The sequence below is a fragment of the Streptomyces sp. NPDC058284 genome, from assembly GCF_042881135.1.
Taxonomy (GTDB): Bacteria; Actinomycetota; Actinomycetes; order Streptomycetales; family Streptomycetaceae; genus Streptomyces.
This window is the reverse complement of the sequence record NZ_JBHVYE010000012.1, coordinates 1-227,572: the sequence shown is the minus strand read 5'-3', so window position 1 is coordinate 227,572 and position 227,572 is coordinate 1. Positions and strand designations below refer to the sequence as shown.

Annotated in this window: 199 protein-coding genes, 1 tRNA gene and 1 pseudogene (1 of these 201 cut by a window edge); 94 read left to right on the top strand and 107 right to left on the bottom strand. The window is 71.9% G+C overall.

Features of this window, described 5'->3' with window-relative positions; genetic code table 11:
* On the bottom strand, positions 1-663 hold the 5' portion of the coding sequence (locus ACFVYR_RS19250) for a metallophosphoesterase family protein (RefSeq protein WP_384256894.1). Its footprint begins 84 nt before the window's first position; only the first 663 of its 747 coding nucleotides appear in the window; the start codon lies at positions 661-663; the stop codon falls past the left edge of the window.
* A 237-nt stretch (positions 664-900) separates the two neighbouring features.
* Here ACFVYR_RS19250 and ACFVYR_RS19245 point away from each other — a divergent pair, with 237 nt between their 5' ends.
* Positions 901-2,541, top strand: coding sequence for a DNA repair helicase XPB (locus ACFVYR_RS19245; protein ID WP_384256896.1), 1,641 nt, complete (start codon positions 901-903; stop codon positions 2,539-2,541).
* A 330-nt stretch (positions 2,542-2,871) separates the two neighbouring features.
* On the opposite strand, the gene ACFVYR_RS19240 is transcribed toward ACFVYR_RS19245, so the two are convergent.
* Complete coding sequence (locus ACFVYR_RS19240) at positions 2,872-4,113, bottom strand: glycosyltransferase 87 family protein (protein WP_384257012.1); 1,242 nt, start codon at positions 4,111-4,113, stop codon at positions 2,872-2,874.
* A gap of 167 nt (positions 4,114-4,280) precedes the next feature.
* A complete protein-coding gene (locus ACFVYR_RS19235; protein WP_384256898.1) occupies positions 4,281-4,490 on the bottom strand; it encodes a hypothetical protein in 210 nt (69 codons plus the stop codon).
* A 302-nt stretch (positions 4,491-4,792) separates the two neighbouring features.
* On the opposite strand from ACFVYR_RS19235, the gene ACFVYR_RS19230 reads away from it, so the two are divergent.
* Positions 4,793-5,995, top strand: coding sequence for an HAAS signaling domain-containing protein (locus ACFVYR_RS19230; RefSeq protein WP_384256900.1), 1,203 nt, complete (start codon positions 4,793-4,795; stop codon positions 5,993-5,995).
* Between the two features lie 102 nt (positions 5,996-6,097).
* Here ACFVYR_RS19230 and ACFVYR_RS19225 read toward each other — a convergent pair whose 3' ends face one another.
* Genes ACFVYR_RS19225 through ACFVYR_RS19210 form a run of 4 tightly spaced genes read right to left on the bottom strand, consistent with a single transcriptional unit; the run spans position 6,098 to position 10,045 of the window.
* Positions 6,098-7,087 carry an ABC transporter substrate-binding protein gene (locus ACFVYR_RS19225; protein WP_384256903.1) on the bottom strand — a complete coding sequence of 330 codons (990 nt, stop codon included), beginning with the start codon at positions 7,085-7,087 and terminating at the stop codon, positions 6,098-6,100.
* An 11-nt stretch (positions 7,088-7,098) separates the two neighbouring features.
* The gene (locus ACFVYR_RS19220) at positions 7,099-7,929 is read right to left on the bottom strand and encodes an ABC transporter ATP-binding protein (protein ID WP_384256905.1); all 831 of its coding nucleotides are present in this window, start codon (positions 7,927-7,929) and stop codon (positions 7,099-7,101) included.
* Entirely contained in the window at positions 7,926-9,050 is a 1,125-nt protein-coding gene (locus ACFVYR_RS19215) for a FecCD family ABC transporter permease (protein WP_384256907.1), read from the bottom strand. Before ACFVYR_RS19215 ends, ACFVYR_RS19220 begins: the two co-directional genes overlap by 4 nt.
* Positions 9,047-10,045 (bottom strand): FecCD family ABC transporter permease, encoded by a 999-nt coding sequence (locus ACFVYR_RS19210; RefSeq protein ID WP_384256909.1) that lies wholly within the window; start codon positions 10,043-10,045, stop codon positions 9,047-9,049. The genes ACFVYR_RS19215 and ACFVYR_RS19210 overlap by 4 nt, the downstream gene beginning before the upstream one ends.
* A gap of 116 nt (positions 10,046-10,161) precedes the next feature.
* Between ACFVYR_RS19210 and ACFVYR_RS19205 the strand changes: the two genes are divergently transcribed.
* Positions 10,162-10,791 (top strand): HAD family hydrolase, encoded by a 630-nt coding sequence (locus ACFVYR_RS19205; RefSeq protein WP_384256911.1) that lies wholly within the window; start codon positions 10,162-10,164, stop codon positions 10,789-10,791.
* On the opposite strand, the gene ACFVYR_RS19200 is transcribed toward ACFVYR_RS19205, so the two are convergent.
* Entirely contained in the window at positions 10,784-11,035 is a 252-nt protein-coding gene (locus ACFVYR_RS19200; RefSeq protein ID WP_384256913.1) for a hypothetical protein, read from the bottom strand. The genes ACFVYR_RS19205 and ACFVYR_RS19200 overlap by 8 nt on opposite strands.
* A 192-nt stretch (positions 11,036-11,227) precedes the next feature.
* Here ACFVYR_RS19200 and ACFVYR_RS19195 point away from each other — a divergent pair, with 192 nt between their 5' ends.
* The gene (locus ACFVYR_RS19195) at positions 11,228-11,611 is read left to right on the top strand and encodes a cold-shock protein (protein ID WP_384256915.1); all 384 of its coding nucleotides are present in this window, start codon (positions 11,228-11,230) and stop codon (positions 11,609-11,611) included.
* Between the two features lie 71 nt (positions 11,612-11,682).
* On the opposite strand, the gene ACFVYR_RS19190 is transcribed toward ACFVYR_RS19195, so the two are convergent.
* The 4 genes from ACFVYR_RS19190 to ACFVYR_RS19175 all read right to left on the bottom strand — a co-directional run bounded on the left by ACFVYR_RS19190 (position 11,683) and on the right by ACFVYR_RS19175 (position 15,329).
* Positions 11,683-12,615 (bottom strand): 1,4-dihydroxy-6-naphthoate synthase, encoded by a 933-nt coding sequence (locus tag ACFVYR_RS19190; RefSeq protein WP_384256917.1) that lies wholly within the window; start codon positions 12,613-12,615, stop codon positions 11,683-11,685.
* The gene (locus tag ACFVYR_RS19185) at positions 12,596-13,303 is read right to left on the bottom strand and encodes a futalosine hydrolase (RefSeq protein ID WP_384257014.1); all 708 of its coding nucleotides are present in this window, start codon (positions 13,301-13,303) and stop codon (positions 12,596-12,598) included. Before ACFVYR_RS19185 ends, ACFVYR_RS19190 begins: the two co-directional genes overlap by 20 nt.
* A complete protein-coding gene (locus ACFVYR_RS19180; RefSeq protein WP_384256920.1) occupies positions 13,300-13,809 on the bottom strand; it encodes a DUF2771 domain-containing protein in 510 nt (169 codons plus the stop codon). Before ACFVYR_RS19180 ends, ACFVYR_RS19185 begins: the two co-directional genes overlap by 4 nt.
* A gap of 119 nt (positions 13,810-13,928) precedes the next feature.
* Complete coding sequence (locus ACFVYR_RS19175; RefSeq protein ID WP_384257017.1) at positions 13,929-15,329, bottom strand: MFS transporter; 1,401 nt, start codon at positions 15,327-15,329, stop codon at positions 13,929-13,931.
* A 926-nt stretch (positions 15,330-16,255) separates the two neighbouring features.
* Between ACFVYR_RS19175 and ACFVYR_RS19170 the strand changes: the two genes are divergently transcribed.
* The 3 genes from ACFVYR_RS19170 to ACFVYR_RS19160 all read left to right on the top strand — a co-directional run bounded on the left by ACFVYR_RS19170 (position 16,256) and on the right by ACFVYR_RS19160 (position 21,790).
* Positions 16,256-17,194 (top strand): DUF3027 domain-containing protein, encoded by a 939-nt coding sequence (locus tag ACFVYR_RS19170; protein ID WP_384256922.1) that lies wholly within the window; start codon positions 16,256-16,258, stop codon positions 17,192-17,194.
* A 314-nt stretch (positions 17,195-17,508) separates the two neighbouring features.
* Positions 17,509-20,835: a sacsin N-terminal ATP-binding-like domain-containing protein gene (locus ACFVYR_RS19165; protein ID WP_384256924.1), complete on the top strand. Its 3,327-nt coding sequence runs from the start codon at positions 17,509-17,511 to the stop codon at positions 20,833-20,835.
* 178 nt (positions 20,836-21,013) lie between these two features.
* A complete protein-coding gene (locus ACFVYR_RS19160) occupies positions 21,014-21,790 on the top strand; it encodes a calcium-binding protein (RefSeq protein WP_384256927.1) in 777 nt (258 codons plus the stop codon).
* Positions 21,791-21,799: 9 nt separating this feature from the next.
* On the opposite strand, the gene ACFVYR_RS19155 is transcribed toward ACFVYR_RS19160, so the two are convergent.
* Together ACFVYR_RS19155 and ACFVYR_RS19150 are read right to left on the bottom strand one after the other, a co-directional pair.
* Positions 21,800-24,205 (bottom strand): HAD-IC family P-type ATPase, encoded by a 2,406-nt coding sequence (locus ACFVYR_RS19155; RefSeq protein ID WP_384256929.1) that lies wholly within the window; start codon positions 24,203-24,205, stop codon positions 21,800-21,802.
* Between the two features lie 143 nt (positions 24,206-24,348).
* Positions 24,349-24,609 carry a DUF2530 domain-containing protein gene (locus ACFVYR_RS19150; RefSeq protein WP_384256932.1) on the bottom strand — a complete coding sequence of 87 codons (261 nt, stop codon included), beginning with the start codon at positions 24,607-24,609 and terminating at the stop codon, positions 24,349-24,351.
* Between the two features lie 241 nt (positions 24,610-24,850).
* Between ACFVYR_RS19150 and ACFVYR_RS19145 the strand changes: the two genes are divergently transcribed.
* Positions 24,851-26,299, top strand: coding sequence for an NCS2 family permease (locus ACFVYR_RS19145; protein WP_384256934.1), 1,449 nt, complete (start codon positions 24,851-24,853; stop codon positions 26,297-26,299).
* A 16-nt stretch (positions 26,300-26,315) separates the two neighbouring features.
* Here the strand turns inward: ACFVYR_RS19145 and ACFVYR_RS19140 are convergent, their stop codons facing one another.
* The gene (locus ACFVYR_RS19140; RefSeq protein ID WP_384256936.1) at positions 26,316-26,498 is read right to left on the bottom strand and encodes a ribbon-helix-helix protein, CopG family; all 183 of its coding nucleotides are present in this window, start codon (positions 26,496-26,498) and stop codon (positions 26,316-26,318) included.
* Positions 26,499-26,643: 145 nt separating this feature from the next.
* On the opposite strand from ACFVYR_RS19140, the gene ACFVYR_RS19135 reads away from it, so the two are divergent.
* Entirely contained in the window at positions 26,644-27,081 is a 438-nt protein-coding gene (locus ACFVYR_RS19135; RefSeq protein WP_384256939.1) for a MarR family winged helix-turn-helix transcriptional regulator, read from the top strand.
* 71 nt (positions 27,082-27,152) lie between these two features.
* Positions 27,153-28,511: an MFS transporter gene (locus ACFVYR_RS19130; RefSeq protein WP_384256941.1), complete on the top strand. Its 1,359-nt coding sequence runs from the start codon at positions 27,153-27,155 to the stop codon at positions 28,509-28,511.
* A 76-nt stretch (positions 28,512-28,587) separates the two neighbouring features.
* Here the strand turns inward: ACFVYR_RS19130 and ACFVYR_RS19125 are convergent, their stop codons facing one another.
* On the bottom strand, positions 28,588-29,112 hold the full coding sequence (locus ACFVYR_RS19125) for a GNAT family N-acetyltransferase (protein WP_384256944.1): 525 nt from the start codon (positions 29,110-29,112) through the stop codon (positions 28,588-28,590).
* A gap of 24 nt (positions 29,113-29,136) precedes the next feature.
* On the opposite strand from ACFVYR_RS19125, the gene thpR reads away from it, so the two are divergent.
* Positions 29,137-29,730 (top strand): RNA 2',3'-cyclic phosphodiesterase, encoded by a 594-nt coding sequence (thpR, locus tag ACFVYR_RS19120; RefSeq protein ID WP_384256946.1) that lies wholly within the window; start codon positions 29,137-29,139, stop codon positions 29,728-29,730.
* Between the two features lie 176 nt (positions 29,731-29,906).
* Here thpR and ACFVYR_RS19115 read toward each other — a convergent pair whose 3' ends face one another.
* From ACFVYR_RS19115 to ACFVYR_RS19105, 3 genes are all read right to left on the bottom strand, one after another.
* On the bottom strand, positions 29,907-30,380 hold the full coding sequence (locus ACFVYR_RS19115; RefSeq protein WP_384256948.1) for an aldo/keto reductase: 474 nt from the start codon (positions 30,378-30,380) through the stop codon (positions 29,907-29,909).
* A gap of 49 nt (positions 30,381-30,429) precedes the next feature.
* Positions 30,430-31,020, bottom strand: a complete 591-nt coding sequence (locus tag ACFVYR_RS19110) for a Uma2 family endonuclease (RefSeq protein ID WP_384256950.1) — start codon at positions 31,018-31,020, stop codon at positions 30,430-30,432.
* A gap of 80 nt (positions 31,021-31,100) precedes the next feature.
* Positions 31,101-31,616, bottom strand: coding sequence for a MarR family winged helix-turn-helix transcriptional regulator (locus tag ACFVYR_RS19105; RefSeq protein WP_384256952.1), 516 nt, complete (start codon positions 31,614-31,616; stop codon positions 31,101-31,103).
* Positions 31,617-31,657: 41 nt separating this feature from the next.
* On the opposite strand from ACFVYR_RS19105, the gene ACFVYR_RS19100 reads away from it, so the two are divergent.
* Positions 31,658-32,164, top strand: coding sequence for a carboxymuconolactone decarboxylase family protein (locus tag ACFVYR_RS19100; protein WP_384256955.1), 507 nt, complete (start codon positions 31,658-31,660; stop codon positions 32,162-32,164).
* 5 nt (positions 32,165-32,169) lie between these two features.
* Here the strand turns inward: ACFVYR_RS19100 and ACFVYR_RS19095 are convergent, their stop codons facing one another.
* Entirely contained in the window at positions 32,170-32,415 is a 246-nt protein-coding gene (locus ACFVYR_RS19095; RefSeq protein WP_384256957.1) for a DUF397 domain-containing protein, read from the bottom strand.
* Positions 32,412-33,218, bottom strand: coding sequence for a helix-turn-helix domain-containing protein (locus tag ACFVYR_RS19090; RefSeq protein WP_384256960.1), 807 nt, complete (start codon positions 33,216-33,218; stop codon positions 32,412-32,414). Before ACFVYR_RS19090 ends, ACFVYR_RS19095 begins: the two co-directional genes overlap by 4 nt.
* Before the next feature lie 83 nt (positions 33,219-33,301).
* Between ACFVYR_RS19090 and ACFVYR_RS19085 the strand changes: the two genes are divergently transcribed.
* Together ACFVYR_RS19085 and ACFVYR_RS19080 are read left to right on the top strand one after the other, a co-directional pair.
* On the top strand, positions 33,302-33,712 hold the full coding sequence (locus ACFVYR_RS19085) for a hypothetical protein (protein ID WP_384256962.1): 411 nt from the start codon (positions 33,302-33,304) through the stop codon (positions 33,710-33,712).
* A 106-nt stretch (positions 33,713-33,818) separates the two neighbouring features.
* Positions 33,819-34,727: a hypothetical protein gene (locus ACFVYR_RS19080; RefSeq protein ID WP_384256964.1), complete on the top strand. Its 909-nt coding sequence runs from the start codon at positions 33,819-33,821 to the stop codon at positions 34,725-34,727.
* Between the two features lie 118 nt (positions 34,728-34,845).
* Here ACFVYR_RS19080 and ACFVYR_RS19075 read toward each other — a convergent pair whose 3' ends face one another.
* Positions 34,846-35,565 (bottom strand): GDSL-type esterase/lipase family protein, encoded by a 720-nt coding sequence (locus ACFVYR_RS19075; RefSeq protein ID WP_384256966.1) that lies wholly within the window; start codon positions 35,563-35,565, stop codon positions 34,846-34,848.
* Positions 35,566-35,650: 85 nt separating this feature from the next.
* Here ACFVYR_RS19075 and ACFVYR_RS19070 point away from each other — a divergent pair, with 85 nt between their 5' ends.
* Positions 35,651-36,652 (top strand): WD40 repeat domain-containing protein, encoded by a 1,002-nt coding sequence (locus tag ACFVYR_RS19070; protein ID WP_384256969.1) that lies wholly within the window; start codon positions 35,651-35,653, stop codon positions 36,650-36,652.
* Between the two features lie 108 nt (positions 36,653-36,760).
* Here the strand turns inward: ACFVYR_RS19070 and serC are convergent, their stop codons facing one another.
* The 7 genes from serC to ACFVYR_RS19035 form a co-directional block, all read right to left on the bottom strand.
* Entirely contained in the window at positions 36,761-37,879 is a 1,119-nt protein-coding gene (gene serC, locus ACFVYR_RS19065; protein WP_384256971.1) for a phosphoserine transaminase, read from the bottom strand.
* A 107-nt stretch (positions 37,880-37,986) separates the two neighbouring features.
* Positions 37,987-39,225, bottom strand: a complete 1,239-nt coding sequence (locus ACFVYR_RS19060; protein WP_384256973.1) for a cytochrome P450 — start codon at positions 39,223-39,225, stop codon at positions 37,987-37,989.
* Entirely contained in the window at positions 39,222-40,502 is a 1,281-nt protein-coding gene (locus ACFVYR_RS19055; RefSeq protein WP_384256975.1) for a cytochrome P450, read from the bottom strand. Before ACFVYR_RS19055 ends, ACFVYR_RS19060 begins: the two co-directional genes overlap by 4 nt.
* The gene (locus ACFVYR_RS19050; RefSeq protein ID WP_384256977.1) at positions 40,499-41,158 is read right to left on the bottom strand and encodes an ATP/GTP-binding protein; all 660 of its coding nucleotides are present in this window, start codon (positions 41,156-41,158) and stop codon (positions 40,499-40,501) included. The genes ACFVYR_RS19055 and ACFVYR_RS19050 overlap by 4 nt, the downstream gene beginning before the upstream one ends.
* Entirely contained in the window at positions 41,139-41,495 is a 357-nt protein-coding gene (locus ACFVYR_RS19045; RefSeq protein ID WP_384256979.1) for a DUF742 domain-containing protein, read from the bottom strand. The genes ACFVYR_RS19050 and ACFVYR_RS19045 overlap by 20 nt, the downstream gene beginning before the upstream one ends.
* Complete coding sequence (locus tag ACFVYR_RS19040) at positions 41,492-41,962, bottom strand: roadblock/LC7 domain-containing protein (RefSeq protein ID WP_384256982.1); 471 nt, start codon at positions 41,960-41,962, stop codon at positions 41,492-41,494. The genes ACFVYR_RS19045 and ACFVYR_RS19040 overlap by 4 nt, the downstream gene beginning before the upstream one ends.
* Positions 41,959-43,500, bottom strand: coding sequence for an ATP-binding protein (locus tag ACFVYR_RS19035; RefSeq protein ID WP_384256984.1), 1,542 nt, complete (start codon positions 43,498-43,500; stop codon positions 41,959-41,961). The genes ACFVYR_RS19040 and ACFVYR_RS19035 overlap by 4 nt, the downstream gene beginning before the upstream one ends.
* A 692-nt stretch (positions 43,501-44,192) precedes the next feature.
* On the opposite strand from ACFVYR_RS19035, the gene ACFVYR_RS19030 reads away from it, so the two are divergent.
* The 12 genes from ACFVYR_RS19030 to ACFVYR_RS18975 all read left to right on the top strand — a co-directional run bounded on the left by ACFVYR_RS19030 (position 44,193) and on the right by ACFVYR_RS18975 (position 60,125).
* A complete protein-coding gene (locus ACFVYR_RS19030) occupies positions 44,193-46,940 on the top strand; it encodes an FAD-binding and (Fe-S)-binding domain-containing protein (protein WP_384257019.1) in 2,748 nt (915 codons plus the stop codon).
* Positions 46,941-47,295: 355 nt separating this feature from the next.
* Entirely contained in the window at positions 47,296-48,303 is a 1,008-nt protein-coding gene (locus ACFVYR_RS19025; protein ID WP_384256986.1) for an SPFH domain-containing protein, read from the top strand.
* 57 nt (positions 48,304-48,360) lie between these two features.
* Positions 48,361-49,290, top strand: a complete 930-nt coding sequence (locus ACFVYR_RS19020; RefSeq protein ID WP_384256989.1) for a C40 family peptidase — start codon at positions 48,361-48,363, stop codon at positions 49,288-49,290.
* 248 nt (positions 49,291-49,538) lie between these two features.
* Positions 49,539-50,564, top strand: a complete 1,026-nt coding sequence (locus ACFVYR_RS19015) for a DMT family transporter (protein WP_384257022.1) — start codon at positions 49,539-49,541, stop codon at positions 50,562-50,564.
* 174 nt (positions 50,565-50,738) lie between these two features.
* The gene (locus ACFVYR_RS19010; RefSeq protein ID WP_384256991.1) at positions 50,739-51,536 is read left to right on the top strand and encodes a TIGR03084 family metal-binding protein; all 798 of its coding nucleotides are present in this window, start codon (positions 50,739-50,741) and stop codon (positions 51,534-51,536) included.
* Positions 51,533-53,248: an acyclic terpene utilization AtuA family protein gene (locus ACFVYR_RS19005; RefSeq protein WP_384256994.1), complete on the top strand. Its 1,716-nt coding sequence runs from the start codon at positions 51,533-51,535 to the stop codon at positions 53,246-53,248. Before ACFVYR_RS19010 ends, ACFVYR_RS19005 begins: the two co-directional genes overlap by 4 nt.
* Complete coding sequence (locus tag ACFVYR_RS19000; RefSeq protein WP_384256996.1) at positions 53,245-54,849, top strand: acyl-CoA carboxylase subunit beta; 1,605 nt, start codon at positions 53,245-53,247, stop codon at positions 54,847-54,849. Before ACFVYR_RS19005 ends, ACFVYR_RS19000 begins: the two co-directional genes overlap by 4 nt.
* Before the next feature lie 47 nt (positions 54,850-54,896).
* Positions 54,897-56,765 carry an acetyl/propionyl/methylcrotonyl-CoA carboxylase subunit alpha gene (locus ACFVYR_RS18995; protein WP_384256998.1) on the top strand — a complete coding sequence of 623 codons (1,869 nt, stop codon included), beginning with the start codon at positions 54,897-54,899 and terminating at the stop codon, positions 56,763-56,765.
* Positions 56,762-57,976, top strand: a complete 1,215-nt coding sequence (locus ACFVYR_RS18990; RefSeq protein WP_384257001.1) for an acyl-CoA dehydrogenase family protein — start codon at positions 56,762-56,764, stop codon at positions 57,974-57,976. The genes ACFVYR_RS18995 and ACFVYR_RS18990 overlap by 4 nt, the downstream gene beginning before the upstream one ends.
* A 56-nt stretch (positions 57,977-58,032) precedes the next feature.
* A complete protein-coding gene (locus ACFVYR_RS18985) occupies positions 58,033-58,767 on the top strand; it encodes an enoyl-CoA hydratase family protein (protein WP_384257003.1) in 735 nt (244 codons plus the stop codon).
* A complete protein-coding gene (locus ACFVYR_RS18980) occupies positions 58,755-59,387 on the top strand; it encodes a TetR/AcrR family transcriptional regulator (RefSeq protein ID WP_389612100.1) in 633 nt (210 codons plus the stop codon). Before ACFVYR_RS18985 ends, ACFVYR_RS18980 begins: the two co-directional genes overlap by 13 nt.
* 132 nt (positions 59,388-59,519) lie before the next feature.
* Positions 59,520-60,125 carry a hypothetical protein gene (locus ACFVYR_RS18975; RefSeq protein ID WP_384253726.1) on the top strand — a complete coding sequence of 202 codons (606 nt, stop codon included), beginning with the start codon at positions 59,520-59,522 and terminating at the stop codon, positions 60,123-60,125.
* Positions 60,126-60,245: 120 nt separating this feature from the next.
* On the opposite strand, the gene ACFVYR_RS18970 is transcribed toward ACFVYR_RS18975, so the two are convergent.
* Positions 60,246-61,346: a citrate synthase 2 gene (locus tag ACFVYR_RS18970; RefSeq protein WP_384253723.1), complete on the bottom strand. Its 1,101-nt coding sequence runs from the start codon at positions 61,344-61,346 to the stop codon at positions 60,246-60,248.
* 345 nt (positions 61,347-61,691) lie between these two features.
* Between ACFVYR_RS18970 and pdxH the strand changes: the two genes are divergently transcribed.
* Positions 61,692-62,381, top strand: a complete 690-nt coding sequence (gene pdxH, locus ACFVYR_RS18965) for a pyridoxamine 5'-phosphate oxidase (RefSeq protein ID WP_384253721.1) — start codon at positions 61,692-61,694, stop codon at positions 62,379-62,381.
* Between the two features lie 61 nt (positions 62,382-62,442).
* Here the strand turns inward: pdxH and ACFVYR_RS18960 are convergent, their stop codons facing one another.
* Together ACFVYR_RS18960 and ACFVYR_RS18955 are read right to left on the bottom strand one after the other, a co-directional pair.
* Positions 62,443-63,309, bottom strand: coding sequence for an alpha/beta fold hydrolase (locus ACFVYR_RS18960; protein WP_384253718.1), 867 nt, complete (start codon positions 63,307-63,309; stop codon positions 62,443-62,445).
* 684 nt (positions 63,310-63,993) lie between these two features.
* Positions 63,994-64,686: a metal-dependent transcriptional regulator gene (locus tag ACFVYR_RS18955; RefSeq protein ID WP_384253717.1), complete on the bottom strand. Its 693-nt coding sequence runs from the start codon at positions 64,684-64,686 to the stop codon at positions 63,994-63,996.
* Positions 64,687-64,836: 150 nt separating this feature from the next.
* Here ACFVYR_RS18955 and ACFVYR_RS18950 point away from each other — a divergent pair, with 150 nt between their 5' ends.
* Positions 64,837-65,601 (top strand): SIS domain-containing protein, encoded by a 765-nt coding sequence (locus ACFVYR_RS18950; RefSeq protein WP_384253714.1) that lies wholly within the window; start codon positions 64,837-64,839, stop codon positions 65,599-65,601.
* Positions 65,602-65,869: 268 nt separating this feature from the next.
* On the opposite strand, the gene ACFVYR_RS18945 is transcribed toward ACFVYR_RS18950, so the two are convergent.
* The 4 genes from ACFVYR_RS18945 to ACFVYR_RS18930 all read right to left on the bottom strand — a co-directional run bounded on the left by ACFVYR_RS18945 (position 65,870) and on the right by ACFVYR_RS18930 (position 70,860).
* On the bottom strand, positions 65,870-67,246 hold the full coding sequence (locus ACFVYR_RS18945) for a PAS domain-containing protein (RefSeq protein WP_384253712.1): 1,377 nt from the start codon (positions 67,244-67,246) through the stop codon (positions 65,870-65,872).
* 453 nt (positions 67,247-67,699) lie between these two features.
* A complete protein-coding gene (locus ACFVYR_RS18940) occupies positions 67,700-69,334 on the bottom strand; it encodes a transporter (protein ID WP_384253709.1) in 1,635 nt (544 codons plus the stop codon).
* Positions 69,331-70,107: an ABC transporter ATP-binding protein gene (locus ACFVYR_RS18935; protein WP_384253708.1), complete on the bottom strand. Its 777-nt coding sequence runs from the start codon at positions 70,105-70,107 to the stop codon at positions 69,331-69,333. The genes ACFVYR_RS18940 and ACFVYR_RS18935 overlap by 4 nt, the downstream gene beginning before the upstream one ends.
* A 69-nt stretch (positions 70,108-70,176) precedes the next feature.
* A complete protein-coding gene (locus ACFVYR_RS18930) occupies positions 70,177-70,860 on the bottom strand; it encodes a bifunctional DNA primase/polymerase (protein ID WP_384253705.1) in 684 nt (227 codons plus the stop codon).
* A 311-nt stretch (positions 70,861-71,171) separates the two neighbouring features.
* On the opposite strand from ACFVYR_RS18930, the gene ACFVYR_RS18925 reads away from it, so the two are divergent.
* Both ACFVYR_RS18925 and ACFVYR_RS18920 read left to right on the top strand, forming a co-directional pair.
* Positions 71,172-72,560 carry a transcriptional regulator gene (locus ACFVYR_RS18925; protein ID WP_384253703.1) on the top strand — a complete coding sequence of 463 codons (1,389 nt, stop codon included), beginning with the start codon at positions 71,172-71,174 and terminating at the stop codon, positions 72,558-72,560.
* A 159-nt stretch (positions 72,561-72,719) separates the two neighbouring features.
* Positions 72,720-74,933, top strand: coding sequence for a hypothetical protein (locus tag ACFVYR_RS18920; protein ID WP_384253701.1), 2,214 nt, complete (start codon positions 72,720-72,722; stop codon positions 74,931-74,933).
* A 58-nt stretch (positions 74,934-74,991) separates the two neighbouring features.
* On the opposite strand, the gene ACFVYR_RS18915 is transcribed toward ACFVYR_RS18920, so the two are convergent.
* The gene (locus ACFVYR_RS18915) at positions 74,992-76,266 is read right to left on the bottom strand and encodes an ABC transporter substrate-binding protein (RefSeq protein ID WP_384253698.1); all 1,275 of its coding nucleotides are present in this window, start codon (positions 76,264-76,266) and stop codon (positions 74,992-74,994) included.
* Between the two features lie 118 nt (positions 76,267-76,384).
* On the opposite strand from ACFVYR_RS18915, the gene ACFVYR_RS18910 reads away from it, so the two are divergent.
* Both ACFVYR_RS18910 and purU read left to right on the top strand, forming a co-directional pair.
* Positions 76,385-76,885 carry a hypothetical protein gene (locus tag ACFVYR_RS18910; protein ID WP_384253696.1) on the top strand — a complete coding sequence of 167 codons (501 nt, stop codon included), beginning with the start codon at positions 76,385-76,387 and terminating at the stop codon, positions 76,883-76,885.
* Positions 76,886-76,954: 69 nt separating this feature from the next.
* Positions 76,955-77,836 carry a formyltetrahydrofolate deformylase gene (purU, locus tag ACFVYR_RS18905; protein ID WP_384253693.1) on the top strand — a complete coding sequence of 294 codons (882 nt, stop codon included), beginning with the start codon at positions 76,955-76,957 and terminating at the stop codon, positions 77,834-77,836.
* A gap of 16 nt (positions 77,837-77,852) precedes the next feature.
* Here purU and ACFVYR_RS18900 read toward each other — a convergent pair whose 3' ends face one another.
* Together ACFVYR_RS18900 and ACFVYR_RS18895 are read right to left on the bottom strand one after the other, a co-directional pair.
* The gene (locus ACFVYR_RS18900; RefSeq protein ID WP_384253691.1) at positions 77,853-79,148 is read right to left on the bottom strand and encodes a zf-HC2 domain-containing protein; all 1,296 of its coding nucleotides are present in this window, start codon (positions 79,146-79,148) and stop codon (positions 77,853-77,855) included.
* Positions 79,145-79,753 carry a sigma-70 family RNA polymerase sigma factor gene (locus ACFVYR_RS18895; protein ID WP_384253688.1) on the bottom strand — a complete coding sequence of 203 codons (609 nt, stop codon included), beginning with the start codon at positions 79,751-79,753 and terminating at the stop codon, positions 79,145-79,147. Before ACFVYR_RS18895 ends, ACFVYR_RS18900 begins: the two co-directional genes overlap by 4 nt.
* Before the next feature lie 299 nt (positions 79,754-80,052).
* On the opposite strand from ACFVYR_RS18895, the gene ACFVYR_RS18890 reads away from it, so the two are divergent.
* Positions 80,053-80,427, top strand: coding sequence for an STAS domain-containing protein (locus ACFVYR_RS18890; RefSeq protein ID WP_384253686.1), 375 nt, complete (start codon positions 80,053-80,055; stop codon positions 80,425-80,427).
* Between the two features lie 6 nt (positions 80,428-80,433).
* On the opposite strand, the gene ACFVYR_RS18885 is transcribed toward ACFVYR_RS18890, so the two are convergent.
* Positions 80,434-80,808, bottom strand: a complete 375-nt coding sequence (locus ACFVYR_RS18885; RefSeq protein ID WP_384253684.1) for a VOC family protein — start codon at positions 80,806-80,808, stop codon at positions 80,434-80,436.
* A 232-nt stretch (positions 80,809-81,040) separates the two neighbouring features.
* On the opposite strand from ACFVYR_RS18885, the gene ACFVYR_RS18880 reads away from it, so the two are divergent.
* On the top strand, positions 81,041-81,553 hold the full coding sequence (locus ACFVYR_RS18880) for an EF-hand domain-containing protein (RefSeq protein ID WP_384253681.1): 513 nt from the start codon (positions 81,041-81,043) through the stop codon (positions 81,551-81,553).
* Between the two features lie 21 nt (positions 81,554-81,574).
* Here ACFVYR_RS18880 and ACFVYR_RS18875 read toward each other — a convergent pair whose 3' ends face one another.
* On the bottom strand, positions 81,575-83,173 hold the full coding sequence (locus ACFVYR_RS18875) for a class I adenylate-forming enzyme family protein (protein ID WP_384253679.1): 1,599 nt from the start codon (positions 83,171-83,173) through the stop codon (positions 81,575-81,577).
* Positions 83,174-83,348: 175 nt separating this feature from the next.
* On the opposite strand from ACFVYR_RS18875, the gene ACFVYR_RS18870 reads away from it, so the two are divergent.
* The 3 genes from ACFVYR_RS18870 (at position 83,349) to ACFVYR_RS18860 (ending at position 86,478) form a co-directional block, all read left to right on the top strand.
* Complete coding sequence (locus tag ACFVYR_RS18870; RefSeq protein WP_384253676.1) at positions 83,349-84,491, top strand: acyl-CoA dehydrogenase family protein; 1,143 nt, start codon at positions 83,349-83,351, stop codon at positions 84,489-84,491.
* An 8-nt stretch (positions 84,492-84,499) separates the two neighbouring features.
* Complete coding sequence (locus ACFVYR_RS18865) at positions 84,500-85,339, top strand: acyl-CoA dehydrogenase family protein (RefSeq protein ID WP_384253674.1); 840 nt, start codon at positions 84,500-84,502, stop codon at positions 85,337-85,339.
* A 548-nt stretch (positions 85,340-85,887) separates the two neighbouring features.
* Entirely contained in the window at positions 85,888-86,478 is a 591-nt protein-coding gene (locus ACFVYR_RS18860) for an ATP-binding protein (protein WP_384253672.1), read from the top strand.
* Between the two features lie 419 nt (positions 86,479-86,897).
* Here the strand turns inward: ACFVYR_RS18860 and ACFVYR_RS18855 are convergent, their stop codons facing one another.
* Positions 86,898-87,836, bottom strand: a complete 939-nt coding sequence (locus tag ACFVYR_RS18855; protein WP_384253669.1) for a cyclase family protein — start codon at positions 87,834-87,836, stop codon at positions 86,898-86,900.
* A gap of 84 nt (positions 87,837-87,920) precedes the next feature.
* Between ACFVYR_RS18855 and ACFVYR_RS18850 the strand changes: the two genes are divergently transcribed.
* From ACFVYR_RS18850 to ACFVYR_RS18840, 3 genes are read left to right on the top strand one after another with little or no spacing between them, the layout of a single operon-like run.
* Positions 87,921-88,832 (top strand): SDR family NAD(P)-dependent oxidoreductase, encoded by a 912-nt coding sequence (locus tag ACFVYR_RS18850; protein ID WP_384253667.1) that lies wholly within the window; start codon positions 87,921-87,923, stop codon positions 88,830-88,832.
* A 55-nt stretch (positions 88,833-88,887) separates the two neighbouring features.
* Positions 88,888-90,282, top strand: a complete 1,395-nt coding sequence (locus tag ACFVYR_RS18845) for an acyl-CoA dehydrogenase family protein (RefSeq protein ID WP_384253665.1) — start codon at positions 88,888-88,890, stop codon at positions 90,280-90,282.
* A gap of 12 nt (positions 90,283-90,294) precedes the next feature.
* Complete coding sequence (locus tag ACFVYR_RS18840; RefSeq protein ID WP_384253663.1) at positions 90,295-91,344, top strand: Zn-dependent alcohol dehydrogenase; 1,050 nt, start codon at positions 90,295-90,297, stop codon at positions 91,342-91,344.
* Between the two features lie 433 nt (positions 91,345-91,777).
* On the opposite strand, the gene ACFVYR_RS18835 is transcribed toward ACFVYR_RS18840, so the two are convergent.
* Positions 91,778-92,947 (bottom strand): GlxA family transcriptional regulator, encoded by a 1,170-nt coding sequence (locus ACFVYR_RS18835; RefSeq protein ID WP_384253661.1) that lies wholly within the window; start codon positions 92,945-92,947, stop codon positions 91,778-91,780.
* A gap of 59 nt (positions 92,948-93,006) precedes the next feature.
* Here ACFVYR_RS18835 and ACFVYR_RS18830 point away from each other — a divergent pair, with 59 nt between their 5' ends.
* Positions 93,007-94,338 carry an MFS transporter gene (locus ACFVYR_RS18830; protein WP_384253658.1) on the top strand — a complete coding sequence of 444 codons (1,332 nt, stop codon included), beginning with the start codon at positions 93,007-93,009 and terminating at the stop codon, positions 94,336-94,338.
* Between the two features lie 33 nt (positions 94,339-94,371).
* Here ACFVYR_RS18830 and ACFVYR_RS18825 read toward each other — a convergent pair whose 3' ends face one another.
* Positions 94,372-94,992, bottom strand: coding sequence for a flavin reductase family protein (locus tag ACFVYR_RS18825; RefSeq protein WP_384253656.1), 621 nt, complete (start codon positions 94,990-94,992; stop codon positions 94,372-94,374).
* Positions 94,993-95,075: 83 nt separating this feature from the next.
* Between ACFVYR_RS18825 and ACFVYR_RS18820 the strand changes: the two genes are divergently transcribed.
* Positions 95,076-95,966, top strand: coding sequence for a hypothetical protein (locus tag ACFVYR_RS18820; RefSeq protein ID WP_384253654.1), 891 nt, complete (start codon positions 95,076-95,078; stop codon positions 95,964-95,966).
* A 66-nt stretch (positions 95,967-96,032) separates the two neighbouring features.
* Here ACFVYR_RS18820 and ACFVYR_RS18815 read toward each other — a convergent pair whose 3' ends face one another.
* From ACFVYR_RS18815 to ACFVYR_RS18805, 3 genes are all read right to left on the bottom strand, one after another.
* Entirely contained in the window at positions 96,033-96,896 is an 864-nt protein-coding gene (locus ACFVYR_RS18815) for an enoyl-CoA hydratase/isomerase family protein (protein ID WP_384253651.1), read from the bottom strand.
* 145 nt (positions 96,897-97,041) lie between these two features.
* Positions 97,042-99,267 (bottom strand): acetate--CoA ligase family protein, encoded by a 2,226-nt coding sequence (locus ACFVYR_RS18810; protein ID WP_384253649.1) that lies wholly within the window; start codon positions 99,265-99,267, stop codon positions 97,042-97,044.
* Between the two features lie 482 nt (positions 99,268-99,749).
* Positions 99,750-100,907 (bottom strand): flavin-containing monooxygenase, encoded by a 1,158-nt coding sequence (locus ACFVYR_RS18805; RefSeq protein WP_384253647.1) that lies wholly within the window; start codon positions 100,905-100,907, stop codon positions 99,750-99,752.
* A 392-nt stretch (positions 100,908-101,299) separates the two neighbouring features.
* Here ACFVYR_RS18805 and ACFVYR_RS18800 point away from each other — a divergent pair, with 392 nt between their 5' ends.
* Together ACFVYR_RS18800 and ACFVYR_RS18795 are read left to right on the top strand one after the other, a co-directional pair.
* Complete coding sequence (locus tag ACFVYR_RS18800; protein WP_384253645.1) at positions 101,300-101,722, top strand: Zn-ribbon domain-containing OB-fold protein; 423 nt, start codon at positions 101,300-101,302, stop codon at positions 101,720-101,722.
* Positions 101,723-101,779: 57 nt separating this feature from the next.
* Complete coding sequence (locus ACFVYR_RS18795) at positions 101,780-102,697, top strand: GNAT family N-acetyltransferase (protein WP_384253642.1); 918 nt, start codon at positions 101,780-101,782, stop codon at positions 102,695-102,697.
* A gap of 162 nt (positions 102,698-102,859) precedes the next feature.
* Here the strand turns inward: ACFVYR_RS18795 and ACFVYR_RS18790 are convergent, their stop codons facing one another.
* A complete protein-coding gene (locus ACFVYR_RS18790; protein ID WP_384253640.1) occupies positions 102,860-103,600 on the bottom strand; it encodes a pyridoxal 5'-phosphate synthase in 741 nt (246 codons plus the stop codon).
* A 61-nt stretch (positions 103,601-103,661) separates the two neighbouring features.
* Positions 103,662-104,894: an acetyl-CoA acetyltransferase gene (locus tag ACFVYR_RS18785; protein WP_384253637.1), complete on the bottom strand. Its 1,233-nt coding sequence runs from the start codon at positions 104,892-104,894 to the stop codon at positions 103,662-103,664.
* A gap of 153 nt (positions 104,895-105,047) precedes the next feature.
* Between ACFVYR_RS18785 and ACFVYR_RS18780 the strand changes: the two genes are divergently transcribed.
* Positions 105,048-106,274, top strand: a complete 1,227-nt coding sequence (locus ACFVYR_RS18780) for an acyl-CoA dehydrogenase family protein (protein ID WP_384253634.1) — start codon at positions 105,048-105,050, stop codon at positions 106,272-106,274.
* Positions 106,274-106,640, top strand: a pseudogene (locus tag ACFVYR_RS18775) (nitroreductase/quinone reductase family protein). Before ACFVYR_RS18780 ends, ACFVYR_RS18775 begins: the two are co-directional and overlap by 1 nt.
* Before the next feature lie 123 nt (positions 106,641-106,763).
* Here ACFVYR_RS18775 and ACFVYR_RS18770 read toward each other — a convergent pair.
* Positions 106,764-107,411, bottom strand: coding sequence for a TetR family transcriptional regulator (locus tag ACFVYR_RS18770; RefSeq protein ID WP_384253632.1), 648 nt, complete (start codon positions 107,409-107,411; stop codon positions 106,764-106,766).
* A 157-nt stretch (positions 107,412-107,568) separates the two neighbouring features.
* Between ACFVYR_RS18770 and ACFVYR_RS18765 the strand changes: the two genes are divergently transcribed.
* Both ACFVYR_RS18765 and ACFVYR_RS18760 read left to right on the top strand, forming a co-directional pair.
* Positions 107,569-108,405 (top strand): VOC family protein, encoded by an 837-nt coding sequence (locus tag ACFVYR_RS18765; protein WP_384253630.1) that lies wholly within the window; start codon positions 107,569-107,571, stop codon positions 108,403-108,405.
* A 203-nt stretch (positions 108,406-108,608) separates the two neighbouring features.
* Entirely contained in the window at positions 108,609-111,002 is a 2,394-nt protein-coding gene (locus ACFVYR_RS18760; RefSeq protein WP_384253627.1) for a PQQ-binding-like beta-propeller repeat protein, read from the top strand.
* Positions 111,003-111,184: 182 nt separating this feature from the next.
* On the opposite strand, the gene ACFVYR_RS18755 is transcribed toward ACFVYR_RS18760, so the two are convergent.
* From ACFVYR_RS18755 to ACFVYR_RS18740, 4 genes are all read right to left on the bottom strand, one after another.
* On the bottom strand, positions 111,185-111,856 hold the full coding sequence (locus ACFVYR_RS18755; RefSeq protein ID WP_384253624.1) for a hypothetical protein: 672 nt from the start codon (positions 111,854-111,856) through the stop codon (positions 111,185-111,187).
* A 176-nt stretch (positions 111,857-112,032) separates the two neighbouring features.
* A complete protein-coding gene (locus ACFVYR_RS18750; protein ID WP_384253622.1) occupies positions 112,033-112,821 on the bottom strand; it encodes an enoyl-CoA hydratase/isomerase family protein in 789 nt (262 codons plus the stop codon).
* Positions 112,818-113,273 (bottom strand): Zn-ribbon domain-containing OB-fold protein, encoded by a 456-nt coding sequence (locus ACFVYR_RS18745; protein ID WP_384253620.1) that lies wholly within the window; start codon positions 113,271-113,273, stop codon positions 112,818-112,820. Before ACFVYR_RS18745 ends, ACFVYR_RS18750 begins: the two co-directional genes overlap by 4 nt.
* Positions 113,274-113,343: 70 nt before the next feature.
* Entirely contained in the window at positions 113,344-114,495 is a 1,152-nt protein-coding gene (locus tag ACFVYR_RS18740; protein WP_384253617.1) for a lipid-transfer protein, read from the bottom strand.
* A 146-nt stretch (positions 114,496-114,641) separates the two neighbouring features.
* Here ACFVYR_RS18740 and ACFVYR_RS18735 point away from each other — a divergent pair, with 146 nt between their 5' ends.
* Complete coding sequence (locus ACFVYR_RS18735) at positions 114,642-116,258, top strand: FadD3 family acyl-CoA ligase (RefSeq protein ID WP_384253615.1); 1,617 nt, start codon at positions 114,642-114,644, stop codon at positions 116,256-116,258.
* On the opposite strand, the gene ACFVYR_RS18730 is transcribed toward ACFVYR_RS18735, so the two are convergent.
* Together ACFVYR_RS18730 and ACFVYR_RS18725 are read right to left on the bottom strand one after the other, a co-directional pair.
* Entirely contained in the window at positions 116,239-116,631 is a 393-nt protein-coding gene (locus tag ACFVYR_RS18730) for a VOC family protein (RefSeq protein ID WP_384253613.1), read from the bottom strand. The two genes, ACFVYR_RS18735 and ACFVYR_RS18730, sit on opposite strands and share 20 nt — an antisense overlap.
* An 83-nt stretch (positions 116,632-116,714) precedes the next feature.
* Positions 116,715-117,362 (bottom strand): hypothetical protein, encoded by a 648-nt coding sequence (locus ACFVYR_RS18725; protein WP_384253610.1) that lies wholly within the window; start codon positions 117,360-117,362, stop codon positions 116,715-116,717.
* Between the two features lie 117 nt (positions 117,363-117,479).
* Between ACFVYR_RS18725 and ACFVYR_RS18720 the strand changes: the two genes are divergently transcribed.
* Positions 117,480-118,334, top strand: coding sequence for a hypothetical protein (locus ACFVYR_RS18720; protein WP_384253608.1), 855 nt, complete (start codon positions 117,480-117,482; stop codon positions 118,332-118,334).
* Positions 118,335-118,946: 612 nt separating this feature from the next.
* Here the strand turns inward: ACFVYR_RS18720 and ACFVYR_RS18715 are convergent.
* The 3 genes from ACFVYR_RS18715 to ACFVYR_RS18705 all read right to left on the bottom strand — a co-directional run bounded on the left by ACFVYR_RS18715 (position 118,947) and on the right by ACFVYR_RS18705 (position 122,655).
* Complete coding sequence (locus ACFVYR_RS18715; RefSeq protein WP_384253606.1) at positions 118,947-119,117, bottom strand: hypothetical protein; 171 nt, start codon at positions 119,115-119,117, stop codon at positions 118,947-118,949.
* Positions 119,118-119,283: 166 nt separating this feature from the next.
* Complete coding sequence (locus ACFVYR_RS18710) at positions 119,284-119,457, bottom strand: sigma-like protein (RefSeq protein ID WP_384253603.1); 174 nt, start codon at positions 119,455-119,457, stop codon at positions 119,284-119,286.
* A gap of 219 nt (positions 119,458-119,676) precedes the next feature.
* Positions 119,677-122,655: a BTAD domain-containing putative transcriptional regulator gene (locus ACFVYR_RS18705; protein WP_384253601.1), complete on the bottom strand. Its 2,979-nt coding sequence runs from the start codon at positions 122,653-122,655 to the stop codon at positions 119,677-119,679.
* Positions 122,656-122,962: 307 nt separating this feature from the next.
* On the opposite strand from ACFVYR_RS18705, the gene ACFVYR_RS18700 reads away from it, so the two are divergent.
* The 6 genes from ACFVYR_RS18700 to ACFVYR_RS18675 all read left to right on the top strand — a co-directional run bounded on the left by ACFVYR_RS18700 (position 122,963) and on the right by ACFVYR_RS18675 (position 131,241).
* Positions 122,963-124,192 (top strand): amidohydrolase family protein, encoded by a 1,230-nt coding sequence (locus ACFVYR_RS18700; protein ID WP_384253745.1) that lies wholly within the window; start codon positions 122,963-122,965, stop codon positions 124,190-124,192.
* A 386-nt stretch (positions 124,193-124,578) separates the two neighbouring features.
* Entirely contained in the window at positions 124,579-125,502 is a 924-nt protein-coding gene (locus ACFVYR_RS18695; RefSeq protein WP_384253599.1) for an LLM class F420-dependent oxidoreductase, read from the top strand.
* A 105-nt stretch (positions 125,503-125,607) separates the two neighbouring features.
* Positions 125,608-126,393, top strand: coding sequence for an SDR family NAD(P)-dependent oxidoreductase (locus ACFVYR_RS18690; RefSeq protein WP_384253596.1), 786 nt, complete (start codon positions 125,608-125,610; stop codon positions 126,391-126,393).
* A 135-nt stretch (positions 126,394-126,528) separates the two neighbouring features.
* On the top strand, positions 126,529-127,656 hold the full coding sequence (locus ACFVYR_RS18685; protein ID WP_384253594.1) for an LLM class flavin-dependent oxidoreductase: 1,128 nt from the start codon (positions 126,529-126,531) through the stop codon (positions 127,654-127,656).
* A gap of 355 nt (positions 127,657-128,011) precedes the next feature.
* Positions 128,012-129,751, top strand: a complete 1,740-nt coding sequence (locus ACFVYR_RS18680; RefSeq protein WP_384253592.1) for an amidohydrolase family protein — start codon at positions 128,012-128,014, stop codon at positions 129,749-129,751.
* Positions 129,748-131,241, top strand: coding sequence for an aldehyde dehydrogenase family protein (locus ACFVYR_RS18675; protein ID WP_384253590.1), 1,494 nt, complete (start codon positions 129,748-129,750; stop codon positions 131,239-131,241). The genes ACFVYR_RS18680 and ACFVYR_RS18675 overlap by 4 nt, the downstream gene beginning before the upstream one ends.
* A 69-nt stretch (positions 131,242-131,310) precedes the next feature.
* Here the strand turns inward: ACFVYR_RS18675 and ACFVYR_RS18670 are convergent, their stop codons facing one another.
* Positions 131,311-132,867, bottom strand: coding sequence for a CehA/McbA family metallohydrolase (locus ACFVYR_RS18670; RefSeq protein WP_384253587.1), 1,557 nt, complete (start codon positions 132,865-132,867; stop codon positions 131,311-131,313).
* Positions 132,868-132,963: 96 nt separating this feature from the next.
* Complete coding sequence (locus tag ACFVYR_RS18665; RefSeq protein WP_384253585.1) at positions 132,964-133,410, bottom strand: ankyrin repeat domain-containing protein; 447 nt, start codon at positions 133,408-133,410, stop codon at positions 132,964-132,966.
* Between the two features lie 123 nt (positions 133,411-133,533).
* On the opposite strand from ACFVYR_RS18665, the gene ACFVYR_RS18660 reads away from it, so the two are divergent.
* Together ACFVYR_RS18660 and ACFVYR_RS18655 are read left to right on the top strand one after the other, a co-directional pair.
* Positions 133,534-134,415 carry a TIGR03619 family F420-dependent LLM class oxidoreductase gene (locus tag ACFVYR_RS18660; protein ID WP_384253583.1) on the top strand — a complete coding sequence of 294 codons (882 nt, stop codon included), beginning with the start codon at positions 133,534-133,536 and terminating at the stop codon, positions 134,413-134,415.
* Between the two features lie 93 nt (positions 134,416-134,508).
* Entirely contained in the window at positions 134,509-137,121 is a 2,613-nt protein-coding gene (locus ACFVYR_RS18655) for a bifunctional FO biosynthesis protein CofGH (RefSeq protein ID WP_384253581.1), read from the top strand.
* A gap of 200 nt (positions 137,122-137,321) precedes the next feature.
* On the opposite strand, the gene ACFVYR_RS18650 is transcribed toward ACFVYR_RS18655, so the two are convergent.
* Both ACFVYR_RS18650 and ACFVYR_RS18645 read right to left on the bottom strand, forming a co-directional pair.
* Positions 137,322-138,707: an FG-GAP-like repeat-containing protein gene (locus tag ACFVYR_RS18650; protein ID WP_384253579.1), complete on the bottom strand. Its 1,386-nt coding sequence runs from the start codon at positions 138,705-138,707 to the stop codon at positions 137,322-137,324.
* An 80-nt stretch (positions 138,708-138,787) separates the two neighbouring features.
* The gene (locus ACFVYR_RS18645) at positions 138,788-140,218 is read right to left on the bottom strand and encodes an FG-GAP-like repeat-containing protein (protein WP_384253577.1); all 1,431 of its coding nucleotides are present in this window, start codon (positions 140,216-140,218) and stop codon (positions 138,788-138,790) included.
* Positions 140,219-140,552: 334 nt separating this feature from the next.
* On the opposite strand from ACFVYR_RS18645, the gene ACFVYR_RS18640 reads away from it, so the two are divergent.
* Positions 140,553-141,671 carry an ADP-ribosylglycohydrolase family protein gene (locus ACFVYR_RS18640; RefSeq protein WP_384253574.1) on the top strand — a complete coding sequence of 373 codons (1,119 nt, stop codon included), beginning with the start codon at positions 140,553-140,555 and terminating at the stop codon, positions 141,669-141,671.
* Between the two features lie 4 nt (positions 141,672-141,675).
* Here ACFVYR_RS18640 and ACFVYR_RS18635 read toward each other — a convergent pair whose 3' ends face one another.
* A complete protein-coding gene (locus tag ACFVYR_RS18635) occupies positions 141,676-142,098 on the bottom strand; it encodes a MarR family winged helix-turn-helix transcriptional regulator (RefSeq protein ID WP_384253743.1) in 423 nt (140 codons plus the stop codon).
* 183 nt (positions 142,099-142,281) lie between these two features.
* On the opposite strand from ACFVYR_RS18635, the gene ACFVYR_RS18630 reads away from it, so the two are divergent.
* A complete protein-coding gene (locus ACFVYR_RS18630; protein ID WP_384253572.1) occupies positions 142,282-143,787 on the top strand; it encodes an MFS transporter in 1,506 nt (501 codons plus the stop codon).
* 324 nt (positions 143,788-144,111) lie between these two features.
* Here ACFVYR_RS18630 and ACFVYR_RS18625 read toward each other — a convergent pair whose 3' ends face one another.
* Complete coding sequence (locus ACFVYR_RS18625) at positions 144,112-145,671, bottom strand: sodium:solute symporter family protein (RefSeq protein ID WP_384253569.1); 1,560 nt, start codon at positions 145,669-145,671, stop codon at positions 144,112-144,114.
* Between the two features lie 304 nt (positions 145,672-145,975).
* On the bottom strand, positions 145,976-146,773 hold the full coding sequence (locus tag ACFVYR_RS18620) for an SDR family oxidoreductase (RefSeq protein ID WP_384253567.1): 798 nt from the start codon (positions 146,771-146,773) through the stop codon (positions 145,976-145,978).
* Between the two features lie 90 nt (positions 146,774-146,863).
* Here ACFVYR_RS18620 and ACFVYR_RS18615 point away from each other — a divergent pair, with 90 nt between their 5' ends.
* Positions 146,864-147,718, top strand: coding sequence for a hypothetical protein (locus ACFVYR_RS18615; RefSeq protein WP_384253565.1), 855 nt, complete (start codon positions 146,864-146,866; stop codon positions 147,716-147,718).
* A 120-nt stretch (positions 147,719-147,838) separates the two neighbouring features.
* Here ACFVYR_RS18615 and ACFVYR_RS18610 read toward each other — a convergent pair whose 3' ends face one another.
* The 3 genes from ACFVYR_RS18610 to ACFVYR_RS18600 all read right to left on the bottom strand — a co-directional run bounded on the left by ACFVYR_RS18610 (position 147,839) and on the right by ACFVYR_RS18600 (position 150,214).
* A complete protein-coding gene (locus ACFVYR_RS18610; RefSeq protein ID WP_384253562.1) occupies positions 147,839-148,048 on the bottom strand; it encodes a DUF397 domain-containing protein in 210 nt (69 codons plus the stop codon).
* 215 nt (positions 148,049-148,263) lie between these two features.
* Positions 148,264-149,121 (bottom strand): helix-turn-helix domain-containing protein, encoded by an 858-nt coding sequence (locus ACFVYR_RS18605; protein ID WP_384253560.1) that lies wholly within the window; start codon positions 149,119-149,121, stop codon positions 148,264-148,266.
* A 328-nt stretch (positions 149,122-149,449) separates the two neighbouring features.
* Positions 149,450-150,214, bottom strand: a complete 765-nt coding sequence (locus tag ACFVYR_RS18600; protein WP_384253558.1) for a GPP34 family phosphoprotein — start codon at positions 150,212-150,214, stop codon at positions 149,450-149,452.
* Between the two features lie 350 nt (positions 150,215-150,564).
* Between ACFVYR_RS18600 and ACFVYR_RS18595 the strand changes: the two genes are divergently transcribed.
* Both ACFVYR_RS18595 and ACFVYR_RS18590 read left to right on the top strand, forming a co-directional pair.
* Positions 150,565-152,883 (top strand): D-alanyl-D-alanine carboxypeptidase, encoded by a 2,319-nt coding sequence (locus tag ACFVYR_RS18595; RefSeq protein ID WP_384253556.1) that lies wholly within the window; start codon positions 150,565-150,567, stop codon positions 152,881-152,883.
* Between the two features lie 190 nt (positions 152,884-153,073).
* The gene (locus tag ACFVYR_RS18590; RefSeq protein ID WP_384253554.1) at positions 153,074-154,921 is read left to right on the top strand and encodes an MFS transporter; all 1,848 of its coding nucleotides are present in this window, start codon (positions 153,074-153,076) and stop codon (positions 154,919-154,921) included.
* Between the two features lie 34 nt (positions 154,922-154,955).
* On the opposite strand, the gene ACFVYR_RS18585 is transcribed toward ACFVYR_RS18590, so the two are convergent.
* The 8 genes from ACFVYR_RS18585 to snpA all read right to left on the bottom strand — a co-directional run bounded on the left by ACFVYR_RS18585 (position 154,956) and on the right by snpA (position 167,163).
* Positions 154,956-156,236 carry an extracellular solute-binding protein gene (locus tag ACFVYR_RS18585; RefSeq protein WP_384253552.1) on the bottom strand — a complete coding sequence of 427 codons (1,281 nt, stop codon included), beginning with the start codon at positions 156,234-156,236 and terminating at the stop codon, positions 154,956-154,958.
* Positions 156,233-157,402: a hypothetical protein gene (locus tag ACFVYR_RS18580; RefSeq protein WP_384253550.1), complete on the bottom strand. Its 1,170-nt coding sequence runs from the start codon at positions 157,400-157,402 to the stop codon at positions 156,233-156,235. The genes ACFVYR_RS18585 and ACFVYR_RS18580 overlap by 4 nt, the downstream gene beginning before the upstream one ends.
* Positions 157,399-158,913 (bottom strand): VWA domain-containing protein, encoded by a 1,515-nt coding sequence (locus tag ACFVYR_RS18575; RefSeq protein WP_384253548.1) that lies wholly within the window; start codon positions 158,911-158,913, stop codon positions 157,399-157,401. The genes ACFVYR_RS18580 and ACFVYR_RS18575 overlap by 4 nt, the downstream gene beginning before the upstream one ends.
* The gene (locus tag ACFVYR_RS18570; protein WP_384253546.1) at positions 158,862-161,384 is read right to left on the bottom strand and encodes a tetratricopeptide repeat protein; all 2,523 of its coding nucleotides are present in this window, start codon (positions 161,382-161,384) and stop codon (positions 158,862-158,864) included. Before ACFVYR_RS18570 ends, ACFVYR_RS18575 begins: the two co-directional genes overlap by 52 nt.
* Positions 161,381-163,141 (bottom strand): trypsin-like peptidase domain-containing protein, encoded by a 1,761-nt coding sequence (locus ACFVYR_RS18565; protein ID WP_384253543.1) that lies wholly within the window; start codon positions 163,139-163,141, stop codon positions 161,381-161,383. Before ACFVYR_RS18565 ends, ACFVYR_RS18570 begins: the two co-directional genes overlap by 4 nt.
* Positions 163,142-163,304: 163 nt before the next feature.
* Complete coding sequence (locus tag ACFVYR_RS18560) at positions 163,305-164,147, bottom strand: MerR family transcriptional regulator (RefSeq protein ID WP_384253740.1); 843 nt, start codon at positions 164,145-164,147, stop codon at positions 163,305-163,307.
* Between the two features lie 178 nt (positions 164,148-164,325).
* Positions 164,326-166,176 carry a transglycosylase domain-containing protein gene (locus tag ACFVYR_RS18555; RefSeq protein ID WP_389612075.1) on the bottom strand — a complete coding sequence of 617 codons (1,851 nt, stop codon included), beginning with the start codon at positions 166,174-166,176 and terminating at the stop codon, positions 164,326-164,328.
* Between the two features lie 288 nt (positions 166,177-166,464).
* Positions 166,465-167,163: a snapalysin gene (snpA, locus tag ACFVYR_RS18550; protein ID WP_384253538.1), complete on the bottom strand. Its 699-nt coding sequence runs from the start codon at positions 167,161-167,163 to the stop codon at positions 166,465-166,467.
* Between the two features lie 371 nt (positions 167,164-167,534).
* On the opposite strand from snpA, the gene ACFVYR_RS18545 reads away from it, so the two are divergent.
* On the top strand, positions 167,535-167,996 hold the full coding sequence (locus ACFVYR_RS18545; protein ID WP_384253536.1) for a PPOX class F420-dependent oxidoreductase: 462 nt from the start codon (positions 167,535-167,537) through the stop codon (positions 167,994-167,996).
* A gap of 54 nt (positions 167,997-168,050) precedes the next feature.
* Here the strand turns inward: ACFVYR_RS18545 and ACFVYR_RS18540 are convergent, their stop codons facing one another.
* Positions 168,051-169,589 carry a cytochrome P450 gene (locus tag ACFVYR_RS18540; protein ID WP_384253534.1) on the bottom strand — a complete coding sequence of 513 codons (1,539 nt, stop codon included), beginning with the start codon at positions 169,587-169,589 and terminating at the stop codon, positions 168,051-168,053.
* Positions 169,590-170,052: 463 nt separating this feature from the next.
* Here ACFVYR_RS18540 and ACFVYR_RS18535 point away from each other — a divergent pair, with 463 nt between their 5' ends.
* Positions 170,053-170,769 carry a hypothetical protein gene (locus ACFVYR_RS18535; protein ID WP_384253531.1) on the top strand — a complete coding sequence of 239 codons (717 nt, stop codon included), beginning with the start codon at positions 170,053-170,055 and terminating at the stop codon, positions 170,767-170,769.
* 198 nt (positions 170,770-170,967) lie between these two features.
* Here the strand turns inward: ACFVYR_RS18535 and ACFVYR_RS18530 are convergent, their stop codons facing one another.
* Entirely contained in the window at positions 170,968-171,138 is a 171-nt protein-coding gene (locus ACFVYR_RS18530; RefSeq protein WP_384253528.1) for a hypothetical protein, read from the bottom strand.
* A gap of 266 nt (positions 171,139-171,404) precedes the next feature.
* On the opposite strand from ACFVYR_RS18530, the gene ACFVYR_RS18525 reads away from it, so the two are divergent.
* Positions 171,405-171,530 carry a hypothetical protein gene (locus ACFVYR_RS18525; RefSeq protein ID WP_384253526.1) on the top strand — a complete coding sequence of 42 codons (126 nt, stop codon included), beginning with the start codon at positions 171,405-171,407 and terminating at the stop codon, positions 171,528-171,530.
* A 1,190-nt stretch (positions 171,531-172,720) separates the two neighbouring features.
* Here the strand turns inward: ACFVYR_RS18525 and ACFVYR_RS18520 are convergent.
* The 6 genes from ACFVYR_RS18520 to ACFVYR_RS18495 form a co-directional block, all read right to left on the bottom strand.
* Complete coding sequence (locus ACFVYR_RS18520; RefSeq protein WP_384253523.1) at positions 172,721-172,900, bottom strand: hypothetical protein; 180 nt, start codon at positions 172,898-172,900, stop codon at positions 172,721-172,723.
* 156 nt (positions 172,901-173,056) lie between these two features.
* Entirely contained in the window at positions 173,057-173,272 is a 216-nt protein-coding gene (locus tag ACFVYR_RS18515; protein ID WP_384253521.1) for a hypothetical protein, read from the bottom strand.
* Between the two features lie 69 nt (positions 173,273-173,341).
* Complete coding sequence (locus ACFVYR_RS18510) at positions 173,342-173,449, bottom strand: DUF6233 domain-containing protein (RefSeq protein WP_384253519.1); 108 nt, start codon at positions 173,447-173,449, stop codon at positions 173,342-173,344.
* A 14-nt stretch (positions 173,450-173,463) separates the two neighbouring features.
* The gene (locus ACFVYR_RS18505; RefSeq protein ID WP_384253517.1) at positions 173,464-173,721 is read right to left on the bottom strand and encodes a hypothetical protein; all 258 of its coding nucleotides are present in this window, start codon (positions 173,719-173,721) and stop codon (positions 173,464-173,466) included.
* A gap of 335 nt (positions 173,722-174,056) precedes the next feature.
* Entirely contained in the window at positions 174,057-174,296 is a 240-nt protein-coding gene (locus tag ACFVYR_RS18500) for a hypothetical protein (protein ID WP_384253515.1), read from the bottom strand.
* Between the two features lie 995 nt (positions 174,297-175,291).
* Positions 175,292-175,636, bottom strand: a complete 345-nt coding sequence (locus tag ACFVYR_RS18495; RefSeq protein WP_384253738.1) for a lactococcin 972 family bacteriocin — start codon at positions 175,634-175,636, stop codon at positions 175,292-175,294.
* A 682-nt stretch (positions 175,637-176,318) separates the two neighbouring features.
* Between ACFVYR_RS18495 and ACFVYR_RS18490 the strand changes: the two genes are divergently transcribed.
* The 9 genes from ACFVYR_RS18490 (at position 176,319) to ACFVYR_RS18450 (ending at position 182,114) form a co-directional block, all read left to right on the top strand.
* The gene (locus ACFVYR_RS18490; RefSeq protein ID WP_384253513.1) at positions 176,319-176,741 is read left to right on the top strand and encodes a hypothetical protein; all 423 of its coding nucleotides are present in this window, start codon (positions 176,319-176,321) and stop codon (positions 176,739-176,741) included.
* A 60-nt stretch (positions 176,742-176,801) separates the two neighbouring features.
* Positions 176,802-177,296 (top strand): helix-turn-helix domain-containing protein, encoded by a 495-nt coding sequence (locus ACFVYR_RS18485; protein ID WP_384253510.1) that lies wholly within the window; start codon positions 176,802-176,804, stop codon positions 177,294-177,296.
* Between the two features lie 119 nt (positions 177,297-177,415).
* Positions 177,416-177,652, top strand: coding sequence for a hypothetical protein (locus ACFVYR_RS18480; RefSeq protein WP_384253508.1), 237 nt, complete (start codon positions 177,416-177,418; stop codon positions 177,650-177,652).
* A 15-nt stretch (positions 177,653-177,667) separates the two neighbouring features.
* Positions 177,668-177,961, top strand: a complete 294-nt coding sequence (locus tag ACFVYR_RS18475; RefSeq protein WP_384253506.1) for a hypothetical protein — start codon at positions 177,668-177,670, stop codon at positions 177,959-177,961.
* A 101-nt stretch (positions 177,962-178,062) separates the two neighbouring features.
* Positions 178,063-178,602, top strand: coding sequence for a collagen-like protein (locus ACFVYR_RS18470; RefSeq protein WP_384253503.1), 540 nt, complete (start codon positions 178,063-178,065; stop codon positions 178,600-178,602).
* Positions 178,603-178,698: 96 nt separating this feature from the next.
* Positions 178,699-179,340 (top strand): HAD family hydrolase, encoded by a 642-nt coding sequence (locus ACFVYR_RS18465; protein ID WP_384253501.1) that lies wholly within the window; start codon positions 178,699-178,701, stop codon positions 179,338-179,340.
* 108 nt (positions 179,341-179,448) lie between these two features.
* Positions 179,449-180,624 (top strand): helix-turn-helix domain-containing protein, encoded by a 1,176-nt coding sequence (locus tag ACFVYR_RS18460; protein WP_384253499.1) that lies wholly within the window; start codon positions 179,449-179,451, stop codon positions 180,622-180,624.
* Positions 180,625-180,913: 289 nt separating this feature from the next.
* Positions 180,914-181,402, top strand: a complete 489-nt coding sequence (locus ACFVYR_RS18455) for a hypothetical protein (protein ID WP_384253497.1) — start codon at positions 180,914-180,916, stop codon at positions 181,400-181,402.
* A gap of 550 nt (positions 181,403-181,952) precedes the next feature.
* Positions 181,953-182,114, top strand: a complete 162-nt coding sequence (locus ACFVYR_RS18450) for a hypothetical protein (RefSeq protein WP_384253494.1) — start codon at positions 181,953-181,955, stop codon at positions 182,112-182,114.
* A 661-nt stretch (positions 182,115-182,775) separates the two neighbouring features.
* On the opposite strand, the gene ACFVYR_RS18445 is transcribed toward ACFVYR_RS18450, so the two are convergent.
* Both ACFVYR_RS18445 and map read right to left on the bottom strand, forming a co-directional pair.
* Positions 182,776-182,851: transfer RNA gene (locus ACFVYR_RS18445), tRNA-Arg, on the bottom strand.
* A 177-nt stretch (positions 182,852-183,028) separates the two neighbouring features.
* Positions 183,029-183,847 (bottom strand): type I methionyl aminopeptidase, encoded by an 819-nt coding sequence (gene map / locus ACFVYR_RS18440; protein ID WP_384253492.1) that lies wholly within the window; start codon positions 183,845-183,847, stop codon positions 183,029-183,031.
* A 148-nt stretch (positions 183,848-183,995) separates the two neighbouring features.
* Here map and ACFVYR_RS18435 point away from each other — a divergent pair, with 148 nt between their 5' ends.
* A complete protein-coding gene (locus tag ACFVYR_RS18435) occupies positions 183,996-184,355 on the top strand; it encodes a helix-turn-helix transcriptional regulator (RefSeq protein WP_384253491.1) in 360 nt (119 codons plus the stop codon).
* Positions 184,356-184,415: 60 nt separating this feature from the next.
* Here the strand turns inward: ACFVYR_RS18435 and ACFVYR_RS18430 are convergent, their stop codons facing one another.
* The gene (locus ACFVYR_RS18430) at positions 184,416-184,832 is read right to left on the bottom strand and encodes an organic hydroperoxide resistance protein (RefSeq protein WP_384253489.1); all 417 of its coding nucleotides are present in this window, start codon (positions 184,830-184,832) and stop codon (positions 184,416-184,418) included.
* Positions 184,833-185,030: 198 nt separating this feature from the next.
* Here ACFVYR_RS18430 and ACFVYR_RS18425 point away from each other — a divergent pair, with 198 nt between their 5' ends.
* Complete coding sequence (locus ACFVYR_RS18425) at positions 185,031-185,510, top strand: MarR family winged helix-turn-helix transcriptional regulator (protein ID WP_384253487.1); 480 nt, start codon at positions 185,031-185,033, stop codon at positions 185,508-185,510.
* 81 nt (positions 185,511-185,591) lie between these two features.
* On the opposite strand, the gene ACFVYR_RS18420 is transcribed toward ACFVYR_RS18425, so the two are convergent.
* From ACFVYR_RS18420 to ACFVYR_RS18405, 4 genes are all read right to left on the bottom strand, one after another.
* A complete protein-coding gene (locus ACFVYR_RS18420; protein ID WP_384253485.1) occupies positions 185,592-186,227 on the bottom strand; it encodes an isochorismatase family protein in 636 nt (211 codons plus the stop codon).
* A gap of 32 nt (positions 186,228-186,259) precedes the next feature.
* The gene (locus ACFVYR_RS18415; RefSeq protein ID WP_384253483.1) at positions 186,260-187,954 is read right to left on the bottom strand and encodes a (2,3-dihydroxybenzoyl)adenylate synthase; all 1,695 of its coding nucleotides are present in this window, start codon (positions 187,952-187,954) and stop codon (positions 186,260-186,262) included.
* On the bottom strand, positions 187,951-189,156 hold the full coding sequence (gene dhbC / locus ACFVYR_RS18410) for an isochorismate synthase DhbC (RefSeq protein ID WP_384253480.1): 1,206 nt from the start codon (positions 189,154-189,156) through the stop codon (positions 187,951-187,953). Before dhbC ends, ACFVYR_RS18415 begins: the two co-directional genes overlap by 4 nt.
* A 430-nt stretch (positions 189,157-189,586) precedes the next feature.
* Complete coding sequence (locus tag ACFVYR_RS18405) at positions 189,587-190,405, bottom strand: 2,3-dihydro-2,3-dihydroxybenzoate dehydrogenase (RefSeq protein WP_384253478.1); 819 nt, start codon at positions 190,403-190,405, stop codon at positions 189,587-189,589.
* A 321-nt stretch (positions 190,406-190,726) separates the two neighbouring features.
* Between ACFVYR_RS18405 and rho the strand changes: the two genes are divergently transcribed.
* On the top strand, positions 190,727-191,935 hold the full coding sequence (gene rho / locus ACFVYR_RS18400) for a transcription termination factor Rho (protein WP_384253476.1): 1,209 nt from the start codon (positions 190,727-190,729) through the stop codon (positions 191,933-191,935).
* Here the strand turns inward: rho and ACFVYR_RS18395 are convergent.
* Complete coding sequence (locus ACFVYR_RS18395; protein WP_384253473.1) at positions 191,922-193,205, bottom strand: M6 family metalloprotease domain-containing protein; 1,284 nt, start codon at positions 193,203-193,205, stop codon at positions 191,922-191,924. The genes rho and ACFVYR_RS18395 overlap by 14 nt on opposite strands.
* A 258-nt stretch (positions 193,206-193,463) precedes the next feature.
* On the opposite strand from ACFVYR_RS18395, the gene ACFVYR_RS18390 reads away from it, so the two are divergent.
* A complete protein-coding gene (locus tag ACFVYR_RS18390; protein WP_384253471.1) occupies positions 193,464-194,150 on the top strand; it encodes a TetR/AcrR family transcriptional regulator in 687 nt (228 codons plus the stop codon).
* 63 nt (positions 194,151-194,213) lie between these two features.
* Complete coding sequence (locus tag ACFVYR_RS18385; RefSeq protein ID WP_384253469.1) at positions 194,214-195,737, top strand: MFS transporter; 1,524 nt, start codon at positions 194,214-194,216, stop codon at positions 195,735-195,737.
* Between the two features lie 40 nt (positions 195,738-195,777).
* Here the strand turns inward: ACFVYR_RS18385 and ACFVYR_RS18380 are convergent, their stop codons facing one another.
* Entirely contained in the window at positions 195,778-196,293 is a 516-nt protein-coding gene (locus tag ACFVYR_RS18380) for a MarR family winged helix-turn-helix transcriptional regulator (protein ID WP_384253466.1), read from the bottom strand.
* A 141-nt stretch (positions 196,294-196,434) separates the two neighbouring features.
* Here ACFVYR_RS18380 and ACFVYR_RS18375 point away from each other — a divergent pair, with 141 nt between their 5' ends.
* Positions 196,435-197,196: a dioxygenase gene (locus ACFVYR_RS18375; RefSeq protein WP_384253735.1), complete on the top strand. Its 762-nt coding sequence runs from the start codon at positions 196,435-196,437 to the stop codon at positions 197,194-197,196.
* Between the two features lie 59 nt (positions 197,197-197,255).
* Here ACFVYR_RS18375 and ACFVYR_RS18370 read toward each other — a convergent pair whose 3' ends face one another.
* Together ACFVYR_RS18370 and ACFVYR_RS18365 are read right to left on the bottom strand one after the other, a co-directional pair.
* A complete protein-coding gene (locus ACFVYR_RS18370; RefSeq protein ID WP_384253464.1) occupies positions 197,256-198,311 on the bottom strand; it encodes a questin oxidase family protein in 1,056 nt (351 codons plus the stop codon).
* A 138-nt stretch (positions 198,312-198,449) separates the two neighbouring features.
* The gene (locus tag ACFVYR_RS18365) at positions 198,450-198,992 is read right to left on the bottom strand and encodes a GNAT family N-acetyltransferase (RefSeq protein ID WP_384253462.1); all 543 of its coding nucleotides are present in this window, start codon (positions 198,990-198,992) and stop codon (positions 198,450-198,452) included.
* 181 nt (positions 198,993-199,173) lie between these two features.
* Here ACFVYR_RS18365 and ACFVYR_RS18360 point away from each other — a divergent pair, with 181 nt between their 5' ends.
* A complete protein-coding gene (locus ACFVYR_RS18360) occupies positions 199,174-200,172 on the top strand; it encodes an RNA polymerase sigma factor RpoD/SigA (RefSeq protein ID WP_384253460.1) in 999 nt (332 codons plus the stop codon).
* 33 nt (positions 200,173-200,205) lie between these two features.
* On the opposite strand, the gene ACFVYR_RS18355 is transcribed toward ACFVYR_RS18360, so the two are convergent.
* Positions 200,206-201,192, bottom strand: coding sequence for a helix-turn-helix transcriptional regulator (locus ACFVYR_RS18355; RefSeq protein ID WP_384253458.1), 987 nt, complete (start codon positions 201,190-201,192; stop codon positions 200,206-200,208).
* Between the two features lie 63 nt (positions 201,193-201,255).
* On the opposite strand from ACFVYR_RS18355, the gene ACFVYR_RS18350 reads away from it, so the two are divergent.
* On the top strand, positions 201,256-202,836 hold the full coding sequence (locus tag ACFVYR_RS18350; RefSeq protein ID WP_384253457.1) for an MFS transporter: 1,581 nt from the start codon (positions 201,256-201,258) through the stop codon (positions 202,834-202,836).
* A gap of 87 nt (positions 202,837-202,923) precedes the next feature.
* Here ACFVYR_RS18350 and ACFVYR_RS18345 read toward each other — a convergent pair whose 3' ends face one another.
* On the bottom strand, positions 202,924-204,177 hold the full coding sequence (locus ACFVYR_RS18345; protein ID WP_384253454.1) for an extracellular solute-binding protein: 1,254 nt from the start codon (positions 204,175-204,177) through the stop codon (positions 202,924-202,926).
* A 176-nt stretch (positions 204,178-204,353) separates the two neighbouring features.
* Between ACFVYR_RS18345 and ACFVYR_RS18340 the strand changes: the two genes are divergently transcribed.
* The 5 genes from ACFVYR_RS18340 to ACFVYR_RS18320 all read left to right on the top strand — a co-directional run bounded on the left by ACFVYR_RS18340 (position 204,354) and on the right by ACFVYR_RS18320 (position 209,586).
* Positions 204,354-204,980 carry a TetR/AcrR family transcriptional regulator gene (locus ACFVYR_RS18340; protein ID WP_384253452.1) on the top strand — a complete coding sequence of 209 codons (627 nt, stop codon included), beginning with the start codon at positions 204,354-204,356 and terminating at the stop codon, positions 204,978-204,980.
* A 191-nt stretch (positions 204,981-205,171) separates the two neighbouring features.
* Positions 205,172-205,933 (top strand): DeoR/GlpR family DNA-binding transcription regulator, encoded by a 762-nt coding sequence (locus ACFVYR_RS18335; protein WP_384253449.1) that lies wholly within the window; start codon positions 205,172-205,174, stop codon positions 205,931-205,933.
* A 130-nt stretch (positions 205,934-206,063) separates the two neighbouring features.
* Positions 206,064-207,011 carry a 1-phosphofructokinase gene (gene pfkB / locus ACFVYR_RS18330; protein WP_384253447.1) on the top strand — a complete coding sequence of 316 codons (948 nt, stop codon included), beginning with the start codon at positions 206,064-206,066 and terminating at the stop codon, positions 207,009-207,011.
* Between the two features lie 82 nt (positions 207,012-207,093).
* Entirely contained in the window at positions 207,094-209,199 is a 2,106-nt protein-coding gene (locus ACFVYR_RS18325) for a fructose-specific PTS transporter subunit EIIC (protein WP_384253444.1), read from the top strand.
* Positions 209,200-209,331: 132 nt separating this feature from the next.
* Entirely contained in the window at positions 209,332-209,586 is a 255-nt protein-coding gene (locus ACFVYR_RS18320) for a hypothetical protein (RefSeq protein ID WP_384253442.1), read from the top strand.
* A gap of 82 nt (positions 209,587-209,668) precedes the next feature.
* Here ACFVYR_RS18320 and ACFVYR_RS18315 read toward each other — a convergent pair whose 3' ends face one another.
* The 3 genes from ACFVYR_RS18315 to ACFVYR_RS18305 all read right to left on the bottom strand — a co-directional run bounded on the left by ACFVYR_RS18315 (position 209,669) and on the right by ACFVYR_RS18305 (position 213,148).
* On the bottom strand, positions 209,669-210,487 hold the full coding sequence (locus ACFVYR_RS18315) for a DUF6227 family protein (RefSeq protein ID WP_384253440.1): 819 nt from the start codon (positions 210,485-210,487) through the stop codon (positions 209,669-209,671).
* Positions 210,488-210,683: 196 nt separating this feature from the next.
* On the bottom strand, positions 210,684-211,928 hold the full coding sequence (locus ACFVYR_RS18310) for an Ig-like domain-containing protein (protein ID WP_384253733.1): 1,245 nt from the start codon (positions 211,926-211,928) through the stop codon (positions 210,684-210,686).
* Positions 211,929-212,098: 170 nt separating this feature from the next.
* Positions 212,099-213,148 carry a P1 family peptidase gene (locus ACFVYR_RS18305; RefSeq protein ID WP_384253437.1) on the bottom strand — a complete coding sequence of 350 codons (1,050 nt, stop codon included), beginning with the start codon at positions 213,146-213,148 and terminating at the stop codon, positions 212,099-212,101.
* Positions 213,149-213,390: 242 nt separating this feature from the next.
* Here ACFVYR_RS18305 and ACFVYR_RS18300 point away from each other — a divergent pair, with 242 nt between their 5' ends.
* The 4 genes from ACFVYR_RS18300 (at position 213,391) to ACFVYR_RS18285 (ending at position 218,554) form a co-directional block, all read left to right on the top strand.
* On the top strand, positions 213,391-214,884 hold the full coding sequence (locus ACFVYR_RS18300; protein WP_384253435.1) for a NarK family nitrate/nitrite MFS transporter: 1,494 nt from the start codon (positions 213,391-213,393) through the stop codon (positions 214,882-214,884).
* 216 nt (positions 214,885-215,100) lie between these two features.
* Positions 215,101-217,371: a formate C-acetyltransferase gene (pflB, locus tag ACFVYR_RS18295; protein WP_384253433.1), complete on the top strand. Its 2,271-nt coding sequence runs from the start codon at positions 215,101-215,103 to the stop codon at positions 217,369-217,371.
* Positions 217,372-217,485: 114 nt separating this feature from the next.
* A complete protein-coding gene (pflA, locus tag ACFVYR_RS18290; protein WP_384253431.1) occupies positions 217,486-218,256 on the top strand; it encodes a pyruvate formate-lyase-activating protein in 771 nt (256 codons plus the stop codon).
* A gap of 49 nt (positions 218,257-218,305) precedes the next feature.
* Positions 218,306-218,554, top strand: coding sequence for a hypothetical protein (locus tag ACFVYR_RS18285; protein WP_384253428.1), 249 nt, complete (start codon positions 218,306-218,308; stop codon positions 218,552-218,554).
* Between the two features lie 55 nt (positions 218,555-218,609).
* Here ACFVYR_RS18285 and mscL read toward each other — a convergent pair whose 3' ends face one another.
* The 6 genes from mscL to ACFVYR_RS18255 all read right to left on the bottom strand — a co-directional run bounded on the left by mscL (position 218,610) and on the right by ACFVYR_RS18255 (position 224,288).
* Complete coding sequence (gene mscL, locus ACFVYR_RS18280) at positions 218,610-219,089, bottom strand: large conductance mechanosensitive channel protein MscL (RefSeq protein ID WP_384253426.1); 480 nt, start codon at positions 219,087-219,089, stop codon at positions 218,610-218,612.
* A gap of 135 nt (positions 219,090-219,224) precedes the next feature.
* Complete coding sequence (locus tag ACFVYR_RS18275) at positions 219,225-219,815, bottom strand: RcpC/CpaB family pilus assembly protein (protein WP_384253424.1); 591 nt, start codon at positions 219,813-219,815, stop codon at positions 219,225-219,227.
* 108 nt (positions 219,816-219,923) lie between these two features.
* Positions 219,924-220,781: an S-methyl-5'-thioadenosine phosphorylase gene (locus tag ACFVYR_RS18270; RefSeq protein ID WP_384253421.1), complete on the bottom strand. Its 858-nt coding sequence runs from the start codon at positions 220,779-220,781 to the stop codon at positions 219,924-219,926.
* 87 nt (positions 220,782-220,868) lie between these two features.
* Positions 220,869-221,210 (bottom strand): FmdB family zinc ribbon protein, encoded by a 342-nt coding sequence (locus ACFVYR_RS18265; protein WP_384253419.1) that lies wholly within the window; start codon positions 221,208-221,210, stop codon positions 220,869-220,871.
* Between the two features lie 67 nt (positions 221,211-221,277).
* A complete protein-coding gene (locus ACFVYR_RS18260) occupies positions 221,278-222,549 on the bottom strand; it encodes an MFS transporter (RefSeq protein WP_384253416.1) in 1,272 nt (423 codons plus the stop codon).
* Positions 222,550-222,782: 233 nt separating this feature from the next.
* A complete protein-coding gene (locus tag ACFVYR_RS18255; protein ID WP_384253731.1) occupies positions 222,783-224,288 on the bottom strand; it encodes a potassium/proton antiporter in 1,506 nt (501 codons plus the stop codon).
* Between the two features lie 259 nt (positions 224,289-224,547).
* Here ACFVYR_RS18255 and ACFVYR_RS18250 point away from each other — a divergent pair, with 259 nt between their 5' ends.
* Positions 224,548-227,436 carry a penicillin acylase family protein gene (locus ACFVYR_RS18250; protein ID WP_384253414.1) on the top strand — a complete coding sequence of 963 codons (2,889 nt, stop codon included), beginning with the start codon at positions 224,548-224,550 and terminating at the stop codon, positions 227,434-227,436.
* Positions 227,437-227,572 lie beyond the last annotated feature (136 nt).

Genomic DNA, 227,572 nt, shown 5'->3' with positions numbered 1-227,572 from the left:
CTCCGGGTAGTCGGAGTCCCGGGTCACGTCGGTGACCGCCGCCTCGATGTCGTAGTGCGTCGTCCGCAGGTCGATGCCCGGGCCCAGGAGTGCCCAGTGGGCGCCCGGGCTGCCGTAGGGCATGCCGACGCTGCCGGGGTTGACCACCGTGCGGCCGTGCGCGAGGCGGACGAACGGCATGTGGGTGTGGCCGCAGACCACCGTGCGTACGTCCGGGTCCACCCCGCCGAGGACTTCCTGCCACCGTTCGAGAGGGGAGTCGACGAGGACGATCTCCTCGTCGTCGCGCGGTGTGGCGTGGCAGAACAGGACGTCGCCGAGGCCGTCGAGGCGCAGGCGCGCCGAGGGCGGCAGGGCGGCCAGCAGGGCGAGGTGGTCGGGGCGGAGCTGCTCCGCGGCCCAGGGAGCGATGGGGTCGGGGAACGTGTCGCGCTCGCCGCGGCGGTGTTCGAGCAGCTCGCGGTCGGCGTTGCCGCTGATCCAGACGGCGCGGTCACCGAGGCCGACCAGCGCGTCGAGGACCTGGACGGGCTGCGGTCCTGCCGCGATGTCGCCGGTCAGCACGATGCGGTCCGCCGCGCGTACGTCCGGTTCGGCGAGGACCGCCTCCAGGGCGGGGAGGACGCCGTGGATGTCGGACAGGACGGCTATTCGATTCAGCATGTGACCAGGGTGAGGCGGGGGGCGCGTGGGGGCGGTCTCTTTCGCTGCGCGCGTACGAGGGGAGGGGGTACGAGGGAGGGGGCACGAGGGAGGGCGTACGAGGGCAGAACGCAGCCAAGATGATTCTGGCCGGTGGCGGCCCGGGCCAGGCCCCGGCGCCCCCTGTAGCCGACGTCACCACCGCGAACCGTCCCCATGCGGCACACTGGACGTTTGGCCTAAGGAAAGGGCGCTCGCGTGAACGGTCCCCTCATCGTCCAGTCGGACAAGACTCTCCTGCTCGAGGTCGACCACGAGCGGGCCGACGCCTGCCGCCGGGCCATCGCGCCCTTCGCGGAGCTGGAGCGGGCGCCCGAGCACATCCACACCTACCGCGTCACCCCGCTCGGGCTGTGGAACGCGCGAGCGGCCGGGCACGACGCGGAGCAGGTCGTGGACGCGCTCGTGGAGTTCTCCCGCTACCCCGTACCGCACGCGCTGCTCGTCGACGTGGCCGAGACGATGGCGCGGTACGGGCGGCTCACGCTCTCCAAGCACCCCACCCACGGGCTCGTCCTCACCACCACCGACCGGCCCGTCCTCGAAGAGATCCTGCGGTCGAAGAAGGTGCAGCCGCTCGTCGGCGCCCGGCTCGACCCGGACACCGTCGCCGTGCACCCCTCCGAGCGCGGGCAGATCAAGCAGACGCTGCTCAAGCTGGGCTGGCCCGCCGAGGACCTCGCCGGATACGTCGACGGTGAGGCCCACACGATCGACCTGGACGAGAGCGGCTGGTCGCTGCGGCCCTACCAGCAGCAGGCCGTCGAGGGGTTCTGGCACGGCGGCAGCGGTGTCGTCGTGCTGCCCTGCGGCGCGGGGAAGACCCTCGTCGGCGCCGGGGCCATGGCGCAGGCCAAGGCCACCACGCTCATCCTCGTCACCAACACCGTCTCCGCCCGCCAGTGGAAGCACGAGCTGGTGAAGCGGACCTCCCTCACGGAGGACGAGATCGGCGAGTACAGCGGGACCAGGAAGGAGATCCGGCCCGTCACCATCGCCACGTACCAGGTGCTGACGACCAAGCGGAAGGGCATCTACCCGCACCTCGAACTCTTCGACTCGCGCGACTGGGGACTCGTCATCTACGACGAGGTGCACCTGCTGCCCGCGCCCGTCTTCAAGTTCACCGCCGACCTCCAGGCCCGCCGCCGCCTCGGGCTCACCGCGACCCTCGTACGGGAGGACGGGCGCGAGTCCGACGTCTTCTCGCTCATCGGGCCCAAGCGGTTCGACGCCCCGTGGAAGGAGATCGAGGCGCAGGGCTACATCGCGCCCGCCGACTGCGTCGAGGTCCGGGTCAATCTGACGGACGGCGAGCGGCTCGCGTACGCCACCGCGGAGGCCGAGGAGAAGTACCGCTTCTGCGCGACCACCGCCACCAAGCGGAAGGTCACCGAGGCGCTGGTCAAGAAGCACGCCGGTGAGCAGACCCTCGTCATCGGGCAGTACATCGACCAGCTCGACGAGCTCGGCGAGCACCTGGACGCGCCCGTCATCAAGGGCGAGACCACGAACGCGCAGCGCGAGAAGCTCTTCGGCGCCTTCAGGGAGGGCGAGATCTCCGTCCTCGTCGTGTCGAAGGTCGCCAACTTCTCCATCGACCTGCCGGAGGCCACCGTCGCCATCCAGGTGTCCGGCACGTTCGGCTCGCGGCAGGAGGAGGCCCAGCGGCTCGGCCGGGTCCTGCGGCCCAAGGCCGACGGGCACGAGGCGCGCTTCTACTCCGTCGTCGCCCGCGACACCATCGACCAGGACTTCGCCGCCCACCGGCAGCGGTTCCTCGCCGAGCAGGGGTACGCGTACCGGATCGTGGACGCGGACGAGCTGCTCGCCGGATAGCGGCGCGCGGTGGGTGCTCAGACCCTCGCGAGCATGACCACGGGAATCGCCAGGGGCGACGTCAGCGCGAACGCCGTCCGCAGCCATGCCGCGCGCGAGTCGCGCGGTGTCAGCCAGCCCGCCGTCAGGCAGCCGAGTCCCGCGAAGGCCGCGAGGCCGTAGCGGGCCACCAGATCCTGGTGTTCCGACGACGCCGCGTCGCCGAGCTCCGCGTCGAGCGCGACGATCCACCAGCCGATGACGAGGAGCAGCAGGACGGCCGGGGTCGCCAGGGCCAGCGCGAGGACGCGGGCTTGGCGGGGGACGGGGTTCGCGGCGGCATGGGCGGCGTTACGGGCGGCCCAGTCGGCGCGCGACTCCGGCTCGGCGCGGGGCTCCGGCTCGGCGCGCGACTCCGGTTCGGTGCGGGAGGTCGTCTCGGTGCGGGAGGTCGTCTCGGTTCGCGGCTCGGTGGTCATGGGGGGAGTCAACCGCCGCGCGCGGGGGCGGCACCTCTGTCCGCGTACTCAGGTACGTACTCAACATCGGCAGCAGCGCCAGCGCGAGCAGTGGGTACGGCGCCGCCAAGGCCTGCTGCCACCACGGCAGGTGAAGGTCCAGGTCGCCCTCGTGCGGCAGCAGCCAGAACGTGCGGGACGCGAAGAGCACGGCGCAGACCGCGGCCAGGCGCCGTCGGCCCTCCGTGACCAGCACGGCGAGGAGCGGCACGCACCACACCCAGTGGTGGGACCAGCTGATGGGCGAGATCAGCAGGGTCGTGAACGCGGTCAGGAGCAGCGCGCGGGGTTCGTCGCGGGTGCGACTCGCCAGCCAGAGGCCGGCGGCCGCTGTCAGGGCAGCCGGTAGGGCCCAGGCCGCGCCCGGCTCCGCATCGTGCAGCAGACGTGCGATCAGGCCTTGCAGCGACTGGTTGTCGACGATCCACGCCTTGCCGACGCGGCCCGTCTCGAAGACCCGCCGCGTCCAGAACTCGACGCTGGCGGCGGGCAGTACCAGCGCGCCGAGCAGCACCGTGCCGGTGAGCGAGGCGAGCGCGGTGGCCGCCTCACGGGTGCGGCCCCGCAGGAAGAGGTGCGCGATGAAGACGGCCGGGGTCAGCTTGATGCCGGCCGCGACGCCGAGCGCGAAGCCCTTGCCGACGGCACCGGGCGGCCGGGTCAGGTCCCACAGGACCAGGCAGACGAGCGCGAGGTTGATCTGGCCGAACAGCACGGTCTGGAAGACGGGTTCGAGCCAGAGGGCGAGGGCCGTGGCGGCGCAGAGGAGCGGGGCGCGGGCGGGGCGGCCCGCCAGTCGGCAGGAGAGGTGCACCAGGAGGGCGAGGAGGGCGACGTTGCCCGTCAGGAAGACGGCCTTCAGCGCGCCGAGGGGAAGCCAGACCGTCGGTACGAAGAGGATCGCGGCGAACGGCGGGTAGGTGGCGGGCAGTTGCCACCGGGTGACCGTGAACCCGTACAGATCATGGCCGCCCGCGACGGCTGCGCCCTCGGCCCGGTAGACCAGGGTGTCGGCCATCGGGACGTGCTGGACGACGCAGAGAGCGGCCAGCGAGGTGAGGGAGACCGCGAGCAGGGTGACGCCTGATGCGAGGGGTGATGGAGTGGTCACGTTGCGTGGTGGCACGGCGTGACTTTAGTGGATGGCGGGGCTGGAGGTGAGGGAGGTCGGCGGGCGACGTAGGGGTACTGGGCGCCGGGCGGTCGGCGAGGGGCTGTCGGGTCAGCGGGGGCGGGCGCGGGTCAGCGGCGCCGTACGCCCGCTTCCTCCGCGTACTCGCCGAGCACCACGACCCCGAACGCGGCGCTCACGAAGGCCTTGGCGGCGCGCAGGGCGCCGCCCGCGCGGGGCGGATGCGTGGTGCCGCCGCGGGCGGCGGTCGCGGAGTCGGCGGTCTCCGCGAGGGTGGCGGCGGACCGGGCGGACGCGGGAGTGAAGGTCGCTGTGCTCATGTCTCCATGCTGCTTTCCCGCCTCCATCCGCGCATCGGCCTGCGGTGCAACCCGCCCTCGGCCTCCGGTGCACCCTGCGAGGGATCCCGTACGCCTTAAGAGGGATGCCGCCCCCTAGGGTCCGGGTCCCGGTCCGAGTCCCGGTCAGAGTCCCGTCCTGAGCCCCTCTCGGGGGTACGGCGGCGGGGCTGGGGAGGCCGCCGGGGACGAGTCCGCGTAGGCGCCCCCGCCCGGAGGCGGTACCGTCGAGAGCGCTGGGCACAACCGCGGCGCGTCAACGCAGCCGCCCCGGAGGGGACTTCGTGGGGATCGAGAGCGATCAGCTGGTCTACGACTATCTGAGCCGGGTCGGAGACCTGGCGCAGCAGCGGCAGTTGCCGTCCGGCGACCGGATGCGGCTCGTCTCCGAGCTGCGGAACCGGATCGACCGGGGGCGGGCCACGGGCGCCGGTGACAGCCCCGCCACCGTCCGCCGCATCCTCGCCCGCCTCGGCACCCCGGAAGAGATCGTCGAAGCGGCGGGCGGCGCCTCCGGTGACGTACCGGACGGGGCGGGTGCGTCGGACGCGTCCGGTTCCACGGGTGCGCCGACGGGCCCGAGCGTGCCCCGGCCGAGGATGCCCCGCCCCCGACCCCGACAGCGGCTCCAGCCCCGCGCCCACCTGCGTCAGGAGTCCGACGACGGACCGGACGCGGACGGCGACGGCGCCCCCCGGCGGCTGCGGCGCATCGTGCCCCGGCCCCGCCGCTCCACCCCGGAGCCCCCCGAACCCGTGGAGTTCGAGGGGGCCTCGCCGCCGCACCTCGCGGGCTCCGACGAACTGGGGCCCAGCGGGTCCGAACCCGACTGGTGGCGGGTGGACAGCAGCCCGTTCGGCGTCGCCGACAGCGTTCCCGGGTTCGTCGGCGGCGTGGAGATCCCCGAGATACTCAAGCCCCCGCCCTCGAAGGACGACGCGCGCCGGCGCGGCCCCCGCCTCACCAAGGGCGGCCCCGCGACCTCGGACGAAGAGGAAGTTGAGGACGAGTACGAGGAGTACGAGGAGGGCGAGGAAGAGGAGGAGGGAGCGGAGGAAGCGGAGGAACCGGGGGTCGGGCGGCGCCGGTGGCGGTTCCCCCGGGGCCGGGCAGCCACGGGCGCAGGCACAAGCACCGGCACCGGAATCAGCTTCAACAACCCACTGCTCCTGCTCGCCGCCGCGCTCCTCACCGTCGGCGCGGTCCTCGGCAACTTCCTCGCCCTCGGCGTCGGCTGGCTCATCGCCTACACCACCCGCAGGCTTTCCCGCGCCGAGGCGAAGTTCGCGGCGCTGGGGCTGCCCGCGCTCTCGGTGGCGGCCGGGATCGGCTGGCTGTGGGGGCGCGGCAACGGCCGTTGGGGCGAGCCGATAGCGGACGGGCACATGAGCGACGCGATCGCCGACACCTGGCCGTGGGTGGTGCGCGGCGCGGCCGTCGCCTCCGCGCTCTTCCTGCTGTGGAGGTCGCAGCGGCAACGGCTGTGAGGGGCTGGGGGACGCGGACGGCGGGGGTTCAAAGACAGGCTCTGAGGGGCTGGGGGACGCGGACGACGGGGGTTCGAAGACAGGCTCCGACAGCGGCGCCCGCTACTTCTCCGTCAGGTCCGCCCGCAGCTCGTCCAGGATCTTGTCCGCAGCGGTGTAGCCGATGCCCTGGATCCACAGCTCGTCCTGGACGGTGTGGACGTTGCCCGACCTCACCGCCTTCATGTTCTTCCACAGGCCGCTGCCGACGGTCTGCGTCTCCTTGGACTTCTTCGGATCGCCGTACGTGGAGCGGAAGATGACGTCCGTGTCCGCGAGATCGATCTTCTCGGGGGACAGGTCGTAGGAGAAGCCGTCCTTCGCCTTCGCGGAGATCGGCGCGCGGCCGAGGCCGACGTCCTTGAGGATCGTGGCGATGAAGCTCTGGTCGCCGTAGAGGCGGATGTCGGCGCCCTCCATGAAGCGGAGGATGTTGACGTGGGTCCGCGCGGCCTTCGCGGGGCCGCCGATGGCCGCGGTGACCTTCTTGGCGTGTGCCCGGTAGTCGGCGACGGCCTTCGCCGCCTCGGCCCGCTTGCCCAGCGCCTCGGCGTGCAGCTGGAAGTTGGCCTTCCAGGGATAGCCGGTGGTCTCCGTCATGACGGTCGGGGCGATCGCCTTGAGCTGGTCGTACTTGGCGGCGTGCCGGATCTTGGAGGTGAGGATCAGGTCCGGCTTGAGCCCGGCGACGGCCTCCAGGTTCGGGTTCATCATCTCGCCGACGTCCTTGATGCCGCTGACCTTGTCCCTGGGCAGGTAGCCGGGGAGGCCCGACGCCGCCTCGACGTGCGTGGAGCCGACCGGCTTCACACCGAGCGTGATCGCCGAGTCGAGTTCGGCGGTGTCGAGGACGACGACGCGTTCGGGCTTCTCGGGCACCTTCACCTCACCCATGGCGGTCTTCACCGTCCGGGTCCTGCCGGAGGTCCCGGAGCCTCCCGAGCTGTCGGAGTCCGAGGAGGAGCCGCAGGAGGTCAGGGTGAGCGCGCCGGTCAGGGCCAGCACGCCGGTGAGGAGTGCGCGGCGGCGCAGCGGGGAGCGGAAGCGGGTCATGGGGACACCTTTCACGAGGGCCTCGGGGCGGGGGCGGTCGCGGACCAGGGTGCTCCGGGGACGACCAGGGGGGAGCCGGTCACGGGGTCCGGTACGACCACGCACTCCAGGCCGAAGACCTCGCGCACGAGGCTCTCGGTGACGATCCGCGCGGGGGCGCCCTCGGCGACGACCGCGCCGTCCTTCATGGCGACGAGGTGGTCGGCGTACCGTGCGGCCTGGTTGAGGTCGTGCAGTACCACGGCGACCGTGCGGCCCCGGTCGTGGTTCAACTGGCGTATCAGGTCGAGGACTTCCACCTGGTGGGCGATGTCCAGGTAGGTGGTGGGCTCGTCCAGGAGCAGCAGGCCGGTGTCCTGGGCGAGGGCCATCGCGATCCACACGCGCTGGCGCTGGCCGCCGGAGAGCGCGTCGACGGGGCGTTCGGCGAGCGCGGTGACGTCGGTACGTTCCATCGCCTCCGTCACCGCCTTCTCGTCGGCGTCGGACCACTGCTGCCACCAGTGCTGGTGGGGCTGGCGGCCACGGGCGACGAGGTCGGCGACGGTGATCGCCTCGGGGGCCACGGGCGTCTGCGGGAGCAGCCCGATCTGTTGCGCGATCTTCTTGGTGGGGAGCGCGGCGAGCGATGCGCCGTCGAGGAGGACGGCACCGCCGCGCGGTTTGAGGAGGCGGCCGAGGGCCCGCAGCGTCGTGGACTTGCCGCAGGCGTTGGGGCCGACGATGACCGTGACCTTGCCGTCGGGGAGCGCGAGGTCGAGGCCGTCGACGACCGTGCGGTCGTCGTAGGCGAGGGTCAGCCCGCGGGCCGAGAGGCGGGCGGCGGCGGGGGCGGCGGTCACTGCGTGCCTCCAGAGCGGCGGACGGAACGGGTGCGCGTGCTGTGGCCGCTCATGAGCAGCCAGATCAGGTACGGGGCGCCGACCGCCGCCGTCAGGACGCCCACCGGCAGCTCGGTGGGGGCGAAGAGGCGGCGGGCGAGGAGGTCGGCGAGGACCACGATCAGCGCGCCGAGCAGCGCCGATGAGAGCAGCGGGAGCTGGGCGGTGCGGGTCAGTCTGCGGGCGGTCTGCGGGGCGAGGAGCGCCACGAAGTCGACGGGGCCCGCGGCGCCGGTGGCGACCGAGGCGAGGACGACGCCGAGCAGGACGAGCCCGAGGCGTACGTGTCCCAGGCGGGTGCCGAGGGCCGTCGCCGTGTCGTCGTCCATGGTGACCGCGCGCTGGGCGCGGGCCGCCCACAGGACGCAGGGGAAGAGGACGAGCAGGGTGAGGCCGAGCGGGTTCGCCTCGGCCCAGCCGCGGCCGTTGAGGGAGCCCGTCAGCCAGATCTGGGCCTGCTGGGCGACGAGGTAGTCGCCCTTCGTCATGAAGAGCGTCGTCACCGAGCGCAGGGCGATGGCGAAGCCGATGCCGATCAGGACGAAGCGGGTGGCGTGCAGGCCGCCGCGCCATGCGAAGACGTAGACGAGGGCCGCCGCGGCGATGCCGCCGAGCACGGACAGGTAGGGCAGGACGGTGTACGAGGTGACCCCGAAGGTCATCGCGCCGACGGTGAGCGCGCTCGCGCCGTGGCTGACGCCGATGATGTCGGGGCTGGCGAGGGGGTTGCGGACGACGGTCTGGATCAGCGCTCCCGCGACCCCGAACGCGGCGCCGGTCAACAGGCCGACGGCCAGGCGGGGTTGGCGCAGGGTGCCGACGACCAGTTCGTCGGGGGAGGGGCGGCCGAGGACGACCTTGAGGGCCTCGGTGGGCGGTACGAAGGTCTCGCCGACGCAGAGGTACGCGAGGCAGCTCGCGGCGAGCAGCAGGGTGAGCGCGGTGGCGGCAAGGGCGGCCCGCCGGTGCACGAGGAAGGTGGCCCCGCGCACGCGGAGCACCGCGTATCCGGTGGGGCGGACGCGGCGTGGGGTGCGGGCCGGGGCGGGCGCGGGAGCGGGGGCCGGGGAGGCCGTGGTCACGCGGCCACCGCCCTGCGGCGTACGAGTGTCACGAGGAAGGGCACCCCGATGAGCGCCGTCATCACCCCGGCGGGCACCTCGCCGGGCGGGAAGACGATCCGCCCGGCGGTGTCGGAGGCGAGGAGCATGACGGGGCCGAGTACGGCCGCGAGCGGCAGCACCCAGCGGTGGTCGCCGCCGATGAGGGCGCGGGCGATGTGCGGCACGGCCAGGCCGATGAAGGCGATGGGTCCCGCGGCGGCCACGCCCGCTCCGGTGAGGACCGTCGCGCCGAGCCCGCCGACGATCCGTACCGCCGCGACGTTCTGCCCCAGTCCCTTCGCCACGTCCTCGCCGAGCGCGAGCGCGTCCAGGCCGCGTGCGACGGCGAGGACGAGCACCAGGCCGACGAGGAGGAACGGCCAGATCCGGCCGACGATCTGGGCGTCGCGTCCGGAGAGCGAGCCGACCTGCCAGAACCGGAACTCGTCGAGAGCGGAGGCCTTGGTGGTGAGGACGGCGGTCGTCACGGAGACGAGGAGGGCGTTGATCGCGGCGCCGCCGAGCGCGAGTTTCACGGGGGTCGCGCCGCCCCGGCCGCCGGCCGCGACGGCGTAGACGGCGACGGAGGCGAGAGCGGCTCCGGTGAACGCCCACCAGACGTATCCGGTCAGGGTGTGGACGCCGGCGTAGGCGATGGCGAGGACGACGGCGGCCGACGCGCCCTGGCTGATGCCGAGGATGCCGGGGTCGGCGATGGGGTTGCGGGTCATGCCCTGGAGGACGGTGCCCGCCAGTGCGAGCGAGGCGCCGACCAGCACGCCGAGCACCGTGCGGGGCAGCCGCATCCCGCGGACCACCTCGGCGGAGTCGCCGTGCCCGCCGTGCAGCAGGGCGTCGAAGACGGCGGTGGGCGCGATGGCGCGGGCGCCGACGGCGAGGCTGAGCAGAACGGCGAGCAGCAGGGCCACGACGGCCGCCGCCAGCACGGCGGCACGTCGGACGGGCACACGCATCGGCTGGGCTCGTTTCACGCGGAGGGCGGGCAGGCACTCGTGGAGCATGACGTGGCTCGGTAAGGCGAGGCTAAGTCTAGGGCGGGCGGTGCGCCCGGCCTCGGCAGAATGGGCGCATGAGCTCACACACGCTGACCGTCGGCTTCGACCTCGACATGACCCTGATCGATTCCCGGCCCGGCATCAAGGCCGCCTATCAGGCGCTTTCCGCGGCGACGGGAACGTACGTCGACGCCGACCTGGCCGTGACGCGGCTCGGCCCGCCCCTGGAGGAGGAACTGAAGAACTGGTTTCCGCAGGAGAAGATCCAGGAGGTGGGCGACCTCTACCGTGAGATCTACACCACACACGCCATCGCGCCGACGCTCGCGATGGCCGGTGCCCGTGAGGCCGTCGCGGCGGTCCACGCGCACGGCGGCCGGGCGATCGTCGTGACCGCCAAGCACGAGCCCAACGCGAAGCTCCACCTGGCGCACCTCGGCATCGAGGCCGACGCCGTCATCGGCTGGCTGTGGGCGGAGGCGAAGGCCGAGGCGCTGCGCGAATACGGCGCGGCGGTGTACGTCGGGGACCACACCGGTGACGTACGCGGCGCACGTACGGCGGGCGCGCTGTCCGTCGCGGTGGCGACCGGGCCGTGCGACGCAGCGGAACTGCGCGCGGCGGGCGCGGACGTGGTGCTCGGCGGCCTCGCGGAGTTCCCCGCGTGGCTCGACGCTTACGTGGCGCGGGGCGCGGCTAGCTAGTGCCGGACCTGGCCCGGCGCCGCTGGAAGGCGATGCCGCGCAGCACCCCGGCCGCGGCGATGAGGAACCCGACGCCCATCAGCATGCACACCGCGTACGCGATGGACGGGAAGGGGTCCTTGTCCAGGAACAGCGGGGCCACCGTGACCAGTGTGGCCACGGCTCCGACGAAGAAGACGATTGCTCCGGTCCGAACCATTCCATCGCCCGGTCCGGCGGAATTCGCTTGGGTTTTGTCACGCACCCGACCAGGGTAGTTCCCAGCGCGAAGGAACAATCCGGGGACGTCTTGTCACCGGCTCCCGGACCAATAGTCTTGGTCCCGGCGGGTCGGGCGACCCGCTGTAGTGCTATCCAGAGCCGTTTACGCCCCGTCGCACCGGACGGGCGGACCCGGCACAGACGAGTACGACGAGTACGAGGACGAGGACTTCACGTGCCTACCGGCAAGGTCAAGTGGTTCAACAGCGAGAAGGGCTTCGGCTTTCTCTCCCGCGACGACGGCGGCGACGTCTTCGTGCATTCCTCAGTACTGCCCGCCGGCGTCGACACACTCAAGCCCGGCCAGCGCGTCGAATTCGGCGTGGTCGCGGGACAACGCGGTGACCAGGCCCTTTCGGTCGCGGTTCTCGACCCGACGCCGTCGGTGGCGGCCGCGCAGCGCCGCAAGCCGGACGAACTGGCGTCGATCGTCCAGGACTTGACGACACTTCTGGAGAACATCACGCCCATGCTGGAGAAGGGCCGCTACCCCGACAAGGCGTCCGGCGCGAAGATCGCGGGACTGCTGCGGGCGGTCGCGGACCAGCTGGACGTGTAGAGCGGGATGTAGAGCGGGATGCAGAGCGGGGTCCGAGCCGCGCCGGCGTGTGGAGCGCGGCTCGAGTCCCGCTAGGGAAACGCCAGGGCGTCCGGGCCGAGGGGCGGTACGAGTCCCTCGGCCGCGGCGCGCGTCAGCAGGCCGCGGACCGCCGCGTAGCCGTCCTCGCCGAGGTCGGCGGTGAACTCGTTGACGTACAGGCCGATGTGCTGGTCGGCCACCGCCGGGTCCATCTCCTGGGCGTGCTCGAGGACGTACGGGCGGGAGGCCTCCGGGTCGTCCCACGCCATGCGGACCGAGGCGCGGGCGGCGTCCGCGAGGGAGCGCAGCCGCTCCGCGCCGAGGGACCGCTTCGCGATGATCGCGCCCAGCGGGATCGGCAGGCCCGTCGTGGCCTCCCAGTGCTCGCCCATGTCGGCGAGGCGGTGCAGACCGTAGTTCTGGTACGTGAAGCGCGCCTCGTGGATGACCAGGCCGGCGTCGACCTTGCCGTCGCGCACCGCGGGCATGATCTGGTCGAAGGGCAGCACGACGATCTCGCCGACGCCGTCACCGGACAGCGTGTCCGCCGCCCACAGCCTGAAGAGCAGGTAGGCGGTCGACTTCTCGCTGGGCACGGCGACGGTCTTCCCGGTGAGGTCGACGCCCGGCTCGCGAGTCAGGACCAGCGGGCCGCAGCCGCGGCCGAGGGCGCCGCCGCAGGGCAGCAGGGCGTACTCGTCGAGCACGTACGGCAGGACGGCGTAGGAGACCTTGAGGATGTCGAGGTCCAGGTCCGTGGAGGACGGGGCGGGGGGCGCCGAGGAGTGCCGGGCCGCGGCGCGCTCCGCGATGCCGTTCGTGATGTCGATGTCCGCGAACGTGACGTCGAGTTCCGGCGCGTCCGGCACCCGGCCGTGCGCCCAGGCGTCGAAGACGAACGTGTCGTTGGGGCAGGGGGAGTACGCGATGCGCAGCGGGCGGCCGGGGCGGGCCGCGGCGGGCTCAGTCGTGTGTGACGTCATGTGTGGTGCAACCTCTCAGTACCGGCGCGCACTTCCCGAACGCGTCGCTCAGCGCGGCCAGCGCGTCGCCGATCCGCCAGGCGGCACGGTCACGCGGGCCGACGGGGTTGGAGACCGCGCGGATCTCCAGGACGGGCAGGCCGTGCAGGGCCGCCGCCTCGGCGACGCCGAAGCCCTCCATCGCCTCGGCCAGGGCGCGCGGGTGGCGCAGCCGCAGCTCGGCGGCGCGCTCGGCGGAGCCGGTCACGGTGGAGACGGTGAGGACGGTGCCGGTCGCGGCGCCGCAGGCGTCGGCCACGTCCCGTACGAGGGAACGCGGCGGACGGTGCGTGACGGCGCCGAAGCCGAGCTCGATGACGGGGGCGAAGCCGTCCGGCGTCTCGGCGCCCAGGTCGGCGACGGTGATCTCGTCGGCGACGACGAGCGAGCCGAGGGGGGCGTGGGGCGTGAAGCCGCCGCCGATGCCGGCCGAGACGACGAGGGCGTAGGGGCGGGCCTCGGCGGCGGCTCGGGCGAGTGCGGTCGCCGTGCCCGCCGCGGCGGCGGCCGGGCCTACGCCGACGGCCAGGACGTCGGTGTCCGGGCCGCCCTCGGTCAGCGCCCCGGCCACCGCGTCCCGTTCGGCCGGGACCGCGGTGGCTACCAGGATGCGGGGCCCGGGTGGGGCCGGCGTGGCGGACGTGGTCAGGAGTCCTTCTCGAACTTGAACGACCAGAGGCCCGTGGCCTTCGACTCGGAGCCCTTGCCGCCCTCGAGCAGGCTGACGGTCGACTTGCTGCCGCCACCGCCGTACTGCTGGTTGAAGAAGACGCTGCCCGGGATGACCACGTACGTCTTCTTGCTGGCCTCGGTCAGCGGCTGACCGTTCATCAGCAGCGTCCAGCCCTTGTCGGCCAGCTCCGGGTCGACGCCGAAGCGGACCTTCTCATCGGGGTCGATCTTGATGGACTTGACGTTCTTGTCCTGCAGGCAGGACTTCAGCTGCGACTTCTTCAGCTCCTTGCCGTCGTTGTAGCAGGAGGCTTCGGTGTGCACCGAGTCGCTGCCGACCGTCACGGTGGCCAGCGGCGTCGGCTTGTCACAGGCGGAGAGGACGAGGAGTCCGGCGGAGACGGCGCCAAGCGCGGCCACGGTGCGGCGGCGGCGCGCCGCGCTGTTCACATTCGCGGCTCCGCCGCGGAGCAGGGAGGTCATGGCCGAAGGCTATCGGGCGGGTCGGGGGGTGCGGTTACGCGGGGGTCGTGGCGTGCCGCGGCGTGTGCGGCCGCGCTCGGACGGAGCGTGGGTCGCCCGCCGGGCCTCTCAGGTCTCTCTCACACCACTCGGGTGCGGTGCGGGCCGCTGTGGCGGGAGGAGGCGAGGAGGCCGCGGACGGTCGACAGCCAGCCGATGGCCACGATCGCCGCCGCCACCGAAAGGCCGAGCGTTCCGATCAGGGGCAGGGCGATGCCGATGCCGCCGCCGATCACCCACGCCACCTGGAGCAGCGTCTCGGAACGGGCGAACGCGGAGGTGCGGATCTCTTCCGGTACGTCCCGCTGGAGCAGCGCGTCCAGGGACAGCTTCGACAGCGCCTGCGCGAAGCCCGCGCACGCGCCGAGACAGGCGACGCCCACCGCGCTGAAGAACAGCGCGGCCACGACCGCCACGCCGAGGACCACCGCGACGACGGTCACGATGATGATCTCCGGCGCCCGGGACTTCAGCCAGGCGCCGACGGCCGTGCCCAGCGCGTTGCCCGCACCCGCTGAGACGCCCACTATGCCGAGCGAGACCGCCGCGCTCTGCCCCGCGAGGGGGTGCTCGCGGAGCAGGAACGCCAGGAAGAAGATGAGGAAGCCGGAGAGGCAGCGCAGCGCCGCGTTGGCAGCCAGGGCATGGGTGACGGCGGGGCCGACCGTACGCAGCCCCATGCGCTTCTTGCGGGTCTCGTCGGGGTCGTCGGGGTCGTCCGCGCGGCCGTGCAGACGCAGATGCTCCTCGTCGGCGGCGAGCAGCGCCCTGCTCTCGCCCTTCGACGAGTCGACCTTCGGCGGCAGCGAGAACGACAGGAACATCCCCGATACGAAGATCACGAAGGCGCCGTACAGGGGCCAGCGTGGCCCGAGCGCCTGCAGCCCGGCTCCTATGGGCGCCGCGACGGCCGTGGCGAGGAGACCGCCGAGAGTGACCCGTGAGTTGGCCTTGACCAGGGAGAAGCCGAGGGGCAGAAGGCGTGGGACGACGGCGCTTCTGACCACCCCGTACGCCTTGGAGGCGACGAGCACGCCGAGCGCGGCGGGGTAGAGCTCCACGCTGCCGGTCACGACCGCGCCCGAAAGGACGAGGGCGAGCAGCGCACGGGCCAGCATCGCGCCCGCCATCGCGGCACGGCGGCCGTGCGGGAGCCGGTCCAGGAGCGGGCCGATGACGGGGGCGAGGAGCGTGAACGGTGCCATGGTGATGGCGAGGTAGAGCGCGACGCGGCCGCGGGCCTCGTCCGTCGGTACCGAGAAGAAGACGGTGGAGGCGAGCGCGACGGTGATCATCACGTCGCCCGCGCCGTTCACCGCGTGCAGCTCGATCAGCTTGCCGAGCCCCGACTCGCCCGCTCCGTGGGCGTGGGTGGCCTTGCGGATGCCGCGGGCCGTGCCGGTGAAGGGCAGGTGCAGGGCGCGGCCGAGCGCACGCGCGGCCCGTCTCGCGGGTCCTGGCGAGACGGTTCCTACGGGCATCGACCTGGTGGGGGCCACTCCGTCATAGTGCCCTGTTGGGGGCGTACTAGTGCGGATACTGGCTGTGAGCCTGGCGGGCTTTCGGTCTGCCACTGTCAGCCGGGGGGCTGGTGTTCTTCGCCGCTCCGCGGCGGGTTTCCCGCCCGCCCGCCCGTTGCTCCGCGCCGCGGGGCTGGCGTTCTTCGCCGCTCCGCGGCGGTTGGGGTGGGTCTGCTGCTGTCAGCCGGGGGGCGTGACTTCTTCGCCGCTCCGCGGCGGGTTTCCCGCCCGCCCACCCGTTGCTCCGCGCCGCGGGGCCGGCGTTCTTCGCCGCTTCGCGGCGGGGTTTTCCGCCCGCCCACCCGTTGCTCCGCGCCGCGGGGCCGGCGTTCTTCGCCGCTTCGTGGCGGGGTTTTCCGCCCGCCCACCCGTTGCTCCGCGCCGCGGGGCCGGCGTTCTTCGCCGCTTCGCGGCGGGGTTTTCCGCCCGCCCGTTGCTCCGCGCCGCGGGGCCGGCGTTCTTCGCCGCTTCGCGGCGGGGTTTCCCGTCCGCCCACCCGTTTGCCTTGCGCCGCGAGGGGTGTGGAAAAGGGCGGGTGGGTGGGGAAAACGCCGCGTAGCGGCGACGCGTGGAGGTGTCGCGCCGGGGGACTCGTGAGGAGCCGGAGAGCCGCAACCGGCGGGAGGAAGCGGGCGCGCGAAGAGCGGCTCGGGACGCGGCGGCGTACGTCGGTGTAGGCCCAGGGGCCAGGAGAAGGTAGCGTGCGTAGCGCGCCTGCGGCGGTTGTTCTTGGCCGCGCGCCTCTCGGTCATCCCGCAGAATGGGTGACGTAGGCGCGCCCCAGAACGTCGGGCGCGGACGTTGACGCGGCCCACTGGTCCGCTCCGTCCGCACCTCCGCGTAAGGGTGGCGCACTCGTGAGACGGCGTAGGAGAGAAGCGATACTTGTGAGCGCAGCGACAACGCGAAGCCGTACCCCGCGCACCCCGCGTACCCCCGACCGCCTGTGCGCCGAGGCGGTCGGCCTGGCACGCGCCGCGGCCGAGGAGGCCGCCGCGCCCGGTGTGGTCGGTGAGCATGTCGAGGTCGTCGTGGAGGGCGACCGCGTCGTCACGCACCTCTTCGAGTGCAAGGAGTTCGGCTACCGGGGCTGGCGCTGGGCGGTGACGGTCGCCCGTGCCTCGCGGGCGAAGGTCGTCACGCTCGACGAGACGGTGCTGCTGCCCGGCCCCGACGCCCTCCTCGCCCCCGAGTGGGTGCCGTGGAGCGAGCGGCTCCGGCCCGGCGACATGGGCCCGGGCGACCTGCTGCCGACCGACGCCGAGGACCTGCGCCTGGAGCCCGGCTACTCGGGCGAGGAGGAGCCGCCGCCCAACTCCGTGGTGTCACAGGAGATGGCTGAGCTCGTCGAGGCGGAGGACGCCGAGGTCACGGCCGTCTCGCCCGCCGAGTTGCCGGTTCTGCCCGCCCGCGGCTCCATCGCGGCGGTCGCCGACGAGCTGGGCATGCGGCGGGCGCGGGTGCTGTCCCGTTACGGCCTGCATGTCGCCGCGGACCGCTGGGACGAGGCGTACGGCGCGAAGACCCCGATGGCGCAGGCGGCGCCCGCGGCGTGCGTCAGCTGCGGCTTCCTCGTCCGGATCGGCGGCTCGCTCGGGCAGGCGTTCGGCATCTGCGGCAATGAGTTCGGGCCCGCGGACGGGCATGTCGTCTCCCTGTCGTACGGGTGCGGCGGGCACTCCGAGGCCGCGGTCATGCCGAAGCCGCCGCGGCCCGCGCCGCCCGTGCTCGACGAGACGCGGGTGGACGTGCTTCCGCTGCGGCCCGCGGCGGACTCCGGATCGGTGAGCGTGGAGGGACCGAACGAGGACCTCGGTCACTCGTAGGCTCCGCGGGCGCGACGGGTTCGTACCCGGCGCGCACCCGGCGCCCACCCGGCGCGTACCCGGCGCGCACCCGGCGCCCACCCGGCACCCATCCCGGCGCCCACGATCGGGTGGGTCCGGGCTGCGCCCGGTGGGTCGCTCCGCGCCGGGTGTCCGCGCGGGAGTGACCCCCGGACGCCCTGCGAAGACCCCCCGCGCGTCGCCGCTTCGCGGTGTTCTCCCCGCCCACCCGCCCACTTCTCTGCGCGGTACCGTTCGCCGCAGGGCACACCACGCCCCCGTAACGGATGCCGACGCAGAGAAGAGAGACGACCGTGAGCAAGACCGTGCGGCCGGCGGCCGAGGGCACTGACCCCTTCGGCACCGCCCGCCTCCGCCGCGGAGTCCTCGACGCGTGGGCGGCGGCCCCGGCCCGGTTCCGCGAGGACGCGAACGCCGAGGAGGACCTCGCCCTCGGCGGCTACCGCGACCGCCTCGTCGTGGAGCTCGCCCAGAACGCCGCGGACGCCGCCGCCCGCGCGGGCGTGCCAGGGCGCCTCGCGCTGACCCTGCGCGACGGGGTCCTCGCCGCCGCGAACAGCGGCACTCCCCTCGACGCCACCGGCGTCGAGTCCCTCTCCACGCTCCGGGCGTCCGCCAAGCGGCAGAGCGGGCCAAACGAGGGAGAGGCCGGCCCAGGGACCGGCACCCCCGGCACCCCGAGCAGCGTCGGCCGCTTCGGCGTCGGCTTCGCCGCCGTGCTCGCCGTCTCCGACGAGCCCGCCGTCGTCGGACGTACCGGCGGTGTCCGCTGGTCGCTGTCCGAGGCGCGCGAACTCGCCGCGGCGACCGCCCGCTTCAGCCCGGGGCTCGGCGACGAGATCCGGCGCAGGGACGGCCACGTACCGCTCCTGCGGCTGCCGCTCGCCGCCGAGGGCAGCGCCCCCGAGGGCTACGACACCGTCGTCATCCTGCCGCTGCGCGACGCCGCCGCGCAGGACCTGGTGGCCCGGCTGCTCGACGAGGTCGACGACGCGCTGCTCCTGGCCCTGCCCGGCCTGGAGGAGGTGCGCATCGAGACGCCGGACGGCGGTACGCGTACGCTGCGCCGGCGCGTCGAGGACCCGTACACCGTCGTCGAGGACAGCCGGGACGGCACGACGCGCTGGCGCACCGTCAGCACGCACGGGCCGCTCGACGCCGCCCTCCTGAAGGACCGGCCCGTCGAGGAGCGGCTGCGCCCGCACTGGTCGGTGACCTGGGCCGTGCCGGTGGGGCACGACGGTGCCCCGGAGCAGCCCCGTACCACCGCCGTCCTGCACGCGCCGACCCCGAGCGACGAGCCGCTGGGCGTACCGGCGTTGCTCATCGCGTCGTTCCCGCTGGACACCGCGCGGCGGCACGCGGCGCCGGGACCGTTGACCGACTTCCTGGTGGAGCGGGCGGCGGACGCGTACGCCGGACTCCTGGACGGCTGGCGTCCCGTGACCGAGGGGATCATCGGCCTCGTGCCTGGCCCGCTGGGCAGGAGTGAGCTGGACGGCGCGCTGCGGCAGGCCATCCTGGCGCGGCTGCCCCGCACCGCCTTCCTGCCGCCCGCGCTGCCCCGCGCCGATGACGACGAGGACGGGCTGCCGCAGGCCCTGCGACCGCGGGACGCGGAGGTCGTGGAGGGCGCGGGCGCCGCTACCGTCCGGGTCCTCGCCGAGGTGCTGCCGAGCCTGCTGCCCGCGGGCCTTGAGCGCCGCGCCGAGCTGCGCACGCTAGGGGTGGCCCGGGTGCCGCTGGCCGAGGCGGTCGACCGGCTCGCGGGCCTGGACAGGGAGCCGGGCTGGTGGCACCGGCTGTACGACACGCTGGCGGGGGTGGACCCGGACCGCCTGTCGGGCCTGCCGGTCCCGCTGGCGGGAGGCGCACCCGCGAGCGACCCCGCGGGCTTCGGCTCCGCGAGCGACCCCGCGGGCTTCGGCTCCGCGAGCGACCTCGCGGACTTCGGCTCCGAGGGCGACCCCGCGGACTTCGGCCCCGGAACCGCAGGCACCGCCGCCCCCCGCCCCAGCGGCGTACGCACAACGATCGGCCCCCGCCAGGTCCTGCTCCCCGCGCCGGGCGGCGGTGACGCGGGCGGCGCCGACCCCGCCCTCCTGGCCCGCCTCGGGCTGAAGATCGCCCACCCCGAAGCCGCCCACCCGCTCCTGGAGAAGCTCGGCGCGCTGCCCGCGACGCCGCGTGCCGTCCTCACGACACCGCAGGTACGTTCCGCCGTCGCCGCCTCCCTCGACGACGACACGTGGGACGAGGAGGCGCTGGACGCCGAGGAGCTGGCGGATGTCGTGCTCGCGCTCGTGCGGGACGCGAACCTCGCGCCGGGCGACGAGCCGTGGCTGGCCGCGCTCGCGCTGCCCGACGAGGAGGGCGAGCTCGCCCCGGCCGGTGAGCTGGTGCTGCCCGGCAGCGCCTTCGCCGGGGTCATGCGGGAGGACGAGCTTGCCCTCGTCGATCACGAGCTGGCCGAGCGCTGGGGCGAGCAGCCCCTCGCCGCCTGCGGTGTGCTCGCCACCTTCGCCCTCGTACGCGCCACCGATGTCGTGCTCGACCCCGACGAACTGGAGCCGCGCGAGGGCGACTACGCCGAGCCGGACGACGCGGGCCTCCTCGACGCCGTGGACGTGTGGTGCGAGGACGTCCTCGACCGGTTGCCCGACACCCCCGTGCCACCGGTCGCCACCGAGATCGTCGCCGTACGTGACCTCGATCTGGTCGACGACGACTGCTGGCCGGAGGCCCTCGCGATGCTGTCGCGCCCGCCGCTGCGGGACGCCCTGACACAGCCGCTGCGGGTGCTGCTCCCGGACGGCACGACACAGACCGTCCGCTCGTACACGGCCTGGTGGCTGCGCGGCCACCCGGTCCTGGACGGCCGCCACCCCGCAGGCCTGCGGGCGGAGGGCAGCGATCCGCTCCTTGCGGGCCTGTACGACGCGGCGGACGCGTCCGGCTTCGGCGACGAGCAGGTGCTGCGGGCGCTTGGCGTACGGACGTCCGTGGCCGCCCTTCTCGACGAGCCGGGCGGCGCCGCCGAACTCCTCGACCGGCTCGTGGACCCGGAGCGGCCCGTCTCCGCCGCTCAACTGCACGCGCTGTACGGCGCGCTGGCCGACCTGGACCCGGAACAGGTGACGCTCCCCGACGAGTTGCGCGCCGTGGTGGACGGCGAGGTCGTGGTGGTCGACGCGGCGGACGCGGTGGTCGCCGACGCCCCGGACCTGCTGCCCCTGGCCGGTGGCGTGGCGCTGCTGCCCGTGCGGCCGGGGCGGGCGGGTGACCTGGCGGAGCTGTTCCAAGTACGGCGCCTCAGCGAGACGGCGGCGGTCGAGCCGTCGGGGGAGGGAGCGGAGCACGCGGTGCCCGAAGCGGTACGGATCCTGCTCGGCCCGGCGACCCCGGAGACGTACATCGAGCACGACGAACTGATCGCGGGCGGCGTGGAGCTGGACTGGCGCCACACCCCGGACGGCACCGTGCACGCGGCGACGCTTGAGGGCGTCGCGGCGGGCCTCGCCTGGGCGGCGGGCCAGTGGCCGCGCCGCTTCGAGGTGGCGGCGCTGCTGGAAGATCCCTCGCGGACGGCGGAGTTGGCGCGGGACCGCTGGTTCGACTGACCCGTCGGTCCGGGTGACCGCCGGCTCTCCGGACCGGCGGTCACATTTTCTTCACTGTCGTACAACCAGTCACACGTGTCACGAGTCTGATCCTGCGAGTCAACAGACTCCTAGATCATTCGGCCCTCGCGTGACGGCGTGACGCACCGCGCGGGCCCTTCTCCAACTGGGGAAACACATGCGCATCCGTGCCACCGTGGCCGCCGTGTCCGGCGCCCTGGCCCTGTCTGCTCTCGCTGTTCCGACCGCGCAGGCCAATGAGGTCGCCGGCGGTCCCGAGATCACGAAGGTAAGCGTCAACGGCGGCAAGGACGTCGTGATCGGTACCACGGAGATGAAGAAGTTCAAGCTCTCCATCACCGCCACCGACCCCGTCGGCGTGCGGGGCACCAGCGGCTTCCTGTGGTTCGGCTCGGACTTCAACACGTCCACCGAGCTCATCAAGCCGGTCGTCTTCAACCCCCAGTGCGTGGCTGTGGACGACACCACGACGACGTGCACCGACACGGTCATCGCCTACCCGCAGGACCTCCGCAACGCTCACGCCGGGGCCCGCTGGAACGTGTTCGCCACCGCGGTCAACAACAACGGCGACAAGCACCGCGAGGAGTACCTCAAGTCGGAGGCCCGCCTGAAGCGCGCCGCCCGCCTCACCACCAACGCCGCCCCCGAGCCCGTCAAGAAGGGCAAGACCCTCACGGTCAGCGGCGCCCTCACCCGGGCCAACTGGGACACCAAGAAGTACGCCGGCTACACCAAGCAGCCCGTGCAGCTCCAGTACAAGAAGAAGGGTGCCGCCGGCTACACCACCCTCAAGACCGTCACGTCCGACACCAAGGGCAACCTCAAGACCACGGTGAAGGCCTCGGCCGACGGCTACTTCCGGTACGTCTTCGTCGGCACCTCCACCACCCCGGCCGTGACGTCGGCCAGCGACTTCGTCGACGTCCAGTAGGAAGCGGCGCTACGCCGCAAAGCGGCGGTCCACCCAGCGGTAGACGACCTCGATGATCAGTGAGGCCACCGCCGCGATCGCGACCGCCGCCCACGGCAGCGTCGTGCCCACCAGCTTCAGCTGGAAGAAGTCCTGGAGCCAGGGCACGGTCAGCACGAAGAGGAAGCCGAGACCCATCGCGCCGATCAGGGCGATCCGCCACCACGTGTAGGGGCGGGCGATGATGGCGAGCACCCACATGGCGATCAGGAACAGCGTCAGGGTCGCCGCGCTGGTCTCGGCTTCCCGCGCGTCCGCGCCCGTGTAGTGGTGCCGCGCGAGGAGGTACGTCACGAAGGTGGCGACACCCGCGACGACGCCGCCCGGGATCGCGTACCGCATGACCCTGCGGACGAAGTGCGGCTTCGCGCGCTCCTTGTTGGGGGCGAGGGCGAGGAAGAACGCGGGGATGCCGATGGTGACGGTGGAGAGCAGCGTCAGGTGGCGCGGCAGGAAGAGGTACTCCACCTGGGAGCAGACCACGAGCAGCGCGAGGATCACCGAGTAGACGGTCTTCACCAGGAACAGCGTGGCGACGCGCGTGATGTTGCCGATGACCCGGCGGCCCTCCGCGACCACCGAGGGAAGCGTCGCGAAGCTGTTGTTGAGCAGCACGATCTGGGCGACCGCCCGGGTCGCCTCCGAGCCCGAGCCCATCGAGACGCCGATGTCGGCGTCCTTGAGGGCCAGGACGTCGTTGACGCCGTCACCGGTCATCGCGACGGTGTGGCCGTGCGACTGCAGGGCGCCCACCATGTCGCGCTTCTGCTGCGGGGTGACCCGGCCGAAGACGGTGTGCTCGTCCAGGGCCTGGGCCATCCCGTCCTGTTCGGTGGGGAGTTTGCGCGCGTCCACGGTGTTCTCCGCGCCGGGCAGGCCGAGCTTGCCCGCGACCGCGCCCACCGAGACGGCGTTGTCGCCGGAGATGACCTTGGCGGCGACGTCCTGCTCCCCGAAGTAGCGCAGGGTGTCGGCGGCGTCGGGGCGCAGCCGCTGCTCCAGGACGACCAGGGCGCTCGCCTGTGCCCGCTCGGCCACGCCGGGGTCGTCGAGGTCGTCGCCGGACGCGCGGGCGAGGAGCAGCACGCGCAGGCCCTGCTCGTTGAGCTCCTCGATCTCGCTGAGGGTCGGGTCGCCGTCGGGCAGGAGCACGTCGGGCGCGCCGAGCAGCCAGGTCGACCCGGTGCCGTCGCCCTCGCTGAAGGAGGCGCCGCTGTACTTGCGGGCGGAGGAAAAGGGCAGCGACTCCGTGCAGCGCCACTCCTCGCTGTCGGGGTAGGCGTCGATGATCGCCTGGAGCGAGGCGTTGGGGCGCGGGTCGGATTCGCCGAGGGCGCCGAGGACCTTGCGTACGTACGTCTCGTCGCCGCCGTTCAGCGGGCGCAGCTCGGTGACGTCCATGCCGCCCTCGGTGAGGGTGCCGGTCTTGTCGAGGCAGACCGTGTCGACGCGGGCCAGGCCCTCGATCGCGGGGAGCTCCTGGACGAGGCACTGCTGCCTGCCGAGCCGGATCACGCCGATCGCGAAGGCCACGGAGGTGAGGAGGACCAGGCCCTCCGGGATCATGGGGACGATCCCGCCCACCGTGTACGCGACGGACTCCTTGAAGTTGTCGTCCTTGACGACGAGCTGGGAGATCACCAGGCCGATGGAGGTCGGGACCATCAGCCACGTCACGTACTTGAGGATCGTGGAGATGCCGGAGCGCAGCTCGGAGTGGACGAGCGTGAAGCGGCTCGCCTCCTCCGCGAGCTGCGCCGCGTACGCCTCGCGGCCGACCTTGGTGGCGGTGAACGCGCCACCGCCCGCGACCACGAACGAGCCCGACATCATCCTGTCGCCGGGCTTCTTGACGACCGGGTCGGCCTCGCCGGTCAGCAGGGACTCGTCGACCTCCAGGCTGTCGGCCTCGACCGTCTCGCCGTCCACCGGGATCCTGTCGCCGGGGCCCACCTCCACGAGGTCGCCGAGGACGATCTCCGAGCCGGAGATCTCCCTCGCGCTGCCGTCGCGCCGGACGGTGGGCTTGGCCTCGCCCATGACGGCGAGCGAGTCCAGGGTCTTCTTGGCGCGCCACTCCTGGATGATGCCGATGCCGGTGTTGGCGACGATCACGAAGCCGAAGAGGCTGTCCTGGATCGGCGCCACGAAGAGCATGATCACCCAGAGCACGCCGATGATCGCGTTGAAGCGGGTGAAGACGTTGGCCCGGACGATCTCGCCGAGGGAGCGGGAGCTGCGGACCGGGACGTCGTTGACCTCGCCGCGCTCGACCCGTTCGGCGACCTCGGCCGAGGTCAGGCCGGTGGCCCGGCCGGCCGGGAGTTTCACCGGGTGGACCGGGTCGAGCTCGGCGCCCGCGTCGATATGCGTCATGCATTCGACGGTAAAGGGCGATGTGGGGCTTCACCCCTTGAATGTCCCGAAGATCCGACCACGGGAGGAGGGATGCCGTCCTGTGGTCGTACGGACCGGCGGCTTCGTAACCGCCCTCGTAACCCTTACTGGGCCCGCGCGCCCTACTGGGCCCGCGCCGCCGCCTTCGCCCGCTTGATCGCCGCGTCGCGCCCCCGGACGTACCAGATGCCGATGAGGCCGAGGCCGCCGCCGGCCAGGCAGGTCCACACCCACCAGGTCGCGTCGCGGTCGTCGAACCAGCCGTAGAACGGCAGCTGGACCAGGAAGAGGACGAACCAGAGGATCGTGCCGCCGGTGATGGTGGCGACCACGGGGCCCTCAAGGGGCTCCGGCGCCTCGTGCTTGGGGGTCCACTTCGCCATGCGTACAGCTTATGCCGGGGCCGGGGGAGCGGGGCGGCGAGCCCGCGAGCCGTTGTCCGCCAAGGGTCTACGCGCGGAGATAGCGATTTCCCTCTCATGTATTCATACTGAAACGGCTCGTTAATGGCCGATTGCTTTCGTAAGAAGACACAAGTCAACAAGACGCAAGTCAAGAAGACGCAAGTCAATCGAGAGTCGCGGCCTGACGATCTCCCCCTTCTCTGAGTCCACGAGGTCCCGCATGCCTTCCTCGGCCACTGCCCCGGTCGACGCCAGCAAAGAGCCGCCGAAGCCCCCGCAGAACGGGCTCGACCGCTATTTCAAGATCTCCGAGCGGGGCTCGACCCTCGCCCGCGAGGTCCGCGGCGGTTTCGCCACCTTCTTCGCCATGGCCTACATCGTCGTGCTCAACCCGATCATCCTGGGCGGCGCGAAGGACATGTACGGGCATCAGCTCGACAACAAGCAGCTGGTCACCGCGACCGTGCTGACCGCGGCCTTCACCACGCTCCTGATGGGCGTCATCGGCAACGTCCCGATCGCGCTCGCCGCAGGCCTCGGCGTCAACACCGTCGTCGCCCTGCAGCTCGCGCCCCGCATGTCGTGGCCCGACGCGATGGGCATGGTGGTCCTGGCCGGCTTCGTCGTGATGCTGCTCGTCGCGACCGGTCTGCGCGAGCGGGTCATGAGCGCCGTGCCGCTCGGCCTGCGCAAGGGCATCGCGATCGGCATCGGCCTCTTCATCATGCTGATCGGCCTGGTCGACTCCGGCTTCGTCTCGCGCATGCCGGACGTCGCGGGCACCACCGTCCCGCTCCGGCTCGGCGCCGACGGCCACCTCAACGGCTGGCCCGTCCTCGTCTTCGTGCTCGGCGTGCTGCTCACCCTGGCGCTGCTCGTACGCAAGGTGCCGGGCGCCATCCTCATCAGCATCGTCGTCATGACGGTCGCCGCGATGATCATCAACGCCGTCGCGGACATCCCCTCCTGGGGCCTGACCACCCCGAAGTGGCCCGGCAACCCCGTCTCGACCCCGGACTTCGGGCTCGTCGGGCAGATCAGCCTCTTCGGCGGCTTCGAGAAGGTCGGCATCCTGACCGGCATCCTCTTCGTCTTCACCGTGCTGCTCTCGTGCTTCTTCGACGCGATGGGCACGATCATGGGCATCGGCGACGAGGCCGGGCTCACCGACGAGCGCGGCAACATGCCCGGCATGAACAAGGTGCTCTTCGTCGACGGCATCGCGGTCGCCGCGGGCGGCGCCTCATCGGCCTCCGCCACCACCTGCTTCGTGGAGTCCACGGCGGGCGTCGGCGAGGGCGCGCGCACCGGCTTCGCGAACCTCGTCACCGGCGGCCTCTTCGCGGTCGCGCTCTTCCTCACGCCGCTCGCCACCATGGTCCCGTCCCAGGCGGCCACGCCCGCGCTGCTCGCGGTGGGCTTCCTGATCCTCTCCGGGTCCATCCAGCAGATCGACTGGGCCGACCACACCATCGCGATCCCCGCGTTCGTGACGATGCTGATGATGCCGTTCACGTACTCGATCACCAACGGCATCGGCATGGGCTTCGTCACCTTCAGCGTGCTGCGGCTGGTCGCCGGGCGCGGCAAGGAGGTGCCGGTCGCGATGTACGTGGTGTCGGCCGTCTTCGCCTTCTACTACCTGATGCCGGCGCTGAACCTCACGTGAGGCGCCGTCGGGGCGCTCACGCCGCCCCGTAGAACTTCTCCGTCTCCTCGACGGACGTCGCGAACCGTTCGTCGAAGTCGTCTCGAATGAGCGTCCGGACCACATAGTCCTGGACGCTCATTCCTCTTTTGGCCGCATGCTGTCGGAGCCGGTCGAGCAGCTCACCGTCTATACGCAGGCTGAGCACTGGCGATCCCATGCGTGTCAGGGTCCACGCCGCCCGGTGGCCGACGCGTCGCTTTCCGGAGCCGCCTCACCCGTACGGGTGACGAAAGGGTTTCGGTAGTGGGGCGGCAGGGAATCCAAGTGGTCCTTAGCTAGGGTAATGAGTTACGCTAACAAACATGCCGGACCTCTCCCATGGTGACGATGCCGTCGCCGTGAACGCCTTGCGCTCCGCTGTGATGCGCCTGTCCCGTCGACTCAAGCACCAGCGGGTCGACGAGTCGCTGAGCCCGACCGAGATGTCGGTGCTCGGCACCCTTGCCCGCTGCGGCTCCGCCACCCCGGGCGAACTCGCCCGCAAGGAGCATGTGCAGCCGCCGTCGATGACCCGCATCGTGGCACTGCTCGAGGCGAAGGGCCTGGTGCGGCTCGAGCCGCACCCCGAGGACCGTCGTCAGAAGGTGGTGACCCAGACCGAGACCGCCGAAGCGATGCTCGAAGAGAGCCGCCGCAAGCGGAACGCCTGGCTGGCGTCGCTCACCGAGAACCTCGACGACGACGAGTGGGCCCGGCTGCGCGCCGCCGCCCCGGTCCTGGAGAAGCTCGCGCACCTGTAGCCCCGCGGCACCCCGCGGGCACTCCCGCCGACCCGCGGGAGCCGTACGTATGCCAAGGAGGCGAACCTACTTTGAGTACGGGATCCGGAGCAGACTCCGCCCCCGCACCAACCGCCCTCGACACCCCTGCCCGCCCCCGCAAGACCTCGATGTTCAGCTCGCTGCGGATCCGCAACTACCGGCTCTTCGCGACCGGTGCCGTCGTCTCCAACACCGGCACCTGGATGGCCCGCATCACCCAGGACTGGCTGGTCCTGAGCCTGACCGGATCCTCCGCGGCCGTCGGCATCACCACCGCCATGCAGTTCCTGCCGATGCTGCTGTTCGGCCTGTACGGCGGCGTCATCGCCGACCGCTTCGCCAAGCGGAACCTCCTCTTCGTCACCCAGGGCGCGATGAGCCTCAGCGGCCTCTTCCTCGCCGTCCTCACGCTCAGCGGCAACGTCCAGGTCTGGCACGTCTACTTCGCGGCCTTCTTCACCGGCCTCGTCACCGTCGTCGACAACCCGACGCGGCAGTCCTTCGTGTCCGAGATGGTGGGCCCCGACCAGGTCCGCAACGCCGTCTCGCTGAACTCCGCCAACTTCCAGTCCGCCCGTCTCGTCGGCCCCGCCGTGGCGAGCGCGCTGACCGCGGCCGTCGGCCCCGGCTGGGCGTTCCTCGCCAACGGCCTGTCCTTCCTCGCGCCGCTCACCGGTCTGCTCCTGATGCGCACGAGCGAGCTGCACCACACCCCGCGCAAGCCGCGCGGCAAGGGGCAGCTGCGGGAGGGCCTGAACTACGTATCGAAGAACCCCGAGCTGATCTGGCCGATCGTCCTCGTCGGCTTCATCGGCACCTTCGGCTTCAACTTCCCGATCTGGCTGAGCGCCTTCGCGGACGACATCTTCCACGGCGGCGTGGGGATGTACGGCCTTTTCAACACCCTGATGGCGATCGGCTCGCTGGCCGGCGCGCTGCTGGCGGCCCGCCGCGGCAGCTCGCGGCTGCGGCTCCTCGCCGGGGCGGCCGTGGCGTTCGGCGTGCTGCAAATCGTGGCCGCCATCGCGCCGGAGTACTGGATGTTCGTCGCGCTGATCGTGCCGATGGGCATCCTCGGCCTGACGGTGAACGTCACCGCCAACTCCTCGGTCCAGATGGCCACGGACCCGGAGATGCGGGGCCGGGTGATGTCGCTGTTCATGATGGTCTTCACCGGCGGTACGCCGCTCGGCGGCCCCCTCTTCGGCTGGCTCGCCGACGCCTACGGCGTCCGCGTCAGCATGGCCGCGGGCGGCCTCGTCTGCGCACTCGCCGCGGTGGCCGTCGGCCTGATGCTGGCCCGCGCGGCCAACCTCCGCCTGAAGGTGGACCTGCGCCGGGGCCACCAGCACGTGCAGTTCGTGCCGAGGGAGCGGGACCGGGAGCGGGAGTTGGCGACGGTGGCGTGAGGCGGCCGTCCCGTCGGGGCCGGGCGGCAGCCGGACCCCGTCCCGTCGGACCCGTCCCGTCGGGGCCGGGCGGCAGTCAGACCCGCCGCGCCAGCACCTGGCCCGGCCACGTGCCGTCCGGGCCCGTGAACGTCTCCGTCGCCGTGAAGCCGGTGGACTCGTAGTACGCGACCAGCTTGCCGTCGCCGCCCGCGTAGCAGTCGACCCGGAGCAGGGAGACGCCCTGCCTCCGGGTCTCCTCGGCGGCGTGGGCGAGGAGGGCGCGGCCCACCCCGCGGCCGGCGAAGCGGTGGTCCGCGGCGAGCAGATGGACGTACCGCTCAGGCTCGTCGGCCAGGGGGATGTTCGGGCCGGGCCCGTCGGTGAGGGTGACCGTGCCCGCCACGGCGCCGTCGATCTCGGCGATCCACGGCTCACCCGCGGTCACGTACTTCTCGACCATCGCGACGGCCTTGGGGTTGGCCGACCAGGGCCTCGTGCCCCACTGCCCAATCCGGCCCTGTGCGACCAGCCACTCCACCGCGCCGTCGAAGAGGGCGATGATCGCGGGTATGTCGTCGACCCGGCCCCGCCTGATCCTCATGGCCTCCGTATCACTCATGCAGGGAGGCTAGCGTCACCCTCCATGAGACTCTTCGCCGCGGTCCTCCCACCGGACACCGCCACCAGCGAACTGGCCGCCGCCGCGCATGCGTTGAAACAGCTGTCCGGCGCCGACGAGCTGCGCTGGACGGCCCGCGAGAGCTGGCACTTCACGCTCGCCTTCATGGCGGAGGCCGACGACGCGGTGGTGCCGGACCTGGCCGCCCGCCTGGCGCGGGCCGCGCACCGCACGCCGCCCTTCTCCCTCGCCCTGCGCGGCGGCGGGCACTTCGGTGACCGGGCGCTGTGGGCCGGTGTCACCGGAGACGTCGCCGCGCTGCGGCTGCTCGCCCGACGCGCGGACGCGGCGGCGCGCAAGGCGGGGATCACGATGGAGGAGCAGCACCGGCCCTACCGCCCGCACCTGACGCTGGCGCGGGGCCGCGGCGAGCCGGACCTCGCGCCGTACGCCGACGCGCTCGGATCCTTCGCGGGCACCGCGTGGCCGGTGCGGGAGCTGACGCTCGTCCGCAGCGAGCTGCCTCGCAGCGGGGTGCCGGGGGAGCGGCCGCGCTACGAGGCCGTCGGGCGCTGGTCACTGGGAGGCGGCGCGGGAGAGCCGGGCGGCGCCGGTTAACCTCGACTACGTGGACCCGAAAACCAGGAACCGGATCATGGCCGGTGTACTCGTGCTGATGTTCGTCGTGGTGGCGGTGGCGGCCGCGGTCGGCGGATAGCCGACGCGGGCCGCCCCACCCGTCACCCCCACCCGTCACCCCCCGTCACACCTCGCCCGTCACTCCCCCCTCGGGATCACCAGGCGAAGGACTCCGGTGCGGGTCCCGGGCCGGGGAAGATCTCGTCCAGCGCTTCGAGGAGCTCGGCGGACAGTTCGAGCTCGACGGCGCGCAGCGCGGAGTCCAGCTGGTCCGCCGTGCGCGGGCCGACGATCGGCGCGGTGACGCCGGGCCGGGTGAGCAGCCAGGCCGGCGCGACCTCGCCGGGCTCCAGGCCGTGCTTGTCGAGCAGCTCCTCGTACGCCTGAACCCGCGCGCGGACCTCCGGCTTGGCGAGCTCGGCGGCGGCGCGCCCGCCGGTGCGGCGCGAGCCCTCGCCCGCGCTCTGTCCGTAGACGTTGGCGGTGTCGAAGTAGTTGACGCCCGCGTCGAGCGCGGCGTCCATGAGGGTGTGGCTGTCGGGTTCGTTGGTGAGCGGCCCGAAGTTCATGGTGCCGAGCGTGAGCCGGCTGACCTTGAGCCCTGTGCGTCCCAGCTGCGTGTACCTCATGAGGTCATAGCCAGCGGGGTGGAGTGGGCTCCAGGCAAGGGGGGATCTGTCAGTCGCGGGGGAACTCGTCGGTGCTGAGGGTGAGACCGACGGTGGTGTGGGTGAGGTCCACCGCGTCGCCGAAGACGAACTTCCGGTCAGTGTCGTACTCGCCGTTCTTGGGGTCGGTGTAGAGCAGGCACCGGCCCTGGTACGGGTCGACGATGAGGTAGACGGGAACCTTGGCTTCGGCGTACGCGGTCTTCTTCGGGCCGTAATCGTTCATCCCCGTGCTCTTGGAGATCACTTCAGCCACGAACTGGACGTCCCGGTACTGCCACTGGCCCTTCTCGTTCTTGGTGGCGTCCTCGGCCAGGAGCGTCACGTCGGTTGCGAAGCCGTTGAGGTATCCCGGGTAGTCGATGCGGACGTCGGACTTCAGTCGCTTGCGCGGATACTTGCTGCGCAACTGCTCGATGATGTCCAGGGTGATTGCCCAGTGGGTGTCCCGCTGTGGCGACATGAAGACGTGCCCCCCGACGATCTCGGTCTTGATTCCCTCGGGGTCGGGCATCGTCTCAAGCCACTCGAACATCTTGTCCAAGGTGCGCTCGTCGCCGATCTCAGCCATCTCGATCCTGTCGGTCTCTACGACGGTCATCGTGGCGCTCCTCCCGGCCGCCCTCGCTCGAACGCAGCCGCGCAGTACAACGATACGCACGGAGCCGAGGTCACGTCCGGTCACGAGCCACCCAGCCACCCGGCCGCGTCGAGCCGGAAGGCGTCCGGGGGAACAACCATCCGGAGCCCGGATTCCAGCTCGCCGAGCCGACGCGCCCCGAGGGCCTCGGCCCACTCCGCCCGCAACTCGTCGAAGACCGCCGCCGAGCGGCGCAGCGCGTCGAACCCGCGCGGGGTGAGCTGGACCAGCTTGCGGCGGGCGTCGGCGGGGTCATCGGTGCGGGCGGCGTAGCCGAGGGTGATGAGCCGGTCGACCGTCTTGCCCGCGGCCTGCTTGGAGACACCGAGCCGCCGCCCGACCTCGCTGGCGGTGGCGCCGCCCGCCCCGATGGCCTGCATCGCGAACCCGTGCGCGGGGCGGAGGTCGGGGTGGCCCTGGCGGGCGAGCTCGGCGTGCAGGCGGTCGATGAGGGTGCGGAAGCCGGCGAAGAGGAGCAGGGGCAGCTCATATCCCTTGCCGTCATATCCCTTGCCCGTACCGTCAACCTGGTTTACCTTCTTCTTGTCGTCAACCATGTTGTCTATTTTAGGGCCGGGCAGGCCCACAGGGGTACGGGATGTTCACCGCGCACACACTCGAAACCGCACCGTCCGACTCACGCGCCACGATGGAGCGCACCGCCGTCGCCTTCGGGCAGGTGCCGGACGCGGTCGCCCGCCTCGCCGAGTCGCCCGACCTCCTCAACGGGTTCCTGGAGATGACGGCGGCCTTCGACCGGACGACCCTCGAACCCGTCGCCCGCGAGGTCGTCATCATGACGGTCGCGACGCGCAACGACTGCCACATCTGCGTGACGATGCACACAGGCAAGCTGCGCAAGCTGGGCGCATCGCCCGGGCTGATCACGGCCCTCCGCGAGGAGCGGGCGCTGTCCGACGAACGCCTCGAAGCGGTACGCCGGTTCACGCTCACCGTCCTCGCCACGGCGGGCGGGGTCGACGACGCCGACCTGCAGGAGTTCTTCGCCCACGGCTACACCGAGCGCAACGCCCTCGAAGTCGTCATGGGCATCGGTACGTACACGATGTCGACGCTCGCGAACCGGCTGACGCGGGCGGTGTGAGCGCGTCAGTCCGCCTCGCCGTGGCGCGCCAGGAAGGCGGTCCAGGTGGCGGGGGATATCTGGAGGGTGGGGCCGGTGGGGTTCAGCTTTGAGTCGCGGATGTGGATGGTGGTGGGGGTGGTGGCGAGTTCGAGGCATTCGCCGCCCTGGTCGCCGCTGTGAGTGGACTTGGACCAGGTGAGGGCCGCCTCCAGGCATTCGCCCTCGCCGACGCTGTAGCTGCTCTTGAACCAAGTCATTCCGTTGCTCATAGTTCGCTTGCCGTCTCCTCGATGAGCTGCGCGGAAGCCTCCGGGGCCAGCGCTTGGCTGCGGAGAATCCCGTACTTGCCTTGCAGGTTGCCCAAGTCGGGCTGGTCTGCGATGAAGTAGCCGCCCTTATGCCCTTCGATGTAGGCGAGCTGTCGTCGCTCGGCCGTTTCCATCAGAATCATGGGACCCATCAGCCCCGCGTGGGTCTGTCTGTCGTGCGGCATGACTTGGATCGTGACGTTCCGAAGTGCCGCGGACTCGACCATCCCGTTCAGTTGCTCCTTAAGCACGTGTTTGCCGCCCAACGGGCGGGTCAGGGCGCTTTGCTCCACGATGAAGTTAAGAACCGCAACGGGTTTGCGGGCGAAGAGCTTCTGCCGTGCCAGCCGGTTCGCTACGCGTTCGTCGATCTCGTCGTCGTCCAGCGGCGGATAGACGCAGTTGAACACGGCGCGCGCATAGTTCTCGGTCTGTAGCAACCCCGGCATTACGTGGTCCTGGTAGGAGTGGATGGACAGCGCCATCTTCTCGTGCTCCAGAAAGTCCTCAGTCCACAGCTGAAGCCCGCTCTTGTCAAACTCCTTCTCCGCGAGCAGCATCAGTGCACCTTGTGCACCCAGCACCCCATCAGCAATCTCGACCAACTTGCCCTTGGGCGGTCGCTCCCCGCGCTCCACCATCGCCACCTGCGACTTGGAGTACTGAACATGCGTGCCCAGCCCTTCCAGGGTCATCCCGGCCCGCTCGCGGTAGAACCGCAACAACGCGCCGAACGTCTCCGACCCTCGTTCACCGGAGTGCACAACGTCCTCCCCAAGTGCACAGCGCAGCACGGCGCCTGCGAATCCCTGGTCACAGTATGTAAGCGCCCGTAAGCATTTGCCGCATGAACTCGGAAACCTCATCACTCAGGGTCCACGACTGGATTCCGGCGACGGGCCACGCCCTGCGGCACGCGGGCATTCACTTCGACGCGGTACGGATCGAGGGCGCGCTCGGCGAGCAAGTCGCGTACGACCTGATGCAGTTCACGGAGTTCCGCGCGGGCCCGATCGTCCGCGAGGCGACGGGCGGGCGCTACCTCTACTTCCTGCTGCCCCCGCAGGCAGCGGAGTCGTACACCTGGCCGGTCGGCGCGCGGGCGCTGGGCCGGAGCGCGGGGAGCCTCGCGTACGTCGGCGTGCCCGCGCTGGATGGCTACACGTGGCCCCTGGACTGGAGGTCACGCCCGACGAGTGAAGTCCCGTTCGTGGAGGGTGATTTGTTGCACGAGACGACTAAACGTGCGGTACGGTGACCGCGTCATCACGCTCTGTGTCCGGCCGGACATGGGGCGGTCCCCGGAGGTGCTAGCAACACCGCCCGAGGACCTTCACCACCGAATGGATCAGAGGTCCACCGGGATGCTTCGGCATGCTATCGCGCCCACCCGGCGCTACACGAAGGCTTCGCACGACGTCGTACGGCATCAGTGCCTGAACAGCGATGCGAAGGTCCTGCTCCTGTACGTGCAGGGGCTCTCCGAGGCGGACGTCTCCGCCAGATCGCTCGGCGAACACGCGGCGCGGCTCGGCATCAAGGGCCGCGCCTACCAGCGGGCCAAGCAACTCCTCACCGACTCCGGCTACTTGCACGCATGGCGTTGGCAGGGTGAGCGGGGCCGCTGGGTCACGGAACAGCTCCTGGCGAACGTCACCCTGACGGGTGAGGAGGCGGGGCGGGCCCGGGTCGGAGACGGGCCCGCACCGACTGCGCAGGCGCCGACGGTCGGCGGGCCGGGAACGCGGGAACCCGGTGGCTCTTACCCAGAAGAACAACGGGAGAAGAATCTTCCCCACCCCCCACCCGAAGAGTCGGAACCCGCAGCCGACACGGAACTGGCCGAGGCCGAGCGGGTGTTGCTGTCACTCCGCCACGTGAACCGGGACCTGCTGCTCGGCGTACGAGAGGCGCGAGCACTGGCGGGGGCGGCGGCGGAGTGGCTGCGGCGGGGTGTCTCGGCCGGTGACCTCCGCAAGGCGCTGACTGCGGGGCTGCCTTCGGGCGGGGTCCGGTCGGCGGTCGGGTTCGTACGCCACCGGCTGGTGCAGAAGCTGCCGGACCGTGCGGAGTCGACACCCGCTGCGGGTGAGGCGGTGAGGCTCGGGCTCGTGACGTGCGCGGGGCCGGGGGCCGAGCACGTCTTCCGGCCTCTGGGCGAGGAAACACGATGCGGCCGGTGCCGAACGGAAGGGGCCTCCTCCGGCACGAAGGACGACCGCCGCGCGCAACCACTGCCCTGGCGCGACCGCCTGGCGAGCGCGAGGACGTGACGGGCGGTCCGGCCCGCGTCGGTCCACGCCGTGGTCGCGGGTCGGCGCCGCCAGCACATCCGGGTCCGCGTGAGCCTCCGCTGTGTGCCGCCAGTGGCCGTGGCTCATGGGTGGGAAGCTATTCGAGGGGCGGCCTGGTGCCCTCGCCCGTGAGGGTGGCGTAGGGGCCGCCTATGCCCCACCCCTGGGACAGGGCGGTCGCGAACGCCGACGCCAGTTTGTGTTCGCCGGAGGCGTTGGGGTGCGTGCCGTCGTACGTGTCCACATTGATGTCATACGACAGCGGCGGGGACGCCAGGAGCAGGGGGGAAGCCGGCGTGTCCAGGTCTGCCACCGTCTTTGCGAGCAGTTCGTTGAAGTGGGAGACCTCCGTCGCGAACGGGGCGTCCGAGGTCGCGCGGATGTTCGGGATCACGGGGAGCAGGACCATCCGGATGCCGGGGTTCGTCGCACGGGCCGCTGTGATGAAGGCGCGGACATTGTCGGTCGTTTGGGCCGCGTTCGTGTAGAAGCCGAGGTCGATCAGGCCGAGGGAGATGAGGAGGATGTCGGCGGGGTCGCGGTGCAGGGCGCCGGATATGTGCGGGGCCATGTGCAGCCAGCCCTCGCCCCAGCCCGCGAGGTGGTGGCGGGGGAAGTCCGGGGACACGGTGGCGGCGTAGTCGTGGGAGAGGGGCTCGCCCGCCGCCTTGTCGTAGAGGGCGGTGCGCGGGCCGACCACGGCGGCGCCCTCGGGGCCGAGGGTGTCGCGAAGGTGCTGCCACATCCGGTACCGCCAGGTGTGCTCCCCGGCGCTTCCGATCGTCATCGAGTCGCCGACGAACATGAACCTGAACATCGGGTCATCATCGCGGATCGGGGGCACCGACTGCGATGTGAGGCTGAGCACGCCGCCCGCGCGGGCAGATGGCACGCTTGGGCGCATGCGTTCGCTTCGGGCTGTTCCGTCTGTCCTCGCCGGTGCCGTACTGGTCTTCGCCGTGGCTGTCCCCGCCGCACCTGCCGCGGCCGACGACCACGACGGGTTCACCATCAAGGATCCGCGGATCGTCGAGTCCAGCGGCCTCGCCGCGTCCCGCGCCCACCCCGGCATCTACTGGACGCACAACGACCAGGACAAGGGCGCCTACCTGTACGCGGTCGACTCGAAGACGGGCGAGACCGTCGCCACCATCACGATGGCCGGCGTCGGCGCACCGCGCGACGTCGAGGCGATCTCGATCGGCAGCGACGGGAACATCTACGTCGGCGACATCGGTGACAACCTCAACGGCACCTGGAAGAACGTCTGGATCTACAAGCTCCCCGAGCCGAAGCAGCTCAAGAACCAGACGGTCCGCGCCACGCAGTACGTCGTGAAGTACGCCGACGGCGCGCGGGACGCGGAGGCGCTGATGGTCCACCCGAAGACCGGGCGCATCTACATCGTCAGCAAGAACGAGGACGGCGGCGGACTGTACGAGAGCCCGGAGCGGATGTCGGCCTCCGGCACGAACGTCTTCAAGCGCGTCGCCGAGATCGACCTGTGGGTGACCGACGGCGCCTTCTCGCCCGACGGCAAGCAGCTCGCCGTGCGCGGCTACTTCGGCGGCATCTGGTACGCGTGGCAGGGCGACGGCAAGAAGCCGCAGCGCAAGGGCCGCCTGAGCGTGCCGCTGCAACGGCAGGGAGAGTCCGTCACGTACACGACGGACGGCACGACCCTGATGTACGGCACGGAGGGTGCCCAGAGCGACGTGGAGCCCGTGGAGGCGCCCGGCGGGGGCGGCGGAAACGGCAAGTCCCCCTCGGACAACGGCGGCACGGCCCGCGACGGCGACGACCCCTTCCTCAACGGAAGCCTCAAGACGGGCGCCATAGTCGTCGGAGCCGTCCTGCTCGCCGTGTTCGGCCTGAAACGGCTGGGACGGCGCGGGCGCAAGTAGCGGGGCGAAGGGCGGCTTGGGGGGAGAGGCTTACGCACCCGAGGTTCGGGGTGCGGGGAACTGCGCGACCAGCTACGGCGCACCCGCGGCTGGTCGCGCAGTGAAGCGTCAGAGCTTCTCGATCACGTAGTCGATGCACTTCGTGAGCGCCTCGACGTCCGCGGGGTCGATCGCCGGGAACATCGCGACGCGCAGCTGGTTGCGGCCCAGCTTGCGGTACGGCTCCGTGTCCACGATGCCGTTCGCGCGCAGGGCCTTCGCCACCGCGCCCGCGTCGATCTCGTCCGCGAAGTCGATCGTGCCGATGACCTGCGAGCGCTTCGCCGGGTCCGTGACGAACGGGGTCGCGTACTTGGACTCCTCGGCCCAGCCGTACAGCGTGCGCGAGGACGCGGCCGTGCGGCCGGTCGTGAAGTCCAGGCCGCCCTGGGAGTTCATCCAGTCCAGCTGCTCGGCGAGGAGGAAGAGCGTGGCGAGCGCCGGGGTGTTGTACGTCTGGTTCTTGCGGGAGTTGTCGATCGCCGTGGGGAGGGAGAAGAACTCCGGGACGTGGCGGCCCGACGCGTGGATCCGCTCGGCGCGCTCGATCGCCGCCGGGGAGAACGCGGCCAGCCACAGGCCGCCGTCCGAGGCGAAGGACTTCTGCGGGGCGAAGTAGTAGACGTCCGTCTCGGCGATGTCGACCGGCAGGCCGCCCGCGCCGGACGTGGCGTCCACCAGGACGAGGGAGCCGGTGTCGGCGCCCGCGACGCGCTTGATGGGGGCGGCGACGCCGGTGGAGGTCTCGTTGTGGGTGAAGGCGTAGACGTCGACGCCCGCCTCCGCCTTCGGGTCGGGGTGCGTGCCCGGGTCGCTCGCGATCACGGTCGGCTCGGCCAGCCACGGGGCGAGCTTCGACGCCTTCGCGAACTTGGAGGAGAACTCGCCGAAGTTGAGGTGCTGCGACTTGTTCTCGATCAGGCCGTGCGTCGCCACGTCCCAGAACGCGGTGGAGCCACCGTTGCCCAGGATCACCTCGTAGCCCTCGGGGAGGGAGAAGAGGTCGGCGATGCCCTCGCGCACGCGGCCGACCAGGTTCTTGACCGGGGCCTGGCGGTGGGACGTACCGAGCAGAGAGGTACCGGTGGCGGCCAGGGCGTCCAGCGCCTCCGTACGCACCTTGGAGGGGCCCGCGCCGAAACGGCCGTCGGCGGGCTTCATGTCAGCGGGAATCTGGATCTCAGCCACGGGGCGAGCCTAGCGGTTCGGGGCTCGCCGTCTTGGTGGTGTCCGTCGGCTGAGATCCTCGGTCACCCGGGGTGGACGCCGCGGGGCTCCGCCCCGGGCCCCGCTCCTCAAACGCCGGAGGGGCTGGATTGCCCCCGGGCGGGCCCAAGACGCACCGGCAGCTCGTACAAATCGTTCTGCGTCACCACCGGCTTGTTGCGGAGGGCCTCGTGCGGGACCGCGAGCCGCAGGTCAGGGAAGCGGGCGTACAGGGCCGGGAGGGCTACTCCCGCCTCCAGGCGGGAGAGGGCCGCGCCGGGGCAGACGTGGGGGCCGTGGCCGAACGAGATGTGGCGGGTGGGGGACGTGCGGGTGATGTCGAAGGTGCCCGCCGTGGGGCCGTGCGCGGCCTCGTCACGGCCTATCGCGCCGTAACTGACGATCACCGCGTCACCCTCGCGGATCACCTTGTCGCCGACGGGGACGTCCGCCGCGGCGAAGCGGATCAGGACGTGCGAGGTCGGTGAGGAGTAGCGCAGGGTCTCCTCGATCACCGCGTCCCAGCCGACCTCGCCCGCGAGGACCAGCGCGAGCTGGTCGGGGTGGGCGGCGAGGTTGACGACGGCGTTGACGATGAGGGAGATCGTCGTCTCGTGGCCCGCGGCGACCATCAGCTGGAGGGTGGAGACGATCTCCTCGTCGGTGAGGCGGTCGCCGTTCTCGGAGGCCTGGACGAGGGCACTCGTCAGGTCGTCGCCGGGCTTCGCGCGGCGCTCCGCGACGACCTTGGCCATCATCCCGGCGAGCTCGCCGAGCGTCGCCACGACCTCGTCCGGGGGCGTCTGCGTGGAGAAGAACTTGTCGAAGAGGACCTTCAGGCGCGGGAGGTCCGCCTCGTCGATGCCCATCAGGTCGCTGATGACGTACATGGGGAGGGGGTAGGCGAACTCCGCCTTCAGGTCGACCGTGCCGGAGTCGGTGGGGAGATTGTCCAGGAGGCCCGAGGCGAGTTCCGCTATGCGGGTCCGCATGCGCTCCACGCGGCGCGGCGTCAGCGCCTGCGCCACCAGTGTGCGCATCCTGCGGTGCTCCTCGCCGTCGGCCGTCAGCATGGAGCGGCCGGGGTTGGCGAGGCCGATCAGCGGCCAGTCGGCGGGGATCTCGCCGCGCCGCCAGGCGCCCCAGACATCGATGTCCTTCACCAGGCGCCTGTCGGTGAGGAGCCGGCGCGCCTCGGCGTGGTGCGTGACCGCCCACACCGGGACGCCGCCCGGCAGCTCCGCCTCGGCGAGCGGGCCCGCGGCGCGCAGCAGGGCGCTCTCGGCGTCGAGGTCGGTGACGAACGGGTCCAGGGCGATGCGCTTCATCTGAGGTCTCCAAACACTGAGGTCGGGGTCGGGGTGAAGCTCACCGGCAGGTCGGTGAGGCCGCGCAGCCAGGGCGACGGGCGGCGGGTCAGGGCGTCGGCGGGCACCGCGAGGTCGAGGTCGGGCAGCCGGTCGAGGAGGACCTCGATGCCGGTGCGGGCGATGACCTCGGCGACCTCCTGGGCGGGGAAGGGGCAGCGGTGCTCGCCGTGGCCGAAGGAGAAGTGGGCGCTGTTGCCGCCGGTGAGCGCCGAGCCGTCGGTGCGGACCTGCGGGTCGGAGTTGGCGGCGGCGAGGCCGAGCAGGAGCAGGTCGCCGGAGTTGACGCGGCGACCGCCCAGCTGGGTGTCGCGGGAGGCCCAGCGCCCGGCGACGTTCTGCGTGGGGGTGTCCTCCCACAGGACCTCGTTCATGGCCTCGGCGACGCTGTGCCGGCCGCCGAACAGGGAGGCGGCGAACCGGTCGTCGGTGAGCATCAGGCGCAGCGAGTTGCCGATCCAGTCGGCGGTCGGCTGGTGGCCCGCGGCCATCATCACCATCAGGTCCTGGGCGATCTCCTCGTCCGAGAAGCCCAGTTCGCCGTCGTCCGCCTGCGTCTGAAGCATGTACGAGGCGACGTCGGCGCCCGGCTCGGCGTGCTTGTCGGCGATGAGCCGCATCATCGAACCGGCCAGGTGCTGCTGGCCCGCGAGCGCCCGTTCGCGGCCGTCGATCATGTCGTTCATCGCCGTGACGAGGCCGGGGCCCTGCTCGTCGGAGAAGCCGTAGATGCGGGCGAGGACGCGGACCGGGAGCAGCATCGCGTACTCGGCGATGATCTCCGTGGTGCCCTTGCCGCAGAAGCGGTCGATCAGCTCGTCCGCGAACTGCTCGGCGTGCGCGCGGAGTTCGAAGGGATCGACGCCTTCGAGGGCGTGCGCGATCATCGCGGCGCGGCGGGTGTGCCGCTCGCCGACGGTGTAGAGGATCGACGGCTGCTTGTGGCCGATCATCGGCAGGAGCGGCCAGTCGGCGGGGATGTGCGGCCACTGGTTCCACAGCTCGGAGTCGCGGCTGTAGAGGACCGGGTCGCCGGTGACCTGGTGGAGTTCGCGGTAGCCGAGCACCAGCCAGGCCGGTATGCCGCCGTCCAGGAGGACGGGGGCGACGGGGCCGTGGTCGCGGCGCATCTCCCGGTACAGCTGCGTCGGTTCGGTGGCGAACCGCGGGCCGGAGAGCGGGACGGGACCGGGCGCGGCAGCGGCGTCGGCTCCGGCGCCGGTTACGGGGCAGGTCACTGGGCGTTCTCCTGGAGGGCGTTCGGCGGGAGGGCGGCGCGCTGGGCCGTGTACAACGACTGGAGGTGTTCCACGAGCGTGATCAGGACGGCCTTGCTCGACCCGCGGGAGCGCGCGTCGCAGTCGACGAGCGGCACGCCGGGGTCGAGGTCGAGCGCCTCGCGCAGCTGATCGAGGGTGTGCGGGGAGCCCCCGAAGTCGTTGCGGGCGACGATGAACGGCGTGCCGTGGTGCTCCAGGCGGTCGATCGCGTACCAGGAGTCCTCGACGCGCCGCGGGTCCACGAGGACGACCGCGCCGAGCGTGCCGGAGAAGAGGCGGTCCCACAGGAACCAGAAGCGTTCCTGGCCGGGGGCGCCGAAGAGGTAGAGGATGTTGTGGGCGTCGAGCGTGATGCGGCCGAAGTCGAAGGCGACGGTCGTGGACGTCTTGGCGCGCAGCCCGTCGAGGCCGCCCGTCTCGTCGATGCCCCGCCCGGCCTGCGTCATCGTCTCCTCGGTGTTGAGGGGACGGATCTCGCTGACGGAGCGTACGAGCGTCGTCTTGCCGACGCCGAAGCCGCCGACCACGACGATCTTCAGACCGTTGTCCGCGGTGGCGGTCAGTTCGGTTCGGGTGGCCCCGGTAGCGCTGCGTTCAGAGGTTGCGGAGTCCAACGAGCACCTGCTCCAGGATGTCGGGGTCGGGAAGGCTGTGGTCGGCGCCCGCGCGCGGGTGGCGGGCGCTGATCCGGCCCGCGTCGAGCAGGTCGGACAGCAGGATGCGGGTGATGCTCACCGGCAGGCCCAGCTCGGCGGCGACCTCCACCATGGCGGTCGGCAGGTGGCACAGGCGCAGGATCGCGGCGTGCTCGGACTGCATGCCGGGGACCGGCGCCGACTCGGCGACGACGAGGGTCACCAGGTCGAAGGGGGTGTCGGGCGCCGACCGGCTGCGTCCTCCGGTGAGGGTGTACAGCCGGTCGGGGGAGTCGTCCCGGCCGGGGCGGCTCATGAGGCGGGCTGGGTGCGGGGAGCGCCGTCCGTGCGGGGCGCGGCGCGCAGGTGCTCGCCGAGCTGCTCGACCAGCTCGGCCATGGTGTGCCCGACGAGGCCCGCGTCGGCGTCCTCGGCGGCGATGACCGCGAGGTGCGCGCCCTCGCCCGCCTCGACGATGAAGAGGATGCCGCCGTAGAACTCGGCCATCGCGGAGCGGACCCCGCCGCTGCCGTCGCCGAACTCGGCGGACGCGCCGTGCGAGAGGGACTGGATGCCGGCGGCTATCGCGGCCAGCTGGTCTGCCTGGTCGACGGAGAGCTCGGGCGTGCGGCACAGCTTCAGGCCGTCCCGCGAGAGCACGAGGGCGTGCCGGGCGCCGGGGGTGCGCTCCAGGAGTCCCTGGAGGAGCCAGGTGAGCTTCTCGTCGGTGGTGGCGCCGGGGGTGGAACCGGCGGTGGTGCCGGGGGTGGAGCCGGTGTTCATCGGGGGGTCTCGCCTTCCGGGTGCGGGGGAGTTGCGGTGGCGTCCGTGTCCTGCGCCGGTCCTGAGGGGTCCGACGGAGCGGGGCGGACGGCCTGGCGGAAGCTGCTGAAGCGGGCCGCGGTGCTCGCGGCGGTGGCGGCGGGCGGCCGCCGGGTCTCACCCGTGTCGCTGTCGGCGCGGGCCCGCTCGGCGGCGGCGAGGGTGCGGCCGCGGGGGCGCTTGGGGAGGGGGGCGTCGGGGGTGTCTTCGGCCGGGCGCCCGGGGTTCATCTGCAGGTGCGGGGCCGCGGGGGGATCTGCGTACTCGCCATCCCTGCGCCGCGTCGGAAGTTCCTGGACGTCACGGTCGGCTCGGTGCTCCGTGCGCACATCCCCCCGCGTCCCCTCCGGCGCGCTCGCGGGTGACGGGGTGTCGGGGGTGGCACGCTCGGTCGCGGAGGCTGGGAGCGGGAGGGCCGCCGTGGTCGGAGCCGTCGCCGAGGGTCGGGAGACCAACTCCTGGGGTATCAGCAGGAGTACGCCCGTACCGCCCCGCGCCGACGGCCGGAACGACACCGTCAGACCGTGCTTGCGGGCCAGCCTGCCGACCACCGCGAGCCCGAGCCGGGTGCCGGACAGGCCGCCGAGGCCCTGGGCCTCACCGGACACGGCCTGCTCGGCGCGGCGCTGCTGCACCGGTCCCATCACGAGGCCGCTGTCCTCGACGGAGATGATGACGCCCGCCGCGACCTCCTCGATGTAGACGTGCACTTCGGAGGTGGGCGGCGAGAAGTTCGTCGCGTTGTCGAGGAGTTCGGCCAGGGCGTGCATGACACCCTCGGCGGCGTGGCCCGCGACGGCGACCTCGCTGGCCGAGTGGACGCGCACCCGCTGGTAGCCGCCGATGCGGCCCATCGCACCGCGCAGGATCGACTCCATGACGATGGGCCGGGCCCAGCGGCGGCCGGAGCGGGCGCCGGTGAGCACCGCGACGGAGTCGGCGATGCGGCCCGCCTGCGCGGTGCGGTGGTCGAGGTGGAGGAGGTCGGTGAGGACGTCCTCGTCGGCGTGCCTGCCCTCCATCTCGCGCAGGTCGGCGAGCATGCCGGTGGCCAGGGCCTGCATGCGGCCCGCGGCGTTGGCGCAGGCGGCGAGGGCGGCGGCGCGCTCGGACTCGGCGCGGCGCACGCGCACGGTCAGCTCGGTCCGCTCCCGGGCGAAGTACTCGGTGAGCGCGGTCCGCTCACGGGTGAACTCCTCGGTACGGGCGGCATGTTCGCGTACGAGGCGCTCCGCGTCCTGCTCCCCGGCCGCCACGCGGCGGCGCAGCAGGGAGTTGGCGCGCAGGGTGTGGAAGGCGAGCGTCACGGCGACCGTCAGGGCTACGGCCGCGGCGCCGGATCCCCAGGCCAGCGGGGTGCGTACGGAGGCGGGCGCGAGGGCCGCGGCGGCTCCGGTGAGCGCCGCGGTGACCACGGCGCAGGTCAGCAGGACGAGCGCGGACGGGCGCAGCGGAGGGTGCTCCGTCCCGGGGCGCGCTGGGGGGGTTTGCGCGGTCATCAATCGGGGTCCTCGATCGGAAGCGACACACTCTGCTCAAGCTTGGCTCAAGAAAAGATCACTATAGGAGAGTTGTCGACCGAGTTGGGAACCTTCCGGTCCGGATCATGAGAAAACGGGTGGGGCGGGGTGGCCACGAGGGGTTGCCGCGTGGGCATGCTTGGGGGATGAGCGATCTCGGCGGCGGTCCTGGCGGTTCCGGTGAGCTCGGCGGTCCCCGGGGGTCCGGGGGGTCCGGTGGCCACGGGGGCGGCTCCGGCGAATCCGGCGGCCACGGTGGCAAAACCGGCGGCTCCGGTGGCCACGGTGGCAAAACCGGTGGCTCCGGTGGCCACGGTGGCAAAACCGGCGGCACCAGCGGCACTAGCGGCACCAGCGGCTCCGGTGACTCCGGCGGTACCGGCGGCTTTGGTGACTCCGGCGGTACCGGCGGCTTTGGTGACTCCGGCGGTACCGGCGGTACCGGCGGCTCCGTTGGCTCCAGCAGCCCCAGTAGCCCCAGTAGCCCCGGCCGCCCCGGCCGCCCCGGCCGCCCCGGCAGCCCCAGCGGCTCCGGCCGCACCCGCACCCGCCCCCGCGCAGGCCTGCGGCACGCCCAAGCCCACGTCGACCCCGAAGCCCTCGCCCGCGACCTCCGCGCCGCCGTACGCGGCGATGTCGACCTCTCCGTCACCGCCCGCGCCCTGCACACCATGGACGCCTCCAACTACCGCCGCGTGCCCGCCGCCGTCGTGGCCCCGCGCGACGCCGACGACGTGGCGGCGGCCCTCGCGGTGTGCCGGGAACGCGGCCTTCCGCTCGTACCGCGCGGCGCGGGCACCTCGATCGCCGGACAGGCCACGGGAGTCGGCGTCGTCCTCGACCTCACCCGGCACATGAACCGCGTCGTCTCCCTCGACCCCGGGACGCGCACGGCCGTCGTCCAGCCGGGCGTCGTCCTCGACGACCTGCGCGCCGCCGCGGCCCCGCACGGACTCACCTTCGGTCCCGACCCCTCCACGCACAGCCGCTGCACCCTCGGCGGCATGATCGGCAACAACTCCTGCGGCTCGCACTCGGTGGCCTGGGGCACGACCGCCGACAACGTGCACGCCCTCTCCGTGGTCGACGGTTCGGGCGAGCGCCGCCATCTCGCCCGCGGCTGGGACGGCGCCCCCGAAGGACTGCGCGCCCTCGTGGACGGCGACCTGGCGCTCCTGCGCACCGGCTTCCCCGAACTGCCGCGCCGCATCTCCGGATACGCCCTGGACGCGCTGCTCCCCGAACACGGCACGGACCTCGCGCGCGCCTTCTGCGGCTCGGAGGGCACGCTCGGCGTCCTCACCGAAGCGGTCGTACGCCTCGTCGAGGCACCCCGCGCGCGGGCGCTCGCCGTGCTCGGGTACGCGGACGAGAGCGCGGCGGCCGAAGCGGCGGCGGGCCTCCTCCCGCACGGCCCGCTCACGGTCGAAGGCATGGCGGCCGACCTGGTGAGGGGGGCGAACGGCCTGCCCAGGGGCGGCGCCTGGCTCTTCGTGGAGACCGGCGGCGAGAGCCCGGCGCAGGCACGCGCGCGTGCCGACACGATCGTGCGGGCCGCCGCGGGGGACACCGTGGACGCCCTGGTCGTCGACGATCCGGCGGGGCAGCGCGCGCTGTGGCGGGTGCGGGAGGACGCCAGCGGCACGGCGACCCGTATGCCGGACGGCTCGGAGGCGTGGCCCGGCTGGGAGGACTGCGCGGTGCCGCCCGCCCGCCTCGGCGCCTACCTGCGGGACTTCAGGAAGCTGCTCACCGACCACGGCCTGCGCGGCACCCCGTACGGGCACTTCGGTGACGGCTGCATCCACGTGCGCATCGACTTCGATCTGCTCACCCCCGCGGGCATCGCCGGATTCCGCCGCTTCTCCGAAGACCTCGCCGACGTGGTCGTCGCCCACGGCGGCTCGCTCTCCGGCGAGCACGGCGACGGGCAGGCCCGCGCGGAACTCCTGCCGAAGATGTACGGACCCGAACTCGTCGGCCTCTTCGGGCGCGTGAAGGACGTCTGGGACCCGGCGGGGCTGCTCAACCCGGGCATGCTGGTGCGGCCCGCGCCCCTCGACGCCGACCTGCGGTTCGCGCCCCTGCCGCGCGAGCCCGTCGACGTCGTCTTCGGCTACCCGCACGACGGCGGCGACTTCACGGCGGCGGTACGGCGCTGCGTGGGCGTGGCCAAGTGCCGTACGGCGAGCCCCGCTTCGCCCACCGGCGTGATGTGCCCGTCCTACCGCGTCACCGGCGAGGAGGAGCACTCCACGCGCGGGCGCGCCCGCCTGCTGCACGAGATGCTCGCCGGAGAGGTCGTGACGGACGGCTGGCGCTCCACCGAGGTCAAGGACGCCCTCGACCTCTGCCTGTCCTGCAAGGGCTGCCGCTCGGACTGCCCGGTGGGCGTCGACATGGCCACGTACAAGGCGGAGTTCCTGCACCATCACTACCGGGGCCGCCGCAGGCCCGCCGCCCACTACACGATGGGCCACCTGCCGCGCTGGCTGCGGGCCGTCGCGGCGACGCGCACCGCCCGGCTCGTCAACGCCCTCGCCCGGGTCGGCCCGCTGGTGGCGCTCGGCAAGCGGATGGGCGGGATCGCGGCGGAGCGGGCGGTGCCGCGGCTGGCTCCGCGCACGTTCCGGCAGTGGTGGCGCGGGAGGCCGCGCGCAGGGGGCGCTCCCCACGTCGTGCTCTGGCCCGACACCTTCACCGACCACCTCTCGCCGTCGGTGGGACGGGCCGCGGTGGCGGTCCTCGAAGCCGCCGGGCTCACGGTCACGGTGCCGCCGCGCGGGGTCTGCTGCGGCCTGACGTACGTCTCGACGGGCCAGCTCGACCGCGCCCGCGCCGTGCTGCGCGCCACCCTGGACCGGATGGAGCCGCTGCTCGACGCCGGGATCCCCGTGGTCGTCCTGGAGCCGAGCTGCGCCGCGGCCCTCAGGGCGGACCTCGCCGAACTGCTCGGCGACGACCCGCGCGCGGCCCGGCTCGGCGCGGCGGTCCGCACCTTCGCCCAGGCCCTGGAGGAGCTGGCCCCCGGTTGGCGCCCGCCGCACATCGGCCGGAGCGCCGTCGGCCAGACCCACTGCCACCAGCACGCGGTCCTCGGCGACGCGGCGGAGCGGCGACTGCGGGACAAGGCAGGACTGACGGGCGAACTGAGCGGCGGCTGCTGCGGACTCGCCGGGAACTTCGGTTTTGAACGCGGCCATTACGGCGTCTCCAAGGCCTGCGCGCAGGAGCAGCTGCTGCCGTCGGTGGCGGCGGCCGACGGCGAGGCGGTGGTCCTGGCCGACGGCTTCTCCTGCCGGACCCAGCTGGAGCAGTTGGCGGGGGTGCGGGGGCGGCACTTGGCGGAGGTGCTGGCGGAAGGGCTTGGCTCCCGCCTGCTCCCGGCGCACCGGGACCAAAGTCCCCGGCCCAGGTGACCTTTGCGGGTGGGGACGGGTGTCCGTTTCCGGCAGGATCGGGATGGTTCTTGATCATCTGTCGATGCGAGAAGTCGGGTGTGCGGTCGTGCCGGAGATCCCGAAGGACCCTGTATCGCCGAAGGAGCCGGAAGTTCCCGGCGAGACGGCCGGGAAGGACACTGCCGCCGCTCCACGCGGACTCGTCGTGCGCAATTGCTACGACTCCATACGGATGGACACGCTGTTCCGTGGCGACACGGCCGAACCACCGAAACCACCGAAACCACCGAAACCACCGAAACCACCGAAATCGCCGAAGCCACCGAAGTCGCTGCGGAGGTTCGAGGGTGGCGGTCGGGAAGGTGAGGATCCGTTGCAGCGTGCGGGTGCGGGTGCGAGTGGCCGTCGGGAGCACGAGCTCCGGGGCGCCGGGCCGGAGCGGCGGAGGAATGCCGCGCCCCGGGCCGACCGGGAGCTGAGGGAGCGGCGCGGGCCCGCCTGCTCCGGGTGGTGGGCGGTGCTCGTGGTGGTGCTCGCCGTGGTCGGGGCGGGCGCGGAGATCTGGTCCTGCGGGCTCCTGCCCGACCGGCTCACCGAGACGCTGCGGCTGCCCGAAAGGCCCCGGCAGGGACTCGACACGGCGCGCGGGGCGGCCGTCGGCGGCTGCGGCGCCCTCGTCCTCCTCGCGCTCGGCGGGCTCACCCGGGGGCGGGTCGGCACCGCGTGGACGTTGTCGCTCTTCGGCCGGTACCGGGGCACCGTGCGCCGCACCGGACTCGTGTGGATCAGCCCGCTGATGCTGCGCCGCCGCGTCGACGTACGGCTGCGGCACTGGCGCAGCGAGCCGATGCCCGCCGTCGACGCGCAGGGCGTGCCGCTGCGCGTGGTCGTCCTGGTGGTGTGGCAGGTCAAGGACGCGGCGCGGGCGCTCCTCGCGGTCGACGACCACACCGCCTACCTGCGGGAGCAGGTGGAGGCGGTGACCACGCGCGTGGCGTCCCGGCTGCCCGCCGACTCGTTCGGCGAGCCCGCCGACGACGTGCCGACCCTGCGGGACACCGAGGCGGTCGGCGACGCGCTCACTGCGGCGCTGGCGGTGGAGTGCGGGGCCGTCGGCATCGAGGTGTTCTCGGCCCGGCCGCTTCGCGTGGAGTACGCGCCCGAGGTGGCCGCGGCGATGCACCGTCGGCAGATCGCCGCTCTCGACGCCCGGAACCGGGACGCCGTGCTGACGTCGGTGCTCGACGCGGTGGACGACACGGTCCGCAGACTCACCGTACGAGGACTCGTCACACTCGACGACTACGAACGCAAGGCGCTGGTCAAGGACTTGACGGTGGCCTTCTACACGGCGCGCGGCAACACCGTCGGCACGCCCTGAGCCGTACGCGAGGAAGCGGAAGAGCAAGAGAAGAGCAGAGCTAGACGGAGGGACGACGTGCAGACACCGACCCGTTTCACCGAAGAGGTACCCGCCGACTGCGCCTGCGGACACTGCGCGGCGGCGACCGCGGGGCCCGCGGAACAGCAGCGGTGCGGCGGCGTGCGCGGCGCCGTGGTGGCCGCCGTCGGCGCGGCCGTCCTCGTGGGCGCCGCGACCGGCACCGCGTCGGCCGAACCCGCGCCGAGCCACGCGGGCTGGGACGGATCCAAGTACTGGTACAAGGACGCCTCTGGCTGGTGGCGCTGGACCTCGCACCACGCCAAGTACCTGGCGCGGAGCGGCAAGGGGGCCGTGACCTCACCGGGGAAGGGCACGTCTCCCGGCCGACGCCGGACCGCCTCCGCCCCCGCCCCCGCCGAGCCCACTTTCCGTGGCCGGCCGGGCTGGGACGCCACCGACCGCGTGTACTGGTACCGGAAGGCGGGCCACTGGTACTGGACGAGCCACCGGGACAAGTACGAGCGCCGCACGGGCCGGTCGGACGAGCCGCACGGCACGAACCGTGGCACGTCCCACGGCACCGGCTCCCGTACGCCGTCGACCACCGGCATCCCTCGCAGGCACGGCACCGAGGCGGCCATCTCGTACGCCATGAGCCACCTCGGCGACCCCTACGTATGGGGCGGCAACGGCCCGCGCGGCTGGGACTGCTCGGGTCTGGTGATGGCCGCCTACCGGCAGGCGGGCATCTCCCTGCCGCGGGTGGCCGACGCCCAGTACCGCGCCGGCCGGCCCATCTCACGGAGTGAGCTGCGCCGCGGCGACCTGGTGTTCTGGAGCGGCGACGGCAGCGCGTCCGGCATCCACCATGTGGCGATCTACCTGGGCGGCGGCCAGTACCTGGAGGCGCCGCGGCCGGGCAGGAACGTCCGCGTCTCGTCCTTCAGCCAGTACAACCCGAACTTGTACGGGCGGGTCCGCTAGGGCGCGTCCGGCGCCGTGACGTCGGCATGTGGACGTGGGTTGCGTACAGGAGTGAAAGGGCCTCACAATCCTGTCCGAGTGCCCGGCTGTGGACGGTGGAGTCCAGGACAGTGAACCCCTGGGGGGTGCGGAGACGCACCAGGAAAGGCTTGCCCGTGAACGTCTCCCGCAGCGATCAGGCGGCGGCTCCGGCTCCCGTCACGGCTCCGTCCGCCCCGGCTCCGGCGAAGGTCCCGGCGAAGGACTCGGTGGCGACGGGGCAAGGGGCGCGGCAGCCGGGTCTCGGCGGCCGTTTCCGCTCCCTCGGCTCCCTCGGTCCCGTCGGGCTCGTCCTCGCGGGCGGGATCTCCGTGCAGTTCGGCGGCGCGGTCGCCGTGAGCGTGATGCCGAGGGTCGGCGCGGTCGGCATCGTGACGCTGCGGCTCGTCTTCGCCGCGCTCGTGCTGCTCGCCGTGTGCCGCCCGAAGGTGCGCGGGCATTCGCGTGCCGACTGGGGCACGGTCGTCGCCTTCGGCGCGGCGATGGCCGCGATGAACGGCCTCTTCTACCAGTCCGTCGCCCGCATCCCGATGGGCCCCGCCGTCACGCTGGAGGTCCTTGGGCCGCTCGCGCTCTCCGTCCTGGCCTCGCGCCGCGCCGTGAACCTGATCTGGGCGGGGCTCGCGCTCTGCGGTGTCTTCCTGCTCGGCGGCGGGGGTGGTTTCGACGGCCTCGACCCGGTCGGTGTCGCCTACGCCCTCGGCGCGGGTGCGATGTGGGCGACGTACATCCTCTTCAGCGCGCGCACCGGACGGCGCTTCCCGCAGGCCGACGGGCTCGCCCTCGCGATGGTCGTCGCGGCGGTCCTGTTCCTGCCGCTCGGCGTCACCGTCTCCGGGACGAAGCTGGTCGAGCCGGGCACACTGGCGCTGGGCGCGGCGGTCGCGGTGCTGTCGTCCGTGCTGCCGTACACCCTCGAACTCCTCGCGCTGCGGCGGCTGCCCGCGCACACCTTCGCCATCCTGATGAGCCTGGAACCGGCCATCGCGTCCGTCGCCGGGTTCCTCGTCCTGAGTCAGGCCCTGTCGGTCACCGAGGCACTGGCCATCGCCCTGGTCATCGCGGCGAGCATGGGGGCGGTGCGGTCGCAGGTGGGGCGCCGGGGGGACCGGTCGGGCGGGGGCCGTGCGGGCGGGGAAGCGGTGACGGGGGCTGTGGCCGGTCCGGCTGCGGGTACGGCTGTGGAAGCGAGTACGGTCACCGCCTCGGCCGCCGGGGGCTCGGCCGGCCGGTAGCGCCGGGTTCGACCGGTCACCGACACCCCGGTCGAACCGCCCACGGACTCGTCCGGAAAGTAATGCAAGCACGCTTGCTTGTTTCTGCGAGCGCTGCCATGCTCCCAGGCACTCCCCGAGCTCTCGGCTTCCTGCGAGCGGGGGGACCCAGTCGTGCCCCGAGGGGAGCGTTCCGTGTCCGATGCCCTGCCTGTGCTCGACGACCTGCGCGAGGAGAGCGAGGAACTCGACCGTGTCGTCGCGGAGCTGAGCCCGGCGGCGTGGGCCCTGGCGACGCCCGCGCCCGACTGGAGCGTCGCCCACCAGATCGCGCACCTGACCTGGACGGACCGGGCGGCGCTGCTCGCCGCCACCGATCCGGGAGCCTTCGCCGTCGAGGTCGAGAAGGCGGCCGCGGCACCGGACTCGTTCGTGGACGAGGGCGCCGAGGAAGGCGCCGCACTGCCGCCCGCCGAGCTGCTGACCCGCTGGCGCGCCGGGCGCGACGCGCTGTGGCAGGCCCTGAGCGAGGCCCCGGCGGGCACCCGTCTGCCCTGGTACGGGCCGCCCATGGCCGTCCCCTCCATGGCGTCGGCGCGGCTCATGGAGACCTGGGCGCACGGCCAGGACGTGGCGGACGCGCTCGGCGTGCGGCGGACGGCGACCGGACGGTTGCGGCACGTCGCGCGGATCGGGGTGCGGGCGCGGGACTTCGCCTTCGCGGTACGGGGCTTGAGCGCGCCCGGCGAGGAGTTCCGGGTGGAGCTGACCGCGCCCGGTACGGGGGAGACCTGGACGTACGGCCCCGAACACGCCCCCCAACGCGTCACGGGCCCAGCCCTCGACTTCTGCCTGCTGGTCACCCAGCGAGCCCACCGCGCCGACCTCTCCCTGCACGCCGAGGGCCCCGACGCCGACCGCTGGCTGAACATCGCGCAGGCGTTCGCGGGCCCACCAGGCACCGGGCGCGCGCCGAGGGGAGGTGCCGCATGACGGTGTCCGCCCTCCGTATCGGCAACGCCTCCGGCTTCTACGGTGACCGGTTCGACGCGATGCGCGAGATGCTCACCGGCGGTCCCCTCGACGTCCTCACCGGTGACTACCTCGCCGAGCTGACCATGCTCATCCTCGGCCGCGACCGGCTGAAGGACCCCTCACGCGGTTACGCCAAGACCTTCCTGCGGCAGCTGGAGGAGTGTCTCGGGCTCGCGCGGGAGCGGGGCGTGCGCATCGTCGCCAACGCGGGCGGCCTCAACCCGGCCGGGCTCGCCGACGCCGTGCGGGAGCTGGCCGGGCGACTCGGGCTCGGTGGGATCAAGGTCGCGCACGTCGAGGGCGACGACCTCGGCGCCCGCTTCCCCGGCGCCCTCACCGCCAACGCCTACCTCGGCGGCGCCGGAATCGCCGCCTGCCTGAACGCGGGCGCCGACGTCGTCGTCACCGGCCGCGTCACCGACGCCGCCCTGGTCACGGGCCCCGCCGCCGCGCACTTCGGCTGGGCCCCCGACGCGTACGACGCGCTCGCGGGCGCCGTCGTCGCCGGGCACGTCCTGGAGTGCGGAGCGCAGGCCACCGGCGGCAACTACGCCTTCTTCGCCGAGAGGATGAAGGGGCCGGACGGGCTCGGCGCCCTGCGCCACCCCGGCTATCCGCTCGCCGAGATCCACCAGGACGGCTCGTCCGTCATCACCAAGCACGACGGCACCGGCGGCTTCGTCGACGTCGGCACGGTGACCGCGCAGCTCCTCTACGAGACGCAGGGCGCCCGGTACGCGGGCCCCGACGTCACCGCCCGCCTCGACACCGTCGTCCTCACCCAGGAAGGCCCCGACCGCGTCCGTATCGACGGCGTGCGCGGCGAGGCGCCGCCCCCCACCCTCAAGGCGGGCCTCAACCGTCTCGGCGGCTTCCGCAACGAAGTCGTCTTCGTGCTCACGGGGCTCGACATCGAGGCCAAGGCCGAGCTCGTCCGCGCGCAGATCGAGGACGCCATGGGGCGGGCCAAGTCCCGCCCGGCGCACGTGCGTTGGGAACTGGCCCGCACCGACAGGCCCGACGCCCCCACCGAGGAGGGCGCCGCCGCGCTGCTCCGCCTCGTCGTGCGCGACAGCGACGCGGACGCGGTCGGCCGCACGCTCAGCGGCGCCGCCATCGAGCTGGCCCTCGCCGGCTACCCCGGCTTCCACGTGACCGCGCCGCCCGGCAAGGGCTCGCCCTACGGGGTCTTCGAGGCGGCGTACGTCGACCGTGACACCGTCGAGCACGTGGCCGTCCTGCCCGGCGGCGAACGCACGCCCATCGCGCCGGGCGCCGACACCCGTGTACTCGAAGACCCGCCCCGGCCCCCGCTGCCCGCCCCGCTCCCGCCGGGCCCCACCCGCCGCGCGCCCCTCGGCCTCGTCGCCGGGGCCCGCAGCGGCGACAAGGGCGGTGACGCGAACGTCGGCGTGTGGGTGCGCTCCGACGACGCGTGGCGGTGGCTGGCCCACGAGCTGACCGTCGACCGGTTCCGCCAACTCCTGCCGGAAACCGCCGGCTTGAACGTCGTGCGGCACGACCTGCCGAACCTGCGCGCCCTGAACTTCGTCGTCGAGGGACTGCTCGGCGAGGGCGTGGCCGCACAGGCCCGCTTCGACCCGCAGGCCAAGGGGGTCGGCGAGTGGCTGCGCGCCCGCCACCTGGACATACCGGAGGTACTGCTGTGACCGTCCTCGCCTCCGCGCTCGACCCCGCGAGCGCCGAGTACGCCGAGCACCGCCGGGCCATGCTCGACCGGCTCGCCGAGCTCGGCACCGAGCAGGCCAAGGCGCTCGAAGGGGGAGGGGAGAAGTACGTCCAACGGCACCACAAGCGCGACAAGTTGCTCGCCCGCGAGCGGATCGAGCTGCTCCTCGACCCGGACACGCCGTTCCTCGAGCTGTCCCCGCTGGCCGCCTGGGGCAGCGACTACCCCGTCGGCGCCTCCATGGTCACCGGCATCGGCGTTGTCGAGGGCGTCGAGTGCCTGATCACCGCCAACGACCCCACCGTCCGGGGCGGGGCCTCCAACCCCTGGACGCTGAAGAAGGCCTTCCGCGCCCACGAGATCGGGCACGCCAACCGGCTGCCGTCCATCCACCTCGTCGAGTCCGGCGGCGCCGACCTGCCCTCCCAGAAGGAGATCTTCATCCCGGGCGGCGCCCTCTTCAAACACCTCACGCAGTCCTCGGCGGCCGGGATCCCGACCATCGCCGTCGTCTTCGGGAACTCCACCGCAGGCGGCGCCTACGTGCCCGGCATGAGCGACCACGTGATCATGGTCAAGGAGCGGGCGAAGGTCTTCCTCGGCGGCCCGCCCCTGGTGAAGATGGCGACCGGCGAGGAGAGCGACGACGAGTCGCTCGGTGGCGCCGAGATGCACGCCCGCACCTCCGGCCTCGCCGACTACCTCGCCGACGACGAACGGGACGCGCTGCGCCAGGCCCGCCGCGTCGTCGCCCGCCTCAACTGGCACAAGGCGTACGCCGACCCGGACCCGCTCGCCGTCGCGCCGCCCGAGTACGACGAGGACGAGCTGCTCGGCATCGTCCCCGGCGACCTGAAGAAGCCCTTCGACCCGCGCGAGGTCGTCGCCCGCATCGTCGACGGCTCCGACTTCGACGAGTTCAAGCCGCTCTACGGCACCTCGCTCGTCACCGGGTGGGCCGCCCTGCACGGCTATCCGGTCGGCATCCTCGCCAACGCGCAGGGCGTGCTCTTCAGCGAGGAGTCGCAGAAGGCCGCCCAGTTCATCCAGCTGGCCAACCAGCGCGACATCCCGCTCCTCTTCCTGCACAACACCACCGGCTACATGGTCGGCAAGGAGTACGAGCAGGGCGGCATCATCAAACACGGCGCGATGATGATCAACGCGGTCAGCAACTCGAAGGTGCCGCACCTCTCCGTCCTCATGGGCGCCTCGTACGGGGCCGGGCACTACGGCATGTGCGGACGGGCCTACGACCCCCGCTTCCTCTTCGCCTGGCCGAGCGCCAAATCCGCCGTCATGGGCCCGCAGCAGCTCGCGGGCGTCCTGTCGATCGTCGCGCGCGCCTCCGCCGCCGCCAAGGGGCAGCCCTACGACGACGAGGCCGACGCCGGGCTGCGCGCCATGGTGGAGCAGCAGATCGAGGCCGAGTCGCTGCCGATGTTCCTCTCCGGGCGGCTCTACGACGACGGGGTCATCGACCCCCGCGACACCCGCACCGTCCTCGGCCTCTGCCTGTCCGCGATCCACACCGCCCCCTACGAGGGCGCGCGCGGTGGCTTCGGCGTCTTCCGGATGTGACCCCATGACCGATGCGACCCCATGACCACTGTGGTGAGGAACTGCCCATGATTGCTTCCCTGTTGGTGGCCAACCGGGGCGAGATCGCCTGCCGCGTCTTCCGCACCTGCCGCGAGCTCGGCATCGCCACGGTCGCCGTGTACTCCGACGCCGACGCGGACGCCCTGCACGTGCGCGAGGCCGACACGGCGGTACGGCTGCCGGGGGCCGCGCCCTCGGACACGTACCTGCGCGGCGACCTCGTCGTGAAGGCCGCGCAGGCCGCGGGCGCCGACGCCGTCCACCCCGGCTACGGCTTCCTCTCCGAGAACGCCGACTTCGCGCGGGCCGTCCTGGCCGCGGGCCTGGTCTGGGTCGGCCCGCCGCCCGGGGCGATCGAGGCGATGGCCTCCAAGACGCGCGCCAAGGAGCTGATGGGCGTCGCGCCGCTCGGCGAGGTCACCGAGGCCGACCTGCCGGTCCTGGTGAAGGCGGCGGCGGGCGGCGGCGGGCGCGGCATGCGAGTCGTACGTGAACTGGATGGCCTGGCGGGCGAGTTGGAGGCCGCCCGGTCCGAGGCCGCCAGTGCCTTCGGTGACGGGGAGGTGTTCGTCGAGCCGTACGTCGAGGGCGGGCGGCACGTCGAGGTGCAGATCATGGCCGACGCGCACGGCACCGTATGGCCGCTGGGCACCCGCGACTGCTCGCTGCAGCGCCGCCACCAGAAGGTCGTCGAGGAGTCCCCGGCGCCCGGCCTCGCCCCGGAGCTGGTCGCCGAGCTGCACGCGCAGGCCGTGCGCGCCGCCCGCGTCACCGACTACCGGGGCGCGGGCACCGTCGAGTTCCTGGTCGCCGGAGGGCGGGCGCACTTCCTGGAGATGAACACCCGCCTCCAGGTCGAACACCCCGTCACCGAGGCCGTGTTCGGCGTAGATCTGGTGGCGCTCCAGCTCCGGATCGCCGAGGGGCTCGCCCTGGAGAAGGAGCCGCCGCCCGCCCACGGGCACGCCGTGGAGGCGCGCCTCTACGCCGAGGACCCGGCGGCCGACTGGGCCCCGCAGACCGGCACCCTGCATCGCCTCGACGTCCCCGGCGGCATACGCCTGGACACCGGATACACGGCGGGCGACACCATCGGCGTGCACTACGACGCGATGATCGCCAAGGCCGTCGCCCACGCGCCGACCCGCGCCGAGGCCCTGCGCAAACTGGCGGGCGCCCTGGAGCGCGCCGCCGTGCACGGCCCGGTCACCAACCGCGACCTGCTCGTACGCTCCCTGCGCCACCCCGAGTTCACCGAGGCCCGGATGGACACCGGCTTCTACGACCGGCACCTCACCGCCCTCACGTCCGCGGCGCCGGACCCGCACGCCCCGCTGGCCGCCGCACTCGCCGACGCGCACGGCCGCTCGCGCTTCGGCGGCTGGCGCAACCTCCGCTCACAGGCCCACCTCAAGCGGTACCGCACCGAGCCCGAAGGCGCCGAGCACGAGGTGCGCTACGACCACACCCGGCAGGGCCTCGCGGCGGAGGGCGTGAGCGTGGTGAGCGTGGCGGCCGGACGCGTCGTACTCGACGTCGACGGCGTACGGCGGACGTACACGATCACGCGGTACGCGGACCGGATCCACGTCGGCACCTCCCGGGGCGACGCCGCCCTCACGCCGCTCCCGCTGCTCCCCGAACCCACCGTCCGCCGCGCGCCCGGCTCGCTGCTCGCCCCGATGCCCGGCACCGTCGTCCGCGTCGCCGAGGGGGTCACCGAGGGGCAGCGGGTCACGGCCGGGCAGCCCCTCGTCTGGCTGGAGGCCATGAAGATGGAGCACCGCATCTGCTCCCCCGCCTCCGGAACGCTCACCGCCCTGCACGCCGCGCCCGGCCGCCAGGTCGAGGTCGGCGCGCTGCTCGCCGTCGTCCAGGAGGAAGAAGCCTCATGAGCACCGCTCGCAGCACGTCTCGCAGCACTGTCGGCAGCCCCCCTCGCGGCGGCGTTCTCGAAACGGAGGAGCACCGGGCGCTGCGCACCGCCGTCGCCGCGCTCGGCCGCCGGTACGGCCGCGACTACCTGGCCCGCGTCGCCGCCGCCGGGGGCCACCCGGACGAGCTGTGGGCGGATGCCGCCAAGCTCGGCTACCTGGGCGTCAACCTGCCCGAGGAGTACGGGGGCGGGGGCGGCGGGATCGCCGAACTCTCCATCGTGCTCGAAGAGCTGGGCGCGGCCGGCTGCCCGTTGCTGATGATGGTGGTCTCGCCCGCGATCTGCGGCACGGTCATCGCCCGCTTCGGCACCGAGGAGCAGAAGCGGGCCTGGCTGCCCGGCCTCGCCGACGGCTCGCGCACCATGGCCTTCGGGATCACCGAACCCGACGCGGGCTCCAACTCCCACCGCATCACCACCACCGCCCGCCGCGACCCGGACACCGGCGACTGGCTGCTGACCGGCCGCAAGGTCTTCATCTCCGGCGTCGACATCGCCGACGCGACCCTCATCGTCGGCCGCACCTCCGACGCGCGGACCGGCAACCTCAAGCCGTGCCTGTTCATCGTCCCGCGCGACGCGCCCGGCTTCGGGCGGCGGCAGATCGACATGGAGCTCCAGGCGGCGGAGAAGCAGTTCGAGCTGGTCCTCGACGACGTGCGGCTGCCCGCGGACGCGCTCGTCGGCGACGAGGACGCGGGCCTGCTCCAGCTCTTCGCGGGACTCAACCCCGAGCGCATCATGACCGCCGCGTTCGCGCTCGGCATGGGGCGGTACGCGCTGTCCCGCGCCGTCGAGTACGCCAAGGAGCGCAGCGTCTGGAAGTCCCCGATCGGCGCCCACCAGGCCATCGCGCACCCCCTCGCCCAGTCCCACGTCGAGATCGAACTGGCCCGCCTGATGATGCAGAAGGCCGCCCGGCTCTACGACGAGGGCGACGACATCGGCGCGGGTGAGGCCGCCAACATGGCCAAGCTCGCCGCCGCCGACGCCTGTGTGAAGGCCGTCGACCAGGCCGTGCACACCCTCGGCGGCAACGGCCTGACGAAGGAGTTCGGCCTCGCCTCGCTGATCGTGGCGTCCCGCGTGGCACGGATCGCGCCGGTGAGCCGGGAGATGATCCTCAACTACCTCTCGCACCAGACGCTGGGCCTGCCCAAGTCCTACTGACCCCGATCCCGCTGACCCCGATCCCGCTGACCCCGATCCGCTGAGGAGCCCCCGCCATGAGTCTCGTCGTCTCCTCCCCGCTGCGCGGCGTCACCACCGTCACCCTGGACTTCCCCGAGCGCCGCAACGCGCTCTCGGCGGAGCTGGTGGGTGCCCTCGCCGAGGCCCTGCACGACCTCGGCGAGGACACCGCCGTCCGCGCCGTCCTGCTCACCCACACCGGGACGACGTTCTGCTCGGGCGCCGACCTGAAGGCGCCGCCCGACCCGGCGGAGTTCGTACGGCTGCTGCGGCAGATCGTGGAGCTGCCGAAACCGGTCGTCGCCCGGGTGGACGGCCATGTGCGGGCGGGCGGCCTCGGGCTGCTCGGCGCCTGCGATCTGGCGGTGGCGGGCCCCGCCGCTTCGTTCGCGTTCACGGAGGTGCGCATCGGCGTCGCCCCCGCCGTGATCTCCCTGCCCCTCCTGCCCCGCCTCGACCCGAGCGCCGCGTCCCGCCACTTCCTCACCGGGGAGCGCTTCGACGCGGCGGAGGCGTCCCGGATCGGCCTGATCACGGCGTACGCGGCCGACGTCGACGCCGCACTCGAACCGCTGCTCGACGGGCTCCGCGCGGCGGCGCCGCACGCCCTGGCCGAGACGAAGAAGCTGCTCACGGCTAAGGTGCTCGACGCATTCGACACCTACTCGGACGCCGTCACGGCCCTGTCCGCGCGACTCTTCGGCTCCGCCGAGGCGCGCGAGGGCATGGCGGCGTTCCTCGAACGACGGGAGCGCCCATGGGTGCTGTGACCGCCGCGGACCGGGGCCCCGGTGAGGTCCCGGCCCGCTCGCCCAAGCAGGACCGCAGCCGGGCGACCCGGCAGAAACTCCTGGAGGCCGCCGTGTCCTGCCTCGCCGAACACGGCTGGGCGGGCTCGACGGTCTCGGTGGTCGCCGAGCGGGCGGGTGTCTCGCGGGGCGCGGCCCAGCACCACTTCCCGACCCGGGAGGACCTGTTCACGGCGGCGGTGGAGTACGTCGCCGAGCAGCGCTCCACGGCCCTGCGCGCACTCCCCGCGCAGGACCGCGCCGCGGCGGTCGCGGCCCTGGTCGGCCTCTACACCGGCCCGCTCTTCCGCGCGGCCCTCCACCTGTGGGTGGCGGCCTCGAACGAGCCGCAACTCTCCGAGCGGGTGCGGGAGCTGGAGTCCCGGGTGGGCCGCGAGACGCACCGTATGGCGGTGGAGCTCCTCGGCGCGGACGAATCGGTCCCCGGCGCCCGCGAGACGATCCAGGGCTTCCTCGACATGGCGCGGGGCCTCGGCCTCGCCAATCTCCTCACGGACGACGGGGCGCGGCGGGAGCGGGTGGTGGCGCAGTGGACTGCGATCCTGGACGGCGCGCTGGGCCGCGGCGGTCGTCAACCCTAGCGTCTACCGCGAGGGTTTACGTCTTCTCAACTCCACGGTTGATGAACTGAGTTGAGCCTCCTGGGACCTTCTAAGTGCGCCGCGAAGGGCGGCGGATCCAACGCAGAACCGCGAAGAACCAGGGGGAAACACATGGCAGTCACCAAGGGCCGTGTCGCCATCGCGGCGGCAGGCGGGTTGCTCATGCTCGGCACGGCCGTGGCCACGGCCGAGGCGGGACCGGGGGCGCCGACGGCCCCGTCCTTCGCCCAGCAGGCCCGGTCCGCGCACCTGACCAGTGCGCAGACCACGGCGCTGCAGACGGAGGTGGACGGCTATCTGAAGAAGATGGGCGGGACCCAGGTCGCGCTCAACAAGATCGACCTCAAGGGCAAGGGCGAGGTCCTCGTGGCCCTGCCGGGCGAGGCCCACCCGCGCGACTTCGCCTCGGGCGACGGAACGCGCCTCGCCGCCGACCCGTGCCTGGGCGTGCCGGGCGTGTCCGGGAACTTCTGCGGCTACCAGAGGGACAACTTCCAGGGCAGCATCATCAAGATGCGCCAGTGCAACACGAAGTACTACGTGTCCACCTGGGGCAGGGGCGGTTCCTGGGTCAACGACCAGACCCGGAACGTGGAGAGCCGCCGGGCCCGGATGTACAGCCCCAGCGGCACTCTGGTCTACAAGACCCCGCGGGCGTACAGCTCGGACGCCCACGGCGACTGGAACCCCGTCCGCTACGTGATCCCCTGCGGCTAGGGCTGCCCGGTCCCGTAGCTCCACACAGCTCCACAAGTCCACACAGCGGCGCCCCCGGTCCGAGAGGGCCGGGGGCGCCGTGCCATGCGTACGTACGGACGGACGTACGACGCGCGGACCTCAGCCCGCGATGTCAGCGAACCCCTCGATGTCCCGGGGGCTGCGCGAGCCCGGCCCCACATACCGCGCCGAAGGCCGCACGAGGCGTCCCGTCCGCTTCTGCTCAAGGATGTGCGCCGACCAGCCGGCCGTACGCGCGCAGGTGAACATCGACGTGAACATGTGCGCCGGCACCTCGGCGAAGTCCAGGACGATCGCCGCCCAGAACTCCACGTTGGTGGCGAGGACGCGGTCCGGGCGGCGCGCGTGCAGCTCGTCGAGGGCCGCCTTCTCCAGCGCCTCGGCGACCTCGAAGCGCGGCGCCCCCAGTTCACGCGCGGTGCGCCGGAGCACGCGCGCCCGCGGGTCCTCGGCCCGGTACACCCGGTGCCCGAAGCCCATCAGCCGCTCGCCCTTGTCCAGCGCCTGCTTCACGTACGCGACCGCGTCGCCCGTCCGCTCGATCTCCTCGATCATGCCGAGGACCCGGGAGGGGGCGCCGCCGTGCAGCGGCCCCGACATCGCGCCGACCGCGCCGCTGAGCGCCGCCGCCACGTCCGCGCCGGTGGAGGCGATGACGCGGGCGGTGAAGGTGGAGGCGTTCATGCCGTGCTCGGCGGCCGACGTCCAGTACGCGTCGACGGCCTTGACGTGCTTGGGGTCGGGCTCCCCGCGCCACCGCTTCATGAAGCGCTCGACGACCGTGCCCGCCTTGTCGATCTCCCGCTGCGGCACCATCGGCAGGCCCTGCCCGCGGGCCGACTGGGCGACGTAGGAGAGGGCCATGACGGCGGCCCGCGCCAGGTCCTCGCGGGCCTGCTCCTCGCTGATGTCGAGCAGCGGGCGCAGGCCCCAGACGGGGGCGAGCATGGCGAGCGCGGACTGGACGTCGACGCGGATGTCGCCGGAGTGCACCGGGATCGGGAAGGGCTCGGCGGGCGGCAGGCCGGGGTTGAAGGCGCCGTCGACGAGCAGGCCCCACACGTTCCCGAAGGAGACGTGGCCGACCAGATCCTCGATGTCGACACCGCGGTAGCGCAGCGCGCCCCCTTCCTTGTCCGGTTCGGCGATCTCCGTCTCGAACGCGACGACTCCTTCAAGTCCGGGTACGAAGTCGGACATCAGGCGGCTCCTCGTGATGGGTTCGACATGATGGTTTTCGAGTGAGGCAAGGGCGATCAGCTCATGACCATCGGTCAGAAGTGGGCGGACACGGCCCGGTTACGCGGTCCGATCCGCCAATATTCGGCGGATACGACGACTCGCGGTCCGGAACGTTCACTCCGGTGATGCCCAGTGAGGCTGGTGGTCACCCAACCGATTCGGCAGCAGGACGATATCCCTTGGTGCCACCTTTTACGATGCGATGCGGCACTCAGTGCCACACGTCACCTCTCCGGTCGGCACGGCGCCGCCGCGGCCCCGGCCCCGCCGCCGGGCCCGTCCCGGATACGGCAGGATGACTGTGTGACCGACGCCAGCGCCGCCTTTCCGCCCGAACCCCTGCCCGAGCCGGCCGACATGCGCGAGCAGTACGTCACCGCGGGGCTCGCCGAGGCCGAGCTGCCCGACGGGCCGATGGAACAGTTCGCGCTCTGGTTCAAGGAGGCGGCGCGCGACAGGGCCGCCGTCCACGAGCCGAACGCCATGGTCGTCTCCACGGCCGACGCGGAGGGCAGGCCCAGCTCCCGGACCGTGCTCCTGAAGGGCTTCGACGAGCGGGGCTTCGTCTTCTTCACCAACTACGACTCCCGAAAGGCCCGTGAACTCGCCGCCAACCCGTACGTCTCGCTGCTGTTCCCCTGGCACGCCGTGGCCCGCCAGGTGATCGTCTCCGGCCGCGCGGAACGCGTCCGCCGCGAGGAGACGGTCGCCTACTTCCGCACCCGCCCGCACGGCTCCCAGCTCGGCGCCTGGGCCAGCGCCCAGTCCTGCGTACTCGGCTCCCGTGCGGAACTCGACCGCGCCTACGCCGACTTGGCCGCCCGCTACCCCGAGGGCGAACAGGTCCCGGTCCCTCCGCACTGGGGCGGCTTCCGCGTACGCCCCCTGACGGTGGAATTCTGGCAGGGCAGAACGGACCGCCTCCACGACCGCCTGCGGTATGTACGGACGGAGGAGGGGCGGGGCTGGCGGGTGGAACGCCTGAGCCCGTGAAGGGGAACGGCACCCCGCGATCGCCGAGCACCCCACCGCGCCCAGACCCGTCGGGACTTCGTCAGGACCCCGCCAGGACCCCGTCCAGGAACGGTTCGATCGCGGCGCGCCACGCCTCCGGCTGGTCATAGTGCACAAGGTGCCCCGCATCGGCCACCTCCGCGTACTCCCCGCGAGGCAGTACGCGGACCATCTCCTGGGACTCCGCCCGGCCGAGCTCACCGTCCTGGCCGCGCACGACGAGCGTGGGGCAGCGGACCTGGATCAGCTCCTCCCAGTGCGCGTCATGCACCCATGTCTCGCGGGACTCGAGCATCTGCGCGCGGTCGAAGACGGGACGCCAGCCGTCCGTGCCCTCCGTCATCACCTCGGCGAAGAACTCGCCGCGCGCGGGGTTGGGGCGCTCCACCCAGGGGTCGTCCTCGCCGAACCACTTCCGTACGTCGGCGAGCGTCGCGAACGGCACGGGCCAGGACTTGAACCAGCCCTCCCACTCGCGCTGCGAGGCCGCCCCGAGCGCGGAGGCCCGCATGTCGCAGACGATCAGGCCCCGGACGAGGTCGGGGCGGCGCGCGGCGAGCTGCCAGGCGGTGAGCGCCCCCATGGAGTGGCCGATGAGGACGGCGGGCGCGAGGTCCAGCTGGACGAGGGCGGCCTCGGCGTCGTCCACGTAGGCGTCGCGGGTGTAGGGGCCGTCGGCGGGCTTCTCGCTCCTGCCGTGGCCGCGCTGGTCGAGGGCGACCGCCCGGTGCCGCTCGGCCAGCCAGCGGGCCGTGCCCGCCCAGTGCGAGGCGCGGCCCATCAGGCCGTGCAGTAACAGCACCCCGCCGGGCGCTCCCTCGGCCTCCCTGAGCTTGGGAGGATCGGCGTACTCCCAGGCGGCGAGGCGTACGCCACCCGTGCCCGTCACGTCGATGCGCCGCACCATGATTCCTGGCACCCCCCTGAGTTCCGCTCGGGATCCACGCCTGGCCCTGCTCCACGCCCCCGCACGTTATCGAACTCTCTTTCGAAAGTGACCGGTTCGCCGATAACACCCCTCGTTCGGGTGACCACGCTCAAGGATTGACCGGCGCGGCCGAGGGGAGATCTTCATCGGGAGGCGGACCGCTCGGGGAAATCGGTCCGAGGGGAATGACCCTGAGAGCTCGGGGCTCCGGGTCAGTGCAGGGGAGGACAGGCCCCGGCGCCTTCGGGCGCCGGGGCCCTCGCCTTGTTCCCGCCGGTGGCCGGGCGCACGCAGGCGCTCGCCGGGCGGGCGTTCACGCTCAGAGCGGCACATCCTCCAGCCCCCTCTCCGGCCGTGCGGCCAGACCTGGCGCCGACACGGTCAAGAGCCCTCAGGTCATATGCCTCTCGCGACAGCCTCGCACGCAAAACGCTCGGCCGCTGCGATTCCGTACACTGAATCTTGGATTCCGCAAGATCTCATGGAGATCGTGAAGCCTCGTCAACTTCCCCTTCGGCAACGGGAGTTGACAGTGGCCCACCGGCGGGACCGGAATCCCCGCCGACGGGCCCCGCGCGCGCCCCGGCGGACGGCCCCGCGGTCGGGGACGTACGCCGCCGGGAAGTCCGGGCAGCCCGGCTGGTCCGGGAAGCCGCGGACCGGTCAGCGCTTGGCGACGAACACGTGCGACGCGACCTCCGTGGTGAGCTCCGCGGCCTCGCCGCTGCTCCCCACCAGGACGCCGCCCGCCGACTCCGTCACACTCACCACGGAGCCCGGCTGCACACCGGCCCGCCGCAGCGTGTACATCAGCTGGGCGTCCGTCTGGATCGGCTCGCCGATGCGGCGCACCACGACCGTCTTGCCCTCGGCGCCCGGGTCGAGCTCCGTCAGGGAGACCATGCCCTCGTCCAGGAACGGGTCCGCGCCGTCCTTCTCGCCCAGCTCCTCAAGGCCCGGGATCGGGTTGCCGTACGGCGACTCGGTCGGGTGGCGCAGGAGCTCAAGGACGCGGCGCTCCACGGCCTCGCTCATCACGTGCTCCCAGCGGCAGGCCTCGGCGTGCACCTGCTCCCACTCAAGACCGATCACGTCGACGAGCAGGCACTCCGCGAGGCGGTGCTTGCGCATCACGCGGGTGGCCAGGCGGCGGCCCTCCTCGGTGAGCTCCAGGTGGCGGTCGCTGGCGACCGCCACCAGGCCGTCGCGCTCCATCCGCGCCACGGTCTGGCTCACCGTCGGTCCGCTCTGGTCCAGCCGCTCCGCGATCCGGGCGCGCATGGGGACCACACCTTCCTCCTCCAGCTCGAGGATGGTGCGCAAATACATCTCAGTGGTGTCAATCAGCCCCGACATGGGTGCCCCTCAGAATTCGCTCGTGCGCTGGCCCTGCCCTCAATTCTGACGCATACCACTGACAACCGTGCCGCGCCGGTTGAATTCCCGGCCGGGACCGGCCTCCGACGGTGTTGACACGGCGCTGGTCCAGACCGCAACGTGATGCGAATGAGCTCGAAGAGCGAGAGCAAGTTGGCAGGTCAGTATTTCGATGCCGCGATCGGCCTGCTGCAGCGGGTCCGCGACGAGGAGGCCGGGAACGTCGCGGAGGCGGGCACCCTGCTCGCCGACGCGGTCGAGTCCGGTGGCCGTCTCTTCGCCTTCGGCGCCGGGCACTCCTCGCTCGCCGCGCAGGACGTCGTCTACCGCGCGGGCGGGCTCGCCCTCATCAACCTCCTCGCCGTCCCCGGCGTCGTCGGCGTCGACGTCATGCCCGCCACGCTGGGCTCCGCCCTGGAGCGGGTCGACGGCCTCGCGGGCGCCGTCCTCGACTCCTCGCCGGCCCGCCCCGACGACGTACTCATGATCGTCTCGCTCTCCGGCCGCAACTCGCTTCCGGTGGAGATGGCCATGAACGCCCGTGCCCTCGGCCTGAAGGTCATCGGCGTGACCTCGGTGGCGTACGCGTCCGAGACCAGGTCGCGGCACGTCTCGGGCACCTTCCTGAAGGACCACTGCGACGTGGTGATCGACTCCAAGATCGGGGTCGGCGACGCCGAGCTGAGTCTGGACGGCGTCGATGCGCCGTTCGGGCCTGCCTCCAGCGTCGTCACCAACGCGCTGATGCAGGCCGTGACGGCCGCCGCCGTCGAGCGGCTCGCCGCGCGCGGCATTCGGCCGCCGTTGCTGCGTTCGGGGAACGTGGATGGCGGTCACGACTGGAACGGGCGCGTCTTCCAGGAGTACGGGGATCGGATCTTTTACCGGCACTGATCCGGGGCGGGTGCGGGTGCGGGTGCCGGTGCTGGCGGCTGCGGGTTTCGTGCGCAGTTCCCCGCGCCCCTGGGGGGCTGATCCCGTGTCGTCGGTCTCGGGTCTCACGTGGTTGGGTGCGCAGTTCCCCGCGCCCCTGGGGGGTGCTCGTCTGGTGTCGTTGGCTGGTGGGCTCGTGTGGGTGGGTGTGCCGTTTCCCTCGCCCCTGGGGGGTGGCGCGGGTAGGTGCGGGACGGTGTTCGGTGGGATCGCCCCCCGTCCCGCCCCTTCAGCGGCCCAGTGCCTGCGCCAGGTCGAGGGACGCTCCCACCCGCGACGCCACACTCTCCGCGTACGCCGCGTCGCCCCCGTCGAACTGCCCCCGGCCCGACCCCCGCAGGAACGTCGCCACGCCCAGTGTCCGGCCCCGGCTGCGCAGCACCACGCACAGGGCGTGCACCGAGTCCTCGGGCCACTGCCGGGCCGCCGCCCACTCCCGTACCCGCTCCGGTGAGGCGCCCGCCCCCGCGCTGGCCCGCACCGAACCGGTGCGGGCGACGCACTGCGGTGCGGGGTGGCCCTCGGGGTAGCGCACCGGGATGCCCGCCATGGCGACCGGCAGGCACGGGCCAGGCGGGCCCGCGGGCGTCGCGGCCACCCGCACCAGGCGTACCGGATTCTCGTTCGCCAGCAGGTCCACCAGGGCGTGGTCGGCGAACCCGGCGAGCGCGAAGTCCAGCTGGACCGTGGCGGCCTCCATGGGGTCCTCGCACTCGGCGGTGGCCCGCGCCGCCCGGTGCAGCTGCTGGGAGCGGAAGCGCAGCTGCGAGGCCACCTGCTCGGTCTGCCTGGCCTCCGTCACGTCCATGAAGAGCCAGCCGACCCCCAGCGGCACCGGCTCCTCGGCGAGCGGTGAGGCCAGCCGCAGGAAGCCGCTGCGCCAGCAGCGCCGCTCGGCGCCCTCCTCCTGGCCGGCAGCGGACCGCACCGTCACCCACATGTCGGCGGGCGCGGGCGGCGTGCCCTCGGCCAGTACGTGGGTCAGCGCGCTCTCCAGCTCCTCGACGCCCTGCCCGAGCAGATCGGCCAGCGGGCGTCCGAGGACGGCGGTGCGGCCCACTCCGAAGGCACGTGCCGCGTGTTCGTTCACCACGGCGGGGCGCAGGTCCGCGTCGACGAGGACGACGCCCCACGAGGCGTTCTCGAAGAGCGCCTCGCTCAGCGCGATGGAGCGCTCCAGGTCGATCTGCGCGTGGACCTCGCTGAAGGCGCAGTACATCCCCGCGGACTTGCCGTCACCGCCGCGTACGGCCGCCGACTGCATCCGTACGAGCACCCGCCCGCCGGCCTTCGTCACCAACGCGAACTCGTGCACCTGCCGCCCCGGCGCGTCCATCGCCGCGAGCAGCCGCTCCTCGACGTCCCCGGCGTCCGCCGTCCGCACCGCCCAGCCGGTGAACCCCCGCCGCCCGACGGCCTCCGCCGCCGACCAGCCGAGGATCCGCTCCGCCTCGCGGTTCCAGTGCGTCACGACACCGTCGGTGTCGAACGCGCACAACGCCGCGTCCATCCCGTCGAGCAGGGCCGCGAGCAACTCGGCTCCGCCGGGCTCGGGCTCTTCAGGACCCAGTTCGTCAGTAGTTCCGCTCTGCCGCGAAGCACTCACCTGGAACCCCCTACAGGCCGTGTCCTCGTCCTCGTGCGCCGCGCGAACCGCCGGCACCGCACGTCCAGATCATTCAACTGGAACGTGACGCACCCCACAGGTAGTTCCCCGAAGTTGGAAAGAAATCGTTGCGTGCGAAATTCGGTTGTGCGGCCCGCGGGGCGGTTCCTAGGGTGGCGTGTACACACGAAGGGAGGTGGTTCGGCAGATGTATGAAACCCGGACGCGTGAGGTGGCTGCGGGCTAGCGGCCCGTCGTCGCAACTCGAATTCGGCGCCGGACCAGCACGTGTGATGTGCGTGCAGCCGGCCCTATTCCCAAGCAGTCACCCGACCCGCGAGCCGCCGGTACGTCCGGCCGGCTTCCTCCGCCCGGCTCGCCCGGCGCGGCAGGAACCACGGCTCGCGGGTCGCCTGCGTTCCCCAGTACGACGACGCATGTGCCCACAGGCTCTCAGCCCTTGCTCACCGCCGTGAGGATCTCCGGCAGGCGCCCGGCGAGCCGCGGGGCCGCCGACCGCAGGCCCAGCTCCGTGACGAGCGCCCCGTACGCCGCGCCCAGCGGGAGCAGGAGCCAGCTCCAGGAGGCCGCGCCCGAGGCGTGCAGCCAGATCGCGAGGGCCAGGACCGGGGCGCACAGCAGGGCCGCCGCGACCATGCCGCCGAAGACGCCGATCCAGGCGAGCCCCGCCTGCCCGGGGGCCACGTTCTTGTAGCCCTCCTGCGGGATCGAGTAGGGGAAGCGGGCCGAGGACCAGGCGCCGGTGGCCAGCATCGCGCCGAGCAGCGCGAAGGAGAGGCCGAGCACCTCGGGCAGGGCGGGCCAGTCGCCGAGCACCGCGGTCGTCAGGGCGGTGACCAGGGTGGCGTAGGGGAGGGTGATGACGAGGAGCGCCAGGGCCCGGCCGCGCAGTTCGACGTACGCGTCGCGCCTCGACGAAATGGTCATCGCCACCGTCCAGAAGGCCGAGGTGTCCTGGCCGAACTGGTTGTACATCAGGACGCCGAGCATGCCCGCCGCGAAGCACGCCAAGTAGACGGATCCGGAGCCCTGAAGGGCGTTGAAGAGCGGCACGATCAGGCCGATGGCCAGGGACGTCACCCAGGCCGCCTTGGTCTTCGGGTCCCGCCAGACGTAGCGCAGGCTGCGCTCCATGACGGTGCCGGTGCGGCCCGCGGGGAGCAGGCCGGCGAGCGCGCCCCGGCCGCGGGACGCGCCCTTGTCCGGTGCTGCCGCCGCGAGCGTGGAGCCGTCCGGCGCCGTCATCAGGCGGGTCAGGCTGCGCTGCCAGAGGGCGAGGAGGGCCGCCAGGGCCCCGGCGGACAGGAGGAGCTGGGCGGCGCCCCGCGCGTACGAGCCGTCGCTCACCGAGTCCACCGCGCCGAGCGCGGCGGCCGGCGGGAGCCAGCGGACGATGTCCGCCGCCGGGTCCAGCGTGGAGAGCCCGGACGAACCGAGCCGCTGCGCGCCGAAGTTCACGACCTGCGCGCCGACCGCGATGAACAGGCCGCTCAGGACGGCGAGGTCGCGGCCCTTGCGGCTGGTGAGGAGGCGGATGTTGGCGGCGGCGACCGCGCGGGCCAGTGCCACGCAGATCAGGAGGGTGAGGGCGACCGCGAGGACGCCGGTGACGGCCGCCGCCGCGCCGTGCGCGAGCGCGACCGCCGCGCCGGCCGCGAGGGTCAGCGTGAAGAGCGGCCCGATGCCCACGAGGGAGGCCACGAGCAGCGCCCGCACGAGGGGGCGTGGCCGCAGCGGCAGCATGACCAGGCGGGTCGGGTCGAGGGTCTCGTCGCCGCTGGGGAAGAAGAGCGGCATGACCGCCCAGCCGAGGGCGAGCACGCCGACGAGCAGGACGCAGACGGTGGCGGCGTGTGCGTCGCCGCGCAGCGCGATGAGGCCGAGGAGCTGGAGGGCGGCGCAGAGCAGGGCGACGACGGCCGACGCGATGTAGGCGGCGCGGCGGCCCGCCGACTGGCGCAGGCCGTTGCGCAGGAGGGACAGCTTCAGGCGTACGAGGACGGGAGTGGCGCCCGTCGCGGGGGCGGCCGGAGCGGGACCGGTCCGGGTGGGCAGGGGCGCGGTCATCGGGCGCCGCCGCCGAGCCAGTCGAGGTGCGAGCCCGCGTCACGGCCGCCCGCCCCGACGAGTTCGAGGAACGCCTGCTGCAACGAGGGCGCCCCGCCCCGCACCTCGGCGAGCGTGCCGTGCGCGCGGATGCGTCCCGCGGCCAGTACCGCGACCCAGTCGCAGAGCGACTCGACGAGCTCCATGACGTGCGAGGAGAAGACGACGGTGGCGCCGGAGGCGGTGTAGCGCTCCAGGACGCCGCGGATGATCTGCGCGGAGACCGGGTCGACGCCCTCGAAGGGCTCGTCGAGGAAGAGGACTTCGGGGTTGTGGAGCAGCGCGGCGGCGAGGCCCACCTTCTTGCGCATGCCGGTGGAGTAGTCGACGACGAGCTTGTGCTGGGCGCCCGCGAGGTCGAGGACGTCGAGGAGCTGGGTGGCGCGCTTGTCGACCTCGGCGCCGGGCAGGCCGCGCAGCCTGCCGGTGTACGCGAGGAGTTCGCGCCCCGAGAGCCGCTCGAAGAGGCGCAGGCCCTCGGGGAGCACGCCGATGCGGGCCTTGACCGCGACGGGGTCGCGCCACACGTCGTGCCCGGCGACCTCGACGGTGCCCCGGTCCGGTCTGAGCAGTCCGGTGACCATGGAGAGGGTGGTGGTCTTGCCCGCGCCGTTGGGCCCGACCAGGCCGATGAACTGGCCCGCGGGGAGCGTCAGATCGATCCCGGCCACGGCGATCTGCTCGCCGAACTGCTTCCAGAGACCCTGGACCCGTACCGCCGCCGCTTCGCTCACCGTGCCGCCCTTCGCCGTTTCGCCCGTGTTCGCACGATACGACGACGGCGGTGCCCGGCGGCCCGTGGGTCAGCGGCGTGCTTCCCTGCCGCACGCGTACGCCAGCGGCGAGAGGATCTCCTCCGCGTCCGGCAGCCACCGGTTGGCGGCGGTGGGGCGGCAGGCCCACTGGACCGAGCCGCTGGCGCCGAAGCGGGTCGGGGGAGCGGCGACGTAGGCACCCTCGCCGTAGGTGACCAGGTCGATGGCGGCCGGCGGCCAGCCCAGCTTGCGTACGAGGTCGGGGACCTTGACCGCGGCGCCGGGCAGCACGAAGAACTGCATGCGCCGGTCGGGGGTGCAGGTCACGGGGCCGAGGGTGAGCTCCATCCGCTCCATGCGGGCCAGCGCGAGGAATCCGGCGGTCTCGGGCACGTCGATCGCGTCGAAGGTGCGCCCGGTGGGCAGCAGGATCGAGGCGTTGCCCTGCTTCTGCCAGAGCCTGCGGGCCACCGTCGCGCTGCCGGTGGCCTGGGTCGCCCAGTCCTCGCGGGCGGCGTGTGCGCCGGGCGCGTCGCATGCGGTGTCCCCGCACGAGCACTGCTCGACGCCGTCGACGGACTCGAGCCAGGTCCCGGGGAACACGTCCCAGTGACGCTCCTCCGCGTATCGCACGGCCGTGTCCAGCAAGGCCTCTCCGCGCTGCTTCGGGATCTGCGCGGCTGACGTGACTCCGATGGTCTCTTCCACGACGTTCTCAACTCTTGGTGCCATCGGGGGTTACGGGCGCACGCGAGGGCGGGGGAGGAGCATCGATCCTGCGACTGGGGCGCATGGGTGCATGAGTGGGGGCGCGCGTGGGGATTGGCTGCCGGGGGCGGGTAGCCAGGTCACGGGCAATCAGAGGACGCCTCGGAGGCCCGGGAACCGGCAGGTACGCGCGGATTCGCACGTGTGGTTCCGTATGGCCTCTTTTGCTTCTTTTGTGGCGCATCTTCGCCTTGCCCCAAGGGCATTGATCACCGGGAGGCGGTCCACGGCGGCCGTCCGTTCCGATGGTCCACGGTGCACACAGGGGGTACGCCATGGCCGCCAGGCCGCTCGTCGCGCGACAGCCCAACGAAAGGCTGCAGGCGCTCATTCAGGAAGCCGGCTGCTCCAACGCCGGACTGGCCCGCCGGGTCAACATGTGCGGCGCGGAGCACGGTCTCGATCTGCGCTACGACAAGACGTCGGTGGCCCGCTGGCTGCGCGGTCAGCAGCCGCGCGGCAGGGCGCCCGGCATCATCGCGGAGGCGCTCGGCCGCAAGCTGGGCCGCACCGTCACCATCGACGAGATCGGCATGGCGAACGGCAAGAACCTCGCCTCCGGCGTGGGGCTGCAGTTCTCGCCGACCGTTCTCGGCGCCATCGAGCAGGTCTGCGAGCTGTGGCGCAGCGACGTCGGCCGCCGCGACTTCCTGTCCGGCTCGTCCGTGGCCGCCTCCGCACTCGTGGAGCCCAGCCGCGACTGGCTGATCTCCTCGCCGGACTCGCAGGTCGGGCGGTCCGCCGGGCCGCGCGTCGGCATGTCGGACGTGGCGGCGGTCAAGGCGATGACGGAGGCGCTGACCCAGCTCGACCACCGGTTCGGCAGCGGTCATGTGCGGCCGGTCGTCGTGCACTACCTCAACTCCGTGGTCTCCGGGCTGCTCGCGGGCTCCTACCGCGAGGCGGTCGGGCGCGAACTCTTCGCCGCGGTCGCGCGGTTGACCGAACTCGCCGGGTACATGGCGGTCGACACGGGGCAGCCGGGCCTCGCCCAGCGCTACTACATCCAGGCGCTCCGGCTCGCCCAGGCGGCGGGCGACCGGGGATACGGCGGGTACGTACTGGCCGCGTCGATGAGCCACCTCGCCGCGCAGCTCGGGAACCCGCGCGAGATCGCCCAGTTGGCGCGGGCCGCCCAGGAGGGCACGCGCGGCCGGGTCACGCCCCGCGCACAGGCCATGTTCTACGCGGCCGAGGCGCGCGGGCACGCGCTGCTCGGGGACGCGCGGGCCACGCAGGTGGTGGCGGGCCGTGCGGTCGAGGCGATGGACCGGGCGGCGGCCGAGACCTCATCCGGCGACGACCCGGTGTGGATCCGGCACTTCGACCACGCGTATCTGGCCGATGAAATGGCGCATTGTCACCGGGACCTGGGCCAGGCGGACGCGGCGGCGCGCAGCGCCCAGGAGTCCCTGGACGGGCACCCCGAGACGCGGGCGCGGCGGCGGGCGATCGGCCTGGTCCTGCTGGCCACGGCGCAGGTGCAGCGGCGCGAGGTGGAACAGGCCTGCCACACGGGCCTGAAGGCCGTCGAACTGCTCGGCACGCTGCGGTCCAACCGGGGCGCCGAGTACCTGGAGGACCTCCAGGAGCGGCTCGACCCCTACCGTGAGGAGCCGGTGGTAAGGGAGTTCGGCGCGCGCGTCGACGTGCAGGCGGCGTGACGAATCGGCGGACGCGCCCCTGAACAGCGCCGGAGCGGGAGCTTTTGTTACTGCTGCCGCCCGGCGTGGGGCTCCGTCATGAGCTGCGTGGCAGAGGGATGTGGCGACCCGGTAGCGTGACCCGACGGTTCCTTAGGTCCCCCATATGTAGGAGTCCCGGTGACGCAGCAGAGCGGTCAGGGCGCTGCTTCCTCCGATCCGCAGCAGCCCGCGGCCCGGCCCGCCCACGAGGGCGTCGTGCTGCCCGCGGACGGCAGCGAGCCGCTGTTCCCCGGCGAGGCGGGCCGGCACGCCACCCCGGCGGGCGGCAGCCCCTGGGGTCAGCCGTGGGGTCCCGAGACGTCCGGACCGCCTCCGGCACCTGGTCAGGGCCAGGGCCAGGGCCAGGAGTGGGGCACGCCGCCCCAGCAGCCCCAGGCCCAGCCACTGCCCCCGGAGGGCACCGCCCAGCCCCCGCAGTACGGCGGCTACGCCCCGTCGGGCCACCCGGACGCTTCGTACGGCGGCGCGCAGGGCTACGGCGACCAGCAGCAGTACGGCACGCAGGGGTACGGGCAGCAACAGCCGTACGCCGGGCAGCAGGGCGGCCGGCAGCAGCCGTACGGCGGCCAGGGGTACGGGCAGCAACAGGGCGGCACCCAGGGGTACGGCGACCAGGGGTACGGCGGCCAGGCGTACGGCGCCCAGGGGCACAGCGGTCAGGGATATGACGGTCAGGGCTACAGCGACGGCCGGCAGACCGGGAACGCGGGTCAGTCGGGCCAGCCGTATCAAACGGGTCAGTCGGGCCAGCCGAGTCAGCTGGGCCAGGCGGGCCAGCTGGGCCAGGCGGGCCAGCCGGGTCAGTCGGGCCAGCCGGGTCAGTCGGGTCAGTCGGGGCAGCCGAGCCCCCCGCGCCAGTCAGCCGATCCGGGCCACCCGGGCCAGGGCGCCCCCTCCTACGGCACCGACCGGCCCGGCCACGGCTCGCACCGCGCGTCCGCCGCGCAGGGCGGGCCCGGCGCGCACGGGGCGCAGCCGGCGCACGGTGCCCATGCCGCGTCGTCCGCTCCGCAGTCGAGACCGGGCGCGCACGCCGCGCCACCGACCGGGCAGCCCCTGCCCGACAGCCAGGACGCCCGTTCCCTGCCGCCCGCCGCACCGGCGCACGGCCGGGGATCCCAGCCCCTGCCGCCGGCCGCCACGACCCCGGCGAGCCTCCCGCTGCCGCCCGTCGCCGCGCCGGGCGCACCGTCCGACAGCGAGGCCACCCAGTACATCGCGCCCGTGCCCGCGGCGGGGCCCGGCGGCATCGACGAGGGCGCCACGCAGTACCTGCCTCCGGTGACGCCCGGCGCCCTGCCGCCCGAGGCTCCCGCCGCCGACGCCACCCAGTTCCTGGGCCGCGCCAACACGCCCGCGCCCGGTGCCATGCCTGGTGCCATGCCCGGCGCCGGGGCCGTGTCCGACAGCGAACCCACCCAGTTCATAGCGCCCATACCGGGCGGAAACGGCCCCGTGGGCCACGGCTCCGCAGGTCACGCCGCGCCGCCGGAACCCGCCGCCGCCCCCTACGGCATTCGCCCCGGCGCTCCCGGCGACCGTCAGCCGCCCGCCGAGTTCGACAGCCTCTTCCGCACCGAGCCCGAGGCCGATGGCCCCGCCTCCACGCAGCAGATGCCCCGCGTCCAGGTGCCGGGTTCCGAGCCCGTCCCCGAGTCCGCGGGCCACGGCGGCGGTCACGGTGGCGGCGGGCGGCGCGGCGGCAGGACGGGATCGAAGGTGCCGCTGATCGCCGCCTTCGGCGTCGGCATCGCCGTGCTCGGCATCGGCGCGGGTGCGCTCCTCAGCAACGGCGACGACGATGACCCGAAGGCCGACGGCAAGCCCGTCTCCGCCTCCGCCGAGCCCAAGGAGCGGCCCTCGCCGACCGCCGACCCCGCCAAGGAGCAGGCCGTCGCCCTGGACCGGCTCCTGGCCGACAGCAACAACAGCCGTGACACGGTCATCGCCGCCGTACGCAACGTCGGCAAGTGCCAGAACCTCGGCCGGTCGGCGAAGGACCTGCGCGCCGCGGCCAAGCAGCGCAGCGGCCTCGTCACCCGGCTCGCCGCCCTGAAGGTCGACAAGCTCCCCGCCAACGACCAGCTGACCGCCTCCCTCAACAAGGCGTGGAAGGCCTCCGCGGCCGCCGACAACCACTACGCCGCGTGGGCGGACCAGGTGGCGGGCAGGAAGGGCTGTCACAAGGGCCACGCCCGCAACACCTCACAGGCCGCGGCGGGCAACAAGCAGAGCAACGCGGCGACGGCCTCCAAGGAGCAGGCCGCGAACCACTGGAACGCGATCGCCCGCAAGTACGACCTGACCGAGCGCAACAGAACCCAGCTCTGAGAGCCGGCACTCGACGCACGGCACTCGACGCACGGCGCCCGGCGCCCGGAGCGGGCGGCTACGCCGTCTGCTCCAGCGTCTTCTGCACGTTCACGAACCCCTTGCGCGCAGGGACGAGCCGGCCGTCCCGCACCACCTGGAACGTCACGCCCGAGTTGATCAGGCGCGGGAAGTCACTGGCCGCGAGCAGGTCCTCGAAGCGCCAGCGCAGCGGCGGTGTGAGGCCGCCCGTGCCGACCCGCAGGCCGTCGTCGAGGGCGCGGCGCAGGGTGCGCGAGGAGACCTCGCCGCCGTCGAGCGACTCGACGACCTGCTTCAGGACGGTGTACGCGATCCACGTCGTCTGCACGCCCGCGTCCGCCGGGTCGACCCGGTTGTCGCCGAACGCCTGCTCGCGGATGACGTCCCGCATCTGCGACCACCGCGGGTCGCCCGTCGGGGGGTACCAGCCGGTGACGTACGCCCCCTCGTAGGGACCGCTCGCGCCGCCGGTGCGGTCGATGAGGGACTGGTCGACGCTGCCGAGCACCGAGGAGATCCGTACCGGCGGATAGTCGTCCTTGGTGCGGCGGAACGAGTCGTAGAAGGTGTCGGTGCGCGCGCCGAGCGCGGCCGTCACGCATCCGTCGTCGGCGCCCGCGGACTTCAGGGCCTGCTCGGCCTGCGGGGTCAGGTCGGTGCCGTCCTCGGGGGCGCGGATGTCCGCGACGGGCTTGTGGTGGCCGTCGGCGAGGCCCTGGTTGAGGAGTTTGGGCAGCTCGTCACCGGCGAGGGTGTCGGGGCGTACGAGGGAGACGCGGGCGCAGCGGGCGGCGAGCTGTCGGCCGTTGCCGGCGAGCAGGGCCGGTTCGCCGCCGTTGACGGGGTACGAGAGCGGGCTGCTGAACTCGTCGTCGGTGATGCCGTAGCCGCCGATGTAGGGGATGCCCGCGCCCTCCAGCGGGGCGAGGAAGGAGCTGCCGTGCTGGCTGTACGCGCCGACCACCGCCGCCACGTCGTTGTCGACCGCCTCGCGCGCGCAGTCGGCGGCGCCCACCGTGTCGTTGTGGTCGTTGCAGGTGAGGACCTTCAGCTCGTGACCGTCGAGGCCGCCGTGCGCATTGACCCAGCGGGCGTAGGCCTGCGCCATGGCGGGGACGCCCGGCTTGTTGGTGGCTTTGGTCTTCTCGGGGGCCCAGGTCATGACGGTGATCGGGTCATCCCTGGTACCCCCCGTGGTGCCAGGGATGACCCCGCAACCGGATATCAGGGACGAACACGCCGCCACGGCGGCCGCGGAGAGCAGGGCGGTTCGGGTGGGGCGGGGGAGGAAGGTGCGTCGCCAGCCGGTCATGTCCCTGCACGATTCCGTTGTGCGGCCAACCGTGGAGTGACGCGATTCCAACGGACAGTGACATGAAGGTGAATGGGCGGGGTCCGGTTCGAGTGCGGCGGGTGGGAACGTACGATCCATGACCGTGCAAGGTTCGGAGAAGTCTTCCCGTCGCGGCCGTCGCTCCAGCACCATGGGTGGCATGCCGACCAACGACATGCCGTGGTGGCGCTGGCGCAGCAACGTGCGCTCGGCGCTGCACATGCTCTCCGACCCCGCGTTCCAGCGGGAGTGCTGGCTCGCGGGCCGCGAGGAGTACGGGGACGTGACCGACGCCGTGTACCGGCTCGTCGAGGACACCTGGCTCGACAACTGGTCCGCCGAGAAGTACGTGGGGACGATCTTCCGCGACCCCCAGGAGGCGGCCCTCGTCGACACGGCCGTGCTGCGGGTCCTGCGGATCATGCACGAGGTGGGCCCCGACGCGCTGGTCTCCGTCTATCTGGAGCACCCGGGATGGCCCGAGGCGGTCCGCGCGGCGCGCGACGCCCACGTGCGCCTCGCGGCGGGCGACGGGGAGGACCCGGACGTGCCGCCGAAGACCCTCGAAGTGCTGCGGATCATGACGCGCGCCGCCTGATCGCGCACCGGGGGTCCGACCGGCGGGACGATTGCCCACAGCGGTGCCCGCTGTGGGAACCTTGGCCGCATGAACGAGCAGTCCACCGCCCCCGCCGCCCTCGCTGAGCAGTACGTCCTCACCCTGTCCTGCCCCGACAAGCAGGGCATCGTGCACGCCGTGTCGAGCTACCTCTTCATGACCGGCTGCAACATCGAGGACAGTCAGCAGTTCGGCGACCACGACACCGGACTGTTCTTCATGCGCGTGCACTTCTCGGCCGAGTCGCCGGTGACCGTCGACAAGCTGCGGGCGAGCTTCACCGCGATCGGTGACTCCTTCCACATGGACTGGCAGATCCACCGCGCCGAGGACAGGATGCGGGTCGTCCTGCTCGTGTCGAAGTTCGGGCACTGCCTGAACGACCTGCTGTTCCGCGCCCGCATCGGCGCGCTGCCCGTCGACATCGCCGCGGTCGTCTCCAACCACACGGACTTCGCCGAGCTCGTCGCCTCGTACGACATCCCCTTCCACCACATCCCGGTGACGAAGGAGACCAAGCCGGAGGCCGAGGCGCGGCTGCTCGACGTCGTGCGCTCCCTCGACGTGGAGCTCGTCGTCCTCGCCCGCTACATGCAGGTGCTCTCGGACGACCTGTGCAAGGAGCTCAGCGGGCGGATCATCAACATCCACCACTCGTTCCTGCCGAGCTTCAAGGGCGCGAAGCCCTACCACCAGGCGCACGCGCGCGGGGTGAAGCTGATCGGCGCGACCGCGCACTACGTGACGGCCGACCTCGACGAGGGACCGATCATCGAGCAGGAGGTCGAGCGGGTCGGCCACGGCGTCACCCCCGACCAGCTGGTCGCGATCGGCCGCGACGTGGAGTGCCAGGCGCTCGCGCGGGCCGTGAAGTGGCACGCCGAGCGCCGCATCCTGCTGAACGGCCGCCGGACGGTCGTCTTCGCGTAGAGCGTCGTCCGCGGGGCTACATCCGGCTCAGCGAGGCCGCCGCGAACAGCACGTCGCGGATGGCCTCGCGATCGCCGTCCTGACCCGCGGCCGCCTCCTCGGGGGAGACGTGGCCCGCGGCGAGGCGGCAGAATTCCACGCCGTCGAGCGCCACATGGGCCACCTCGTGCTCGCGTGACGCGGTCGCCGCGGGCGAGTCGAGCGGGATGAGCCACTCGCCGCCGCCGAGCCCCTCGATCTCCAGGCGCAGGCTGCGGCCCGGCGCGCCCGCAGCCACCAGGTGGCGGGGCGGCGCCGCGAGTCCGGAGCGGCGGCGTCCGGCGAGCGTGCCGGGAAGCATCCGGGCGGCGAGGTCGATCATGTGGTGGAGGTGCCGGGGCGCGGGCGGCGCGTACGGGTAGTCCACGGCGTGCGCGATGTCGCCCGCGTGGATCCAGCACTCGAAGGCGCGGTCCACCATCGCGTCGCGCAGCGGCAGTGCGACCTTCTCGGGCGCCTGGGCGTCCGGGTCGCCGCCGGGAGCGGGCACCGTCCCGTACGGCACGGGGAGCCGGCCCGAACCGTCGCCCGCGAACGACACCGTGCGGATCAGCTCGTGCGTCTGCTCGCGCCAGGGGGTGCGCACCGCGCGCGTGGGCGGGAAGTACGAGGCGCGCCAGTACGCCTCGGTGCGGTGGTCGGGGTCGCGCGGCACCCGGACGTCGGCGCCGAGCGGGTCGTCGAGGCCGAGGGCGAGCCCCACCATGCCGTCGACGGCGAGGAGGTGCGCGATGACCCCGGCGACGGTGGTCTTCCTGCTGACCGGCCCCTCGTCGTCGAACCAGCGCAGCCGCACCGGCGCGTGCCACTCGGAGTCGCCGATGTCCTTCAGGAGGGCGTCGAGGCGGGCGGTCTCCGCGTCGTACGGGACGGCCCACTCGGGCACCGGGATGCGGGGCGGGCGCCGGCCCAGGCAGCTCTCCAGGACGCGGGTGCGCAGGCCCGGGTCGAGGTCGAGGCTCTCATCGGGGTGCAGCAGGCCGACGGCGTCACGCAGCCGCAGCGCCTCGTCCGCGCAGGGCCCGCAGTCGCCCAGGTGCTCCTCGACGGCGACGGCCTCCTCCGCGGAGCAGGCGGAGAGTGCCCAGGCGCCGAGGAGGGACTTCAGGACGCGGTGATCGAGGGCGAGCGGCGCGGCGGCCGTCGGCGGGGGCGGCACGGGCTGCCCGGTGTCCTCTATGGAGGAGCGCGGCATCGGTATGCGCGGGGTTGCGTCGGCGCCGTCCCTGTGGTCGGGCCCTTCGTGCGGGTCGGGGCGGTCGGAGCCGGTCACAGTGTCGTCCCGGGCCCGCGCGAGATGTCGGGCCCGGCGCTGCGGGCCGCGCCGGCGGACGGGTCGCCGACGTCGTTGGCCGTGGACAGGAGCTGTAGGCCGAGGCGGAGCCTGCGCCGGGCCTCGTCCTCGGTGACGCCGAGGTCGGCGGCCGTCTGGCGGTAGTCGCGCCGCTGGAAGTACGCGAGTTCCAGGGCGGCCCGCAGCGGGGTCGGCATGGCCGTGACGATGTAGTCGGCGCGGGCCGCCACGGAGGCGCGGCGGACCTTGCGCTCCAGCTCCTCGGGGGTGCCTTCGCCGCCGCGGGCGAGGGCGGCGGACTCGGTCTGGCGGAGCCTGCGCACGGCCTGGCGGTGGGTGAGCGTGGCGATCCACGAGCGCAGCGGGCCCTGCTTCGGGTCGTAGGCGTCGGGGTTCTCCCAGACGTGGGCGAAGACCTCGCGGGTGATGCGGTCGGCGGCGTGCTCGTCGCCGAGGACGCGGTGGGCGAGGTTGTGCACGAGCGAGGCGAAGCGGTCGTAGAGCTCCGCGAGCGCGGCGGCCTCCCCGTGCGCGAGCCGCTGTTGCATCCGGCGGTCCCAGCGCCGCGGCGCGTCCTTCGGCATGCGGCCCCCTCGTGCGCTTGCCCTGTTCTGCCTACTCCGACGGTACTTCCCGTTCGGCTCCTCGCGTCCGTCGCTCTCCCCCGAATGTAGTCGGCGGCGTCGGCAGCGCACTTCGGTTTGTCGCAAAGCGTGCCCTTTGCCGGAGGGCGGGTGATATTGACAAGGGGCCGCTGGTGTTTCATGGGGGAGCGGTGGGGCAGCAGAAGCAGAACCAAACGTAGGGACTGCTTCCGGATCGCTCCGGAACGATGGGCAGGCTGGGCAGGCAGGGCAGGCAGAGCGAGCGGGAGGCGTGGCGCGTGACGCTCAAGGTGACGGTGGACGAGCAGGACGGCTGGGCCGTGCTGTGCGTCTCCGGCGAGATGGACCTGCTGACCTCGCCCGTGGTGCGCCAGCGCGTGCACGACGCCGTGGCCGACGGCCGCCGCCGCATCGTGCTCGACCTCTCCGAAGTGCTGTTCTGCGACTCCAGCGGCGTCGGTGTACTGATCGCGACGCGCCGCCTGATCCGCTCCTTCCAGGGCCACCTGAGGCTGATACTGCCCGCCAAGGGCGCCGAGGACGGCTCGCACGTCAACCGCGTCCTCGCGGCCCTCGGCGTACGCAGGCTCTTCGAGGTCTTCCCCGACGTCCCCGCGGCACTGGACGACGGCGCGACCCCGCTCTCCGCCTGAGAGGCCTCAGGCCCCCTCGACGAAGAGGCAGAACGGGTGGCCTTGCGGGTCGCGCAGGACGCGCACGTCGTTCTGCGGCTGGTGCTCCTCCAGCGTCGCGCCCAGAGCGCGGGCCCGCTCGGTCTCCGCGGCCAGGTCGTCGACCTCCAGGTCGAGGTGCGCCTGCATCTGCTGAGTGTCGGGGCCCTGCGGCCAGACGGGGGGCGTGTGGTCGGCCTCCAGCTGGAAACTGAGGCAGGGACGGCCCTGTTCGGGAGCCTGGAGGCGGACCCACTCCGCAGAGCGCTCCGCCTCCTGCCAGCCCAGCAGGGCACGGTAGAAGTCGGCGAGGGCGGGCGGGTCGGGAGACCCGAGAACAAAGCCACCGAGTGTCGTCGTCATGCCTCCCACCTTGCCCCCGAACCCGGCCCGCACGCCTCCCGCTTCACGCGGCACCCACGCGCCCCATCGCACCCGTGCCGCACCCGTGCCACACCCTTGTCCCGGAATTCCCGCGGTCTTGGCACAAGCTTCGCTTTCGCGCTGCCGGGCACCCGGCACCACGTACGCTCGCTGCCGGGGGAAACCACCCCGAGCATGCACCCAACCGCGGAAGTGAGGCGGCCCGAAGATCATGGACAGTGCCGAGTACGAGCGTAGGATCGCGGCCCGGTTCGCCACCTTCGACCAGGACGGCAACGGCTACATCTCCCGTGAGGACTTCAGCACGGCGGCCGCCGCCCTGTGCGCGGAGTTCGGCGCGACGGCCCGCTCCGAGCAGGGGCAGGCCCTCTACATCGGGGCCGAGGCGTTCTGGCAGGGCATGGCCGGCATCGCGGACCGCGACGGGGACCAGCGGATCACCAAGAGCGAGTTCGTGGGCGGCGCGGTGAAGCGGCTGCGGGACAACCCCCAGCGGTTCGCCGAGATCGCCCGGCCGTTCCTGGACGCGGTGATCGTCGTGGCCGACGGCGACGCGGACGGCGCGGTGACGCCCGAGGAGGCCGGGCGCGCGCTCAAGGCGCTCGGGGTGGACGAGGACGTCGCCGCGGGGTCGGCCGCCGCACTGGACGCGGACGGCGACGGCCGGGTCACCGAGCAGGAGATCGTGCAGGCCTTCGCGGAGTACTTCACGGTCCCGGAGTAGGCGTGCGGCAGGCGGCGCGCGTCAGTTCTCCGAGAAGCGTTCGCGCAGCTTGTACTTGAGGACCTTGCGCAGCGTCTCGTTGCGGGGGAGCGCCTCGACCAGCTCCAGCTGTTCCGGCAGCTTGTAGGTGGCGAGGCCTTCCCCGCGCAGGTACGAGGTGACGGCCGCCAGCGTCAACCGAGCGGTGCCCGCCCGTGGTTCGACCACCGCGCAGACGCGTTCCCCGCGCTCGGGATCGGGCAGGCCGACGACCGCGGCCTCGCCCACGGCCGGGTGCCGGTGGAGCAGGTCCTCGATCTCCTTGGCGGAGATGTTCTCGCCCTTGCGGATGATGACGTCCTTCGCCCGCCCGGTGAGCACCAAGTGCCCCGTCGGCCTGAGGTGGCCGAGGTCCCCGGTGATCAGGAACCCGTCGGCGTCGAAGACGGCCGCGCTCTGCGCCGGGTCCAGGTAGCCCCGGCAGACGGCCTCCCCGCGCAGCCGCACCTCGCCGTCCGCGCCGGGCGGCAGCTCCTTGCCCTCGGTGTCGGTGACGCGGATCTCCATGCCGGGCGGGGGCAGCCCCTCGGTCGTCGCGAGGTTCTCCGCGGTGTCGTCCGGGGCGCCCATGGTGATCATCGGCACCTCGGTCATGCCGTACCCGTGCGTGAGCCCGCACCCCATCTCGCGCACCACCGCGTGATAGATCTCCGGCGGCTTGGGCGCGCCGCCGCCCGCGAGCAGGCGCAGGGTCGGGATGAGCTCCTCGCCCGGGGGCAGTTGGCGCTGTTCGGTGAGGAACATCGAGTAGAACGCCGTCGACCCGCCCGCCACGGTCACGCCGTGCCGCCGGTAGCCGTCGAGCGCGGCGGGCAGCGCGAAGTGCTCGAACATGACCGCGGGGAAGCCGTAGAGCAGCAGCATCACGGTGTAGTCGAGCCCGCCGATGTGCGCGAAGGGGAACGCCATCGAGCCGACGTCCGACGCGCTCAGACGCAGGGCGTGGGCCAGGCACGAGCCGCCCGCGATCAGCGAACGGTCGGTGTGGAGCACGCCTTTCGGGTCGGACGTGGTGCCCGACGTCCAGTAGATCCAGCGCACCGCCGTCCCGTCGGAGGGCGGCGGGGGCAGTACGGACGGATCGCCGTCGGGCAGCGACTCGTACCCGTCGAAGACCTCGAACCGCCCGCCGCCACCAAGCCGGTGGGCCATCTCCATGTGGTCGAAGCCGCGCCAGACGCCGGGCACCGCGAAGAACTCCGCCCGCGACTCCCGGAGCGCGAAGCCCACTTCGCGGTCGCGGTGGAAGGGGATCAGCGGCGACTGGACGGCTCCGAGACGGGCGAGCGCGAAGGAGAGCAGGACCGTCTCGATCCGGGTGGGCAGCTGCCAGGCGACGACCGTGCCGGGCCGCACCCCCATGGCGTACAGACCGGCGGCGACGCGCTCGGCACGCTCGCGCAGCCCGCCGAAGGTGAGTGCGCGGTCGTCGGCGGGGTGGGCCGCGGCCTGGATGAGCACCGGCCGCTCGGGGGTGAGCGCGGCGCGGCGCGCGATCAGCCCCCAGAGCGTGCGGGACTCACCCAGTTCGTACGCGGTCTCGTTCCGCTCGTACGCGGTCCCGTTGCGCGCGGCGCTCATGCGGCCCCCAATCCCGTTGCCCGCGACAGGAACTGACGGGCAGTCAGCTTGTCCAGTGAGCGTAGGCCCGGGCGCCTTGTCGGTCCAGGGGTGCGGGGCTAGCCTGCGCTCTGACGGTACGTCAGCTGTCACGCATCGCCCCCGCCCGATCCCCTCCCGGACCCGTAGGAGCCGCATGGACCTCACGTACACCGACGAGGAGGAAGCCTTCCGGGCCGGGCTGCGCGACTGGCTCGCGGTGGTGCTGCCGAAGCTCCCCGCCAAGCCCTCGCCCCAGGACTGGCCCGGCCGCCGCGCCTACGACACCGCGTGGCAGCGCATGCTGTACGACGCGGGCTACGGCGACGTGCACTGGGACGCCTCCCCGACGCAGCGGCTCATCTTCCTGGAGGAGACGGAGAAGGCGGGAGCGCCCTACGTAGGGGCCAACTTCGTTGGCCTGCTGCACGCGGGACCGACCATCGCCAGTGAAGGCACCCCCGAGCAGCGCGCACGCTGGCTGCCGCCCGTGCTGCGCGGCGACGAGGTGTGGTGCCAGGGGTTCAGCGAACCCGAGGCCGGGTCCGACCTCGCGGCACTGCGCACGCGCGCGCGGCGCGAGGGCGACCACTACGTGGTGAGCGGGTCCAAGATCTGGACCTCCCACGCGGAGGTGGCCGACTGGTGCGAGCTCCTGGTGCGCACGACACCGGTGAGCGAGGCGGTGCCCAAGCACCGCGGCATCACCTGGCTCGCGATGCCGATGGACGCCCCCGGGATCACCGTGCGGCCGCTGCGCACCCTCGCCGGGTCGACGGAGTTCGCGGAGATGTTCCTCGACGAGGTGCGGGTGCCGGTGGCGAACCGCGTGGGCGAGGAGAACGACGGCTGGCGCGTGACGATGGTGACCCTCTCCTACGAGCGGGGCACCGCCTTCGTGGGGGAGGTGGTGGCCTGCCGCCGCGTCCTTGGCGAGCTGGCCCGCGAGGCGCGCGGGAACGGCCGCTGGGACGACTCGGCGCTGCGGCGCAGGCTGGGCCGGCTGAGCGCCGAGTTCTCGGCCCTGTGGCGGCTCACGCAGTGGAACGTGAGCGAGGCGCAGCGCACGGGCGGGGTCCCCGGCGTGGGCGGCTCGGTCTTCAAGCTGCGCTACTCGCACGCGCGCCAGGAGCTGTACGACGCCGCGGCCGACGTGCTCGGCGCGGGCGCCCTCGACCTCGGGCAGGAGTGGACCCTGGACCGCCTCTCCTCCCTCTCGTACACCATCGCCGCGGGCACCTCGCAGATCCAGCAGAACATCGTGGCCGAGCGCATCCTCGGCCTGCCGAAGGGCCGGTGAGGGGGCGCGTGGACTTTCAACTGACTGAGGACCAGCGGGCGTTGCGGGCCGGGGTGCGGCAGCTCCTGGAGGGGCGGTTCGTGCTGCGGGAGGCCGCGGACCGGGTGGACCGGGGACTCTGGCGCGAGCTGGGGGAGGCCGGGTTCTTCTCGCTCGCGCTGCCCGAGGAGGAGGGCGGGGTCGGACTGGGGCTCCCCGAGGCCGTGTTGATCTTCGAGGAGGCGGGGCGCGCGCTGCTGCCGGGGCCCGCGGTGGCGTCGTTCCTGGCGGCGGGCGTCGTGCCGGGCGCCGCGTCGGGGGACGTCGTGGTGACCGCGGTCGACGGGTCGCTGGTGCCGTGGCTGGAGGAGGCGGACGTGGTGCGGGGCGATGTGACCGGCGCCGTGCCGCTGCGGTCCGTCGACCCGCTGACACCGCTGCACCGGGTGCCGGACGCCGGGAACCTCACCGGCGGCGCCCTCCTCTACGCGGCGGAACAGCTGGGCAGCGCCGCCCGCACCTGCGAGGCCGCCGTGCAACACGCGTGTCGGCGCGAACAGTTCGGCCGCCCGATCGGCGCGTTCCAGGCGGTGAAGCACCTCTGCGCGCAGATGCTGGTGCGGGCCGAGCTGGCCCGTAGCGCTGTGTACGCGGCGGCCGTCACCGGCGACGTGCTGGACGCCTGCGCCGCCAAGCTGCTGGCCGACGACGCGGCCGTGCGCAACGCGCGGGACTGCCTCCAGGTGCACGGCGGCATGGGGTTCACCTGGGAGGCGGACGTGCATCTGCACCTCAAGCGGGCCTGGGTGCGGGCCGAGCTGGGGCGGACGGCGCGGGACGCGGAGGAGGAGCTGGCCGCGGCGCTCTGAGGGGCGGTCCCGGGAGCCGGTCCCGGAGCCGGACCTGGAGCCGGTCCGGAGGCCGGTGCGCGAGCCGGGCCGGGGGCTGTTCCGGGGTGGATTCGGCGGGGTGCCAAAAATTGGTCTGTCCGATATCGTGCGCTATGTGCGTTGTTTCGTCGGTCGAAACCCTTCTGCATGAAGGCTACTGAGCGTCGATATCGGGTTGTGTCCTACGCGTGACTCGTCACGGCATGGAGTCAGTGCCCGGCTCGGGTACCTTGTGTGGGATGCGAGTGGTTCAGAGATGGAGCCATGCCGGTGTTGCCCATGCGGCGGCCCCGGGCCCGGCGATGCGCGCCGCTCGCAGTGCAGGGCGGGGTTTCACCCCCGTCTGTTCGACCCCCTGCGGTGCGCGTCGCACAGTATGCAGTACGCGTACTCCTTCGCGCTGGAATATGCCCGAAGCGCTTGTTGGGGTGACTGAACGTCAATCATGCTGTCTCCCAAGGGGATCACGTTCCGTGACCCTGTGGAGTCGCGAGGCGATGTGTCCGCCGGTTCGGATGGTGTGAGCGGTGCAGGTGCTTCAAGTTCAGCTGGAGGTCGGGGCTGACCCCGCCGAGGTGGGACGGGCCAGGCGGTGGGCCCGTTCACGGCTCGCGGGATCAGGGATAGAAGCCGACGAGCCGGTTGCCGAGACCTTGATCCTGTTGATCTCCGAGCTCGTGACCAACGCCGTTGTGCACACGGGCTGTCCGGCCGTCCTGCGCATGCTGCTCCCCGGCGTCCCCGCCGACGTGCCGGGGACGGTCCGGGTCGAGGTGGCCGACAGGAGCTCCCGGCCGCCCGCCCAGCGGCACGCGGAGGGCGACGACACCAACGGCCGCGGCCTTGAGCTGGTCGATGGACTCGCCGACCGGTGGGGCTGGCAGCCCGAGGGTTCGGGCAAGAGCATCTGGTGCGAGGTGGACCGGTGTGACGCCGGTGTGCCCGCGGCGACGTTCGAGGGGGTGACCCACGACGGGACGCCCTGCGACGCCGCGGCCTACGAGGTGACCCAGGTGAAGCCGCGCGGCATGACGGCGTGCGACGGGGCGGCCTACGGCGCGGCGGCCTACCGCCGGGTGGCGTACGGCGACGTCGACGTCGCCTACGAAGCGGTCTGAGGGCGTCGCCCACGAGCGGTCTGAGGGCGAGCGGGCCGTACGCTCCGCCCGGCCCGCCGGTTCGCGAGCCCGCATGCGCCGCCGTGTGCCTCGGTGCGCACGCCGATGCGCGGGTGGACAAGGCGGGCGACAGGGCGCCAATCGCCAAGTGGGTGTTGACGTAGCGTGTTCGATTGATCACGCTGGTGTGCAGCGATTCGCCGCGAGGGGACGTCGAGGGCGCTCTGTGACGGAGGTCCTCGGCGAGGTGTGAGTCGCGATTTCGGCGCCGTTCCCTTCGCGGCCGTACGGGACGCGGAGTCGAGCGCCGGAGCCGGACGGCGGCGTGCGCGGCGGCGCGCTCGGGGCGAGAGCCGACGCGCCGCCGTCCGGAATGCGCTGGGACGGACGTGCGGACGTGCTGTCCGCGGCGCGAGGTGTCAGAGCACGGCGACCGGGGCGACCGGCGTGCCGGTTCCGCCGACGAAGGGCTCCGGCATCGCGGAGAGCAGGAAGGAGTGCCGGGAAAGTTCTGCACAGGCTGTGGACAAGTTTTCCAGATTCCAGTTCTGGCCCTGCAGCATCCCCATCTCGACCAGGTCGAGCGCGTGCACGGGCAGCCACAGGTTCTCGATCTCCGGCGGGAAGATCTCGAAGGTCAGCGTGTCGTTGGCGACGGCCGCCACGTCCCGCGCGTGGAACCACTCGGGCGTACGCAGCGAGAGTCCGGGCGACGGGTAGGCGTACGCGTGTTTGTCGCCCGCCAGATAGACCTGGACCTGCCCCGTGCGGACGAGGACGATGTCGCCCGCGCGGACCGTGACCGCGCCGAACTCCGCCGCCTCGTCCAGGTCTTCGGGCGTGACCGCGTGATCGCCGGGCAGCCGTTCGAGCCCCTTGGCGCGCGCCACGTCCAGAAGTACGCCGCGCGAGACGATGTGCCGCGCCTTGTCGATGCCGCCGAACTGCGCGCCGGTGTGGGCGGTGATGGTGTCCGCCGGGCGGCCGTTGTAGATCTTCCCCGAGTGCGACACATGTGTGAGGGCGTCCCAGTGGGTGGCCGTCTGGAGTCCCATCGTCACCGCGTCGTCGCTGGTGGCGACCGTGCCGGGGCCGAACAGCTCCTGGTTGATCTGCACCATCGTGTGCAGGGGGTTCACCCGGCCGGGGATCATGCCCGTCTGCACGCCGTCCTCCTTGAGCGGCAGCGCGAGCGGCACGCGGCGCCCGGTCCTGACCTCGCCCGCGGCCGCCCGTACCACGTCGTCGGTGACGAGGTTGAGCGTGCCGGTCTCGTCGTCGGGCCCCCAACGCCCCCAGTTGTTCACGCGTTTGGCGATGTCGTGGAATTCCGCCGGCAGTGCGTCGGGACGTGACATGGGTCCTCCGCGGGGCTTGTCTTCCGGTGTCTGACGGGTCATAGAATCTAACGGTCCGTCAGAAACCGCGGGAAGGGGCCGGGCGTGGGGAACTTCTTGGCAGGCAAGGTGGTGGCCGTGACCGGCGCGGGGCGCGGCATCGGCAGGGCCGTCGCGCTCGCCGCCGCGGCCGAGGGGGCGAAGGTCGTCGTCAACGATTACGGCGTCTCCATGGCGGGCGGCGAACCGACCAGCGAGGTCGCCGACGCCGTGGTCAAGGAGATCCGGGCGGCGAGCGGCGAGGCCGTCGCCGTCGCCGACGACATCTCGACCATGGCGGGCGGCCAGCGGATCGTCGACGTGGCGCTCGCCGAGTACGGGCGCGTCGACGGAGTGGTCTGCGTCGCCGGGATCCTGCGGGAACGGATGCTGTTCAACATGTCCGAGGAGGAGTGGGACCCGGTCGTCGCCACGCACCTGAAGGGGACGTTCACCGTCTTCCGTGCCGCGTCCGCGGTGATGCGGAAGCAGGGCTCCGGCACCTTGATCGGCTTCACCAGCGGCAACCATCAGGGCTCCGTCGCGCAGGCCAACTACAGCGCCGCGAAGGGCGGGATCATCTCGCTGGTACGGAGCGCGGCGCTGGGCCTGCACAAGTACGGGGTCACCGCCAACGCCGTGGCCCCCGTCGCCCGTACGCGGATGTCCGCCAACGTACCGATGGAGCTGAAGGAGATCGGGGAGCCCGAGGACGTCGCCGCCCTCGTCGTCTACCTGCTGAGCGAGCGGGCGCGCGCGGAGGAGATCACCGGGCAGGTCTACACGATCGCGGGCCCCAAGATCGCCGTCTGGGCGCAGCCGCGCGAACTGCGCGCCGGGTACGCCGACGGGGCGTGGACCCCGCAGAAGATCGCCGACTTCCTGCCCGGCACGGTCGGGACCGACCCGATGCCGATGCTGGCGCGTCTTGAGGCCATGGCGAAGGCGGCGGCGGCCAAGGAGCGGCCGAACGCGTAGGCGGTACGGGCGTGGTGGCGCGGGGCCGGACACGGGTGGAGTGGGAGGCGGGACGGTGGAGTTCGGTTTCGGACCCGAGGACGAGGAGTTCCGCGCCGAGGCACGGGCGTGGCTCGCCGAGCACCTCGTCGGCGACTTCGCGTCCGCGGCGGGGCGCGGTGGGCCGGGCAGTGAGCACGAGGGGGGTGAGGTGCGGCGCGCGTGGGAGCGGGAGCTGGGGCGGGGCGGGTGGATCGGGCTCGGGTGGGACGCGGGTGCGGGTGCGGGTGCGAGTGCGGGTATGGGTACGGGTGCCCGTACGGGGGTTTACGGGAATCGGGTCGGCACGCTGACGCAGCAGGTCGTCTGGGCGGAGGAGTACGCGCGGGCCAGGGCGCCTGGACGCTACGGGCACATCGGCGAGAACCTCCTCGCGCCGACGCTGCTCGCCTACGGCAGCCAGGAGCAGCGAGACGAGTTCCTGCCGCCGATCGCGCGCGGCGAGGCGCTGTGGTGCCAGGGGTACAGCGAGCCGGGGGCCGGGTCCGACCTCGCGGCGGTGCGGACGCGGGCGGAGCGGGACGGGGCGGAGTTCCGCGTCACGGGGCAGAAGATCTGGACGTCGTTGGCGCGGGAGGCGGACTGGTGCTTCGTGCTGGCGCGTACGGGGGGTGGGGGCGGGGATCGGGCCGGAACCGGGGGTGGGGCCGAGGGTGGGGCCGGGGCTGGGCGGTCGCGTCGGCACGCAGGGCTTTCCCTGGTGCTGGTGCCGATGGATCAGCCCGGGTGCGTGGACGTACGGCCCATCCGGCAGCTCACCGGGACCAGTGAGTTCAACGAGGTCTTCTTCGACGGCGCACGCGCGCGTGCGGCGCATGTTGTGGGCGGCGTCGGCAACGGGTGGCGGGTCGCCATGGGTCTGCTCGGGTTCGAGCGGGGCGTCTCCACGCTGGTGCAGCAGATCGGCTTCGCGCAGGAGCTGGGAGAAGTGGTGCGGGCGGCGCTCGACTCCGGGGCGGTGGAGGACCCCGTGGTGCGGGAGCGGCTGGTGCGGCAGTGGGCGGAGTTGCGGGTGATGCGGTGGAACGCGTTGCGGACGTTGGGGTGTTCGGGGGGCGTGGGCGGGGGCGGGGGTGTGGGCATGGGCATGGGGGGCTTAAGGGGTGCAGGGGGCTCTGGGGGTGGGAGTGGTGCCGGGGGTGGGGCCGTCGGGGCACCCAGTGTCGCCAAGCTTCTGTGGGGGCGGTGGCATCAGCGGCTCGGGGAGCTGGCCATGGCGGTGCGGGGGGCGGCGGCAGCCGTGGGGCCTGCCGACTGGGACCCCGCCGCGCCGTACGAACTCGACGCCCTGCAACGGCTCTTCCTCTTCAGTCGCGCCGACACCATCTACGGCGGCTCGGACGAGGTGCAGCGGAACATCATCGCCGAGCGGGTGCTCGGTCTGCCGAGAGAGGCCGGAGGGCCTCGGTGAGGGGAGCGCGCCATGAGAGGTGTCGTCTTCGACGGGACGCGGGTCGAGGTGGTCGACGACCTGGAGATACGGGAACCGGGGCCGGGGGAGGTGCTCGTCGCGGTCGCCGCGGCCGGGCTGTGCCACAGTGACCTCTCGGTGATCGACGGGACCATTCCGTTTCCGCCGCCCGTGGTGCTGGGGCACGAAGGGGCGGGGGTCGTGGAGGCGGTCGGGTCCGGTGTCACGCATGTGGCGCCCGGGGACCATGTGGCGCTCTCCACGATCGCCAGCTGCGGGGCGTGCGCGGACTGCAACCGTGGCCGCCCGACCATGTGCCGCAAGGCCATCGGAACTCCGGACCAGCCGTTCACGCGGGGCGGCAAGCCGGTGTACCAGTTCGCGGCCAACTCCGCCTTCGCGGAACGCACGATCGTCAAGGCGGTGCAGGCCGTCCCGATCGCGGACGACATCCCGCTGACCTCGGCGGCACTGATCGGGTGCGCGGTCGTGACCGGGGTGGGGGCCGTCCTGAACCGGGCCGCGGTCGGCCTCGGCGACTCGGTCGTCGTCATCGGGACGGGCGGGATCGGGCTCAACGTGCTGCAGGGGGCGCGGATCGCGGGGGCGTCGCGGATCGTGGCGGTCGACGCGAATCCGGAGAAGGAGGCGGTGGCCCGGCAGTTCGGTGCCACGGACTTCTTCCCGTCCACGGCAGGGGTGCGGGGGATCCTGCCCCAGGGGGCCGACCACGCCTTCGAATGTGTGGGCCGGGTCGAGCTCGTCCGGGAGGCGATCGACCTCCTCGACCGGCACGGGCAGGCCGTCCTGCTCGGCATGCCGGGAGCCGCCGCGGAGGCGTCGTTCGTGGTCGCGTCGATGTTCCTGGACAAGTCGATCCTCGGCTGCCGCTACGGGAGCGCACAGCCGCAGCGGGATTTCGCCCGGTACGCGGAGCTGTACCGGGCCGGCCGACTGCTCCTGGACGAACTGGTGACGGCGACGTACCCGGTGGAGGACTTCGCGAAGGCGGCGGAGGACGCGGGGGCGGGGAGGGTGGCGCGGGGGGTGCTGACGTTCTGATCTTTTCGGGCGGGGGCGCCTTGGGCGGGGTGCGCCTGTTGTGCGGTTGTGGGGCGGGGCCGCGGGGGTATGTGCGTACTCGCTATCCCTGCGTCACGCTGCACGAACAACGGGGCTATAGCGTGCTCGGTGCTCCGTTCGCACATACCCCCACGTCCCCTCCGGCCGGTTTCGCGGCTGCGGCCCGGTGGTGGTGCACCTGCCCCGGGGGCCGTTCTCGGCTGCGGGCCGGTGGGGGGCTCGCTGCCTCGACTCCCGCCGTGCGCCGCGGGGGCGACGCTCACCCGTCCGGGTCGGCGTGGTCGGGGTGTTGCAGGCCGGGGCCATGCTCACCCGGAACCTGTCGCTGCGCGAGGTGCTGCCGCCCAGCGCCCTCGCCGCGGGCTACTCGGTGATGTACGCGTCCGTGCGCGCCGGATACGCCGCCGGCGGGTCACTGGCGGGCGGACTCCTGAACGTGGTCGCGCCGGCCACGGCGATCCTCGCGGGCGTGGGCCTCGGCGTCGTGCTGACGCTGATCGGCGTCCTCGGAGAGGTGAAGCCCGCGCCGGCCGGGGACGCGGCCCGCGGCGACATCGCGGAACGTACGGCGGTAGGTGGTGGGAGTGACCCCGAGCGCGGCCTGTAGGTGCTGCCGCATCGACTGGGCCGTGCCGAAGCCCGCGTCCCGCGCCACCTGGTCGACGGAGAGGTCCGAGCACTCCAGGAGGTGCCGCGCCCGTTCCACGCGCTGCTGCGTCAGCCACTGGCCCGGACTGATCCCCACCTCCTCGCGGAACCGCCGGGTGAACGTGCGGACCGACATCGACTCCTGCTCCGCCATGTCGCGCAGTTGCAGCGGCCGGTCGAGATGGCCGAGCGCCCAGGCCCGCGCGGTCCGCGTGGTCGCCGACCGCGGCTCGGGAACGGGGCGTTGGATGTACTGCGCCTGGCCGCCGTCGCGGTGCGGCGGTACGACGGTGCGGCGGGCCACCTCGTTGGCGACCGCGGTGCCGTGGTCGCGGCGTACGACATGGAGGCAGAGGTCGATGCCCGCGGCCACGCCCGCCGACGTCAGGACATCGCCGTCGTCGATGAACAGCACGTCCGCGTCCACCTCGACCGCGGGGAAGAGCTTCTGGAAGTGCTCCGCCGATGACCAGTGCGTGGTCGCGGGGCGGCCGTCGAGGCAACCGGCGGCGGCCAGGACGTAGCCGCCCGTGCAGATGGCGACAAGGCGTGTGCCCGGCCGGATGTGAGCGAACGCGGCGGCCAGTTCGGGGGTGAGGCTGCCCTCCTCGTACACCGGGCCGAGTTCGTACGAGGCCGGGATCACGACCGTGTCCGCCGTGGCCAGGGCCTCGGGGCCGTGCTCGACCAGGATCGCGAAGTCGGCGTCCGTGCGGACGGGGCCCGGCGGGCGGACCGAACAGGTCACCACCTCGTAGAGGTGGTGCATGTCGGGGGTGCGTGCGCCCTTGAAGATGCGCTGCGGGATGCCGAGTTCGAAGGGGATCACACCGTCCAGGGCGAGCACGACGACGCGGTGCCTGTCCGGGCGGGCGGACGCGGCTGCGGGCCCGGCTCCGGGTTCGAGTGCGGATTCACCGGCAGGCAGGGGCATGGCCCGATCCTAGCGAATGCTGTCCCTCGGGCCACTCGTTCGGGATGGATCAACTCCCGATGCTGGATGACGTGACCCAGACAACCGAGACGACCGAGCGGACCTCCTCCCCGCCGACCGCGCCCGAGCGCCGTACGCCCCGTATCCACCGTGCCTGGTTCGTCGCTGCCGTCACCTTCGTGACGATCATCGGCGCCGCCGCGTTCCGCTCGCTCCCCGGTCTCCTCTTCGACCCGCTGAAGGAGGATTTCGGCTGGTCACGCGGTACCGTCGGGCTCGCGGTCTCCGTCAATCTCGCGCTGTACGGGCTGACCGCGCCGTTCGCCGCGGCGCTGATGGACCGCTTCGGCATCCGGCGGGTCGTCGCGTTCGCGCTGGTCGTCATCGCCTGCGGCTCCGGCCTGACCGTGTGGATGAACTCCGCCTGGCAGCTGCTGCTGTGCTGGGGACTGCTCGTCGGGCTCGGGTCCGGATCGATGGCGCTCGCCTTCGCGGCCACCGTCACCAACCGGTGGTTCACCGAACGGCGCGGGTTCGTCAGCGGCATCCTCACCGCGGCCTCCGCCTCGGGCCAGTTGATCTTCCTGCCGCTGCTGTCGTGGATCGTCGAGACGTACCGGTGGCGGCCCGCCGCCGTGACGGTCGCGCTCGCGGCCCTGGCGGTCGTCCCCTTCGTATGGCTGCTGCTGCGGGACCACCCGGCCGACGTGGGCCTGAAGCCGTACGGCTCGAAGGAGTTCGTGGCGAAGCCGCCACCCGTCCCCGGCGCGGCCCGGCGCGCGGTCACGGCGCTCGTCAACGCCGCCCGCACCGGCCCCTTCTGGCTGCTCGCGGGGAGCTTCGCGATCTGCGGTGCCTCGACGAACGGGCTCATCCAGACCCACTTCGTGCCCGCCGCCCACGACCACGGCATGGGCGTCAGGGCCGCCGCCTCGCTGCTCGCCGTCATCGGGATCTTCGACATCGTCGGGACGGTCGCGTCCGGCTGGTTCACGGACCGCTTCGACTCCCGGCGCCTGCTCGCCGTGTACTACGCGCTGCGCGGCGTCTCGCTGCTCTTCCTGCCCATCCTGCTCGCGCCGAACGTCCACCCGCCGATGATCTTCTTCATCGTCTTCTACGGCCTGGACTGGGTGGCCACCGTCCCGCCGACCCTGGCCCTCTGCCGCGAGCAGTACGGCGACGACAGCGCGATCGTCTTCGGCTGGGTGCTGGCGTCGCACCAGGTGGGCGCCGCTCTGGTCGCGTTCCTCGGGGGGGTGGCGCGGGACGCCTTCGGCTCGTACAACGTGGTCTGGTACGCCTCCGGGGCGCTGTGCGCGGCGGCGGCGCTGATGGTCCTGGTGATCCGGCGGCCCACCGCCCGGACGCAGCCGCTGCTCGCCGTGTGAGCACCCTCGGGCCCGGCTCGGTTCCCTGAGCGGTCAGAGCGTGAAGCGGCCGAACGTGCCGCGGTGGAAGAGCAGCGGTTCCGCGTCGCTCCCGGTCGCGCCGAGGGCGTCCACCCTGCCCACCACGATGAGGTGGTCGCCGCCGGTGTGCACGGCCTGGATCGTGCAGTCGATCCAGGCGGGGGCCCCGGCCAGGCGCGGGGAGCCGGACACCGGCGCCGCGTCGTAGGCCACCCCCGCGAACTTGTCGGCGCCGCTCACCGCGAAGCCGCGGCAGAGCGCGCCCTGGTCGGCGCCGAGCACGTTCACGCAGAAGACGCCGGCGCGTGCGATACGCGGCCACGTCGTCGACGTACGCGCCACCATGAAGGAGACCAGGGGCGGGTCCAGGGAGAGCGAGGAGAAGGACTGGCAGGCGAAGCCCGCGGGGCCCGGCCCGTCGTCCTCGGTGGGTGGCGCCGTGATCACGGTGACGCCCGTCGCGAAGTTCCCGAGCACCCGCCGGAACTCGTTCCGGTCGAGCGGCGCCCGTTCGTCCTCGCCGACCGCGCGCAGCCGAGGGCGCGGCAGCACCTCGACGGGGGCCGTGGTGGTGCTGGCCCCGACCGACCTGAGGTATCGGACGGCGGTGGCCGCCATCCCTGCGTGTCCCATCACACCGACCATTGAAGCTGACGGGCCGTCAGATGTGAAGGGCGCGGCCGAAACACTGCGGACCCACGAGTATCTTCAGCCCCATGAAGCGGGGGAATACGCGTCCGACCTGGAGCGATGGGGATATGCGGGCCGCCGCGGCGGCCTGCGCGGCGCAACTGCCGGTGGCCGGACTCCTGGCGTTCGTGCTGACGCTCGGCGACGACGACTACGGCGTCGGCGGACCCGCCCTGGGCCTTGCCTGCGTGATCCTCTTCGCGCCCCTGCTGCTGCCGGTCCTCGGCCTGGTGCACTCCGCCGTACTGACTCTCCCCGCCGTCGAGCTCGGGCGCAGGGTCGCCGCTCTGTGCGGCCGCGGACCGGAGCAGGGGCGGGAGCTGGAGCTGGAGTGGGAGTGGGAGTGGGCCTGGTCGGTGGGGGGTCTGCTGCCGGTCGGCGCCGCGTGGGCGGGCTTCTTCGCGCTGCTCGGCGCCCCCTTCGCTGGGCCCGCGCTGTGGATCGCCGTGAGCGGCGTCGTCCCCGCGCTGAACATCACGTACTGCCGACGGCGTCGGCGACGCCTCGGCAGGCCCCTGCGCAAGGTCTGGATCATGTCGGGGCTCATCTCGGCCGGTGTGACCGCGACCGCCCTCGGCCTGGCCGTCGCCGCCACGGTGACCGGGCTCATCAAGGAGTACGAGCCACCGCGAGTCGACCCGGAGCAGGTGGCGGGCGCGTGGCGGAGCGAGGACGATGGCGGCGTCCGCTTCCGGTTGTACGCGGACGGCCGCGCCGAGCCCGTCTCCTGCCACGGCGCCGGCGGCACGTGGACGATGGGCACCGACGACTCCCTGGCGCGCCCGACCGTCGTGGTCAGCGACTGCCACGCCCGGCAGGCCTGGCTCGTGGGCGGCACTGCGGACGACCCCGAACTCTTCGTGAACTCGGGCTCGATGGACTCGCCCGACATCGAGATCCTGCGCCGGGAGCGCTGAGATGCTGAGATCCTGTCCTTGAGCGCCGGTGACCTGCCGCTCCCCTGCCGTTCCAAGGAATGAGGGTCAGCGGCCCCGGTACGAGGGTGAGCGGCGGGCCACGAAGGCGGCCACGCCCTCGTTCGCGTCCGCCGTGGTCATGTTGATCTCCTGCGCCGCGGCCTCGGCGGCGAAGGCCGTCGCGCGGTCCGACTCCAGGGAGGCGTTGACCAATTGCTTGGTCATGGCCAGCGCGCGGGTCGGCCCGGCCGCGAGCCGCTCCGCCCACGCCCGCGCCGTCCTCTCCAGCTCGTCGGCCGGTACGACACGGTTGACGAGCCCCAACCGTTCGGCATCGGCGGCCGAGACCGCGTCCCCGAAGAACATCAGCTCCTTCGCCCGCTGTGGCCCGATCAGCCGGGGCAGCAGATACGCGCCGCCGCCGTCCGGCACGAGGCCCCGGCGCACGAACACCTCGATGAACCTGGCGGTCCCGGCCGCGACGACCAGATCGCACGCGAACGCCAGATGGGCCCCGATCCCGGCGGCGGTGCCGTTCACCGCGGCGATCACCGGCTTCTCGCAGTCGAGGACCGCGGCGACGAGCCGCTGCGCGCCCTGCCTGATGGTCCGGGCGACGTCGCCGGGCACCCGCTCGCCCGTGCTCGGCGCCCCGCGCAGATCGGCGCCCGCGCAGAACCCCTTGCCGGTCGCGGTGATCACCACGGCCCGCACCGACGGGTCGCCGGACGCCTCCCCGAGCAGCGCGATGACGCGTTCGCGCTGGTCCCACGTGACGGCGTTCATGGCCTCCGGCCGGTTGAGCGTGATCCACGAGACGCCGTTGTCAGTGGTGTGCAGTATCAATGAGTCGAGGGGGTCGGTGGGATCGGCGAGCGCGGCGGGTTCTGCGGGTTCGGTGGGGCTTTGTGGCTCGGGGGAGGCTGTCATGGGGGAGTGGCTCCGTTTCGCGGGGAGGCGGGCTGGGGGCGCGCGGAGGCGGGCTCGGGTGTGGGCGGGGGTGTGGGCTTGGGTGTGGACCGGGGTGCGGGTGGCGTGGGCCGGGGTGTGGGCCCGGGTTCGGCCGCCACAGGCCCTAGTGGCACGCGGCGAACGCGTCGAGCGCTACCGCCCCTTGGCCGCGCGGCAGCACCATCAAGGGGTTGATGTCCAGCTCCGCGATGTCGTCGCCCAATTCGAGCGCCATCCGCTGCACCCGCAGCACCACCTCGACCAGCGCGTCCACGTCCGCGGGCGGCGCGCCCCTGACCCCGTCCAGCAGGGCCCGGCCCCGCAGTTCGCACAGCATCGCCTTCGCCTGGTCCTCCCCGAAGGGCGGCACCCGCACGGCCGCGTCCCGCAGGACCTCGACGAGCACTCCGCCGAGCCCGACCGTCACGGTCGGCCCGAAGAGCGCGTCGTGCGTGACCCCGACGACCATCTCGACGCCCCGCTCGACCATCTGGCAGACCAGGATGCCGTCCAGCGCGACGCCCTCGTACCGGGCGATGTCCGTGAGCTCGCGGTACGCGTCCCGCACCTGGCTCGCGGAGGTCAGCCCGATCTTCACCAGGCCCAGCTCGGTCTTGTGCGCGAGCTGCGGGCCCGACGCCTTCATGACGACCGGATAGCCGACGAGCCCGGCCGCGCGGACGGCCGCCGCCGCGCTGGTCACCAGCTGCTCCCGCGGCACCCGTATCCCGTACGCGCGCAGCAGCTGCTTCGCCGCGTGCTCGCTGAGCTGCTGGCCGGGCCGCATCAGGGCCTGCGCCTTGCGGAAGGAGGGGGACGGCGTGCGCGGCGCCTCGTCGAAGGGGGAGCGGTAGCCGGCCGTGAAGCGGTGGTGGTCCAGATAGGCGCGCACCGCCGTGATGCAGTTGGCGAAGGTGCGGAAGGTCGCGACGCGCGAGGAGCCGAGGAGCGTCTCGCGGTAGGCGGCCTCGGTGCCGACGGGCGAGCCCCACACCACGCACACCAGCTTGTCCGTCCGCTCCGCCGCGTCCACCAGGTCCTGTGCGAGCTTGTCGCTCATCGGCGGGAAGGGACCGGTGATCGGGCAGACCAGCACGCCCACCGCGGGGTCGGCCAGGATCGCGTCGATGATCTTGCGGCCGCGCCAGTCGCCGACGGGGTGCCCGCCGTTGTCGATGGGGTTGGCGACGTTCAGGTACTCCGGTATCCACTGGTGCAGCTCCGCCTGCCTGGCGTCGGAGAGCGTAGGCAGGGTGAGGCCCGCCTCCGTCGCCAGATCCGAGAAGTGCGCGCCCGTGCCGCCCGAGATCGAATAGACGGCCACGCCGTCGGCCTGCGGCCTGCGGGCCCGTGCGAGGAGCGCGGACGTGTCCTGGAGTTCGTCGAGCCCGTCCACGCGGATCACGCCGAACTGCCGCATCGCCGCGTCCACCACCGCGTCCGCGCCGGTCAGCTTGCCGGTGTGTGAGGCGGCCGTACGGGCGCCGGTCTCGGTGCGGCCGACCTTCACGGCGACGATCGGCACGCCGCGCCGGGCCGCCCGGTCGGCGGCGAGCAGGAAGGCGCGGCCGTCCTTGAGGCCCTCGACGTAGCAGGCGATGGCGCCGACCTCGGGGCGTTCGGCGAAGTAGGAGATGAAGTCGGAGGTCTCCAGGTCGGCCTCGTTGCCGGTGGGCGCCCAGTGGGAGAGGCGTACGCCCAGCTCCTGCATGGTGAAGACGGGGCGGCCCTGGTGGCCGGACTGGGTGATCAGCGCGATGGCGGGGCCTTCGAGGTCCTCGCGGAACTTCTCGAAGGCGTTGAGGTTCGTGTTCGGTCCGAGCAGCCTGAGGCCCGAGCGCTGGACTGCGGCGGCGAGGCGGGCCTGGGCCGCCGCGCCCTCCTCGCCGGTCTCGGCGAACCTCGAGGCGAAGGCGACGGCGAACCGCACCTTCTCCTCGGCGAGCTGCTCGATGACGGGCAGCGGGTCGCCGACCAGGAGTACGGCCAGGTCGACCTGTTCGGGCAGGTCCGCCACGGAAGGGAAGCAGGTGATGCCGAAGACGGCCTTGCGGCTGGGGTGTACGGGGTGCAGTCGGGCGCCGACCCGCTCGGCCCAGGTGATGAGCTGCCGCGTGATGCCGGTGTTGGGGCGGCCCTCGGTGTCCGAGGCGCCCACGACGGCTACGGATCCCGGGCGGAAGAAGCGGTCGAGGTCGGGTACGCCCGCGTACAGCGGCCGGCCGCTGACGTCCAGGTCGTCCGCCGTGACGGCTCTGCCGTGCACTGCGCTGGTTGGGAGTTCGCCGCAGGCCACAACATGCGCGCGGCGGGGGTCGGTGGTGAAGGTGCCGTGAGTCGATCCAAGCATCGGTCCGCCCGCTCCTGTGTGACAGCACTTACCTGACGCACAGTCAGATTACTGAACTGACGCTGAGTCAGGAATGGGGCTGCGGGCAAAGCCTGGTGGCGAGGGGGGCCTCGCCGTGTTCTTGTGCCTCTTGTCGTGCCTCTTGTCGTGCCTCTTGTGGTGGCTTTTGCCGTGGGTCTTGTGGTCAACGGAACCGTAGTCTCCGCGGGTTGCCAAGGTCGGGAATCGGCCGCGGGGACGGTCGCGTGTGCGGGTGCGTTGTGGCTGGTGCGCCTGTTGTTCGGTTGTGGGGTGGGGGCGCGGGGGTATGTGCGTACTCGCTATCCCTGCGTCACGCTGCACGAACAATGGGGCTACAGCGTGCTCGGTGCTCCGTTCGCACATACCCCCACGTCCCCTCCGGTGCGCGTGCGACCGCGCCCCGGTGGGGGTTCGGCTGCCTACTCTCCGGGGCCGCTCGCGGCTGCGGGCCGGTGGGGGCTTCAGCGTGTGATCGCCTTGGCTATCTTCTCTGCGTCGCGGGACAGTTCGCGGAGCATGCCGCTGATGGGGTTCGTGAAACCGGTGAAGTACAGGTCGGGGGCGTGTTTCGCGGTGCGGCGGCCGTGGGTGGTCGGGCGGCCGCGGGGATCGAGGGTGATGATGTCGCCGACCAGGCCTTCGAGGGCGCGACGGTAGCCGGTGGCCGCGATGACCGCGTCCGGGGCGATCCTGGTTCCGTCGGCGAGGACGACCTTGTCGGCCTCGAACGACTCCACGGCGGCGACCGGTTCGACCCGGCCCTTGCGTATCGCGGCGATCAGGCCGACGTCCTGGACGGGGATCGCGCCCTGCCGGGCCCGGGAGAACAGGCCGGTGTCCGGGCGCGGCAGTCCCTTGGCCGACAGGTCGGGGACTCCCATCCGGGTGACCGGGCCCGCGAGCCGGTCGGCCAGGGCGGTCGGGAGTCTGCGGCACAGGATGCCCGAGCGCTGGGCGGGCCACCCCGCCGTGGAGCGGCGCACGATGTGCGGGGCCGTGCGTACCGCGAGGCGGACCCGGGCCGCGCCGCCCTCGGCGAGGTCGACGGCGATCTCGGCGCCCGTGTTGCCGACGCCGACGACGAGGACGTCCCTGCCGGTGTAGGGGCGGGGGGTGCGGTAGTCGCCCGCGTGCAGGAGTTCGCCGGTGTAGGTGTCGCGGCCGGGCCAGTCCGGCAGGTGGGGGGTGTGGTTGTAGCCGGTGGCGATCACCACCGCGCTGCCCGTCAGCTCGCGTCCGCCGGTGGCGTGCAGCAGCCAGCCGGTGCCGTCGGCGGTGCGCTCCAGACCGGTCACCTCGACGCCGGTGACGATGTCGAGCTTGTGGTGCTCGGCGTACTTCTCCAGGTAGCGGATGACGTTGTCGCGGGAGACCCAGCGGCCGAACGACCGGGGAATGGGCAGGCCGGGCAGGGCGGAGAGGCGGCGCGTGGTGTGCAGGTGGAGGCGGTCGTAGTGAGCGCGCCAGGAGGCGGCGACGCGGTCGGACTTCTCCAGGACGACCGCGCGGACGCCGCGTGCGCGCAGGGCCGCGGCGACGGCGAGGCCGCCGGGCCCGCCACCGACGACGTACACGGGGCGGTCCTGCGTGTGCGTAAGCGGAGGAGTGGAGTCGGCCATGACTGGAGAGTAACCGCGCGACTACTTGATGGGTGACGGTCAAGTCCGAAACCGATTGCGAATTGATCACAGGGGAGGGAGGAAGGGAGGGGTGGGTTGGGTGCGGGTGGGGAGGGGCGGCGTGTGTGAGTGCGGGGTGGGGGAGGGGGTGTTGGGGGTGGGCGACGTGTGTGCCTCTTGCGTGGGCGGGTACTTGTGCGCTGAACTGACGTTGCGTCAGGAGCGGTGTGGGTGGCGGTCTGTGGGCGCTTCGGTCTTTGCCCGGGAATGGCTGGTTCGTGCGGGCGGGTGGTTGATTCTGTGCGCGTTCGCGTTGGGGCGCGTGCGGCCGTGTCCGTGCCCGTGTCGTCCTGGCGTATCCGGAATCACGACCACGCGATCGGACTTCTCTGATGAGTACGGACCAGCGCGCCAAGCCGCGCTTCGACCTTCCCGAGACCGATGCCTTCACCCGGCCCTACTGGGACGCCGCCGCCGAGGGGCGATTGCTGATCCGCCGTTGCGGGGCGTGCGGTGCGGCCCATCACTACCCGCGTGAGTTCTGCCCGCGCTGTTGGAGCGAGGACGTCACCTGGGAGCGGGCGAGCGGCCGGGCCACGCTCTACACCTGGTCGGTCGTGCACAGGAACGACCTGCCGCCGTTCGGCAGCCGCGTGCCCTACGTCGCCGCGGTCGTCGACCTCGCCGAGGGGCCGCGCATGATGACGGAGATCGTCGACTGCGAGGACGGTGCGCTGCGGGTCGGGATGGCGGTGGAGGTGGCGTTCCGGGAGGCGGCGGAGGGGGTGGCCGTCGCGGTGTTCCGGCCCGCCTGAGCCGGGACGGCGAACAATTCGGAGGCGGGGGCCGTGGGGTGCGAGGGATGATGGTCCATGTCCTCTTCGTCACCGGGCCCCTTCCCTGCCGGCCCCTCCTCGAAGCCCCTCGCCGGCTGGCAGTTGACCGCCGACCTCTCGGAGTTCCTCGCCCGCGGCGAGAAGTTCCTGCACTCCGAACCCGCCCTGCACACCGCCCTGCTCAGCGCCAGCGAGGTCCTGCGCATGCGGGGGCCCCAGGCGTACGGGAAAGCTGCGCCCCTCTTCGGTACGTACGCCGATGCCGACGGGACCGTCCGGGGTGCCTTCCTGTGGACCAAGCCGCACCGCCTCGCGCTCGGTCCGGCCACCGCGGAGGCCGCCGACGCCTTGGCCCGGCAGCTGGCCGTGGACTGCCCCGACCTGCCCGGGGTCGGCGCCGACCGCGCCACCGCGGAGGCCTTCGCGCGGGTCTGGGAGCGGCGCACCGGAGCCGCCGCCGTGCTCGGTGCCCGCCAGCGCCTGTACCGGCTCGGCACCCTCACCGTGCCCGAGCCCGTGCCCCCGGGCCGAGCCCGCGTCGCCACCTCGGCGGACCGTGCCCTGCTGGCACGCTGGCACCAGGAGTTCGGGGAGGCGGTCGGGGAACGGCCCGCGATGGCCCCGGGCGACTGGGCGGACACCCGCCTCGCCTACGGAGGCGTCACCCTCTGGGAGACCTCCGACGGCGCTCCCGCCGCCATGGCAGGCGTCACACCCCGCGTCGCAGGGCAGGTCCGCGTGGCCCCTGTCTACACCCCGGCGGCTCTGCGCGGCCGGGGCTTCGGTGGCGCCGCCACCGTCGCGGCCACCCGCGCCGCCCTCGCCGCCGAGGTCCTGCTCTTCACCGACTTGGACAACCCGACCAGCAACAGCCTCTACCAGCGCATCGGATACCGCCCCGTGCGGGACTTCGCGCAGTACGAGTTCGGGGGAGGGCCGGGCCGCGAGGCGTGACGTCGCCTGCCGAGGTGCCCGGGGGACACGGAGACGTCCCGCCGTTCGTCACGGCCACAGCGGCTCCTTGGGTCAGTTGGTGTGTGGGGGCCGCCCGGCCTCCGGTCCGGCCGTCGCGTCGCCTGCCGAGGTGCCTGAGGTACGGAGACGTCCCGCCGCTCGTCACGGCCACAGCAGCTCCTTGACCCAGCCGCCGTGCGGGGGCCGGCCGGTCTCCGGTCCGGTCGGCTCCGGCTTGCGGTAGCGCAGCCGCACGTGGCGGCGTCGTGCGTCGCCCTGGAAGAACTCCGCCTCCGTCGGGTCCAGGACGTACAGGGTCCAGGTCGGCGCGTCCGCGTCCGGTTCCCTCCGCGCCCGCTCCCAGGCGGCCTCGGAGGACCGCACCAACTCCGCGTACTCCGGCAGGACTTCGCTCTGCCGCCCCACCAGCGCCGCGGCCAGCGCACCCGTCGACCTGGCGTGCAGGTCGGCGAGGCTCTCGGTGTGCGGGGCCGTGGTGATCCGGCCCCTGATGCGGATCTGCCGGCCCCGCGCCGCCCAGTAGAAGTGCAGGGCGGCCTCCGGCCGGGCCGCGAGCTGGTGGCCCTTCCTGCTGGTGGCGTGGGAGGCGAAGTGCCAGCCGTGCTCGTCGGCGTCGTGCAGCATCACGGTCCGCACGTCGGGACCGCCGTCCTCCGCCACCGTCGCCAGACCCATGGTGTGCGGTTCGGGCTGCCCGGCGGCCACCGCATCCGCGAACCACGCGTGGAAGAGGGGGAGGGGCGCGGCGGGCGCGGTGGCGGGGTCGAAGGCGGGCAGCTCGACGTCCCAGACCCGCTGGGCCCGCAGCAGCTTCTGGAACTCGGACGCGGGACGGGCGGGGCGGTCTCCTGGAGCGGCGGAGCCTGCGGGTGGTGTCGTCATACGGCGATTGTCCCCATCCGGATACGGTGATTGTCCCCATCCGGCGCTGCGATCCGTTCCGTCACCCCCGCCCCAGCACCACCGTCCCCGACGAGCAGAACCATCCGCCCGTCCCCGACGCCACCGCCAGTTCGGGCAGGCTGCCGTCGGGACGTCTCACCTGGCCGGCGCCGGATCGGCCGCGGAGTTGGCGGACCGCTTCCACCAGGAGGAAGAGGCCCCGCATGCCGGGGTGCTGGGCGGAGAGGCCGCCGCCGTCGGTGTTGGTGGGGAGCGCGCCGTCCCGGAGCAGGCGGCCCTTCTCCACGAAGGGGCCGCCCTCGCCCTTCTCGCAGAAGCCGAGGTCCTCCAGGGTCACCAGTGTCATGTACGTGAAGGCGTCGTAGATCTCCGCGATGTCGATGTCCGAGGGCCGCACCCCGGCCCGCTCGAAGGCGAGGCGGCCACTGACCGCCGCCGGGGAGACCGTGAAGTCGGGCCACTCCGACATCGTCGTGTGCGAGACGTGTTCGCCCGTGCCGAGCACCCATACCGGTTCGGACGCGCAGTCGGGCACGTACTCCTCCGCGGCGAGCAGGACCGCGCAGCCGCCGTCGGACCGTATGCAGCAGTGCAGCTTGGTGAACGGGTCCGCGATCATGGGGCCGCCGAGGACCTCGTCGACCGTGACGGGGTCGCGGAACATCGCGTCGGGGTTGGTCGCCGCGTTGGCCCGCGCCTGCACGGCCACCGAGGCGAGCTGCTCCAGCGTCGTACCGTACTCGTGCATGTGGCGGCGCGCGGCCATCGCGTACTTGGCGATCAGGGAATGCCCGTACGGGACCTCGAACTGGAGCGGTCCGCGCGCGCCGAAGGAGAGGTTCGACGTGCGGCGCCCGGCCCTGATGTCCGCGCGGGCCGTCGAGCCGTACACGAGGAGGACGGCGTTGGCCCGGCCCGCCGCGATCGCGTCGGCCGCGTGCGCCGCCATGACCTCCCAGGTGGCCCCGCCGACCGACGTCGAGTCCACCCAGCGTGGCGCAAGCCCGAGGTACTCGGCGACCTCGACCGGCGCCAGCGTGCCGAGGCCCGCGGAGCCGATGCCGTCGATCACGTCGCGGCCGAGCCCGGAGTCGGCGAGCGCCCGGCGGGCCGCCTGGGCGTGCAGGGCGTAGGGGGTGGCGTCGTCGACCCGGCCGCAGTCCGAGAGGGCCACACCGACGACGGCGACCTTGCGCGGCGAAGAGGGGCGGGGGGAGCGGCGAGAGGCGGTGTGTGGTGCGGTACTTGGCGTGGTGCGCGTGGTGGCGGCCATGAATCTGACGGTACATCAGGTGGCACGTCGCGGTAGAGGGGTGCGATCGCCTCGCGTGACGTCGGCGCTCTGTGCATATCGGCATCGCGGTCCTAGCATGACGGCCCGTCAGATCTGGGACCGGGCCCTCGCGCCCGGGGGAGGAGCCTGCCGATGGACGCCGCCTTCAGTGCGGAGCAGGACGAGATCCGCCGCACCCTTCGCGAAATGATCGGGAAACGGTGCGGTCCCGACGAGGTCAGGACGGCCGTGCGCACTCCGGCCGGCCACGACGCCGCCCTGTGGTCCGCCCTCGCCGAACAGCTCGGCCTGCCCGGGCTCGCCATCCCGGAGGCGTACGGAGGTGTCGGCTGCACCACAGCGGAACTCGCCCTCGCCTGCGAGGAGTTGGGGCGGGCCCTCGTGCCGTCGCCGCTCCTCGCCACCGCCGTACTCGCCGCCCCGCTGATCCTGGCCCTCGGTACCGAGCGGCAGCGCGCCGCACTCCTGCCCCGCATCGCCGCAGGCGAGCTGACCGCCGCCCTCGCCGTTCCCGGCACCGGGCTCGCCACGGCGCTCGGCCTCGTCGGGGACAACAGCGGCGACTGGGCGGGCGGTGGCCGCGCGGGCGGCGTGCAGGCGCGAAGGGACGGCGGGGCGTGGCGGCTGTACGGGCAGACCGAGCAGGTCGTCGACGGGCACAGCGCCGGGCTCCTCGTGGTGGCGGCCCACACGGGCGGCTTCGCCCGCTCCCGTACGCTCCTCTTCCTCGTACGCGAGGGAGCGCGCGGCATGGCGCGGGCGCGGCAGACCGCGCTGGACGAGACCCGCACCCAGGCGCGGGTCGAACTGCGGGACGTGGCGGCGGAGTTGCTGGGCGGCGACGAGGCCGACGTGCCGGCCGCACTCGCCGCCGTGGGGGACGTCGCGGCCACGGTCGTCGCGGCCGAATCCGTCGGCGCTGCGGACCGGGCGCTGGAGCGCACCGTCGAATATGTGCGGCAGCGCGAGCAGTTCGGGCGCGCCATCGGCTCCTTCCAGGCGGTCAAGCACCGCCTCGCCGACGTGTACGTACAGGTGCAGGCGGCGCGGTCGGCCGCCTACTACGCGGCGTGGGCCGCGGGCGCGGAGGCCGCCGGGTTCGGCGGGCAGGGCGCCGAACGGGCCGGCGGGCTGGCCCTCGCGCAGGGCCTCGACGCGCTCAGGACCGCCGCGTCGGAAGCGGTGCAGCTGCACGGCGGCATCGGGTTCACCTGGGAGCACGAGGCGCATCTGTACTTCAAGCGCGCGGCAGGTGACGAGCTGCTCCTCGGTCCGGTGCACCGGCTGCGGGCGCGGGCGGCGGAACGGGCCGGTCTCTTCGCGGGCGACCGCGTCCCCCCGCTCGGCGAGGCCGTCTGATGCCGCCGGGCCTGCGTCTCGTGCAGAAGGTGTCGTCCACCCGGGCCTTCGCGAGGATCGCCCCGCACTTCATCCCCGCGATGGACCGCACCGTGCACCGGCTGACCCGCGGCAAGGTGCTGCTGAGCGCGCGGATGCTGCCCGGTGTCGTCCTGACCGCGCGCGGGGCGAAGAGCGGACTGCCGAGGCGTACGCCGTTGGCGTGCATGCCCGAGGGCGAGGCCGGTACCTGGGTGCTTGTCGGGTCCAACTTCGGGCGGCCCGGCCATCCCGCGTGGACCGGCGCTGAAGTTCTGGCCGCCGTACGCCGCGTACCAAGCCAGGGTGGACCGGGAGATACGGCTGTTCCGCCTCGAGAGGCGCTGAGCGGGGTTCAGGGAGTACAGACCACAGCGGCGGATCACCGTGGTGATCCGCCGTCGGGCTGACAGGACTTGAGGAGCAGAGGGTCGCTTTAGGGAAGGTTTAGGGGAAATGTGCCCGTCGGGGCTACTTCGACGGCTTCTTTCCCGTTACGCCCAAATGTACCAACAGCGCCAGATTCGGCTTGAGTTCGGCCTGCTTCACGCCCCACGTCTGGAAGCCGCGCTGGTGGGAGGCGACGGCGGCGAGCATCGCGACCAGGGAGCCCGCCATGGCCGCCGGGTTCACGTCCTTGTCGATCTTGCCCTTGGTCTGCAGCTCCTTCACGGTGTCCGTAAGGGAGTTGTTGACCGAGTTGAGGATCTTCATCCGGATCTTGTAGAAGCGCTTGTCGCCCTCGGCGGCACCGAGATCGACGACCCGGAGGATCGCGTCGTTCTTGCGCCAGAAGTCGAGGAAGCCGTCGACGAGGTCCTGGGAGGTCTGCCAGCCCGCCTTGCCGACCCACGAGCGCCCGTCGAGCAGCTGGGTCAACTCGGCGCCCTCCGCCGCCATTTGCTCGGCGATCTCCAGGACGGCGCCTTCCACGTCCGGGAAGTACTGGTAGAAGGTCGCGGGTGAAGTCCCTGCCTTCCGGGCGACGTCGATGACTTTGACGTCCCGGTAGGGCGACGAGCTGAGCATCTCGCTGAGGCAGTCGAGCAGCTTCTGACGCGTTGCCTGACCGCGCCGGCCGGCCACGCGGCCGTCGACGGTACGTACCTGTCCTGTCATGCCGTCAGCTTACCGAGGGGTGATCGGAGCGCGATTCGGCCGAGTGCAAATGGGGTTGGGGCGCGTGAGCGCGGCGCGTGGGGCCATCGGTGAGAATTGCCCAAATGTTCGAATGCGCGCGCTGCGGAGGACGGGGCGGGCCGCTAGCTTGACTGGCATGGACTACGCAGAGCGGGACACAGGGGGCGGTTACGCGGAGGGCGTGCCCTGCTGGGCCGACGCGATGCTCCCCGACGTCGCGGGCGGCAAGCGGTTCTACGGCGAGCTCTTCGGATGGACCTTCGACGAGGGCGCGGGACCGGAATACGGCCACTACACCCAGGCGTACAGCGAGGGCCTGCCCGTCGCCGCCCTCGCGCCCAAGGCCGACGGCCGCATGCCGACCGTGTGGACCGTGTACCTGGCCACGCCGGACGCGGCCGCGCTGGCCGAGCGCGTCAGGGACGCGGGCGGCTCCATGATCAGGGAACCCGTACGGGTGGACCCCGCCGGGACCATGGGCCTGGCCGCCGACCCCGAGGGCGCCGTCTTCGGGCTCTGGCAGGCCGGCACGCACCAGGGCTTCGGCAAGCAGCGGCAGCCCGGCTCGTACTGCTGGACCGAGGTGTACTCGCGCGACGGCGACGTGGTCGACCCCTTCTACGAGAGCGTCTTCGGCTACGGCAGTACGGAGCTGGACCTCGGCCCCGGCCTGGACCTGGGCCTCGACCGCGACCTCGGCGGCGCGGACTTCCGCGCCTGGTCGCCCGCGGGCGCCGAGCCAGGACCCGACACGGCGGTCGGCGGCCGTGCCCTGCTCACCGGATCCCCCTCCGCCGCCCGGATGCCCCCGCACTTCCTCGTCTACTTCCAGGTCACCGACACCGACGCCGCGGCGGCCACGACGACCCGGCTCGGCGGACGCGTCCAGGCGCCGCCCGCCGACAGCCCGTACGGCAGGATCGCGGTCCTCACGGACAATCAAGGGGCGATGTTCGCGGTCCTTCAGGATTGAGGGGGCCGATGAGGGGCGGTCGGGCCGTCCCGGGACCCTCGGCGGTGGGGTTTTGTCCGTAGACACCCCGATCCCGCCCCGGGTTCGCCACGACCGGCCCGGACAGGAAGAATCAGGGTGCGTGCCGCCGTAGCGGCTCGGTGGTGAGACGCTGCACGGGGCTGTCTTCTTCGACGGCCGCGTACGGGGAGGTGGCAAGGCAAGTGGTGGATCAGCTGACGCAGCACGATCCGAGGCGGATCGGCCCGTTCGAGGTCCTCGGCCGACTTGGTGCCGGTGGCATGGGTCTGGTCTATCTCGCGCGCTCCGCGTCGGGGCGGCGCGTGGCGATCAAGACGGTGCGGACCGAGCTCGCCGAGGACCAGCTGTTCCGTGTCCGCTTCACGCGCGAGGTCGAGGCGGCCCGCGCCGTGTCCGGCTTCTACACGGCCGCGGTGGTGGACGCCGACCCGCGGGCCGCCGTGCCCTGGCTCGCCACGGCGTACGTCCCCGCGCCCTCCCTCGAAGAAATAGTGAATGAACACGGGCCGCTGCCCACCCAGGCGGTGCGCTGGCTGGCGGCAGGCGTGGCCGAGGCCCTGGAGTCCATCCACGGCGCGGGCCTCGTCCACCGTGACCTCAAGCCGTCCAACGTCCTCGTCGTCGAGGACGGACCGCGCGTCATCGACTTCGGCATCGCGTCCGGCGTCTCCAACACGCGGCTCACCATGACCAACGTCGCCGTCGGCACGCCCGCGTACATGTCACCCGAGCAGGCGAAGGACTCGCGCAGCGTCACCGGCGCGAGCGACGTCTTCTCGCTCGGCTCGACCCTCGTCTTCGCCGCCACCGGGCACGCGCCGTTCCACGGCGCCAACCCCGTCGAGACCGTCTTCATGCTGCTCAGGGAGGGCCCCGACCTCGAAGGCCTCCCCGACGAGCTGCGCCCCCTCATCGAGTCGTGCATGCAGATGGAGGCCGCGCTCCGGCCCACCCCCGGCGACCTGCAGTCCCAGCTCGCGCCGCACCTCTTCGCCTCCGAGAGCGCCGACAACGACGACAGCGGTACGGCGTCCGCCTGGCTGCCCGAGCGGGCCGTCGCGCTGATCGAGGCCCGCCGGGGCGGCCGGCCGCCCGCCCGGGTCCCCGCCTCGGCAGGACGCAGCGGCGGCCGTGGCGCCGTGGCCGCCGCGCCGCCCGCGCCCGTCACCGCACCGCCGCCGCCCCTGCGGCAGCCGCCACCGCCCGCCCCGTCCCAGCCGCCCTTCGCCGCCGCGCCCGACGCGGGCCCGGTGCGGCTCGCCGGGGCGAAGGTGCCGATCGGCCCCGGGCCGCGGGTGGCGAGCGCCCGCACCGGCGCCGTGCCCCGTGACTCGGGGCTCGCCGCCTCCTGGTCGCGGTCCGCGCCGCAGCGGGCCGCGGGCAACGGCGTCGACCCGGTGGCCGCCGCGGTACCGGCGCCCGCCCCGGCCCCCGAAGCGGGCCCCGCCTCGTGGCGGCCGTGGCGCTTCCGGATGTCCAACGACGTCTGGGGCACCCCCGCGGTCGCCGGGAACCTCGTCTACGTCACCTCCTTCGAGGTGCACGCCCTGGACGTCGGCACCGGCCGCCGCAGCTTCAAGACGCGCGACGTCGCCTGGTCCATGGCGGTCGCGGACGGCCGTATCCACGCCTCCGACGGCCCCACGCTCTACGCCCTCGACGGCTCGGACGGCTCCGACCTGTGGCGCCTGTCGACCGACGCCTGGGTGTACTCCCTCCAGGCCGACCGCGGCACGGTCGTCACCGGCACGCGCGGCGGCGGCGTCCAGGCCTGGGAGGCGGTCAACGGCGAGAAGCTGTGGGAGATCACCGGCGCCCAGACCGACTTCGAGACGCCCGAGGCCGGGCCCGTCGTCCTCGACGGCACGGTGTACGTCTGGAAGGGCGCGAGACTGCGCGCCCTGGAGGCGCGGACCGGCGAGGAACGCTGGTCCTACCCCGTGGGCGACGCGGCCTCCTGCGGCGGCGTGCCGGTACGGCTCACCCAGGCGCAGGACGGCTACGTGTACGTGGCCGCGGGCACCCGCGTCCTCGCGATCGACGTGCTCGGCGGGCACGTCCGCTGGCACTTCGAGGCACCGGCCGCCTTCCTCTGCCCGCCCGCCTTCGCGCCGGGCCCCGCCGTCACGGGCGGCGGCGTCTACCTCGCCGACTACCTCGGCACGGTGTACGCCCTCGACGCGACGGACGGCCGCGACCGCTGGCGCATCGCCACGGAGTCCCGCTCCTCGATCGAGCCGGTCCTCGTCGCGGACGGCCACGTCCACGTGGGCAGCGGCAAGGGCCTCTACACCCTCGACGCGGTCACCGGCACGCCGAAGTGGCGCTTCCAGGCGGGCGGCGAGGTCGTCGGCGCCCCCGTCGTCGCCGACCGGCGCATCCACTTCGGCTCCACGGACCACCTGCTCTACACCCTGAAGGCGGACGACGGCCGCCTCCGCTGGAAGCTGGCCACGGGCGGCGAGATCACGGGTGCGCCCGTCGTCATCGACGGTGTGGTGTACGCGTGCAGCAAGGACCGCTGCGTGTACGCGCTGGACGCGGAGCGGGGTACGGGGACGTCACCCCGGACCTAGGGCCTGTCTTTCGGATCTGTCCGGGGTCGCGGGGCCTGGCACGCGCATCTGCGGCGTTGTCGTCGGTTGCCAACGCTCCGCGTTGCCGCCCTCCTCCGCCTTGCAGCTGCACGCACCAGACCCCGCTCAAGCCCGACCCAAGGCAAGGCCGCCCAAGTCCGGCCTGATCCGAAAGACAGACCCTAGCGGGGAGGGGCCTGGCGCGGGTCCTGGGGCGGGGGCGGCGTCGGCGGGTCCTGGTACGGGTGGGGCTCGGGGGTCCCGTACGGGTCGGTCGGCTCGGGCGTCCCGTAGGGCTCGGGTGCCGCGTAGGGCTCAGGCGTCTCGTACGGCTCGTACCGCCGGGAGTCCTGATATTGGTCCTGGTACTGGTGCGCGCCCGGGTCCGGTTCCACGACCGCCGGTTCCCGGCGCGACCGCCCCCGCGATCCGCGCCGCGCACGCCCCCGCATGACCGCCGCGGCGAGCAGCAGCAGCGCCCCGCCGCCGAGGCTGCCCAGCAGGCCCTGGTTCAGGCCCGAGCCGTCGCCCGCGACGGTCAGGCTGCCCTGCGACTGCCCCTGCCGGACCATCCACAGCACCGTGAAGCCGAGCACGACGACGCCCGCGAGCGCCACGAGGAGCCGCGACCTCAGGACCAGACCGGCCAGGGTCAGCAGCGCGGCGAAGGCGAACGGCAGGAAGAGCGAGGCGAAGAGTTCCGCCTTGGCTTCGGTGACGCCGCCGCCGGAGAACAGCTCGTCGATGCGGAAGTCACGGCCGGGACGACCGCCGTACCAGTCACGGAAGGGGCTCCATACGGCGGCCGTCGCTCCGATGAGAGCGAGGACCGACCCGACGACGTTGCGGACCATGGCGGGCTGCCTCCTGTGCGTGCGTCTCGCTGTGCCCCTCCGTACGCGTCCGTACGCGTCTCGTCTCATCTCTCAAGATCGACGCTACGCCGAGTGCGTGACCCCCGCCATGCGGGCCCGCTCCGGCCTCCCCGCGTACTGGCCTCCCCGCGCACCGGCCTCCCCACGTACCGGAGTCACCTCGTCCGGAAGCCGCCGCTCCTGCGGTGCGCGAACAGCTCCGCCTGCCGGTCGGGCGGCAGGTTCCCCAGCGCGATCAGGTGGGGCGCGTGCGCCAGCGCCTGGGCGCGGGCCGCCTCCTTCGCCGACCAGAGCGCCCGTACGGTGCCCTGGACCGCCTCGGTCGGGTACGAGGCGATGGTCGCGGCGGCGCGCAGGGCGGCGGTCGGCGCCTCGCCCGGCGGGGCGAGCTCGGAGACCAGGCCGGTCTCGTACGCGCGGCGCGCGGAGACCCGCTCGGCCGTGCCCATCAGCGCCATCCTCGCCACCTCGCCGAACGGCATGCGCTGGGCCATGTGGATCGTCTCGTACGCACTGACCATCCCGTACGTGGTGTGCGGGTCGAAGAACGTGGCGTGCTCGTCCGCCACGACGAACTCGGCCTCGCCGATGAGGTAGAAGGCGCCGCCGCACGCCATGCCGTTGACGGCGGCGATCACGGGCTTCCAGCAGTCGTTGGCCTTCGGCCCGATCGTGCGGAGCGGGTCGTCGATCGTGTAGGGGGAGGGCGGCTGCGGGATGTCCGCGTCCCGGTCGATGCCGGTGCAGAACGCCTTCTCGCCCGCGCCGGTCACGACGACGGCCCGTACCGAGTCGTCGAACCGGAAACGGCGCCAGGCCGCGGCCAGTTCGTCCGCCGTCCGTACGTCGATCGCGTTGTGCCGCTCCGGGCGGTCCAGGGTCAGGACCGCCACGCCCGTGTCCTTGTCGACCGCCGTGCGCAGGGCCCCGGCCGCGGCGGTCACGGGCGCTCCAGGAGCCAGCGCGGGACCACGGTCCCGCCGACGTCCGCGAAGACGACCTGCACCTTCGCGCCGATCCGCAGCCGCTCAGGGGCGACGGAGTTCAGGGGGGCGTCCGGCGCGGCGACGAGGTTGCCGACGAGGCGGATCCGCGGGGCGTCGGCGAGCTCGACGATGATCGCGTTGTAGGGGGCCTGTTCGGCGTAGGCCGGGAGGAGCGGGGGGTGCGGGAACACGTACGACCAGATGCGGCCTCGTCCGCTCATGCGGCGCCAATCGCTGTCGAAGGACTGGCAGTGGGGGCAGCAGGGTCTGGGCGGGAACCGTAGCTCGCCGCAGGCGGTGCAGGCCTGTATGCGGAGTTCGCCTCGGGCGGCGTAGGTCCAGAAGGGGGCGCCGTCTTCGTCCTGCGTGGGCGTCAGGAGGGCGGGCTGTTTCGTCGTCGCGTCTGCCATGGTCTCGTCCTTTACGAGTGCGGGTTCGTGGTGGCTGGTCGCGCGGTTCCCCGCGCCCCTGAACGGCCCCCTACGGGGCCCTCAGCAACAGCGCTGACGTGGGGACGCCCTCCCCGGCCGTCACCAGACACGTCTCCGCGTCCGGTACCTGGGCGGTGCTCGTGCCGCGGAGTTGTTTCACGCCCTCGTTGATGAGGTTGAAGCCGTGGACGTACGCCTCGCTGAGGCCGCCGCCCCCCGTGTTGATGGGCAGGCGGCCACCGCTCTCCAGTGCGCCGCCCTCCGTGAAGGCGCCGCCCTCGCCGCGGTCGCAGAAGCCGTAGCCCTCGAGGGAGAGCGGGATGAGGGGGGTGAACGCATCGTAGATCTGGGCGACGTCCACGTCCTGGGGGCCGAAGTCCGCCTGTTTCCACAGGTGTCGGGCGGCGGTCCAGGCAGGGCCGGAGAGCGGGTCGTCGTTCCAGTAGTTGACCATGCCGTGGTGCTGGGCGGGCAGGCCCTGCGCGACGGAGTGGACGTACACGGGCCGCTGCCGGCAGTCGCGGGCCCGCTCGGCCGAGACGATCACGCAGGCCAGCGCGCCGTCCGTCTCCAGGCAGTTGTCGAAGAGGCAGAGCGGCTCGCTGATCCAGCGCGAGGTCATGTACATGTCGCGGGTCAGCGGGCGTTCGTACATCACCGCGGCCGGGTTCTGGTTGGCGCGGTTGCGGCAGGCGAGGGCGACGTTGAAGAGGTGGTCGCGGGTCGTGCCGTACTCGTGCATGTGGCGGCGGGCCAGCATGGCGATCTCGTCGGCGGGTCTGAGCAGCCCGAAGGGCCGCGTCCACTGGCCCGGCGTGGGGAGCTGGACGGTGGTGTTCTTCCAGGGGCGCGGTCCGCTGCCGCGTTTGCGCGAGCGCCAGGCGACGCCGACGCCGGCCTGGCCGGTGGCGATGGCGGCGGCGAGGTGCGCGACGGTGGCGCAGGAACCGCCGCCGCCGTAGCCGACCTTGCTGAAGAAGGTCACGTCGCCCGCCCCGATGGCCTTGGCGACCTCGACCTCGTCGGTCTCCTCCATCGTGTACGAGGCGAAGGCGTCGACCTCGGACGGGTCGAGGCCCGCGTCGCCGAGGGCGGCGACGATGGCGCGGCAGGCCAACTCCCGCTCGCTCTGCGGCAGTCGTCTGGCGAACGGGGTCTGGCCGATCCCGACTATCGCGGTAGCGTCCTTGAGTGAAGCCATGGGCAGCGGCACCTCCGGATTGCGGTCCCTGTCTCGGTCCCTGTTGCGGTCCGACGCCATGCCGCAGGCGCGTCCGGCCTGCTGACAGGGCGTCAGGCTACCGCTAATCTGACGGACAGTCAGCTACACGTCGGGAGGGGCTTGCGATGCGCGGCGACCTGGAGTGGGGCAGCATCCCGGGACTGGTACGCGCGGCCGCCGAACGGTACGGCCCGCGCGAGGCGGTCGTCGAGGGCCGCACCCGCATCTCGTACGGGGAGTTGGGCGAGCGCGTGGAGCGGGCCGCGGCCGCCTGCATGGCGAACGGCGTCGAGCCCGGCGACCGCGTGGCCGTCTGGGCGCCGAACACCCTCGACTGGATCGTCTCCGCGCTCGGCGCCGTCACGGCGGGCGCGGTCCTCGTCCCCCTCAACACCCGCTTCAAGGGCGCGGAGGCGGCGTACGTCGTGGCCCGCAGCCGCGCGAAACTCCTCTTCGTCACGGGCACGTTCCTCGGTACCTCCTACGTCGCCTCGCTGCGGCGCGCGGCGGCCGAGGGCGCCGGAGGCGGTCCGCTGCCCGGCCTGCCGCACCTGGAGCAGGTGGTCGTGCTCGCCGACGACGCACCGCAGTCCTTTCGCACCTGGAAGGACTTCCTGGCGAGCGGCGACGCGGTGTCCGGTGCGGCGGTCCGCGCCCGCGCGGAGTCGGTCGAGGGATCCGCTCCCTCGGACATCATCTTCACCTCCGGCACGACGGGCCGCCCCAAGGGCGCCGTCATCACCCACGCCCAGACCCTGCGCTGCTACGAGGTGTGGAGCGACCTGGCCGGGCTGCGCGAGGGCGACCGCTACCTGATCGTGAACCCGTTCTTCCACACCTTCGGCTACAAGGCGGGGATCATCGCGTGCCTGATGCGGGGCGCGACGATGGTCCCGCAGCCGGTCTTCAACGTCGACACGGTCCTCGCCAACGTCGCCGCCGAACGCATCTCGGTCCTGCCGGGCCCGCCCACCCTGCACCAGTCGCTCCTCGACCACCCGGCCCGCGACCAGCACGACCTGTCCGCGCTGCGACTCGTGGTGACCGGCGCCGCGGTGGTGCCGCTGCGCTTGGTGGAACGCTTGCGGGCCGAGCTGCGGATCGCCACCGTCCTGACGGCGTACGGCCTCTCCGAGGCGAGTGGCATCGTCACGATGTGCCGGCGCGGCGACCCGGTGGAGGTCGTCGCGGCGACGTCGGGCCGCGCCATCCCCGGCACGGAGGTGCGGGTGGTGTCGCCCGCGGGGGAGCCGCTGGCGCCCGGCCACCCGGGCGAGGTCCTCGTCCGCGGCCACAACGTCATGCGGGGCTACTTCGAGGACCTGGCGGGTACGGAGCAGTGCCTGACGCCGGACGGCTGGCTGCGCACGGGCGACGTGGGCGTCCTCGACACGGACGGCAACCTCCGCATCACGGACCGCATCAAGGACATGTTCATCGTCGGCGGTTTCAACGCCTATCCCGCCGAGATCGAGCAACTCCTCGGCGTGCACCCCGACGTGGCGGACGTGGCGGTCGTCGGGGTGCCCGATGCGCGGCTCGGCGAGGTCGGCAAGGCGTACGTGGTGCGGCGCCCGGGGGCGGTGGTGACGGCGGACGACCTGATCGCGTGGGCGCGCCGCGAGATGGCGAACTACAAGGTGCCGAGGACGGTCGAGTTCGTGGCCGGGCTGCCGCGGAACGCGAGCGGCAAGGTGGTGAAGGGGGAGCTGCGGGGGCGTCCTACTGGCCCGCGGCGGTGAGGGCGGCCCGCTCCGCCGCGCTGCACTCCACGCAGAACTCGTTGCCCTCCGGGTCGGCGAGGACGACCCAGCCGCGGCCGTTCGGCCGTCGCCGGTCGTCGTCGACCGTGGCGCCGAGCGCCAGGAGCCGCTCGACCTCCTCGTCGCGGGTACGGTCCTGCGGCTGGAGGTCGACGTGCAGCCGGTTCCTGACGGTCTTGGCGTTCGGCACGGTCACGAAGAGCAGTGTGATGCCGTCCGCCTCCACGGAGGCCTCCGGATCACCGGGGAAGTCGTCGTCGGCGAGCTTGCCGCCGAGGACTTCGGCCCAGAAGGCGGCCTGGCGGTAGGCGTCGTGGGCGTTGAAGGTGAGGTGGCGCACGAGAGAGCTCATGGGAGGCACTGTCCGCTGCGCGGGTGGAACGTGTCCACAGGGTTTCGCCCCGCCCGGGGCGCCCCGTGGCGGGCCACAGGCTCTCAGTGGCCGGCGGGTGGTTCGAAGCAGCCGGTCTCCATGAAGCGCCCGTTCGTCGTGACCTCGTAGTTGGTCTTCTGGACGAAGGCGGTGACGCAGGCGTCGTCCCCTACGTAGAGACCGATCAACGCCCCCTCGGGCCTGACGTATTCGCCGTTCTCGTACCGGGAGTCCATCTCGCGCACGTCGAGTTCACCGCCGAGCAGCTCGCCCCGGCCGGTCGTCTTCCGCTCCTCGTACCCGAGCTTGCCGGTGAGCTCGGCGCGCACGCTCTCCGGGTCCCAGGTCTTCCGCCGCCAGAGCCGCTTGAGGACGGGCTCCATACGGGCGGCCTCGGTCCGCGCTTCCCGCTCTCCCGCCGGGGACATCTCGCCGGGGTGGCGGTAGGCGTTGTTCTCCCGGTAGTGGGGCGCGCCGTCGCCGGCTCCGGGCTCCACGTAGGGGGAGGCGCCGGGGGAGTCGGGTCCGGACGTGGGGGCTGTTGCCTTGGTGGACGGGGCGGGCGGGGCAGGTACGTCGGCGGGCGGACCGGCGGCGGAGCCGGGGCGCTGCCCCTCGTCACCGCATCCGGTGAGGAGGAGCGCGGCACCGAGGAGGAGCGCGGAGGCGGCGGCGCGGCGTCTTCGGTACGTCATCGGTGAAGTGGCCATGCACATGACTCTGCCACGAGCGGGCGGCGCCTCGGCGACGGGCAGGTGGGTGGCTCTGCGACGGGCAGGCGGGCGACTCGGCGACAGTCAGGTGAGCGACTCTGCGACGATTGTCCGATGCACGCCGAGTCTTCCGCCCCCCGCTCCCGGCCCCGGATCCTCTTCGTCACGGACCTCGCCTACCGGGCGAAGGGCCGCCGCTACTGCGACGAGGACATCTACCTCACCGCCCGGCTCCGCGAGGACTTCGACGTGGCCCTGTGCCACCCGCTGGACGCCGCGCCGCTGATGGAGACCGGCGCGTTCGACACGGTGATGGTCCGCAACAGCGGCCCGGTCCTCAACTACCAGGATCAGTGGGACGACTTCACGGGCCGGGCGGCCCGGAACGGCGTGCGGGTCTTCAACCAGCTCACCGGCAGGGCGGACATGGTGGGCAAGCAGTACCTGCTGGACCTGACGGCGGCGGGCTACCCGGTGATCCCCACGGTCGACGATCCCGGGGAGGTGGACCGCCTCCCGGCCACGGACACGTACGTGGTCAAGCCGAAGGCGGGCGCGGACTCGATAGGCCTGGAGTTCGTGACGGGAACGGAGCTGCCGGCCGTCGCCTCGTCCGGAGGCCTCCTGATCCAGCCGCGCGTCGACTTCACGTACGAGGTGTCGTTCTACTTCGTCGACCGCACCTTCCAGTACGCATTGCACGCACCGGACCCCGCCAAGCGCTGGCAGCTGGAGGATTACGCCGCCACCCCCGCCGACCTGGCTTTCGCCCAGCGCTTCGTCGACTGGAACACGATCGACCACGGCATCCAGCGCGTCGACGCCTGCCGTACCGCGACCGGCGAGCTCCTCCTGGTCGAACTGGAGGACCTCAACCCCTACCTGTCCCTCGACCTCCTGGACGAGGGCACACGGGACGCCTTCGTCGCGGCGGTCAAGGACTCGCTGTCGGCGCAACCGGCGTGCTGAGTAGAGCATTTGGCGCAGACGCCTTGGTGCAGCGCCCGGCCTTCCGTCCCACCCCGGCCGGGCTTAGCCTCGCAAGGGAGTAGAGACTGCGGCGCCGGGAAGACCAGGGCAGCGGCGGGCGGTCTCCGCTCCTGCAGTCCCCGGACCCCGGACGCACCGGTTCACCCTTTCCCGCCCACAAGGGAGTGGTGCCGACACGGGGACCGCCTCGGCGGCACGCCCCCAGAAACCGCAAGGCCCCGGTCCCGCGTCAGCGGACCGTGGACGGCCGGAGCTGTGCCACCGACGACATTCGCGGCTCCGACCTGTTGCCCTTCCGGCTTGTTCCAACCGGGGCGCACTCCCGCACGCCCCGAAGCCGCAAGGGCAAGTACGCGCCGACATCGTGGAGGGGAGCCCCGACGTCGGCGCGCGCAGGCGGCCGCCGCCGATACCGGCGCCCCACGCCTCGGCGGTGGCCGTCGACCAGCTCCGTACGCATGCGTTGTTTCCAGCGTTGTTTCCCATTGAACGACGCGGACGCCGCTTCGGGAAGACGTGCCGCGCGCCGGAATGCCGAACGGGGCCGAGCGATGCGCTCGGCCCCGTTCGCCGGTGGTGCTGGGTGGTCCGTCAGCCCCTCGGGGCTATCGGGGTGTGGCCGTCACCGAGCGGGGTGCTGGGCGTGTGGCTGTCCCGCGTGGTGACCGGCGTGTGGCTGTCGGCGAGTGCGGGGGCCGTGGCTCCGGCCGCGGTGGCCGCCGCGATGGCGGCGACGACGAGGAACTTCTTGGCGCGGGTCATTCCAACTCCTTGGGTGGGCGGACTTCCAACGCCACATGACCTGGTCGGTGGGGTGTGGCGCTTCGGCCTCTGCTGATGACTCATACCCAGACATGCGTCGGCCGCGGCGGCTCCCCCTCCGCGCCGCCGCGGCCGATCGTTCCCCCGTCGGGATGTGACGCTTGGATCAGCTCTTGGGCGGGGCCGGCGTGTGGCCCTCACCCTGAGTGGTCGCCGTGCCGTCCTTGGGCGGGGCGGGCGTGTGGCCCTCACCCTGAGTGGTTGCCGTGCCGTCCTTGGGCGGGGCGGGCGTGTGGCCCTCACCCATGGTGGTGACGGTGTTCTTGTTGATTTCGCTCATGTTCGGCAACTCCTAAGGAATTGGCGGGGCTTCTGGAATCGGTACGCCCGTTCGGCAACTCCCCCGAGGATCGCCGAACGGGCGTATTTGGGCCGCTTACCTTATCCGTAGGGCCCGAGCGACCCGTCTGCCCCCCGACGCGACGGATCGACTCCATGAGAGTGGCAGCTGCTCATAAACGTTCGATGAACGTGGCTGCGGCTGCGGCTGCGGTTCGGGTCAGGCGACAGCGGCCGGGTCGAGGAGGCCCCGGACCTGAGCCGCTTCCGGCGCGCCCGCTTCCTCGTGGATGACCAGCGCCTCGCGCCAGCAGGCCTTCGCGCGATCGGGCTGCCCCAGACCGACGAGGGACCTGCCCAGGAGAGTCAGTACGTTGGCCCGCATCCACTCGCCGCCGACACATCCGATGGCGAGCGCCTGCTCGGCGTGCTGCGCCGCCTGGGTCGCCTGGTGATGCGCGAGATGAACCTGCGCGATGCGGTAGTGCGTGGTCCCCTGCCACAGCCGCTGACGGTTCTCGGCGAAGATCTGCAAGGCGTCGGTCAGCTGGTCGAGGGCGTCCGCCCGGCGATTCGCGTCGCTGAGCGCGAGCCCCAGCGCGTACTTCGCGTTGGCCAGGCGGAAGGTGACCCCGAGGTCGCTGTAGACGGCGATCCCCTGGCGCGCCAGGTCGATCGACTTGGCGGTGCGTCCCATCGCGAGGAGGGCCCGCGACAGGTTGCACAGGGCGCTGGCTTCGCTGTGACGGTTCCCGTCGGCGCGGAAGACCTCGATCGCCTCGCGCAGGTGCGTCTCGCTCACGGCAGGCCGGTTGATGCAGTTGTTGATGATCCCCTGCTCGTTGAGAGCGTTCCCGGTCGTCCACGGGTCTTCGGACCGCGCGGCAAGAACGGCGGCGCGTTCCAGCTCGGCGGCGGCAGCGTCGAAGCGGCCCACCTTGTTGAGGACCTGGGCCAGGGTGACCCGCGCCCGCCCCTCGGCGAGCTCGTCCTGCTCCAGGGAGGCGGACGCGCAGGCGGCGCGCGTCGCCGTCTCGTACCGGTGTGAGATCGCCCCGGACTCCGCGAGGTCCTTCGCCGCCAGGAGCAGGTCCACCGCGCGTCGCAAGCCCCATCGGCCGAGCGACTGCTGGACGCACGCCAGGATGCAGGAGGCTTCGGCGTGCAGCCAGTCGAAGGCCGTGGTGCCGTCCGTGAAGTCCAGGCCGACCCGCTCCGTCACCTCCAGGTGGTCCACCGTCCGGTCACCGGGCCGTTCGATCGCGTAGACCCGGGCCGCCGAGGCCAGATAGAAGTCGAGCAGGCGCGACATCGCCGCGTCACGCTCGCTCGGTGGCTGCTCGTCGCGTTCGGCGCACGCACGCGCGTAGAGGCGTACGAGGTCGTGGTAGCGGTAGCGGCCCGGGGCCGCCGATTCGACGAGGGACGTGTCGACCAGGGACTCCAGGAGGTCCTCGGTCTCCTCCAGGGAGAGGTCCAGGACGGCCGCGGCGGCCGCGAGGGAGAGGTCGGGGCCGTCCGCGAGGCCCAGGAGGCGGAAGGCGCGCGCCTGGGCCGGCTCCAGCTGGCCGTAGCCCAGTTCGAAGGTCGCCTTGACCGCGAGGTCACCCGCCTGCAACTCGTCCAGACGGCGCCGCTCGTCCGCCAGCTTCGCGGCGAGCGTGGAGACCGTCCAGGTGCGGCGCGCCGCCAGGCGGGACGCCGCGATCCGGATGGCGAGCGGCAGGAACCCGCACGCGGCCACCACGTCGAGGGCCGCCTCACGCTCCGACGTGACCCGCTCCTCGCCCACGATGCGGGTGAAGAGCAGGAGCGCCTCCTCGGGCGACATCACGTCCAGGTCCACCAGGTGAGCGCCCGCGAGGTCGACCATGCGCACCCGGCTCGTGACGAGGGCAGCGCAGCCTTCCATGCCCGGAAGGAGCGGCCTGACCTGCGCCGCGTCGCGGGCGTTGTCCAGGAGGACGAGGATGCGGCGGCCGTCGAGGACCGAGCGGTACAGGGCCGCCCGCTCCTCCAGGGAGTCCGGGATCGCCGAATCGGCCGTGCCGAGCGCGCGCAGGAACGCGCCGAGGACCGTCTCCGGCTCCGCCGCCCGCGCGCCCGCGCCCTGGAGGTCCACGTACAGCTGGCCGTCCGGGAAGTGGGAGCGGGCCGCGTGGGCGACGTGGACGGCGAGCGTCGTCTTGCCCACGCCGCCGATGCCCGCGAGCGCCGAGACCGCCATCACCCGGCCCTCGGCCGAGGAGAGGATGTCGCTCAGCTCGTCCACGAAGGAGCCGCGTCCGGTGAAGTCGGGGACCGTCGCGGGGAGCTGCGCCGGGCGTACCACGGTCGCCGCCGGTTCCTGGACGGGCGCGGAGGGCTCGGCGAGGCCCGGGTCGGCCTGGAGGATGCGCTGCTGGAGCTCCTTCAGGCCCGGCCTCGGGTCGACGCCCAGCTCGTCCGCGAGGAGGCGCCGCGTGTCCGCGTACACGGCCAGGGCCTCCGCCTGGCGGCCACTGCGGTACAGGGCGAGCATCAGCAGTTCGCGCAGCCGCTCCCGCAGCGGGTGCGCGGCCGTCAGGGCGGTCAGCTCCGAGACCGCCTCCGCGTGGCAGCCCTGTTCCAGATCCATGTCCAGACGGGTCTCGACGAGCTGCAGTCGCCATTCGTCGAGGCGGGTGCGCTGGGTGTCGGCGTACGGCCCCGGGACGTTGGCCAGGGGCTCGCCGTCCCACAGGCTCAGCGCCTGGTTCACCAGGGTGCGCGCCTGGCACAGGTCACCGGTGCCGCGGGCCTTCTCCGCCGCCGCCCAGAGGTCTTCCGCGACGGCCAGGTCCAGGGCGCCGTCCGCCACTTGGACCGCGTAGCCCCCGGCCTCGCTGACGAGGACGCCCGGGGGCAGCACCTTGCGGAGCCGGGACGCGTACGTACGTACCGCTGCCAGTGCCTGCGACGGGGGCTCCTCGCCCCAGAGGGCGTCGATCAGCTCCGAGGCCGTGGCCGTGCGGCCGTCCCTCAGCAGCAGGGCCGCGAGGAGCGCCCTCTGTTGCGGGGATCCGGTGTTGAGCTGTTGCGAGCCGTGCCACGCGCGCACCGGTCCGAGCACGCTGAAGCGCGACGCCGGGGCCTCGGGGGCGTACCCCTCGGTCCATTCCCCGGGGGTGTCCCCCGAGGCCGGACGCCGCTGCTCCGGTACTCGCGGTACATCGACCATCGCTCCCCCTGCCGCCCTGCTGTTCCCAATCCTGCCGGTCGCGGGTCTGCCCGCCCGCGGTGGTGCTCCGTACACCCTGCTCGGTTCGTGCTCCCCGCCAGTTTGCCTTGTTGATGGCGGATGCGTCAGCCGTGCGAGACGGCTCTCACAGGGTCCACTCACGACATTCCGGATCGCTTTCCCGCCACGGGAGGCGGCCGGGTGGCCGAGGGGCGTCGGCCGGGTGGCGCCGGGGTCACGCACGGCGCCCGCGTACGACTAGCTGACGGGTCGTCAGATCGGCGCTACCGTGGGCCGTATGGAGACCATGGAGAGCCCGGAGACCTTCCCGAAGATCATCTCGGTGGACGACCACACGGTCGAACCCCCGCACGTCTGGCGGGACCGGCTCCCGTCGAAGTACCGGGACCGCGGTCCCCGGATCGTCCGCGCACCCCTGAGGGAAATGTCCTTCCTCGGCGGCAAGTTCGCGCCCGTAATGGGCGAGAAGGGGGAGGAAGGACCCATCGGGGACTGGTGGATCTACGAGGACCTGCACCGCCCGCTCACCCGCCTCGACACCGCCGTCGGCTACGACAGGGACGAGATCAAGCTGGAGGTCATCACCTACGAGCAGATGCGGCCCGGCTCCTTCAGCGTCCCCGACCGCCTCGCCGACATGGACGTCAACCACGTCCAGTCCGCCCTCTGCTTCCCCACCTTCCCGCGCTTCTGCGGCCAGACGTTCACCGAGGCCAAGGACCGGGAGCTCGGGCTCCTCGCCGTCCGTGCGTACAACGACTGGATGGTCGAGGAATGGTGCGGGCCCGAGGCCCACGGCCGCCTCATACCCCTCACCCTCATCCCCCTCTGGGACGCCGGACTCGCCGCCGCGGAGGTGCGGCGCAACGCCGCTCGCGGGGTACGCGCGGTCGCCTTCTCCGAGATCCCCCCGCACCTCGGCCTGCCCTCCATCCACACCGACGAGTGGGACCCCTTCCTGCGCGCCTGCGACGAGACCGGCACGGTCGTCGCCATGCACATCGGCTCGTCCAGCAGGATGCCGTCGACGTCCGCGGACGCGCCGCCGGCCGTCGGCTCCACGATCACCTTCGCCAACTGCTGCTTCTCGATGGTCGACTGGCTGATGAGCGGCAAGTTCGAACGCTTCCCCAACCTGCGGATCATGTACGCGGAGGGGCAGATCGGATGGATCCCGTACATCCTCGAACGGGCGGACGTCGTCTGGGAGGAGAACCGGGGCTGGGGCGGGGTCGCGGACAAGGTCACGCGCCCGCCGTCCGAGCTCTTCACCGAGCACGTCTACGGCTGCTTCTTCGACGACGCGTTCGGCCTGCGGAACCTCGACTCCATCGGTGTCGGAAACGTCCTGTACGAGACGGACTACCCCCACTCCGACTCGACCTGGCCGAAGTCGCGCCAGGTGGGCGAGGACCAGATGGGCCACCTGGCGCCGGACGTCGTGGACCGCATCGTGCGCCGCAACGCGATTGACCTGCTCGGTCTGAGCGCGGAGGGGTTGTGGCCCGGCCCCTAGCGGGGGCGCTGCGCTGTGCTTGGCGTGGGCTCGTACGCCCCTGCGGGTGCGGACAGGACCACCGCTTCGCGGCGGATGCATCCCACCCACCCGTTTGCCCCGCAGCGCACGGCGGAGGTAGGGGCGGGGGCGTGTGCCCCGCAACGTACGGCAGGATCGGGCAGCCCCCACCGGGCCGCGGTCGCACGCGCGCCGGAGGGGACGTGGGGGTATGTGCGAACGGAGCACCGAGCATCCTGTAGCGCCATTGTTCGTGCAGCGTGACGCAGGGATAGCGAGTACGCACATACCCCCGCGGCCCCGCCCCACAGACGAGCAACAGGCGCACCGCCCCCGCCCAAGCGCAGCCGCACGCCCCGACAGGTCAACCACAGGAGTGGGACCCCATGCTCGTTCACGGAATGCAGCTCCCCGTCCAGTCCCAGAGCGCGCTCTACGCCGAGTCGTGGGAGCCCACCGCCACCCCCGACGACCTCGCGGAAATCGCCCGCACAGCCGACCGCACCGGCTTCGCCTACATCGCGAGCTGCGACCACGTCGCCATCCCCCGCCGCCTCGCGGACGCGATGAGCACCACCTGGTACGACCCCGTAGCCACCCTCGCCTACCTCGCGGCCGTCACCGAGAACGTCCGCCTGATGAGCCACGTCGCCATCGTCGGCCTGCGCCACCCCCTCCTCACCGCCAAGCAGTACGCGACCCTGGACCGGCTCAGCGGCGGCCGACTGATCCTCGGGGTCGGCGCCGGACACGTACGGGCGGAGTTCGAGGCGCTCGGCGTGGACTTCGAGCGGCGGGGCCCGCTCCTCGACGAGAGCATCGACGCGCTGAAGGCGGCACTCGGCCCGGACGAGTACCCCGAGCACCACGGTGAGCGGTACGACTTCGCGGGCCTCGGCCAGCAGCCCCGCCCCGCCCAGCCGCACGTACCCATCTGGGTCGGCGGCTCCTCGCCCGCCGCCGTGCGCCGCGCCGCGACCCGGGCCGACGGCTGGCTGCCGCAGGGCGACCCGAGGGACAAGCTGCCCGCGCAGATCACGAAGCTCAGGCGGCTGCGGGAGGAGGCGGGGATCGAGGAGCCGATCACGGTGGGCGCGATCACGGAGGCGCTCTACGTGGGCGAGCCCGGCCGGCCCGTGGGCCGCCGCACGCTCACCGGCAAGCCCGAGGCGATCGCCGAGTCCCTGCGGGAGTACGCGTCGATGGGCGTCGACCAGATCCAGGTGCGGTTCCGCAGCCGGAGCCGCACGGAACTCACGGACCAGATGGCCGCGTTCGCCGCGGACGTGGCCCCGCACCTCAACGACTGACAGGACGCCCGACAAGGCAGGCAAGACAGAACCAACGGAACCAACGGAACCCAACGGAACCCAACGGAACCAACGGAACCGACAAAAAGCAGAGGAGCGCACCCCATGGGCAAGCTGGACGACCGCGTCGTCATCGTCACCGGCGCCGCACGCGGGCAGGGCGAACAGGAGGCGCGCCTCTTCGTGGAGGAGGGAGCCCGCGTCGTCGTCGCCGACGTGCTCGACGAGCAGGGCGAGGCGCTCGCCGAGGAGCTGGGAGAGGAGTCCGCGAGATACGTCCACCTGGACGTGGGCGACGAGTCAGGCTGGCAGCGCGCCGTCGCCACCGCCAAGGACGCCTTCGGGAAGATCGACGGGCTCGTCAACAACGCGGGCATCCTGCGGTTCAACGAGCTGGTCAGCACCCCGCTTGAGGAGTTCCAGCAGATCATCCAGGTCAACCAGATCGGCTGCTTCCTCGGCATCCGCACCGTCGCCCCGGAGATCGGCGCCGCGGGCGGCGGCACGATCGTGAACACCGCGTCCTACACGGCCCTCACGGGCATGGCGTACGTCGGCGCGTACGCCGCGACCAAGCACGCCATCCTCGGACTCACCCGGGTCGCCGCCCTGGAGCTGGCCGGCCGCAACATCCGGGTGAACGCCGTGTGCCCGGGGGCGGTCGACACCCCCATGACCAACCCCGCGCAGCTCGACCCGGACGCGGACCCCGTGGCGGCCGGGGAGGCGGTGGCGGAGCTGTACAAGAAGCTGGTGCCGCTGGGGCGGATCGGGCGGCCCCAGGAGGTCGCGGCCCTGGCGCTCTTCCTCACCGGGGAGGACTCGGCGTACATCACCGGACAACCGTTCGTCATCGACGGCGGGTGGCTGGCGGGGGTGAGCATCGTCTGACCGACCGGCAGGGCAGGCCCGCGCCTGACGTTGTGTCAGGTATTGACGCTCCCGCGCGCCGGTGGAACAGTCGACGCATCGCAATCTGACGGGGCGTCAGAAACCGTCGGAACTTCACGAGGACGGTGAACCTCCTTGGAATTCGGACTCTTTGTACAGGGATACGTGCCCGCCAAGCGGGCCAAGGCCGACCCCGAAGCGGAGCACAAGGCGCTCATCGAGGAGACCGAGTACGTCATTCAGGCGGACAAGTCCGGCTTCAAGTACGCCTGGGCGTCCGAGCACCACTTCCTGGAGGAGTACTCCCACCTCTCCGCCAACGACGTCTACCTCGGATACCTCGCGCACGCGACCGACCGCATCCACCTGGGCTCGGGCATCTTCAACCCGCTCGCCCCCGTCAATCACCCGGTGAAGGTCGCCGAGAAGGTCGCCATGCTCGACCACCTCTCCGAGGGGCGGTTCGAGTTCGGGACGGGGCGCGGCGCCGGTTCGCACGAGATCCTCGGCTTCATGCCGGGCATCACCGACATGAACCACACCAAGGAGATATGGGAAGAGACCATCTCCGAGTTCCCCAAGATGTGGCTGCAGGACGAGTACGTCGGCTTCCAGGGCAAGCACTGGTCGCTGCCGCCGCGCAAGATCCTGCCCAAGCCGTACGGGAAGTCGCACCCGGCCATGTGGTACGCCGCCGGGTCCCCCTCCTCGTACGCGATGGCAGGCAAGAAGGGGCTCGGCGTCCTCGGCTTCAGCGTGCAGAAGGTCTCCGACATGGAGTGGGTCGTCGAGTCGTACAAGACGGCTGTCAAGGAGGCGGAGGCGATCGGCGACTTCGTCAACGACAACGTCATGGTGACGTCGACGGCGATCTGCGCTCAGACGCACAAGAAGGCGGTCGAGATCGCGGTCGGCGGCGGCCTCAACTACCTTCAGTCGCTGCTCTTCCGCTACCACGACACGTTCCCGCGGCCCGAGGGCATTCCCCAGTGGCCCGAGCTGCTCCCCGAGTACAGCGAGGAGATCATCGAGCTGCTCATCGCCGAGGAGCTGATGATCTGCGGTGACCCGGACGAGGTGCTCACCCAGTGCAAGCGGTGGGAGCAGGCCGGGGCGGACCAGCTCAGCTTCGGGCTGCCGATCGGGATCTCGCCGGAGGACACGTTGAACACGATCAAGCTGATCGGGGAGCACGTGATTCCCAAGATCGATACGGATCCGGTGCACCGGACTACGCGGTTCCGTCGCGCGTCGGGGGCGTAGGCCCTCCATTGGACCGGCCCCGGCTTCCCCTCCCGGACGGAGGCCGGGGTCCTCCCGGACGGGGGCGGGGGAGTGGTTGACGTCGCGGGGCTCTGCCCCGGACCCCGTTGTCGCCCTTCGGGCTCGTCCTCAAACGCCGGACGGGCTGAAATTCCCGCCCGACCGGCTGGAAGACCTGTCCTCAAACGCCGGACGGGCTGAAAGATCCGCCTGCCCGCCTGGAAGATCCGCCTGCCCGGCTGGAAGGTCCGCCTGCCCGGCTGGAAGATTCGCCCGTCCTGCTCGAACGCCTGCCCGGCGGACGGGAATTCACCCTCCGAGGCCAAATCCCCCTCCGAGAGGAGAGCTCCTTCTCATGCTCGATCACCTCATCAAGGGCGCGACCGTCGTCGACGGGACCGGTGCGCCCGCCTACGTCGCCGACGTCGGCATCCGTGACGGGCGTATCGCCGTCATCGCCGAACCGGGCACCGTCACCGAGTCGGCGCGGGGCGAGGAAGACGCTCGGGGGCGGGTGCTCGCGCCCGGGTTCGTCGATCCGCATACGCACTACGACGCGCAGCTCTTCTGGGATCCGTACGCGACGCCGTCCCTCAATCACGGGGTGACGACCGTCGCCGGTGGCAACTGCGGGTTCACGCTCGCGCCGCTGCATCCGGAGCGGCCCGGCGACGCCGACTACACGCGGCGGATGATGTCGAAGGTCGAGGGGATGTCGCTGGTCGCGCTGGAGGAGGGGGCGCCCTGGACGTGGAGTTCGTTCGGGGAGTATCTGGACGCGCTCGACGGACGCATCGCCGTCAACGCGGGGTTCATGGTGGGGCACTGCGCGCTGCGCCGGTACGTGATGGGCGCGGACGCGGTCGGCGGGCAACCGTCGCCCGAGCAGATGGACGAGATGCTGCGGCTCTTCCACGAGGCCATGGACGCGGGCGCGTGGGGTCTGTCGACCACGCAGTCCTCCTCCCACTCCGACGGCGACGGGCAGCCCGTGGCGTCCCGGCACGCGAAGCCCGCCGAGCTGCTCGCGCTCAGCCGTGCCGTCGCCGAACACGAGGGGACGCAGCTCGAAGCGATCGTCGCGGGGTGCCTCGATCAGTTCAGCGATGACGAGATCGATTTGTTCGTGGAGATGAGCGCGGTCGCCGGGCGGCCCCTCAACTGGAACGTACTGACCATCGACGCCGCCGTCCCCGAGCGCGTGCCGCGCCAGCTCGTGCCCAGTGAGCGCGCCCGCAAGGCGGGCGGCCGTGTCGTCGCGCTGACCATGCCGATCCTCACGCCCATGAACATGTCGCTCGGCACGTTCTGCGCCCTCAACCTCATACCGGGCTGGGGAGACGTACTGGGTCTGCCCGTGCCCGAGCGGATCGAGAAGTTGCGCGATCCCGACGTCCGCGCCGAGCTGCTGCGGCACGCCAACAGCAAGGAGGCGGGCGTCTTCCGGCGCCTCGCCCGCTTCGACCGGTACGTCATCGGAGACACGTACTCCGAGGCGAACGAGGGGCTCACCGGGCGGGTGGTCGGCGACATCGCGGCCGAGCGCGGCCAGGAGCCGTTCCAGTGCCTGACGGAGATCTGCGCGGCCGACGAGCTGCGTACCGTGCTGTGGCCGATGCCCACCGACAACGACCCGGACTCCTGGGCCCTGCGCGCCGAGACCTGGCAGCACGAGGACGTCATGCTGGGCGGCTCGGACGCCGGCGCGCATCTGGACCGCATGTGCGGCGCCCCGTACACGACCCGCTTCATCGGTGACTGTCTGCGGGGGCGGAAGCTGGTCGGGCTCGAACAGGCCGTGAAAATGCTGACCGATGACCCGGCGCGGCTCTTCGGGCTGCGCGAGCGCGGGCGGATCGTCGAGGGCTTCCACGCCGACCTGGTGCTTTTCGATCCCGAGCGGATCGACGCGGGCAAGGCGACCCTCGTGCACGACCTGCCCGGCGACAGCCCGCGCCTGGACTCCAGGGCGATCGGCGTCAACGCGGTCTGGGTCAACGGCGTCGAGGTGATCCGGGAGGACGCGGTGACGGGCGCCGTGCCGGGGAAGGTGCTGCGCTCCGGGCGCGACACCATGACGGTGAGCACCAAGTGAGCCGGTCCCGGCGGCCGGGACGTCTCTTCATCGGCGGCGAGTGGACCGTGCCCGACGGCGGGCACTACGAGGTCGTGAACCCGGCCACCGAAGACGTCGTCGGGCTCGCGCCCGAGGCGAGCGGCGAGCAGGTCCGCGCGGCGGCGACCGCGGCCCGCGAGGCCTTCGCGAGCTGGTCGCGCACGCGGCCGGAAGAGCGGGCGGCGCTCCTCGACCGCGCGGCGGCCGTCCTGCGCAGGGACTTCGACGCGCACGCCGAGCTGGCCCGCGCCGAGAGCGGCGCGACGACCGGCACGGCGCGCGGCATGCAGGTGGCGGTGGCGGTGGCCCGCTTCCAGCGGTACGCGAAGGGGGCCATGGAGCCGGTCGAGGAGGCGCTGCCCCCGCAGATCAACGAGGCCGGACCGATGGGGAAGGCGGGCGTCATGGGGGCGCTCGCCGTCCGCCAGCCGGTCGGCGTCGTCACCTGCATCACCTCCTACAACAACCCCTGGGCCAACCCCGCGGGCAAGGTGGCGCCCGCCCTCGCCGCGGGCAACACGGTCGTCGTGAAGCCCGCCCCGCAGGACCCGCTGTCCGTCTTCGGCATGGCGGCGGCCCTTCAGGAGGCGGGGGTTCCGCCCGGCGTCGTGAACGTCGTCTCCGGGACGGACGTCACCGTGGGCGAGGCAGCCGTCGCCTCTCCCGACGTCGACATGGTGAGCTTCACCGGGTCGACGGCGGTCGGGCAGCGCATCGGCGAGGTGTGCGGGCGCGACATGAAGCGGCAGCTGATGGAGCTGGGCGGCAAGGGCGCGGCGATCGTCTTCGACGACGTGGGCGAGGAGGGGCTTGCCTCGGCGGTGGCGGGCATCGGCACGACGTTCTCCTTCTACAGCGGCCAGATCTGTACGGCGCCGACTCGCGTCATCGCCCAACGGGGCGTGTACGAGCGGCTGGTGGAGCGGCTCGCGGCATACATCGGGCATCTCCGGGTGGGTGATCCGGCGGCGGAGGGCACCGTCGTGGGGCCGGTGATCTCGGCGGCCCACCGTGACCGTGTCGAGGCCTATGTCGACCTCGGCCGCAAGGAGGGCGCGCGCCTCGTCGCGGGCGGCGAGCGGCCCGCGCTCGCCAAGGGCTTCTACGTCGCACCGACCCTCCTCGCCGACTGCACGCACGACATGCGGGTGGTCCGTGAGGAGATCTTCGGGCCGGTCGTGGCCGTCGTCCCCTTCGACGCGGACAGCCCCGAGGAGGCCGAGGAGACGGCGATCACCCTCGCCAACGACAGCGACTACGGCCTCATCGACTACGTCTGGTCGGGCGACGTCGCCCGCGGCTTCCGCGTGGCCCGCCGACTGCGCGCGGGCGGCGTCGGCGTGAACACGATCGGCCGGAACATGGAGGCCCCGTTCGGCGGCTTCAAGAAGAGCGGAGTGGGCCGCGACGTCGGCTCGTACGCCCTGCACGCGTACAGCGAACTCCAGTCGATCGTCTGGCCGGGGTGAGGCGGTGAGTCGGTGAGGCGGTGAGTCGGTCGAGACGGGTCTCCCCGCCTCGACCGACTCGTGCACGACCTACACGCGGCCCAGGAAGATCGGGTTCGTGAACGCCGTCAGGGCGCCGGGCAGCGGGGGTGTCGTCGCCGGGTGGCGGACCTCCGCCCTCGCGTACGCCGCGTACGACGCCGTCGTACGCCACTCCACCGTGCCCGCGCCCGCGTCCGGACCCGAGTCGGGCAGGGGCGCGCTCGTGTACAGGACGCCCTGGTCGGTGATGAAGCGGACCGTGCAGCCGGGGGCGCCCTTGACCTCAAGGCGGATGGTGACCGGGGTGTCGCGGTCGACGTCGAGGCGTTCGCCGATGCCCGCGTGGCGGCCCCGGCCGCCCGTCGCCGAGAACGCGAGCTCGACGGCCTTCGACTCGGCGACGTAGGAACGGCCGCGCCGCAGGCCGTCCTGGATGGCCTCGCGGGTCAGGTCGTCGGCGAGGACGACGGTCTGCGGGCCGCCGACGCGGTCGGGGTCGCGGTGCGCGTCGCTGTTGCCCATCGCCGGGATCCACGGCTTGCCGCCGCGTACGGAGGCGACGAGGGTGCTGTCCCAGTCGGCGAGGGCGATCTCGTCGTCCGGCGTGTACGCGCCGTTCCACGCCTCGATGACGTCCGCCTCGCCGAAGCCGAACTTCCAGTTGCAGCCGACGCAGGTGGCGTGCGGGTGGGCGGGGACGACCAGGCCGCCCGCTTCGCGGATCTTCCGCGCGTACCTGCCGAAGCGGTTGTCGCGGGCGCGGTAGCGCCAGTCGATGAACGTGCCGGGCTCCATGCCGAGGGCGACCACGTGGCCGTTGCGGGTCGTCACCTCCTCGCCGAGCATGATCAGGAGGTCGCCGCCCGCGTGCTCGGCCCAGTGGGCGTGCGCGGAGTGGGTGTTGTGCTCGGAGCTGTTGATGAAGTCGAGGCCCGCCGCGCGGGCGAGCGCGGCGATCTCGGCGAGGGTGCGCCTGCCGTCCGAGTACACGGAGTGCAGGTGGCAGTCGCCGCGGTACCAGGCGCGGCCGCGGCCCTTGGCGCGCTCGGGCGGGTAGGACGGCTCCGGGGTCCTGCCGGGCGCCCCGTAGGTGAGGGTGATCGTCACCTCGTAGGGGAGGCCCTCGGGGGCGACCGTGTACGGGCCGAGCGCGATGTGCCAGGTGCCCTCGCGGATGCGGCCCGGGAGGTAGCCGGGCGTCGCGTCGTCGGCACGGATGAAGAACTCCGTGCGGGCGCCGCCCGACCAGCCGCGGAACCCCTTGCCGCCGAGCTCCGTGCCGCGCTCGTCGAAGACGCCGATGTCGAGGGCGTTGCCCTGGGTGCCGGGCGGCACGGCCGGCTTCTGGTAGCTGTACGCGACGTGGAACTCGGCGACGCCGCCCGGGACTTCGACCGGCAGGTAGACGTAGTCGGGGGAGCCGGTGGGCAGCGTGCCGCGCACCGTTCTCGTCTCCTTGGTCCCCGGCGCACCGCCGCGCGCGGGACCGCGCCGCTCGGCGCCGTCGGCGAAGCTCACGCTGCCCAACGTAAGCGCGGCGGCGGCTCCCGTCACGAACAGTCCGCGCCGGTTCATTGCCCCGTGTTGCGGGTGGTCCTCGCACATACTGCGGCTCCCAGGGTGTGGGTGATGACGTGAGTGGTGCGTGCAACCCTGGTATTGAGCCGTGAACCGCGCGGCAAGGGAAGGCGGTTGGCGCGTTTACGCCCGGTTGACGGACGAGTCCTCGACCGCCCCCGCCGCGATCAGCGCCGCCTCCGTCTCCGGATGGGGCCCGGACGCGCCGTTCCGCGCCCACCACAGCGGCGTACTTCCCGTGCCGTGGTCCTCGCGGACGTTCGGGTCGGCGCCGTGGGCGAGGAGTTCGCGCACCGTCGCCACGTGGCCCCAGGCGGCGGCCCCGCACAGGGGGGTGCCGTCGGTGATGCCGCCGCTCTCGGTGTCTGGCCTGGCGCCCGCCCGGAGCAGCGCCCGCACCGTGGAGGCGGCGCCGTGCACCGACGCGGCGTACAGGGCCGTCGTGCCGTCGCGCACGGGCAGCTCCGGATCGATCCCGGAGCGCAGCACCCGGCGCACGGTCCACGTGTCACCGACCGCCGCCGCCCACACCAGGCGATGCGTGAGCTTCTTCTGTTTCCGTCTGTTCACCGGTGTCTCCATCTGTTCACATGCGCCAGGCTAATGAGCGCGCGGGCATGGACCAACCGGGTTTCCAGGGATAGGAAGAGGGGCCGGAACGACACGACACACCCGGACACGTTCGGAGGAACCGTGCGCATCTCCGCGACGCTCTACATGACCGACAGGACGATCACCCCGATACGTCTGGCCCAGGAACTGGAGCGGCGGGGCTTCGCCGGGCTCTACCTCCCCGAGCACACCCACATCCCGCTCCCGCGCGAAACCCCCTATCCGGGCGGCGACCTGCCGCCCGAGTGCGCCCGCATGCTCAGCCCGTTCATCGCCCTCGCCCAGGCCGCAGCCGTCACGGAGCGGATCGCGCTCGGCACGAACATCGCCCTCGTCGCGCAGCACGACCCCATCGACCTGGCCAAACAGATCGCGACCCTCGACCACCTCTGCGGCGGTCGCGTCACCCTCGGCATCGGCTACGGCTGGAACCGTGAGGAGGCCGAGGACCACGGCGTCCCGTGGCCGCGGCGCCGGGCGGTCGTGCGGGACCGGATGGCGGTCATGCGGGCGCTCTGGGCGGACCATCCCAAGCCCTACGAGGGCGAGTTCGGCAGCGTACGCGCCAGCGAGGTGCATCCGAAGCCGCGGCGGACACCCCGCGAACGGCTCGCCAAAGGGCCGCTGTACGGGCCGCGCACGCTGATCGGCGGGGCCGCGGGGCCGGGGCTCTTCGCGCACATCGCGGAGTACGCCGACGGCTGGATGCCGGTCGGCGGCAGCGGCCTGCGCGACGCGCTGCCCGTGCTGCGCTCGGCGTGGGCGGAGGCGGGGCGCGCGGCGGACGACCTGTATGTGGCGGTGACGGCCGTCGAGCCGGACGCGGGCAAGCTGGCGTACTACGCGGAGCTCGGCGTGGACGAGGTGATCGCGCAGCTGCCGCCGGGCGGGGACGCGGAGGTGTGCGCGGCGCTGGATGGGCTCGGGCGGTATGTGAGCCCAGGTGAGAGGGCTCAGGCATGAGTCCGGGCGGGGCAGGCGACAGGTGGGGGAGGGGGTCAGGCAGGGGGGAAGTATCTGTATGAGACAGGTGTTATCGCTCGTATGCTCGGAGACATGACGAACAGCGCGCAGCCCCCGGGGGCCGGACGACCCACCGCCAACGCCATGCGACGCGCGCTCAGGAGGGCCAGGGACGGTGTCGCGCTCGACGTGAGCGAGGCCGCCGTCCTGCTGCAGGCGCGGGGCGAGGACCTCGACGACCTGACGGCGTCCGCGGCCCGGGTGCGCGACGCGGGCCTCGAAGCGGCGGGCCGGCCCGGCGTCATCACGTACTCGAAGAGCGTGTTCATCCCGCTCACCCGGCTCTGCCGCGACAAGTGCCACTACTGCACCTTCGCGACCGTGCCCGGCAAGCTGCGCCGGGACGGCCACGGCATGTTCATGTCCCCCGACGAGGTCCTCGACATCGCGCGGCGCGGCGCCGAACTCGGCTGCAAGGAAGCCCTCATCACCCTCGGCGACAAGCCCGAGGACCGCTGGCCCGAGGCCCGCGAGTGGCTGGAGGCCGAGGGGTACGACGACACGATCGCGTACGTCCGCGCCATCTCCATCCGCATCCTGGAGGAGACGGGACTGCTCCCGCACCTCAACCCCGGCGTCGTGACCTGGACGGACTTCCAGCGGCTCAAGCCCGTCGCGCCCAGCATGGGCATGATGCTGGAGACGACGTCCGAGCGGCTCTGGTCGGAGCCCGGCATGCCGCACTACGGCTCGCCCGACAAGGAGCCCGCGGTCCGGCTGCGCGTCCTGGAGGACGCGGGCCGCTCCTCCGTGCCGTTCACCAGCGGGCTGCTCATCGGGATCGGCGAGACGTACGAGGAGCGGGCGGATTCGCTGTTCGCGCTGCGCCGCGTGGCGCGCTCGTACCACGGCATCCAGGAGCTGATCATCCAGAACTTCCGCGCCAAGCCGGACACGGCGATGCGCGGCATGCCCGACGCGGAGATCGACGACCTGGTCGCCACGATCGCCGTCGCCCGGCACATCATGGGCCCCTCGGGCAACATCCAGGCACCGCCGAACCTCATCGCGGGCGAGTACGAGCGGCTCATCGGCGCGGGCATCGACGACTGGGGCGGGGTCTCGCCGGTCACGATCGACCACGTCAACCCCGAGAAGCCGTGGCCCCAGGTCGAGGAGCTGGCCGAGCGCTCCGCGGGCGCGGGCTTCCGGCTCGCCGAACGGCTCTGCGTCTACCCGGAGTTCGTGCGGCGCGGCGAGCCCTGGCTCGACCCGCGCCTCCTGCCGCACCTGCGGGCGCTCGCCGACCCCGAGACCGGCCTCGCACGGCCCGACGCGCTGGTCGAGGGCCACCCGTGGCAGGAGCCCGACGAGGGGTACGTCGCCTCGTCGGGCCGTACCGACCTGCACCGCACCATCGACACGGACGGCCGCACCAGCGACCGGCGCGAGGACTTCGACGAGGTGTACGGCGACTGGGAGGCACTGCGCGAGCAGGCCGCGCCCGGCATGGTGCCCTCCCGCATCGACGGCGACGTACGGGCCGCGCTCAAGCAGGCCGCCGACGACCCGACGAAGCTCACCGACGACGAGGCGCTCGCCCTGCTGCACGCCGACGGGCCCGCCCTCGACGCGCTCTGCTCGGTCGCCGACGACATCCGCGAGAGCGTCAACGGCGACGACGTCACGTACATCGTCACCCGCAACATCAACTTCACCAACGTCTGCTACACCGGCTGCCGCTTCTGCGCCTTCGCGCAGCGCAGGACCGACGCCGACGCCTACACGCTCTCCCTGGACCAGGTCGCCGACCGGGCCGCACAGGCCTGGGACGTCGGCGCCGTCGAGGTCTGCATGCAGGGCGGCATCCATCCCGACCTGCCGGGCACCGCCTACTTCGACATCGCGCGCGCGGTGAAGGAGCGCGTGCCGGGCATGCACGTGCACGCCTTCTCGCCGATGGAGGTCGTCAACGGCGCGACGCGGACGGGGCTCTCGATCCGCGAGTGGCTGACCGCCGCCAAGGAGGCGGGGCTCGACTCGATCCCGGGGACGGCCGCCGAGATCCTCGACGACGAGGTGCGCTGGGTCCTCACCAAGGGCAAGCTGCCGACGGCCACGTGGAAGGAGGTCGTCTCGACCGCCCACGAGCTCGGCATCCGCTCCAGCTCCACGATGATGTACGGCCACGTGGACCAGCCCCGGCACTGGCTCGGCCACTTCCGCACCCTGGCCGCCATGCAGGAGTCGGCGCTCGCCAAGGGCGTCGAGGGCTTCACGGAGTTCGTGACGCTGCCCTTCATCCACACCAACGCGCCCGTCTACCTCGCGGGCATCGCCCGCCCCGGTCCCACCACACGCGACAACCGCGCGGTGACGGCCATGGCGCGGGTGCTGCTGCACCCGCTGATCCCCAACATCCAGACCAGTTGGGTGAAGCTCGGCCAGGAGGGCGCCGCCGAGATGCTCAGGTCCGGCGCGAACGACCTCGGCGGGACGCTGATGGAGGAGACCATCTCCCGCATGGCGGGCTCCAGTTACGGCTCGTACCGCTCGGTCGAGGACCTCGTCGCCATCGCGGACGCGGCGGGCCGCCCCGCGAAGCCGCGGACGACGCTGTACGGCGAGGTGCCCGAGGAGCGGCAGCGGGCGGCGGCGGCCTCGGACGGACACCTGCCGGAGCTGCTTCCGGTACTCGACTCGTAGAGGCCGGCGCGGGAACGAGGCGCCGAAACGGTCGACGGCGCCCGCGAGCGGGGCCACGAACACGATGTCGGCGAGGTGTGCGCATCGTGTCGCGGCCCCTTCACTCGCGGGCGCTCGCGGATACTGCGGGTTCTACCGGGTTCTACCGGGTTCTACCGGCTTCTAGCGGGTGTTGCTGGGTGCTGCCGGTGCTACGGGTGTCAGCCGGCCAGGCCGTCGCCGAACCGGACGCCCGCGGTGGCCGGGGCGTTGATCGCCGCCGGGCCGAAGGAGTCGATGCCCGTGACGGTCAGACCGCTCGCGGAGCCGCGCAGGTGCCAGACCGAACCGGTGTCGGCGACGGAGCCGTCCTCGTCGGGCGCGGCCACCGTCAGGTCGGCCTTGCCGTCCTTGTTGGGGTCGGAGAGCAGGACGTGGGCGCCGAACTTGTCGCCCTTCTCGGAGGCGCCGGGGACACCGTCCTTGGACTGGTCGAAGGCCTGCGATCCGGTGCCGGTCAGGCCGGTGCGGGAGCCCTTGAGCAGGACGACGCTGCCCGCGTCGGCGGTGGTCCCGATGTCCTCGCCGGGGACGCCGACGGCCACGTCCGCGAAGCCGTCGCCGTTCACGTCGCCCGCGCTGATGGAGGAGCCGAACTCGTCGCCCGCCTCACCGGTGCCGGGAACGCCCGCGGTGTCCTGGGTGATCTTCGTGGTGCGGTCCGAGAGGCCGGAGGCCGAGCCGTAGCGGACCAGGACCGTGCCCTTCTGGTACGGCATGTCCTCGAAGTTGGTGCCGATGTCGCGGGTGACGAAGTCGCCGTAGCCGTCGCCGTCGATGTCCGCGATCGCGCCGCCGAGGGAGGGCGCGAACTTCTGCGAGGTGGTGGCCACCCCGTCCTTGCCGCCCTTCCACAGCTGGCTCTTGTGGGCCATCTCCTCGAAGCCGTGGCTGCTGACGATGTCGTCGACGCCGTCGCCGGTCACGTCGCCCACGACGAAGTCACCGGGGCCGAACGTCTGGCTCGTGACGACCTGCTGGCTGCTCGCGGCCTTCCCGTCCTTCTTGAACGGGCCGTACGCGATGGTCATGCCCGCGTCGTCGTTGTCCATCGGGTCCTCGGGCGCCGGGTACTCGGCCGTGACCAGGTCCCGCTTGCCGTCGCCGTTGAAGTCACCGGCGGTGACGCGCGCGCCGTTCGAGGCCAGCTCCACGCTGCCCTCGCCGGTCAGGCCCTGGGCGGAGCCCCACAGGACGACGGCCTTCTTGCCGCCGTTGACGACGAGGTCGGTGTAGCCGTCGCCGTCGAGGTCGGCGGCGGCCGTCTGGTTGCCGAAGTGCCCGCCGTCGGACGCCGAGCCGGGTACGCCGGGCGTGGCGCGGCTGATGGTGACGGCGTGCGCCTTGTCCGGGCCGTTCGCCGAGCCGTACACGATCGAGACGCTGCCGGGCACGTTGTTGTCGTAGTTGCCGGGGGCCGATATGGCGAGGTCCGCGTACCCGTCGTGGTTGAAGTCGGTGACGGGGGCCTTCGGCGGGGTGGGCGCGGCCGAGGCGGAACCCGCGGTGGCGAGGGCGAGCGGTGCCGTGAGCGAGGCGACTGCCACGGCGGTGATGAGAGAGCGACGCACTGGTCCTCCAGAGAGATCGTGTCGTGTGGTCGTGCGGTCAGGTGGTCGTGGGGTGGTCAGCTGCCGAGCAGCAGACCGAACTTGGCGTCCTTCTCGGGATCGCCGAGCTTCGCCGGGGCGAGCGTGCCCGCGCCCGTGGTGGTCAGGCCGCCCGCGGAGCCGAAGAGGTTCCACAGGGCGCCCGAGTCGGTGTAGGTGCCGTCCTCGCCGGGGGCGGTGGCGGTCAGGTCGGCCTTGCCGTCCTTGTCGAGGTCGGTGAGGCGCACCTGGCGGCCGAAGTCGTCGCCCGTCTCGGAGACGCCGGGCACGCCGGCCGTGGACTGGCTGTAGGCCACGGCTCCCTTGCCCGTCATGCCGCCGTCGGCCTTGGACGCGCCCTTGAGCAGGACGACCTCGCCGGTGCCGGTGCTCGCGCCGAGGCTCTCGCCGGGGACGCCGACGGCGACCTCCGCCCTGCCGTCGCCGTTCACGTCGCCCGCGCCGAGCGAGGCGCCGAACGCGTCGTTCTCCTCGCTGGTTCCGGGAACGCCGGCGGTGGCCTGGGTGATGACCTTCTTGCGCGCGTCGGTCGGCCCTGCCGAACTGCCGTACTGGATGGTGATGCTGCCCGGGGCGCTGTCGATCTCCTCGGTGATGCCCCCGATGTCACGGGTGATCAGGTCGCCGTACCCGTCGCCGTCGACGTCGCCGACGGTGCCGCTGTAGGCCGTGCCGAGGGTCTTGTAGGTGTGGCCGACGCCGCCGCGGCCGCCCTTCCAGAAGCGGGCGTCGTGCGTCATCTCTTCAAAGCCGTGCGTGGTGACGATGTCGTCGACGCCGTCGCCCGTCAGGTCTCCGGTGATGAAGCGGGCGAGGCCGGAGGGCCCGTCTCCGGTGGTGATGACGTCCTTGGCGGCGGGCTTGCCGCTGCGGGTGAACGGGCCGTACTGGATGGTCATTCCGGAGACGTCGGGGTCGTCGCTCGGGGTGTCGTTGACGACGAGGTCGCGCTTGCCGTCGCCGTTGAAGTCACCCGTGGCGAACTCGGAGTAGTCGTGCGGCAGGACGGTGTCCTTGCCGGTCAGGCCGTCCTTGGAACCCCACAGGACGGTCGCCCTGTTGCCGTTGTCGTCGCCGCCCGTCACGAGGAGGTCGGTGTAGGAGTCGCCGTCCAGGTCGGCGGGGAGCGTCTGGGCGCCGAAGGCGTACGTGCCGCGGAGTCCGCCGGGAACGCCCGGTGTGGCGCGGCTGATGCGCTGGTGGCGCTCGGTGCCGGGCCCGGAGGCGGTGCCGTACACGATGGAGAGGTAGCCCGCCTTCTCGACGCCGCCGACGGTGCCGAAGGGCGCGGCGACGGCGAGGTCGGCGTACCCGTCGTGGTTGAAGTCGGTGACCGGTGTCCGGGGCGGCCGGGGGGCTGCCGTCGCGGTGCCGGAGGTGACGGACACGGCGAGAGGGGCGGTCAGCGCGGCGACGGCGATGGCGCTGATGAGTGTGCGGCGGGGCACGGATCCTCCTGTGGCGAACCTCTGTGACGTAGGAGGAGACAGCACCCCACGGAGGAAGGTTGCACACTGCAGTAACTCCGTTACGTGATCCGGACGTTTGGCGTACGACCCCTGTTGTTCACCTTCGAGCGGGGCGGCCCGGAAGGTGACGGAAGCCCGGCGAATCCGTAGCAACTGCGAAGCTCCCGTGAACGTCGTTCAAAAGCCGCCTCAAGGGCGACTCTTCGCATACCACTTGGCGACTGAATCGATCGTTCACGGTCGATTACAGTGCTGCAAAGTCGCAGGCGGTCGAGGTGCGTCGGGGCACGTCACTGCACGGAGGGAGGCCCGCGTGGGTACCGCAGCAGCCACCGGTGTCTGGGGCCGTGCCGAGCAGCAGGACTTCCGCAGCCGGGTGCGCGGCACCCTCCTCGGGGCCGCGGTGGGCGACGCCCTGGGCGCGCCCGTCGACGGGCTCTCCCTCGACGCGATACGCGAGGCGCACGGCGCCGAGGGGCTCACCGAACCCGCGCGGGCGCACGGCAGGCGCGGCTCCGTCACCGCCGTCACCCAGCTCACCCTTTTCACCGTCGACGGGCTCATACGCGCCCAGGTGCGCCGTGACACCGGCGCCTGGCACCCGCCGACCGACCTGCACCGCGCCTACCGCCGCTGGGCCGCGACCCAGAGCGACTGGGGCCCGGACGAGCGGCGCGAGGAGGACGGCTGGCTGGCCCGCGAGGAGTGGCTGTACGCGCGGCGCAATCCGCCCCGCGCCTGCCTTCTCGGGCTCGGCAACGACGTCATGGGCACCCTCGACGTCCCCAAGAACCCCGGCGAACGCGGCGCCGGTGCCGCCGCGAGATCTGCGCCCTTCGGGCTCCTCGTCGGCTGGGAGCCGCAGCTCGTGCTGCAGCTCGCCGTCGAGTGCGCCGTCCAGACCCACGGCCACCCCACCGGCTACCTCGCGGCCGGTGCGCACGCCGTCATCGTGCACGGTCTCGCCCGCGGGGAGTCCCTCGACGGCGCCGTGCAACGGTGCCTCGCCCTCCTCGCCCAGCGCCCCGGCCACCAGCCGGTCACGGACGCGCTCCAGCACGCGCTCGGCGCCGTACGGCAGGGCATGCCCACGCCCGCGCGCGTCGAGGAGCTGGACAGGGACGGGACGGCCGAGGGCGCGCTGGCCGTCGCCGTGTACTGCGCCCTGGTCGGCGAGGACATCCGGCACGGGCTGCGGCTCGCCGTCAACCACGGCGGGGCGTCGGCGGCGTGCGGCGCGTTGTGCGGGGCGCTGCTCGGCGCGCTGCACGGCGAGACCGCGCTGCCACCGGCCTGGCTCACCGAGCTGGAGGGCAGGCCCACGGTCCTCGAGCTGGCGGACGACTTCGCGATGGAGATGACGCAGGGCCCCGCGCTGCACGGCCCCGCGGTCTCCTCGCCGGGCTGGCTGGCCCGCTACCCGCGGGTGTGAGGCCCTAGCTGACCGGGTCCGGGTCCGGGTCCGTGTCCGGGGCCGTCGCGAACGTGCGGCTCAGCAGGTCGTGAAGGGTGGCGCGCTCGTCATCGGTCAGCGTTTCGAGGCCGGCGAGCGTGGTGTGCATGGTGGCGCGGATCGCGTCGACGGCCCGCTCGCCCTCCGGGGTGAGCAGCACGTTCTTGACGCGGCGGTCCGTGGGGCTCGGCTCCCGGTGCACCAGGCCGCGCTTCTCCAGGCGGTCGATGATCCCCGTCATGTTGGAGGCGTCGCAGGACAGCGTCCGGGCGAGGACCCGCATCGCCGCGGGGCCCGCGCGCAGCACGCTGAGCGTCTTGCCCTGGCTCGCCGTGAGGTTCTCGCTCGCCGCCGCCTCCGTGAAGTCCGCGTAGTAGGCGCGGAGGGACACCGCGAGCAGCTCCATGAGCTGGGCCTTGTCGACGCGCGGGGTTCCAGGCAGGTCGCGTGGGGTTCCAGGCATGTCAGCCACCGTACGCCATGAAACTTGACGTTCTCAACTATTGAGGCTTACCTTGTGATGCGTTACTTGATGTACTCAAGTATCGAGGTTCTTAAGTAGTTGAGCAGCCGGAGAGAAGAAGTCACCGTGTCCCACGCACAGCACGCGGCCCCGAACGCGGCCCCCCAGAGAGCCACCGGACAGACCGCCGTCATCCTGGTGCTCGGGCTCGCCGCCATGGTCGTCTCGATGATGCAGACCCTGGTCGTCCCGATCCTGTCGATCATCCAGAACGACCTGCACGCCACCACGGCCGGTGTGAGCTGGGTGACCACCGCCACCCTCCTCTCGGCCGCCGTCTTCACCCCGCTGCTCGGCCGCTTCGGCGACATGCACGGCAAGAAGCCCACCCTGATCGGTGTGCTGCTCGTGATGATCGCGGGCTCCGTGCTCGCCGCCACCACGACCTCGCTGACCTGGCTCATCGTCGGCCGGATCCTCCAGGGAGCGGCCACCGCGATCTTCCCGCTCGCGCTCTCCGTGCTCCGCGAGGAGATCAAGCCGGCCAAGCTGCACGGCGCCATGGCGCTGGTCAGCGGCACCCTGGCGTTCGGCAGCGGTCTCGCCCTGGTCGGCGCGGGCCTGCTGACGCAGGGCTCCGACCCCGACTACCACCGGGTGTTCTGGCTCGCGGTCGTCCTCGCCGTCCTCGCGCTGGTCGGCGTGATCCTCGCGGTCCCCGCCTCGCGCTCGAAGACCGGCGGCCGCACCGACTGGCTGGGCGCGGGCACCCTCGCGCTGCTGCTCGTCCTGCTGCTCCTGCCGATCTCGCAGGGCCACGAGTGGGGCTGGTCCTCCGGCCGCACCCTCGGCTCCTTCGCCGGCGCCGTCGTCATGGCGGGCGTGTGGGTCCTGACCGAGCTGCGCGTCAAGGAGCCGATGGTGGACATGAAGATGTTCGCCCACCGCCCCGTCCTCTTCACCAACCTGGCCGGACTGCTCCTCGGCTTCGCGATGTTCGCCCAGTTCATCGGCGTCTCGTACCTCGTGCAGATGCCCGAGAACGTGGCCGGGTACGGCTTCGGCGCCTCGGTGCTCGGCGCCTCCGTCGTCTACCTGCTGCCGACCACCATCGTCTCGCTGCTCGGCGCGCAGTTCGGCGGCGTCCTGGTCCGCAGGATCGGTGCGCGCTTCACGCTCGCCACGGGAGCCGTCTTCGGCGCGGTCGGCTTCGCCTGGCTGACCCTGGCGCACGGCACCAGCGCCTCCGTGATCGGCGCGGGCATGGTCATCGGCCTGGCGATCAGCTTCGGCTACGCCTCGATGCCCGCGCTCATCGTGGCCAGCGTCCCGGCCCACCAGACCGGCATCGCCAACGGCATCAACTCCATCTCCCGCTCGGTCGGCAGCGCCATCGCCAGCGCGATGATCACCTCGCTGCTCGCGTCGAAGACGATTCCGCTGCCCAAGGGCATGCCCGCGCTGCCCCAGGAGAGCCAGTTCACGCTGAGCTTCGCCATCGCGGGCGCGGCGTTCGTCCTGGTCGTGGCCGTCGCCCTGGTGGGCCTCACGGCCCTGCACGCCCCGCGGACGCCGCAGCTGCGGAAGCTCGCGGAGTCCGAGACAGCGACGCCGGAACGCGCAGGGGTCTGACGCCCCGTAAGGGGCGCGGGGAACTGCGCGAGCAACCGACAAGAAGCCGCAGCCGCATGTGCCGGATTCCCGGCAGACGCGTCTGCGGCTTTTCCGTGGCTGAGCGCGCAGTTCCCCGCGCCCCTACGGGGCCACCGCGTCGTCCGATCGCTGTGCCGGAGCGCGTAGGGGTCTGACCGAGCCCGGTAAGGGGCGCGGGGAACTGCGCGAGCAACCGGCAAGAAGCCGCAGCCGCATGTGCGGGGATCCCGGCAGACGCGTCTGCGGCTTTTCGCGCGCTGAGCGCGCAGTTCCCCGCGCCCCTGAAGGGGCACCCCCGTCCCCCTACGGGGCCACCGCATCGCCCCGCGGCTGCGAAGGCGTCGGCGCAACGGCTCCCGCGGAGCCGTCGTCGTCCGTGTTGATGCGCTCGATGAGCGCGTCCCGCTCCGGGGTGTCCTCCGGCTTCACCCAGCCGACGACGACGTAGAGGACGAGCGAGACGGCCAGCGGGATCGACACCTGGTACTGGAGCGCGACCCCGCCGTCGATCGCCTCGTCGATCGGGTAGTTGACCAGGTAGAAGGCGAAGAGGCCGAGCCCCCAACTGGTCAGCGCCGCGGTCGGCCCGGACTTCCTGAACGTACGCAGCAGACCCAGCATCATCGGAATCGCGATCGGCCCCATCAGACCGGCCACCCACTTGATGACGACCGTGATGATGTCCTTGAACGTGGGGGAGTTCACCTGGGTGGCGACCGCCATGGAGAGCCCCAGGAAGATCACCGTGGTGAGGCGCGCCGCGATCAGGCCCTTCCGCTCGGTCCAGGCCCGCGCCTTCGCGGAGAACGCCGGCGCCACGTCCCGCGTGAAGACCGCCGCGATCGCGTTGGCGTCGGACGAGCACATGGCCATCGTGTGCGAGAAGAAGCCGACGATGACGAGGCCCAACAGGCCGTGCGGCAGCAGCTGTTCGGTCATCAGGGCGTACGCGTCGGAGCCGTCCGGCTTCTTCGCGTCGACCAGGAGCGGCGACATCCACATGGGGAAGAAGAGGACGACGGGCCAGACCAGCCACAGGACGGCGGAGAGCTTCGCGGAGCGCGCCGCCTCCTTGGCGTTGGCGGTCGCCATGTAGCGCTGCGCCTGGTTGAGCATGCCGCCGTTGTACTCGAAGAGCTTGATGAAGAGGAAGGCGAGCAGGAAGACCGTGCCGTAGGGGCCGACGAGTGGTCTGCCGTGGCCCGCGAGTTCCGGCTCGTCCCAGACGCCGAAGAACCCGCCGTGCGGCCCGAGCTCGGCGACGACGGCGACGAACATGGCGACACCGGCGAGGAGTTGGATGACGAACTGGCCGAGCTCGGTCAGCGCGTCGGCCCACAGCCCGCCGATGGTGCAGTAGATCGCCGTGATCACGCCGGTGATGAGGATGCCCTGGTTGAGGGAGACGCCGGTGAAGACGGACAACAGGGTCGAGATCGCCGCCCACTTGGCGCCGACGTCCACGATCTTGAGCAGCATGCCGGACCAGGCGAGCGCCTGCTGGGTGGGCAGGTTGTAGCGGGTCTTCAGGTATTCGAGGGGAGATGCCACGTGCAGCCGTGAGCGCAGCCGGTTGATGCGGGGAGCGAAGAGCCGCGCGCCGATGGCGATGCCGAGCGCGATGGGGAAGGACCAGGTGACGAAGGACGTCACGCCGTAGGTGTACGCGATGCCGGCGTACCCGGTGAACATCACCGCGCTGTACCCGGACATGTGGTGCGAGATCCCGGACAGCCACCAGGGCATCTTGCCGCCCGCGGTGAAGAAGTCGCTGACGTTGTCGACCCGCTTGTGCGACCACAGGCCGATCGCGACCATCACGCCGAAGTAGCCGATGAGTACGGCCCAGTCGAGACTGTTCATATGGCCCTCCAGGGGTCCGCCTGGTGAACTGCGCATAACTGGACAGCACTTCGCCAGTACCGGCCGACGGGGCCAGGGGCGGCCCGGAAGTGCCCGCTCATCGTGGGTTCGGCCGCACTCGGCCGACAACCGCCCGCCAGGTCAAGAGAAGGCAAAATCGTTCTGTTCGCTGACTTGCGTTCATGAGTGTGATCGGCGTCAGTAAGGTGAGGGCGCAAAAAAGCGCCCCCGTCAGGGGCGCGAGGAACTGCGCGACCAGCCACGGCAAACCCGCACAGGAGGAGCCGCCCGATCCAGCGAAGCGCTACCGCATCAACTCCCCCGCATTGACCAGCAACGACTGCCCCGTGATGGCCCGCGCCCGGTCCGACGCCAGAAACACCACCGCATCCGCCACATCCCCGTCCGTCGCCAGCTCCGGCAACGCCATGCGTGCGGCGAGACGCCCCCGCACCTCCTCCTCCGGCACCCCCTCCGCATCCGCGGTGAACCGTACGTACGCCTCGACCGGCGGCCCCCACATCCAGCCCGGCAGCACCGTGTTGACCCGGATGTGGTCGGGGCCGAGCTCGTGCGCGAGGGAGTACATCGCCGAGGTCAGCGCGCCCTTCGACGCCGCGTACGCCGCCTGGCGGACCTGCGAGGGCGACGCGATCGCCGACTGCGTGCCGATGAAGACCACCGACCCGCCCCGCCGTTCCCGCAGGGCCGGCAGACAGGCGCGCGTCATGCGCAGGGTGCCGAGCAGGTTGACGTCGATGACCTGCTGCCAGGTGGCGAAGTCCGCGTCCTCGACGCCGCCGAAGTAGCTGTCCCAGGCGGCGACGTGGACGACCGCGTCGATCCCGCCGAAGCGTTCGCGCGCCAGAGCGGCGAGGGCGCGGCACTGCTGTTCGTCGGTGATGTCGGTGGCGCGGTAGGCGGTGCGCGCGCCTTCGGGGTCGATCTCGGCGGCCGTCCTGGCGAGGTTCGCCTCCGTGCGCGCGCCGAGGACGGCGTTCCCGCCGTCGCGCACGACGGCCGCCGCGACCCGGTGGCCGAGCCCGGCGCCGACGCCCGAGACGACGACGGTCCGTGACGCGAGGAGTGAGGACGACGGCATGGGGCGACTCCCGGCTCTGGAGGATTCGCTGACGGGGCGTCAGAGTATGGGCGTCCACCGGAGGAAGGAAGAGAGAGGCAGGGGAGAGGCATGAGCGAGGACACCCGCAGTGACGTCTACGCCGAGCTGGCCGCCGTCGGGCCCTACGGAGTGCACCCGGGGCACGCCCTGATCACCATGGTCGAGCCGCACCCGGGGCACGAGTACGCGTACAACCGCTGGTACGAGGACGACCACTACTACGCCGGCGCGATGGCGATGCCCTGGATGTACGCGGGGCGCCGCTGGGTGGCCACGCGCGAGCTCCAGCTCCTGCGCCGCCCCGCCAAGTCCGCGATAGCCGAGCCGGTCACCGCCGGGTGCTACCTGTCCACGTACTGGGTGACGGAAGGGCGCTACGACGACCACATGAAGTGGACCGTCGGCATCAACAAGCGGCTCAACCGCGACGGCCGCGTCTACCGGGACCGCACCCACGTCTTCACGGCCTTCCAGGACCACGAGGCGACCGTCTACCGGGACGGCGCCGCGGGCCCGCGCGACTTCCACGCGCTCGACCACCCGTACAAGGGGCTGGTCCTTGAGGTCATCGACGCCGAAGGGCCGCAGCGGCGGGCCGAACTCCTCGAATGGCTGCGGGCCCGGGACCTGCCGCGCGCCCTGGCCCCGGAGGAAGGAGTCGCAGCGCCCGCCGCGATGGTCACGCTGTTCCGGCCGACGCCGCTGCCGGGGGACCGGATGACGTATGTGAAGCAGGTCGAGGGCGTCGACACCCGGCTGACGCTGCTGTGGTTCCTCTCGGCGGATCCGCGGGAGTGCTGGGAGGCACACTTCGCCGGGCGGGAGGAGGCCGTGGCGGAGTCGGGTCTCGGGCGGGTGGAGCTGGTGGCGCCGTTCATCCCCACCGTGCCGGGGACGGACACCTACGTGGACGCGCTGCGCTGACCGTCGCGGTAGGGCCGAGCCCCCTCGGCCGGGACGGCGGGCCAGTCGAGAGGGCTCATACGGTGGTACTCACTCGGTGGTACTGATTCGGTTGTGCCGCTTCAGGTGTGCGCTGCGGTCTCACGCGAGGTCGGCAGCCCCCCTGCTCACCTCGCTGACGAACGCGTTCCACGACTCGGCGGGGAAGGCGAGCACCGGCCCCTCGGCGACCTTCGAGTCGCGCACGGAAATGGACCGCACCACCGGTGACTTGACCTCGACGCACGCGCCGTTGCCGGTGGAGTACGAAGACTTGACCCACGTGTGAGCGGCGCCTTGCTGAATTGCCATGTTCTCTCCGGTTTTCCAGTCGTTGAGTTGCTGTCGCCGCATCCCTGCGGTGGCGCCAACGTTCCTGCTCGATGGCGTGAACGACGCTACTCGCCAACATCGCGGCGTGAAGGGATCGTTCACTCAACCGGATGGCATATACCAGGGGAGTCTTCCGCGCCGACCCAACAAGGGTGTACGGTGCGGCATTTTCCTGCGGATGGCCCCCGGGACGCTCAGCGGGCGTAATCCTTCGCGATCTGCGAGATGAGCTGCCGCGACTGCTCGACGTTGAGCGCCTGGGCCCGCAAGTGCTCGTACATCACGCTGTATTGCTGGACGTCGTTCGACTTCTCCAGATACAGGTCGCTGGTGACACCCTCGATGTAGACCACGCTGGAGTCGGCCGCGTCGGGGAACTCCAGGATCGCGTACTGGCCGTTGAGCCCCGGATGCGCGCCCATCTCGAAGGGAATCACCTGGACGGTGACATGCGGCAGTTGGGACTGCTCCACGAGATGTTCCAGCTGGTCGCGCATGAGGTGCCGGGAGCCGACCACGCGGCGCAGCGCGGACTCGTCGAGGACGGTCCACAGCCGCAGCGGGTTCTCGGGCGCGGCGATGCGTTCCTGGCGGCGCATGCGCACCTGGACGCGCTTCTCGATGTCGGTCGGCGTGGTCTCCGGGAGCGCGCCGGTGATCAGTGCCTCGGCGTACGCACGGGTCTGCAGCAGGCCGGGGACGACCTGCGGGTCGTATACGCGCAGGGACGCGGCGTCCGTCTCCAGGCCGATGTACACGCTGTACGGGATGTCGCCGAAGGAGTGCCACCAGCCCTGCTGGCGTGAGTCCTTGGCCATCTGCATGAGGGAGTCGACGACGCGGTGGTCCTCGACCTCGTAGACGCCGCACAGATCGCGGACGTCGCGCTGGCTGATCGAGCGGCGGCCGTTCTCGAGGCGGCTGATCTTCGACTGCGAGACGAGCAGCCGCTCGGCGACCTCTTCGGCCGTCATGCCCTTGAGCTCGCGGAGTCGACGGAGCTCCTGGCCCAACCGGCGTCGCCTGACAGTGGGATTGACATTGGACGCCACGGAACGTGCACCTCCGGCTTGCATGCCTCTGCTTTGCGTATCTACTGCTCAGCAGAGTGCCACCAACAAGGTCGGCACCGCTGGGAAACAGCGGATATGCGGACGTGAGAGCGGGTCTCGGGGGTGCGGTGCCCCGCGGAGTGCCCTGTTGCGTCACACGCGCCAAAAGGTGTGCGGCCGCGCGGGGCGGTGGTACCGGCATGTCGTCCGTCCGGTACCGCTCCCCGCGCGGCCCAGCGGCTCCCGAACCGGGTCTGGGGACTGCGGTGCGGCGCTGGTGCGGTGGTGCTGAGCGGTTACGTGATGGTGGTGCCGGCCCGCGCCTCGCTCAGTGAGCGACCGCGCGTGCCATGGATCCGCGGCGTGGCTGCATCGGCACCCCGCCGGGGTCCGCCGTCGCCCTCGCCGGCTGCCGCCCACCGCCCGGCCCCGTGGGGCCCGCCGGTGCGGCGCTGCGGCGCGGCTGTGCCGCCACGCCGTTCTGGACGTCCATCACGGCGTGCGCCACGAGGCCGCCCATCGGGTCGTGCCTGATGAGATCCCGGAGCCGGGAGCGCGATGAACGCCCCTCGTTCCCGGGGTACAGATGCTTGCCGAGACCGACCGCGTGGGCCAGGGCGGCGAGCGCCGCGGTCCGCGGGTCCGGCGGTACACCGGTGCGGATCGCCGAGTCCAGCCGGGACCTGATGTCCCTGCTGATTGCCGTGTCCGTCGCCTGGTAGCGAGTCGTCGGCAGTACTCCGCACATCTGGCCCGAGACGGCATGCACCATGCCGCACCGCTCCAGGTGCGCGAGGTAAATCTGGCGCAGCCCCAGTCGGGGCCCGCCGATCCAGTGGACGGCCCGAACCGGGCTGCCGCGCCTGCGCAGCAGTTCCAGTGCGGAGTCCAGAGTCGGATCTCCGGTCGGCCGTGGCATCACCACGGCGATACGATCCCCGTCAGGGGCTATCCGTCCGGCCAGCGCCAGCTCTACAAGCTGTGCTCCGGCCAGACCGAGGTCGAGCGACTGCGGCTGCGCTGTGGTACCCGTGGCCGGGTCCAGAGCGAGCAGCAGAAGCTCCTCCGGAATTGTTCTGCGGCTCCTGCCCATCCATGCCTCCCCGCGTGGATGAATGACAGGGTGACCCCTCTCACATTGGTCTGTCGAGAGCGCGTGGGCGGGATGTACGGGAACCAGCAGGTATGTCGTTCTCGTCTACCACGGGGGTTAAGCCCTCACACAGGACACTGGTACACGGTTCGGACAGTGGGTCCGGCCCGGAGTTTGGCGCACGGCCAGCACACGGTCAGCATTCAGCATCGGCATACGGCATGGCGTACGAGGAGGCATCGGTGGCGGGCGAGACCCCCGACAGGTCGAAGCAGCGGAAGTCGTCGGGGAACCCGACTGCGGCGGATTCTTCTGAGCCGGCGCCGGCGGAACGGGACCCGCGTCTCGCGATGACCCGCGAGACGCCGGAAGTCCGGGAGGACACCGCGACCGCGGTCTTCTCGACGAAGGGCGTCGCCGACGAGGCGGCCGGTTCCGACGAGGCGGCCGGTTCCAGAACATCTGATTCCGGAACCTCTGATTCCGACGCGTCCCCGTCCGGGGAGGGCGCGACCGCCCCCAAGGCGGCGGCTAACGGCGACGCGCGACTGCGGAACGCGGTGGCGGCGTGGGTCGCGACGTCGGACGAGGACCCGGGCGAGGAGTCGGGCGAAGCGTCGCCTGAATCGCCGCGATCGCCGGAATCTTCCAAGGCGCCGGATTCGGCGAAGCAGCCCGCGCAGGACGCCCCGGCAGAACCGGCCGAGGACGAGCCCGCGACCGGCAGTGACGCTTCTGCGGAGACGGCTGAGGACGACACCGCAGCGGAGGCCGAGGCAGAGACCGACGCAGAGACCGAGGCAGAGACCGGCGCGGAAGCCGAGGCCGACACCCCGGCCAAGGGCGACGACGCCCCCGGCGCCAAGTCCACCGGCGTCGACCAGGCCACCGCCGTCTTCAAGGCCCCGACCCCCGCCAAGGGCGTCGATCAGCCCACCACCATGCTCAAGCTGGGGGACCAGAAGCCGGCCAAGGACGCGAAGGACGCGAAGGACGCCAAGGACGCCAAGGACGCCAAGGACGACAAAGACGCCGAGGCCAAGAGTGCAAAGCGCACTGCAAAGCCCGAGAGCGACGCCGAGCGGACCAGCAAGTTCGTCGCGCTGAAGCCGCTCGACGAGCCGTCGGCCAAGGCGACCCCCAAGGCCGCGCCCAGGACCGCCCCCGGCGACAAGCCCAAGGCGGACCCGAAGACCGGCCCCGGCAAGGCGGGCCCCAAGTCCGCAGCCGCGGCCACCGCGGCACCGGCAGCAGGGGCACAGGCAGCAGCCGCATCCGCATCGGCCCCGGCCGGGCCGACGCCCCCCGCCACCCCCCAGGCGCCCCCGCCGGTGGAACGCACCACCCAGCAGCCCCTGCCGCCCAAGCCGCCGATCGACCTGCTCGCCGAGCTGACCAACACCCCGCCGCCACCGGAGACGCCGGTCCGCACCGCCGTGCGCCGGGTCAAGATCTGGACGCCGCTGGTGCTGCTCCTGATCGTCGTGTTCGCAGTCGTACAGGCCGTGCGGCCGCTGCCGACGCCGACCCTCGCGCTCACCGCCAAGGAGACCGTCTCCTTCGACGGCGGCAAGCCGTCCATGCCGTGGCCGGACCAGGGCCAGGCCGCGATGGACGTCAACGGCATCGGCACGTTCGGCACGTCGGGCGACCAGAAGCCCGTGCCGATCGCCAGCATCGCCAAGGTCATGACGGTCTACCTGATCCTGCGCGACCACCCGCTGAAGAAGGGCGGCGACAACGGCCCGGAGATCCCGGTCGACGCCGCCGCGCAGAAGCACTACGAGACCGGCAAGGCGGAGAAGGAGTCCGTCGTCAAGGTCACCGAGGGCCAGAAGATCACCGAGTACGAGGCGCTGCAGGCGGTCATGCTGCCGTCCGCGAACAACATCGCCAAGCTGCTCGCCCGCTGGGACACCAAGAGCGGCTCCGAGGACGCGTTCGTCGAGAAGATGAACAAGACCGCCAAGGAGCTGGGCATGAAGAACACCCACTACACGGACCCCAGCGGCCTCGACAAGACGACCGTCTCGACCGCCGAGGACCTCGTGAAGCTCGGCCGTGCCGCGATGGAGAACCCGGTCTTCAACGAGATCTCCCGCCAGCCCAGCTACAAGGACCTCAATGGCGACAAGCAGACCAACTTCTTCCGCCTCGTCCCGACCGTCGCCATCGGCATCAAGACGGGCACGACCACCGCGGCCGGCGGCAACATCCTCTTCGCCGCGGAGAAGCTGGTCGACGGCAAGAAGCAGACGATCATCGGTGCCACCCTCGGCCAGTACGGCAAGAACGGCGTCGCCAACATCGACGAGGTGACCGCCGTCACCCGCAGGCTCATCGAGACCGGCCAGAAGGCGCTGACCTCGAAGACCATCGTCAAGAAGGGCGACGTCGTCGGCCAGGTCGACGACGGCCTCGGCGGTACGACGCCCGTCGTCGCCACCAAGGACGTCTCCGCGGTGGGCTGGTCCGGTCTGACCGTCAAGCTGATGCTCGACGAGGAGAAGGGTAAGACGATTCCGCACACCGCGAAGGCGGGCACCGAGGTCGGCGTGCTGCACGTCGGCGACGGCAAGGGCAAGGGCGACGCCGTCGAGGTGCCGGTCGCGCTCCAGAAGGATCTGAGCGAACCGGGCTTCGGCGCCAAGCTGACCCGGGTCGGCTGAGCCGGGGCGGGAAGCCGCCGCACCTCCACGGGAGGAGGCCCCACCCCGGGCCTCCTCCCGTCGCTGCGTGCTAGCGTCACAGACTCGGGGAGTAGTACGCCGGGGCGGAGGACGAGTGTTCCGGGACGAACTCTCGTCGGCACGGGCCCGGGGTACTCCGAAAACACGGACGACACGGGGAGATCCTCCAGTGGCCACAGCGGAGCCGACGCGCACCGAAGACGACGCCGCGCCCGACACGGGCAGCGGCCGCCTCACCGGTGCGCGAATACAGCTGCCGGGCCAGCGCCGCGCCCCCGACGAGGGCCCCGCCCTCTCACGGCAGCAGCGCTTCTTCCGCCACCCGGTGACGATCACGACGGCGGTCGCCGCCGTGCTGCACGTCGTCTGGTTCTTCGTCTTCGCCAACAGCGGCGGTGACCTCGCGGCGCAGGACGCCTGGGCCGAGTTCGTCGGTCGGCACCCCGCGTCCGCGTACAACCTCGGCTGGTACGGCGGCATGCACCCGGTGTCGTACAGCGTGATCTCGCCGTACCTCATGTCGGTGCTCGGCGTGCGCACCACGATGATGATCGCCGGGACCGTCTCCGCCGCGCTGCTCACCATGATCCTGATGCGCAGCCGGGCGGTGAAGGGGCTGCTCTGGCCCACCGTCGCGGGTGTCTTCGCACTGCTGTGCAACGCGGTGTCGGGGCGTGTGACGTACGGCCTCGGCCAGATGTTCGCGCTCATGGCGGTCGCCGCCGTCTTCTGCTGGCCGCACCGCTGGCGCTACAAGCGGTGGGCGAAGGCGCTGGTCGCCGCGCCGTTCGCGGCACTCGCGACGATGGGCAGCCCGGTGGCCGGGCTCTTCGTCGGGTTCGTCGCCGTCGCGCTGTTCCTCAGCAAGCGCTACCCGGGCGCGTACGCGCTGGGACTCGCGCCCGCCGCCGTCGTGGGCCTGTCCGCGTGGCTCTTCCCGTTCTCCGGCACGCAGCCGATGTCGTTCGGCTCGGCGTCGCTGCCGCTGCTCTTCGCCGCCCTCGTCTACTACGCGGTACCGAAGCAGTGGAAGACCGTGCGGATCACGACGGCCGTGTACGCGGCGTTCGTGCTCGGCGTATGGCTGATCAACTCGCAGATCGGCTCCAACATCTCGCGCCTCGCGATGTCGTTCGCGGCCGTCGCGCTGCTCGCCGCGCTGCCGTACGCCGTGCCGAAGTCCCGCAAGTGGTACGTGATCGTCGTCGCGGTCGCAGGCTTCACCGGATGGGTCGGGTTCAAGGCCATCGACGACATCGTGCACACGCGGTCGGACGCCTCCTGGACGCGTGAGGTCGCGCCGCTGGTGCACGAGCTGAAGGAGCGGGGCGCCGCGAAGGGCCGCGTCGAGGTGGTGCCGGCCCGCAGCCACCGCGAGGCGTCCGCGCTCCCCACCTACGTACAGCTCGCCCGCGGCTGGAACCGGCAGGCCGACATGGAGCGCAACCCCCTCTTCTACGACGACACCCTCAACTCCGCGAACTACCACGAGTGGCTCCAGCGCTGGTCCGTGCATTACGTCGCGGTCCCCAAGGGCGAGCCCGACGGCGACGGCGGCAAGCGCGAGACGCAGCTCATCTCGGACGGCCTGCCGTATCTGCGGCAGGTGTGGGTCGACACCAACTGGAAGCTGTACGAGGTCACCGACCCGACGCCGCTCGCCGGGCCGAACGCCGTCGTGGAGCGCGCCGAGCAGACCGAGATGACCCTGCGCGTGCAGAAGCCGGGCCGCGTCACGATCCGCATCCCGTACTCGCCGTGGCTGAGCGTCGTCGACGCCAAGGGCAAGGGTGTGGCGCAGCCGAAGGAGACCGACGAGTCGAAGCGGCGGCGCGAGCACGACGAGCGGCGCCCCAAGGAGTACTCGAACGTCAACGGCTGCCTCCTGGAGGCCCCGGAGGACCACAACGGCGACGAGTGGGTCGAGCTGATCGCCCCGAAGGCCGGCACCTACCGGCTCGGCTCGCCCTACCAGCTGCCCCGCGGCACGCCCTGCCCGGAGGAGATGCGCCGCTGACGCGGTCAGCCGTACCCGGGCCGGACACAGGCTCTCAGCCGCCCGGTGGCGCGCAGATCCCTGACGTGGGCAGGTGCCCGGGGCCCGCTTCCGCGGCGGCCCCGGCGCGCACGGTGTCGAGCTGGTCGAGGAGTGCGTCGAGCCGTCCGCCGGACGGGTTCCTGAAGTACTGCAGGACGGCCCGGTGGAACGCGTCGCGCAGGCCCGGCGGCATCACGTCCGAGGCGTCGAAGCACAGCGTCCGCGCCTTGGCGGTGAGGATCCCCGCGATGCGCCGCCCCGTCGGGTCGGTGGGCTGGGGGTCGGTCGCGTCGGGGAAGAGCGGCCGCAGTTCCGCCTTCGCCCCGCCCCGCCAGAGGTCCCGGGCGCGCCTGCCCGAGAGCCGGTCGACGAGGGCGCGCGCCGCCGGGTCGCGGGTGAAGACCGCGGCCATGTCGCCCGCCACCTCATAGACCCCGTCGTACGCGGAATGGCCGCCGAGGAAGCCCGCCGCCGGGTCGACGCGGACCCGGTCGCCCGCGTACACGTACCGGATGAAGGCGCTCTGGTGCTCGTGCGTGCAGCGGGGCGAGAGGGAGTCGAGCAGGCCGCGCGGGGCGCCGCCGCGCCTCGGGTCGGCCGTCCCCACGTACGACGTGGTCAGCGACTGGTCGATGGCGGCCTTGGAGCGGTGGCCGAGGAGCCCGGCCCAGGTCGTCCACGCCCTGCGGACCCGCGGGTCGTGCCAGCTGAGGCGCCCGGTGGCCCACTCCGTGTACGCGGCGGGCCCCGCCTGGTGGAGCAGTATGTCCTCCACCCAGTCGGTGCCGGGCCAGCCGGAGGTGGCCTGCGAGGCGAGGCCCACGCACCATTCGGGCGTCCTGGCCGACTGCCCCTCCTTGCTCCACACCAGGCTCTTGAGGTCGACCTTCAGCGGCACCCAGTAGGTGCGGCGCATGCCGTTCACGTTGAGCGGCAGGGTCCAGGGCGGGTAGGCGCGGGCGGTGGCGGCGCGGCCGAGCGGGGTGAGGCGTCCCGCGCGGGCGTACTCGGTCAGTTCGCCGAGGCTGTTGAGGATCGCCACGTCCGGCGGGTCGCCCGCCTCAAGCTGCGCGACGAGCGTCTCCCGCAGGGAACGCGTGCCCTGGTACGTGTACGTCTTGCCGGTGCCGTCGTCGAGGCGGTGCAGCATCTCCTCGAAGGCCTTGCCCTCGGGGCCCGTCCAGGGGCCGAGCACCACGAGCGTCTCGGGCCGCCCGCCCCCGCAGGCACCGGCGGTGACGGCCAGCAGGCAGGCCGCGAGGAGGGCGCGCAGGACGGCACCCGGCCGGATCACGCGGCGGCTCCCGGGCGGGAGATGAGGACGTACTCGCGGCGGTAGGCGTAGAGCGTGCCGCCCGTCAGGACGGCGCTCAGCAGGCCGACGGGCGTCACCCACGGCGCGGTCCCGCCCAGCGACCAGAGGCGTCCCGCGGCCAGGTCGTGGCGGGCGCGGGCGTCGAGGGACGCGATGAGCAGCGGGTCCCGGGGGCCGAAGGGCTTGTCGTCGGTTCTCGACTCGATGACCGGGGACGTCCGGCGGGCCAGGTCGCCCGCGGTGGACACCACCCGCTGCTGCGCCCGGTGGGCGAGCACGGCATCGGCGGTCAGGAACGGCACGGCGAGCAGCGGCACCGCGGCGACCAGGAGCGGGACGCTGACGTACAGGCGCAGGCGGTGGCGGAGGAAGAGCTGGGTGCGCCACAGGCCGGACGCGAGGAGGGCGAGGGCGAGTCCGGCGACGACGGCCGCGGCGATCACCCGGCCGCCGAGGGCCGCGCGGTCGGCGAGTCTGGCGCGCAGGTGGGTCTCCAGGGTGGTGATGCGGTCGACGACGGCGGTCGCGTCGGAGCCGGAGTCGGGGCGGCACGGCGGGTAGCCGTCGCCGGTGCCGGTCGCCTTGGCGGTGGCCGGGGTCGAGCAGAGCATGCTGCGGGCGTACGAGAGTCCGGCGGCGCGCAGCGCGGGGTCGGCGACGTTGTTCTGGGCGAAGGCGATCCAGGTGCCGTAGTCGACGACGAGCCCGGAGACCACGTCGAGCTCCTGGCGTTCGGCGGTGGTCAGGGCGCCGCTGCGGGCCACCTGGTTGAGGCGCTGCACGGCCCGCGTCGTGCGGGTGCTGTACCGCTTGCTCAACCCGCTGAGCCGCACCGACTCCCCGGCGGCCAGGCTGTGGCCGGCCTCGCGGTCGGCGATGCGCAGCGACGTCTCGGCCTCGGCGAGACCGACGAGCGCGGGAGTGAAGCTGTCCCGCAGGGCGGTCGAGTCCCCGCGGACGTCGGCGTACGCCCAGCCGAACGCGGCGGCCGCGACGACGGTGAGCAGTGGCAGCGCGACGAGCCGCTCGCGTAGATAGGCGCTGTTGCGCGGCGCCTCGGTGAGCGGCGCGGGCCACGCGTACCGGAGCAGGGAGCGCAGCACGCGTACGGCGAACAGCCGGGCGGTGCGCCGGCGGGCCGTCACGGGGCGCCGCCGGAGGGCGGGGAGGCGGGCCGGGGGACGTGGGGCGACGCGGGCCGGAAGGCGCCGGGGAGGACGGTCGTGCTCGACTGGATGCGGGCCGCCTCCACGTCGAACTTGGCGATCCGCTCCCGGAGCCGGACCGCGCCGGGCGCCGAATCGCGGACGCGGACGAGGCGCCGCAGATGCTCCTGCATGGCGGTGTCGCCCGCCTCGACGGCGAGCCGCCAGGCCGTGCCGAGCAGCGTCTCGGCCGCCGCGCGCCTGCCGTGCTTCAGCTCGGCGCAGGCCTCTTCGAAGGTGCGGTGCAGCTCCTCCTCGTGGCGGTAGTGGGCGACCTGGGGGTCGAGGCGGCTGTAGAGGTCGGCGTCGTCGGTCCAGCGCATCAATACCGGCTGCGGGTCGGGGAGTTCGAGCGCCGCGGCGCCTTCGGTGTCGAGCTCGACCTCGGTGAGCAGGAGCTCCTTGCCGAGCTGGGCGGGGTCGTAGGGCGCGCCGACGCAGAGCAGGTACGCGCGGGTCTCCTCGCCGTACGGGCCGAGGGCGTACTCCTCGACGGGGCCGCCCGTACCCTTCTCCACGCCGGACAGGTCGACGTGGTCGGGGTCGAGCGCGGCCCGCGTCGGATGGACCTGCTCGAAGGAGTGCGGGCGCACCCCGGCGCGGTGGTAGAGGCGCAACCGCAGGCCGGTGACGTCGCGCTCGGCGGCCCGCCCGGTGAGCGCGGCCACCTCGCCGGGCAGCCGTGTCAGATCCGCGACGGCCCGGGTGCGCCCGCTCAACGCACCCGCGATCAGGAGCAGTTCCTCCGTCTCCCAGGCGTCGCCGATGCCGACGACGTCGCAGGTGAAGGCCCGCGCGCACCGCTCGACGCGCTCCCGCAGCTCCGCGCGCGTCTCGTAACCTGGCTCGTTCTTCCCGTCGGTGAGCAGCAGCGCGTGGCGTACGTAGCCGCCGGCGCCGGCGGCGGGCAGGTCCCGGAAGAGGTGCCTGGCGCGCTCGAGCCAGGTGCCCATGGCGGTGCCGCCGCCCGGGGTGCAGTCGTGCAGGGCGGCCTCCGCGGCGGCCCGCGACTCGGTGTGCGCGACGGCGAGTCCGGGCCGCCTCGGGTAGATCATGGCGGTCCTGTCGCCCCCCGCCACCAGGGCGAACAGCGAGCCGTCCGGGATGCGGGCGAGCGCGCTGACAGCGGCGGCGCGGGCGGCGGCGAGCCGGCTCGGGGGCATCACCATCGACGAGGAGTGGTCGATGAGCAGGATCTCGGCGAGCCGGGGCCTGGCCGCACCGGCCGCGCCGGCCGGGTAGGCCACATCGGCCGTTTCGGCCGCCGGGTCCCGCACGGTGGCGGCGGGCGGCACGGGCGCGGCGCCCGGTCTGCGTACCGTCACCGTGAGGACGGCGTACATCCGTGCCGCCTCCGCGGCGCCCGGCGAGCGGGGGCGGGGCAGCTCGACGACCTGGCTCACCTCGAGGGCGACCGAGGCGGCCGGTTCCTGATCTTCATGCCCAGCCATGGGGTGTCCTTGCCGAAGCGGGAGTGCCGGAATCCGAAGGGACGTACCGCGTAGGCGCGGTCGAGAAGGAGTTCGGCGAGGGGCGTTCCGGTGCCGTCGTGGTCGTCGCCGCCCGGGGCCGAGCGCGCGGCCTGGTGGGCGAGACCCCGGTAGAAGCGGGCGAGGTCGGTTCGCAACGCCCGCTCGTCCGCCGGGAACTGGAGCAGCGGGTCGGCGTGCGCGGCGACGGCGCGCAACTCGGCGGCGGTCAGGCCACCCCTTACGCCCTCGCCCGCGTGGAGCAGCCGGTGGGCCGCGCCCCACACCTCCGCCTTCATCCGTACGCGGGACTGTTCATCGGTCAGGCCGTGCGCGGAGAAGAGCTGGGCCAGCGCGCGCACCGCCGCGCCCAGACCGGCCGCGTCCCCGGCGTGGTCGACGAGGATGCGCACGGCGGCGGTACGGGCGGCGGTGCGGTGCCGGGAGTGCTGGGGCACCGCGTCGAGCGCGGCGATGGCGGCCGTCAGGGCGTCGGGGCCGCCGAGTGCGATCCTGGCCCGGACGGCGCCGAACGCGGCGCTGCCGAGCGAGGGGTTGCGCAGCCGCACCGCCTCGTAGAACGTCAGCGCCTCGTGCCTGCGGTCCAGGCGCTCGGCGCAGTAGCCGAGGGCCAGCTTGGGCGCGTACTCGCCGGGGATCGCGCCGTAGACCCGGTCGAAGTGGCCGCGGGCCTGCGCCACCCGGGAGCGGGCGAGCGCGAGCAGTCCCCGGTGCCAGTCGAGCCGCCAGTCGTAGGGGGCGCGGGCGGGGCCTATGGCGTCCTCGGCCAGGGCGAGCGCCGTCTCGGCCTCGGTGAGCGGCCCGCCGTCCGTGCGCGGCGCCGCCCGCAGCCGCAGCCTGCACCGCAGCAGATGCACCTCGGGGGAGTCACGCCAGTCGGCGGTGTGCTGGAGCAGCGCCTCGGGGTCGTCGTCGCTGAGCCGGCTGAGCTCGCCGTGGTGGTCGTCGTCCGGGTCGGGGCGCGGCACCGGAAGGCGCCGGGCCACCTCGGGCGGGTCGGGCGCGAGGTGGCGGGGCGCCGACGGCGGGGCCGCCCAGCGCGACACCTCGGGGGCGGCGCCGAGACCGCCGTCCAAGGCGTACGCGGACTGCAGGAACAGCGGCGAGGGCTCGAAGGTCTCCGCCCCCGTCCGCAGTGACCGCAGCTCCCGGAAGACGCCGCGGAGCTGCTCGTCCATCTCCCTGGCCGTGGCGAACCGCCCCGCGCGCGCCGTGCGGGTGGCGCGGCGCAGGACCCTGGCGAGGGAGACCAGGCCGAGCCCGCGGTGGTCCGCGACGGCGTCGTTCAGCGGGTCGAGCGCGGACAGGTCCGCGAGGTCGTGGCGGGTGGCGCCGATGCCGCACAGGGTGCGCAGCGTCTCGCCGAGACTGAACAGGTCGTCCTGCGGCGCGGACTCGCCGTGCTCGCCGACGCTGGGCGCGCGGTAGAGCCCGGTGGTGAGGCCGGGCACGCCCGCACGGCGCACGCTGCCGACGTCGACGAGTTTGGTGGTGGAGCCGTCGTGCATGACGTTCGGCGGCTTCAGATCGCCGTACACCTTGCCGCGTTCGGGGGCGTGCAGATACGCGAGGGCGGCGAGGATGCGCACGCCGTACGCGAGGACGAACTCCAGGAAGCGTCGCCCGCCGAACTCCTCGGGGTGCTCGTGCGCGCGGGCCCGCACCTCTTCGAGGTTGAGCCCGTCGACGTACTGGAGGACGAGGAAGTCCCCGACGCCGGTGTGGTGCCCGTAGTTGAAGACCCGGATGAACCCGTCGTGGTTCAGCTCCACCAGCTCTTTCCGCTCGCCCTCAAGGAGGCTGTACGAGTCGGCGGCGAGCTCGGCGTGCAGCATCTTCACGGCGACCGCGCGGTCGCCGACCTTGGTGTCGTGGGCGAGGCAGACCTCACCCATCCCGCCGTATCCGAGGGGCCGCACCAGGCGGTACTGGCCCGCGAGCAGGGTGCCGGGCGGCAGCGGCAGCGCGCTCGGGGCGTCCGGCCCAGGACCGCCGCTGTCCGCGCGGTCCAGGAGGGTGATCTCGGGCAGGACGGTGGGGTCGGGGTGCTCGGGTGGCAGGTCGATACGGGCGGGGCGCGGGGGTGGCCCGGTGGTGTAGCCCGGTTCGACGATCCAGTGCTGGGAGGACTCCCGCTCCTGGGAGCCGGAGCCGGAGCGGGGGGCGGAGCGGGTGCCGGAGTCGAAACCGGTCGCCGCGCCCGACTCCGAGCCCGACTCCGAGCCCGACCCCGACCCCGATCCCACCCCCGACTCCGACCCCGATCCCGCCCCCGGTCTCGACCCCGGGCCCGTGTCGCTCGCCGGGCGGACCGCCGCGTCGGAGTGCAGCCCGGTGTGCGGGTCGACGCGCTCGCCGCTGGCCAGGCAGTAGCCGGTGGGCGTGAGGGTTCCCGTGCAGCCCGGGTGCGGGCAGGACTTGACGGCACTCACACGTCACCGTCCTTGCCCGCGACCGCGCCCGCGTCCGCCAGGCGCCGCACCACCCGCGTGAACGCCGCGACCGCCCGCTCGGCGTCGGCCAGCGGGCAGGGCCCGGCCATCAGGAGCCGCTGGGCCTCGCGGTAGGGGCCGACCGCGTCGGGGTGCTCGGCGAGGCCGCGCCGGGCGAGCCGGGCCAGATGGTCCCTGAGCAGCCCGCGCAGCCGCAGATGCTCGTCGAGCACGCCGCGCAGCTCGCTCTCCGCGCGCTCGGCACGCAACAGGTAGGTGTCCACGGCCTGTTCGGCGTACGAGAGCTTCTCCAGGAAGCGCGGTCCGCCCCGCCCCGTCATCGGCCGCAGTTCGTTGCTGAGCTGCACCGTCCACAGGGCGGCCCGCGCCGCGTACCCGGTGGCGACCGGCGGGTCGACGACGTGCGGCTCCACGCGGTGGAAGAGCCGGCGGGCGTTGCGCTCGGTGGCGGCGAGGGCGTCGACGCGGGCGCCGATCCGCTGGAGCCACTGCGCGGCGCGCTCGGCGGGCAGCAGCCGCTCCGCGAGAGCGTAGGTGAAGCCGTGGGTGCTCGACTCCACCACGAGCAGCAACCGCGCCCCGGCGTCGGCCAGTTCACCGAGGAGGCGGACGGCTGCGGCCGGTTCGGTGACGGACCGGTCGGCGTGGAGCACGGCGACGGCGGGACGCCGCCGCGGGACGGCGCCGCCGCGCGGCGCGTGCCGCAGTTCGTGGCGCAGTACGGCGAGGGCCTCGCGCAGCTCCGGCCGGCCGGGGTCGTCGAGCGCGGCGCCCTCCAGGTCGATGACGAGGCCGATGCTGCCGACCTGCGGCGCGATGCCCGCGCGGGACAGCAGGGAGTCGCCGCCGGACGCCAACTCCATGGGCCGCACGGCAAGTTGGGGAGACTGCTCCCGGTCGGCCATGTTCAGGACGACGTACAGGGCCTGCCGGGCGCGTTCGTCGCCCTCGGCGATGAAGAGGACCTCGGTGTCCCACGCGTCCTGCGCGCCGTTCAGCCAGCGGGTGACGGTGTGCTGCAGACCGTGCGGGCGGGCCGTGCGGGCCGCGTCCGCGGAGACGACGCGGTGGCCGGGGATGGCGTGCGGCCCCCGCACGTACCGCTCGGCGAAGCGCCGGAAGTACTTGGCGACGGTGGCCGCCGGGATCATGTAGCCGTGCTCGCCCCGCTCGTCGGCCTGCGCCAGGATGCCGAGGATCCGGTCCGTGCCCTCCTCGCGCACGCCCGCACCGCTGAACCCGCCCCGCAGCCGCCGCGCGGGCCCCGCCTCCGCGCCCGCCCCGGTCAGGTCGATCTGCACCCGCTCGTCACCCTCCCCGCCGGGCCCCCGGCAGACCCCGGTGAGCCACTGGCCGCCCGACTGGTACTCGGGGAAGCCGTCTATGAGGACCGTGGCGCCCCGGTAGTCGAGCGTGCGGTGCAGGGTGACCGGCGATGGCAGGGGCGCGGGGCCGTCCAGGACGAGCATCGCGAGATCGCCCTGCGCCTTGCCGAAGGCGGGCACCCAGTGCCCGGCCTCGACGGTCGCGGTGCGGTGCGGGGTGCGCTCGAGGCCTTGCAGGAGCGGGAACTCGACCTGGACGCGGTCGGGCCGCAGCCCCGTCGCCGGGTCACGGATGACATGGGCGCAGGTGAGCACGCGGTCGGCGCCGAACAGCACCCCGGCGCCTAGCACGTCGCCGCTCCCCGACGCCGCCCACCGCCGCAGCCGGACGCGCCAACTCGAATGATCCATCGGAGAGTTGACGCCCCCGTCCGCAGCTGCCGCAGCCCCCTCCATGCTTCCTCAGGATAGGTGCGGGAGAGGCCGAAGGCTCCTGGGCTGCGTGGGGAGGTGACGAACGGCCCCCGGCGCGTGGAAGCGCGCACGGCGCACGCCGGGGGCTCGAACCGAACAGTTACGCGCCCGACACCGGGAACGCCACATCGCACACGTCGTCCTCGGGCCCCGTCACCGCCCAGTCCGCGAAGTACACCTCGCGGCACGGCCCCGTCAGGGTGAGCCCCTGCTCGGCGGCCCAGGCCTCCACGGCGTCGAACGCCGCGATGATCTGCGGGTAGGAGACCTGCGCCTTGGTGATCCTGGTGTAGGCGAGCCGGTGCGCGGGCTCCACGCGGACCGTGACCTCCGCGCCCCGGCCCTGCTTAGCTGCCCACGCCCGCGCGGCCGACACGTCCACGACCGGCACGCACGACTCGGCGGGCCCGTCGCTCTCCTCGGTCACCTCCGCGTGGTAGACGACGAAGTGCGGCGCGGCGATGCCCCCGCACTCCTCGGCCGCCCGCTCCAGGCGTTCGGCGGACGCGGCGATCCAGGACGACAGCTCCTGGGCGCGGACATGCCTGCTCTCACTGATGACGTACCGCTCCGGCACGTCCACGGTCTGAATCTCGAACGTCGCGTACAACTCGGTGTTCCTTCCCGACAGTCGTCCACGGAGGTAGCGCGCGAGCGTCCGCTGCTCCGCGAAGCGCTCCTCGACCCCGGCCCAGTAGCCGTCGAGCGAGCGCGCCGCCCGTTCCCCGTCCAACTCCACGACCTCGGCGATCGCCGCGAGCGGCATGTCGAGGCGGCGCAGGAGCGCGACCGTGCGGGCGCGCTCGATCTGGTGGGGGCGGTAGTAGCGGTAGCCGCTGACCTCGTCGACGTGGGCGGGCGCCAGCAGTCCGAGCCGGTCGTACAGCCGCAGCGCCTTCGGCGAGAGCCGCGCGCGGGCGGCGAACTCGCCGATGGACAGCAGTTCGCCGTCCGACTGCTCCGACTGTTCCGGCTGTTCCGGCTGTTCCGGCTGCTCCGGCGTCCGGTACGGCGCCGGCGTCGGCGCCGGCCGTCGTGGTTCCACGTTCACGGGGTCATCCTCCGTCACCGGGCCGTCCGGCCCGGTGACGCAGACGATGGAGTCTGCCCCAGGGGCAAGGTCAACGCCCCTTCCCGGCTCCGTGCGCCCCGCCCACGTACTCCTGCCAGATCCGCGGCGGCAGCACGTTCCCGCGCCCGGACTTCTTCCCGGCCACGCCCGACATCGGCAGCAGCTGCGGCTCGTCGGGGCGCAGCCTGAAGAGCGTCACCGCCGTCGACATGTCCTTCGTGTAGGCGGCGAACCAGGCCGACTTCAGGCGGTCCTGGTCGCCGGTGCGGCCCGCGGGGACATCCACCCCCACGTCCCGGCCGACCGCGCGCAGAGCGTCGCCGACCTGGCGGGCCACGTCCTGGTCGAGCGCGCGCTGGGCCGGGGGCGGCGCCAGACCGGGCAGGCTCTCGCCGTCTTTCAGGACCTCGGTCACCGAGTACGGGTCGTGCCGGACCCCCGCGCTCGCGAAGGTCCCGTACGCGGTGGCCATCCGGATCGCGCTGGGCGTCGACGTGCCGACGGAGAAGGCGGGCTCCAGGCGGCCCATGCTCTGGCGCAACAGCCCGGCGGCGACGGCCGTGCGGCGGACCTTGTCCCGGCCGACGTCCGTGCCGAGACGTACGTACGTGGCGTTGCCGCCGCCCACCAGGGCCTGGCGGAGCGTGGGGTGATCGGGGTCGGCGGCGCCCCCGGACAGCCGCAGGGTGCCGTCGGCGGCGTACCGGCTGTCGGCCAGGGTGCCCCGCGGAACGCCGGGGGCGTGGTCCGCGAGGCGGGCCTCGACGACCGGCTGCTCGCGCACGGACAGCCCGTTCTGCAACGCGGCGGCCAGCACGAACGGCTTGAAGGCGGAACCGGCGGGGACGCCGGAGGTGTCGGCGTTGTTGGTGAAGTGCTCGGTGGCGTCGGGCCCGCCGTACAGCGCGAGGACCGCCCCGTCGGACGGCCGGAAGGAGGCGGCGCCGACCTGGAGGAACCGGTCGGCCGCGCGCTTCTTCGGATCGGTGTCGCGGGCGAGGACCCGGCGCACGGCGCGTTCCAGGCCGCGCACCTTGCCGCGGTCGAAGGTGGTGTGGATCTCGTAGCCGCCGCGGGCCAGTTCCTCGTCGGTGAGGCCGGTGCTCTGCTTGACGTACCGGTTGGCGACGTCGACGAGATAGCCGGTCTGGCCGCCGAGGCTGGTGGAGCGGGAGCGCTTGCGGGGTTCGGGGAAGGTCCGGTACTTGGCCCGCTCCGACTTCGTCATCAGGCCGACGCCGACCTGCCGGTCCAGGATCCACGCCCAGCGCTCGCGGGCCCGCTCGTGGTTGGCCGCGCTGACCGCCGGGTCGTACAGCTCGGCGCCCTTCAGGAGGGCGGCGAGCAGCGCGCCCTGGCTCGGGTTCAGCTGCTTGGCGGGGATGCCGTAGTAGGCGTGGGCGGCGGCCTCGATGCCGTTGGCGCCGCGCCCGAACCAGCTGGTGTTGAGGTAGCCCTTGAGGATCTCGTCCTTGCTCTTCTTGCGGTCGAGCTTCAGCGCGATGACGAACTCCTTGACCTTCCGCGTGACGGTCTGGTCCTGCGAGAGGTAGGTGTTCTTCACGTACTGCTGGGTGATGGTGGACCCGCCCTGCGTCTCCTGCCCGCGGGCCATGCTGACGGCGGCGCGGGCCAGGCCCTTGGGGGAGACCCCGGAGTCCTCGTAGAAGGTCTCGTTCTCGGCCGCGATCACCGCGTGCACGGCGGACGGGGCGATCTGGTCGAGCTCCACGTTCTGCCGGTTGACCTCGCCGGTGCTGACCATCTGGGTGCCGTCGGACCAGTAGTAGACGTTGGCCTCGCGGCGGGCCGCCTCGTTCTCGTCCGGGATGTCGACGCTGACGTACACGCAGATGAAGAGAACGGCGACGCAGAGCACGAAGAGCCCCGCCGTTCCCACCAGTTGACGCCATGAGGGAAGCCATCGCCGGACGCCGCTCCTGCCGGTCCGCGGATAGTCCACGAGCCGTTTCCGGCCGCGGCGGCGCGACTTCTTCCCGTGAGCATGTGTCCCCATGCCGGGGGAGAGTGCGCCGCACGCGGCCGGGTTGGCCCGGAGGCTGTTTGCGGTACGTAACAGCCCGCTGGGGGAGGACAGGACGCCCCCGGGCCGAACGGGGTCAGCGGCCCCTTCGGGGTCAGTGGCCCCTTCGGGGTCAATGGTCCCTTCGGGGTCAGCGGCCCGTGGTCAGCGGACCTTCGTCAGCGCGCCCTCGTCCTTGAGGACGGCCACACCGCGCGCCCAGAGGCTGTTGACCCGCTGCCGCTCCTGGGCGTTGGGGTAGGGGTTGGTGCAGGACGTGCCGGGGCCGCCGCCCGACATCAGCTCGCTGCAGGGCCCCGAGTAGTGGTCGGGCAGACCGAGCACGTGACCGGTCTCGTGTGCCGTTACACGCGTGGAGTTGTACTGCTGGTTCTGCCGGTAGTCCAGGAAGATGTAGCCGTGGCCGTGCCCGTCGGTGGAGGCGTACGAGCCCCGGGAGTCGTTGCCCTCGCGGTACTCGAAGTCGCCCCGCGTGCCCTCCTGGAGCTTCACATTGCTGACGGAGGAGTTCCAGATCTGCGTGCTCTGCGCTATCTGGCTGCGGAAGCTGGGCGCCCTGCTCGTGCTGTAGGTGACGGTGACGGCCTGGATGCCGGGCTTCGCCGCCTGCTTCTTCAGCGCGGACTTCATGACGGCCTCGAAGAACTGCCGGTTGGCGGCCTCGTTCTGACCGCCACCGGTGTACGCGGACGTGCTGTACGAGGCTGTGCCCGACGCCGCCGCCGGCTGCACGGACTCCGGCGCCGGCGCGGGCGCCGCGAACGCGGTGGGCGCGGCCGCGAGCGAGGCCATGAGCGCGGAGGCGCCGAGCGCCGCGACGAGAGCGGTCCTGGATCTGTTCATGGGGGTGTGTCCTTCCGAGTGGCCTGGGTGGGCCGTGGATGGCCGGAACGACCGGTACGCGGGGGTGTCCGGGGTCCCGGGACAGGGGGCCTGCGGGTGCGGCCCCCGGTCGGGACGAGTATCGGGAAGGCGGGCGCGTTTGAGCCGATGCCATTTCGTGATAGCGCGAAGACATCAACGGGCGCTTCGGCGCGCCGACTTGCGCCTGGGCGGTGCGTCTCGCGTCGCGGGCTCAAGTGGCCGGGAGCGGTGACCGGTCGGTGTCGTGGGAATTGCGTGGGCCCGCACGGTATTGCTGATGGTGTACCCCTCGTACCGCCACCGGCCCGGAACCGCATCGGCCCCGGGCCGCAACGCACCGGAGGTCCGCCATGAGCTCACCCAAGACCGACACCTCGGCCACCCCGCCGCGCTCCTTCGACCCGTACGCGCTGCTCGCGGAGAGCCGACTCGGCGTGCTCGCCACGATCAAGGCGGACGGGCGCCCGCAGCTCTCGCCCGTCATGCCGTTCTACGACCGGGAGGCCGGGCTGCTCCACGTATCCATGACGGAGGGCCGGGCCAAGACGGCGAACCTGCGCCGGGACCCGCGGGCCACGCTGGAGGTCACGAGCCCCGACGGCCGCTCCTGGGCCACCGCCGAGGGCACGGCCACCCTTACGGGTCCGGGCACCGACCCCGAAGGACCCGAGGTCGAGGCGCTGGTGCGCTATTACCGGGCGGCGTCCGGGGAGCATCCCGACTGGGACGAGTACAGGGCGGTGATGGTGGCCGACCGTCGGGTGCTGATGACGATGACGGTCGACCACGTGTACGGCGAGAAGATCGGCTGAAAGTCACTCGCTGGGGTTGGGGTGGGGGTCTGGGGCTAAGCCTGGGGCGCTGGGCTACTCGGGGGCCCGCGGGGTCACGACCATGCGGATGTCGTCATCGGCCCAGAGCACGAACCGTTCCACGGGCCTCACCTCGTGCCCCGCGACGGGCCGGAAGCGGAACCGCTTCAGCAGGACGGCCAGGGCGAGTCCGGCCTCGACCATGGCGAGCTGGGCGCCCTCACAGCTGCGCGGCCCGAACCCGAAGGGAATGTAGGCGAGCCGCGGCCGCTCGGCCACGGCCTCCGGAGTGAACCGCTCCGGCACGAACCTGTCGGGCTCGGGCCAGTGGTCGGGGTTCATGTGGACGGCCCAGAAGGGGTAGAAGACGGTGGCCCCGGCCGGAATCTCGTACTCCCCGACGACGAGTGGCCCGCTCGTCTCGCGCGCCCCGTAGGGCCCCGGCGGAAAGAGCCGCATCGACTCCTTCAGGACCATGTCGAGGTAGGTGAGCCGCCGCAGGTCGGCGTAGTCGGGCGCCGTACGGTCGCCGAGGACCCGGTCCAGTTCCTCGGCGACGCGTTCGGCGACGTCGGGGTGGCGCCCGAGCAGATGCAGGGTCCAGGAGACGGCGACGCCGGTGGTGTGGTGCGCGGCCAGCATGGTCATCATGACGGTGTCGCGGATGCGGACGGGGTCGGTGCCGGCGTCGACGAGAGCGCCGATGAGATCGCTCTTGTCACTCTCGGCGCCCTCGTGGTCCTCGTGGTCCTCGTGGCTCTTGTGACTCTCGTGGCCCTCGTCGCTCTTGTCGCTCTTGTCGCTCTTGTCGTTCCGTCCTTCGCCCCGGTGCGCGGCGAGGACGCGGTCGACGGTGCCGCGCAGGTACCGGAGCGCGTCCTCGACCCGTCGCGTACGGCGTTCCGGGGCGCCGGGATCGGTCTCCGGCACCTGATAGAGCTGCCCCAGGTACTCCGTGAGCACCACCTCGAACGCGTCCACGACCCCGTCGGGATCGACGTCACCGCGACGGTCGCCGCCGAGCGCGTACGCGCAGATCATGCGCAGCGACAGCGAGGTCAGATCCTTCTGCAGCGCGATCCCCGGCCCGCCGCCGCGCCGGTCACCCCGGTCACCCCGGTCACCCCGGTCACCCCGGTCTCCCCGGTCTCCCCGGTCACCCCGGTCTCCCCGGTCACCCCGGTCACCCTCTTCGCCCTCCTCACCCACCTCTCCCCAACGGCCCGCGAGCCCCTCCACCAGCGAGACGAACTCCCCGAAGTGCCGCTCGTGCGAGGGCCGTCCGGCGAACACCTCCAACAGCACGCGCCGCCAGGGCCCGTGCTCCTCGGCTCCGATGACCTGCAGGTTCCCGGCCTCGCACAGGGGCGCCAGAAACTCGAACAACGGCGCGGGCCGCTCGTCGAGCCGCGCGGTGGCCTCCAGCAGTACGGGGTCGGAAATGGACACGGCGTCCCCGACTCCCGGCAACTGGAACCGTACGACGGGCCCGTACTCGGCATGGAGCCGCAGCTGATACAGATGCAGCCCACCGGCTTCCCCGATGGCCCCCACTCCCTCGTCGTCCCGCGGCTCAGGCCCAGGAATCTGCATGCCCACCCCTCCTCACAGACGCCCCCGCCCCACAGACGCCCCCTGCACACGAGACGTCCAGGGCGCACAAGGCACCAACTCCCTCCCGCGTACGAGGGGTTCCTCGCCGCCACTGCGTACCGGCGGCCTGCGTCGGATTCAGGCCAGTAAACTGCGCGCGCTCACAAGCGTCGGCGTCGTGGGAAGGCGAGGAAGAACAGTGGCACACGGGGGACACCAGGGCTGGGGACCGAGGAACACACCACCGCAGGGAGGCGGCGCCCCGAACCCGTACATCCCCCCGCCGCCGAACCCGTACATCCCCCCACCGGCGAACCCGTACATCCCCCCGCCGCCGAACCCGAGCCCCCACGGGTTCCCGCACCAGCCCCACCCTCCCCACCCTCCCCACCGGTACCCGCCCCAACCGGTCAGGCGGCGACGCTCGGGCTGCGCGTTCCTCTTCGTCTCACCGATCATCCCGGTGATCCGTTCCGCCCGCCGCCGCGCCGAGGCGATCTTCAACCAGCCGGGTGCGGGCCACGTCGCGGACCGGCTCGTGTCCCAGGTACAACTGTGGCGGGCGATCGCGGGCGCCATCGCGACCTTCTACCTGATCTACACCTACGGATCGGACGGGGGCTGGAGCGGTGTCGCCAACGACGGCGTCGTGAAGCTGATCCTCGCGCCCCTGCTGCTGATCCTGACGGGCCCGCTCGTCGTCCTCGGCTTCATCCGCTACGCCCCCGCCGAACACCGCCGCGCCCTGCGCTCACGCCTGCGCGCGCCGCTCAAGGCCGTGGGCTGGTACGTCGGCATCCTGGTGGGCGTGGGCCTCGTCCTCGTGGGCAGCACGCTCCTGCTGAAACAGAACTACGGCACGCTGCTGAATGGCCTGGTGGCCCTCGCCCTCCTCATCGGCCTGATCTGGCTGCTCCCGTTCCTGCTCTTCTCCTCGGCCTACGCGGCGCGCTACGCCTTCAACACGTCGAACGTGCACGCCGCACTGCCGGCCGCGCTCACCGTCGTACTCGTCTGGGAACTGACGCTCAGCAGCGTCGCGATAGAGGGCGGCCTGCCGCACGGCCCGCCGCCGGCGCAGTGGTGCGCGGTACTCGGCGGCCCGGTCTCGGTCACGGCGGTGGCCCTGTGGGAACTCCACCGCATGCGCACGCGCCACGGCGTCCGCGTCCGCGCCTGACCGCCCGTCCTGACCGCCCGGCCTGACCGCTCGGCGGGTGAAACGGCGACCCGCTTCCCGACCCGGGCGCGCGCATGCGTGAGCCCCCTACTCTCCCCGACGGGCGAGAGGGGGCTCACGCCGTTGCCACGTCAGCCACCGGTCACCGAAACCTAAATGACCCTGCCGCCGACGCCGCGGTGCTGAAATTCCTCAGCCTTAGTCCATCACCAGGTCACCGAAGCCAGTCACGGCATTCTGGGCCACGTGGGTGTTCACATCGCCGCCGTGGCCGTCGTAGTCGTCGTCGTTCGCCGAGGCGGCTCCCGCGCTGCCCAGGATGGTGAGGGCGGCAATAGCAGCAGCGGCGAAAACAGTTCGGATACGCATGTGGTGCCTCTCTGAGAGGTGAGAAGGGGACACCACGGGCTTCCCCGGTACAGGGTGCCGCGCAATCACATTAATCATCATAATCATCCGAACGGCCGTCACGCCGGTCCCTCGTCCGGCCGGGGCACGAGCCGGGGCACGAGACCGACTGCGGTCAGGGTTCCTCAGAAGCCTGACCGCCGATCCGAGGAACAGGTCGGTACGGGGTCCCCACCTGCGGCCGCTGCCTTTTCCAGAGATGCCGATGCCAACGTTTGACGCACCAGATGGCGCACGAGATCGGGACGAGGGACAAGATCGTGGGGACCGCTGGCGGCAGCCGCCTGGTCGTGCTCGCCGCGAAGCCCGGCCAGCCCGGCCTCGATCTGGCTGATGCGCTGGAAGACCGGTAAGCGTTCGGATGGGGTCTCATCGAGCAGTGACGCGTACGTGTTCTACAACCTGCGCCTTGAGAAGGACTCGAAGGGTGTCTGGCAGGCCGAGCAGATGATGTCGAAGCGTGGGGCTCAGCAGTGCCGTTGACGAAGGCCGCGAAGGCCGCGAAGTGTGGCCTGGTTATCGGCGCGCTGACCGCCACCACCATCATCTCGGGCCCAACGGACGCTTTCGCAGAAGGGCGAGCCCCGGGGAATGGAACAAAGCCGGGCTCCCAGGGAGGCCAGCCGACCGGGGAGAGGGAAGGTCAGACATGCATCCCGATTTCCTCAAGGGAATTCGCTCAGAGCCCCTACATGAGGAGATACGACTTGAAGGGTCCCGGTGGGGCGCCGAGAATCGAGTTCACCCTCCCAGTCGACAAGCTGGGGCGGTTCAATGAACTGACCCTCAAGAGGACTTGGATGCCAATCCCTAGGAATCGGTGACGTAGTGATCAAAAATGAACAGGAGTTCGACGTCGTAGTGACGGGCGTCAGCATGGTCGGCGTGATGGTGGACATCGATGGTGTGAAGGGGTTTATCGACCAGACGAAGCATCCATCATGGTGGTCACTCGGCGTGGAACCCGCCCAAGTCGGAGACGCGCTTCACGTCGTAGTTCTCGATGATTCCAGAACTCCGCCCCGCCTGAGCACCCTCCAGGACGACATCGACATTGCGCGACGAGTCCGAGGCGAGGGAAACTAACCTGCCGCAAATCGAGAGTGGGCAGTCGCTCGCGTTGTTCTGCTGAATCTCATGAAGGCGTCCACCGGCGTCAAGTGCAGATGGGCCCCTACTGATGAGGGCAAGTGAGAGTTGCAACTGAAAGGACAGCCTCAATGCCCCCAAAGACTCGCACGGGACTCATCGAGATGGTGCAGAAGCTCGGATGTGGGCAGAGCTATCGCCGAGCAACGTTTCACTGCGGCGTACCGACAGCACTACGCAGCGGTTGACGCCTACGTGCGCCGACGGATGGATGGGGACCAAGTAGCGGACATCGTCGCCGACGTCTTCCTCGTTGCATGGCGACGGTTTGACGAGATGCCCGAGCACACGACGTTGCCTGGCTGTACGCGGTGGCGAGGCGAACATTGGCCAATGCGTACAGGGCCAGTGACCGGCGTTTCCGCCTAGCCGAGTCCATCGCATCGCAGCCTCATCATGAAGTCGGCGACCATGCCGACACCGTGACGAACAGGGTCTGGTCGGCTGAGCGTCCGGGGCAAGCGTCCGGGGCGTCGACCACGGCGTCGATGAGCGCGAGCGTCTTCTCGTGCACGTCGTCCGGCAGCATCGTCAGCACGGCGTCGGCCCGGCCCGTCAGCTCCACCCTGCACATGGCGCCCCCTCGTGATCCACAGGAGTGTCACGGTAGAGCGCAGTCCACTAAAGCGGGCGTGCCTGTGGACAACTCGGGTCACCGCACCCGCGTGACCGCCACCGTGCCGTGTCGTGCCGGCCTCGGCGAGCGCGACAGCGACGGGGAACTCCACGCTCAGTGCGTCCACGCCTCAAGACCGCCGCCGCGCCACTCGATCAAAGACGAGCGGACGACGTCCATCTCGTCGTAGTCCTGCAGCCCGGCGTCCTGCAGGAACGCGGCGACGTCCCGCACCGTGTAGGCGCGCCCCGAGATCTGCCCGTCGACTCGCACCCGGCGGCCGTCGTCCTCGTCGGACGGGTACACGACGACTGGGTGATCAGATGCCATGGGGTCAGCGTGCCGGTGCTCCGTGGAGGGCGCACGGCGAGCTCTCCCATCCGGCCGGGCGTTGACGGGCTACTCCAGGACGTCGAGCTCGGTGTCGGGCCGGCGGTGCGTGCACGCCCGGATCCCTTCCGCGAGCGCTCGCCGTGCTTCATCCTGTGGTCGGGCGGCGCCACTCACGTTCGCGGGCTCAGCTACTTAGCCAGCGTGCACCTGGTGGCGACGAGCGTCTTATTCTTCCTGCCTTCGTTGTAGTAACCGCCCTTGAATAGGGGGTACCCCTCGACGTTTTCCGTCCCCTTGCAGTTGTATTTGACGCCTGTCCCCTTTTCTACGACTACGAAAGCGTTGTCGATGTCGTGGAGGTAGGACGTTCCCTTCGGGCGGGTGCAGGGGGCGCTGCCGATAATCGAGTCCCCAAATTCCGGACTGTGCTTTTCGTAGACGGTCACCTTCGCACAGGTGTACACGGGTGGTGGTGCAAGGTCCACCGCTGCACTGGCGGGTGCGATGGTCGCGGCAGACAGGAGCGCTGTTCCGGTCGCAGCGATGGCAGCAACCGTGCAGCGCCGACGCCAAGGGCGGTGAGGAGTCGCTTCGGGTGCTGCTGCGAGAGTAGTCGGAGTGCGCATGCTCATACGTGTTTCCTTTCAGCGCCGACAACATCTGTCCTTTTGGGCAGTAACCCACGCTGGAACCGGAGACACAATATGGAGGCGGTATCACCCGTATAGAGGCTGCTGAATCGTTTCTTCGTGTTCTGTTTTAGCCTGTCGCGACATCGGTGTCAGTCGACCGGATCCTTGTCGGCATGCCGTACGGCCCGCTTCGCCGCCATCTCGATCAGGTGCCGCGGCTGCCCGGTCGCCTCGGCGTGTGCAGTCACGGCGGCCTGGAAGCGCTCGGCGGCGTCGCCCCAGCGGCGCCACTGCGCCGCGTACTCCTCGCCGTCGAGGCCCGCGGGGCGCGCACGCTCCTTCTCGGCGGAACGTTCCAGCTTGATCAAGTCGTCGGTGATGTCAGCCACGAACCCGCCACCTCGCTCCAAGTGCCGGGTGGGGCAGCGGATTTCACCGAAGCGTGACGTCGATCTGGGGGTGTGACTTCATTCTCGCCCGCGCCCGGCGGAGGCCCGAGGCCTCCGAGAGATCACTGTGTGCCCTATCAGGGCAACGATGACAACCACCGCCACAAGCCGGATGACGCCCCAAGTCGTCTCGGCGACTGCCCCTTGCAGTGAACCCTCGACCCGCAGGCGCTCCGAAGTATCAACAATGGCAATCAGTGGAACCAGGACACGGAAGGAAAGGCCATGAAGCCCTTCCGTTCGCGCCATGTTTCCAGCCCACCCCAATAGAGGGCCGAGGACGCAAGCAACGATGCCCCAGTACGCCGTCTTCGAAAGGAAGCTTTGCCATGAAGTATGCGTCGCTCCACCGGACGGATCAATTAGATCTGCGGTCAAGAATTCCCCCTGCCCCAACTTCGTGAGGTAGTAGGAAACCACAGCCGCTACCAGCGAAACGGAAGCTAGGGCGACAGATTCAATCTTTGACTTCCGCGCCATTCCGGCGCAAAAGGCCAAAGCCGCCCAAGACCATCCGGCATCAAAAGCCAGATGCGCCGCCTGCCCTATCGAGCCACCGACCTCGGCAAGGAGAGGGGAGACAATTCCGAGCGTCACGCCAGCTGACAGCGCGACCACTGACCCCAGAAAAGGGGAACGTGAGGAGAGCACGATGCCCGAAAGGGTACCTTTCCGTGTTTAAGTGATTGAGGTACCGCCTCCGCCCGAGGCTATGCCGCCCCTCAGTCGCAAGTCCATGGTGATGTCGGCCAAGCCTGGCCAACATGGTGATTGCCAGGCGACGGATGAGGCTGCTGCACTGCAGGGATCGGCCAGCCAAGCCCCCACAGCGCAGCCCGCCAGCAAGAGGAGCATCAAGGTGACCCTTGGCGGGCGCAGATCCCGGCCGTCACCGAAGGACTTCAGACCGTCCGGGATCTCGCGTCATGAAGGCGTTAATCCTTGCCCCAGTAGGCGTGGCACGTATATGCGGCACCGGCCTCAACACTGGCCTTCGCCCACTTTCCCTTAGCCGCGTGATCCTTGTCAGTCCCGTTGGCCAGGATTGCCGTTGCCGTGTGCCCCTTCGAGCCATGGTAGTAGTTCGAGTAGCACCTCTTACCGCCAGTCGTCAAAACTGTGCCGTAGCTCCATGTTCCACCGCCCACCTCCTTGACGGTCATCGGCGTCACTTCGTCAGAGTTCGGGTCGATCTTGATCGTGGCCATTCCCCACTCCTGGGACTGGGGGACCGGATCCGCGCTAGCCGGCGAGGCGAGTACTCCAGTAGCCGCCGCCATGGCGACAGCGATAAGAACTATCGGCCTACCCAGGTGTTTCATCAAGTCGATCTCTCCTTCTGGTTGCGCGACTGGAACCTGCGAGAGAGACCTTCTAATGCCAAACCTTGCAATGTAAATATCCTCCAGCGGCTATGACCGAAAGGGACTCGACCCGTATTGTCGCAAATCTCCGTACTTGCCTACCTGTTTTCAATTCTCCGACACTTCACTTTGTTTATCCAGGAACTCCCCCCTCCTGGCGCTGATCTGGGCAGATGCTAAATGGCGGATACGCCTCCACTCCTGCACTGATCGAAAATGACAAAACCCCATTGCTGGCATCACTCTCGAAATCTTGCGCACGCCTCTCGCCACATGGCCGAGGACGCACCCACCTAACAGCCGGAGCCATGCGCGCCGCGCGATACCCGCCATCGGGCGGGCGGTGAACACCCCAGAGCTATCCGCCCCCTGCGTGGCGAGTAGAGGGCGCCAGGATGGGCAGGGCGCCCGCAGGCTCCGCCGCACGTCCCCCGACGCGGCAGGGCCTCGCACTCGACTACACCCGTAGTTGCATTCCGGGTGTTCGTGCCGCACGCTGAGCCGCAGATCCGGCATGCCCGGAAACAATCAGCTCCCGCCGCCAAGAGAACTTACGCGGCATGATGACCCCCTTCGACTCACCATCCCTGGGGGGACCATGAACCACCGCGCCACCACTGCCGCGCTGCTTCTCACAGCGGCCTTCGCCCTCACTGCCTGCTCGTCCAGCGACGACACGGCCGACGACGCGCCGAAGGCCAAGCCGAGCGGGACAGCTTCTGAGCTGACGCAGGAGCAGAAGGACGACGCCGCACGATCGGCCGGCCTGCCGCCGAAACCCGGCGCTGCCGAGCGGGCCAAGCTCATCCGTGCTTTGCAGGCCGCAGCACCAGACGTCGTGCGCTACGAGGACAAGGCTGTAGATGCCGCGCGCAACCAGTGCATGGCGATCAACGGCAAGGCGAAGCGCCTCAACTGGCTGGCGTCGCAGCGCTTCACGTACAAGGACGTGACGACGACGGAAGAGCAGGGCACGAAGATCAACGACGCGCTTCGGGCAACCGGCTTCTGCAAGGTCTGATCCATACGAACAAGCCCGGCTGCGACGCGGCCGGGCCTTCGCACGCCCGGGGAGGTGCCCGTGACACGCCCCAAGACCAGCAAGGGCGGCCTCGTCACCCCCGAGGAACGCGCCGAGATCATCCGCCTCCACGGCGAGGGCAGGGGCCGCAACGAGATCGCGAGGATGACCCGCCGCTCACAGCGAACCGTGTCGATCATCTGCGGTGAAGAGGGCCTCGTCTTCGACGTCACCATGACCGAGGACGCCACCCGCCACCTCATCGCCCAACTCGCCGACCGCCGCGTGATGCTCGCCGAGGCGCTCCAGGACGACGCCGAACGGCTCTCCGCCCAACTGTGGGAGCACTCCACCGTCTTCCGGATCGGCGGCTCGTCGAACACGTACACCGAGCGCCAGGTCGACGAGCCCCCCGCCGACGCGAAGAAGGACCTCATGGCGTCGGCCGGCATCGCCATCGAGAAGAGCCTGAAGCTCGTCCCCCCGGAGCGCGAGGACACCGAGGGCCTGGCCGCGGTCGACCAGTGGCTGAGGGCAATGATCGGCGGCGAGTAGGGGGCGGCGATGTTCAAGCCCCTGTCTGGGAAGGGCCTTCGCGCGACCACGTTGGCAGCCGCTCGCGGCAACTTGTGGGAGGGCGCGGTCCGTTCGGGCAAGACGATCGGCTTTCGATCATGGTGTGGCTGCGGTATATCCGCACCGGACCGCCGGGCGCGCTCCTCATGGTCGGCAAGACCGAGCGGACGCTGAAGCGCAACATCATCGACGTCATCGAGCAGATGGTCGGCAAGCGCCGCTGCGTGTACCGCGCGGTCCTCACCGCGATCGTCACCAGCGGCGGACCGGTCGGCCCCGGCCTCACCGAGACCGTCGCCACGCCCACCACACCGCGCCGGCCCACGAGCATCTGACCCAGGGAGGGCCCGGTGGCTGATGAGCCGTCGAACGGCGAGCTGTGGCGGCTCATCACCGACGTGCGCGCCGATCTGTCCCTGCGCCTCGACCAGCTGGTGCGCAGGGACGTCTACGACGCACGCGAGACCGCGCGCGACCGGGCGATGGACGCGCTGCAGCGCGACATCGCCGACATCGAGGCCGACCGCGAGAAGGAAGCCGACCGGCGCGCGGCCGACCGAAGGTTGCTCTTCACCGCGCTGGTGGCTCCGTTCATCATGCTCGTCGTCATGATCTACCCGGCGTCGCAGGGGGTGCAGACGTGACCGCGGTATCGCGCCGTCGTCGGCGCACCGATCTGCTGTTCGTCCTCGCCGCGGCGATTGCCCTTGCCGGGGCCTTGTAGGTGGTGGCCACCCTGCAGACCATGGCCGCCGACCTCCACGCCGCCAACAACGCCCGCGACCAACTGGCCCGCCAGGTGCAGGGGATGGGCGGCAAGCCCGTGGCGGGGCCGCCCGGAAGCCGCGGCGACCCTGGTGAATCCCGGCCCGGCCCTCGAGGAGGGCAGGGCGAGCGGGGCGAGCCGGGCCCCACCGGAGCCTCGGGGAAGCCCGGCCAGGACGGCGAGGACGGCGAGGCTGGGAAGGACGGCGAGGCGGGCGCCGACGGGGCGAGCGGCGAGCACGGCGGCGACGGCGAGGCCGGCGCTCCGGGCACGGACGGTGCCGCGGGCCCGCCCGGCCCGCAGGGCGAGCCGGGGCCAGCAGGCGCGCAGGGCGAGCAGGGTCCCGCGGGCGAGCGCGGCCCGGCCGGACCGTCCTGCCCGGACGGCTACAGCCTCCAGGCGCCGGCCGACGACCCCGACGCGCTCGTCTGCCGCCGCGATGGGGCCCCCGATCCTGAGCCGGACGACAAACCGCCGCCGCAGGCCGCGCTGGATCCGGCCCGCCGCCAGTACCCGTGACACAGGCCCCCTTCCGCCTCCGGGCGGTAGGGGGCCCTTTCGCCATGCTCCAGGTCACGTAATGGCGCGTACACCGACCCCTACTAGGGTCGGCGAATGATTCGCACCATCGCATTCGACGTAGGCGAGACCCTCGTCCGTGACGACCGCTACTGGGCATCGTGGGCCGACTGGCTCGGCGTGCCACGCCACACCGTGTCAGCACTCGTCGGTGCCGTCGTCGCGCAGGGCAAGGACAACGCCGAAGCGCTGCGCCTGATCTGGCCGCACATCGATGTCGATGCCGAGTATCGGGCCCGCGAGGCCGCAGGCAGGGGCGAGCATCTCGACGAAAGCGACGTGTACGAGGACGTACGGCCTGCGCTCACGGCCCTCCGTGCGGCAGGCTTCCGCGTCATCGTCGCGGGCAACCAGACCACCAAGGCTGGCGAGTTGCTGCGGAGCCTTAGCCTGCCCGCGGACATCATCGCGACCTCCGGGGAATGGGGCGTAGCAAAGCCGGACCCGGTCTTCTTCGAGCGGCTCGTCGCCGAGGCCGGCGTCCCGGCCGAGGAAATCCTCTACGTCGGCGACCACCCGCAGAACGACACACTGCCCGCGCGGGCCGCTGGACTACATGCAGCGCATCTTCGTCGCGGCCCGTGGGGGCACCTGTGGGCAGATGACCCACGGCTTTCAGAGGGGGCGAACTATCGTCTCGACTCGCTCATGGACCTCGTGGACATCCTCGTCCCCTGAACGGCAACGAATCGGCCCCGCTTGCGTGTGGCAAGCGGGGGCCGTTCGCGCACCAACGCGTGATCACGCGGGTACGGTTCGAAGTGGACGCCTCGAACTGGAGCAAGTATGTCCGTCCTTGACGAAGGACACGTCGGGAAGCGCATCGCCGCCGCGCGGAAGGCGAAACGTCTACGCCAAGCCGACCTAGCTCGCGAGGCGTTCCTGTCGCTGGCGATGGTTAAAGCGATCGAGCGAGGGGCCCGGACACCGAGCGATACCACCCTCGAAGCGATCGCCGCGGCGCTCGGCGTGGACCCGACGCAGCTCCTGTCCTCCTTCACCGGCACGGAACGGCGCGTGCATGCCGCACTGCCCGACGTGTCAGCGAGCATCGCCGCCTACGACGTTCCTCTCGGCCCCCCGAGCCGCAGCCTCGAAGAGCTACAGCGAGCGGTCGACGAAGCGGTGCACTGGCGGCTCGCCGCTCAATACAGCCTGATCGCCCAGCACGCCCCGGCGCTCCTCCGTGACACACTCGCCGCTTTCCACACGGCCCCCGACCAGCGGGTTGCCGCCCGCCTCTTGGTGGCAGCCGCTCGGTCCGCGGACGCGGTGGCCTATAAGTTCGGGGCTCGCGACCTCTCCGCTCGGCTCGTTGAGCTGATGCGGTGGGCGGCCCCACATGCCGAAGACCCGCTTCTGTCCGCGTCCGTCGCGTACGTGCGCACCGAGATCTTCTTCACCGCCCGCGCGCACGAGGCTGGCGCTCTCGCGCTGGAGGCCGCAGTCGACGCAGTGCCCACGTTCTTCAGCGCGAACGCGGTAGCAGCCCGCGGTGCCCTGCACATGCGGGCCGCCGTCATCACAGGCCGAGACGGCAACGCAGACGCCGCCGACACGCACCTCGCTGAGGCCCGGCGCCTGGCGCAGCTCGTCCGCGAAGGTACGTACCTCGGTACCGCCTTCGGCCCTGAGTCCGTACGCGTGCACGAAGTGTCCGTAGCGGTAAGCCTCGGCCACGACCACATCGACCGAGCATTCACCATCGCGCGACAGTGGGCACCTTCCACTGCCCTGCCTGCCGAGCGCCGGTCCGGCTTCTGGATCGAGCTGGCCCGGGCGCAGCTGTGGGGTAACCGCTTCGACGACGCCTTTGAGTCGCTGAAGGTGGCTCGGTTGATCGCACCGCAGCACACGCGTAAACACCCGTGGGCTAAGGAAACGTCCGCGACGCTCCTGCGGTTGAAGCGCGCAGACGAGGAGTCTCTCCACCACTTCGTGGACTGGATTGGCGCCGTCTGACGCAACAGCATTCGGGGATACAGGTTGTATCCCTTACTCCTCCCTCCAGCGCCCATGATCTGTGCATCAACGCGACGACACAGGTCAGGGGCCCGAGGATGAGTCAGATGACGCGCGAGAAGCCGCTCGTTGTGCCTGTGGAAGAGGTGAGTATCGCCCGCCTTCACGGGCTGGCGTGGGACGGCGGCGCCGTCTCCCAGGCCCTTGGGCAGGCCGGGGTAGTCCGCGACGACTCGGGACGGGAGCGGCCGCTGATGAAGCGCGGCAGCTGCGGAGCGGGGGTCAGGCGATGACCACCCCCAGAGGTGTCCCGGCAGCATTCGACTGGCTGGCGCGCGCCCTGGGGGAACCCGCGCAGGCCCGGCGCGAGTGGGCAGAGACCGGGGTGGCAATGCTCCCGTGCGGCCGACGGTTCGACGCGGTCCGTCTGCCCGAGCGTCTCGTGCACGCAGCGGTGCGCAGCACCGACCCCCAGGAGGTCGCGGCGCGGCTCGCGCAGAGCCTCAACGGTCCCGTGATCTACGACGGCCGCACGATGGGCGGCACGTACTACGCCCTGACGAGACCTCGTCGCAAGGGGGCATGGCGGCACCAGGACGTCGCCCCCTGGCTGGGGACTGACACCTACCTCGGCGTGCCGAAGCTCACCCGCACCGAACCGCCCGGCACGCACTGGGTGGTGGCGCCCCGCTACGAGGGGGATCTGTGCGAGCCTCTCGCCGTGGAGGCCCTCAGCCGCATCGGCCGCAGCGCCGCCGAGGGGGCAGAGCAATGCTGACGGAACGGACGCCCGAGGAGCGCCGGGAGCAGGAGACATACGAGCTGCTCCTCGCTCACCTCGACGGATGCGGGCCCTGCCAGACCCTGACGGACTGCGAGGAAGGCGGGAGGATCCGGCGCGCACTCCGTGCCGCCCGGATGGTCGCTCACCACGCCGACGGGGGCACCAGGACGCCGGAGGCAGACGCATGATGACGCCCCTGGGCGCCAGCCCGCCCCGGTGCGGCAGCTGCGGGCACACGGTGCCCGGCGGCTCTGCGGAAAGAGTGGTGCGGCAGTGAGCGGGGCAGAGCCGGGCCCGACGCTCGTCCCGTGCGCGCCGTGCCTGCGGCAGCTCCTCACCGCGGACCCCGCAGATCCGCACCCCTGCACCTCGGTCGCGCTGCTCGGCATCGAACGAGGACCCAGCGTTGACGATCCCGAGATCAAGCGAGACTGCTTCTACTTCCCGGAAGACGGCTGGTGTCCGTGCCCCTGTCAGCAGCAGCGCTTCGAGGAGAGCGATGCGCTGAAGGCCGCGCGAGCCCAAGCACGAGCGGGGGCCCGCGATGAGTGAGGGCACACGCTTCTGCTGGCGCTGCGACGAGCCGATCACCGCGGGGCAGCCCGTTGTGACGGCTGTGAAGCTCTCCATCTCGGCCGGCGGCTCAACCGTCGTCCTACACAAGGACTGCCCGAAGCGGCCCGCGTACGTCCGCCGCACCCCTTAGCCCCCCGGCTGCGGCCTCGTCGGGAGCGCTGCGGATCCGGGAAGGGAGGCCCACCCCACGTCGGTCAAGGGGCGGGCCGCCATCGACACCTTCGCGCCCCGTGTGAATGGAGTGGAGACGTGTGTCTTCTGCACGCACTGCAGTCCCGGGAGGTTCCGGTGTGAGATGACGGCGGCACCTCGGCGTGATGCCCAGACCCCGCAGCGCCGAGGCTGTTGCCGTTCCTTGCCCCTCTACCTGGGCGGATGTCATTTAGCCCTGCGGTCTGGCATATGCCGCAGGGCTAGAGGTACGGTCGGTAATAGAACAAACGTTCACTCGAACGGGCGATGCCCTGAAGCGGAGCGACCTGTTACACATAGGTAGGTAGATCACCCCCCGCCACGAACGTGCCGGCCCGTTCAACAGGTCCCCCCTCACGGCGGTCCGGCACTTGGGGCCGCCCCCGTGCGCTTCGGCGCACGGGGGCGGTCTGCGTGTGCGACCCCCGCGGACTGCGGCCCTACCTGCGGAAACGCGAAGATCGTTTGGGAGGAATTCGGGAGATCAACTCCGGTAGTGAGGGTGTAGCGAGGCTGTCTGGACGCGTAGCCAGAGTGCACACAACGAAGGCCCAGGACCGGAGACTTGCTCCGTGACCTGGGCCTTAGCCGTTCTGACCTGGTGCCCCCGGCAGGATTCGAACCTGCGACACCCGCTTTAGGAGAGCGGTGCTCTATCCCCTGAGCTACGAAGGCGGGGATCCGTCGGATGCGTGTTGCGTGCCTCCGGCAGTTCCGTGGTGGAGCGGGTCTGTCCGTGCCACCGCCGACAGTGTAGCGGGTGGAGATTTGGGGGGCGGGGGCTCCTGGGAGGGGAGGGGGTACTCCCGCGGTTTCCCTCGGTTCCTCTGCGGCGGGGTGGGGCCGCGAGTGTCAGTTCGTGGATCCCGTCGGGGTCGGTTCCGCCGTCATGGCTGCCAGCTGGCGGGGGCGGTGCGTCAGGACCAGGGGGGCCTCGTCCGTGATCGCCACCGTGTGTTCGGAGTGGGCCGTGCGGGAGCCGTCCGCCGAGCGGATCGTCCAGCCGTCCTTGTCGAAGACGATTTTGTTCGTGCCGCGGGCGAACCACGGCTCGATGGCGATCGTCAGGCCGGGGCGGAGCTTCCAACCGCGGCCCGGGCGGCCGTCGTTGGGGATGTGCAGGTCCTCGTGCATCGTGCGGCCGATGCCGTGGCCGCCGAACTCCAGGTTGACCGGGTAGCCGTACTCCTTGGCCACCGCGCCGATCGCCGCCGAGATGTCGCCGAGTCGGTTGCCTGGCAGGGCCACCTTGATCGCGGCGTCCAGCGCGACCTCCGTGGCCTCGATCAGCCGTACGTCCTTCTCGTCGGGGGTGCCGACGATCACGGTGTGGGCCGAGTCCGCCGCCCAGCCGTCGATCATCACGGCCATGTCCATGGTCAGCACATCGCCGTCGCGCAGCTTGTACCGGTGCGGCAGGCCGTGCAGCACCGCGTCGTTCACCGAGAGGCACACCACGTTGCGGAAGGGGCCCTCGCCGAACGAGGGCGCGTAGTCCCAGTAGCAGGAGACCGCGCCGCGCTCCTTGATCCGGCGGCGGGCGTGGTGCTCCAGGTCCATCAGGTCGACGCCCACCGCCGCGAGGTCGCCGAGCTCCTCCAGTACCTCGCCGACGAACCGGCCGGTCACATGCATCCGCTCGATGTCCTTGGGCGACTTGTGCTCGATCACTGTTGTCCTCTTCTTCCCCGGAGCCCCGACAGCCTCAACCTTGACCTTGGTGGTCGGTATATTTATACCAGGGGGGGCGGTAGGGAAGGGAGGGGTGAGGGGTTCGTGGCGGTTGTTGAGGGGATCGGCGCGTGCCTACCATGTCCGCATGGTTCGCCATCCGCTCGCCCCCGAACAGATCGAGGCCGGACGACGCCTCGGGGCCGCACTGCGCGTCGCCCGGGCCGGGCGCAGCCCCGTCGACGTGGCCCTCGCGGCCGAGATCTCGCCGGAGACCCTCCGCAAGATCGAGACCGGGCGGCTGCCCACGCCGGCCTTCGGCACCATCGTGCGTCTCAGTGAGGTGCTCGGCGTTCCGCTCGCCGAGCTCGCCCGGGTGTGGCGGGTGGATCCGGGTGCCGGTGCGGCTGTGACCGCGACTGTGACCGGGGGTGCGGGTGCGGGCTCGGGTCCCGAGGGGATCCGTCCGGGCCTCGGTGTTCGGCCGGCTCTGAGTGAAGCTTCCTGACCCTGACCCTGGCCCTGGCTCTGACCCGAGTCCCGTTCGGCCCGTGGCCCGCCCTGGTCGCTACTCGATGACCAGCTCCACCGGGATGTTGCCGCGCGTCGCCTTCGAGTAGGGGCAGAAGGCGTGCGTCTTCTTCAGGAGGTCCTCGCCCGCGGCGCCCTGCAGGTGCTCCGGAAGCTCGGCCCGCATCACCACGGCCAGGCCGAAGCCGCCGTCCGTGTCCTTGCCGATGCTTACCTCGGCCGTCACCGAGACATCCGTGACGTCGATCTTCTCCTGGCGGGCGATGTTGCCCATCGCGCTCGCGAAGCAGGCCGCGTAACCGGCGGCGAAGAGCTGCTCCGGGTTGGTGCCCCGGCCGTCGCCGCCCAGGGCCACGGGGAAGCCGAGCTGCAGGTCGATCTGGCCGTCCGAGCTGACGGCGCGGCCCTCGCGGCCGTTGGCGGTGGCTACTGCGGTGTACAGGGCTGCTTCCATGGTGGCCATTCCATCCTCTTCGAGTGGTTCGCGAGTGGTTCGCGAGGAGCTCGCGAGCGGTTCGCGTCCCCGGCGGGAGCTCGCGAGTTGTTCGCGTCCCCGGCGGGGTTCGGGTGCGGTCATCAGTAGAGCACCCTATTGAGTTGCGTGCAACTTAGTTGTGCACAACTCAATGGGATGCTGTTGTAGCCTTTGTGTATGGATGACGTACGTGACGAGGACCTTCTCCGGCTCGACGAGCAGATCTGTTTTTCGCTGCACGCCGCCGCGCGGGCCTTCAACGGCGTCTACCGCACCGCGCTCAAGGGGCTCGGGCTCACCTATCCCCAGTACCTCGTGATGCTGGTGCTCTGGGAGCATGGCGAGCTGCCCGTCAAGAAGATCGGGGAGCGGCTGCGGCTCGACTCCGGCACGTTGTCGCCGCTGCTCAAGCGGCTGGAGGCGGCCGGTCATGTGGAGCGGCGGCGGAGCGTGGAGGACGAGCGGTCCGTGACCGTGCGGCCCACCGGGCAGGGGCTCGCGCTGCGCGAGAAGGCGCGGGCCGTGCCCCGGGCCATCGCCGAGTCCAGCGGCATGTCCCTGGCGGAAGTGCGGGATCTGCGCTCCCGGCTCAACGCGCTGACCGAAGCGCTCGACGGTGCCGACGCCGAGCGCGTCTTCGGTGATTGTGTGCGGTGACACGCGCCGCCGCGAAAGCGGCTGGGTGGGGCGCCGCGAAAGCGGCTGAGGCGGCGCCTACGCCTCCTGTGCGAACACCGCCTACGCCTCCCCTGCGAACACCGCCTCCGTCGTCGTCACCATCGCGCACTTGCCCGCCGCCCAGCGCAGCGCCATCGCGTGGTCGTCCGCGGAGAAGTCCGCCACCGCGTCGGCCACCAGGAACGCCTGGATGTCCCGCATCCACGCGTCGCAGGCCGTCATCAGTACGCCGATGTGGGCGTAGATCCCGGTGATGATCAGCTGGTCGCGGCCCTGTTCGCGCATCCGCTCCAGGAGGTCCGTGCGGACGAAACCGCTGTACTTCCACTTGGTGAGGACCGTCTCCGCGGGCGCTGGGCCGATCTCCTTCGCGATCGCCGCCGCGTGCGCGTCGTCGGGCAGCCCCGGGCCCCAGAAGTCCTGTTGGAGCCCGCGCTCGGCGGGGCTCTGGTCGCCGGGCTGCGCGGTGTGCAGGACCGGGACGCCGAGGCGGGTCGCCGTTTGCTTCAACTCCCTCACGTGCGAGAGGAGTTCTGGTACCGGTGGCGCCGTTCGGTCGTACGCCGAGAGGAAGTAGTTCTGCAGGTCGTGCACGAGGAGTACGGCGCGGGACGGGTCTGCCTTCCAATCCACGCGGTTCGCCGGCAGCTCGTCGGGTGACGGCATGGGGTAGGGGGTGATGGCGGGGAGAGCCATGGTGGCGGGCGTTCCGTTCGGGTGAGGGGGATTTACGAGGTGGGGGAGGTGGGGGATGCAGGGGAGGCCTGCGTCTGGGATGACGCGGCCCTCAGGGCCTTCTTGGAGATCTTGCCTACGCCCGTCTGCGGGAAGGCCTCCACGAACTCGACGCGGTCCGGCACCTTGTACGCGGCAAGGCCCCTCTCGCGTACGAACTTCCGCACGGCGGCCGGTCGCAGCGGCTCCGCGTCCGCGCGCAGGATCACGTACGCGCAGGTCCGCTCGCCCAGATACGCGTCCGGCTCGGCGACCACGTTCGCGTCGTGCACGGACGGGTGCGCGAGGATGTGGTTCTCCACCTCCTCGGCCGCGATCTTCTCGCCGCCCCGGTTGATCTGGTCCTTCGCCCGGCCCTCGACGACGATGTGGCCGGTCTCCGTGAGGCGTACGACATCGCCCGTGCGGTAGAAGCCGTCCGCCGTGAAGGAACGGGCATTGTGCTCCGGGGCCTTCCAGTAGCCGCGGATCGTGTACGGGCCACGGGTGAGGAGGTGGCCCGTCTCGCCCGTCGGCAGGTCGATGTCCTCGTCGTCGACGACGCGGATCTCGTCGTCCGGGGAGATGGGACGGCCCTGCGTCGTGACGATCGTCTCCGGGGAGTCGTCCAGGCGCGTGTAGTTGACCAGGCCCTCCGCCATACCGAAGACCTGCTGCAACGTGCAGCCGAGCGCCGGCTTCACCCGGCGCGCCGCCTCCTCGCTGAACTTCGCGCCGCCGACCAGGAGCACCTCCAGGCTGCTCAGGTCGTACGCCGTGGCCGGCGCCGCCTCCGTCCAGAGCAGGGCCAGCGGCGGGACGAGGCCCGTGATGGTGACTCCCTCGGCCTCGATGAGGGGGAAGGCCACCTCGGGGCTTGGCTGCGGGCAGAGCACGACGCGGGCGCCCGCGTACAGCGCGCCGAGCGAACCTGGCGAGGACAGCGGGAAGTTGTGGGCCGCGGGGAGGGCCACGAGGTAGACGCTGTCCTCGTCGACCGCGCAGAGTTCGTTCGAGCCGCGCAGTGAGTAGATGTAGTCGTCGTGGGTGCGCGGGATCAGCTTCGGGACGCCGGTGCTGCCGCCGGAGAGCTGGAGGAACGCCAGGTCGGATGGGGCGGATGGGGCGGGTGGGGAGAGTGGGGTCGGGGCCGGGGCCGTGGTCGGCTCCGTGGCTGTTCGGGGCAGGGGTGCGAAGGGGCCCGCGTCGCCTTCCGCCACGAACACGTGCTTCAGCGTGGGCAGTTCATCTATCAGCTTCGCCGCCAGGCCGCGGTAGTCGAAGCCACCGAGTTCCTGCGGGATGACGTACGCCACCGCCTCGGTGAACTCGCAGAAGTAGCGGATCTCCGTCTCGCGGTGCGCGGGCAGCGCGAAGACCGGGAGCGCGCCGATGCGGAACAGGGCGAAGACTGTCTCGAAGAACTCGGCGATGTTGGGCAGTTGGACGACCACCTTGTCGCCCTTGCCGATGCCCCGAGCGAGCAGTCCCGCCGCCAACTGGTCTGCTCGGCAGTCCAGTTCGCCGTACGCCCAGCGGCGCGGCGTCGGTCCGCCGGGGTCCACGATCGCGACCCGCTCCGGGTGCTCGGCCGCGCGCTCGCGCAGCATCTGCCCGAAGGTTTCGCCCCGCCACCAGCCCGCCGCTCGGTAGCGGTCGGCGAACTCCTTCGGCCAGGTGGGGGTTTCTGGGATTCTTGGAGTGCTCACAGCTCTACCCCCACCGCGTTCAGGAACGTACGGAACTTCGCGCCCGTCTCCGCCGTCTCCGCCGCCGGGTCCGACGCCGCGACCACGCCCGCGCCCGCGTACAGCCGCAGACTTCGCTCCTCGGCCTCGGCGCAGCGGATCGTCACGACCCACTCGCCGTCGCCGTTCGCGTCGCCCCAGCCGACCACGCCCGTGAAGAAGCCGCGGTCGAACGGTTCCGTCTCGCGGATCACCTCGCGTGCGGTCGCCGTCGGCGTGCCGCAGACCGCGGGGGTGGGGTGCAGCGCACAGGCCAGTTCGAGGGCGGACGCGTCGGGGGTGGTGAGCGTGCCGGTCACCGTGGTGGACAAGTGCCACATCGTCGCGGTGCGGACGAGGGTGGGGCGGGGCGGGACGGTCAGGTCCGTGCAGAAGGCGGCGAGTGCCTGGTGGACGCCGTCCACCACCACGGAGTGTTCGTGCAGGTCCTTGGCCGACTCCAGGAGCGCGGCGGCGCGGCGCACGTCCTCGCCGAGGTCGTCGCTGCGCGGCGTCGAACCGGCGAGGGGGTTCGCGACGACCTGCCGGCCCCGGCGCGAGACGAGCAGTTCGGGGCTGGCGCCGATGAGGGTGCGGCCCGGCACCGTCGGCAGGGCGAAGGTGTAGCCGCCGGGGTCGCGGCGGGCCAGGCGCTGGAGCATCGCGGGGAGGTCCAGCTTCGTGGGCGCGGTGAGTTCGATGGTGCGGGCCAGGACGACCTTGCTGAAGTCGCCGCGCCACATGCGCTCCACGGCGGCGGCCACGCCCGCGCCGTACTCCTCGGGCGAGGGCACCGGGCGGAGCTGCCAGTCTGCGGGGTCCGGGGTCTCGGTGGGCAGCGCGATCAGGGGGTCCGCGGCGAGTGGGGGCGCGGTGCGCAGGGTCTCGGGGACGGTGAGTGCGGCGGGCGCCGTGGGGTCGAAGGGGACCGCGCCGACGACGTGCGGCTCGTTGATTCCGGCGCGGCTCGCGTCGGCCAGGGTGGCGGCTACGCGTGTCGGCAACGGTCTTTCGTCGTGCGGTACTTCGGCGTGCGGGGTGGTGGTGAGCAGGGTGCGGGTCGGGGTGGCCAGGAAGCGGGCCCCGGGGGTGTAGGCGGCGAGGAGCGTGGTGGCGGCTCCTACGGCGGGGTGGGCCTGCTCGGCCGTCGTGACGTGAGTGGCTACCTCGGGTGCCGTCGACACGGGGGCTCCAATTCTCAGGTGGGGCTTGGGTGGGAGGGTGCGGGTGGGGGTGCGGGTGTGGCCTGGGCTGGCAGGTGTGGGTGCGGGTGTGGGTACGGGTGTGGGTACGGGTGTGGCCTGGGCGGGCAGGTGCGGGCGCGGGGTGCTTAGTGCGGGTGCGGGTGCGGGTGCGGGTGCGGGTGTGGCCTGGGCGGGCAGGTGTGGGTGCGGTGGGGCGCGTGAACGGTGGGTGGGGGCGCGGGGGCGCCGGCGGGTGCGGCGCTCTTGGGCCGGGGTGTCGTGGGGCGGGGCCGCGGTGGGTATGTGCGTACTCGCCATCCCTGCGCCACGTCGTACGGACAAAGGCGGCACAGTGGGCTCGGTGCTCCGTTCGCACATACCCCCCACGGCCCCTCGCGCGCGCTTCCCCCGCATGCGGGCCGGTGGCGTGTCAGCGCAGTGTTGCGCCGCCGTCGACGTACAGCTCCTGCAGCGTGATGTGCCTGGCGCGGTCCGACGCCAGGAACAGCACCGCGTCGGCGATGTCCTGCGGGGCGGCCATGCGGCCGAGGGGGATGCCCGTGCGGTACGTCCGCAGGTCGCCGTCGAGGACGGTGGGTGGGGGCTCGGGTGCCGAGTCGTCGGGCCAGAGCGCGCGTTGCATCGCCGTGTCCGTGGTGCCGGGTGCCACGACGTTGCAGCGCACGCCGCTGCGGGCGACCTCCAGGCCCAGGCACTTGGTGAAGGCCGCTGCCGCCGCCTTGGACGCGGCGTACGCGGCCATGCCGGTGCGGGGGATTCCGGCGGCGTTGGAGCCGACGGTGATGATGCAGCCGGAGCCGCGCGCCGTCATGTGGGAGGCGGCGGCGCGCGAGGTGTGGAGGACGCCGGTGGTGTTCACGGCGAAGGTGTCGGCCCAGTCCGCGTCGGTCAGGTCGGCGACGGCGGAGCTGCGGAGGATGCCCGCCACGTTCACGAGGAGGTCGAGGGCGCCGTGGTCGCGGATGGTGTCGGCGACGACGGTGTTCACCGCGGCCGCGTCGGTGACGTCCATGACGCGGGGGGTGATCGTGCCGGGGGCCGTCCTCGACTCGGCGGCCAGTTCGTCGATGCCGTGCGCGTCGCGGTCGGTGGCGACTACGTGCGCGCCCCGGGCGGCGAGCGTGGCGGCGACCGCGGCGCCGATGCCCTGGCCCGCGCCGGTCACCAGAGCCGTACGCCCGGCGAACTCGCCATCGGCATGCGACTCGTTCGGTATGTGCTCTGGCATGGTGTGAGCCACCTCCCCGCTGTTTAGGTAAGGCTAACCTAATGTACGGCCTCGTTCGTGAGGTTGGGGGGTGTGCCGCCGCGTGGCATGTGTTACCTTCCGAGTGGTACGTGTGAACGCCCCGTCCTGGGTGCCCGTACCGTCACCCCTCTCCCGGTTTTCGGGATCTCGTAGTTCTCGGGGCCTCCCGGGGGCTGTCAGGCCGTTTCGGCCTTCTTTATTCACTGCTCGCCGCAGTTCTCTTTCCGCCCGTCGTACGGGGCGTGTCCATCGCCGTCCCGCCGGGCCTTCTCCCGCGCATGTCGCGAAAGGACCCTCGTTATGACTGTCACCACGGCCATTCAGCCCTCGCCCGTCGTCCGTACCGCCCCTTCGGGAGTCGAGTCCACAACTGCTGTTGCTTGTAAGGGGGTTCTTGATATCGGGCGTGACGGTCGCGGGTTCCTCCGTGGTCCCGCTTGCCTGCCCGAGCCCGGTGACGTGCAGGTCTCTGCCGCCGTCATCCGTCAACTCGCTCTGCGTAACGGCGACTTCGTCGAGGGCGTCTGCGGGCGGCCCCGCGTGCTCGCCGGGGCCGAACGGGTCAACGGGCGACCGATCGGCACCCTGCGTGCCCGGCCGTGCTTCGGGGACCTCACCCCGCTGCACCCCCGCGAGCGGATCCGTCTGGAGACCGCCGGCGGGCCGCTCGCCGGCCGGCTCCTCGATCTCGTCGCACCCGTCGGCAAGGGGCAGCGCGGGCTCATCGTCGCCCCGCCGCACACCGGCAAGACCGTGCTGCTCCAGCAGATCGCCGCGGCCGTCGCCCGGAACCACCCCGAGTGCCACCTCATGGTCGTCCTCCTCGACGAACGGCCCGAGGAGGTCACCGACATGCGGCGTTCGGTCCGCGGCGAGGTGCTCGCCTCGACCTTCGACCGGCCCGCCAAGGAGCACATCGCCCTCGCCGAACTCGCCGTCGAGCGGGCCAAGCGCATGGTCGAGGACGGGCGTGACGTCGTCATGCTCTTCGATTCGCTGACGCGGCTGTGCCGCGCGTACAACAACGCGGCCTCCAGCGGGGGCCGCACCCTCAGCGGTGGTGTCGACGCCGCCGCCGTGCAGGGGCCGAAGCGGCTCTTCGGGGCGGCGCGCCTCGCCGAGGAGGGCGGTTCCCTGACGATGCTCGCCACCGCGCTCGTCGAGACCGGGTCGCGCGCCGACGACTACTACTTCGAGGAGCTGAAGAGCACCGGGAACATGGAGCTGCGGCTCGACCGGTCCATCGCGGCGCGGCGCGTCTACCCTGCCGTCGACGTCACCCCGTCCGGCACCCGGCGTGAGGAACTGCTGTTGTCGGAGGGTGAGTTGACGGCCGTGCGCGGGTTGCGGCGGGTGCTGCGCGACCGGGACGGGCAGGGCGCCCTTGAGGTGCTGCTCGAACAGCTCAGGAAGACGCCGGACAACGCCGCGTTCCTGCGCCAGGTGCGCCAGACCGTCCCGGGTGCGACGCAACCCCGTACGGGCGCCGCGAGTGCTACGGACGCGTGACGGCCACGCGGTATTTGCCGTCGTCGTCGATCCCCGCCACCGTCACCCGCACCCCCGTCTTGCGGTCCGTGAAGGTCTCGCCGACGCCGTACGTCGCGTCGGACAGCTCGGCGTGGACGTTGGGGCGGCGCGTGCAGCCGCCGCTCTCGGGTGTCGCGTCGGAGACGGTGATCGGGCCGTGGCCCGTGTCGATCTCCGCGTCCACGCGGTAGACCAGGACACCCGGCTTGCAGACCACCTCGTCGTTGCCGCCCTGGGTGCGGGCCTCGATCGCGTACCCCGACTTCTCGTTCAGCGGGACGAAGGCCAGCTTCGTGCCGCCCTTCTCGGCCAGTGGCGACAGGACGTGCTCGCTCGTGCCGGGCTTCGCGGCGCAGCCCACCTGGTCGTCGTCGAGCCAACCCAGCTTCCACTTGTGCCAGGCCAGCAGGTCGTTGTTGGCGCCCCAGTCCTCGCTCATGATGTCCCAGTGGCCCGCCGCGCCGCCGCCCTCCTGCGTGTAGAGGTCGGGCAGGCCGAAGACGTGGCCGTTCTCGTGCGGCAGTACGCGGTAGCCCGTCTCGCGGTAGCTGCCGGAGCCGTCGTCCTGGCGGCTGTAGACGAACGACGCGTTGGAGACCGGGACGCCGTCCGCGACCGGCGCCTCGTGGTTTCCCGCGAAGGTCACCGACAGGACGGTGTCGAGGGCGGAGGGGCCCGCGTTCGGGGTGATCAGGACGTTCACGACGTCGTACGAGCGGAAGTCCACCTCCGGGTCGGCGACCGCCACGATGTCCTGGACGAGCGTGCGGTAGCCGGGATCGAAGGGGGCGCCGCGCTGTATGCCGTACTCGGCGAAGCTCTTGGGCATCCGCAGCCAGTTCGGCAGCGGGGTTTCGGGCCGGTAGTCGAGGCGTCCGTACGAGCTCGTCCTGAACCACTGGGAGGTCTGCGGGAAGAACTCCGCCAGGCGCTCCTGCGCACTGCCCTGGCCGGGCGCGTCGGAGAAGTCGATCAGGAGGTTCAGGGCGCGGACGGTGCCGGTGGAGCGTGCGTACCCGGCCGGTGTCGGTATGCCCTCCGTCATCTGCACGCCCATCGTCCCGCTGATCATGCAGGGGCTGAGGGCGGCGCTGCGGGCCAGGGCGGCCGGGCCGGAGGTGCTCGGCGAGTCCGCCATGAGGCGTCCGGTGCTCGCCGACGTGGTGATCGCGAGGGTGAGGGCCGCCACGGAGGCGAGGGCGGCGCTGCGGCGAGCGGAGCGTATCTGCCTCCGGGTCGGCTGCTGCATGCATGGCCTTCCGCTCCGCGGCAGCCACCGGTCCCGGCTGCACCCTGTCCGATCACCCTGTGCCGGGGGGTGCGCGGGCGCTCGCTGAGTGGCCCGATCGTGGGTTTTTCCGAGCGAGGTGATGTGTGACTCAGGTCACGTGGGAATGTGGGCCGCGTGGGAAATATCCGGGGACTCTCTCCCCGTTTAGACCTGCGTACGTGCGAAACGGGGAATCTCTCCCCGCATCGCCGGAGCCCGACCATTGAAGGAGCAGCCGTGGACACCGCCACCGCCCCGCAGCGCCGAGTCGCCCGCCCGCGGGCCGACGCCCTGCGCAACCGGGAGCGGATCGTCGCCGCCGCACGCGAGATGTTCGTGGAGTACGGAGCGGACGTACCCCTCGACGAGGTCGCGCGCCGGGCCGGCGTCGGCAACGCCACGGTCTACCGCCACTTCGCCGACCGCGGCGAACTGGTCCGCCAGGTCGTCCGTACGGTGATGGAGCGCGTCACGGCCCTCGCCGAACAGGGCATCGCCACGGCGGACGCCGACGGCGCAGCCGCGTTCGGGGCGCTGCGTACCTTCGTGCACGCCGCGGCCGAGGAGCGGATCGGCGCCATGTGCCCGATGCTGTCCCCCGACTTCGACCCCTTCCACCCCGAACTGCTCGACGCCCGCGAGCAGTTGGAGCTGTCCATCGAAGGCCTCATGGAGCGGGCCCGCGCGGCCGGGCAACTGCGCACCGACATCGCCGTCGGGGACCTGATGGTCGCCCTCTCCCAGCTCACCCGGCCGCTGCCGGGCACGGCCTGCCCGAGCATGGACGGCTTCATCCACCGCCATCTGCAGCTGTTCCTTGACGGCCTGATGGCGCCCGCCCGGTCCGAGCTGCCGGGGGAGGCGGCCACGCTGGGCGACCTCCGGCAGGACCACTGCTCGACCAATGACTCGACCAATGACTGATTTCTGACCTACTGCTGCTGACCTCACGCTTCGCACATTTCGTACCGCTAGGTGGCTACTCCCATGTCTGAAACAGCTCTCAAGCCCGACTCGGGGCCCGACAACAACCGCTGGAGAGCGCTCGTCTTCATCGCTCTCGCGCAGCTGATGGTCGTGCTCGACGCGACCATCGTGAACATCGCGCTGCCCTCCGCCCAGCAGGACCTCGGCATATCCGACGGCAACCGCCAGTGGGTCATCACGGCCTACGCGCTCGCCTTCGGCGGCCTGCTGCTCTTCGGTGGCCGCATCTCCGACCTGTGGGGCCGCAAGCGCACCTTCGTGACCGGCCTGGTCGGCTTCGCCGCGGCCTCCGCGCTCGGCGGCGCCGCGACCAGCGAGGCCATGATGCTGGGCGCCCGCGCCCTGCAGGGCGTCTTCGGCGCGCTGCTCGCGCCCGCCGCCCTCTCCCTGCTCGCGGTGATGTTCACCGACGCCAAGGAGCGCGCCAAGGCCTTCGGCATCTACGGCGCGATCGCCGGTGGCGGCGGCGCCGTCGGCCTGATCCTCGGCGGCTTCCTCACCGAGTACCTGAACTGGCGCTGGACCTTCTTCGTGAACATCCCGTTCGCGGTCGTCGCCGCGCTCGGCGCGTACTTCGTCATCCGTGAGCCGGCCGGTGGCCGCAACCGTTCCCCGCTCGACATCCCCGGCGTGGTCCTCTCCACCCTCGGCCTGGTCGCGCTGGTCTACGGCTTCACCCGCGCCGAGTCCGAGGGCTGGTCCGACTCCGTGACCATCGCCATGTTCGTCGCGTCCGCCGTGCTGCTCGCCGCGTTCGTCCTCACCGAGGCCAAGGTCAAGTCGCCGCTGCTGCCGCTGCGCGTCCTGACCGAGCGCAACCGCGGCGGCGTCTACCTGTCGCTCGGCCTCGCGATCATCGCGATGTTCGGCCTGTTCCTGTTCCTCACGTACTACCTCCAGATCGTGAAGGGGTACTCGCCGGTCAAGACCGGCTTCGCCTTCCTGCCGATGATCGTCGGCATGATCACGGGCTCCACGCAGATCGGCGCCCGGCTGATGACCCGCGTACCGCCGCGGCTGCTCATGGCCCCGGGCTTCCTGCTCGCCGCCCTCGGCATGCTGCTCCTGACGCAGCTGGAGATCGGCACCTCGTACGCCGGTCTGATCCTGCCCGCGCAGCTGATGCTGGGCCTCGGCATGGGTACGGCGTTCATGCCCGCCATGTCCCTGGCCACGCACGGCGTCGAGGCCCGTGACGCCGGTGTCGCCTCCGCGATGGTCAACACCTCGCAGCAGGTCGGCGGCGCCATCGGCACGGCCCTGCTCAACACCATCGCCGCCTCGGCGACCACCGCGTACCTCACGGACCACGCGGCCGGCGCGACCAACCCGAAGCTGCTCCAGGCCCAGGCCATGGTCGAGGGGTACACCAGCGCCATCTGGTGGGCGGTCGGCATCCTGGCCGCCGCGTCGCTGATCGCGGCGACCTTCGTCAACACCGGCCACCAGGGCGGCACGTCGGCTCCGGCCGACTCGTCGGACGGTGTCGAGGACGAGGTCAGGATTCCGGTGATGGCCCACTGATCCGGGCCGGCTTGATCCGGGCGGATCCGAAAGACAGGCCCTAGCGGAGCCAGGGGAGGTCTGCCCCGGCCTCCTTCGGCTGGAGTCCCTCGGCGACGATCGTCATGATCTCGCCGAGGGACTTCTGCTGTTCCGGGGTGAGCCGGTCGAAGAGGGCCTTGCGGACGGCGGAGACATGGCCGGGGGCGGTCCTGCGCAGCACCTCGAACCCCTCGTCGGTGAGGATCGCCAGCTGGCCGCGCTTGTCGGAGGGGCAGTCCTCGCGGCGCACCCAGCCGCTCTTCTCCAGCCGGGCGACCGCGTGCGAGAGACGGGACCGGGTGATCTTCATGGTCCTGGCCAGTTCGGTCATCCGCAGCCGCCGCCGTGGGGCGTCGGAGAGCTGGACCAATATGCCGTAGTACATGTGCGGCATGCCCGCGTCACGCTGCAGCTGACGGTCGAGGTGGTCGTCGAGGAGAGTGGTGGCGTGGAGGTAGGCCCGCCAGACGCGCTGCTCATCGCCGTCCAGCCAGCGCGGGTCGTCGGCCGGGGAGGGGGTCGCTGCCGTATCCATGTACCCCACTGTACGAGGCCCCTTCTTGAATCTTGAACAAACCGCGCGTAGGGTGTGGATGTAAAGCTTGAGAGTTCAAGTAATGGGCGAAAGGGTGCTGGACCGCCGACCGCCCGGACCCGGAGGTGCGCGATGACCCGCATGCCCGCCCTGTACCTCAGCCACGGCGCCCCGCCGCTCGCCGACGACCCGGTCTGGCCCGGCGAACTGGCCGCCTGGTCCGCCGGGCTGCCCAGGCCCACCGCGATCCTCATGGTCTCCGCCCACTGGGAAGAGGCCCCGCTGGCCCTCTCCGCCACCGAGACGCTCCCCCTCGTGTACGACTTCTGGGGCTTCCCCCAGCACTACTACGAGGTGACCTACGCCGCGCCCGGCGCGCCCCGGCTGGCCGACTCCGTACGCAAGCTGCTGCGCGCGCCCGGCATGCCCGTGCAGGACGTGCCGGACCGCGGGCTCGACCACGGCGCGTACGTCCCGCTGGTGGAGATGTATCCGGACGCGGACATCCCCGTGCTCCAGATCTCCCTGCCGACCCTCGACCCGCGCCGCCTCATGGACATCGGCCGCAGGCTCACCCCGCTGCGCGACGAGGGCGTGCTCATCGTCGGCAGCGGCTTCTTCACGCACAATCTGGCCGCGCTGCGCCACGGCGGCGTCCCGTCCTGGTCGGCGGAGTTCGACGCCTGGGGCGAAGCGGCCCTGACGGCGGGCGACGTGGACGCGCTGCTCGACTTCGGGCACAAGTCCCCGGCCGGGCAGCTCGCCCACCCGCGCACGGAGCACTTCGCCCCGCTCTTCGTGACGCTCGGCGCGGCCGACGCCACGGGGGACATCGGCGAGCAGCGCAGTGTGATCGACGGGTTCTGGATGGGGCTGGCGAAGAGGTCGGTGCAGTTCGGGTGAGGTGGGGTGGGGTGGCGGGGTGAGGTGGGGTGGTGGGGTGGCTCGGCGGTCGTTCCGGCTCAGGCGGTGAGCGGTTCGCTCAGGTCCACGGCGCGCAGCGCCGCCGCCAGCGCTTGCTCGTCGCCCACGTCCAGGGCGGTGTCGGCCAGCTTGATCACGTGCTCGTCGCCGTGTGCCAGGGCCCGCTCGAAGACCTCCTCGGCGGTGTACGTGCCGGGTGAGGTGTACGCGACGGGGGCGTCCGGCGCGTACATCGCGGTGACCGCGGCCGACGCCGTCCACGCGGCGTGCAGGCTCGTCGCCCACAGGGTGCGGGGGAGCGCGGGCAGGGCGCGCAGCACGGCGTTGGGCGCGGTCGCCGCGTGCACCAGCATCGTCGGCTCGCCGTGGCCGTGCGTGGCGTACCGGTGGGTGGCCGCCCGTACCAGCTCGGTGAGCCGGCGCCGCGCCTCGTCGGGATCGGTCACCGCGGCGCCCCACCTCGGCAGCGCCCCGACCCGCCCGAGCCGCTCGCCGAAGCCGCCCTCCGCCCGCTCGTCGATGGGCGGCACCGCCTCCAGGGCGTCGGTCGCGCTCATGGCGCCGGGCAGCGGGGCGATGCCGGTGGCGGGGGTGTGCCGGGCCGCCCAGTAGCCGAGGCCATGCGCGAGCTCCGCCAGGCGCGGCTCGTTGGCGCCGCCCCGCTCCAGGGCGCGCACGGCGTGGCCCACCCGGATCACCGGGTGCGTGGCCGCGCCGTACAGGCCGGGGAGCAGGCGTGGCCACCAGGTGGCGAGCACGTCGCGCCAGGGCCGCGCCTCGATCTCCCGGCCGAAGTACGTGATCCAGTCGGCCGCCCGGCGCGGATCGCCGAGTGCGGCGGGCCAGTCGGCGTCGGTGACCGGTTCGACGGACGCCGGAAACTCCTCCAGGCGCGGACCGTAAAGATCAAGCCAACGATGGACGGATCCGGACTGCCCGCGCGCGGCGAGCGCCTCGACGGCCATCGGCGCGTGGTTGGAGAGCCACCCCAGGCGCTCGGGTCCGGTGGTGTGCAGCCGCTGCAGGGCTTCGTCGAGGACACCCGTGGTGTCGGGGCCGGGGTCGGTGCGGGTGTCGGAATCTGTGCCGGTCATGTGGGGACGGTAGGCGGCGGGGGTGGGGCGGGGAACGGTCTGCGGGCCTAGGCCGGGGTCGTGCGTGGGGCCTAGGACGGGGTTGCGTGCGCGCGGCCTGGGGCAGGGTTGCGTGCGTGGTCCGGGTCCGGGTGCGATTCAGGCTTGGCCGTCGAGCGGCAGCTCGTACCAGGCGACGTCCCAGTACCGCCCGAACTTCCTGCCCGCTTCCTCGTACGTCCCCACGTGACGGAACCCGAAGCGCTCGTGGAGGCGGACCGACGCCTCGTTCGGGAGGGCCACGCCCGCGTAGGCGCGGTGCAGGTCCTCGCCGCGCAGGGCGTCGAAGAGGGCCCGGTAGAGGAGCGTGCCGATGCCCCGGCCCACGGCCTCGGGGGCGCAGTACACGCTGACCTCCACGGAGGTCGAGTACGCGGGCTTCGGACGGAAAGGACTACTCGTCGCGTATCCGAGCACCCGAGAGGGGCGGAGGCCGGAATCCCGCTCCTGAGCAACCAAGAGACGGTGCGGGCCGTCTTCGGGGTGGGAGAGCAGCCAAGGGCGGCGCTCTTCCGGACGGAGGGCGACGGTGTCGAAGGTGACCGCCGTCTCACGGACGTAGTGGTTGTAGAGGTCCGTGAGGGCTTCCAGGTCGGCCTCGGCCCCCGGCCTGACCTGCGTCTCCGCACCCTCTGACAGCACCCGACCTCCGTGTGTAGCGGCACAGGGTACTGCACCGTCAGGAAAAAAGATGTGCGGCTTGGGAATTCTGTCCGGATTCCAGTCGTTGTTTCCATCGGATGCAGGGCACCCGAGGGTGTGCCATCCACCACAGAGGCCCCACCAGGGCCGACCAGGACCACCACATCGCAAGGGAGCACGCATGGCAACCCGTGCCGTCGCCCGTCGCAAGTCCGCCTCCGGCGAGACCGACGCGGCACGCAGTGTTCGCGCCGTAGGCGGGGAGATCGCCGACCGCGACCTGGTCGGCATGTACCTCGACGAGATCGCGCGTACGCCGCTGCTCGATGCCGCCAAGGAAGTGGAACTCTCCCAGGTCATCGAGGCGGGGGTGTATGCCCGGAAGATTCTGGACGGCGAGGTCGAGGACAGCCGGGTCACCGCGGGCCGCGAGGAGCTCGAAGCCCTCGTCGCCGACGGTGAGCGGGCCAAGGACGTCTTCATCCGCTCGAACCTCCGCCTGGTCGTCGCGGTCGCCCGCCGCTATCCGCGCAGCGGCCTGCCCCTGCTCGACCTGATCCAGGAGGGGAACGCGGGCCTGGTCCGCGCCGTCGAGAAGTTCGACTACGCCAAGGGTTTCAAGTTCTCCACGTACGCCACGTGGTGGATCCGCCAGGCCATCACCCGCTCCATAGCCGACCAGTCCCGCACCATCCGCCTCCCCGTCCACCTGGTCGAGGAGCTGGGCCGGATCCGCCGTGTGCAGCGCGAGTTCAACAGGGAGAACGGCCGGGAGCCGGAGCCCGCGGAGATCGCCAAGGAGCTGTCCTCGACGCCGGAGCGCGTCATCGACGTCCTGGACTGGGCACGCGACCCCGTCTCGCTGAACATGGGCGTGGACGACCAGGGCGACACCCAGTTCGGCGACCTCCTGGAGGACACCTCCGCCGTCTCGCCCGAGCAGTCCGTCCTCTCCCTGCTGCGCAGGGAGGAGCTCGACGACCTGATAGGCCGCCTCGACCAGCGCACGGCGTCCATCATCAAGATGCGGTACGGCATCGAGGACGGCCGCGAGCGGACGCTGACGGAGGTCGGCAAGGAGCACGGGCTGACGCGTGAGCGGATCCGGCAGATCGAGAAGCACGCGCTTCTTGAGCTGAAGAAGCTGGCCAGGGACACCGGGTTCGACGCGGTGGCCTAGGGCGGCCGGCTGGGCGGGTGGGGGCTCATCGGCTCATCCCGTCGCCCTCCCCAGCCGTGACGCCAAGTCGGCCACGTACGAGACCAGCTCCCGCGGGGCGTGGACCGTGAAGTCGCAGTCCATCACCGCGAGGCGGATCGCCAGCCACTCGACGGTGCCCGAGACCGTCGCCCGCAGGCGGCAGCTGTGCTCGTCCAGGGGTTCCACCGGGCCGAGCGCCGATGTCAGGCGGGCGGCCACGAACGCCGCGGGGGCGGCGAACGTCACGTCCAGGTCGTAGGCCTGGCGGCCGCGCCACATGGAGTCGCGGATGAACTCCGCCGCGTCCCCCTTGGGCAGCTCACGCGGCACGAACCGCGCGCCCGTCGCGAACGGCTCGCTCACCCGGTCCACCCGGAAGGTCCGCCAGTCCTCGCGGTCGATGTCGAACGCCACGAGGTACCAGCGCCGCCCCGTCGAGACCAGCCGGTACGGCTCGGTGAGGCGACGCGACTGCGTGCCGTCACCCGCCCGGTAGCCGAACCGCAGACGTTCCTGGCCGGCCGCCGCCGACGCCATCACCGTCAGCGTCTCCGGCGCGATACTCGCACCGTCCCCGCTGGTCAGCGGCGTCGTCGCGATCTGCAACGCGGAGACCCGGTGGCGCAGTCGGGCGGGAAGCACCTGCTCCAGCTTGGCGAGCGCCCGTACCGACGCCTCCTCCACGCCCTCCACCGCGTGCCCCGCCCCGGCCCGCAGGCCGACCGCGATGGCCACCGCCTCCTCGTCGTCCAGGACGAGCGGCGGCATCGCCTTGCCCGCGACGAGACGGTAGCCGCCCGCCGCGCCCTGGCTGGCCCGCACCGGATAGCCGAGGTCCCGCAGCCGGTCGATGTCGCGCCGCACCGTGCGCCTGCTGACACCGAGCCGCTCGGAGAGCTCGGCGCCGGGCCACTCGCGGGGGGTCTGCAGGAGCGAGAGGAGCTGGAAGAGCCGGGCCGGGGTGTCCGTACCGGCCGCCGTACCGTCCGTCGTCGTCATGAAGCCCAGGATGCCGGACAACTAGGTCATGAGCTGTCCTATATGGCCTCTAGCCTGAACGGCATGACTTCACCGAGCACCACTTCCGCACCCGGGACGCCGGTGGCCGCCGGCGACCGGCGGCGCTGGTTCGCCCTGGCCATCGTGATGACCGCCGCCTTCATGGACCTCGTCGACGTGACCATCGTCAACATCGCGATCCCGTCCATCCAGCGGAACGAGGGCGCCTCCCTCAGCCAGATTCAGTGGATCACCGCGGGGTACGCGCTCGCCTTCGCCGCCGGCCTCATCACCGGTGGACGCCTCGGCGACATCCACGGACGCAAGCGGCTCTTCCTCATAGGGATCACCGGGTTCACCGTCGCCTCCGCGCTCTGCGGCTTCGCGGCGAACCCGGAGATGCTGGTCGCGTCGCGCATCCTGCAGGGCGGCATGGCCGCGCTGATGGTGCCGCAGGTGCTGTCGATCGTGCACGCCACCTTCCCCGCCCACGAGCGTGGCAAGGTCTTCGGCCTCTTCGGCATGGTCGTCGGCCTGGGGGCGGTCTCCGGACCGCTGCTCGGCGCGCTGCTCACCGAGTGGAACCTCTTCGGCCTGCAGTGGCGGCCGATCTTCCTCATCAACCTGCCGGTGGGCATCGCGGGCCTGCTGCTCGGCCGCAAGTTCATCACCGAGTCGAAGGCGCCGAGGGCCCTCAAGCTCGACCTCGTCGGCGTCGTCCTGGTCACGCTCGGCCTGCTCATGCTGCTCTACCCGCTCACCCGCGGACGTGAGCTGGACTGGCCGGTCTGGGGTTACGTCATGATGGGCGGCGCCTTCGTCGTCTTCGGCGCGCTCGTCGCGTACGAGAAGTGGAAGGCCGCGAAGGACGGTTCGCCGCTCGTGGAACTCTCGCTGTTCAAGGTCAAGAGCTTCGCCGCGGGCATCGCGGTGCAGACCGTGTTCGGTGTCGCCCTCGGCATCTTCTTCCTCGTCTGGACCCTCTACATGCAGATCGGCCTCGGCTGGACCCCGCTGCGCGCCGGGCTCACCGGAGTGCCGTTCTCCATCGCGGTCTCCGCGGCGGCCGGCGTCTCCGTGCAGCAGCTCGTGCCCCGGTTCGGCCGCAAGGTGCTGCAGACCGGCGCCCTGACGATGGCCGCCGGTGTGCTGATCTACATCTGGGAGGCCGACCGGTACGGCGCGGACATCGCGCCCTGGCAGATGGCGCTCCCGCTCGTCGTGATGGGCGTCGGCATGGGCCTGATCGTGGCCCCGATCACCGACGCGGTCCTCTCGGACGTCCCGCAGGAGCACGCCGGTTCGGCCTCCGGCCTCATCAACACCGTGCAGCAGATGGGCAACGCGCTCGGCCTCGGCCTGGTGTCGGTGGCGTTCTTCGGAGTGATCGACGACCGGGTCGCGCCGAACCGCATCCCCGCGGAGTTCGCGGACGGGTTCCAGAACGCGCTGTGGTGGGTGGCCGGCGTCCTCCTGGTCATCTTCCTGCTGATGTTCGCGCTCCCGGCGAAGCCGCGGCAGCATGTCGAGGGCGGCGGTGCGGATGAGACGGTGCCGGGTCCCGCGGCCGAGGCTGCGCCCGAGTCCGAGTCCGAGTCCGAGTCCGAGGGTGAGCCGGAGCCCGAGACCGCGTTGGTTCGCTGAGCGGGCCACCGCGCCCTGTGTGCACCGCGTACGACTGCCCTGTGTGCACCGCGTACGACTGCCCGGCCCGGGCGGAGCGTCAGACTCTCAGAGCTCCGCCCGGGTCGCCGCCGTGTCCAGCGACTCCAGGACCTCTCTCGGGTTGCCGCCCTTGGCCACCGCCTCGCCGATGTGGCGGCGCACCGCGCTCCTGACCTCGGGCCACGAGCCGAGGTGCGTCGGCTGGAACTGGGCCCGCGGCATCTGGTCGATGAAGTCCCACATCGGACGCTGCTTCGGGTCCTCGCGCAGCGCGTCCGACGCCGAGCTCGTCACCGGCAGCGCCGACTGGCTCCCGCCGTACGCCAGGGCCGACTTGCGGCCGTACAGGTGGCTCAGGAACGCGCCGCACTGCTCGCGCCGCCCGTTCCGCCTGAACGCCATCAGCCAGTCGTTGAGCCCCACGGGCGGCGCGGCGCCGCCGAGCTTCTTGGGGAACGGGGCGTGCGCGTAAGGGAACTTGGCCCGGTCGGCGGCGCCCATCAGGACCGGGTGCGCGATCATCATGCCGATCTTCCCGCGCAGGAACTGGGCGTACGCGTCCGTCCTCGTCAGCGACTTCGGGTCGGGGCCCGCGAGGCCCGGCCGCACGAGGTTGTCGCGCAGCCAGGTCAGGGTGGCGATGTTGCCGGCGCCTGCGAAGTCGTAGCCCGCGAGGCCCGCGTAGCCTCCGCCGTCCGCGAGCAGCCAGGCGAGTGCCTCGTCCTCGGCGGCCTCCGGACCGAGTTGCAGCCCGTACGGGGTGGGCACGCCGATCCCCTTCAACGCCTGGGCCGCGGAGCGCAGTTCGGCCCAGGACCGGGGCGCCTCGACGCGGGCCTGCTTGAACAGGGCCTTGTTGTAGAAGAGTCGCGGGGTGCTGGCCAGGAAGGGCAGCCCGTACTGGACGCGGTCGACCATGCCCGCCTCCGCGTAGGAGCGGATGAAATCGCCCTCGGTACGCACGTCGAAGAGGTCGGACGCGCCGTAGAGCTTGCCGTCCTCGGCGTAGGGCGCGAAGAAGTTGGACTGGGCGATGTCGGGGGCCTCGCCGTCCTTCACGCGCCGGGCCAGGGTCTCGTCGAGTTTGGCGAACGGGACGCGTTCGAGGTCGACTTCGATGTCCGGGTGGGCCTTCTTGAAGCCGGCGATGAGGCTGCCCCACTGGTCACCGATCGAGGAGCCCACGCTCTTGTCGTAGCTGGCCACGAGGAGCTTGAGCGGGGCATCGGTCTCCGCGGAACAGGCGCTGAGGCCGCCGGCGCCGAGCGCGGTGGCGCCGGCGAGACCGGCCGTATGGAGAAGGAACTGCCGACGACGCACCGCTGATTGCCACCCTTTGTTTGTTCCCGCGCATCCGGCGACGGCGGATGCGCACAGCCCGCGCACCGGACGCCATCTGCCCGCGCGTCTGGCACGCATCTGACGGTGGCAGATTCTGCCATACGGGCAGTGCGTGCCGATGAGTCGTGTCAGGAGACTGGCATAACCTGCCTGGCATGCCTGACATGCCTCCCGTTTCGCTCACGGAGCGACGCAAGAACGAGACCCGCCTGGACATCGCCCGCACCGCGGCGGCGCTCTTCGTCGCGGACGGGCTGCGGGCCACCCGCGCCGAGGACATCGCGCGGGCGGCGGGCGTCGCGCCGCGCACGTTCTACCGCTACTTCCCGACCAAGGAGGAGTCCGTCGCGCCGCTCTTCGCGGTGGGCGCGCAGCAGTGGGCCGAGGCGGTGCGCGGTGCGCCGGCGGAGCTGTCCGTTCCGGACGCGCTACGGCACGCGGTGCGGGAGGCGCTCGGGGCCGGGACGGCCGGGGCGGCCGAGCCCCTGGACTGGGTGCGGTCGTTGCTGCGCATGTCGGTGGAGAGCGCGGCGCTGCGTGCGGTGTGGGCGGACGCGTGCCACGCGTCGGAGCAGACGCTGCTGGCGGTCCTCGCGGAACGGTCGGGTGGCGAGGAGCGGACCGCCGAGCCGTCGCTGGAGCTGCGCCTGGCGGCGGGCATCGCGAGTACGGCGGTACGGGTGGCGGTGGAGACGTGGGCGTTGGGGTCTGACGGGGGCGAGGGGCCGGATGGGCTGGCGGGGCGCTGCCTGGGGGCGTTGGAGGGGTTTGCCTGGCCGTAGGTGCCGTAGGTGCCGTAGGTGGCGCGGGTGGCGTAGGTGCCCGTAGGGGCAGGGGGTTACGAGCCACCACCCCACAAGGCCCAAAGTCCGTTTGTGTCTGAGGCGTGCCCGAACCTGTTTACTTTCCCGAAACCCAACCGTACGCTGCGAGTGAAACCACAAGCTCGGGCATTCGGTGGAGGCAAACGGACATGTACGCACCGGAGCGGCAGCAGGAGATCCTGCGGCTCGCGCGGGACGGCGGGCGGGTCGACGTCCTCTCGCTGGCCGAGGAGCTCCAGGTCACCGCGGAGACCATTCGGCGCGACCTGAAGGCGCTCGACCGCGCAGGCCTCGTGCGCCGCGTGCACGGCGGTGCCATACCGGCCGGGCGGCTCGACTTCGAGCCTGACCTCACCGAGCGCGAGGGCACCGCCGCCGACGAGAAGGACCGCATCGCCCGCGCCGCCCTCGCCGAACTGCCAGCGGAGGGCAGCGTCATCCTCGACGCCGGCTCGACCGTGGCGCGGCTCGCGGCGGCGCTCCCACTGGAGTCGACGCTCACCGTCGTCACGCACGGACTGCCCACCGCCGCGCGTCTCGCCGACCACCCCGGCATCCAGCTCCACCTCATCGGCGGCCGGGTCAGGCAGCGTACCCGCGCGGCCGTGGACGCCTGGGCCCTGCGGGCGTACGGCGAGATCCGCGCCGACGTCGTCTTCCTCGCCGCCAACGGGTTCTCCGCGGAGAGTGGCCTCACCACCCCCGATCTCGCCGAGGCCGCCGTGAAGCGCGCGGCCGTCGCCGCGGCCCGCCGCGTCGTGCTGCTCGCGGACTCCGCCAAACACGGCCAGGAGCACTTCGCCCGCTTCGGCGACCTCACCGACGTGGACGTACTGATCACCGACACGGGCCTCGACCCCGCGGTCGCGGCCACCATCGAGGCCGCGGGCACGGAAGTAGTACGCGCGTGAGCAGGCAAGCAGCCGGTACGCGCGTGAGTACGGACGCAGCCGGTCCACGCGTGAGTACGGACGCATCCGGCACGCCCGAAGGCGCAGAAGCGGCCGGTACGCACATCAGCACGAAAGCAGCGGTACGCGCATGATCCTCACCGTCACCCCCAACCCCTCCCTCGACCGCACCTACGAGGTGCCCTCGCTCGACCGCGGCGAGGTCGTCCGCGCCACCGGCGACCGAATGGACCCGGGCGGCAAGGGCGTCAACGTCTCTCGGGCCGTCGCGGCGGCGGGCGTGCGGACGGTCGCCGTACTGCCGCTGGGCGGCGCGCCCGGCGCCCTCGTCGCCCGACTCCTCGACGAGCAGGGCATCGAGGCCGCCCCGGTGCCGGTGGCCGGACAGACCCGCTCCAACATCGCGGTCGCCGAGCCGGACGGCACGCTCACGAAAATCAACGCCCCCGGCCCCGAACTGTCGGACCAGGAACGGGAGAAGCTGCTCGCCACCGTAGGCGAACGGTCGGCCGGCGCCGACTGGATCGCCTGCTGCGGCAGCCTGCCGCGCGGCCTGAAGCCGTCGTGGTACGCCGAGCTGGTGGCCCGCGCGCACGCGGCCGGGGCCCGGATCGCCCTGGACACCTCGGGCCCCGCGCTGCTCGCCGCGCTCGCCGAACGCCCCGACGTCGTCAAGCCCAACGCCGAGGAGCTCGCCGAGGCCGTGGGCCGTCCCCTCACCACGGTCGGCGACGCGGTCGAGGCCGCGCGGGAGCTGCGGGCGTCGGGCGCCCGGGCCGTCCTCGCGAGCCTCGGCGCCGACGGCCAGCTCCTGGTCGACGCGTCGGGCACGTACTTCGCGAGCGCCCCCGTCGACGCCGTGCGCAGCAACGTCGGCGCCGGTGACTCCTCCCTCGCCGGGTTCCTGATCGCCGGCGGCGCGGGGCCCCGCGCGCTCGCCTCGGCCGTCGCGCACGGCGCCGCCGCCGTCCAGCTGCCGGGCAGCGTGATGCCGGCCCCCGCGGACCTCGTGCCGGACGCGGTCATCGTGACGGACGAGGTCCCGCTGGACCGCGTACTGACGGAGCCCGCCGCATGAAACCCGCCGCCATCCCAGCCCCCGCCGCCATCCAAGCCCCCGCCCCCGCCCACCGGGCGATACGCGTACGAAGGAGCCCGCGATGACCGAGATGATCACCGCGGACCTGGTCGACCTCGAAATCGACCTGTCCGCCGAAACCAAGGAAGCCGCGGCCCGTTCCCTCGCCGAGCGCATGGTGGCGCTCGGGCGCGTGAGCGACCTGGAAGGGTTCCTCGCCGATGTGGCGGCCCGCGAGGCGCAGATGCCGACCGGCCTGGACGGCGGCATCGGCATTCCGCACTGCCGCAGCGCGCACGTCACCGAGCCGACCCTCGCCTTCGGCCGGTCGGCACGCGGCATCGACTTCGGCGCGCCGGACGGCCCCGCGGACCTGATCTTCCTGATCGCGGCCCCGGCGGGCGCGGACGACGCCCACCTGACGATCCTGTCGTCGCTGGCACGGCAGTTGATGGACGCGGAGTTCACGGGCGCGCTGCGGTCCGCCTCGACGGCGGCGGAGGCGGCAGCCCTGATCAGGGGCGAGGAAGGAGGGGATGAAGGGGCGGCCGAAGGGGCGGCCGAAGCTTGCGGCGTCGAGCAGGACGGCGGGGGCATGGCTTCCGGCGGCGGGCGAGACGGCGGGCGCACGGCTTCCGGCGGCGGGCAGGACGGCGAGGACACGGCTCCCGGCGCCGCCCAACCGTTCCGTATCGTCGCCGTCACCTCCTGCCCCACCGGCATCGCCCACACCTACATGGCCGCCGAGTCCCTGGAGAACGCGGCCCGCGAGGCAGGCGTGGAGCTGACCGTGGAGACGCAGGGCTCCGCCGGCTTCACCCGTCTCGACCCGGCCGTCCTGGCCGCCGCGGACGCGGTGATCTTCGCCCACGACGTCCCCGTACGCGACAAGTCCCGCTTCGCGGGCAAGCCCACCGTCGACGTGGGCGTCAAGGCGGGGATCAACCGGCCCGCCGAACTCATCACGGAGGTACGGGAGAAGGCCGCGCGCGGCGAGACGACCGCCCCCGCGGGGCCGACCCCGGTCGAAAGCGCCGGGGACAGCGGCGACGGCTACGGCACCAAGCTGCGCAAGTGGCTGATGTCGGGCGTCAGTTACATGGTTCCCTTCGTCGCGGCGGGCGGCCTGCTCATCGCCCTCGGCTTCGCCATCGGTGGCTGGAAGATCGACAAGGCGCCGTCGGTCGCCGAGCACTTCATCTGGACCGACCACACCAGCTGGGCCGCCCTGCTCTTCCAGATCGGCGGCCTCGCCTTCGCCTTCCTGGTCCCGGTCCTCGCGGGCTACATCGCGTACGGAATGGCCGACCGGCCCGGCCTGGTCCCCGGCTTCGTCGGCGGCTCGGTCGCCGTCACCATCAACGCGGGCTTCCTCGGCGGTCTCGCCGCCGGTCTGCTCGCGGGCGCCGTCGTCATGGGCATCCAGCGGGTCCGCATCCCGGCCGTGCTGCGCGGCATCATGCCGGTGGTGGTGATTCCGCTGATCTCATCGGCGGTGGTCGGCTTCCTGATGTTCCTCGTCGTCGGCAAGCCCATCGCCTCCCTGCAGAGCGCGCTGACCGACTGGCTGGAGGGCCTCTCCGGCGCCAACGCGATCATCCTCGGCGTGATCCTCGGCCTGATGATGTGCTTCGACCTCGGCGGCCCGCTCAACAAGGTGGCCTACGCCTTCGCGATCGGCGGCCTCACCCATCCGACCGACGGAGGCCTCAAGGTGATGGCCGCGACGATGGCGGCAGGCATGGTCCCGCCACTCGCCATGGCGCTCGCCACGACGGTCCGCGGACGCCTCTTCACCAAGGCCGAGCGGGAGAACGGCAAGGCGGCCTGGTTCCTCGGCGCCTCCTTCATCACGGAGGGCGCGATCCCGTTCGCGGCCGCCGACCCGCTGCGCGTCATCCCCGCGTCCATGGCGGGCGGCGCGGTCACCGGCGCCCTGTCGATGGCGTTCGACTGCACGCTGCGCGCCCCGCACGGCGGTGTGTTCGTGGTCCCGCTGATCGGCCGGCCGCTGCTCTACCTGGTCGCGATCGCGGCCGGCGTCTGCGTCTCGACGGCCGTGGTCGTCCTGCTCAAGGGCGCGAGGAGGACGGGGCCCGCCGGGGCGGCCGGTACGGACGAGGAGACGTCCGCCGGTGCGTCGGCGGCGGACGCGTCCAAGGGGACGCGGGCGTCGGCGACCGTCTGAGCGCGCGGGCCGGACCGGTCCGCACGGGGGCAAATGGGTTCAGGTCCCGCAGTGTGCGACATGCGTCACTTCGGGACCTAAGTCCTGATCTCCCCTGTCGAAAGGTCCCGCCCTTGTTGTCTACTGGGCCGCATGTTCCAGGATGTCTCGATCGTTCAGCAGATAGGCGTGGCCGCGCTCGCCGTGGCGACCGTCGTCTGGGCCGTCGGCCTGGTGCGGGTGATGCGCAGGGACCGCTCCGGCGCCGAGGGGTGGAGCCGAACGCAGCCGCTGCGCGCGCTGCCGACCCAGCAGGGTCCGCCGCGGGCGGAGACCGTGGAACTCACCGCCGACGAGCGGGCCGCCTTCGCCGGTCTCGTACGGCAGTTCGGCGACGGACGCTCCTGACGCGAACGCTCCTGACGCGGAGGCTCCGGGCCTACGCGTCCTGCGCGTCCTGCGCGTCCTGCGTCTTTAGGGCCCTCACCGCTCAGCCCTGCGCCCGGGTGCCCTGGCCGCCTCGCCTGCTCCGGGCGCCCTGACCGCCTCGGGTCCGCGTCCATTCCTGGGCCCTGCGCTCCATCGCGGCGCGGGCCGCCTCCTCGGTCGCGTACACCTCGCACATGTGCCGCCCGTCGGGTGTGAGCGTGTGCTCCACCTCCCACAGGCTTCTCTCGCCGCCGTCGACGAGCAGGAACGCGTGCTCGTAGAGCGAGAAGGACATGCGCATCTCGCCGGTCAGGCAGGGGCGGCCGAACGCCTGGGTGATCTGGTGCGCGAACGCCGCGCGCAGCTCGCGCACGACGTCCTTGCCCGGCCGGTCGCCGTCCGGGTTCTCCGCGCGGCGCAGGAGGCGGCGCGCGTGGTCCGCGGAGCCGTCGGGGACGTACGCGTGGCGGGGGCCCGAGTCGGCGGGGAGCTGGAGCACGACGGGCCGGCCGCAGGCGGGCGGGTCGGGCGGCAGCGGCAGCCGCGAGGTGGCGACGCCCGCCTCCTCCTCGTCGGCGTAGATCTCGTGCGTCGGGGCGCTGCCCGGCGCGGTGTTGTGGACGAGCTCCCAGAGCGTAAGCACGGACGCGTCCGCGAGCAGCCAGGTGTGTCTGTACGTCTCGCGGTGCAGGCCCGAGCTGTGGTGGGCCGAGTGCAGCGAACTGTCGTGGGCGACGGCCGAGTCGAGATGGGCCAGCACCTCGTCCGGCAGGTCGAAGGAGTTCAGGGCGCGGCCGAGAAGTCGCTCGAGGTACTCCTCCGGGGAGTGCGGTTCGGGCGACTCGGGTGGCTCGTACGCGGTGTCGTACGGAACGCTCAAGGTTCTTCTCCCGGCGTTGCTACATGTCACCTGGTGAGTGCATACCGTAGCCCCTGGGTCCGACATCATGTCCGGGAACGGGAAAACGCGCGAGCCGCACGGGAAGTTCCCGCGCGGCTCGCGCAGTTGGGCTTCAGGGCCGGCCCGGGAGTGGGCCGGGAGTGGGCCGGGAGTGAGCCCGGAAAGCGGCGCGCGGTCAGCTCGCGCTGCCGGCCTTCCACTCGCTCCACGACATGTTCCAGCCATTGAGGCCGTTGTCCGGGGCGATGGTCTTGTCGGGGGAGCCCTTGACCGTCACGACGTCGCCGATCAGCGAGTTGTTGAAGAACCAGGCGCCCTGGGTGCCGGGGTCACCCGCACCGCGCGCGTCCTGGAGGCCGACGCAGCCGTGGCTGGTGTTGGCGCTGCCGAAGATCGAGGGCGAGCCCCAGTAGTTGCCGTGGATGAAGGTGCCCGACGAGGACAGGCGCATGGCGTGCGGCACGTCCTTGATGTCGTACTCCCCGCCGAAGCCGACCGTGTCGCCGTTCATCCGGGTCTGCGTGAACTTCTCCGAGATGACCATCTTGCCGTTGTACGTCGGGTTCGACGGGCTGCCCGCCGAGATCGGGACGGACTTGATGACCTTGCCGTCGCGCTCGACCGTCATCTTCTTGGCCTGCACGTCGACCGTGGAGACCTGGGCGCGGCCGACGGTGAAGGTGACCGTCTTGTTCTGCACGCCGGTGACGCCGTTCGCGCCCTTCACGCCGTCCAGGTTGATCTTCATCGTGACCTTGGACCCGGCCTTCCAGTAGTCCTCGGGCCGGAAGTCCAGGCGCTGGTTGCCGAACCAGTGGCCGACGACCTCCTGGCCACTGCTTGACGTCACCGTGATGTGCGACTGGACGTCCTTCTTCTCCGTGATCGCCTTGTCGAAGTTGAAGGAGACCGGCATGCCGACGCCGACCGTGGCGCCGCCGTCCGGCGTGTAGGTGCCGATGAAGCTGTTGGCCGAGGAGACCGTCGTGAACGTCGCGTTCTCGGTCGCCGCGTTGCCCTTGGCGTCCTTGGCGTTGGCGGTCACCTTGTACTTCGTGCCGCGCTCCAGCTGGGACTTGGGCTTCCAGCTGGTGCCGTCGCCGGAGATGGTGCCCTCGACCGCCGTGCCTGACGTCACCGACGTCATCTTCACGCTGGTCAGCTTGCCGTTCTTGACCCTGACACCGGTGGCGTTGATCGAGGCGTCGGTGGCACCGTCCTTGGACGAGATGGTGATGTCCGCACCCTTGGCGGCCGCGCTGCTGTTCTTGTCGTCCTTGGCGTCCGCGTCACCTCCACAGGCCGACAGGGTCAGCGCGCCCACGGCAGCGAGCGCGGTGGCGGCCAGCAGGGCACGGCGCCGGGGGTTGACTATGACCGACCTTGTCACGGGCTGCTCCAAGTAGGTGTTCTGATCCAGTACGAGTAAAGAGCGGCCGTGTGCGTCTGAAGGTTCCCGCCGGGCGGTGTGAGTGTGGGCACATTCAGTGCTTCAACGGGCGGGGTGTGGTTGGTATTTGACCCTATTTGGGCTGCCCTCCCGCCATCTGCCCACCTGCCCACCTGCCCACCTGCCCATCTGCCGATCTGTCACCGCCCCCCGTAGAGGTCGGGGTACGCGGGGAACGTGCCGCCCGGCGTCCTCACGGACTCCGCCGCCAGCATCGCCCGCACGATCGCCTCCGTCACGACGTCCGCGCCCGCGGCGAGGATCTCGTTGAGGGCGAGCGGTCTTTCGGCGGCCAGGGCGTGGGCGCCGGTGGCGAGGGCGAAGACCGTGTCGCCGTCGTTGAGGAGGTGCACGGGCCGCACCGCGCGCGCCATGCCGTCGTGCGACGTGCCGGCCAGCTTCTGCGCCTGCGCCTTGGTGAGTTCGGCGTCGGTCGCGACCACGGCCAGGGTCGTGTTCAGCGGTGGCGGCCCGTTCTCCGCGGCGGCCTCGGCGAGACGCCGCTTCGCCTCCTCGTGGACCTCGGGCGCCGGGCAACTCACCCGCCGCCCCGCGAAGTACTGCCCGTACAACGCGCCCGTCTCCGGGTCGACCGCTGAGCCCGCGGCGTTCGCCACGACCAGCGCGGCGACCGTGATCCCCGAGCCGAGGCGGACGCTCGCGCTGCCGATGCCGCCCTTGAAGCTGCCGACCACCGCGCCGGTGCCCGCGCCTACGCCGCCCTCCTCGACGGCGGCGAACAGTCCGGTGCGGGCGGCCGCCTCGACGGCCGCCCGGCCGGTCGCCGCGTCGGGCCTGGCCTTGAAGTCGCCACCCCGGCCCAGGTCGAAGACGCAGGCGGCCGGGACGACGGGGACGACGTGGGAGGGGTCGGGCCCGACCTGCACCCCCCGGCCCCGCTCCTCCAGCCACGCCACCACCCCGGACGCCGCGTCCAGCCCGTACGCACTGCCGCCGGTGAGGACGACGGCCTCGACCCGCTGCACCAGATTGCGCGGGTCGAGGGCGTCCGTCTCACGGGTGCCGGGGCCGCCACCGCGTACGTCGACGGCTGCGACGGCGCCGCCCTCGGGGGCGAGCACCACGGTGGTGCCGGTGAGCCGGCCGCCCCCGGTCCGCGTCGCGTGACCGACACGGAGCCCGGCGACATCGGTCAGGGACCCGGGCACGTTCGAGGCATCAGAGGTCATGGGGAAGGCGTACCACGAGCGTGGCCGTGCGGGGTGTCGGGGTGCCGGGGTGCCGGGGTGCCGTGCCCCGCACGGCATCGGGAGGTACCTGCCCGCCCGAGGTCCGAAGTCCCGTCAGCTCCCTCCTCTTTGGCCCGGCCACCCCGTGTCCTACGCCTCTGCCCGCGCGCGCCCGCGCGGGCGACCGTGGATATGTCAGGCCCCGTAACAAGGTCGGGACCCTGAGCGAACCGGGAACCAACATGACACCGCCTGCCGTTCGGCCAGCACCCACCGCTCCCCCGAGCGCGAGCCCGAGCGCGAACCCGAGCCCGAGCGCGAACCCGAACCCGAACCCGAGCGCGGGCACGACGTATGACCCCGCGCAGTACCGGCCCGGCCGCACCATCACCGACTGGGAGCCGGAGAACGAGCTCTTCTGGAAGTCCACCGGCCGCAAGGTCGCCGCCCGCAATCTGTGGATCGCGGTCCCCGCCCTCCTGGTCGCCTTCGTCGTCTGGCAGGTGTGGTCGGTCACCGCGACCAACCTGAAGGACGTCGGGTTCGGCTTCTCCACCTCGCAGCTGTTCTGGCTGACGGCGGTCCCGGGTCTGACGGGCGGCACGGCCCGGATCCTCTACACCTTCCTCGGCCCGATGATCGGCCAGCGCCGCTTCACCGCGCTCTCCACCGTCGTCCTGGTCGTCCCGCTGATCTGGCTCGGCGTCGCCGTCCAGGACCCCGGCACCTCGTACGGCGTGATGATCGCCATCGCGGCCCTCTGCGGCATCGGCGGCGCCAACTTCGCCTCGTCCCTCGCCAACATCGGCTTCTTCTTCCCCAAGAAGGACAAGGGCAACGCCACCGGCATCAACGGCGGCCTCGGCAACCTCGGTGTCTCCGTCGTCCAGCTGCTCACCCCGATCGTCATCACCAGCTCGGTCATCGCGGTCGGCTCGGCCCAGCACAGGGCGGACGGCTCGGCGGTCTGGCTGCAGAACGCGGCGTTCCTGTGGGTGCCGGTCCTGGTGATCCTGGCCGCCGTCGCGTGGTTCGGCCAGAACGACCTCAAGGTCGCCTCCACCCCGTTCAGCCAGCAGAAGATCATTTTCAAGCGCAAGCACAACTGGCTGATGACCTGGCTCTACGTCGGCACGTTCGGCTCCTTCATCGGCTTCGCCGCCGCCCTGCCCATGCTCATCAAGACCACGTTCACCCCGATCGACGCGGCCTACTCCGCGGCCACCTACGCCTGGATGGGCCCGGCCGTGGGCGCGCTCGCCCGCTGGGCCGGCGGCTGGATCGCCGACAAGATCGGCGGTGCGAGGGTCACCATCATCTCGTTCGTCGGCATGGCGCTCTCGATCATCGGCGTCATCAACTTCCTGCCCTCCGGCGGCGACGACGGCAACTTCTGGGGCTTCTTCGCCTGCTTCCTCTGCGCGTTCTTCTTCTCGGGCATCGGCAACGGCTCCACGTTCCGCCAGATCCCGGTGATCTTCCGTAACCAGCACCTGAAGGGCCTGACCGAGGGCACCCCCGCGTACGCGAAGGCGCTGAAGCAGTCGGAGATGGAGGCGGGCGCCGTCACCGGCTTCACCTCCGCCATCGCGGCGTACGGCTTCTTCTTCATCCCTGCGATGTTCGCCAACTTCCCGGTCACCGGGGCCATGTGGGGTTTCGTGGCCTTCTACGCCAGCTGCATCGCGGTCGCCTGGTGGTTCTACGCCCGCAAGAACGCGGAGTCGCCCAGCTGAACCGGGTGCCGTCCCGGCTTTCTTGTGAATGCATTCACAAGCGGACATGGGTCCAAAGTCCCGAAGGAACGCGCAGGTCAGAGTGGCTTCCCGCCTATTTCCTCGCGGTGCGACGGGACCTCCGGCCTCTGAACCAGGACCATTGCCGCCTCTCTGATCGATCAAAGAGGAGTGCAATGGAGGCAGAGCGAAGAAGCGACACGGAAGGTGCGGCTCATGACGGCCATTCCCGCGGAAACGACAGTGAACGGCGAGGCCTGGGACGGCTTCAAGGGCGGCCTGTGGCGGGACGCCATCGACGTCCGTGACTTCGTGCAGCGGAACTACACCCCGTACGAAGGAGACGGCTCCTTCCTGGCCGGCGCCACCGAACGCACCACCCAGGTCTGGCAGAAGCTCCTCTCGATGTTCCCCGAGGAGATCGAGCGCGGCATCCACGACGTGGACGTGAAGACCCCTTCGCGCATCGACGCCTTCAAGCCCGGCTACGTCGACGGCACCGCCGCCGACCACAAGGACCTGATCGTCGGCCTGCAGACCGACGCCCCGCTCAAGCGCGCCATCATGCCCAACGGCGGCTGGCGGATGGTCGAAGGCGCCCTCAACGCCTACGGCTACGAGGCCGACCCCGAGGTCAGGGACGTCTACACGCACTTGCGCAAGACCCACAACGAAGGCGTCTTTGACGCCTACACGCCCGAGATCCGCGCCTGCCGCTCCTCGGGCATCATCACCGGCCTCCCCGACGCCTACGGCCGCGGCCGCATCATCGGCGACTACCGCCGCGTCGCCCTCTACGGTGTGGACCGCCTGATCGCGGCGAAGGAGGCCGACAAGGCCTCCCTCGGCGAACGGTGGGCCACCGAGGACGTCATCCGCGGCCGCGAGGAGATCTCCGAGCAGATCAAGGCACTCAAGGAACTGAAGGCCATGGCGATGTCGTACGGCTACGACATCTCCCGGCCCGCCACCACCGGCCGCGAGGCCATCCAGTGGCTCTACTTCGCCTACCTCGCCGCCGTGAAGGAGCAGAACGGCGCGGCCATGTCGATCGGCCGCATCGACAATTTCCTCGACATCTACCTGCAGCGCGACATCGACGCGGGCCGCATCACCGAGACCGACGCCCAGGAGTTCATCGACGACTTCGTCATCAAGCTCCGCATCGTCCGCTTCCTGCGCACCCCCGAGTACAACGAGCTCTACTCCGGCGACCCGACCTGGGTCACCTGGTCGATGGCCGGCATCGGCGAGGACGGCCGCCCGCTGGTCTCGCGCACCACCTTCCGTGCCCTGCAGACCCTCTACAACCTCGGCCCGGCCCCCGAGCCGAACCTCACGGTCTTCTGGTCGCGGCGACTGCCCCAGGGTTTCAAGGAGTTCGCCGCCAGGGTCGCCATCGACACCTCGGCCATCCAGTTCGAGTCCGACGAGCTGATGCGCCCCAAGTACGGCGACGACACCGCGATCGCCTGCTGCGTCTCGGCCATGGCCGTCGGCAAGCAGATGCAGTTCTTCGGCGCCCGCGTGAACGTCGCCAAGGCGCTCCTCTACGCGATCAACGGAGGACGCGACGAGAGGACGGGCAAGACCGTCGTCGAGGGCTTCACCCCCGTCGAGGGCGAGTACCTGGACTACGCGACCGTCGTGCGCCGGTACGACGCGATGCTCGACTGGCTGGCCAAGACGTACGTCCACGCGCTCAACGTCATCCACTACATGCACGACAAGTACGCCTACGAACGCATCGAGATGGCGCTGCACGACCAGGAGGTCCTGCGCACCATGGCGTGCGGCATCGCGGGCCTCTCGGTCGCCGCCGACTCGCTCTCGGCGATCAAGCACGCGAGGGTCAAGGTGATCCGCGACGACAGCGGCCTCGCCGTCGACTACGAGATCGAGGGCGACTACCCCGCCTACGGCAACAACGACGACCGCGCGGACGACATCGCCCGGCGCATCGTGCACGACTTCATGGCGAAGGTCCGCGAGCACCCCACCTACCGCGGCGCGGTGCACACCCAGTCGGTGCTGACCATCACCTCGAACGTCGTCTACGGCAAGAAGACCGGCAACACCCCCGACGGCCGCCGCGCGGGCGAGCCCTTCGCCCCCGGGGCCAACCCGATGAACGGCCGCGACGAGCACGGCTACATCGCCTCCGCGATGTCGGTCGCCAAGCTCGACTACGACGACGCCGAGGACGGCATCTCGCTGACCAACACCATCACCCCCGACGCCCTCGGCCGCACCCCCGAGGAGCGGATCGCGAACCTCGCCGGCGTCCTGGACGGCTTCATGGCGAGCGACGGCTTCCACATGAACGTCAACGTGCTCGACAAGGCGACGCTGGAGGACGCCATGGAGCACCCGGAGAACTATCCGCAGCTCACGATCCGGGTGTCCGGATACGCGGTCAACTTCATCCGGCTCACCCGCGACCAGCAGCTGGACGTCATCAACCGCACCTTCCACGGCTCGCTCTGAGCCACCGGTTCCCTCCGGGGAGCCGCCCCTGAACCGCGGCCCTGGGGCCGGTCCCTCACCCCGGCCCCGGGCGCCGCGCACACCACGCACTGCCAGTAGCCCGGGAGTTCCGTCATGGCTGTCCTCACCCCCGCGGCGGTCGCCACGCACCGCCCCGTCACCGGCTCGGTCCACTCCTGGGACCTGTCCACCGGTGTGGACGGGCCGGGGTCGCGCTTCGTCACGTTCCTCGCCGGATGCCCGCTGACCTGCCTGTACTGCCACAACCCCGACACGTGGCGGATGCGCGCGGGCAAGCGGACCACGGCCGACGACGTGATCGCTGAGGCCGCCAAGTTCACCCGGTTCATCTCGGCCGCCGGGGGCGGGGCCACCGTCAGCGGCGGAGAGCCCCTCCTGCAGCCCGTCTTCACCGGCGAACTCCTGCACCGCTTCAAGCACGAACTGGGCCTGCACACCGCGCTCGACACGTCCGGCTTCCTCGGCGCACGCGCCACCGACGCCCTGCTGCGCGATGCCGACCTGGTCCTGCTCGACATCAAGTCCTGGGACCCCGGCGCCTACCAGCGGATCACCGGCCGTCCGCTGCGGCCCACCCTCGACTTCGCCCACCGTCTGGCCGGACTCGGTCAGGAGACCTGGATCCGCTTCGTCCTCGTCCCCGGACTGACCGACGATCCGGCGAACATCGAGGGCGTCGCCCGCTTCGCCGCCTCGCTCGGCAACGTGTCCCGCGTCGACGTACTGCCCTTCCACAAGCTGGGTGAGGCGAAGTGGGACGCGCTCGGCAAGGATTTCGCCCTGCGCGACGCCCCCTCGCCCACCCCGGCGCAGGTGACCGCGGCGAAGGAGATCTTCGCAGCTCAGGGCCTCAAGACAGTCTGAGGGGAACTGCTCGCGGAAGCCGTCGGGGGGCCCGGCGTACCCTGGAGGCATGAGCACCGCCCCCGCCCCCGAACCGCGAGATCCGGACGAGCCGAAGGCTCCGGAGGGCCCGACGGCTCCGAAGGCCCGGAAGGACCCGAAGAAGCGGCCGGGGAACGCCCTGGTCTTCGACGATCCGCTGTCGCAGCAGTCTTCGGACGATACGGACCGGGGGTGGGGCGAGCGGGCCGAGGCGGGCAGCGACAGCGCCGCCGACCTCGCACGCTTCCTCGACGAGAAGCCGCCCCACCACATCTGAGCCCGCGCTGCGGCCCGCGTCACGGCCCCCGCTGCCGCTCGGGCTACGCGTCGGGCTACTCCTTGCGGGGCCCCGGCCCGCGCTGCGCCACCAAGGTGTCGCGGATCTCCTTGAGCACCTCCAGCTCGGTGATCTCCATGACCTCCTTCGTGCCCTCCTTCTCGGCCCGCCGGGCCGCCATCCGCGCCAGGTACTTGGCCATGGGCAGCACCATCAGGAAGTACACGACGGCCGCGGTGATCACGAACTGGAGGACCGAGCTGAGCACGGATCCCCACATGATCGGGATGCCGTCGGTGACCTCGCCCGCCTTGTTCACGTGGCAGGGAGACTTGAGGCACGAGCTGTAGTGGTCGAGATCCTTCGTCCCGAAGGCGCCGACGAGCGGGTTGATGACGCCCTTGACCACGGAGTTCACGATGTTCGTGAATGCGGCGCCGATGACCACCGCGACCGCCAGGTCGACGACGTTGCCGCGCATCAGGAAGGCCTTGAAGCCCTCCCAGACGCCCGGTTCCTTCTTCTCGCTCACCACGAGGCCTTTCGTTGCATGTGCGGGTTGCGGAACAAACGACTTCGCAACCTACGTCAGACCATGGCGCACCTGTCCAATGCGCGCACACCAACGAGCTACTTGACAGGCTGTCAGTGCGATCGTGAATGGTCCGGCTCATCGCAGGGTCACCGCCAGACGCGCGTTCGCCGCGGCCCCGGCGAGCCGTGCCGCCGTCTCCCTCGGTACGGATAGGACCACCAGGGCGCCGCTCTCCGCGGGACCGTCCCCCGGCTCGGGCACGTCGGACACCCGCGCCCCCGACGCCACCACCCGCGGCTCGGTGCTCTCGCCGGGCGAGCCACCGGCGGCGATCACGTCGACCCGGTCGCCGGGGCGCAGCAGGCGCACCGCGTCCGCGTCCGCGATCCGCACCGGCGCCGTCACCGTCGTCTGCTCGGCCGAGGTCCCGAAGGCCCGCCGCTCCCGTACCGGGTCCGCCGTGGCCGCCGCCTCCTGCGGGGCAGGCGCGGGAGCCCGCGGCGCCGTGACCGCGAGGGCCGCCGCGGTCATCGCGAGTCCCACGGCCATCGCCCGCCGTCTGTGCCGCAGCAGCAGGCGCAGCCGCGGATGCCCGCCGCGTACTCGCACGGGCGGGAAGTGGGGGACCGGGCAGCCGTCTGCCGGCCGGGCCCGGGAAGGGAGGTGCGAGATGTGCGTCATGACGACCACCGCCTGCGGTGCGAGGAATTCGGCTTGCGTTCTCACGATGCAAGTCCGCGCCGAATCCCGCTGAGGCCCGTGGACTACTCGCCGGTTGTGGACAACTCCCTCACCCGAAGGGGAGGTTCCGCCTATCCGGCCGCTCTGGCGCGCTTACGGCAGCCGGATCCCCGGGTCCATCCCGCCCAGCGCCCCCGCACACAGGCAGCCCTCGCGCTCCCCGCTCGTCGGCAGCGCCGCCACCGCGTCGAACAGCACGTCCCGCAGCCGGCCCACATTGGCGGCGAACACCCGCAGGACCTCGTCGTGCGAGACGCCCTCGCCGGTGGACGCTCCCGCGTCCAGGTCCGTGACCAGCGCCAATGACGTGTAGCAGAGCTCCAGTTCCCGGGCGAGCGCCGCCTCCGGATGCCCGGTCATGCCCACCACCGACCAGCCCTGCGCTGCGTACCAGCGGGACTCGGCCCGCGTCGAGAAGCGCGGGCCCTCGATCACGACGAGCGTCCCGCCGTCCACCGGCTCCGCCCAGTCGCGGCCGCGGGCGGCCTTCAGCGCGGCGGCGCGGCCCGCGGGACAGTAGGGGTCGGCGAGCGACACGTGCACGACGTTCGGCACGCTGCCGTCGGGCAGCGGCACCCCGTCGAAGTAGGTCTGGGCACGGCTTTGCGTGCGGTCCACGAGCTGGTCGGGCACGAGGAGGGTCCCGGGCCCGTACTCGAGCCGCAGTCCGCCGACCGCGCAGGGGCCGAGCACCTGGCGCACGCCGACCGAGCGCAGGGCCCAGAGGTTGGCGCGGTAGTTGATGCGGTGCGGCGGCAGGTGGTGGCCGCGGCCGTGCCGGGGGAGGAAGGCGACCCTTCGACCCGCGACCTCACCGACGAAGAGGGAGTCGCTCGGCACCCCGTAGGGGGTGTCGACCTGGATCTCGGTCACGTCGTCGAGGAAGGAGTAGAAGCCGGAGCCGCCGATCACGCCGATCTCGGCCCGCGCGGCGTTCGCCGTGTTCACCATGGCCCGCACAGTAGCCCGGTCGGGGAACGCCGACGACCCCGCCGTCACCAGGACGGCGGGGTCGCACGGAGGACGTGCGGGAAAGCTTTAGGCGGCCGAGCTCGACGACGTGGACGTCGAGGCGGAGCCGGACGACTTCGAGTCCGAGGACGAGGAGGACGAGGCCGCCTTCGAGTCCGAGGAGCCCGACGAGGACGAGCCCGCTGTCGAGGACTTCGACGACGCGTTGGCCGGCGTGCTGCTCGACGACGAGCCGCGGCTGTCGTTGCGGTAGAAGCCGGAGCCCTTGAAGACGATGCCAACCGCCGAGAACACCTTCTTGAGGCGTCCGTTGCAGTTGGGGCACTCGGTCAGGGCGTCATCGGTGAACTTCTGCACCGCCTCGAGGCCCTCGCCGCACTCGGTGCACTGGTACTGGTACGTCGGCACTTGCTTCCTCCTGGCACTCTCACTCGATGAGTGCTAACGACGGTCCATAGTGACGTATTCCGCGAGATCAGTCCACCGACACCGGCACGCGGTGACCGACGCCACGCGCGACCGTGCGGCTGGAGGGCTTGGGAACGAGCCGCGACCGGAGCGTCACGAGGACCATGAGGGCCAGTGCCGTGCCGCCCAGCGGGACCAGGAAGCCGGCCCCGTCCCAGAGGCGGTCCTCCAGCTGCCCGGCGACCGTGACGGCGGCCGCCTGGCCGAGCGCGACCGCGCCGGTCAGCCAGGTGAAGGCCTCCGTGCGGCCGGTAGGCGCGACCAGCTTGTCGACCAGGGTGTAGCCGGTGATCAGCGCGGGCGCGATGCAGACGCCGACCAGCAGGCCGAGCCCGGCGAGCAGCAGCACGGAGTGCGCGGCCCACAGGCCCGAGGCCATCAGGGTCAGCGCCGTGTACCCGACGAGGAGGCGCCGCTGCGGGGAGACCTTCCAGGCGATGGCGCCGCAGACGACACCGGAGAGCATGTTGCCCGCCGCGAACGTGCCGTACAGGACGCCGATGAGGCCGGGCTCGCCGATCGACTCGGTGAAGGCGGCCAGCGAGACCTGCATGCCGCCGAAGACGGCGCCGATGCCGAGGAACGTCGCGATCAGGACCCGCACCCCGGGGATGCGCAGCGCGGAGACGTGCTCCACGCGCGCGTGCCCTTCGTGGTGGGAGGAGGGCTTGGGCTGAGTGCTCTTCTGCGCGGCGAAGAGGAGGCCGCCGACCAGCGTGAGTCCGGCTTCCGTCAGGAGGCCGGCGGAGGGGTCGATGGTGGTGCACAGCGCGGTCGCGACGAGCGGGCCGAGGACGAAGGTCAGCTCGTCGGTGACCGACTCGAAGGCGGCCGCGGTGGTGGCCAGCGGGGAGTCCTGGAGCTTGACGCCCCAGCGGGCCCGCACCATGGGGCCGATCTGCGGGGTCGAGGCACCCGCGGGGACGGCGGCGACGAAAAGTGCCCACAAGGGGGCGTAGGAGAGCGCGAGCACCGTCAGCGCGACGACGGACGCGGAGTGCACCAGGATGCCCGGCACCAGCACGGCGCGCTGGCCGAAACGGTCGGCGAGCTTGCCGCTGAAGGGAGCGAAGAGCGCCATGGAGACACCCGTGGCGGCCGAGACGGCGCCCGCGGCACCGTACGAGCCGGTGGTGTGCTGCACGAGCAGCACGATGGAGATGGTCAGCATCGCGAACGGCTGGCGCGCCGCGAAGCCGGGCAGCAGGAACGTCCAGGCGCGCGGGGTGCGAAGGAGCTGTCCGTAGCCGGGGCGGGATTCGGTGACCGTGGATGCCACGGCCCGTGCCTTTCTGCCGCCTGGTAGCGCGCCCCCCTTTTAGGGCGGCGGCGCCGAGAGCTGTCCTCTTGCGCGGAACTGCGGTAGATGCCGGGGCCCACTGCGGGGGCGTCACGGCCGCCATACGGTCGCGCCAGCTCTGCTTCAGGCAGAGTTGGTCGATCAGATGCCTTCATCGTACAGGGGGAGGTCCCATTTGGCCCTGTGATTGCGGCCGATGAGACCCCCGCCACCTACGATTGGTGTTTTTCTCCGTCGGTTCCCAGCCAACTGGCCAGCTTGCCGCCGCGGCCGACCGCGCGCAGCCGCTTCTCCGCGGCGTCCCGCACCGGGTCGGTCGCCACCACGAGGAGTTCGTCGCCGCGCCGCAGCACCGTCGTCGGCAGCGGCACGAACGATTCTCCGTCGCGCACCACCAGCGTGACGGCCGACCCCGGGGGCAGCCGCAGCTCACCGACCTCGACGCCGTGCATGCGGGAGCCCTGGGGGATGGCCACCGAAAGCAGATGCCCTTGCAGCCGCTCCAGGGGCGCGGACTCGACGCCCAGGTCGGCTGCCTCGGAGGAGTCGCCGAGCCGCAGCTTCCTGGCCAGCCAGGGCAGCGTGGGGCCCTGGATGAGGGTGTAGACGACGACGAGCACGAAGACGATGTTGAAGATCCGCTGGCTGTCCTCGACGTCGCTCACCATCGGGATGGTCGCCAGGATGATGGGCACGGCGCCGCGCAGCCCGGCCCAGGACAGCAGCGCCTTCTCCTGCCAGGGCAGGCGGAACGGCAGGAGGCTGATCATGACCTCCAGTGGGCGTGCCACCACGGTCAGGACCAGGCCGATGAGGATCGCGGGCCAGGTGTCGTCGAGCAGGTCGTGCGGGGTGACCAGGAGGCCGAGCAGGACGAACATGCCGATCTGGGCGATCCAGCCGAGCCCTTCGGCGAAGCCGCGGGTGGCGGGCCAGTGGGGCAGCCTGGCGTTGCCGAGGGCCATCGCGGCGAGGTAGACGGCGAGGAAGCCACTGCCGTGCGCCATGGCGCCCGCCGCGTAGGCGGTGACCGCGATCGCCATGACGGCGATGGGGTAGAGGCCGGAGGCGGGCAGCGCCACGTGCCGCATGCCGTAGGCGCCGAGCCAGCCGACCGCGAGGCCGATCGTGGCGCCGATCGCCAGCTCCAGGGCGATCTCGCCGATCAGTACGTACCAGTCGTCCACCGGGCCCGCCGTGGAGAACGCCACGACGAGGATCACGACGGGGGCGTCGTTGAACCCGGACTCCGCCTCCAGCATGCCCGTCACGCGCGAGGGGAGCGGCACCTTCCGCAGGACCGAGAAGACCGCGGCCGCGTCCGTGGACGAGACCACCGCGCCGATGATCAGCGCTTGGCGCCATTCGAGTCCGACGAGGTAGTGGGCGCCGGCGGCCGTGACGCCGACGCTGACGGCGACGCCGACGGTCGAGAGCACGGCCGCCGCGGGCAAGGCGGGTTTGATCTCTTTCCACTTCGTCCCGAGGCCGCCCTCGGCGAGGATCACGACCAGGGCGGCGTAGCCGATGACCTGGGTCAGTTCGGCGTTGTCGAAGTGGACGTCGCCGATGCCGTCCTGGCCCATGGCGATGCCGATGCCGAGGTACAGCAGCAGGCTGGGGAGCCCGCTGCGCGACGAGATGCGGACCGCCGCCACCGCGACGAGCAGAACGAGCGAGCAGACGAGCAGGAGCTGGTTGAGGTGGTGGACAGTCAGGGGCCGTTCCTTCCTCCGTGGAGCCGAGCACTACGTAGCGGAGCCGGGCACTACGTAGGAGTACTTCGTTACCTTACCTAATTGTTAACGCTTTCTTGATGTCATCGAATGACTATTCGATCTCATGGGGGCCGGGTTCCTGACTCCGCGTCCGGAGCCGCGACGCCCTGCGCCTATGGTTGCTCCAGCGCTCCCAGAGCCGCCCCAAGTCGACAGCACAGCCCGCCCTGCCGCTCGCGTAAGGACAGCAAGGACAGCGATGCCCTCCAACACCACCGCCTCTTCCGGTCATAAGTCCGGCAAGAAGAAGAAGGGGCGCCGAGCCCGACTCGTCGTGATCGTCCTGGTCCTGGCCATCGTCGGAGGCATCGGCTTCGGCGCGTACTGGAGCGTCAGCACCGTGCGCGCCTCCTTCCCGCAGACCAAGGGATCGATCAAGCTCGACGGTCTGGCCGCCAACGTCGACGTGAAGCGCGACGGAAACGGAATCCCGCAGATCTACGCCGACTCCGACGCCGACCTCTTCATGGCGCAGGGTTACGTCCAGGCGCAGGACCGCTTCTGGGAGATGGACGTACGCCGTCATATGACCTCCGGGCGGCTCTCCGAGATGTTCGGCAAGAGCCAGGTCAAGACCGATGAATTCCTCCGCACGCTCGGCTGGCACCGGGTGGCGGAGAAGGAGTACGACACCAAGCTCTCGCCGCGGACGAAGAAGTACCTCCAGGCGTACGCCAAGGGAGTCAACGCCTACCTCGACGGCAAGGACGGCGAGGACATCTCCGTCGAGTACGCCGCGCTCGGCTTCAAGAACGACTACAAGCCGCAGCAGTGGACGCCCGTCGACTCCGTGGCCTGGCTCAAGGCCATGGCCTGGGACCTGCGCGGCAACATGCAGGACGAGATCGACCGCTCCCTGATGACGAGCCGCCTCGGCCCGTCGCAGATCAAGGACCTGTACCCCGAGTACCCGTACAAGCGGAACAAGCCGATCGTCCGGGAAGGCGCCTACGACAGCGCCACCGAGAAGTACGACCCCGAGGGCACGGCCGGCGGTACGGGTGCCGGAACTGGCACGGGTGCCGGAACTGGCACCGGTACGGGAACAGGTACTGGCACGGGTACTGGCACCGGTACGGGAACGGGTACTGGCACCGGCACGGGTACCGGCACAGGCACCGGCACCCAGTCCGGAACCGGAGGCACCGGCGGAACCACGGGATCCGGCATCGCAGGCGGCACCCAGAGCACCGAAGGCATGACCTCGCAGCTCTCGGGCCTCTCTGACGCCCTGGACGAGGTCCCGTCCATCCTCGGCCCGAACGGCAACGGCATCGGCTCGAACTCCTGGGTCGTCTCCGGCAAGCACACCATCACCGGCAAGCCGCTCCTCGCCAACGACCCGCACCTGGCCCCGCAGCTGCCCTCCGTCTGGTACCAGATGGGCCTGCACTGCCGGTCGGTCTCCGACAAGTGCGGGTACGACGTCTCGGGCTACACCTTCTCCGGCATGCCGGGCGTGGTCATCGGCCACAACAAGGACATCGCCTGGGGCATGACGAACCTCGGCGCCGACGTGACGGACCTCTACCTGGAGAAGTTCACCGGCGACGGCTACCTCTCCGGCGACAAGGTGGTGCCCTTCACCACGCGCGCGGAGACCATCAAGGTCGCGGGCGGCAAGTCGAAGAAGATCACGGTCCGCGAGACCGACAACGGTCCGCTCATCTCCGACCGCGACGACGAACTGGTCAAGGTCGGCAAGAAGGCCCACGTCGACACCGCGGCCCCCGACCGGGGCGACGGCTACGGAGTGGCGCTGCGCTGGACCGCCCTGGACCCCGGCAAGTCCATGGACGCCGTCTTCGAGCTCAACCGGGCCGAGAACTTCAAGCAGTTCCGCAAGGCGGCCGCCTCTTTTGAGGTGCCCTCCCAGAACCTGATCTACGCCGACACCAAGGGCAACATCGGCTACCAGGCGCCCGGCAGGATCCCCACCCGCGGCAAGGGCGACGGCTCGCTCCCGGCGCCGGGCTGGGACCCGGACTACCGCTGGACCGGTTACATCCCGCAGAGCGCGCTGCCCTACGAGTACAACCCGGAGCGGGGCTACATCGTCACCGCCAACCAGGCCGTGATCAGCGACAAGTACCCGTACAAGCTGACCTCGGACTGGGGCTACGGAGCGCGCAGCCAGCGGATCGACGACCTCATCCAGTCGAAGATCAAGAACGGCGGCAAGATCTCCACCGAGGACATGCGCCTCATGCAGATGGACAACAGCAGCGAGATCGCCAAGCTGCTCGTGCCCAAGCTGCTGAAGATCGACATCAAGGACAAGTACGTCCGCGAGGCGCAGAAGCTCCTGGAGGGCTGGGACTACACCCAGGACGCCGACTCGGCAGCCGCCGCGTACTTCAACTCCGTCTGGCGCAACATCCTCAAGTTGGCCTTCGGCAACAAGCTCCCCAAGGAGCTGCGCGTCAAGGGGCAGTGCCTGAACGTCGAGCCGGCCGGCAACACCGGCCCCGCCGACGAGGGCAAGAAGGTGCGCGAGTGCGGCGAGCGCGACGCGGACTCGGCCCAGCCGGACGGCGGCGACCGCTACTACGAAGTGGTCCGCAAGATCATCGACGACGAGACCAACGACTGGTGGAAGGCGCCGGCGACCCGCACCGACAAGGAGACGAAGAACCGCGACCAGCTGTTCAAGCGGGCCCTTGAGGACGCGCGCTGGGACCTGACGGCCAAGCTGGGCAAGGACATCGACACCTGGAGCTGGGGCCGCCTGCACCGGCTCACGCTGAAGAACCAGACGCTGGGCACCGAAGGACCCGGCTGGCTGCAGTTCGTGCTCAACCGCGGCCCGTGGAACCTCGGCGGCGGCGAGGCCGCGGTCAACGCGACCGGCTGGAACGCGGCGGGCGGCTACGGCGTGATCTGGGTGCCGTCGATGCGCATGGTGGTGAACCTCAAGGACATGGACAAGTCCAAGTGGATCAACCTCACCGGCGCGTCGGGGCACGCGTACAACGACCACTACACCGATCAGACGGACAAGTGGGCCAAGGGCGAACTCCTGCCGTGGGCCTACACGGAGAAGGCGGTCGAGGGCAGTACGAGCGACAAGCTGGTGCTCCGCCCCTGACGACCGCACACGGCACGCACTGAAAGGGCCCTCCACGCACGGGCGAATTCAAGGGGTCGTCGCAACACGGTGATCAACTGGCTGTTGCCAGGAGCTTAGCGAGGCGCTCGGCTGGGGTTTCCCAGCCGAGCGTTTT

Bases quoted from the DNA above. Each gene is read 5' to 3' on its own strand.
- ACFVYR_RS19235 (WP_384256898.1), bottom strand. From the start codon at position 4,490: ATGAGCACAGCGACCTTCACTCCCGCGTCCGCCCGGTCCGCCGCCACC.
- ACFVYR_RS19225 (WP_384256903.1), bottom strand. From the start codon at position 7,087: ATGACCCGCTTCCGCTCCCCGCTGCGCCGCCGCGCACTCCTCACCGGC.
- ACFVYR_RS19210 (WP_384256909.1), bottom strand. From the start codon at position 10,045: ATGCGTGTGCCCGTCCGACGTGCCGCCGTGCTGGCGGCGGCCGTCGTG.
- ACFVYR_RS19205 (WP_384256911.1), top strand. From the start codon at position 10,162: ATGAGCTCACACACGCTGACCGTCGGCTTCGACCTCGACATGACCCTG.
- ACFVYR_RS19190 (WP_384256917.1), bottom strand. From the start codon at position 12,615: ATGACGTCACACACGACTGAGCCCGCCGCGGCCCGCCCCGGCCGCCCG.
- ACFVYR_RS19180 (WP_384256920.1), bottom strand. From the start codon at position 13,809: ATGACCTCCCTGCTCCGCGGCGGAGCCGCGAATGTGAACAGCGCGGCG.
- ACFVYR_RS19175 (WP_384257017.1), bottom strand. From the start codon at position 15,329: ATGCCCGTAGGAACCGTCTCGCCAGGACCCGCGAGACGGGCCGCGCGT.
- ACFVYR_RS19160 (WP_384256927.1), top strand. From the start codon at position 21,014: ATGCGCATCCGTGCCACCGTGGCCGCCGTGTCCGGCGCCCTGGCCCTG.
- ACFVYR_RS19155 (WP_384256929.1), bottom strand. From the start codon at position 24,205: ATGACGCATATCGACGCGGGCGCCGAGCTCGACCCGGTCCACCCGGTG.
- ACFVYR_RS19150 (WP_384256932.1), bottom strand. From the start codon at position 24,609: ATGGCGAAGTGGACCCCCAAGCACGAGGCGCCGGAGCCCCTTGAGGGC.
- ACFVYR_RS19145 (WP_384256934.1), top strand. From the start codon at position 24,851: ATGCCTTCCTCGGCCACTGCCCCGGTCGACGCCAGCAAAGAGCCGCCG.
- ACFVYR_RS19140 (WP_384256936.1), bottom strand. From the start codon at position 26,498: ATGGGATCGCCAGTGCTCAGCCTGCGTATAGACGGTGAGCTGCTCGAC.
- ACFVYR_RS19135 (WP_384256939.1), top strand. From the start codon at position 26,644: ATGCCGGACCTCTCCCATGGTGACGATGCCGTCGCCGTGAACGCCTTG.
- ACFVYR_RS19125 (WP_384256944.1), bottom strand. From the start codon at position 29,112: ATGAGTGATACGGAGGCCATGAGGATCAGGCGGGGCCGGGTCGACGAC.
- thpR (WP_384256946.1), top strand. From the start codon at position 29,137: ATGAGACTCTTCGCCGCGGTCCTCCCACCGGACACCGCCACCAGCGAA.
- ACFVYR_RS19115 (WP_384256948.1), bottom strand. From the start codon at position 30,380: ATGAGGTACACGCAGCTGGGACGCACAGGGCTCAAGGTCAGCCGGCTC.
- ACFVYR_RS19110 (WP_384256950.1), bottom strand. From the start codon at position 31,020: ATGACCGTCGTAGAGACCGACAGGATCGAGATGGCTGAGATCGGCGAC.
- ACFVYR_RS19105 (WP_384256952.1), bottom strand. From the start codon at position 31,616: ATGGTTGACGACAAGAAGAAGGTAAACCAGGTTGACGGTACGGGCAAG.
- ACFVYR_RS19100 (WP_384256955.1), top strand. From the start codon at position 31,658: ATGTTCACCGCGCACACACTCGAAACCGCACCGTCCGACTCACGCGCC.
- ACFVYR_RS19095 (WP_384256957.1), bottom strand. From the start codon at position 32,415: ATGAGCAACGGAATGACTTGGTTCAAGAGCAGCTACAGCGTCGGCGAG.
- ACFVYR_RS19085 (WP_384256962.1), top strand. From the start codon at position 33,302: ATGAACTCGGAAACCTCATCACTCAGGGTCCACGACTGGATTCCGGCG.
- ACFVYR_RS19080 (WP_384256964.1), top strand. From the start codon at position 33,819: ATGCTTCGGCATGCTATCGCGCCCACCCGGCGCTACACGAAGGCTTCG.
- ACFVYR_RS19075 (WP_384256966.1), bottom strand. From the start codon at position 35,565: ATGTTCAGGTTCATGTTCGTCGGCGACTCGATGACGATCGGAAGCGCC.
- ACFVYR_RS19070 (WP_384256969.1), top strand. From the start codon at position 35,651: ATGCGTTCGCTTCGGGCTGTTCCGTCTGTCCTCGCCGGTGCCGTACTG.
- ACFVYR_RS19060 (WP_384256973.1), bottom strand. From the start codon at position 39,225: ATGAAGCGCATCGCCCTGGACCCGTTCGTCACCGACCTCGACGCCGAG.
- ACFVYR_RS19045 (WP_384256979.1), bottom strand. From the start codon at position 41,495: ATGAGCCGCCCCGGCCGGGACGACTCCCCCGACCGGCTGTACACCCTC.
- ACFVYR_RS19040 (WP_384256982.1), bottom strand. From the start codon at position 41,962: ATGAACACCGGCTCCACCCCCGGCACCACCGCCGGTTCCACCCCCGGC.
- ACFVYR_RS19035 (WP_384256984.1), bottom strand. From the start codon at position 43,500: ATGACCGCGCAAACCCCCCCAGCGCGCCCCGGGACGGAGCACCCTCCG.
- ACFVYR_RS19030 (WP_384257019.1), top strand. From the start codon at position 44,193: ATGGACGCCTCCAACTACCGCCGCGTGCCCGCCGCCGTCGTGGCCCCG.
- ACFVYR_RS19005 (WP_384256994.1), top strand. From the start codon at position 51,533: ATGACGGTGTCCGCCCTCCGTATCGGCAACGCCTCCGGCTTCTACGGT.
- ACFVYR_RS18995 (WP_384256998.1), top strand. From the start codon at position 54,897: ATGATTGCTTCCCTGTTGGTGGCCAACCGGGGCGAGATCGCCTGCCGC.
- ACFVYR_RS18990 (WP_384257001.1), top strand. From the start codon at position 56,762: ATGAGCACCGCTCGCAGCACGTCTCGCAGCACTGTCGGCAGCCCCCCT.
- ACFVYR_RS18985 (WP_384257003.1), top strand. From the start codon at position 58,033: ATGAGTCTCGTCGTCTCCTCCCCGCTGCGCGGCGTCACCACCGTCACC.
- ACFVYR_RS18980 (WP_389612100.1), top strand. From the start codon at position 58,755: ATGGGTGCTGTGACCGCCGCGGACCGGGGCCCCGGTGAGGTCCCGGCC.
- ACFVYR_RS18975 (WP_384253726.1), top strand. From the start codon at position 59,520: ATGGCAGTCACCAAGGGCCGTGTCGCCATCGCGGCGGCAGGCGGGTTG.
- ACFVYR_RS18970 (WP_384253723.1), bottom strand. From the start codon at position 61,346: ATGTCCGACTTCGTACCCGGACTTGAAGGAGTCGTCGCGTTCGAGACG.
- ACFVYR_RS18960 (WP_384253718.1), bottom strand. From the start codon at position 63,309: ATGGTGCGGCGCATCGACGTGACGGGCACGGGTGGCGTACGCCTCGCC.
- ACFVYR_RS18955 (WP_384253717.1), bottom strand. From the start codon at position 64,686: ATGTCGGGGCTGATTGACACCACTGAGATGTATTTGCGCACCATCCTC.
- ACFVYR_RS18950 (WP_384253714.1), top strand. From the start codon at position 64,837: ATGAGCTCGAAGAGCGAGAGCAAGTTGGCAGGTCAGTATTTCGATGCC.
- ACFVYR_RS18940 (WP_384253709.1), bottom strand. From the start codon at position 69,334: ATGACCGCGCCCCTGCCCACCCGGACCGGTCCCGCTCCGGCCGCCCCC.
- ACFVYR_RS18930 (WP_384253705.1), bottom strand. From the start codon at position 70,860: ATGGCACCAAGAGTTGAGAACGTCGTGGAAGAGACCATCGGAGTCACG.
- ACFVYR_RS18925 (WP_384253703.1), top strand. From the start codon at position 71,172: ATGGCCGCCAGGCCGCTCGTCGCGCGACAGCCCAACGAAAGGCTGCAG.
- ACFVYR_RS18915 (WP_384253698.1), bottom strand. From the start codon at position 76,266: ATGACCGGCTGGCGACGCACCTTCCTCCCCCGCCCCACCCGAACCGCC.
- ACFVYR_RS18910 (WP_384253696.1), top strand. From the start codon at position 76,385: ATGACCGTGCAAGGTTCGGAGAAGTCTTCCCGTCGCGGCCGTCGCTCC.
- purU (WP_384253693.1), top strand. From the start codon at position 76,955: ATGAACGAGCAGTCCACCGCCCCCGCCGCCCTCGCTGAGCAGTACGTC.
- ACFVYR_RS18895 (WP_384253688.1), bottom strand. From the start codon at position 79,753: ATGCCGAAGGACGCGCCGCGGCGCTGGGACCGCCGGATGCAACAGCGG.
- ACFVYR_RS18885 (WP_384253684.1), bottom strand. From the start codon at position 80,808: ATGACGACGACACTCGGTGGCTTTGTTCTCGGGTCTCCCGACCCGCCC.
- ACFVYR_RS18880 (WP_384253681.1), top strand. From the start codon at position 81,041: ATGGACAGTGCCGAGTACGAGCGTAGGATCGCGGCCCGGTTCGCCACC.
- ACFVYR_RS18875 (WP_384253679.1), bottom strand. From the start codon at position 83,173: ATGAGCGCCGCGCGCAACGGGACCGCGTACGAGCGGAACGAGACCGCG.
- ACFVYR_RS18870 (WP_384253676.1), top strand. From the start codon at position 83,349: ATGGACCTCACGTACACCGACGAGGAGGAAGCCTTCCGGGCCGGGCTG.
- ACFVYR_RS18855 (WP_384253669.1), bottom strand. From the start codon at position 87,836: ATGTCACGTCCCGACGCACTGCCGGCGGAATTCCACGACATCGCCAAA.
- ACFVYR_RS18840 (WP_384253663.1), top strand. From the start codon at position 90,295: ATGAGAGGTGTCGTCTTCGACGGGACGCGGGTCGAGGTGGTCGACGAC.
- ACFVYR_RS18835 (WP_384253661.1), bottom strand. From the start codon at position 92,947: ATGCCCCTGCCTGCCGGTGAATCCGCACTCGAACCCGGAGCCGGGCCC.
- ACFVYR_RS18830 (WP_384253658.1), top strand. From the start codon at position 93,007: ATGCTGGATGACGTGACCCAGACAACCGAGACGACCGAGCGGACCTCC.
- ACFVYR_RS18825 (WP_384253656.1), bottom strand. From the start codon at position 94,992: ATGGGACACGCAGGGATGGCGGCCACCGCCGTCCGATACCTCAGGTCG.
- ACFVYR_RS18820 (WP_384253654.1), top strand. From the start codon at position 95,076: ATGAAGCGGGGGAATACGCGTCCGACCTGGAGCGATGGGGATATGCGG.
- ACFVYR_RS18815 (WP_384253651.1), bottom strand. From the start codon at position 96,896: ATGACAGCCTCCCCCGAGCCACAAAGCCCCACCGAACCCGCAGAACCC.
- ACFVYR_RS18810 (WP_384253649.1), bottom strand. From the start codon at position 99,267: ATGCTTGGATCGACTCACGGCACCTTCACCACCGACCCCCGCCGCGCG.
- ACFVYR_RS18805 (WP_384253647.1), bottom strand. From the start codon at position 100,907: ATGGCCGACTCCACTCCTCCGCTTACGCACACGCAGGACCGCCCCGTG.
- ACFVYR_RS18800 (WP_384253645.1), top strand. From the start codon at position 101,300: ATGAGTACGGACCAGCGCGCCAAGCCGCGCTTCGACCTTCCCGAGACC.
- ACFVYR_RS18795 (WP_384253642.1), top strand. From the start codon at position 101,780: ATGTCCTCTTCGTCACCGGGCCCCTTCCCTGCCGGCCCCTCCTCGAAG.
- ACFVYR_RS18790 (WP_384253640.1), bottom strand. From the start codon at position 103,600: ATGACGACACCACCCGCAGGCTCCGCCGCTCCAGGAGACCGCCCCGCC.
- ACFVYR_RS18785 (WP_384253637.1), bottom strand. From the start codon at position 104,894: ATGGCCGCCACCACGCGCACCACGCCAAGTACCGCACCACACACCGCC.
- ACFVYR_RS18780 (WP_384253634.1), top strand. From the start codon at position 105,048: ATGGACGCCGCCTTCAGTGCGGAGCAGGACGAGATCCGCCGCACCCTT.
- ACFVYR_RS18770 (WP_384253632.1), bottom strand. From the start codon at position 107,411: ATGACAGGACAGGTACGTACCGTCGACGGCCGCGTGGCCGGCCGGCGC.
- ACFVYR_RS18765 (WP_384253630.1), top strand. From the start codon at position 107,569: ATGGACTACGCAGAGCGGGACACAGGGGGCGGTTACGCGGAGGGCGTG.
- ACFVYR_RS18755 (WP_384253624.1), bottom strand. From the start codon at position 111,856: ATGGTCCGCAACGTCGTCGGGTCGGTCCTCGCTCTCATCGGAGCGACG.
- ACFVYR_RS18745 (WP_384253620.1), bottom strand. From the start codon at position 113,273: ATGGCAGACGCGACGACGAAACAGCCCGCCCTCCTGACGCCCACGCAG.
- ACFVYR_RS18740 (WP_384253617.1), bottom strand. From the start codon at position 114,495: ATGGCTTCACTCAAGGACGCTACCGCGATAGTCGGGATCGGCCAGACC.
- ACFVYR_RS18735 (WP_384253615.1), top strand. From the start codon at position 114,642: ATGCGCGGCGACCTGGAGTGGGGCAGCATCCCGGGACTGGTACGCGCG.
- ACFVYR_RS18730 (WP_384253613.1), bottom strand. From the start codon at position 116,631: ATGAGCTCTCTCGTGCGCCACCTCACCTTCAACGCCCACGACGCCTAC.
- ACFVYR_RS18725 (WP_384253610.1), bottom strand. From the start codon at position 117,362: ATGGCCACTTCACCGATGACGTACCGAAGACGCCGCGCCGCCGCCTCC.
- ACFVYR_RS18720 (WP_384253608.1), top strand. From the start codon at position 117,480: ATGCACGCCGAGTCTTCCGCCCCCCGCTCCCGGCCCCGGATCCTCTTC.
- ACFVYR_RS18715 (WP_384253606.1), bottom strand. From the start codon at position 119,117: ATGACCCGCGCCAAGAAGTTCCTCGTCGTCGCCGCCATCGCGGCGGCC.
- ACFVYR_RS18710 (WP_384253603.1), bottom strand. From the start codon at position 119,457: ATGAGCGAAATCAACAAGAACACCGTCACCACCATGGGTGAGGGCCAC.
- ACFVYR_RS18705 (WP_384253601.1), bottom strand. From the start codon at position 122,655: ATGGTCGATGTACCGCGAGTACCGGAGCAGCGGCGTCCGGCCTCGGGG.
- ACFVYR_RS18700 (WP_384253745.1), top strand. From the start codon at position 122,963: ATGGAGAGCCCGGAGACCTTCCCGAAGATCATCTCGGTGGACGACCAC.
- ACFVYR_RS18695 (WP_384253599.1), top strand. From the start codon at position 124,579: ATGCTCGTTCACGGAATGCAGCTCCCCGTCCAGTCCCAGAGCGCGCTC.
- ACFVYR_RS18690 (WP_384253596.1), top strand. From the start codon at position 125,608: ATGGGCAAGCTGGACGACCGCGTCGTCATCGTCACCGGCGCCGCACGC.
- ACFVYR_RS18680 (WP_384253592.1), top strand. From the start codon at position 128,012: ATGCTCGATCACCTCATCAAGGGCGCGACCGTCGTCGACGGGACCGGT.
- ACFVYR_RS18670 (WP_384253587.1), bottom strand. From the start codon at position 132,867: ATGTGCGAGGACCACCCGCAACACGGGGCAATGAACCGGCGCGGACTG.
- ACFVYR_RS18655 (WP_384253581.1), top strand. From the start codon at position 134,509: ATGACGAACAGCGCGCAGCCCCCGGGGGCCGGACGACCCACCGCCAAC.
- ACFVYR_RS18635 (WP_384253743.1), bottom strand. From the start codon at position 142,098: ATGGAGCTGCTCGCGGTGTCCCTCCGCGCCTACTACGCGGACTTCACG.
- ACFVYR_RS18625 (WP_384253569.1), bottom strand. From the start codon at position 145,671: ATGAACAGTCTCGACTGGGCCGTACTCATCGGCTACTTCGGCGTGATG.
- ACFVYR_RS18620 (WP_384253567.1), bottom strand. From the start codon at position 146,773: ATGCCGTCGTCCTCACTCCTCGCGTCACGGACCGTCGTCGTCTCGGGC.
- ACFVYR_RS18615 (WP_384253565.1), top strand. From the start codon at position 146,864: ATGAGCGAGGACACCCGCAGTGACGTCTACGCCGAGCTGGCCGCCGTC.
- ACFVYR_RS18610 (WP_384253562.1), bottom strand. From the start codon at position 148,048: ATGGCAATTCAGCAAGGCGCCGCTCACACGTGGGTCAAGTCTTCGTAC.
- ACFVYR_RS18600 (WP_384253558.1), bottom strand. From the start codon at position 150,214: ATGGGCAGGAGCCGCAGAACAATTCCGGAGGAGCTTCTGCTGCTCGCT.
- ACFVYR_RS18595 (WP_384253556.1), top strand. From the start codon at position 150,565: ATGACCCGCGAGACGCCGGAAGTCCGGGAGGACACCGCGACCGCGGTC.
- ACFVYR_RS18575 (WP_384253548.1), bottom strand. From the start codon at position 158,913: ATGGCTGGGCATGAAGATCAGGAACCGGCCGCCTCGGTCGCCCTCGAG.
- ACFVYR_RS18565 (WP_384253543.1), bottom strand. From the start codon at position 163,141: ATGGATCATTCGAGTTGGCGCGTCCGGCTGCGGCGGTGGGCGGCGTCG.
- snpA (WP_384253538.1), bottom strand. From the start codon at position 167,163: ATGAACAGATCCAGGACCGCTCTCGTCGCGGCGCTCGGCGCCTCCGCG.
- ACFVYR_RS18545 (WP_384253536.1), top strand. From the start codon at position 167,535: ATGAGCTCACCCAAGACCGACACCTCGGCCACCCCGCCGCGCTCCTTC.
- ACFVYR_RS18540 (WP_384253534.1), bottom strand. From the start codon at position 169,589: ATGCAGATTCCTGGGCCTGAGCCGCGGGACGACGAGGGAGTGGGGGCC.
- ACFVYR_RS18530 (WP_384253528.1), bottom strand. From the start codon at position 171,138: ATGCGTATCCGAACTGTTTTCGCCGCTGCTGCTATTGCCGCCCTCACC.
- ACFVYR_RS18525 (WP_384253526.1), top strand. From the start codon at position 171,405: ATGGCGCACGAGATCGGGACGAGGGACAAGATCGTGGGGACCGCTGGC.
- ACFVYR_RS18520 (WP_384253523.1), bottom strand. From the start codon at position 172,900: ATGTGCAGGGTGGAGCTGACGGGCCGGGCCGACGCCGTGCTGACGATG.
- ACFVYR_RS18515 (WP_384253521.1), bottom strand. From the start codon at position 173,272: ATGGCATCTGATCACCCAGTCGTCGTGTACCCGTCCGACGAGGACGAC.
- ACFVYR_RS18495 (WP_384253738.1), bottom strand. From the start codon at position 175,636: ATGGCGGCGGCTACTGGAGTACTCGCCTCGCCGGCTAGCGCGGATCCG.
- ACFVYR_RS18490 (WP_384253513.1), top strand. From the start codon at position 176,319: ATGAACCACCGCGCCACCACTGCCGCGCTGCTTCTCACAGCGGCCTTC.
- ACFVYR_RS18480 (WP_384253508.1), top strand. From the start codon at position 177,416: ATGGTGTGGCTGCGGTATATCCGCACCGGACCGCCGGGCGCGCTCCTC.
- ACFVYR_RS18470 (WP_384253503.1), top strand. From the start codon at position 178,063: ATGGCCGCCGACCTCCACGCCGCCAACAACGCCCGCGACCAACTGGCC.
- ACFVYR_RS18465 (WP_384253501.1), top strand. From the start codon at position 178,699: ATGATTCGCACCATCGCATTCGACGTAGGCGAGACCCTCGTCCGTGAC.
- ACFVYR_RS18460 (WP_384253499.1), top strand. From the start codon at position 179,449: ATGTCCGTCCTTGACGAAGGACACGTCGGGAAGCGCATCGCCGCCGCG.
- ACFVYR_RS18455 (WP_384253497.1), top strand. From the start codon at position 180,914: ATGACCACCCCCAGAGGTGTCCCGGCAGCATTCGACTGGCTGGCGCGC.
- ACFVYR_RS18450 (WP_384253494.1), top strand. From the start codon at position 181,953: ATGAGTGAGGGCACACGCTTCTGCTGGCGCTGCGACGAGCCGATCACC.
- ACFVYR_RS18435 (WP_384253491.1), top strand. From the start codon at position 183,996: ATGGTTCGCCATCCGCTCGCCCCCGAACAGATCGAGGCCGGACGACGC.
- ACFVYR_RS18430 (WP_384253489.1), bottom strand. From the start codon at position 184,832: ATGGAAGCAGCCCTGTACACCGCAGTAGCCACCGCCAACGGCCGCGAG.
- ACFVYR_RS18425 (WP_384253487.1), top strand. From the start codon at position 185,031: ATGGATGACGTACGTGACGAGGACCTTCTCCGGCTCGACGAGCAGATC.
- ACFVYR_RS18420 (WP_384253485.1), bottom strand. From the start codon at position 186,227: ATGGCTCTCCCCGCCATCACCCCCTACCCCATGCCGTCACCCGACGAG.
- ACFVYR_RS18405 (WP_384253478.1), bottom strand. From the start codon at position 190,405: ATGCCAGAGCACATACCGAACGAGTCGCATGCCGATGGCGAGTTCGCC.
- rho (WP_384253476.1), top strand. From the start codon at position 190,727: ATGACTGTCACCACGGCCATTCAGCCCTCGCCCGTCGTCCGTACCGCC.
- ACFVYR_RS18395 (WP_384253473.1), bottom strand. From the start codon at position 193,205: ATGCAGCAGCCGACCCGGAGGCAGATACGCTCCGCTCGCCGCAGCGCC.
- ACFVYR_RS18385 (WP_384253469.1), top strand. From the start codon at position 194,214: ATGTCTGAAACAGCTCTCAAGCCCGACTCGGGGCCCGACAACAACCGC.
- ACFVYR_RS18380 (WP_384253466.1), bottom strand. From the start codon at position 196,293: ATGGATACGGCAGCGACCCCCTCCCCGGCCGACGACCCGCGCTGGCTG.
- ACFVYR_RS18375 (WP_384253735.1), top strand. From the start codon at position 196,435: ATGCCCGCCCTGTACCTCAGCCACGGCGCCCCGCCGCTCGCCGACGAC.
- ACFVYR_RS18370 (WP_384253464.1), bottom strand. From the start codon at position 198,311: ATGACCGGCACAGATTCCGACACCCGCACCGACCCCGGCCCCGACACC.
- ACFVYR_RS18360 (WP_384253460.1), top strand. From the start codon at position 199,174: ATGGCAACCCGTGCCGTCGCCCGTCGCAAGTCCGCCTCCGGCGAGACC.
- ACFVYR_RS18355 (WP_384253458.1), bottom strand. From the start codon at position 201,192: ATGACGACGACGGACGGTACGGCGGCCGGTACGGACACCCCGGCCCGG.
- ACFVYR_RS18350 (WP_384253457.1), top strand. From the start codon at position 201,256: ATGACTTCACCGAGCACCACTTCCGCACCCGGGACGCCGGTGGCCGCC.
- ACFVYR_RS18340 (WP_384253452.1), top strand. From the start codon at position 204,354: ATGCCTGACATGCCTCCCGTTTCGCTCACGGAGCGACGCAAGAACGAG.
- ACFVYR_RS18335 (WP_384253449.1), top strand. From the start codon at position 205,172: ATGTACGCACCGGAGCGGCAGCAGGAGATCCTGCGGCTCGCGCGGGAC.
- pfkB (WP_384253447.1), top strand. From the start codon at position 206,064: ATGATCCTCACCGTCACCCCCAACCCCTCCCTCGACCGCACCTACGAG.
- ACFVYR_RS18325 (WP_384253444.1), top strand. From the start codon at position 207,094: ATGACCGAGATGATCACCGCGGACCTGGTCGACCTCGAAATCGACCTG.
- ACFVYR_RS18320 (WP_384253442.1), top strand. From the start codon at position 209,332: ATGTTCCAGGATGTCTCGATCGTTCAGCAGATAGGCGTGGCCGCGCTC.
- ACFVYR_RS18305 (WP_384253437.1), bottom strand. From the start codon at position 213,148: ATGACCTCTGATGCCTCGAACGTGCCCGGGTCCCTGACCGATGTCGCC.
- ACFVYR_RS18300 (WP_384253435.1), top strand. From the start codon at position 213,391: ATGACACCGCCTGCCGTTCGGCCAGCACCCACCGCTCCCCCGAGCGCG.
- pflB (WP_384253433.1), top strand. From the start codon at position 215,101: ATGACGGCCATTCCCGCGGAAACGACAGTGAACGGCGAGGCCTGGGAC.
- pflA (WP_384253431.1), top strand. From the start codon at position 217,486: ATGGCTGTCCTCACCCCCGCGGCGGTCGCCACGCACCGCCCCGTCACC.
- ACFVYR_RS18285 (WP_384253428.1), top strand. From the start codon at position 218,306: ATGAGCACCGCCCCCGCCCCCGAACCGCGAGATCCGGACGAGCCGAAG.
- ACFVYR_RS18270 (WP_384253421.1), bottom strand. From the start codon at position 220,781: ATGGTGAACACGGCGAACGCCGCGCGGGCCGAGATCGGCGTGATCGGC.
- ACFVYR_RS18250 (WP_384253414.1), top strand. From the start codon at position 224,548: ATGCCCTCCAACACCACCGCCTCTTCCGGTCATAAGTCCGGCAAGAAG.